Annotated in this window: 223 protein-coding genes, 2 tRNA genes and 4 pseudogenes; 140 read left to right on the top strand and 89 right to left on the bottom strand. The window is 61.3% G+C overall.

All coding sequences use genetic code 11. The features are described 5' to 3' along the window. Positions 1-86 precede the first annotated feature (86 nt). Together NKH97_RS03040 and NKH97_RS03045 are read right to left on the bottom strand one after the other, a co-directional pair. On the bottom strand, positions 87-821 hold the full coding sequence (locus NKH97_RS03040) for a HupE/UreJ family protein (RefSeq protein ID WP_352760103.1): 735 nt from the start codon (positions 819-821) through the stop codon (positions 87-89). Between the two features lie 48 nt (positions 822-869). Next, positions 870-1,259, bottom strand: a complete 390-nt coding sequence (locus tag NKH97_RS03045; RefSeq protein ID WP_352795304.1) for a hypothetical protein — start codon at positions 1,257-1,259, stop codon at positions 870-872. A 103-nt stretch (positions 1,260-1,362) separates the two neighbouring features. Between NKH97_RS03045 and NKH97_RS03050 the strand changes: the two genes are divergently transcribed. The 10 genes from NKH97_RS03050 (at position 1,363) to NKH97_RS03095 (ending at position 11,016) form a co-directional block, all read left to right on the top strand. Continuing rightward, positions 1,363-1,644, top strand: coding sequence for a metal-sensing transcriptional repressor (locus tag NKH97_RS03050; RefSeq protein WP_352760098.1), 282 nt, complete (start codon positions 1,363-1,365; stop codon positions 1,642-1,644). Between the two features lie 8 nt (positions 1,645-1,652). Next, positions 1,653-2,990, top strand: coding sequence for a cation diffusion facilitator family transporter (locus tag NKH97_RS03055; RefSeq protein WP_352795306.1), 1,338 nt, complete (start codon positions 1,653-1,655; stop codon positions 2,988-2,990). 66 nt (positions 2,991-3,056) lie between these two features. Next, entirely contained in the window at positions 3,057-4,379 is a 1,323-nt protein-coding gene (locus tag NKH97_RS03060; protein WP_352760093.1) for an MFS transporter, read from the top strand. Between the two features lie 9 nt (positions 4,380-4,388). Next, a complete protein-coding gene (locus NKH97_RS03065; protein ID WP_352760091.1) occupies positions 4,389-4,829 on the top strand; it encodes a YqaA family protein in 441 nt (146 codons plus the stop codon). Positions 4,830-4,961: 132 nt separating this feature from the next. Beyond that, entirely contained in the window at positions 4,962-6,524 is a 1,563-nt protein-coding gene (locus tag NKH97_RS03070; protein WP_352760088.1) for an ABC transporter substrate-binding protein, read from the top strand. 28 nt (positions 6,525-6,552) lie between these two features. Next, entirely contained in the window at positions 6,553-7,494 is a 942-nt protein-coding gene (locus tag NKH97_RS03075; protein ID WP_352760085.1) for an ABC transporter permease, read from the top strand. 4 nt (positions 7,495-7,498) lie between these two features. Next, complete coding sequence (locus NKH97_RS03080) at positions 7,499-8,410, top strand: ABC transporter permease (RefSeq protein ID WP_352760083.1); 912 nt, start codon at positions 7,499-7,501, stop codon at positions 8,408-8,410. Then, positions 8,407-9,420, top strand: a complete 1,014-nt coding sequence (locus NKH97_RS03085; protein WP_352795310.1) for an ABC transporter ATP-binding protein — start codon at positions 8,407-8,409, stop codon at positions 9,418-9,420. Before NKH97_RS03080 ends, NKH97_RS03085 begins: the two co-directional genes overlap by 4 nt. Then, complete coding sequence (locus NKH97_RS03090) at positions 9,413-10,396, top strand: oligopeptide/dipeptide ABC transporter ATP-binding protein (protein ID WP_352795312.1); 984 nt, start codon at positions 9,413-9,415, stop codon at positions 10,394-10,396. Before NKH97_RS03085 ends, NKH97_RS03090 begins: the two co-directional genes overlap by 8 nt. 92 nt (positions 10,397-10,488) lie before the next feature. Beyond that, positions 10,489-11,016 (top strand): hypothetical protein, encoded by a 528-nt coding sequence (locus tag NKH97_RS03095; protein ID WP_352552239.1) that lies wholly within the window; start codon positions 10,489-10,491, stop codon positions 11,014-11,016. 51 nt (positions 11,017-11,067) lie between these two features. Here the strand turns inward: NKH97_RS03095 and NKH97_RS03100 are convergent, their stop codons facing one another. Then, positions 11,068-11,856: a sulfite exporter TauE/SafE family protein gene (locus tag NKH97_RS03100; RefSeq protein ID WP_352795588.1), complete on the bottom strand. Its 789-nt coding sequence runs from the start codon at positions 11,854-11,856 to the stop codon at positions 11,068-11,070. Positions 11,857-12,213: 357 nt separating this feature from the next. Between NKH97_RS03100 and NKH97_RS03105 the strand changes: the two genes are divergently transcribed. Further along, positions 12,214-12,858, top strand: a complete 645-nt coding sequence (locus NKH97_RS03105) for a DUF1007 family protein (protein ID WP_502895352.1) — start codon at positions 12,214-12,216, stop codon at positions 12,856-12,858. Between the two features lie 111 nt (positions 12,859-12,969). On the opposite strand, the gene NKH97_RS03110 is transcribed toward NKH97_RS03105, so the two are convergent. Beyond that, positions 12,970-13,581, bottom strand: a complete 612-nt coding sequence (locus tag NKH97_RS03110; protein ID WP_352795314.1) for a TetR/AcrR family transcriptional regulator — start codon at positions 13,579-13,581, stop codon at positions 12,970-12,972. A 207-nt stretch (positions 13,582-13,788) separates the two neighbouring features. On the opposite strand from NKH97_RS03110, the gene NKH97_RS03115 reads away from it, so the two are divergent. Next, positions 13,789-14,616 (top strand): class I SAM-dependent methyltransferase, encoded by an 828-nt coding sequence (locus NKH97_RS03115; protein WP_352679076.1) that lies wholly within the window; start codon positions 13,789-13,791, stop codon positions 14,614-14,616. Between the two features lie 136 nt (positions 14,617-14,752). Next, positions 14,753-15,466, top strand: a complete 714-nt coding sequence (locus NKH97_RS03120) for a HoxN/HupN/NixA family nickel/cobalt transporter (protein ID WP_352679135.1) — start codon at positions 14,753-14,755, stop codon at positions 15,464-15,466. Positions 15,467-15,604: 138 nt separating this feature from the next. Here the strand turns inward: NKH97_RS03120 and NKH97_RS03125 are convergent, their stop codons facing one another. From NKH97_RS03125 to NKH97_RS03135, 3 genes are read right to left on the bottom strand one after another with little or no spacing between them, the layout of a single operon-like run. Further along, positions 15,605-16,492: a DUF1259 domain-containing protein gene (locus NKH97_RS03125; RefSeq protein ID WP_352679079.1), complete on the bottom strand. Its 888-nt coding sequence runs from the start codon at positions 16,490-16,492 to the stop codon at positions 15,605-15,607. A 39-nt stretch (positions 16,493-16,531) separates the two neighbouring features. After that, on the bottom strand, positions 16,532-17,002 hold the full coding sequence (locus NKH97_RS03130; RefSeq protein ID WP_352679082.1) for a chromate resistance protein ChrB domain-containing protein: 471 nt from the start codon (positions 17,000-17,002) through the stop codon (positions 16,532-16,534). Continuing rightward, positions 16,999-17,973, bottom strand: coding sequence for a Fe-Mn family superoxide dismutase (locus NKH97_RS03135; RefSeq protein WP_352795317.1), 975 nt, complete (start codon positions 17,971-17,973; stop codon positions 16,999-17,001). Before NKH97_RS03135 ends, NKH97_RS03130 begins: the two co-directional genes overlap by 4 nt. A 109-nt stretch (positions 17,974-18,082) precedes the next feature. Between NKH97_RS03135 and NKH97_RS03140 the strand changes: the two genes are divergently transcribed. From NKH97_RS03140 to NKH97_RS03150, 3 genes are read left to right on the top strand one after another with little or no spacing between them, the layout of a single operon-like run. Continuing rightward, positions 18,083-19,060, top strand: coding sequence for a chromate resistance protein ChrB domain-containing protein (locus NKH97_RS03140; protein WP_352795319.1), 978 nt, complete (start codon positions 18,083-18,085; stop codon positions 19,058-19,060). A gap of 8 nt (positions 19,061-19,068) precedes the next feature. Next, positions 19,069-20,484 carry a chromate efflux transporter gene (gene chrA / locus NKH97_RS03145; RefSeq protein ID WP_352679092.1) on the top strand — a complete coding sequence of 472 codons (1,416 nt, stop codon included), beginning with the start codon at positions 19,069-19,071 and terminating at the stop codon, positions 20,482-20,484. A 42-nt stretch (positions 20,485-20,526) separates the two neighbouring features. Beyond that, positions 20,527-21,807 carry an MFS transporter gene (locus NKH97_RS03150; RefSeq protein WP_352679095.1) on the top strand — a complete coding sequence of 427 codons (1,281 nt, stop codon included), beginning with the start codon at positions 20,527-20,529 and terminating at the stop codon, positions 21,805-21,807. 154 nt (positions 21,808-21,961) lie between these two features. Here the strand turns inward: NKH97_RS03150 and NKH97_RS03155 are convergent, their stop codons facing one another. Then, the gene (locus NKH97_RS03155) at positions 21,962-22,189 is read right to left on the bottom strand and encodes a DUF1127 domain-containing protein (RefSeq protein ID WP_352679098.1); all 228 of its coding nucleotides are present in this window, start codon (positions 22,187-22,189) and stop codon (positions 21,962-21,964) included. Positions 22,190-22,302: 113 nt separating this feature from the next. Between NKH97_RS03155 and NKH97_RS03160 the strand changes: the two genes are divergently transcribed. The 3 genes from NKH97_RS03160 to NKH97_RS03170 all read left to right on the top strand — a co-directional run bounded on the left by NKH97_RS03160 (position 22,303) and on the right by NKH97_RS03170 (position 25,146). Continuing rightward, positions 22,303-23,214 carry a transcriptional regulator GcvA gene (locus NKH97_RS03160; protein WP_352795322.1) on the top strand — a complete coding sequence of 304 codons (912 nt, stop codon included), beginning with the start codon at positions 22,303-22,305 and terminating at the stop codon, positions 23,212-23,214. A 281-nt stretch (positions 23,215-23,495) separates the two neighbouring features. Continuing rightward, the gene (locus NKH97_RS03165; RefSeq protein ID WP_352679104.1) at positions 23,496-23,636 is read left to right on the top strand and encodes a hypothetical protein; all 141 of its coding nucleotides are present in this window, start codon (positions 23,496-23,498) and stop codon (positions 23,634-23,636) included. A gap of 166 nt (positions 23,637-23,802) precedes the next feature. Beyond that, positions 23,803-25,146, top strand: coding sequence for a hemolysin family protein (locus NKH97_RS03170; RefSeq protein ID WP_352795324.1), 1,344 nt, complete (start codon positions 23,803-23,805; stop codon positions 25,144-25,146). A 358-nt stretch (positions 25,147-25,504) separates the two neighbouring features. Here the strand turns inward: NKH97_RS03170 and NKH97_RS03175 are convergent, their stop codons facing one another. Continuing rightward, positions 25,505-26,188: a hypothetical protein gene (locus tag NKH97_RS03175; protein WP_352795326.1), complete on the bottom strand. Its 684-nt coding sequence runs from the start codon at positions 26,186-26,188 to the stop codon at positions 25,505-25,507. Between the two features lie 194 nt (positions 26,189-26,382). Between NKH97_RS03175 and NKH97_RS03180 the strand changes: the two genes are divergently transcribed. From NKH97_RS03180 to NKH97_RS03305, 26 genes and pseudogenes are all read left to right on the top strand, one after another. After that, positions 26,383-26,880: a hypothetical protein gene (locus tag NKH97_RS03180; RefSeq protein ID WP_352538289.1), complete on the top strand. Its 498-nt coding sequence runs from the start codon at positions 26,383-26,385 to the stop codon at positions 26,878-26,880. 404 nt (positions 26,881-27,284) lie between these two features. Continuing rightward, on the top strand, positions 27,285-29,222 hold the full coding sequence (ligD, locus tag NKH97_RS03185) for a DNA ligase D (RefSeq protein ID WP_352795328.1): 1,938 nt from the start codon (positions 27,285-27,287) through the stop codon (positions 29,220-29,222). 189 nt (positions 29,223-29,411) lie between these two features. Further along, complete coding sequence (locus NKH97_RS03190) at positions 29,412-30,374, top strand: ArdC family protein (RefSeq protein ID WP_352795330.1); 963 nt, start codon at positions 29,412-29,414, stop codon at positions 30,372-30,374. A 155-nt stretch (positions 30,375-30,529) separates the two neighbouring features. Beyond that, positions 30,530-32,659: a ParB/RepB/Spo0J family partition protein gene (locus tag NKH97_RS03195; protein WP_352795332.1), complete on the top strand. Its 2,130-nt coding sequence runs from the start codon at positions 30,530-30,532 to the stop codon at positions 32,657-32,659. A 330-nt stretch (positions 32,660-32,989) separates the two neighbouring features. Further along, positions 32,990-37,316: pseudogene (locus tag NKH97_RS03200) on the top strand (strawberry notch-like NTP hydrolase domain-containing protein). After that, positions 37,313-38,350 carry a DUF7146 domain-containing protein gene (locus NKH97_RS03205; protein ID WP_352795334.1) on the top strand — a complete coding sequence of 346 codons (1,038 nt, stop codon included), beginning with the start codon at positions 37,313-37,315 and terminating at the stop codon, positions 38,348-38,350. The pseudogene NKH97_RS03200 and the gene NKH97_RS03205 overlap by 4 nt, the downstream one beginning before the upstream one ends. 343 nt (positions 38,351-38,693) lie before the next feature. Then, a complete protein-coding gene (locus NKH97_RS03210) occupies positions 38,694-39,620 on the top strand; it encodes a DUF2493 domain-containing protein (RefSeq protein WP_352795336.1) in 927 nt (308 codons plus the stop codon). Between the two features lie 169 nt (positions 39,621-39,789). Then, positions 39,790-40,104 (top strand): hypothetical protein, encoded by a 315-nt coding sequence (locus NKH97_RS03215; RefSeq protein WP_352795337.1) that lies wholly within the window; start codon positions 39,790-39,792, stop codon positions 40,102-40,104. 199 nt (positions 40,105-40,303) lie between these two features. Then, positions 40,304-40,471, top strand: a complete 168-nt coding sequence (locus tag NKH97_RS03220) for a hypothetical protein (protein WP_352795338.1) — start codon at positions 40,304-40,306, stop codon at positions 40,469-40,471. A 133-nt stretch (positions 40,472-40,604) separates the two neighbouring features. After that, positions 40,605-41,045, top strand: a complete 441-nt coding sequence (locus tag NKH97_RS03225) for a hypothetical protein (protein ID WP_352795340.1) — start codon at positions 40,605-40,607, stop codon at positions 41,043-41,045. Positions 41,046-41,658: 613 nt separating this feature from the next. Beyond that, on the top strand, positions 41,659-41,985 hold the full coding sequence (locus NKH97_RS03230) for a DUF736 domain-containing protein (protein ID WP_352547069.1): 327 nt from the start codon (positions 41,659-41,661) through the stop codon (positions 41,983-41,985). 175 nt (positions 41,986-42,160) lie between these two features. After that, positions 42,161-42,421: a DNA -binding domain-containing protein gene (locus NKH97_RS03235; protein WP_023715497.1), complete on the top strand. Its 261-nt coding sequence runs from the start codon at positions 42,161-42,163 to the stop codon at positions 42,419-42,421. Positions 42,422-42,555: 134 nt separating this feature from the next. After that, a complete protein-coding gene (locus tag NKH97_RS03240; RefSeq protein WP_008877977.1) occupies positions 42,556-42,804 on the top strand; it encodes a transcriptional regulator domain-containing protein in 249 nt (82 codons plus the stop codon). Then, entirely contained in the window at positions 42,779-43,321 is a 543-nt protein-coding gene (locus NKH97_RS03245) for a DUF2285 domain-containing protein (protein ID WP_352795592.1), read from the top strand. Before NKH97_RS03240 ends, NKH97_RS03245 begins: the two co-directional genes overlap by 26 nt. A gap of 141 nt (positions 43,322-43,462) precedes the next feature. Further along, on the top strand, positions 43,463-43,744 hold the full coding sequence (locus tag NKH97_RS03250) for a helix-turn-helix transcriptional regulator (protein WP_023690466.1): 282 nt from the start codon (positions 43,463-43,465) through the stop codon (positions 43,742-43,744). A 17-nt stretch (positions 43,745-43,761) separates the two neighbouring features. Beyond that, complete coding sequence (locus tag NKH97_RS03255) at positions 43,762-44,922, top strand: replication initiator protein A (RefSeq protein ID WP_352795342.1); 1,161 nt, start codon at positions 43,762-43,764, stop codon at positions 44,920-44,922. Then, positions 44,919-45,161, top strand: a complete 243-nt coding sequence (locus tag NKH97_RS33275) for a hypothetical protein (protein ID WP_502897062.1) — start codon at positions 44,919-44,921, stop codon at positions 45,159-45,161. The genes NKH97_RS03255 and NKH97_RS33275 overlap by 4 nt, the downstream gene beginning before the upstream one ends. Next, positions 45,158-45,679, top strand: a complete 522-nt coding sequence (locus NKH97_RS03265; protein WP_352795345.1) for a DUF2840 domain-containing protein — start codon at positions 45,158-45,160, stop codon at positions 45,677-45,679. Before NKH97_RS33275 ends, NKH97_RS03265 begins: the two co-directional genes overlap by 4 nt. After that, complete coding sequence (locus NKH97_RS03270) at positions 45,676-46,221, top strand: S26 family signal peptidase (RefSeq protein WP_352795347.1); 546 nt, start codon at positions 45,676-45,678, stop codon at positions 46,219-46,221. Before NKH97_RS03265 ends, NKH97_RS03270 begins: the two co-directional genes overlap by 4 nt. A gap of 69 nt (positions 46,222-46,290) precedes the next feature. After that, positions 46,291-46,626: a DUF736 domain-containing protein gene (locus NKH97_RS03275; protein WP_352795349.1), complete on the top strand. Its 336-nt coding sequence runs from the start codon at positions 46,291-46,293 to the stop codon at positions 46,624-46,626. Between the two features lie 3 nt (positions 46,627-46,629). Next, positions 46,630-47,403 carry a lytic transglycosylase domain-containing protein gene (locus tag NKH97_RS03280; protein WP_352795351.1) on the top strand — a complete coding sequence of 258 codons (774 nt, stop codon included), beginning with the start codon at positions 46,630-46,632 and terminating at the stop codon, positions 47,401-47,403. 243 nt (positions 47,404-47,646) lie between these two features. Beyond that, complete coding sequence (locus tag NKH97_RS03285) at positions 47,647-49,386, top strand: relaxase/mobilization nuclease domain-containing protein (RefSeq protein WP_352795353.1); 1,740 nt, start codon at positions 47,647-47,649, stop codon at positions 49,384-49,386. A gap of 26 nt (positions 49,387-49,412) precedes the next feature. Continuing rightward, positions 49,413-51,395 carry a conjugal transfer protein TraG gene (locus NKH97_RS03290; protein ID WP_352795355.1) on the top strand — a complete coding sequence of 661 codons (1,983 nt, stop codon included), beginning with the start codon at positions 49,413-49,415 and terminating at the stop codon, positions 51,393-51,395. Positions 51,396-51,402: 7 nt separating this feature from the next. Then, positions 51,403-51,858: a CopG family transcriptional regulator gene (locus NKH97_RS03295; RefSeq protein WP_352795357.1), complete on the top strand. Its 456-nt coding sequence runs from the start codon at positions 51,403-51,405 to the stop codon at positions 51,856-51,858. Between the two features lie 112 nt (positions 51,859-51,970). Continuing rightward, complete coding sequence (locus NKH97_RS03300; protein ID WP_502897064.1) at positions 51,971-52,318, top strand: type II toxin-antitoxin system RelE/ParE family toxin; 348 nt, start codon at positions 51,971-51,973, stop codon at positions 52,316-52,318. Further along, positions 52,315-52,632 (top strand): helix-turn-helix domain-containing protein, encoded by a 318-nt coding sequence (locus tag NKH97_RS03305; protein ID WP_352795361.1) that lies wholly within the window; start codon positions 52,315-52,317, stop codon positions 52,630-52,632. The genes NKH97_RS03300 and NKH97_RS03305 overlap by 4 nt, the downstream gene beginning before the upstream one ends. A gap of 178 nt (positions 52,633-52,810) precedes the next feature. On the opposite strand, the gene NKH97_RS03310 is transcribed toward NKH97_RS03305, so the two are convergent. Continuing rightward, positions 52,811-52,939 (bottom strand): hypothetical protein, encoded by a 129-nt coding sequence (locus NKH97_RS03310; RefSeq protein ID WP_352795362.1) that lies wholly within the window; start codon positions 52,937-52,939, stop codon positions 52,811-52,813. A gap of 346 nt (positions 52,940-53,285) precedes the next feature. Between NKH97_RS03310 and trbB the strand changes: the two genes are divergently transcribed. From trbB to NKH97_RS03365, 11 genes are read left to right on the top strand one after another with little or no spacing between them, the layout of a single operon-like run. Then, entirely contained in the window at positions 53,286-54,302 is a 1,017-nt protein-coding gene (gene trbB / locus NKH97_RS03315; RefSeq protein WP_352795364.1) for a P-type conjugative transfer ATPase TrbB, read from the top strand. A gap of 35 nt (positions 54,303-54,337) precedes the next feature. Then, entirely contained in the window at positions 54,338-54,631 is a 294-nt protein-coding gene (locus NKH97_RS03320) for a TrbC/VirB2 family type IV secretion system protein (RefSeq protein ID WP_352463697.1), read from the top strand. Beyond that, positions 54,631-54,927 carry a VirB3 family type IV secretion system protein gene (locus tag NKH97_RS03325; protein ID WP_352445459.1) on the top strand — a complete coding sequence of 99 codons (297 nt, stop codon included), beginning with the start codon at positions 54,631-54,633 and terminating at the stop codon, positions 54,925-54,927. The genes NKH97_RS03320 and NKH97_RS03325 overlap by 1 nt, the downstream gene beginning before the upstream one ends. 14 nt (positions 54,928-54,941) lie before the next feature. Further along, positions 54,942-57,395, top strand: a complete 2,454-nt coding sequence (trbE, locus tag NKH97_RS03330; RefSeq protein ID WP_352795367.1) for a conjugal transfer protein TrbE — start codon at positions 54,942-54,944, stop codon at positions 57,393-57,395. Further along, positions 57,392-58,150: a P-type conjugative transfer protein TrbJ gene (trbJ, locus tag NKH97_RS03335; RefSeq protein WP_352795368.1), complete on the top strand. Its 759-nt coding sequence runs from the start codon at positions 57,392-57,394 to the stop codon at positions 58,148-58,150. The genes trbE and trbJ overlap by 4 nt, the downstream gene beginning before the upstream one ends. A gap of 10 nt (positions 58,151-58,160) precedes the next feature. Continuing rightward, on the top strand, positions 58,161-58,556 hold the full coding sequence (gene trbK-alt, locus NKH97_RS03340; protein WP_352795370.1) for a putative entry exclusion protein TrbK-alt: 396 nt from the start codon (positions 58,161-58,163) through the stop codon (positions 58,554-58,556). Position 58,557: 1 nt separating this feature from the next. Then, positions 58,558-59,919 (top strand): P-type conjugative transfer protein TrbL, encoded by a 1,362-nt coding sequence (gene trbL / locus NKH97_RS03345; RefSeq protein WP_352795372.1) that lies wholly within the window; start codon positions 58,558-58,560, stop codon positions 59,917-59,919. A 2-nt stretch (positions 59,920-59,921) separates the two neighbouring features. Further along, entirely contained in the window at positions 59,922-60,605 is a 684-nt protein-coding gene (gene trbF, locus NKH97_RS03350) for a conjugal transfer protein TrbF (protein ID WP_352795374.1), read from the top strand. Beyond that, positions 60,602-61,741 (top strand): P-type conjugative transfer protein TrbG, encoded by a 1,140-nt coding sequence (gene trbG / locus NKH97_RS03355; RefSeq protein ID WP_352795376.1) that lies wholly within the window; start codon positions 60,602-60,604, stop codon positions 61,739-61,741. The genes trbF and trbG overlap by 4 nt, the downstream gene beginning before the upstream one ends. Next, the gene (locus NKH97_RS03360) at positions 61,738-62,979 is read left to right on the top strand and encodes a TraB/TrbI/VirB10 family type IV secretion system protein (RefSeq protein WP_352795378.1); all 1,242 of its coding nucleotides are present in this window, start codon (positions 61,738-61,740) and stop codon (positions 62,977-62,979) included. The genes trbG and NKH97_RS03360 overlap by 4 nt, the downstream gene beginning before the upstream one ends. Positions 62,980-62,981: 2 nt before the next feature. After that, positions 62,982-63,206, top strand: coding sequence for a DUF2274 domain-containing protein (locus tag NKH97_RS03365; protein ID WP_352795380.1), 225 nt, complete (start codon positions 62,982-62,984; stop codon positions 63,204-63,206). Between the two features lie 44 nt (positions 63,207-63,250). On the opposite strand, the gene NKH97_RS03370 is transcribed toward NKH97_RS03365, so the two are convergent. Next, entirely contained in the window at positions 63,251-64,210 is a 960-nt protein-coding gene (locus NKH97_RS03370; protein WP_352795382.1) for a LysR family transcriptional regulator, read from the bottom strand. Between the two features lie 11 nt (positions 64,211-64,221). Then, positions 64,222-65,217, bottom strand: a complete 996-nt coding sequence (locus NKH97_RS03375) for a class I SAM-dependent methyltransferase (protein WP_352795384.1) — start codon at positions 65,215-65,217, stop codon at positions 64,222-64,224. Between the two features lie 278 nt (positions 65,218-65,495). On the opposite strand from NKH97_RS03375, the gene NKH97_RS03380 reads away from it, so the two are divergent. From NKH97_RS03380 to NKH97_RS03395, 4 genes are all read left to right on the top strand, one after another. Beyond that, positions 65,496-66,383: a helix-turn-helix transcriptional regulator gene (locus tag NKH97_RS03380; RefSeq protein ID WP_352795385.1), complete on the top strand. Its 888-nt coding sequence runs from the start codon at positions 65,496-65,498 to the stop codon at positions 66,381-66,383. A gap of 107 nt (positions 66,384-66,490) precedes the next feature. After that, on the top strand, positions 66,491-67,696 hold the full coding sequence (locus tag NKH97_RS03385) for an MFS transporter (protein WP_352795387.1): 1,206 nt from the start codon (positions 66,491-66,493) through the stop codon (positions 67,694-67,696). Continuing rightward, positions 67,686-69,098, top strand: coding sequence for a hypothetical protein (locus NKH97_RS03390; RefSeq protein ID WP_352795389.1), 1,413 nt, complete (start codon positions 67,686-67,688; stop codon positions 69,096-69,098). Before NKH97_RS03385 ends, NKH97_RS03390 begins: the two co-directional genes overlap by 11 nt. An 846-nt stretch (positions 69,099-69,944) precedes the next feature. Next, positions 69,945-71,570, top strand: a complete 1,626-nt coding sequence (locus tag NKH97_RS03395; protein ID WP_352795391.1) for a hypothetical protein — start codon at positions 69,945-69,947, stop codon at positions 71,568-71,570. A gap of 682 nt (positions 71,571-72,252) precedes the next feature. On the opposite strand, the pseudogene NKH97_RS03400 reads toward NKH97_RS03395, so the two are convergent. Both NKH97_RS03400 and NKH97_RS03405 read right to left on the bottom strand, forming a co-directional pair. Beyond that, a pseudogene (locus tag NKH97_RS03400) lies at positions 72,253-73,444 on the bottom strand (IS91 family transposase). 2 nt (positions 73,445-73,446) lie between these two features. After that, positions 73,447-74,354, bottom strand: a pseudogene (locus NKH97_RS03405) (tyrosine-type recombinase/integrase). Between the two features lie 423 nt (positions 74,355-74,777). On the opposite strand from NKH97_RS03405, the gene NKH97_RS03410 reads away from it, so the two are divergent. The 5 genes from NKH97_RS03410 (at position 74,778) to NKH97_RS03425 (ending at position 83,915) form a co-directional block, all read left to right on the top strand. Further along, complete coding sequence (locus NKH97_RS03410; protein WP_352795393.1) at positions 74,778-75,413, top strand: hypothetical protein; 636 nt, start codon at positions 74,778-74,780, stop codon at positions 75,411-75,413. Between the two features lie 794 nt (positions 75,414-76,207). Beyond that, complete coding sequence (locus NKH97_RS33280) at positions 76,208-76,495, top strand: MarR family winged helix-turn-helix transcriptional regulator (protein ID WP_502897065.1); 288 nt, start codon at positions 76,208-76,210, stop codon at positions 76,493-76,495. Between the two features lie 4 nt (positions 76,496-76,499). Then, positions 76,500-77,546 (top strand): protein kinase domain-containing protein, encoded by a 1,047-nt coding sequence (locus tag NKH97_RS03415; RefSeq protein ID WP_352795395.1) that lies wholly within the window; start codon positions 76,500-76,502, stop codon positions 77,544-77,546. A gap of 383 nt (positions 77,547-77,929) precedes the next feature. After that, entirely contained in the window at positions 77,930-79,162 is a 1,233-nt protein-coding gene (locus NKH97_RS03420; RefSeq protein ID WP_352795396.1) for a tetratricopeptide repeat protein, read from the top strand. A 229-nt stretch (positions 79,163-79,391) separates the two neighbouring features. Further along, on the top strand, positions 79,392-83,915 hold the full coding sequence (locus tag NKH97_RS03425; protein ID WP_352795398.1) for an NACHT domain-containing protein: 4,524 nt from the start codon (positions 79,392-79,394) through the stop codon (positions 83,913-83,915). A 763-nt stretch (positions 83,916-84,678) separates the two neighbouring features. On the opposite strand, the gene NKH97_RS03430 is transcribed toward NKH97_RS03425, so the two are convergent. Then, positions 84,679-84,915, bottom strand: coding sequence for a helix-turn-helix domain-containing protein (locus NKH97_RS03430; protein ID WP_224685811.1), 237 nt, complete (start codon positions 84,913-84,915; stop codon positions 84,679-84,681). A gap of 164 nt (positions 84,916-85,079) precedes the next feature. On the opposite strand from NKH97_RS03430, the gene NKH97_RS03435 reads away from it, so the two are divergent. Then, positions 85,080-85,592, top strand: coding sequence for a helix-turn-helix domain-containing protein (locus NKH97_RS03435; protein ID WP_352795401.1), 513 nt, complete (start codon positions 85,080-85,082; stop codon positions 85,590-85,592). Between the two features lie 17 nt (positions 85,593-85,609). On the opposite strand, the gene NKH97_RS03440 is transcribed toward NKH97_RS03435, so the two are convergent. From NKH97_RS03440 to NKH97_RS03455, 4 genes are all read right to left on the bottom strand, one after another. Then, complete coding sequence (locus tag NKH97_RS03440) at positions 85,610-86,863, bottom strand: CapA family protein (RefSeq protein WP_352795403.1); 1,254 nt, start codon at positions 86,861-86,863, stop codon at positions 85,610-85,612. 74 nt (positions 86,864-86,937) lie between these two features. Then, positions 86,938-87,786: a transporter substrate-binding domain-containing protein gene (locus tag NKH97_RS03445; RefSeq protein ID WP_352795405.1), complete on the bottom strand. Its 849-nt coding sequence runs from the start codon at positions 87,784-87,786 to the stop codon at positions 86,938-86,940. A gap of 52 nt (positions 87,787-87,838) precedes the next feature. Next, positions 87,839-88,588, bottom strand: a complete 750-nt coding sequence (locus NKH97_RS03450) for an ABC transporter permease (RefSeq protein WP_352795407.1) — start codon at positions 88,586-88,588, stop codon at positions 87,839-87,841. A gap of 13 nt (positions 88,589-88,601) precedes the next feature. Then, complete coding sequence (locus tag NKH97_RS03455) at positions 88,602-89,261, bottom strand: ABC transporter permease (RefSeq protein WP_352795409.1); 660 nt, start codon at positions 89,259-89,261, stop codon at positions 88,602-88,604. Positions 89,262-89,532: 271 nt separating this feature from the next. On the opposite strand from NKH97_RS03455, the gene NKH97_RS03460 reads away from it, so the two are divergent. Beyond that, positions 89,533-90,492, top strand: a complete 960-nt coding sequence (locus NKH97_RS03460; protein WP_352795410.1) for a LysR family transcriptional regulator — start codon at positions 89,533-89,535, stop codon at positions 90,490-90,492. A gap of 84 nt (positions 90,493-90,576) precedes the next feature. Here the strand turns inward: NKH97_RS03460 and NKH97_RS03465 are convergent, their stop codons facing one another. The 3 genes and pseudogenes from NKH97_RS03465 to NKH97_RS03475 all read right to left on the bottom strand — a co-directional run bounded on the left by NKH97_RS03465 (position 90,577) and on the right by NKH97_RS03475 (position 92,465). Next, entirely contained in the window at positions 90,577-91,053 is a 477-nt protein-coding gene (locus NKH97_RS03465) for a Ros/MucR family transcriptional regulator (protein ID WP_352795411.1), read from the bottom strand. Between the two features lie 221 nt (positions 91,054-91,274). Next, positions 91,275-91,529: pseudogene (locus tag NKH97_RS03470) on the bottom strand (ornithine cyclodeaminase); the annotation flags it as partial. Between the two features lie 51 nt (positions 91,530-91,580). Further along, on the bottom strand, positions 91,581-92,465 hold the full coding sequence (locus NKH97_RS03475; RefSeq protein ID WP_352795413.1) for a LysR substrate-binding domain-containing protein: 885 nt from the start codon (positions 92,463-92,465) through the stop codon (positions 91,581-91,583). A gap of 102 nt (positions 92,466-92,567) precedes the next feature. Between NKH97_RS03475 and NKH97_RS03480 the strand changes: the two genes are divergently transcribed. Genes NKH97_RS03480 through NKH97_RS03510 form a run of 7 tightly spaced genes read left to right on the top strand, consistent with a single transcriptional unit; the run spans position 92,568 to position 100,730 of the window. Beyond that, on the top strand, positions 92,568-93,776 hold the full coding sequence (locus NKH97_RS03480; protein WP_352605111.1) for a trans-sulfuration enzyme family protein: 1,209 nt from the start codon (positions 92,568-92,570) through the stop codon (positions 93,774-93,776). Positions 93,777-93,803: 27 nt separating this feature from the next. Beyond that, positions 93,804-95,399 (top strand): ABC transporter substrate-binding protein, encoded by a 1,596-nt coding sequence (locus NKH97_RS03485; RefSeq protein ID WP_352795415.1) that lies wholly within the window; start codon positions 93,804-93,806, stop codon positions 95,397-95,399. A gap of 8 nt (positions 95,400-95,407) precedes the next feature. Further along, positions 95,408-96,349 carry an ABC transporter permease gene (locus NKH97_RS03490; protein WP_352795417.1) on the top strand — a complete coding sequence of 314 codons (942 nt, stop codon included), beginning with the start codon at positions 95,408-95,410 and terminating at the stop codon, positions 96,347-96,349. Next, the gene (locus NKH97_RS03495) at positions 96,346-97,236 is read left to right on the top strand and encodes an ABC transporter permease (RefSeq protein WP_352795419.1); all 891 of its coding nucleotides are present in this window, start codon (positions 96,346-96,348) and stop codon (positions 97,234-97,236) included. Before NKH97_RS03490 ends, NKH97_RS03495 begins: the two co-directional genes overlap by 4 nt. Further along, entirely contained in the window at positions 97,236-98,237 is a 1,002-nt protein-coding gene (locus NKH97_RS03500; RefSeq protein WP_352795420.1) for an ABC transporter ATP-binding protein, read from the top strand. Before NKH97_RS03495 ends, NKH97_RS03500 begins: the two co-directional genes overlap by 1 nt. Continuing rightward, positions 98,237-99,283: an ABC transporter ATP-binding protein gene (locus NKH97_RS03505; RefSeq protein WP_023708344.1), complete on the top strand. Its 1,047-nt coding sequence runs from the start codon at positions 98,237-98,239 to the stop codon at positions 99,281-99,283. The genes NKH97_RS03500 and NKH97_RS03505 overlap by 1 nt, the downstream gene beginning before the upstream one ends. Positions 99,284-99,314: 31 nt before the next feature. Next, positions 99,315-100,730: an amidase gene (locus NKH97_RS03510; protein ID WP_352795422.1), complete on the top strand. Its 1,416-nt coding sequence runs from the start codon at positions 99,315-99,317 to the stop codon at positions 100,728-100,730. Positions 100,731-100,892: 162 nt separating this feature from the next. On the opposite strand, the gene NKH97_RS03515 is transcribed toward NKH97_RS03510, so the two are convergent. Beyond that, entirely contained in the window at positions 100,893-101,954 is a 1,062-nt protein-coding gene (locus NKH97_RS03515; protein ID WP_352538303.1) for a site-specific integrase, read from the bottom strand. A 115-nt stretch (positions 101,955-102,069) separates the two neighbouring features. Here NKH97_RS03515 and dusA point away from each other — a divergent pair, with 115 nt between their 5' ends. After that, a complete protein-coding gene (dusA, locus tag NKH97_RS03520) occupies positions 102,070-103,068 on the top strand; it encodes a tRNA dihydrouridine(20/20a) synthase DusA (RefSeq protein ID WP_352795423.1) in 999 nt (332 codons plus the stop codon). A 10-nt stretch (positions 103,069-103,078) separates the two neighbouring features. On the opposite strand, the gene NKH97_RS03525 is transcribed toward dusA, so the two are convergent. Together NKH97_RS03525 and NKH97_RS03530 are read right to left on the bottom strand one after the other, a co-directional pair. Continuing rightward, positions 103,079-103,783 (bottom strand): TIGR02281 family clan AA aspartic protease, encoded by a 705-nt coding sequence (locus NKH97_RS03525; RefSeq protein ID WP_023813938.1) that lies wholly within the window; start codon positions 103,781-103,783, stop codon positions 103,079-103,081. A gap of 7 nt (positions 103,784-103,790) precedes the next feature. After that, complete coding sequence (locus NKH97_RS03530) at positions 103,791-104,024, bottom strand: DUF1289 domain-containing protein (protein WP_352442418.1); 234 nt, start codon at positions 104,022-104,024, stop codon at positions 103,791-103,793. 197 nt (positions 104,025-104,221) lie between these two features. Between NKH97_RS03530 and NKH97_RS03535 the strand changes: the two genes are divergently transcribed. Further along, positions 104,222-105,220 carry a nicotinate-nucleotide--dimethylbenzimidazole phosphoribosyltransferase gene (locus tag NKH97_RS03535; RefSeq protein ID WP_352442446.1) on the top strand — a complete coding sequence of 333 codons (999 nt, stop codon included), beginning with the start codon at positions 104,222-104,224 and terminating at the stop codon, positions 105,218-105,220. 12 nt (positions 105,221-105,232) lie between these two features. Here the strand turns inward: NKH97_RS03535 and NKH97_RS03540 are convergent, their stop codons facing one another. Next, positions 105,233-105,763 carry a GNAT family N-acetyltransferase gene (locus NKH97_RS03540; RefSeq protein WP_352442419.1) on the bottom strand — a complete coding sequence of 177 codons (531 nt, stop codon included), beginning with the start codon at positions 105,761-105,763 and terminating at the stop codon, positions 105,233-105,235. Positions 105,764-105,813: 50 nt separating this feature from the next. Next, a complete protein-coding gene (locus tag NKH97_RS03545) occupies positions 105,814-107,334 on the bottom strand; it encodes a sensor histidine kinase (RefSeq protein ID WP_352442420.1) in 1,521 nt (506 codons plus the stop codon). A gap of 75 nt (positions 107,335-107,409) precedes the next feature. Here NKH97_RS03545 and NKH97_RS03550 point away from each other — a divergent pair, with 75 nt between their 5' ends. From NKH97_RS03550 to NKH97_RS03565, 4 genes are all read left to right on the top strand, one after another. Then, positions 107,410-108,030: a thermonuclease family protein gene (locus NKH97_RS03550; RefSeq protein WP_127297290.1), complete on the top strand. Its 621-nt coding sequence runs from the start codon at positions 107,410-107,412 to the stop codon at positions 108,028-108,030. Positions 108,031-108,073: 43 nt separating this feature from the next. Further along, the gene (locus NKH97_RS03555; protein ID WP_352442421.1) at positions 108,074-108,685 is read left to right on the top strand and encodes a glutathione S-transferase; all 612 of its coding nucleotides are present in this window, start codon (positions 108,074-108,076) and stop codon (positions 108,683-108,685) included. Next, positions 108,625-109,305 (top strand): uracil-DNA glycosylase family protein, encoded by a 681-nt coding sequence (locus NKH97_RS03560; RefSeq protein WP_128303649.1) that lies wholly within the window; start codon positions 108,625-108,627, stop codon positions 109,303-109,305. Before NKH97_RS03555 ends, NKH97_RS03560 begins: the two co-directional genes overlap by 61 nt. Before the next feature lie 109 nt (positions 109,306-109,414). Beyond that, positions 109,415-109,906 (top strand): Lrp/AsnC family transcriptional regulator, encoded by a 492-nt coding sequence (locus NKH97_RS03565; protein ID WP_006205209.1) that lies wholly within the window; start codon positions 109,415-109,417, stop codon positions 109,904-109,906. A 20-nt stretch (positions 109,907-109,926) separates the two neighbouring features. On the opposite strand, the gene NKH97_RS03570 is transcribed toward NKH97_RS03565, so the two are convergent. The 12 genes from NKH97_RS03570 to moaA form a co-directional block, all read right to left on the bottom strand. Continuing rightward, on the bottom strand, positions 109,927-110,496 hold the full coding sequence (locus tag NKH97_RS03570) for a DUF3299 domain-containing protein (protein ID WP_023813946.1): 570 nt from the start codon (positions 110,494-110,496) through the stop codon (positions 109,927-109,929). A gap of 152 nt (positions 110,497-110,648) precedes the next feature. Then, the gene (locus tag NKH97_RS03575; protein ID WP_352442422.1) at positions 110,649-111,353 is read right to left on the bottom strand and encodes a DNA alkylation repair protein; all 705 of its coding nucleotides are present in this window, start codon (positions 111,351-111,353) and stop codon (positions 110,649-110,651) included. 9 nt (positions 111,354-111,362) lie between these two features. Further along, entirely contained in the window at positions 111,363-112,232 is an 870-nt protein-coding gene (locus NKH97_RS03580; protein ID WP_352442423.1) for an NAD(P)-dependent oxidoreductase, read from the bottom strand. A gap of 106 nt (positions 112,233-112,338) precedes the next feature. Next, positions 112,339-113,160 carry an ABC transporter permease gene (locus NKH97_RS03585; RefSeq protein ID WP_352442424.1) on the bottom strand — a complete coding sequence of 274 codons (822 nt, stop codon included), beginning with the start codon at positions 113,158-113,160 and terminating at the stop codon, positions 112,339-112,341. Further along, positions 113,157-113,876: an ABC transporter permease gene (locus NKH97_RS03590; RefSeq protein WP_127270845.1), complete on the bottom strand. Its 720-nt coding sequence runs from the start codon at positions 113,874-113,876 to the stop codon at positions 113,157-113,159. The genes NKH97_RS03585 and NKH97_RS03590 overlap by 4 nt, the downstream gene beginning before the upstream one ends. Before the next feature lie 79 nt (positions 113,877-113,955). Next, complete coding sequence (locus NKH97_RS03595) at positions 113,956-114,741, bottom strand: ABC transporter substrate-binding protein (protein ID WP_027036615.1); 786 nt, start codon at positions 114,739-114,741, stop codon at positions 113,956-113,958. A 157-nt stretch (positions 114,742-114,898) separates the two neighbouring features. Next, a complete protein-coding gene (gene mobB, locus NKH97_RS03600; RefSeq protein ID WP_023813952.1) occupies positions 114,899-115,408 on the bottom strand; it encodes a molybdopterin-guanine dinucleotide biosynthesis protein B in 510 nt (169 codons plus the stop codon). Beyond that, positions 115,405-116,031: a molybdenum cofactor guanylyltransferase MobA gene (gene mobA / locus NKH97_RS03605; RefSeq protein WP_023813953.1), complete on the bottom strand. Its 627-nt coding sequence runs from the start codon at positions 116,029-116,031 to the stop codon at positions 115,405-115,407. The genes mobB and mobA overlap by 4 nt, the downstream gene beginning before the upstream one ends. A 55-nt stretch (positions 116,032-116,086) precedes the next feature. Next, on the bottom strand, positions 116,087-117,007 hold the full coding sequence (locus NKH97_RS03610) for a DMT family transporter (protein WP_023813954.1): 921 nt from the start codon (positions 117,005-117,007) through the stop codon (positions 116,087-116,089). 225 nt (positions 117,008-117,232) lie between these two features. Continuing rightward, positions 117,233-117,592, bottom strand: coding sequence for a hypothetical protein (locus NKH97_RS03615; RefSeq protein ID WP_352442425.1), 360 nt, complete (start codon positions 117,590-117,592; stop codon positions 117,233-117,235). A gap of 87 nt (positions 117,593-117,679) precedes the next feature. Then, positions 117,680-118,183 (bottom strand): hypothetical protein, encoded by a 504-nt coding sequence (locus NKH97_RS03620; protein WP_352442426.1) that lies wholly within the window; start codon positions 118,181-118,183, stop codon positions 117,680-117,682. A 56-nt stretch (positions 118,184-118,239) separates the two neighbouring features. After that, positions 118,240-119,235 carry a GTP 3',8-cyclase MoaA gene (moaA, locus tag NKH97_RS03625; protein WP_031213805.1) on the bottom strand — a complete coding sequence of 332 codons (996 nt, stop codon included), beginning with the start codon at positions 119,233-119,235 and terminating at the stop codon, positions 118,240-118,242. 199 nt (positions 119,236-119,434) lie between these two features. Here moaA and NKH97_RS03630 point away from each other — a divergent pair, with 199 nt between their 5' ends. Together NKH97_RS03630 and NKH97_RS03635 are read left to right on the top strand one after the other, a co-directional pair. Then, positions 119,435-119,788, top strand: a complete 354-nt coding sequence (locus NKH97_RS03630) for a gamma-butyrobetaine hydroxylase family protein (RefSeq protein WP_352795431.1) — start codon at positions 119,435-119,437, stop codon at positions 119,786-119,788. A 73-nt stretch (positions 119,789-119,861) separates the two neighbouring features. Then, positions 119,862-120,473: a pyridoxamine 5'-phosphate oxidase family protein gene (locus tag NKH97_RS03635; RefSeq protein ID WP_352795433.1), complete on the top strand. Its 612-nt coding sequence runs from the start codon at positions 119,862-119,864 to the stop codon at positions 120,471-120,473. A gap of 18 nt (positions 120,474-120,491) precedes the next feature. Here NKH97_RS03635 and NKH97_RS03640 read toward each other — a convergent pair whose 3' ends face one another. After that, positions 120,492-120,944, bottom strand: a complete 453-nt coding sequence (locus tag NKH97_RS03640; RefSeq protein WP_352795435.1) for a MarR family winged helix-turn-helix transcriptional regulator — start codon at positions 120,942-120,944, stop codon at positions 120,492-120,494. A 47-nt stretch (positions 120,945-120,991) separates the two neighbouring features. On the opposite strand from NKH97_RS03640, the gene NKH97_RS03645 reads away from it, so the two are divergent. Further along, complete coding sequence (locus NKH97_RS03645; RefSeq protein ID WP_352795437.1) at positions 120,992-121,900, top strand: alpha/beta hydrolase; 909 nt, start codon at positions 120,992-120,994, stop codon at positions 121,898-121,900. A 13-nt stretch (positions 121,901-121,913) separates the two neighbouring features. Here the strand turns inward: NKH97_RS03645 and NKH97_RS03650 are convergent, their stop codons facing one another. After that, the gene (locus tag NKH97_RS03650; protein WP_023813962.1) at positions 121,914-122,309 is read right to left on the bottom strand and encodes a rhodanese-like domain-containing protein; all 396 of its coding nucleotides are present in this window, start codon (positions 122,307-122,309) and stop codon (positions 121,914-121,916) included. A gap of 108 nt (positions 122,310-122,417) precedes the next feature. Further along, entirely contained in the window at positions 122,418-123,032 is a 615-nt protein-coding gene (locus NKH97_RS03655) for a TetR/AcrR family transcriptional regulator (RefSeq protein ID WP_127297305.1), read from the bottom strand. A gap of 98 nt (positions 123,033-123,130) precedes the next feature. Here NKH97_RS03655 and NKH97_RS03660 point away from each other — a divergent pair, with 98 nt between their 5' ends. From NKH97_RS03660 to NKH97_RS03670, 3 genes are all read left to right on the top strand, one after another. Then, positions 123,131-123,877, top strand: a complete 747-nt coding sequence (locus NKH97_RS03660; protein WP_352795439.1) for a 3-oxoacyl-ACP reductase family protein — start codon at positions 123,131-123,133, stop codon at positions 123,875-123,877. Positions 123,878-124,085: 208 nt separating this feature from the next. Then, the gene (locus tag NKH97_RS03665) at positions 124,086-125,984 is read left to right on the top strand and encodes a L,D-transpeptidase family protein (protein ID WP_352795441.1); all 1,899 of its coding nucleotides are present in this window, start codon (positions 124,086-124,088) and stop codon (positions 125,982-125,984) included. A gap of 345 nt (positions 125,985-126,329) precedes the next feature. Next, positions 126,330-127,220 (top strand): arginase family protein, encoded by an 891-nt coding sequence (locus NKH97_RS03670; RefSeq protein WP_352795443.1) that lies wholly within the window; start codon positions 126,330-126,332, stop codon positions 127,218-127,220. 153 nt (positions 127,221-127,373) lie between these two features. Here NKH97_RS03670 and NKH97_RS03675 read toward each other — a convergent pair whose 3' ends face one another. Further along, positions 127,374-127,859, bottom strand: a complete 486-nt coding sequence (locus NKH97_RS03675; protein WP_352795445.1) for a hypothetical protein — start codon at positions 127,857-127,859, stop codon at positions 127,374-127,376. Between the two features lie 219 nt (positions 127,860-128,078). Beyond that, complete coding sequence (locus NKH97_RS03680) at positions 128,079-128,336, bottom strand: PepSY domain-containing protein (protein WP_023813967.1); 258 nt, start codon at positions 128,334-128,336, stop codon at positions 128,079-128,081. Between the two features lie 671 nt (positions 128,337-129,007). Here NKH97_RS03680 and NKH97_RS03690 point away from each other — a divergent pair. Beyond that, positions 129,008-129,361, top strand: coding sequence for a hypothetical protein (locus NKH97_RS03690; protein ID WP_352795448.1), 354 nt, complete (start codon positions 129,008-129,010; stop codon positions 129,359-129,361). A gap of 49 nt (positions 129,362-129,410) precedes the next feature. On the opposite strand, the gene NKH97_RS03695 is transcribed toward NKH97_RS03690, so the two are convergent. Both NKH97_RS03695 and NKH97_RS03700 read right to left on the bottom strand, forming a co-directional pair. Further along, positions 129,411-129,485: transfer RNA gene (locus tag NKH97_RS03695), tRNA-Val, on the bottom strand. Positions 129,486-129,851: 366 nt separating this feature from the next. Continuing rightward, a complete protein-coding gene (locus NKH97_RS03700; protein WP_352795449.1) occupies positions 129,852-130,532 on the bottom strand; it encodes a phosphoglycolate phosphatase in 681 nt (226 codons plus the stop codon). Between the two features lie 319 nt (positions 130,533-130,851). Between NKH97_RS03700 and rpiA the strand changes: the two genes are divergently transcribed. The 3 genes from rpiA to gor all read left to right on the top strand — a co-directional run bounded on the left by rpiA (position 130,852) and on the right by gor (position 133,680). Beyond that, a complete protein-coding gene (rpiA, locus tag NKH97_RS03705) occupies positions 130,852-131,583 on the top strand; it encodes a ribose-5-phosphate isomerase RpiA (protein WP_352677246.1) in 732 nt (243 codons plus the stop codon). Further along, complete coding sequence (locus tag NKH97_RS03710) at positions 131,570-132,172, top strand: DUF2059 domain-containing protein (protein WP_127297192.1); 603 nt, start codon at positions 131,570-131,572, stop codon at positions 132,170-132,172. Before rpiA ends, NKH97_RS03710 begins: the two co-directional genes overlap by 14 nt. A 116-nt stretch (positions 132,173-132,288) precedes the next feature. Next, the gene (gene gor, locus NKH97_RS03715; RefSeq protein WP_352795452.1) at positions 132,289-133,680 is read left to right on the top strand and encodes a glutathione-disulfide reductase; all 1,392 of its coding nucleotides are present in this window, start codon (positions 132,289-132,291) and stop codon (positions 133,678-133,680) included. 66 nt (positions 133,681-133,746) lie between these two features. Here gor and mgtE read toward each other — a convergent pair whose 3' ends face one another. After that, positions 133,747-135,111 carry a magnesium transporter gene (gene mgtE, locus NKH97_RS03720; RefSeq protein WP_352795454.1) on the bottom strand — a complete coding sequence of 455 codons (1,365 nt, stop codon included), beginning with the start codon at positions 135,109-135,111 and terminating at the stop codon, positions 133,747-133,749. A gap of 273 nt (positions 135,112-135,384) precedes the next feature. Further along, positions 135,385-137,283, bottom strand: a complete 1,899-nt coding sequence (locus NKH97_RS03725) for an ABC transporter ATP-binding protein/permease (protein WP_352795455.1) — start codon at positions 137,281-137,283, stop codon at positions 135,385-135,387. Between the two features lie 598 nt (positions 137,284-137,881). Between NKH97_RS03725 and NKH97_RS03730 the strand changes: the two genes are divergently transcribed. Next, complete coding sequence (locus tag NKH97_RS03730; RefSeq protein WP_352612226.1) at positions 137,882-138,319, top strand: hypothetical protein; 438 nt, start codon at positions 137,882-137,884, stop codon at positions 138,317-138,319. Between the two features lie 37 nt (positions 138,320-138,356). On the opposite strand, the gene NKH97_RS03735 is transcribed toward NKH97_RS03730, so the two are convergent. Beyond that, positions 138,357-139,037 (bottom strand): DsbA family oxidoreductase, encoded by a 681-nt coding sequence (locus NKH97_RS03735; RefSeq protein WP_352795457.1) that lies wholly within the window; start codon positions 139,035-139,037, stop codon positions 138,357-138,359. Positions 139,038-139,054: 17 nt separating this feature from the next. Then, entirely contained in the window at positions 139,055-140,875 is a 1,821-nt protein-coding gene (locus NKH97_RS03740; RefSeq protein ID WP_352795459.1) for an extracellular solute-binding protein, read from the bottom strand. A 232-nt stretch (positions 140,876-141,107) separates the two neighbouring features. Between NKH97_RS03740 and NKH97_RS03745 the strand changes: the two genes are divergently transcribed. Beyond that, complete coding sequence (locus NKH97_RS03745) at positions 141,108-141,737, top strand: invasion associated locus B family protein (protein WP_027036590.1); 630 nt, start codon at positions 141,108-141,110, stop codon at positions 141,735-141,737. Between the two features lie 72 nt (positions 141,738-141,809). On the opposite strand, the gene hspQ is transcribed toward NKH97_RS03745, so the two are convergent. Continuing rightward, positions 141,810-142,133 (bottom strand): heat shock protein HspQ, encoded by a 324-nt coding sequence (gene hspQ, locus NKH97_RS03750; RefSeq protein ID WP_023811879.1) that lies wholly within the window; start codon positions 142,131-142,133, stop codon positions 141,810-141,812. 125 nt (positions 142,134-142,258) lie between these two features. On the opposite strand from hspQ, the gene NKH97_RS03755 reads away from it, so the two are divergent. Beyond that, the gene (locus tag NKH97_RS03755; protein WP_352795461.1) at positions 142,259-143,221 is read left to right on the top strand and encodes an AEC family transporter; all 963 of its coding nucleotides are present in this window, start codon (positions 142,259-142,261) and stop codon (positions 143,219-143,221) included. Here the strand turns inward: NKH97_RS03755 and NKH97_RS03760 are convergent. Next, positions 143,198-144,409, bottom strand: a complete 1,212-nt coding sequence (locus NKH97_RS03760; RefSeq protein WP_128305845.1) for a UbiH/UbiF family hydroxylase — start codon at positions 144,407-144,409, stop codon at positions 143,198-143,200. The two genes, NKH97_RS03755 and NKH97_RS03760, sit on opposite strands and share 24 nt — an antisense overlap. 70 nt (positions 144,410-144,479) lie before the next feature. Here NKH97_RS03760 and NKH97_RS03765 point away from each other — a divergent pair, with 70 nt between their 5' ends. From NKH97_RS03765 to NKH97_RS03800, 8 genes are all read left to right on the top strand, one after another. After that, a complete protein-coding gene (locus NKH97_RS03765; RefSeq protein WP_352795463.1) occupies positions 144,480-145,418 on the top strand; it encodes a DUF2182 domain-containing protein in 939 nt (312 codons plus the stop codon). 14 nt (positions 145,419-145,432) lie between these two features. Further along, positions 145,433-146,047: a DUF1326 domain-containing protein gene (locus NKH97_RS03770; RefSeq protein ID WP_352721485.1), complete on the top strand. Its 615-nt coding sequence runs from the start codon at positions 145,433-145,435 to the stop codon at positions 146,045-146,047. Then, positions 146,044-146,862 carry a phosphatidylcholine synthase gene (gene pcsA, locus NKH97_RS03775; protein WP_023811884.1) on the top strand — a complete coding sequence of 273 codons (819 nt, stop codon included), beginning with the start codon at positions 146,044-146,046 and terminating at the stop codon, positions 146,860-146,862. The genes NKH97_RS03770 and pcsA overlap by 4 nt, the downstream gene beginning before the upstream one ends. A 44-nt stretch (positions 146,863-146,906) precedes the next feature. Next, positions 146,907-147,884 carry a quinone oxidoreductase family protein gene (locus NKH97_RS03780; RefSeq protein ID WP_352759856.1) on the top strand — a complete coding sequence of 326 codons (978 nt, stop codon included), beginning with the start codon at positions 146,907-146,909 and terminating at the stop codon, positions 147,882-147,884. A gap of 133 nt (positions 147,885-148,017) precedes the next feature. Further along, positions 148,018-149,595 carry an ABC transporter ATP-binding protein gene (locus NKH97_RS03785; RefSeq protein ID WP_352795466.1) on the top strand — a complete coding sequence of 526 codons (1,578 nt, stop codon included), beginning with the start codon at positions 148,018-148,020 and terminating at the stop codon, positions 149,593-149,595. Beyond that, a complete protein-coding gene (locus NKH97_RS03790) occupies positions 149,592-150,722 on the top strand; it encodes an ABC transporter permease (protein ID WP_352552183.1) in 1,131 nt (376 codons plus the stop codon). The genes NKH97_RS03785 and NKH97_RS03790 overlap by 4 nt, the downstream gene beginning before the upstream one ends. Next, on the top strand, positions 150,722-151,642 hold the full coding sequence (locus tag NKH97_RS03795; RefSeq protein WP_031213469.1) for an ABC transporter permease: 921 nt from the start codon (positions 150,722-150,724) through the stop codon (positions 151,640-151,642). Before NKH97_RS03790 ends, NKH97_RS03795 begins: the two co-directional genes overlap by 1 nt. 50 nt (positions 151,643-151,692) lie before the next feature. Then, entirely contained in the window at positions 151,693-152,760 is a 1,068-nt protein-coding gene (locus NKH97_RS03800) for a BMP family ABC transporter substrate-binding protein (protein ID WP_352795469.1), read from the top strand. A gap of 45 nt (positions 152,761-152,805) precedes the next feature. On the opposite strand, the gene NKH97_RS03805 is transcribed toward NKH97_RS03800, so the two are convergent. The 7 genes from NKH97_RS03805 to NKH97_RS03835 form a co-directional block, all read right to left on the bottom strand. Further along, positions 152,806-153,912, bottom strand: coding sequence for an acyltransferase family protein (locus tag NKH97_RS03805; RefSeq protein ID WP_352795471.1), 1,107 nt, complete (start codon positions 153,910-153,912; stop codon positions 152,806-152,808). A gap of 99 nt (positions 153,913-154,011) precedes the next feature. Then, positions 154,012-155,325: a 30S ribosomal protein S12 methylthiotransferase RimO gene (rimO, locus tag NKH97_RS03810; protein ID WP_128305838.1), complete on the bottom strand. Its 1,314-nt coding sequence runs from the start codon at positions 155,323-155,325 to the stop codon at positions 154,012-154,014. A gap of 132 nt (positions 155,326-155,457) precedes the next feature. After that, on the bottom strand, positions 155,458-156,120 hold the full coding sequence (locus tag NKH97_RS03815; protein WP_023811892.1) for a TerC family protein: 663 nt from the start codon (positions 156,118-156,120) through the stop codon (positions 155,458-155,460). A 179-nt stretch (positions 156,121-156,299) separates the two neighbouring features. Beyond that, positions 156,300-156,707: a DUF930 domain-containing protein gene (locus NKH97_RS03820; protein ID WP_032909322.1), complete on the bottom strand. Its 408-nt coding sequence runs from the start codon at positions 156,705-156,707 to the stop codon at positions 156,300-156,302. Positions 156,708-156,763: 56 nt separating this feature from the next. Continuing rightward, positions 156,764-157,462, bottom strand: coding sequence for a DUF2161 domain-containing phosphodiesterase (locus tag NKH97_RS03825; protein ID WP_352795474.1), 699 nt, complete (start codon positions 157,460-157,462; stop codon positions 156,764-156,766). A 102-nt stretch (positions 157,463-157,564) separates the two neighbouring features. After that, positions 157,565-158,359 carry a sterol desaturase family protein gene (locus NKH97_RS03830; protein ID WP_352443140.1) on the bottom strand — a complete coding sequence of 265 codons (795 nt, stop codon included), beginning with the start codon at positions 158,357-158,359 and terminating at the stop codon, positions 157,565-157,567. A gap of 188 nt (positions 158,360-158,547) precedes the next feature. After that, positions 158,548-159,441 carry a LysR family transcriptional regulator gene (locus NKH97_RS03835; protein ID WP_023811896.1) on the bottom strand — a complete coding sequence of 298 codons (894 nt, stop codon included), beginning with the start codon at positions 159,439-159,441 and terminating at the stop codon, positions 158,548-158,550. 153 nt (positions 159,442-159,594) lie between these two features. Here NKH97_RS03835 and NKH97_RS03840 point away from each other — a divergent pair, with 153 nt between their 5' ends. Continuing rightward, entirely contained in the window at positions 159,595-160,248 is a 654-nt protein-coding gene (locus tag NKH97_RS03840) for a hydrolase (RefSeq protein ID WP_352795477.1), read from the top strand. A 718-nt stretch (positions 160,249-160,966) separates the two neighbouring features. Here the strand turns inward: NKH97_RS03840 and ku are convergent. After that, positions 160,967-161,791, bottom strand: a complete 825-nt coding sequence (gene ku / locus NKH97_RS03845) for a non-homologous end joining protein Ku (RefSeq protein ID WP_352795479.1) — start codon at positions 161,789-161,791, stop codon at positions 160,967-160,969. Positions 161,792-162,577: 786 nt separating this feature from the next. Here ku and NKH97_RS03850 point away from each other — a divergent pair. Further along, positions 162,578-163,009, top strand: a complete 432-nt coding sequence (locus NKH97_RS03850; RefSeq protein ID WP_023811898.1) for a hypothetical protein — start codon at positions 162,578-162,580, stop codon at positions 163,007-163,009. Positions 163,010-163,276: 267 nt separating this feature from the next. Here NKH97_RS03850 and NKH97_RS03855 read toward each other — a convergent pair whose 3' ends face one another. Continuing rightward, positions 163,277-163,777 (bottom strand): metallophosphoesterase family protein, encoded by a 501-nt coding sequence (locus NKH97_RS03855; protein ID WP_352630718.1) that lies wholly within the window; start codon positions 163,775-163,777, stop codon positions 163,277-163,279. Positions 163,778-163,852: 75 nt separating this feature from the next. Between NKH97_RS03855 and NKH97_RS03860 the strand changes: the two genes are divergently transcribed. The 3 genes from NKH97_RS03860 to NKH97_RS03870 all read left to right on the top strand — a co-directional run bounded on the left by NKH97_RS03860 (position 163,853) and on the right by NKH97_RS03870 (position 165,809). Continuing rightward, positions 163,853-164,086, top strand: coding sequence for a hypothetical protein (locus NKH97_RS03860; protein WP_352630717.1), 234 nt, complete (start codon positions 163,853-163,855; stop codon positions 164,084-164,086). A gap of 527 nt (positions 164,087-164,613) precedes the next feature. Beyond that, positions 164,614-164,922, top strand: a complete 309-nt coding sequence (locus NKH97_RS03865) for a hypothetical protein (RefSeq protein ID WP_352630714.1) — start codon at positions 164,614-164,616, stop codon at positions 164,920-164,922. A gap of 41 nt (positions 164,923-164,963) precedes the next feature. Continuing rightward, positions 164,964-165,809 (top strand): SIR2 family NAD-dependent protein deacylase, encoded by an 846-nt coding sequence (locus NKH97_RS03870; protein ID WP_050592710.1) that lies wholly within the window; start codon positions 164,964-164,966, stop codon positions 165,807-165,809. 318 nt (positions 165,810-166,127) lie between these two features. Here NKH97_RS03870 and NKH97_RS03875 read toward each other — a convergent pair whose 3' ends face one another. Beyond that, on the bottom strand, positions 166,128-166,637 hold the full coding sequence (locus NKH97_RS03875; RefSeq protein ID WP_023811902.1) for a ferritin-like domain-containing protein: 510 nt from the start codon (positions 166,635-166,637) through the stop codon (positions 166,128-166,130). A 726-nt stretch (positions 166,638-167,363) separates the two neighbouring features. On the opposite strand from NKH97_RS03875, the gene NKH97_RS03880 reads away from it, so the two are divergent. The 5 genes from NKH97_RS03880 to NKH97_RS03900 all read left to right on the top strand — a co-directional run bounded on the left by NKH97_RS03880 (position 167,364) and on the right by NKH97_RS03900 (position 171,603). Further along, on the top strand, positions 167,364-167,609 hold the full coding sequence (locus NKH97_RS03880) for a hypothetical protein (RefSeq protein WP_352630712.1): 246 nt from the start codon (positions 167,364-167,366) through the stop codon (positions 167,607-167,609). Positions 167,610-167,898: 289 nt separating this feature from the next. Then, complete coding sequence (locus NKH97_RS03885) at positions 167,899-169,296, top strand: cytochrome B6 (protein WP_127296090.1); 1,398 nt, start codon at positions 167,899-167,901, stop codon at positions 169,294-169,296. A gap of 53 nt (positions 169,297-169,349) precedes the next feature. Beyond that, complete coding sequence (locus NKH97_RS03890; RefSeq protein WP_128305829.1) at positions 169,350-169,952, top strand: DUF4142 domain-containing protein; 603 nt, start codon at positions 169,350-169,352, stop codon at positions 169,950-169,952. Between the two features lie 184 nt (positions 169,953-170,136). Beyond that, positions 170,137-170,430, top strand: coding sequence for a DUF768 domain-containing protein (locus NKH97_RS03895; protein WP_128305828.1), 294 nt, complete (start codon positions 170,137-170,139; stop codon positions 170,428-170,430). 954 nt (positions 170,431-171,384) lie between these two features. After that, positions 171,385-171,603 carry a hypothetical protein gene (locus tag NKH97_RS03900; protein WP_352630710.1) on the top strand — a complete coding sequence of 73 codons (219 nt, stop codon included), beginning with the start codon at positions 171,385-171,387 and terminating at the stop codon, positions 171,601-171,603. 71 nt (positions 171,604-171,674) lie between these two features. Here NKH97_RS03900 and NKH97_RS03905 read toward each other — a convergent pair whose 3' ends face one another. Both NKH97_RS03905 and NKH97_RS03910 read right to left on the bottom strand, forming a co-directional pair. Beyond that, on the bottom strand, positions 171,675-173,063 hold the full coding sequence (locus tag NKH97_RS03905) for a phospholipase D-like domain-containing protein (RefSeq protein WP_352630707.1): 1,389 nt from the start codon (positions 173,061-173,063) through the stop codon (positions 171,675-171,677). Further along, the gene (locus NKH97_RS03910) at positions 173,008-173,334 is read right to left on the bottom strand and encodes a low affinity iron permease family protein (RefSeq protein ID WP_352721459.1); all 327 of its coding nucleotides are present in this window, start codon (positions 173,332-173,334) and stop codon (positions 173,008-173,010) included. The genes NKH97_RS03905 and NKH97_RS03910 overlap by 56 nt, the downstream gene beginning before the upstream one ends. Before the next feature lie 513 nt (positions 173,335-173,847). Here NKH97_RS03910 and NKH97_RS03915 point away from each other — a divergent pair. From NKH97_RS03915 to NKH97_RS03925, 3 genes are all read left to right on the top strand, one after another. Then, positions 173,848-174,096: a hypothetical protein gene (locus NKH97_RS03915; RefSeq protein ID WP_352630703.1), complete on the top strand. Its 249-nt coding sequence runs from the start codon at positions 173,848-173,850 to the stop codon at positions 174,094-174,096. Between the two features lie 111 nt (positions 174,097-174,207). Beyond that, positions 174,208-174,492: a DUF6894 family protein gene (locus NKH97_RS03920; RefSeq protein ID WP_352613335.1), complete on the top strand. Its 285-nt coding sequence runs from the start codon at positions 174,208-174,210 to the stop codon at positions 174,490-174,492. Beyond that, a complete protein-coding gene (locus NKH97_RS03925; RefSeq protein ID WP_352795485.1) occupies positions 174,489-175,541 on the top strand; it encodes an NAD(P)/FAD-dependent oxidoreductase in 1,053 nt (350 codons plus the stop codon). Before NKH97_RS03920 ends, NKH97_RS03925 begins: the two co-directional genes overlap by 4 nt. An 836-nt stretch (positions 175,542-176,377) precedes the next feature. Here NKH97_RS03925 and NKH97_RS03930 read toward each other — a convergent pair. The 4 genes from NKH97_RS03930 to NKH97_RS03945 all read right to left on the bottom strand — a co-directional run bounded on the left by NKH97_RS03930 (position 176,378) and on the right by NKH97_RS03945 (position 178,887). After that, positions 176,378-176,695, bottom strand: coding sequence for a hypothetical protein (locus NKH97_RS03930; protein ID WP_352630699.1), 318 nt, complete (start codon positions 176,693-176,695; stop codon positions 176,378-176,380). Position 176,696: 1 nt separating this feature from the next. Further along, positions 176,697-176,933, bottom strand: coding sequence for a DUF6894 family protein (locus NKH97_RS03935; RefSeq protein WP_127296098.1), 237 nt, complete (start codon positions 176,931-176,933; stop codon positions 176,697-176,699). A gap of 19 nt (positions 176,934-176,952) precedes the next feature. Next, positions 176,953-177,687 (bottom strand): Crp/Fnr family transcriptional regulator, encoded by a 735-nt coding sequence (locus NKH97_RS03940; protein ID WP_352677659.1) that lies wholly within the window; start codon positions 177,685-177,687, stop codon positions 176,953-176,955. A gap of 324 nt (positions 177,688-178,011) precedes the next feature. Continuing rightward, positions 178,012-178,887, bottom strand: coding sequence for an MBL fold metallo-hydrolase (locus NKH97_RS03945; RefSeq protein ID WP_128305823.1), 876 nt, complete (start codon positions 178,885-178,887; stop codon positions 178,012-178,014). Positions 178,888-179,092: 205 nt separating this feature from the next. Here NKH97_RS03945 and NKH97_RS03950 point away from each other — a divergent pair, with 205 nt between their 5' ends. Beyond that, positions 179,093-180,259: a beta-glucosidase gene (locus NKH97_RS03950; RefSeq protein ID WP_128305822.1), complete on the top strand. Its 1,167-nt coding sequence runs from the start codon at positions 179,093-179,095 to the stop codon at positions 180,257-180,259. Positions 180,260-180,347: 88 nt separating this feature from the next. Here NKH97_RS03950 and glf read toward each other — a convergent pair whose 3' ends face one another. Then, complete coding sequence (gene glf, locus NKH97_RS03955) at positions 180,348-181,490, bottom strand: UDP-galactopyranose mutase (protein ID WP_352613341.1); 1,143 nt, start codon at positions 181,488-181,490, stop codon at positions 180,348-180,350. A 2-nt stretch (positions 181,491-181,492) separates the two neighbouring features. Further along, positions 181,493-182,665 carry a glycosyltransferase family protein gene (locus NKH97_RS03960; RefSeq protein ID WP_023811918.1) on the bottom strand — a complete coding sequence of 391 codons (1,173 nt, stop codon included), beginning with the start codon at positions 182,663-182,665 and terminating at the stop codon, positions 181,493-181,495. A gap of 360 nt (positions 182,666-183,025) precedes the next feature. Between NKH97_RS03960 and NKH97_RS03965 the strand changes: the two genes are divergently transcribed. From NKH97_RS03965 to NKH97_RS03985, 5 genes are all read left to right on the top strand, one after another. Continuing rightward, positions 183,026-183,943: a glycoside hydrolase family protein gene (locus tag NKH97_RS03965; protein WP_352442897.1), complete on the top strand. Its 918-nt coding sequence runs from the start codon at positions 183,026-183,028 to the stop codon at positions 183,941-183,943. A 172-nt stretch (positions 183,944-184,115) separates the two neighbouring features. Further along, positions 184,116-184,961: a manganese catalase family protein gene (locus NKH97_RS03970; protein WP_023811920.1), complete on the top strand. Its 846-nt coding sequence runs from the start codon at positions 184,116-184,118 to the stop codon at positions 184,959-184,961. Between the two features lie 316 nt (positions 184,962-185,277). After that, positions 185,278-185,883 carry a hypothetical protein gene (locus NKH97_RS03975; RefSeq protein ID WP_352442895.1) on the top strand — a complete coding sequence of 202 codons (606 nt, stop codon included), beginning with the start codon at positions 185,278-185,280 and terminating at the stop codon, positions 185,881-185,883. Next, on the top strand, positions 185,880-186,272 hold the full coding sequence (locus NKH97_RS03980; RefSeq protein WP_352442894.1) for a phage holin family protein: 393 nt from the start codon (positions 185,880-185,882) through the stop codon (positions 186,270-186,272). Before NKH97_RS03975 ends, NKH97_RS03980 begins: the two co-directional genes overlap by 4 nt. Next, positions 186,269-187,108 (top strand): hypothetical protein, encoded by an 840-nt coding sequence (locus NKH97_RS03985; RefSeq protein WP_352442893.1) that lies wholly within the window; start codon positions 186,269-186,271, stop codon positions 187,106-187,108. Before NKH97_RS03980 ends, NKH97_RS03985 begins: the two co-directional genes overlap by 4 nt. Positions 187,109-187,186: 78 nt before the next feature. On the opposite strand, the gene NKH97_RS03990 is transcribed toward NKH97_RS03985, so the two are convergent. From NKH97_RS03990 to NKH97_RS04040, 11 genes are all read right to left on the bottom strand, one after another. After that, positions 187,187-187,603, bottom strand: a complete 417-nt coding sequence (locus tag NKH97_RS03990) for a c-type cytochrome (RefSeq protein ID WP_352442892.1) — start codon at positions 187,601-187,603, stop codon at positions 187,187-187,189. Beyond that, positions 187,584-188,462: a cytochrome c oxidase assembly protein gene (locus NKH97_RS03995; RefSeq protein WP_352442891.1), complete on the bottom strand. Its 879-nt coding sequence runs from the start codon at positions 188,460-188,462 to the stop codon at positions 187,584-187,586. Before NKH97_RS03995 ends, NKH97_RS03990 begins: the two co-directional genes overlap by 20 nt. Further along, the gene (locus tag NKH97_RS04000) at positions 188,459-188,668 is read right to left on the bottom strand and encodes a hypothetical protein (RefSeq protein ID WP_352442890.1); all 210 of its coding nucleotides are present in this window, start codon (positions 188,666-188,668) and stop codon (positions 188,459-188,461) included. Before NKH97_RS04000 ends, NKH97_RS03995 begins: the two co-directional genes overlap by 4 nt. A gap of 133 nt (positions 188,669-188,801) precedes the next feature. After that, a complete protein-coding gene (locus NKH97_RS04005; RefSeq protein ID WP_352775747.1) occupies positions 188,802-189,407 on the bottom strand; it encodes a cytochrome c oxidase subunit 3 in 606 nt (201 codons plus the stop codon). Continuing rightward, complete coding sequence (gene ctaD / locus NKH97_RS04010) at positions 189,404-191,374, bottom strand: cytochrome c oxidase subunit I (protein ID WP_352442888.1); 1,971 nt, start codon at positions 191,372-191,374, stop codon at positions 189,404-189,406. The genes NKH97_RS04005 and ctaD overlap by 4 nt, the downstream gene beginning before the upstream one ends. Next, on the bottom strand, positions 191,371-192,366 hold the full coding sequence (coxB, locus tag NKH97_RS04015; RefSeq protein ID WP_352795595.1) for a cytochrome c oxidase subunit II: 996 nt from the start codon (positions 192,364-192,366) through the stop codon (positions 191,371-191,373). Before coxB ends, ctaD begins: the two co-directional genes overlap by 4 nt. Before the next feature lie 14 nt (positions 192,367-192,380). Next, the gene (locus NKH97_RS04020; RefSeq protein ID WP_352775188.1) at positions 192,381-192,914 is read right to left on the bottom strand and encodes a c-type cytochrome; all 534 of its coding nucleotides are present in this window, start codon (positions 192,912-192,914) and stop codon (positions 192,381-192,383) included. Further along, positions 192,911-193,780: a substrate-binding domain-containing protein gene (locus NKH97_RS04025; RefSeq protein ID WP_352775185.1), complete on the bottom strand. Its 870-nt coding sequence runs from the start codon at positions 193,778-193,780 to the stop codon at positions 192,911-192,913. Before NKH97_RS04025 ends, NKH97_RS04020 begins: the two co-directional genes overlap by 4 nt. Then, positions 193,761-195,641, bottom strand: coding sequence for a methanol/ethanol family PQQ-dependent dehydrogenase (locus NKH97_RS04030; protein WP_352775182.1), 1,881 nt, complete (start codon positions 195,639-195,641; stop codon positions 193,761-193,763). The genes NKH97_RS04025 and NKH97_RS04030 overlap by 20 nt, the downstream gene beginning before the upstream one ends. Further along, positions 195,638-196,753, bottom strand: a complete 1,116-nt coding sequence (locus NKH97_RS33285; RefSeq protein ID WP_502895870.1) for a heme-binding protein — start codon at positions 196,751-196,753, stop codon at positions 195,638-195,640. The genes NKH97_RS04030 and NKH97_RS33285 overlap by 4 nt, the downstream gene beginning before the upstream one ends. Positions 196,754-197,238: 485 nt before the next feature. Continuing rightward, positions 197,239-197,418 carry a hypothetical protein gene (locus NKH97_RS04040; protein ID WP_128304509.1) on the bottom strand — a complete coding sequence of 60 codons (180 nt, stop codon included), beginning with the start codon at positions 197,416-197,418 and terminating at the stop codon, positions 197,239-197,241. 177 nt (positions 197,419-197,595) lie between these two features. Here NKH97_RS04040 and nanR point away from each other — a divergent pair, with 177 nt between their 5' ends. The 9 genes from nanR (at position 197,596) to NKH97_RS04085 (ending at position 207,230) form a co-directional block, all read left to right on the top strand. Then, positions 197,596-198,303, top strand: coding sequence for a transcriptional regulator NanR (gene nanR, locus NKH97_RS04045; RefSeq protein WP_023811936.1), 708 nt, complete (start codon positions 197,596-197,598; stop codon positions 198,301-198,303). Further along, positions 198,303-198,608, top strand: coding sequence for a putative quinol monooxygenase (locus NKH97_RS04050; protein ID WP_023811937.1), 306 nt, complete (start codon positions 198,303-198,305; stop codon positions 198,606-198,608). The genes nanR and NKH97_RS04050 overlap by 1 nt, the downstream gene beginning before the upstream one ends. Before the next feature lie 46 nt (positions 198,609-198,654). After that, positions 198,655-199,431, top strand: a complete 777-nt coding sequence (locus NKH97_RS04055; protein WP_352442884.1) for an HpcH/HpaI aldolase family protein — start codon at positions 198,655-198,657, stop codon at positions 199,429-199,431. A 14-nt stretch (positions 199,432-199,445) separates the two neighbouring features. Then, positions 199,446-200,498, top strand: a complete 1,053-nt coding sequence (locus NKH97_RS04060; RefSeq protein WP_352795495.1) for an NAD(P)-dependent oxidoreductase — start codon at positions 199,446-199,448, stop codon at positions 200,496-200,498. 120 nt (positions 200,499-200,618) lie between these two features. Next, positions 200,619-202,274, top strand: coding sequence for an extracellular solute-binding protein (locus NKH97_RS04065; protein WP_127296120.1), 1,656 nt, complete (start codon positions 200,619-200,621; stop codon positions 202,272-202,274). Between the two features lie 27 nt (positions 202,275-202,301). After that, a complete protein-coding gene (locus tag NKH97_RS04070) occupies positions 202,302-203,303 on the top strand; it encodes a carbohydrate ABC transporter permease (RefSeq protein ID WP_245273236.1) in 1,002 nt (333 codons plus the stop codon). Further along, positions 203,303-204,151: a carbohydrate ABC transporter permease gene (locus NKH97_RS04075; protein WP_031213481.1), complete on the top strand. Its 849-nt coding sequence runs from the start codon at positions 203,303-203,305 to the stop codon at positions 204,149-204,151. Before NKH97_RS04070 ends, NKH97_RS04075 begins: the two co-directional genes overlap by 1 nt. Positions 204,152-204,162: 11 nt before the next feature. After that, entirely contained in the window at positions 204,163-205,257 is a 1,095-nt protein-coding gene (locus tag NKH97_RS04080; protein ID WP_023811943.1) for an ABC transporter ATP-binding protein, read from the top strand. After that, positions 205,254-207,230 (top strand): D-apionate lactonase family protein, encoded by a 1,977-nt coding sequence (locus tag NKH97_RS04085; RefSeq protein WP_352630691.1) that lies wholly within the window; start codon positions 205,254-205,256, stop codon positions 207,228-207,230. Before NKH97_RS04080 ends, NKH97_RS04085 begins: the two co-directional genes overlap by 4 nt. A gap of 453 nt (positions 207,231-207,683) precedes the next feature. Here NKH97_RS04085 and NKH97_RS04090 read toward each other — a convergent pair whose 3' ends face one another. The 4 genes from NKH97_RS04090 to NKH97_RS04105 all read right to left on the bottom strand — a co-directional run bounded on the left by NKH97_RS04090 (position 207,684) and on the right by NKH97_RS04105 (position 211,383). Then, entirely contained in the window at positions 207,684-207,953 is a 270-nt protein-coding gene (locus tag NKH97_RS04090; protein ID WP_352441490.1) for an HGGxSTG domain-containing protein, read from the bottom strand. Between the two features lie 1,209 nt (positions 207,954-209,162). Then, on the bottom strand, positions 209,163-210,530 hold the full coding sequence (locus NKH97_RS04095) for an integrase (protein ID WP_352611758.1): 1,368 nt from the start codon (positions 210,528-210,530) through the stop codon (positions 209,163-209,165). Beyond that, positions 210,490-210,579, bottom strand: a tRNA-Ser gene (locus NKH97_RS04100). Before NKH97_RS04100 ends, NKH97_RS04095 begins: the two co-directional genes overlap by 41 nt. Before the next feature lie 468 nt (positions 210,580-211,047). After that, positions 211,048-211,383, bottom strand: coding sequence for a hypothetical protein (locus NKH97_RS04105; protein WP_128304492.1), 336 nt, complete (start codon positions 211,381-211,383; stop codon positions 211,048-211,050). A 376-nt stretch (positions 211,384-211,759) separates the two neighbouring features. Between NKH97_RS04105 and NKH97_RS04110 the strand changes: the two genes are divergently transcribed. The 7 genes from NKH97_RS04110 to NKH97_RS04140 all read left to right on the top strand — a co-directional run bounded on the left by NKH97_RS04110 (position 211,760) and on the right by NKH97_RS04140 (position 219,380). Next, positions 211,760-212,992 (top strand): septal ring lytic transglycosylase RlpA family protein, encoded by a 1,233-nt coding sequence (locus tag NKH97_RS04110; RefSeq protein ID WP_023811949.1) that lies wholly within the window; start codon positions 211,760-211,762, stop codon positions 212,990-212,992. A 103-nt stretch (positions 212,993-213,095) separates the two neighbouring features. Beyond that, a complete protein-coding gene (locus NKH97_RS04115; protein WP_164892962.1) occupies positions 213,096-214,259 on the top strand; it encodes a D-alanyl-D-alanine carboxypeptidase family protein in 1,164 nt (387 codons plus the stop codon). Positions 214,260-214,396: 137 nt separating this feature from the next. Further along, complete coding sequence (gene tmk / locus NKH97_RS04120; RefSeq protein ID WP_023811951.1) at positions 214,397-215,071, top strand: dTMP kinase; 675 nt, start codon at positions 214,397-214,399, stop codon at positions 215,069-215,071. Next, on the top strand, positions 215,068-216,123 hold the full coding sequence (locus tag NKH97_RS04125) for a DNA polymerase III subunit delta' (protein ID WP_023811952.1): 1,056 nt from the start codon (positions 215,068-215,070) through the stop codon (positions 216,121-216,123). Before tmk ends, NKH97_RS04125 begins: the two co-directional genes overlap by 4 nt. Positions 216,124-216,213: 90 nt before the next feature. Then, a complete protein-coding gene (metG, locus tag NKH97_RS04130) occupies positions 216,214-217,764 on the top strand; it encodes a methionine--tRNA ligase (protein WP_023811953.1) in 1,551 nt (516 codons plus the stop codon). Beyond that, positions 217,764-218,558 (top strand): TatD family hydrolase, encoded by a 795-nt coding sequence (locus tag NKH97_RS04135; RefSeq protein WP_023811954.1) that lies wholly within the window; start codon positions 217,764-217,766, stop codon positions 218,556-218,558. The genes metG and NKH97_RS04135 overlap by 1 nt, the downstream gene beginning before the upstream one ends. A gap of 3 nt (positions 218,559-218,561) precedes the next feature. Next, positions 218,562-219,380 (top strand): MBL fold metallo-hydrolase, encoded by an 819-nt coding sequence (locus NKH97_RS04140; protein WP_023811955.1) that lies wholly within the window; start codon positions 218,562-218,564, stop codon positions 219,378-219,380. 13 nt (positions 219,381-219,393) lie between these two features. On the opposite strand, the gene NKH97_RS04145 is transcribed toward NKH97_RS04140, so the two are convergent. Both NKH97_RS04145 and NKH97_RS04150 read right to left on the bottom strand, forming a co-directional pair. Further along, positions 219,394-220,164 carry a GNAT family N-acetyltransferase gene (locus NKH97_RS04145; RefSeq protein WP_023811956.1) on the bottom strand — a complete coding sequence of 257 codons (771 nt, stop codon included), beginning with the start codon at positions 220,162-220,164 and terminating at the stop codon, positions 219,394-219,396. A 265-nt stretch (positions 220,165-220,429) separates the two neighbouring features. Further along, entirely contained in the window at positions 220,430-220,912 is a 483-nt protein-coding gene (locus tag NKH97_RS04150) for a RidA family protein (RefSeq protein ID WP_023811957.1), read from the bottom strand. 189 nt (positions 220,913-221,101) lie between these two features. Here NKH97_RS04150 and NKH97_RS04155 point away from each other — a divergent pair, with 189 nt between their 5' ends. The 3 genes from NKH97_RS04155 (at position 221,102) to NKH97_RS04165 (ending at position 223,257) form a co-directional block, all read left to right on the top strand. Then, positions 221,102-221,788 (top strand): TetR/AcrR family transcriptional regulator C-terminal domain-containing protein, encoded by a 687-nt coding sequence (locus NKH97_RS04155; RefSeq protein ID WP_023811958.1) that lies wholly within the window; start codon positions 221,102-221,104, stop codon positions 221,786-221,788. Between the two features lie 307 nt (positions 221,789-222,095). Continuing rightward, entirely contained in the window at positions 222,096-223,067 is a 972-nt protein-coding gene (locus tag NKH97_RS04160; protein WP_023811959.1) for an SDR family oxidoreductase, read from the top strand. Positions 223,068-223,107: 40 nt separating this feature from the next. After that, positions 223,108-223,257: a hypothetical protein gene (locus tag NKH97_RS04165; RefSeq protein WP_023811960.1), complete on the top strand. Its 150-nt coding sequence runs from the start codon at positions 223,108-223,110 to the stop codon at positions 223,255-223,257. A 60-nt stretch (positions 223,258-223,317) separates the two neighbouring features. Here the strand turns inward: NKH97_RS04165 and NKH97_RS04170 are convergent, their stop codons facing one another. After that, positions 223,318-223,824 (bottom strand): YciE/YciF ferroxidase family protein, encoded by a 507-nt coding sequence (locus NKH97_RS04170; protein WP_023811961.1) that lies wholly within the window; start codon positions 223,822-223,824, stop codon positions 223,318-223,320. 230 nt (positions 223,825-224,054) lie between these two features. Here NKH97_RS04170 and NKH97_RS04175 point away from each other — a divergent pair, with 230 nt between their 5' ends. After that, entirely contained in the window at positions 224,055-225,764 is a 1,710-nt protein-coding gene (locus tag NKH97_RS04175) for an HAD family hydrolase (RefSeq protein WP_023811962.1), read from the top strand. A 52-nt stretch (positions 225,765-225,816) separates the two neighbouring features. Here the strand turns inward: NKH97_RS04175 and NKH97_RS04180 are convergent, their stop codons facing one another. Then, positions 225,817-226,077 (bottom strand): hypothetical protein, encoded by a 261-nt coding sequence (locus tag NKH97_RS04180; RefSeq protein WP_352721431.1) that lies wholly within the window; start codon positions 226,075-226,077, stop codon positions 225,817-225,819. Positions 226,078-226,119 lie beyond the last annotated feature (42 nt).

The following is a 226,119-nucleotide window of genomic DNA, read 5'->3' on the forward strand; positions in this document are numbered from 1 at the left end:
TGCATGGATGTCGGCAGCTCGGCGCGGGTCGGGATGTCGGTATTGTACATAGGAGAATTCCTTTTTTGGGATCTTTACTTGGAGGGTCAGGAGACGACCCAGCCGGTGAGCTGATAGCCGATCAGCACAAACCCGGCGGTCATCATGATGGTGTTGGCGGTGTATGCGTGGCGCCAGAAACTGTCGGTCCGGCGCCAGTAGCCCATGACAATAAGGATGGCAGCGAGCGCCAAAAGCTGGCCAATCTCAACGCCGACGTTGAAGGCAAGAAGATTTGGCACTAGCCCGTCGGGCGAGATGTTGTATTCGATGATCTTCGTCGACAGGCCGAAGCCGTGGAAAAAGCCGAAGATCAGCGTCGCGATCTTGGTGTTCGGCTGGAAGCCGAGCCACCTCTGGAAGGCACCCATATTGTCGAGCGCCTTGTAGACGACCGACAGGCCGATGATCGCGTCGATGATGTAGCTGTTGATGCCAACGTTGAAATAGACGCCGAGCAGCATGGTCGTGGAATGGCCGAGCGCGAAAAGGCTCACATAGATGCCGATGTGCTTCATCCGGTAAAGGAAGAAGATCACGCCGAACAGGAACAGGATGTGGTCGTATCCCGTCACCATGTGCTTGGCGCCGAGATAGATGAAGGGCAGCAGATTGATGCCCGTGATTTCCTGGATATAGCCCTTGTCGCCTTCGGCCACGGCATGGGCGAGGGCAGCTCCCCCAAACAATGGGAGGGTCAGGAGAGCGAGCAACACAGGTAGGGCGGGTCGCCAGCGCGCGCAAGGCGAGCATGGCAGGCCCTGATAGCAGGATCCTTGCATGAGAATTCCAATCTTCGTCGTTGAGGGTGGCCGCGCAAGTGGCCGCGATCATGCGGTGAGGATCGGTCTCGGAGGGCGATCGAGCCGGGAACTTGCTTCCAGATCGGACAAGGACGGCGGATAAATCACCCAGGTCCGCCCGGCCGCAGGGACGGCCGGCGAAAAGTCCGGAAGCGTGCTCGCCGTTTCGTGCGAGTGGTCGGCGGGATTGTGGCCGTGAGAATGGCCGGATCCCTGCTCCTCGGTTGCACCGTCATCATGGACATGCCCGTGGGCTTCGATTTGTCCCGCCAGTTCGGCGTGACGGTCGGCCTCGGCGGCAGCGAGCGCGATGGGATCGTGCGAGACCGAACCGCCCATAGGCGACAGCAGCATGCCGAGCGCCATCGCGAAAGCGACGATGAGACGAAAGGCTGCGCTATGGATCCAATTCGGCATGCTTAACGATTATTCTCTAAAATCCTAACGAATGGTTGCGTGCACCAGAATCGAGGCCACTTTGAGGCTTGGAATATCCTCTCTGGGGGGATAGCATCAAGGCATGAAGGAGCGTCCCCACGTCCATGAAACCCATCCTGCCATCATCAAGCGGCTGAAGCGCGCCGACGGCCATCTGCGCGGGATCGTCGAGATGATCGAGGCCGGCCGACCGTGCCTCGACATCGCCCAGCAACTTCATGCCGTGGAGAAGGCCATCGCCCAGGCCAAGAAGACGCTGATCCAAGACCACCTCAACCACTGCCTTGAGGACGTCGTCGGACCGCTGGCGCTCGAGCAGCGCCGCTCGATCGACGAGTTCAAAGATATCACCAAGTACCTGTGAGAAGCGCCATGATGGACAAAGTTCGCGATTGGTTCGGATTCGGCCCGATGACGCATGGCATGGGCGGCCACGGACATGATCACGGTGATGGCGGCCATGGCCACACCCATGGCGTCATCGATCCGACGATCGCCACGACGACGCGCGGCATCTGGGCGATCAAATGGTCATTCGTCGTTCTGGCCATCACGGCAGTGCTCCAGCTTGTGATCGTGTTCCTCTCCGGCAGCGTAGCGCTGCTGGCCGACACCATCCACAATGTCGGCGACGCGGTCACCCCCATTCCGCTGTGGATCGCCTTCGTGCTGGCCCGCCGCAAACCGAGCAAGACATTCACCTACGGCCTGGGTCGCGTCGAGGATCTGGCGGGGATCGTCATCGTTCTCATCATCCTCTTCAGCGCCATCGTCGCCGGCTATGAGGCGATCGACCGGTTGATCAATCCGCAGCCGATCGCATTTCTTGGCTGGGTCGCCATCGCCGGCCTGATCGGCTTCATCGGCAATGAAGCGGTCGCCGTATTTCGTATCCGCGTCGGCCGCGAGATCAACAGCGCGGCGCTGATCGCCGACGGTTATCATGCACGCACCGATGGCTTTACCAGCCTGGCGGTTGTCCTGGGCGCCATTGGCGTATGGCTGGGCTTTCCGCTTGCGGACCCGATCGTCGGATTGTTGATCACGCTGGCGATCTTCGCCATCGTCTGGCAGTCGTCGAAAGCCGTGTTGACCCGCATGCTCGACGGCGTCGAGCCCGGCATCATCGATGAAATCCATCATGCCGCCGAGCATGTGTCCGGCATCGAGCGCGTCCAGAGCGTGCAGGCGCGGTGGATCGGCCATCGTCTGCATGCCGACGTCGCCATCAGCGTTCCGGACATGGCGACGGCCAAGGACGTGCTGGGCGTCACCGAAGCCCTCAAGGAGGAATTGTTCGCGCATTTGCCGGCGCTGGCGGAAGCCAATGTCCGCCTGATGAGCCCGGCCGCGCCGGCCGCCGCTGGAAGGGAACCCTCTCATGCTCACCATCATGCGCCGGAGCCCTTCAAGGTCGCCTGCGATCTGGCTGAAGGGACGTTGGAAATCGTCGACACGGCGGCCGGCGAGCGGATGCGGCTGACCATAGAACGGCACGCCGATGATTTGACAGCGACTGTGATCATCGACCGGCCCAACGGGCCAGAGACGCTTCGCCTCGAGCCTGTCGCTGACAACCATCATCGGCTTGAGAGCACCGTCGCCCCTGCTGAGCCGCATGAGTTCCAGGCGAGGTTGATCCTGGCCGCAAAGGGTCGCGAGCAGGTGCTGCCGTTCAAGATGGTCGAGCCGGAAGGCCACCACCACTGAGACAGGGAGCTGTTCGCGCTACATTCCTGGCTCGACGAACCCCAATCCGCTGCAAGAAGGCAAAATATGCTTCAGGTCCTGGCCAATCGCACCTACCGTCATCTCTTCCTGGCCCAGGTCATCGCCCTGATCGGCACCGGCCTTGCCACCGTGGCGCTTGGTCTACTGGCCTATGATCTTGCCGGCGCCGATGCCGGCGCGGTGCTTGGCACGGCGCTCGCCATCAAGATGATCGCCTATGTCGGCGTGGCGCCTGTCGCTGCCGCGTTCGCCGAGCGCCTGCCACGCCGTACCATGCTGGTTTCGCTCGACCTCATCCGGGCCGCGGTCGCCGTGTTCCTGCCCTTCGTCACCGAAGTCTGGCAGATATATCTTCTCATCTTCATCCTGCAGTCGGCGTCAGCAGGCTTCACCCCGACCTTCCAGGCTTCGATCCCTGATGTGCTGCCCGAGGAGAAGGACTACACACGGGCCCTGTCGCTCTCGCGACTGGCCTACGACCTGGAAAGCGTCGTCAGCCCCATCCTCGCGGCGGCGCTGCTTTCAGTCATAAGCTTCCATAGCCTGTTCGCCGGCACGGTTGTCGGGTTCCTGGCGTCCGCGGCGCTGGTCGTCTCCGTGGTGCTGCCCAGCCCGCAACCCTCGGAGCCGCGCGGCATCTATGAACGCACGACGCGCGGAATCCGCATCTATCTGGCAACGCCGCGATTGCGCGGCCTGCTGGCGCTCAATCTGGCCGTCGCGGCGGCCAGCGCCATGGTGATCGTCAACACAGTCGTCCTGGTGCAGGCGCAATTTGGCCTCTCCCAAACCGATACGGCGCTGGCGCTCGCAGCCTTCGGCGGTGGATCGATGATTGCAGCCCTTGCCCTGCCGAGGCTGCTGGAGAACGTCCCGGACCGGGTTGCGATGCTTTCGGGCGCCGCGATCCTGGTCGCGGGCGTGCTGGCCGGGCCGCTCGCCAGCAGCTACTATCTTCTGCTGCCGCTCTGGTTCGTGCTCGGCCTCGGCTATTCGCTGGCGCAGACGCCTTCCGGCAGATTGATCCGGCGTTCCGCCAATGCCGTCGACCGGCCCGCTCTGTTTGCAGCCCAATTCGCACTTTCGCATGCCTGCTGGCTGATCACCTATCCGATTGCCGGCCGCGTCGGCGCGGCGATGGGATTGCCCTTCACGTTCATTCTGCTCGGCGTCATTGGCGCGGCAGCCCTGTCTGCCGCGGTCTGGCTGTGGCCCAAACACGATCCGGACGTGCTCGTGCACACGCATGTCGACCTACCGGAGGACGACCGGCACGTCGGGGACGCAGTATGGTCGGAAGCAGGTTATGAGCATTCGCATGGTTACGTCGTCGATGATCGGCACCCGCAATGGCCAAAAGCAAGCTGAGCGCCCGGAATGCCTGGCGATCTCGCCGTCTATGGCGGTCTTTTTCTGACCGCGTTCGTGGCGGCGACCATCCTGCCGATGCAATCGGAAGCAGCTCTTGCGGGACTGCTTCTGACGGAAAGCTATGCTCCGGCTCTGCTCATCGTCTCCGCAAGCGCAGGCAATGTGCTCGGCTCGATCGTCAATTGGTGGCTTGGCCGGGGCGTCGATCACTTTCGCGACCGCAAATGGTTCCCGGTGAAGCCCTCCGCACTGACGCGCGCGACGCGATGGTACCAGCGCTATGGACGATGGTCGCTGCTGTTGAGCTGGCTGCCTCTCGTCGGCGATCCGCTGACGATCGTGGCAGGGGCGCTGCGGGAGCCACTCTGGAGCTTCCTTGCGATCGTCACGATCGCGAAGGTTGGCCGCTACCTCGCACTCGCGGCGGTGACACTGAATTGGATGTAGCGGCTTGTGGCAACAGATCCGTGACCATCGCTTCCGACCTTGTTTTTGAGCCGACGCAGATCGAATAAGTATAGACATATCGCATATCCGAGTTAGGATGATTCAAAATCAATCAAAAAATGGGGAACTGACATGATCACTCTCGACCGCCGCAATTTCCTTGTTTCCACCGCCGGACTTGCCTTCGCCGCCGCGATGCCACGCAGCGCCTTTTCCGAAACCAACGACACGCTGAAGATTGCCATCGCCGCGGAGACGGGCGATCTCGATTTGCTGCAGAACGTTTCAACGCTGAGCACCTACACCATCGTCTTCGATGCGCTGATCCACTACGGCCAGAACGGCGCGCTTGAGCCGGGACTTGCCACCAAATGGACTGTCGCGGACGATCAGCTCTCGATCGCCTTCGATCTGCGTGAAGGCGTGACCTTCAGCGACGGCACGGCCTTCGACTCGGCCGCGGCCGAATGGAACCTCAAGCGCTGGATGGGGGTGAGCGACTTTTCCTGGATCGGCATCTCCGACGCTTTCGATAGCATCGTCACCGATGGACCGAACAAGTTGACGGTCAAGCTGAAGCGGCCAGTGCCGGCGGCACTGCTTGAACTCACCATCGTGCGGCCAGTCCGTTTCCTGTCGCCCAAGGCGGTCGACAAGGATGGCAAGCAGACGGCGCCGATCGGCACCGGTCCGTGGATCGTCGAAAAATACGATTCAAGCGGCACCAGCCTCGTTCGCAACGACAAATACTGGGGCGAGAAGCCGCTATTCAGCCGGATGGAATTGAAGGTGGTTCCCGATGAGCTCGCTCGCGCCAATGGCCTGCGCTCAGGCGACCTCGATGTCATCGGTGGCGACTGGGTGGCAACGCTGTCGCCGCGCCGCGCTCGCGCGCTCGAAAGCGACGGCATGAAGGTCGTGGCCGAGCCGGGCACCGCGACGATGCTGCTCGGCTATTCGCCGAAGTCGAAGGTCATCGCCGACAAGGCCGTCCGCGACGCCGTCTATGCATCGGTCGACCGGGCGGCGATCGCCAAGGTGCTGTTCGAGGGCTTTGCCGACCCGGCCGCCGATCTGTTCCCGGCAAACGTGCCTTCGTCGGGCAAGCGGCATGACGTGCCGGTGCGCGACGTGGCGGTGGCCAAGAAGATCCTCGCCGACGGCGGCTGGGTCGACAGCGGCGGCGCCTGGACCAAGGCTGGTTCTCCTCTGGCCATCGACTTTCTGGTTTCCGAAGAATCCCTGCCGGGATCGCGGCGCATCGCCGAAATGATCCAGGGCCAGTTGTCCGAGGTCGGTTTCCAGGTCCAGGTGTCCTCGGTGGACAATGCCACCATGCATGAACGGCGTCCGGCCTTCGACTACGACCTGGCTTTCTTCACCACCTATGGAGCGCCCTACGATCCGCACGGCACGCTGGGCAACGCCTTCGTCTCGACCGCCGACAGCGGTCCCGACGGCAAGATCTATGTCTCCGACGCGCTCGACGGCGTCGTCAAGGCTGCGCTCGAGGCGAGCGGCGCCGAGCGCGACCTGAAGATGCAGGCCCTCTACGACTGGCTCCACGACAACACCGCCATCTGTCCGCTCGTCGTCAGCCAGCGACTGTGGGCCCACAATCCGCGCGCGGAGAATTTCTCGCTCCCGGCGACCGACTATGATCTGCCGTTCAAGGCGATCACGCTGAAGGCCTGAAGACTTCGAGCCCAAGCGAGGCCTGACGATGAAACGCACGATCCTGCGACGGATGCTGCTTGCCTGCCTATTGATCCTGGCGGCATCCGCGCTGACATTCGCCCTGGTTGCGGCCGCTCCGGGCAATGTTGCGGCGCTGATTGCCGAGCGTGCGGCGGGCCCCGGCGCGGACGCCGAAATGATCACCAGGATCGGCAACGAGCTTGGCCTTCACGACCCGCTGCCGATCCGCTATGGACGCTGGCTGGCCAGCGCGCTGGCCGGCGATTTCGGCATTTCACTGCGAACGGGAAAGCCGATTTCTCAGGAGTTTGCCGCCCGCATTCCGATGACGACGGCTCTGCTTGCCGGCGGCGGCGTTCTCGCCTTCATCCTGTCGATTATGCTTGGCATCGCTGGCGCCGTCAGCAATGGCGGCGTGATGGACAGGTTCCTGCACGCATTTTCCTTGATCGGCGCGTCGACCCCGAACTTCTTCGTGGCGGCGCTGCTGGTCATCGTGTTTTCGGTGATGCTTGGCTGGGTGCCCACCTTCGGCACCAGCGGCTTCACCTCATGGCTTCTGCCATGGGTGACGATCGCGCTGTTCCCGGCCTGCGTTCTCAGCCGCGTCGCTCGGGTCAACCTCCAGGAAGCGATGTCGCGGCCGTTTGCGACGACGGGCTTCGCCAAGGGCTACACGAGAACCCAGGTGCTGCTGCGCGAGGCGCTGCCCAATATCGCCATTCCGTTCCTGACGACGTTCGGAGCCCAGTTCACGCTGATGATCATCGGATCGATCGTCGTCGAGACGGTGTTTGCATTGCGTGGCGTCGGTGCCTTCTTCATCGAGGCCATACGCTTCCGCGACTACATCGGCATGCAGTCGGTGCTGCTGCTGTTTGTCGTCTTCTTCGTCATGGTCAATTTCATTGTCGACATGATTTGCATCGTTGTGGATCCGCGAATGCGCCGGGCGCGGGGAGCATGAGGCGATGAACATTTCCGCAATCAGGGATATCAAGGACTGGCCGTGGCTGGTGCTGCTCCCCGTCATCGGCTTTGTGCTCGTCGGCATCTTTGCCCCGGTGATCATGCCTTACGATCCAAGCGCGCAGGATTATTCGGCGACATTGGAGGGCATGAGCTGGAGCCACTGGCTCGGCACCGACTATCTCGGCCGTGATGTCCTCAGCCGCATCGTCGGCGGCGCCCGCATTTCCTTGGTGGCGATGGTGATCGTGCTCGTCGCCGCACTGGCGATCGGCGTGACGATCGGCTCCTTTGCCGGCTACGTCGGGGGACGTGTCGAGCTTGTCCTGATCAGCCTCATCGATATTGCGCTGGCGCTTCCGAGCCTGGTGATCGCGCTGGCGCTGATCGGCATTCTGGGCACCGGCTATTGGTCGATGATCACGGCGCTCACCTTGGCGTGGTGGGCGAACTATGCCCGCATGAGCCGCGCAGTCGTCACGGCCGAGTTGCAGCAGCCTTATATCGAGGCGGCCAGGGTCATGGGCGCTGGCCATCTGTGGATTTTTGTCCGCCATATCCTGCCGCATGTACTTGCCCTGGTCGTCGTCTATGCAAGCGCCGATGCCGGCGCTCTTGTACTGGCCATCGCTACGCTCAGCTTTCTTGGACTTGGCGTCGCGCCGCCAACGCCGGAGTGGGGTCAGATGCTCGTCGACGGCATGAGCTACATCGAGGAGGTTCCACGGCTCGTGGTCCTGCCCGGCCTAGCGCTGACGCTGGTCGTGGTCAGCTTCAATCTTCTGGGCGAAGCTTTCGCATTGCAAAAGGTGCCGCGGCCGGTTCGCGGCGCGACGTTGCGTAAACGCCGAAGGGCGCGCGCTCGCGAAGAAGCCGAGCGCAACGCCGTCGAAACCGGGACGACTTCAGCATGAGTGACAATCAGCCGCTCTATGCGATCGAGAATTTGGTCATCGATCTCTACGCCACCACCGTCTCGGTGCGGGCTGTGGATGGGGTGTCGTTCAACGTCCGTCCTGGAGAAACGGTCGCGGTCGTCGGCGAAAGCGGTTCGGGAAAGACCGTCATGACGCTCGGGCCGCTCGGTCTGCTGCCCGAGGGCGTGACGGTGGATATGAAGGGGTCGGCGCAAGCGGACGGAAGCGAATTGCTCAGCATCGGCTCCCGGCAATTATCGGATCTGCGCGGACGCTATTTCGGCGTGATCTTCCAGGACCCGATGAGCGCGCTCAACCCGATGCTGAAAATCGGCCCGCAACTGGCGCGCCAGGCGCGCCGCTTCGCCGGCCTGTCGCGTGACGCTGCGCGCAGGCAAGCGGTTTCGCTTCTGGCACGCTCTGGCATTCCGGACCCTGAGGATCGCTACAACCGCTATCCGCACGAAATGTCGGGCGGCATGCTGCAACGCGCGATGATCGCGCTGGCGCTTGCGGCCCGGCCGCGCGTGCTGATTGCCGACGAGCCGACTACGGCGCTGGACGCCACCGTCCAGGCGCAAATTCTGGAGCTCATTCGCCAGATCCAGCGCGAGGACGGCATCGCGGTCGTTCTGATCACGCACGATATCGGCGTGGTCGCTTCCGTCGCCGACCGCGTCATCGTGCTTTACGCCGGACAGGTGGCGGAGGAGGGGACGGCGATGGATGTGCTGACCCAGCCGGTCCATCCCTATACGCGTGGGCTGCTCGCATCGGTGCCGGATTTTCGTGCTGACGACGATGTGGCTACGCGCGAGATACCGGGCCTGCCGCCAAGCCAGATCAGGCTGGAGCCGGGTTGCCGTTTCGCCGACCGCTGCGAATTGGTCGAAGCCGGTTGCCGAAAACACCGACCGCCGCTTCAGACGATATCCATCTCGGCAAATCCGCATCGCGTGGCCTGCCCGGTCGTGCTTCGGCGGGAAGGGATTGCCGTTCATGTCTGATGTCGCGGCGATCGAAGTCAGGGGATTGAAGGTGCATTTCGCCAATCGCTCGGGCACCGGCGCGGTGAGGGCGGTCGACGGTATAGACCTGTCGGTCGCGCGCGGCGCGTTCCACGGCATTGTCGGCGAGTCCGGCTGCGGCAAGACCACGCTGGCGCGCACCATCGTCGGTTTGCAGAAGGCGAGCGAGGGCACTGTCTTGATTGGAGGAAGGGATCGCGCCGAATGGCTGAAATCGGACAGGAAGTCGTTCAGCCGCGAAGTCCAGTTCGTCTTCCAGGATCCGTTGGGGTCGATGAGCCGTCGGCAGAGCGTCTATCAGACGCTGGAGGAGCCGCTGCAGATCCATCGCCTCGGCTCGTCGGCGGAGCGCCGCCGCCGCATCGCCGAGCTTCTGGATCTGGTTGCGCTGCCCGCGACCGTGCTCGACCGTTTGCCAAGGTCGCTCTCCGGCGGCCAGCGCCAGCGCGTTTCGATTGCGCGCGCACTCGCCCTCAAACCATCCATATTGGTCTGCGACGAACCGCTCAGCGCGCTCGACGTTTCGATCCGAGCGCAGATCGTCAACCTGTTTACGTCGTTGCAGAAGCAGCTTGGTCTGACCATCGTCATTGTCGCGCATGACTTGGCGATCGTGCGCGAAGTCTGCTCGAACGTGACGGTGATGTATCTCGGCAGCATTTCGGAAGCCGGTGTGACCCGGCCGCTGTTTCGCGAGCCGGCCCACCCCTACAGCCAGGCGCTGCTGTCGGCTGTTCCTTCTCCCGATCCTCGCATCGAAGCCGGGCGCCGCCGGATCATTCTAGCCGGCGATCCGCCAAGTCCGAGCGCGCCACCTCCGGGGTGCCGGTTCAACACGCGCTGTCCAGTCGCGATTGATGTCTGCCGGGTCGAGGAACCCCTGTTGCGGATGGTGCCCCACGGCGGCGTTGCCGCCTGTCACCTTGCAGATAGCGCGCGCCGCCCGGTGATCTGAAGGAGGGTCATTGCTGGCTCTCTTGACCAAACTGCCAGAGGGTCCATCTTGATCGTGTGGATTGTTCCGTTCTCCTGACTGAGGCGCGCTGAATGTCGAAGGCATTTTTTGTCCTGGCGTTTGCGGCTGTGTGGCTGACATCGCCGCTGGCGCATGCCGATAATGTCGATCTGGCGTTGGAAGCTTTTCACGCGATTTGTCTTGCCCATGGGCCTGACTTCGAGCGAACCGCCGCTGTAGCCGGGAGACGCGGATGGACACCGCTGTCCGGCGACGCAGCGCTTGCTCCGGTCGATGACGTAGATGCTTTCCAGGGCTGGGAGGCGACTGGCGACGACCTGCCTGCCAGAACCATGATCGCGGTGACAAAAGCCACCTTGAACGGCAAGGCCGTGCAAACCTGCTCAATCAGGCTGTTCGATGTCGACCGTGCGGCTTTCGAGGAGCGTTTCTTCGCCCGGACTGATGCGGAAAAAATCGGCGAGGACAGAAACGGGGCTCACGTCTCCAAACTCTACATATTGATTGCCGGCAATCGCAAGCAGCTTGTCCATTTGACGTCGCCAAGGTCCCGGATCAAGTCGAGCATGATCATTGCAAGCTCGATAGTCGATGATTAATCGGGGTGAACAGGCGGCCGATGGCGACCAAGGGTAGTGATTCCGACGGTGCTACTCGTGGCGCCACACCTTGTAGGCCGAGATGACGAGGATAGCAGCCAACAGAGGCAGCAGCACTTTCTCTGGCACGATGCCCAACAACATGCCGCCGATCCATGTCCCGACAATCGACCCCGCAGCAATCAGGACCACGAACCATTTGTTCCTCGCAATTACGCCAAAGCTTTGGTCCTGCGAATAGCGGGTGAAACCGACCATCATCGTCGGAAGGCTCACCGCAAGCGACATGCTCCCGGCAAGCTTGATGTCGATCCCGAAAAGCAGGACGAGCGTGGGGACAAGCAGTTCCCCACCGGCTACACCAAGCAACGACGCCACGACGCCGATGGCGAAGCCGGCGATGATCCCGGCAATGATCAAGGCCGGCCCGCTGAAAGGCGGCAGGTTTGTTGCGCTCGGATCGTGGCCGAAGACTAGGACGATGGCGATTAGCAGCAGCAGTGCGGAAATCACCTTATAGAGCGTTTCGGATTTGAGCCTTGTTGCCCAACCCGCACCGAACCAGGCACCGGCTAGGCTACCGGCCAGCAGATTGAGAATGACCGGCCAATGAGCTGCGACGGTGGCTAAAGGGACGGTAGCGGCCCGGAAGGGCAGGGCAGACGCAACCACCACCAAACTGGTGGCCTTGTTCAGAATTACCGCTTCAAGAGCGGCAAACCGGAACAGCCCGATGAGGAAGGGAAGGCGGAACTCTGCCCCGCCAAGGCCAATTAGTCCGCCAAGCGAACCGACGACCGCGCCAACCACAAATGCCAGTATTCCGCGCCGTTCGGCCATGTGGACGATATGCAGCAACGGTGTGTGAAATTCCAGTCCGCAATCCTCGATGGCCCGTCACTCGCAAGAGGCGCGGATTTTTTTTCGTTTGCAAGGAACGCGCGGTAGGACCCATCCTCGGCATTGATCCGGACCAGGAAGTTGAGCGATAGGCAAAGGATCATCTGGATGATAGCGCTGGCAATCCTGCCGGCATCGCGTTGATCATGCTCAACCACTGGCTGAAGGGCGACTTTGGGTGGCCGCTCCGGTATAAGTCGCGCTGCATGGATGGCATGCAGAGAGTACGTCCTATTTCGGCCTGCTTGCAATGCCAGGTGTCCTGCCTGATCCGGAAGCGATGAAATGCGAGTGAAAATGCGACTGGCAGGGATGGTATCAGGCGCGGCGCTGTTGCTCGCTTCCGCCGCGGCGGCGAGCGCCCATCCGCATGTCTTCGCCGAGGCGAGGCTGGATTTGATTGTCGGTCCCGACCGGACGGTCAAGTCACTTCGGCATTCCTGGCGTTTCGACGACCTCTTTTCCAGCACTGTGCTGATGGAATTCGACAAGAATTCCGACCTTGTCCTTGATGCAAAGGAACTCGATGAAGTCGCTCTTACCGTCCACGCATCGCTGGCCGAGTATAACTACTTTCAAATGGTGACCTTGAACGGCAAGGACGTGACGATGGCGCCACCGCCGAAATTCAGCGTCAGCTATGAAAACGATCAACTCGTCGTCCAGTTCGAAACGCAGCCGAAGGACCCGTTGGCCCTTGCTGGAAAAGTCAGCATCGGCGTCTATGATCCGACCTTCTACACGGCAATCGACTTTACCGATGACGACAAGATTGCGGTGGCGGGTCTGCCGCAAGGCTGCTCACGTGCGGTCGTGCGTCCCGATCCGGACACGGCCATAGCGCAAAACCAGAAAAGCCTGACAGACGCTTTCTTCAGTGACCCGACGGGGACCGATCTCGGCAAGATTTTCGCGACACGTCTTGAATTGACGTGTGGCTGACACGGAGCCGATCTGATCGCCATGTTCCGAACCCTCGTCGAATTCCAGCGAACGATCTACCTGGCGCTGGCATCTAGCTGATCAGGCTCGCTGCCCCAGGACCATCACCTTTCATGAATCGGAGCGTGGCATACCCCAGGCGCCGATGCCTTTTCCTGCCATCTTCTGGAACAGGTCGTCTGCCTGTGTCGGTGAAAGGTTCAAGTCGGTGGCGACCCACCAGGCGAGCACCGCAAGAAATGCGCCGGCTATGAACTGAATGGCGAATTCGGCAGGCATGCCGCGATCGCCGATCCGTTTCTCGACGAGTTCTTCCCGGACGGCTCGCCGGATACGCTCACGCAGTTCGTCGTGGATCGTATCGCCGCTGCTTGCAAGCAATGCGTGGTGAAGCGGTCGGAATGCATGGGCGTGCTCGAACATGGGCAGGCTGAACTCGAACAGGCGGCTACCTGTTTCTTGACTTGCCGCCTCGCGCCTGCGGCCGATAGACCGCAGATGCGCCTCGATGGTCGTGCTGCGCAGAGCATCCTTGTCGGCATAGTGGGTATAGAAGGTCGACCTGCCGATATTGGCCCTCCGGCAAATGTCGTCGACGGTGATGGCAGCATATCCCTGCTCCGGGATCAGGGCGATGAGCGCGTCCTGCAGCAGGCCGCGCGTCCGCGCGACGCGTCGATCGATCGTGTTCCGCTCGCCCGCACGTTCGATTTTCATGGCCATGGCCCTCTGCAGTGCCCGGTTTCGGACATTCGGCGGTCCGGTGTCTGACAACACCATTTCCAGACATTGTGTCCATTATGATACGCCAAGTCCAGGAGCTCAAATCGGGGTTTGGGCACGCCGCAAGGAAACAGAAGGTCGCCAGACATGCATTCATCTGATCATCACGCCAATAACGGACCGCATTCGCGCAAGAGGGTGATAGCGTTGGTTCTGCTTGCCAAACTGTCGCTGGTTGCCGGCTTCCTCGTCCTCGCCAAATTGGGCATGGGCTATGTTCAGGCTGGCGCTTGGACGGCGGCATTCCACGGACTCGTCCTCGCGGTGATCGCGGGACTGGCGCTGTGGGGCAGCCTGCGTCACAGGGGGCTCGTCGGCAACGGTGTGCAGAGCGCGAGCGACAGGGGCATTGGCATCGTCCTGCACCGGGCGGCCGCCTATGACTTGCTCGCGCGCGTTCTGACCCTCGGGCGCGAGGGCCGCTTTCGCGAGTTCATGCTTCGCCCGGCAAAGCTCCAGCCCGGCGAAGCGATGCTCGATGTCGGCTGTGGAACGGGCACCCTTGCCATTGCCGCGAAGCGGCTGGTCGGTTCGGACGGAAGCGTCACCGGCGTCGATGCGTCGGCCGAAATGATCGAGAGGGCGCGCGCCAAGGCCGAGCTGTCCGGTCTCGATCTGACTTTCGTCAACGGGACGGCGCAGGAGCTTCCCTTCAAAGACGCGCAATTCGACATCGTCGTCGGCACGCTGATGCTGCATCACCTGTCGAAGCCCGTTCGATCGGCCTTCATCCGCGAGGCGGCACGCGTCTTGAAGCCAGCAGGCCGGCTGTTGCTCATCGATTTCGGCAGGCCGGTGCGCAAGTCCAGATTGCCCAGGCTCCACAAGCATGGTCATGTCGATATGCATTCGGTCGCCTCGCTGTTGACCGAGAGCGGATTCCAGGTCAGCGATATCGGCGCCGTCGGTACCAAGAACCTGAACTATATTCGCGCAACGACGAACAAGGACCAACCAGGCCAAGCGTCGCAGTGATCATGCTCAGACGCTAGTTGCATGGCGACCTGTTCTGGCATGTCCCATTTCGGCCTGCTTGCAATGGCAGGTGTCCTGCCTGAACAGGAAACCCGAAGTGAGTCTTCGCCATGTGCCTTGAATTGACCTGCGGATGATGTTCCAAACCCTTGTCGAGTTTCAGCGCACGATCTACCTCGCGCTGGCCGAGCAGATCAAATTGCTGTCGGCGGGCGGCGACTGGCTGGCGTTCATGGCCTTCTTGCCGATGGGAGTGCTGTTTGGTGCGGCGCATGCTCTGACGCCAGGTCATAGCAAAGCCGTGCTGGCGACGTATCTGGCCGGTTCGGATGCCAAGGTTTCGCGCGGCCTTCTCGTGTCGCTGACACTCTCGTTCACGCATGTGACGATAGCCGTGCTGATCGCAGCCCTCTCGTTGCCGCTGGTCTCGATTGCTTTGGGTAGCGTTGGCCGGGCGCCGCTTTTGGAAGATGTCAGTCGCGGCCTGCTCGGCCTGATCGGCGTCTGGATGCTCTGGCGCGCTTTGAGCCATGGCCATCACCACAAGCATGAAGGTGAAGCCGTCGGCGTCATGGCGGGCTTGATCCCGTGTCCACTCACGCTTTTTGTGATGACCTTCGCGATATCCAGAGGCGTTCCGGTCGCCGGCATCCTCTTCGCAATCACCATGATGGTCGGCGTGGCGTTGACGCTGTCTTGCGTAGCCGTGTTGTCGATCCTGTTTCGGGAGCGTCTCGTGCATTTTTTCGACAGCAGGCCACGCCTGTTCGATATCATTTCTCGGACCATCGAAGGCGGGGCAGGCCTTGTGCTCGCCGGTGTAGCCATTTGGCAAATCTCTGCGCGCTGAAAGACGTTCAAGCAGACAGCCGGACGCAAAGCGTGGCCTCGCCGATGGATGGCGGGCTGGACGGCGCAATAGCGCCATACGTCCGAACTCAGCGTGACCGTTTGCCCGAGCCGCGTTGCAAGCTCGCCAGAGGCCGACCTAGCTCTTCTTGACCGCAACTTTGTCGAGGGCTGCGCGCAGACCTTTCGCCAGCTTCTGTGCATCATCGTTCGCCCAGAAATGCATGAAGAAGAGCCGGGGCTGCTCATCGAGCATGTGGCTATGCAGCGCGGTGATCTCGATGCCGTCGTCCTGCATGGCTTTGATAACCGGATCGACCTCCTTTGCCGTCAGCACAAAATCACCCGTGATCGCCGCCTTGCCGCCACCTGTCGATTGGAAATTGATCGCTATGGCCGAGCCCATGGCCGCCGGCACTTCCATTCCATTTTCCTCGACCGGCTCGGCGCGCGGTATAGTGAACTGATAGACCGCGCCATTGGCCTTACCCTTGTAGCCCATGGTTTGGTCGACAGCGGCGGCGTCGAACTCGATCGGTGGGCCGGCTTGCGGTTGGGCGCCGCCTCCCATTGGTGTTTTGCTCAGCGCCAATCCGGCATGAAGTGCTGTTGCGAGCGTGACCGGGTCGCCTTGGCCTAAGACATGCATGTAGAGTGTCATCGGCTCCGCACGCAGCAAGTGGTTGTGCAACCCGGTGATTTCGATGCCGCTTTCTTCAAGCTTCATCATGACCGGGTTCACCTCGTCCTGTGTCAAGACGATGTCACCCATGACCATGGCCTGTTTCCCCATGGGTTCGAACGCGACCCAGCCTCCGAGCGCAAATCCTGGTTTCAGGGCCACGCCATCGAGCGATACCTTCAGGTCGGTTCGTGGCAAGCCCACCCGATAGACACCGCCAGGCATTTCGGCTCCGGATTTGCCAAGCGCCTGTGCGACTGTTTGCCAATCGGGTGCCGCCGATGCCGGTTGGAGCAGCGCCGACATCGCAATCAGCATTGCTCCGGTCACGAGTTTTGCATGCATGGGATTTCTCCTTGTGATCAGCCCCCATTGCCCAATTTGTTATGCGACCGCCGGCTTCGAGGCCGGTGGCCAGCTGTGCGTTTCCGCTCTGCGGCCCGAGGCCCAGGCATAGAGCGCGTCGTAAATGACGAAGCCGTGCTTCAGCACCTCGTGGTCGTCAGGCGTCAGGTCCCGGAGGCCCATGGAAATCGCGAGCAGCCCCGCCGACTGTGGCGTGAGATCATGCCGATCCGTGTCGGCGCCACGCACGATCGCGGCAATTGTCACGATCGCCGGATCGCGCTCAAGGCCGTATTTCGAGACGAAGGTGTCGAAGCTGCAGCCGTCACCGACATGCGTGAATTCGACGCCGGGTACGTCGTAGGGCGTCGCACCTGTCTCCTGGGCAATAGGGATCACTTGATCGGGCGGCACGAACAGGAACTCCGGTTCCTTGTCGATGAAACGTGCAATCAGCCAGGGGCAGGCAATGCGGTCGATGACCGGACGTTCGCGGGTAACCCATTTCATGACGCAATCCTTTCTTCGCTCATTGCTAGAGGAACGGTTGGCGCGCCGATCGCATGCCAGGCGGCGATGCCGCCTGAAAGCGCACTTGCATCGACGCCGCGGCGGCGCAGTTCGGCGACGGCGTCGCCGCTGACCTGGAAGCCGTAGACGCAATAGACGATGACCGGCCTGTCTCTAGGCAGTTCACCAGCCCAATCGGCGATCGTCTCGGGGGCTCGGAGCTTGGCCCCCGGCAGCATATCGCTGCGCTTAGCCAGATCCTCGGCGAGGCAGACGTCGAGCACGACGAGATCGTCTCCTTGATCGAGACGCGCACGCAGTTCCTCTGGCGCGATCGCTGGAACCGTTTCGTCCGATGCGAATCCTGCTGAAGGATCGCGCTGCGTGACGGCTCGGCGGTGGCGGGCAGCGACCCGTTCCCAATGGATGTTCTTCATGAAGGCATCGACATAGGCGCCGGCCTTGGCGCCGAAATCCATGTGATAGGCATGTTCGTACATGTCGAGCGCGAGGATCGGAATGCCGCCGGCAAGGCAGTTGGTGTGATCCGCTGCCCATTGGATCGTCAGCCGATCGCGGCGCTCCGACCAGGTCAGCAGGGTCCATCCCGAGCCGCCGGCTTGAGCCTTCGCACAGGCCATGAACTTGGCGCGCCAGGCCGCCACGCTGCCGAAATCGCGCTCCAGGGCAGCCGCGAGATCGCCTCCGGCATCGCCGGAGCCACCGAGCCCATCGAAATAGATTTCGTGCAGGATCGCCGAGTTGGCCGCGACCAGCTCTTCGCGCTTCAGCCCGTTGATGTCGAAGACGGGTGCTGCGCCCCAGTCGAGCCCGTCGAGCCGTTGTTCGATGGCGTTGAGGCGGCGAACGGCACCGCCGTAATTGTTTTCATAGTGGCTTGCCAACAGCCGCTCGGACAGGCCGACGAGGCGGGGCGGCTTGAACGGCAGCGGCATGATCTGGTGTGGCATCGGGTTCCCCACTCTGCGGCACGGCCCATCCGTGAGGACGCGAACGCTATGCCTGAATGGAAAATGATACAAGTGTTGCATTGATATTTATTCGTGATACGGTTCACCTATGAGTGAGGGGCAATCGGAAGAACAGCGCTGGCTGCTCCTGATCCATCAGCTGCCAAGCAAGCCCGCCTATTTTCGGGTGAAGATCTGGCGACGGTTGCAAGGCATCGGCGCGGTCGCGGTCAAAAGCACCGTCTACGCCCTGCCGGCCAATGCCGAGATGCAGGAGGATTTCGAATGGCTTCTCAAGGAGATCGTCGCTGGCGGCGGCGAAGCTATGTTGTGCGAGGCACGCCTGGTTGACGGTCTGTCGGACGCGCAGGTGAGGGCGCTGTTCGACGAGGCGCGTGACGCCGATTACGCCGAGATCGCCAACGACGCACGCGATCTTGCCGCGGGGATCAGAGCGGACGCGATGTCGGAAAGACATGCGGAGGCGCGTTCGCAACTCGGCCGCTTGCGCAAGGGGCTCGCCGAAGTCGTGACAATTGACTTCTTCGGCGCGAGCGGTCGCCTCGCCGTCGAAGGACTGATCGCCGAGCTCGAGACACAGCTTATAGAGGACAAGGCCATGACCAAGGAACCGAAGAAGGCGGCCGAGCCGAGCGAGCTCAAGGGCCGGATCTGGGTCACACGCCGGGATGTGCATGTCGACCGCATCGCCTGCAGCTGGCTGATCCGTCGCTTCATCGATGCCGATGCGGTCATTCGCTTCGTGGCGGGCAAGGGATATGTGCCGAAAGAGGGGGAATTGCGCTTCGACATGTTCGAGGGCGAAATCACCCATGAGGGAGACCGCTGCAGCTTCGAGGTGCTGCTGGCCCGCGCCGGCATCACCGATACGGCTTTGCAGGCCATCGCCGAGGTCGTCCACGATATCGATCTCAAGGACGGCAAGTTCGGCCGCGAGGAAACCACCGGCATCGCCAGCCTGATCGCTGGTATCGCCATGGCGAACGCGGGAGACGAGCAACGGATCGCCGAGGGCGCTTCGGTGTTCGACAATCTCTATCGATATTTCCGTTCGAAACGTGGGTGATCCTAGCCATGGCCAATGCGGAGAGTATCGTGACAGCGCCAAACCGACCAAACGACACGCCGGGTCATGGCGTTTCGTTCGCTGAGGCCACGCGGGTGTGGGCCCGAGTGGCCGCGCTCAGCTTCGGCGGGCCGGCGGGCCAGATTGCCATGATGCATCGCATCATAGTCGAGGAAAAGCGCTGGATTGGCGAGACCAGGTTCCTGCATGCGCTGAACTATTGCACGCTGCTGCCCGGACCGGAGGCGCAGCAGCTGGCCATCTACATCGGCTGGCTCATGCACAAGACCAGAGGCGGCCTTGTCGCCGGGATTCTGTTCGTGTTGCCAGGCGCGATTGCCATCATGGCGCTCAGCTGGATTTACGCCATCTTCGGCAACGTCGGCGCCGTTCAGGCTCTCTTCTTCGGTTTGAAGGCGGCGGTCCTCGCGATCGTGCTTGAGGCGGTCTTGCGGATCGGCAGGCGGGCGCTCAAGAACAACGCAATGGTCGGGCTCGCGGCGGCAGCCTTCATCGCTCTCTTTTTCTTCGATGCGCCGTTTCCGCTGGTCATCTTGATCGCGGGCGTGATTGGTTACGTGGGGGGAAGAGCTGGGTGGGCTGCATTCCAGTCGGGCAATGGACATGGCAAGGTCGGCGGCAAGCAGGTCGCCGATGCCGATACAGCGCTCGGCGAAGGGGTGCCGGCGCACGCCCGGCCGTCCGTCAGTTGGTCGCTGAAGATCGCGGCAGTTTTTCTGGCGCTGTGGTTCGTGCCGGTCCTGGCACTTCTGGTGTTTCTTGGGCAAGGCAATGTCTTCACCGACATCGCCATCTTCTTCTCCAAGATGGCGATGGTTACCTTCGGTGGTGCCTATGCGGTGCTCGCCTATGTCGCGCAACAGGGCGTGGATCACTATGGCTGGCTGAAGCCTGGAGAAATGCTGGATGGCCTCGGCATGGCCGAGACGACGCCCGGTCCGCTGATCATGGTCACCCAGTTCGTCGGCTTCATGGGAGCCTATCGGGCGCCGGGCGTACTCAACTCCCTTGTCGCCGGAACGCTCGGCGGTCTTCTCACGACGTGGGTGACCTTCGTCCCCTGTTTCCTGTGGATCTTCCTCGGCGCGCCGTTCATGGAAACAATGCGCAGCAACAAGGCCTTGTCAGCAGCATTGTCTGCCATCACGGCGGCGGTGGTCGGCGTGATCTTGAACCTGGCGGTGTGGTTCGCGCTTCACGTGCTGTTTCGCGAGCTGCGTGAGGTCACCTGGCTGGGCATGACGCTGGACGTTCCCGTGTTCAACTCCATCAACCTGCCGTCTCTGGTGCTGACGCTCGGGGCGCTGCTGGCGGTATTCCGTTTCAAGATCGGTATGATCCCAGTGCTCGCCGCATGCTCGATCCTCGGCTTGCTCTACGGGGTGGCCAGCGGATCGATTTAAGCTGAGCGGTCGGTGTAACCATTCTCCCGGCAGGAGGCATCCTTGACAGCCCAAAGGCCGATGAATGCTCCGCACGAACCGGCTGCGAGACGGAGGGTTGCACTCCTGCCTTCCGGTGCCGGGCCGGCAGCTACGCACCTGCTGGCCTCAAGAGGATTGCGGGCGTTCGGCGATGGACTCGTCAGTCTTCTGCTTCCGGCCTATTTGGCCGCGCTCGGCTTCAACGCTTTCGAGATCGGGGTCCTCGCGACGGCGACGCTCGCGGGTTCGGCCGCGCTCACCTTGGCAGTCGGGTTTGTCGCGCACCATTTCTCTCGCCGCTCTCTGCTGATTGCAGCCGCCGTCCTGATGGTCGTCACGGGGATCGCCTTCGCGTTGGTTCACGATTTCTGGCCGCTGCTCCTTATCGCATTCGTCGGAACGCTGAACCCATCCTCGGGCGACGTAAGTGTGTTTCTGCCGTTGGAGCATGCGCAACTTGCCCATAGCGTCACCGATCGCGACCGCACCGCGCTCTTTGCCCGCTATAGCCTTGTCGGTTCACTCATTGGGGCCGTCGGTGCTCTGGCGGCCGGAGCCCCCGATATTCTCCGACATGTTGCCGGGCTGGATATCAAGCAAGCGCTCCAGATCGCCTTCCTGCTTTATGCCTTTCTGGGAGTAGGTGCGCTGCTCCTTTATCGGCAACTGCCGGACGAGCCGCTCGATGCGAATGCGGTACCGGCGGAGCCATTGCGCAAGTCTCGAGCCATCGTCCTCACGCTCGCTGCGCTCTTTAGCCTGGATGCCTTTGCGGGAGGCTTCGTGGTCCAGTCATTGTTGGCTCTTTGGCTTTTCCAACAGTTCGGCCTATCGCTCGCTGCTACAGGTGCGATCTTCTTCTTGACGGGCATCCTGTCAGCCGGGTCGTATCTGCTGGCAGTGCAAATCTCCAAACGGATCGGGCTCGTAAACACCATGGTGTTTACGCACCTGCCTTCCAGTCTTTGCCTTTTGCTCATTCCCTTCATGCCGAGCCTCGGTCCGGTCATCGTCCTACTGCTGATCAGGAGCGCCTTGTCGCAGATGGATGTACCGACCCGCACCTCCTACGTCATGGCGGTGGTGACGCCGGGTGAGCGGGCCGCAGCGGCGAGTGTCACTGCCGTGCCTCGCAGCCTCGCGGCGGCCGCCAGTCCGATGCTTGCCGGCTCGCTGCTCGCAATGTCCGGTTTCGGTTGGCCGCTGGTCATCGCGGGCGTCTTGAAGATTGTCTACGATGTGCTTCTGCTTGCAATGTTCCGCAAGGTTCGCCCGCCGGAGGAACGACGGGACGGGCAGTAGCAGGTGCAAAATGCGGCCGAGCAGATCACCCGCCCCGTCGAGGGCTTGGTTGACGCTGCGTGGATCGCCCTCGCGATCCACGAAATCTTGCTTCGCTGATTTGACGAAGGCACGACTGAATGCGCGTTCCCCCGAGGAAGTCCTCAGCCGAGAATTAGGCCTGCCACGGCCACTTTGAACATTCATTCCGAATCTGCGCAGGGCTCAGACCCAAGTCTGCCAGCTGATGATCTTCGAGTTCGGCCAGCTGTTCCCGTTGGCGATGGATTTCGATCCAGCGCGCCACCGATGCCATCGAGCGCACTAAATTTTCAAGGACGCGATGGGCACTTGCCTGTGGGGACGAACGCCTCGGCGTCTCAATCAGCAGGGGGTTCAACATTTCTCATCCTTCCGCAGTGCGCTTGTTGACGTGGGGTGCGGAAATGCTCCAATCTGCCCGCGGGCGCAAAGCATGGTTTCTCTTGCTTGGCCCAATTTTTCTCATGACATGGTGTGAAATTGGCCCGCCGACTGCCATCACTCAACGCCCTCAAAGCCTTCGAGGCGGCGGCGCGCCACGAGAGCTTCACCAGGGCGGCGGACGAACTTTCCGTCACGCAGGGTGCGGTGAGCCATCAGGTGAAGGCGCTCGAGCTCGAATTGGGCATCAGGCTGTTCGATCGCGAACGTCAAAAGCTGAGCATCACGCGAGCGGGCCTCTCCTATCTGGAGGTGGTGCGCGATGCCTTCGACCGCATAGCTCTCGGCACACAACGCATCCAGCATCTATCTCGGGCCGGAGCGCTGACGGTCAGCACGTCGCCCGACTTTGCCGCCAAATGGTTGGTAAACCGCCTTGGCAGGTTTGCCGAGACGCACCCCGACATCGATCTCAGGATTTCCGCAACCATGCATCACGTCGACTTCGCCAGGGAGGACGTCGATCTTGCCGTGCGGCATGGCGATGGCAATTGGGCGGGGCATGATGTTGTCCGCCTGTGCTCCGAGCAACTGTTCGTGGTCTGCAGTTCCAAACTTCACCAGCGGATGCGCGAGCCGTCCGATGTGCTGAACTTTCCGTTGCTGCATCTTGATGACCGAAAGGACTGGTCGGAATGGCTCGAGGCCGCCGGCGTGGTCGATGCCGAACTCTCCCATGGGCCAGTCTTGAACCGCGCCAGCATGGTCATAGACGCCGCTATCGACGGCCAGGGCGTCGCACTCGCCCGCACCACGCTTGCGGCATGGGACCTCATCAACGGGCGCCTCGTGAGACCGTTCGCCACGACGCTGCGATTGTCCAAGACCTACTGGATCGTCTGCCCCAAGGCGACGTCGATGCTCCCTAAAATTACGACATTCCGTGACTGGCTGTTGGCTGAAACTGCCGATGATGTGCGCCGCCTCAAAACGCTCGGTCCATAGGCCTAAGATCGAATCGTGAAGATCAAGCAGTCGGAAAAGCTGCTTGCAAAGGGCTCAATTGTTCAACGGGCTTCTGCGAGGGGCCAACGTTCGGTTACCGGCTGTGAGAAGTAATTCGGACGAACGGCGGTAAACGCAGATAAGAGTCCGCTAGCGCGCCAGCGCGACCTTCAGCATGATGAGCCACGATGTCCGGGGTGGCTATTCATACCGAGTTCAACCGCGGCGAGACCGGATGCTGGCTCGCACCAGGCCCTAACTGCGCCTCGGGAGATGATGAGATGACCGATCTTCAGAAGATCACTTGGATGATAGTGCTGGCGATCCTCGCCGGGATCGCAGTGATTTTACTGAATCACTGGATTAGAGGCGACCTGTCCGCAGCGCTGCCATTGACTTTGCTCACCGAGAAGCCAGTTTGAGCTCGGCCGTCTGCAGAGAGGATTTGGTCATTCTGCCACTCATTGACCGGCAGTCAGCGACGCTACAGTGATAGCTCCGCAACGATGCTCAAGGCCAAACGGCGGTTGCGCGATAGCGGCAAATACGCTTCAGAGACGACCGTAGCTTTTTCATACAGAGGATATCATGCCGGCGGACGATGGTAGTCTACGCGACATTCTTGGAATTTTGTTGGTTCTCGTACTCGTAGGCGCAAACGGCTTCTTTGTCGCCGCCGAGTTTGCCCTGGTAGCGGTTAGACGCAGCCGCGTCGACGAGCTTGCAGCTGCCGGGCGTTTGAACGCCGGGCGGCTTCAAAAAACCTTGGTCAATCTCGATGCCAATCTGGCCGCGACCCAGCTCGGCATCACCATTTCATCGCTGGCGCTCGGCTGGGTTGGCGAACCCGCACTTGCCCATCTGATCGAGCCACTGCTCTTGGGGGTAATGGGGTCCCTGGCCACGGCAGCTTCGCACACGATCGCCGTCGTAATCGCTTTCATCATCATAACCGCTCTTCACATCGTCCTGGGCGAATTGGCGCCGAAAAGCCTGGCGCTTCAACGCAGCGAAGGCACGGCACTCTGGGTCGTACGCCCGCTCGGCCTGTTTCTGTTTCTGCTGAGACCAGCGATCCTCGCTCTGAACGGTCTCGGCAATCTGGTGCTGCGTCTCTGCGGTCTGCGCCCAGGCACAGGGGAGGAGTCCTTGCATTCGCCTGAAGAGCTGAAGCTACTTGTGGCGGCAAGCCAGGAGGCAGGGCTGCTCCATCAAACTCAGCAGGAACTTGTCGAGCGTGTCTTCAACATCGGAGATCGGCGCATCGCGGATATCATGACACCGCGACGCGATATCGACTGGATCGACGCTGACGACAGCCCAGACGAGATTCTGCGCACCATCCGCGAATGTCGTCATGAGCAGCTTCTGGTCGGCCGTGGCGGGATTGACGAACCGCTCGGTATGATCCTGAAGAAGGATCTCCTTGACCAGGTGCTCGATGGAAAAACGCTCGATCCGATGGCGGTTATCCGCGAACCCGTGATCGTCCACGAAGGAACGCCAATATTCCGCGTGCTCGATCAGTTCAAGCGGGCGCCGGTGCGCCTGGCGATCGTCATCGACGAATATGGCGCTCTGGAGGGGATCGTCACCCAGACCGATCTGCTCGAAGCCATCGCGGGCGACCTTCCGGACCTGGATGGTGAAGACCCCGATGTCGTCGAGCGTGATGACGGTTCCCTGCTGATCGACGGGATGATGCTGGCGCACGATGCCTTCGCTCGCCTGGGCTTTCGATCAGGGGCGGCAGAGGGTGATTTTCATACGATCGCCGGGTTCGCCTTGTCCCGGCTTGGGCATCTTCCTGAAGCTGGTGAGCACTTTGACTATGAGGGCTGGCGCTTCGAGATTCTCGATATGGACGGAAGGCGGATTGACAAGCTGCTCGCTCGCCGTGAGCAGCCTACATCCACGCCTGCAGCCAGTTGAGACTGACCGCGCGAGAGGCCGGGAGCCGGCCGGCCTTTTGCGCGCGAATATTTCCACCACCCGTCGGTTCGCCCCGGACGAGTCTCCGCTGGAGCCACAGTGGCTGGTGAGCGTCTTCGCGTCGCACTATATGATCAATGGAACCGACAGTTGAGGGTTTAAATGGACGCCAAGAGCGCCGTCTGGCTGATTATTGGGGTCCTTGTGGTGCTAGTGGTGGCCTTCCTCACCGCAATGGCATTCGGACTGCTATGAGTCAGTCAGGCTGATCTACACTCGACATAGGCTGGCGCAACCTGGTGTGGCGAGTCGCGGTCGATGACCGATGGCGTTGGTGAGCCCCGACTGCGTTTGACCACTATTCGAAATGCATGGACTGGCCGCGCATCATTGCCAGCGTCAGCGCGATTGCAGGATTTGCCGGAGGCTTCTCCATATGCAAGGAGCCGTCGAAATCACGCCACGCCGCCATGCGCAATTCATCATCGTCATCGCCGGCCGACGGGTCGAAAACGTGGGCATCACATGGAACTCGATCGATCTCGATTGTCCAGTCCTTGAGCGCCTTGCGCGCCATCTCTTCGACCTGAGCAAGGTCGCTGGTGAAGAAGGGGATACGGTCTCCATCCTCCGAAAGCGGCTCAACCCGATCGAGCGTCGGCCGCTCGGGGACCCAGCCGAGAACAAAGGCGATATCGAAATCGATCTGGCGGTCCGGGCCGGTCGAGATTTCTAGCCGTTTGACGACGTCGGGATAGAGCTGCTTACGATCCGGCCAAGTTTCCGGAATCGCCTCGGCTTGCAACTTCGTGCGGGGGACGTTGATCAACTCCATGACCTCATGGTGCGGAACTTTTTCCGCGGGCCAGCCCGCGCAACATGCCGCCGCCGCAGCCTCGTCGGCTTCCAGCCAAACAGTGGCAGCCTGATCCTCGTCCTCGCTAGGCTTGTCATCTTCTGGAAAGCCCTTGATGTCCCAGCCTTCCAACGCGAACAGTCCTTCCGCGCCCTGCAAGGCCGTAATGCCGGCGCGTGCAAACACCGCTTCGGCTGCCGCGATGCCGCGTTCGAGTTCTTGGGGTGTCGCCCCTTCAATGTTCAAGCGAAGTTCCATGGTTCGCCTCCTATGCCTATTTCCGCCAATAGTGAACAAAAAGAGAACACAAAGTCAAGCATGCCCTTGACGAAGGAGGAATATGTTCCTTATTTCAGCGTGATCTGGAACAGCAAAGGACCATGGGCTCGGCGTCAATCGCGCTGGCCGGCGAAGCTATGGCAAAAACAGCGGAAGACAATTTTCGGATCGAGGTCTGGGATCGCGAGGAGCAGGGTTTGTCAGAAACCATTTCGCGTTCTCCCGATTCAACGGTGAGTCAGGCAGCCTGGCAAGCCGCCATCCGGCGCCGCCCGGGGATGTTGCTGATCCACTACAACAGTCGGCATGTGATGGAGAAAATCCTGACACCCGGCGAGGTGACAATCCCGCCACAGACGATTATCGACGGCAGCGTTCACGCCGGCCTCGATGTTGCTCTTGGAGATCTTCGCGAGTGGCATGTGTTGCGGGCCTGGTGCAGATCCTGTTCGCACCATGCAACGGTAAAGCCTGCCGGCCTCATCAAACGCTATGGCAAAGGCGCTCTGTTCAGTTCAGTAGAGCGAGCGCTATTCTGCACAAGTTGTGACAGGGGAGGGCCTGTCAGGTTGGAAATTCACAAGCTGCCACGCAATTGAGGGGTGAAGATGCAAGACCTCATCGATTTCGTCTAGGCATCTCGGCTCGGGTTTGGACATCCGATCTCGGTCAGCTGTCGAGAGCCGGACCTCCGCGCGACCTCCGCCGGTGGCTTCGGCGCAAAATACGCGGACCACCGCGAACGGGGACAGTCGGTCCCGCGTCCCGTCCTGCGGCCGGCGCTATGCTGACGCTCCTACGGCTGTCCTGTTCACCGCCAGCGGCGGGGGCGAATTTCCTCCGTCCTACGCCCGGCAATTGTCCGCTGTTGCGGACGCGCGCAGGACTGCGTTTTATACGCCGTCCTTCCTTTGGGCGCCGACGGTCGCCGGCGCGGGGACGGGTGGGCATGGAACCGAATCCGAGGCAGGGTATTGAATCGGACTAAGTATCCGAGTTCCGCATGTCGGCTGTAGACGGCACCCTCAGTAAAAGGCGCACACGGCCCAGAGACTCAGAATCTGTCCCTACAAATCGGCTCCCGCGGTTTCGTCCCTTCCAGCTATGCACGCTGACAGACCACATACCGGTCGGCGGGGATTGGCTTTTCGAGATGAAGTTCGACGGCTATCGTGCCCAAGTCGCCATCTCCGGCTCGAACGTCGTTGTCTATACCCGCAATGGCCACGACTGGACCCGACAGTTCAAGGTCATCCTACCGCCGCTTCAGAGACTGACCAAAGGCGCGGTGCTGATCGATGGTGAGATCGTCGCCATCGACAGCCAGGGCCGCTCGAACTTCTCCATGCTGAAAACCGGCATCGCCGCGGGTATGCCCCTCAAGTTCTACGCCTTCGATCTGCTTGAATTGGATGGTGAAGATCTGTCGACCCAGCCGCTCCTCGAGCGCAAGGCGCGACTTGAGTCCCTGCTGGGCGCGCGCCGCCCTGACGACAGCCTGCAATTTTCCAGCCACATCGTCGACCAGGGCAGAAGGGTGTTCGACGCCATGTGCGAGGGCGGCCACGAAGGCGTCATCGCCAAGCGCGCCGACAGCTCCTACGTCGGCGACCGCAGCCGGAGTTGGCTCAAGATCAAGTGCACGAAGAGACAGGAATTCGTCGTCGGCGGCTACCGCCCAAGTGACACAGGACGCGGCATGGCATCGTTGATCCTCGGCACTTACGAGAATGGCAAGCTCATCTATCGCGGCCGCGTCGGCACGGGGTTCACTGCGGCGATGCGCAAGGACATCCTCGCGAAGCTCGAGAAACGCCGTGTTGAGAAACCGGCTTTCGTTTCCGTTCCGAGAGACATTGCCCGCCGTGCCCGGTGGGTGAAGCCCGAGCTAGTTGCCGAAGTCACCTATGCCGAAGTGACACCGGACGGCAGCTTGCGACATCCAAGCTTTGAGGGCATGCGCGAAGATAAGCGAGCCGACCAAGTGGTAATGGAGATGCCGAAGACGCCGGCAACTCTTGGCTCCGCCAATCTCGATCCCGGAATCGGCAAGGAGATCGCCGCTGCTGTCGGCGTCAAGCTGACGCATCCAGACAAGGTCATGTATCCCGGGACCAAGGTGACCAAGGCCACGCTCGCCGCCTACTACGCCGTGGTCGCCGAGAAGATGCTGCCGCACATCCAGGATCGGCCGCTGTCGCTGGTGCGCGATACCGATGGCGACCTGCAGCAGACCTTCTTTCAGAAGCACAGACTGCCCGGCATGCCCAAGGCCATCCATGACGGCCAGTTGGAGAAGATGTCCGGGAAGGAAAGCCGCATCTTGTGGGTCGATGACCTGGCTGGGCTGATCGCAGGCGTCCAGATGAACGTGCTCGAATTCCACATCTGGGGAAGCCTGCGCCAGCAGCCGGATCTGCCGCATCGCATGATCTTCGACATCGACCCCGACGAGGGCTTTGGCTTCACTGCCGTCAAGCAGGCAGCCCTCGACATTCGGGGCATTCTGGAGGCGCTTGAACTGCAGTCGTGGCCGTTTCTGTCCGGCGGCAAGGGCGTTCATGTGGTCGTGCCGCTCGTCCCAGAGGCAGACTGGGACGAGGTCAAGGGCTTCTGCCAAGACTTCGCCGAACTACTGGCCCGTACAGATCCGTCGCGCTTCGTCGCCAACATGAGCAAGGCGAAGCGCAAGGGCCGAATGTTTCTCGATTACCTGCGCAACGGCCAGGGCTCAACTGCAATCTGTCCTTGGTCGACTCGGGCACGCGCCGGGGCGTCGTGTGCGGTGCCCGTCAGATGGGAGGAGTTGCCCACCTGCGAAAGCGCCAACGGTTTCGATGTTATCGCCGCTGCCGCGCGGGCTCAGCTGCCCGAGGCCTGGGAGGGCTATTTCGACGTCGAACAAACGCTTACCGACCGCATCCGCCACGCAGTCCGGTAGCAATAACCATACTAGATGGCTAGCGACATTTGCCGATTTGGCGCGGACCGCCGTTGCCCCAAATTCGAGAGCGTCCCCCCTTCTGCGGGAGGCCCGGCAACGCCGTCTAGAGTGAGAGTACGGACCGGTTTGCCGTGACGGGTTGAGAGTTGGAGGAGAGGCCTCCGGCGCCCGTCGCGGAGAACCGCGATGTCCAGACATCACCGCAACGATGGCGCCGGCGCGGACCGGACGAACCTTTATGACGATATCACCAGTAAGATCATCGCCGAACTGGAAGCAGGCCGCTTCCCCTGGGTTCAGCCCTGGGGCACCGCGGCAGCGAAGGCGCCGCTGGCCATGCCGAAAAATGCCGCCACGGGCCGAGCCTACACCGGCATCAACGTGCTCCTACTCTGGGGCGCCGTGGTCGAGCACGGCTTTCCAAGCCAGGGCTGGATCACCTTCCGGCAGGCTCTGTCGCTCGGCGGCAACGTCATGAAGGGCGAGCACGGCACGACCATCGTCTATGCTGATCGTTTTGTCCCCGACGACGAAAAGAAGCGCGCCGTGGAGACCGGCGAGGAAGCGGCGGCCATCCCGTTCCTCAAGCGCTACACCGTCTTCAATGCCGCCCAGTGCGAGGGTTTGCCGAGGGACGTAGCGGTCGCCGCGCCACCGCCGCCGCCCGGCCAGATCGAGCCCCAGGTGGAGGCCCTCATCAAGGCGACCGGCATCGCCTTCCGCATCGGTGGCGACCGGGCGTTTTATGATCCGGCACAGGACTATGTGCGGGTGCCGCCGCCGGCCGCCTATTTCGAGCCTATCAATTGGCACCGCACGGCGCTGCACGAGATGGGGCACGCCACCGGTCATGCCTCGCGGGTCGGCCGGGATCTCGGCGGTTCGTTCGGCACCAAGAAATATGCGTTCGAGGAACTGGTCGCAGAGATGAACGCGGCCTTCTGCTGCGCCTCGCTCGGCATCGTGCCGACGGTGCGCCATGCCGACTATCTCGGCTCTTGGCTCGAGGTGCTCCGCGACGACAACCGCGCCATCGTGCGGGCCGCCAGCCAGGCGAGCAAGGCCGCCGACTGGCTGCTCACCCACCTTCCGGAAACCGACGCCATGGTCGAGGCCGGCCAGCCCGAGATCGACAAGAGGGCCGCATGACCCTCCTCACGAGGGCAAAGTCGTGTCTGCGGCCCAGTCCCCCTCTTGATCTTCGGTGTGCGGCGCAGTCCTCAGAGTGAGAGGGCTGCGCCCGTCTCTTTTGACGGGTTTGGAGGTCGAGAGAGTCTCGGTCGCCCTGTCGCGGAGATAATCCAATGGCTACGCCCAAGCAGAAGATCACCCTCAACGCTTCACGTGACATCCCCTTCAACAAGTTGATGCTGAGCCAGTCCAATGTCCGACGCATCAAGCGCGGGGAAACGATAGAGGACCTCGCAGCATCGATCGCACGGCGCGGCCTGCTCCAGAGCCTTAACGTCCGGCCAGTATTGGATGGCGAGGGTAACGAGACCGGCATGTTTGAGGTGCCGGCTGGCGGGCGCCGCTATCGCGCGCTGGAACTGCTGGTCAAGCAGAAGCGCATGATTAAGACCGAGCTAGTTCCCTGCGTCGTCAGCGACGCCCACAGCGCGGTCCCGATCGAGGAGGACTCGCTGGCCGAGAATTTTCAGCGCGAAGATTTACATCCCCTGGATATGTTCCGGGCCTTCCAGACCTTGCACGATCAGGGCGCCAGTCATGAGGAGATTGCGGCACGCTTCTTCGTGTCCGCTAGCTTTGTCCAGCAGCGCCTGCGGCTCGCAAAAGTTTCGCCCAAGCTGCACGAGGTCTACGAGCAGGAGGGAATGCAACTCGAGCATCTCATGGCCTTTACCGTGACCGACGATCACGCCCGTCAGGAGCAGGTCTGGGAGGCGCTCGAAAACTCCTGGTCGAAGGAGCCGCAGCAGATCCGGCGCCTCCTGACGGAGACCACTGTGCGGGCAAGCGATCGCCGGGCGCTGTTCGTCGGTGTCGACGCGTATGTCGCTGCCGGCGGCGTGGTGCTGCGCGACCTGTTCGAGGCCGACAATGGCGGCTGGCTGCAGGACCCCGCTCTGCTCGACCGCTTGGTCCGCGACAGGATGAAGTCGATTGCCGACGAGATCGCGGCGGAGGGCTGGAAATGGATCGTGGTCGATGCCGATCTACCCTACGGCCACAGTCACGGTCTGCGAGCACTGGCCGGCACCCCCGTCGATCTGACCGACGCGGAGCGAGCGGAACGCGAAGCCCTACGGGCGGAGTACAATCGGCTGGAATCCGAGTATGGCGAATCCGACGAACTCCCCGAGGATGTCGATCAGCGCCTCGGTCAGATCGAGACCGCGCTCGAGGCCTTCGAGAGCCGGCCGATGAACTACGATCGGGCCGAGATCGCCCGCGCGGGTGTGTTCATCAGCATCGATCGTGATGGCAATCTCATCGTCGATCGAGGCCATGTACGCCCCGAGGACGAAGCGATGCATGCGGCCAACGGCGACTCCGCCGAGCCAGGCTGCGCTACCGAGAACGAGGATAGCAGACACGATCCTTCGGTCAGCCGCGCCATTATCACCATCGGCGCGCAGGCATCCGAGCCAGAGGAGGATGACGGCGACACCATCAAGCCGCTGCCCGAGCGCCTGGTCATCGAACTCACCGCCCATCGCACGTTGGCGCTGCGCAATGCCGTGGCCGAGAACCAGCATGTGGCCATCACGGCGCTATTGCATAGGCTCGTCCTCGATACCTTCGGTCAGCGTTCCGCGACCGGCTGCGTCGAGGCCTTCGTCCGGCATGTCCAACTGCCGTGGCAGGACGTCGGTCTCAAGGACAGCCCCGCGGCCAAGGCCGTCGATGGGCGCCATGAGGCCTGGAAGAGCGTCATTCCACTGGATGACGACGAGACCCTATGGGGTTGGCTCGACGGGCTCGATGAAGCCAGCCGGCAGAAGCTGCTGGCGCATTGCGTCAGCTATGGGATCAACGCCCTGTTCGAACGACCCAATCCCTACGGCAGCGGCGTTTCCCAGCATGGGCTCGATCAGCGCCTGCGTGAGGCCGATCGGTTGTCCCGTGCGACCGGGCTTGACATGGTAGATGCCGGCTGGCGGCCGACCGTGGATAACTATCTCGGCCGCGTCACCAAGTCCCGCATTCTCGAAGCCGTGCGCGAAGGCGCCGGCAACCAGGCCGCCCAGCTTATCGACCATCTCAAGAAGGTCGACATGGCCAAGGAGGCCGAGCGCCTCCTGGCCGATAGTGGCTGGCTGCCCGAACCGCTCCGCCTCAGCGGCGACGGCGCGCCGGCCGCGCAGCCGGATGAGGGCGAGGAAGCCGACCTTCCCGAATTCCTCGCCGGTGACGACGAGGACGGTTCGGCCGCCGATGAGACTGCCGCGCACGTGGTAGCCGCCGAATAGCACCGTTGGCGGCGCGGCCGGGTCGCCCGGCCCTTTTTCCTTCACCTCACGGCCCGGTGTATCGCCGGGCCATTTTCGCGCAGCAACTTCCAGACGCTGCTTCGTACCGGCGACGCCAATGGTTCCTACAGAAGTCGGAGCCTGACGGCGAAATATGATCGAGATCGATTGAAACCGGCAAGCGCTCCAACTCACGGCGGGGCGCTTGTTTCATTTTGGCTTCGGCGAGCCCTGAGAGGGAGAGGCGAGTCGGGATGGGTTTGAATCCGCGCGGTCCAGAGAGAGCGCCGCCCGGCTCGATCCTGTCCCCGCTCTCCAGAGGTTCACACCATGTACATGATCTCGCCCGCCGCGGCAGCTCCTGGCGTCGTATCGCTGCCGCTCCCCGAAACCGATGGTGCCGCCGCTATCTTTGCTGCCGCCGGCCTCCTGCTTCCCCATATCGAGCACGGCGAACGCATCGACGCGTCAAAGCTCCGGGCAGCGATGGAAGCCGCATTCGGTGTCTCCGACGCCGCCGGCGCGTGGGACTGGAAGACGGCCTACGATGCCTGCGAGGCCGCGACGGTCCTCTTCCTCCGCAAATATGGAAAGGCGCTGTTCCGCAAAGCCGCGTCTCCGCCTCAACGGCTTTCCGCATTGTCGAAGATCGCTGGGCTCATGCCGACGCATACCCGCCGGTCCGAAGAAGCACAGACCTTCCAGCAGTTCTCGACGCCGATTCCGCTCGGCCTGGTCGCGGCAACAGCCGCCGCCATCACGCCCGCCGACCGAGTGCTGGAGCCTTCGGCCGGCACCGGGCTGCTCGCCATCCTGGCTGAGATAGCCGGCGCCTCGCTCATCCTCAACGAGCTTGCCGAGACACGTTCGGCGCTTGTCTCCTCCCTCTTTCCGGCCGTTCCTGTCACCCGCTTCGACGCCGCCCAGATCGACGATTATCTCGATCCCGGCGCCGTGCCGAGCGTGGTGCTGATGAACCCGCCATTCTCCGTCATGGCCAATGTCGAAGACCGCATGGCCGACGCGGCCTGGCGGCACATCGCCTCGGCGCTGGCGCGCCTGGCGCCCGGCGGGCGGCTGGTGACGATCACAGGGGCGAGTTTCGCCCCCGAAAATACGGCCTGGACCCCGGCCTTCACCCGCCTGCAGGAGCGTGGTCGCGTGGTCTTCTCCGCCGCCATCGATGGCTCGGTCTATGCCAAGCACGGCACGACCTTCCCGACGCGCCTCACCGTCATCGACAGGGTGCCGGCGGACGATCCCTCGCTCTTCCCGGATTCTCCCGGCATCGCTGCGGATGCGGCAAGGCTCCTAACGTGGATTGAGGAGCGCCTTCCCGCGCGGCCGCCGGTCGTGATGGCCGCCGTTTCCAGCCCGGCATCGGCAGTCGCGGCGCCCCGAACCGTGCACGGCTATCTCACACGCTCGGCGAGAACCACGCCACGCATGTCAATCGCCGAACCGGAAGCCATAGACCTCGCCTATGAGGCTGTCGACTGGCAGGCGGCCGAGGGCGGCCAGATCAGCGACGCCATCTATGAGGCCTACGGGCTTCAGGCGATCCGCATCCCCGGCTCTCGGGCTCACCCCACCCAGCTCGTTCAATCGGCGGCCATGGCCTCGGTGGCGCCACCCAAGCCGAGCTACCGGCCGCGCCTGCCGAAGAACGTCCTTGACCTGCTCTCGGACGCGCAGCTCGAGACCGTCATCTATGCGGGCGAGGCTCATGCCGACTATCTCGCCGGCGCTTGGACGCTCGACGACACGTTCGATGTCATGAGCGCCGCTCGCGAGGACGCCAAAGGCGCCGTGCGCTTCCGGCAAGGCTTCATGATCGGCGACGGCACGGGTGTAGGCAAGGGCCGGGAATCCGCTGCCGTCATCCTCGACAATTGGATGCAGGGCCGACGCAAGGCGGTCTGGATCAGCAAGTCCGACAAACTGATCGAGGATGCGCAGCGCGATTGGTCGGCGCTCGGCATGGAGCGTTTGCTGGTCAGCCCGCTTTCCCGCTTCTCGCAGGGCAGGCCGATCGTGCTGCCGCAAGGCATCCTATTCACCACCTACGCCACGCTACGCTCCGACGATCGCGGCGAGAAGGTTTCGCGGGTGAAACAAATCGTCGAATGGTTGGGTCCGGATTTCGATGGAGCGATCATCTTCGACGAAGCCCACGCCATGCAGAATGCCGCCGGCGGCAAGAGCGAACGGGGCGATGCCGCTCCCTCCCAGCAGGGCCGTGCCGGCCTGCGGCTGCAGCACGCGCTGCCGAATGCCCGCATCGTTTATGTCTCGGCCACCGGCGCCACCACCGTCCACAATCTCGCCTATGCCCAGCGGCTCGGCCTCTGGGGCGGCGAGCATTTTCCGTTCTCGACACGGGCCGAATTCGTCGAGGCGATCGAGGCCGGCGGCGTCGCGGCGATGGAAGTGCTGGCGCGCGACCTCAGGGCGCTCGGTCTCTATACGGCGCGGTCTTTGTCATTCTCCGGCGTCGAATACGAACTGCTCGAGCATGAGCTGACGCACGAACAGGTCCGCATCTATGACGCGTACGCTGGGGCCTTCGGCGTCATCCATAACAATCTCGATGCGGCGATGCAGGCGGCCAACATCACCGGCAGCACCGGCACGCTCAATGCCCAGGCCAAGTCGGCTGCGCGCAGCGCCTTTGAAAGCGCCAAGCAACGCTTCTTCGGCCATTTGTTGACCAGCATGAAGACACCGACCCTGATCCGCTCCATCACCCGCGATCTGGAGGAGGGCCATGCGGCCGTTGTCCAGATCGTCTCGACGGGCGAGGCGCTCATGGAACGGCGGCTGGCCGAACTGCCGACCGAGGAATGGAACGACGTTCGCGTCGACATCACGCCCCGCGAATATGTCCTTGACTACCTGGCCCATTCCTTCCCGGTGCAGCTCTACGAGCCGTTCACCGACAGCGAGGGCAATCTGTCGTCGCGCCCGGCCTACCGCGATGGCCAGCCTGTCGAGAGCCGCGAGGCGGTCGCCCGGCGCGACGAGCTGATCGCCAACCTCGCCAGCTTGACGCCTGTCCCCGGCGCGCTCGACCAGATCGTCCACTTTCGGGGTGGACATCGTGGCCGAGGTCACCGGTCGGTCGCGCCGCATTGTCCGCAAGGGCGAGCGCCTTGTCGTTGAAAACCGTGCCGGGTCAGCCAACCTCGCCGAGACGCAGGTTTTCATGGACGACCAGAAGCGCGTTCTGGTTTTTTCGGACGCGGGCGGAACGGGGAGGAGCTACCACGCCGAACTCTCGGCCGGGAACACGCGGCTGCGTGTGCATTATCTGCTCGAAGCCGGCTGGAAGGCCGACACCGCGATCCAGGGCCTGGGCCGCACGCATCGCACCAATCAGGCGCAGCCGCCACTCTTCCGGCCGATCTCGACCAATGTGAAGGCGGAAAGGCGCTTCCTCTCCACGATCGCGCGGAGGCTCGATACGCTGGGCGCGATCACACGTGGCCAGCGCCAGACCGGTGGCCAGGGCCTGTTCCGTCCAGAGGATAATCTGGAAAGCCACAATGCCCGCGATGCGCTACGGCAACTCTATCTGCTGATCGTACGCGGCAAGGTCGAGGGCTGCTCGCTCGAGCGTTTCGAGGCGGCGACGGGTCTCAAGCTGATGGATGCCAATGGCATCAAGGACGAGTTGCCGCCGATCACCACCTTCCTCAATCGCCTGCTAGCACTGACCATTGCGCTGCAGGGCGTGCTGTTCGGTGCCTTCGAGCAACTGCTGGCCGCGCGCATCGAGGGGGCGATCGCGTCAGGCACCTACGATGCCGGGCTGGAGACGCTGCAGGCCGAAAACTTCGTCGTCACCGATCGGCAGGTGATCTACACCCATCTCCGCACCGGCACCGAAAGCCGCCTGCTCACAATCACCGAACGCAAGCGCAATCGGCCCGTCACGCTCAATGCGGCGCTCGATCATCTCCGCGATCCGCGTGCCTTACTGCTCATCAACAAGCAATCGGGCCGCGCCGCGGTACAGATCCCGACCCCCAGCGTCATGCTCGACGATGGCGAGGTCGAGCGCCGTGTCTGCCTGATCCGGCCGATGGAAAGCCAGAACATGCCGCTCAAGGCTATGGGCGAAACACGCTGGGTCGAGGCCGACCGCGAGGCGTTCACAACTGCCTGGACCGCCGAAATCGCCGGGGTGCCGGAGTTTTCGGACTCGGTCTTGCACATGGTCACCGGCCTGCTGCTTCCAATCTGGAAGCGCCTGCCCAACGAGTCGACCCGCGTTTATCGACTTAAGACCGACGAGGGCGAGCGCCTCATCGGCCGCCGCGTCTCGCCGGCATGGGCCGCCAACGCCTCTGCAACGAACGTGGTTGCGCTGTCGCCGGAACAGGCGTTTGCGGCTCTGATGGACGGGCGGACGATCCTCGATCTCGCCGAGGATCTCCAGCTTCGCCGCAGCCGCGTCATGGGCGCATGGCGCATCGAATTGTCCGGCTTCACCGACACGATGCGCGAGCGCCTCACCGCCTACGGTCTCTTCCACGAGATCATTTCGTGGAAGCTCAGGATGTTCGTGCCGATCGACGCCAACGGGCTCGCGGTGCTGGAGCGCGTGCTCGACCGCTTCCCAATCGAGCGGGTCAGTGAGCGGGAGGCTGCATGATTCCGCGTCACGTTGCATCCAACCTCGCACACCGCCTCGGCGAACATGCCGAGGCGGTGTGCCGCCACTACCTCTCCAATGGCCGTCGCCAGGGCAACTATTGGACCGTCGGCGACGTCCGCAATGCGCCGGGCCGCTCGATGTTCGTGCGTCTGCGGCCATCCCCGAAGGGACCGCCAGGCAAATGGACCGACGCCGCTACCGGTGAGCATGGCGACCTGCTCGATGTCATCCGCGAATCCCTCGGACTGGTCAATTTTCGAGACGTCGCCGACGAGGCGCGCGTGTTTCTCGCTATGCCGGATGCCATGCCACCCCGACCGGCCGAGCCGATCACGCAGGTCCCCGTTGGATCTCCAGAAGCGGCTCGCCGACTGGTCGCCATGTCGAAGCCCATTATAGGCACCCTCGTGGAAACGTATTTGCGTGGACGCGGCATTACGACTTTGTACGGCACCGGATCGCTGCGGTTCCATCCGCGCTGCTACTACCGGCACGACGATCAAGGACCGACCGAGACCTTGCCGGCAATGATCGCCGCTGTCACCGACCTCGATGGACATCTGACCGGCGCGCACCGCACCTGGCTCGCACCGGACGGCACCGGCAAGGCACCCGTCGACACGCCGCGTCGGGCAATAGGTGACCTTCTGGGTCACGCCGTCCGCTTCGGCGCACCCGGCAGCGTCATGGCGGCAGGCGAAGGCATCGAGACGACGCTGTCGCTCAGATGCGCCTTGCCCGACATGGCGATGGCTGCGGCACTCTCGGCAGCCCATCTTGCCGCAATCCTGTTCCCTCCGAACCTGCGGCGGCTCTATGTCATTCGCGACAACGATCCGGCCGGTGACGGTGCTCGAGACAGCCTGCTCGAGCGCGCGACGGACGCCGGAATCGAGGCAATCGTGCTGTCGCCGGCGATGCAAGACTTCAACGAAGACCTCCGCCATTTCGGACTTGCCGCCTTCCAGGCCTCGATTGCGGACCAGCTCATGCGCAAAGATCGCACCCGCTATCTGACACAGGCGGCATGAGCCGTGAGGGGAAGCGCCCAGCGCACCGTGCCGGCTGCGCCGCATGGATGCGTGGCCCGCCGGCAGAGAACCGCGACCCGGCCTTCAAGAGGGCGATCGGGCCCACAAACTGGACGGCCAGGCAATGGCGGCCGCCGACTATTTTCCGGCGGCGCGCGACTGCTCGCGAATGGCAGCGATTGGGCGCGACGCCTTTCCATCGCGAGGCAAAATAGTCGGCCGCCGCCATCCTCCGCTGCGCTCCGGCCCTCCGCTTCGCTGCGGGTGTCGGACCGTCCCGCCCGTGGACTCTCGTCGCCATGAAGGCCGCGAGGGTCGCGGTCAAACCGACGGGAGCAGCCCCATGAGCGAGCACGACGACACCGAACCGCACCACGCCGCTTCTCCGACCGATCACATCCTCACCGAACTCCAGCTCTATGGTTGGCGCCCCTACGCGGACGAGCCCGATCCGCGACCGCTGCCCGGTGGCGCCCACGTGGCCGGAGCCGTGGCCGACATCTTTGACGCCCTCATCGCCACCTTGGCCGACACACGCCTCGAACCCGACCTCGATGACCTGCTCTGGTCCGTCACCAATGTCTTCCACCGAGCTGTACAACGGATCGAGCGGCAATTGGACGACAACGAGCTGGCCCAGCGCCGCCTGCAGCGCGAACAGGACGGCAGCGAGATCAAGGCGGTTGAACTCGAGACACTCACCGCCCAGGGCCAGACCATGATCGAACGGCGCGATGCCTTCGAGCTGATGCGTGACCAGGCCGCCGACCACTACGATCAGTACACCGGCTCGGCCTGGCGACCGCGCACGGGATCGATGATCAACCACCACCATCTCACCGCCGCAATGATCGACAGCCGCGACTTCCTCGCGGCCCGGCGGCGCGCGGAAACCGAAGTCATGTTGCCGGCTGGCCCCAAGATCGCCTTCTCCGGCGGCGATACCGCCGATCACGAGTTGATCTGGGCAAAGCTCGACCAAATCCGCGCCAAGCACCCCGACATGGTGCTGATGCACGGCGGATCACCGAAAGGCGCCGAAAAGATCGCCGCCCGCTGGGCCGATCATCGCAAGGTTCCGCAGGTCGCCTTCAAGCCCGACTGGAGCAAACATGCCAAGGCCGCTCCCTTTAAGCGCAACGACCAGATGTTGGCGGTCATGCCGATCGGCGTCATCATCTTTCCAGGCACCGGCATTCAGGAGAACCTCGCGGACAAGGCTCGCAAGGTCGGCATCCCGGTCTATCGGCTCGGAAACGGCGGCGCGTAAGCGCCGTCGGAATCTACCCCCCTATTAATAGCAGGCATTCTTCAAGCCGTGTCGTTCGAATCCTTTCCCGAAAGCTTCACGCCGGACATGGCGCTCGCCGACACCTTCTTGCGCAATGCCGCCGCCCACCTCGATGGCGCCGACCGGGCGGCGGATCGAGGCAGGCACAATGCGGCCCTTCACGCTCCTGAAGTCGCATCTTCTCAGAGTCGTGACCGACGATCCCTGGAACCGCCGCCATATCGGGCACGATCTCGGCAAGGCGGCTCTTTACGCCGAGAGAGCTGGATTGGGCCTGCCACCGCAATTGCACAGCGTCATCGCCAAGCTCCATCCTCATTTTCAGCGTGGCGGCTTCCAACGGGATCCATCGCGATCATGGCCGTCCGATTTCTCCCTCGACGCCCGCAATATCGCGCGGCGGCTTGCTCAGACTCTCATGGAACATGAGCGTCGCCAACGACGCCCGCTGCTCCTGACTTGAAGATGACCACACCCCGCGATCCATTGCGCTGATCCTTGGTTCAGCCGACGGCCTGACGCCACCAACCCGCAAGGGGTCGGACTACGCGAAGCGTGCCGCCGCTTCGGCTTCGCCTTCGCGGTGATTGCGGCCATCGGCCGAACACATCGGGCGCCTGTCAGCGGGGGAGGGTCCTCCGCTTCAAACAGGAGCCGGATCGATGTCCCTCGCCGACGCGCATGCCTTCGCCTTCAGCCTCGCCGCCACCCTCATGGTCGCCATCGTCATCTTTCGTGCCGGCGACGGCACTCTCTCGGTCGTGCCCGCGAACGAGTATGACGGCGACGACACCGCCATCATCGGCGAAATCGACCCGTTCGCCCCATGACGGGCGAACATTGCCGCTGGCAACACAGAGCTTTGGCAGTTTTCGCCCGTGGTTTTCGTTGCTATGCTCTGCGCTGCGCCGAGGTGGTGGTGGAAGGCGCAATCGCCAGAGCTATTCTCGCGGAGACACCACCATGATCATCCTCGGCATGTTTCTTTGTATCGCGGCCATCGGCATCCTGTGCTGGTTGCTCTTCACGCTTGCTATCTTCGCCCTTCCGTTGTTCGTCGGCGTCAGTGCAGGCACGTGGGCATTCAACACCGGTGCCGGCTGGCCTGGCGCGATCCTCGTCGGTAGCCTCGCAGCCGGGTTGACGCTCGGCGTCGGCCAAATCCTCCTTGGCGTCGTTCGCCCCATATGGGCCAAGCTGGCGATCACGCTGGTCTTCATCGCGCCTGCGATCGTTGCCGGCTACCATGCCTCCCATGGCATCGCGAAGCACATGATGCCTTCGGAAATCTGGCAGATCGTCTTTTCCGTCATTGGCGCGGTCGCCGTCGGCGTCACGGCATATCTGCGGGTCGCAGGCATGACGGCCGCCGACCAATCCGGCAGGGACGTGGTTCGAGCCTAGACCCGCGCGGGCGAGGCGGGTGGACCAGACCGACGAAGGCCTAGCCACCTCATTGTCGGTGGTCGGAACTATCGGGTTCCATGCCAGGATCGAGCAACGGCCGGGTGGCGGCGCGGCCTCGTTTGTGGACTTGGACTTTCTTCGGTCGATGCCGCAAGGCAGGCCGACCAGTCGGTGGCAGGACGGCAGCGCGGCCGGTGGCTGCGGCGTTGGAGGTGCGTGCGGTTCCCGGCACCTGGAATGCGGACGACGCCAGTGAACTCGTAGCGATCTGCCGGAGGCGCGTTGCACGCCAACGTCTCCGTTGCCAATCTGTCCCAAGAGCGCTCCAAACGGCCTTTTCAATGGGCTGATCTGGCCGAAGGACGGCTGAAGCCTCGACCGCCTAGGCCGCAACGGCGCGTCTCGACTTTCTTCCCCTGCCGGCTCCCACCCCATGCCGCAAGCGCATGGGGACCCCGAGCGCCGCCATTCCTCGCGAGACAAGAAAGCCGTTCCTGCGCCGTCCTCCGCGCTGCTCCGGTCGCAAGCGATGCGTCGTCGGTCGCCTCCGGCCACGTGATCGCCATCGAGGCCGCATGGTGCGGGCTCGGGAACAAAACGGAGACTTACAATGGCTACCATCGGCACCTTCAAGAAGACCACCGCGAACGAGTTCACCGGCGAAATCGTCACCCTCAGCGTCCAGGCCAAGAACGTGCGCATCGTCCCAGACACACGCGCCACTGGCGAGAACGCTCCCAGCCACCGGGTGCTGGTCGGCCGCGCCGAGATCGGTGCCGCATGGTCGAAGACCTCCAACGAGGGCCGCGACTACCTGGGTCTCAAGCTCGACGATCCGAGCTTCAACGCCCCGATCTACGCCAACCTCTTCGACGACGAGGAAGGTGAGGGTTTCTCGCTCATCTGGTCCCGCCCGAACGCGCGGCGGGGTGACTAAGGACCCGCGCAGGCCCCGGCTGGAAGGCCGGGGCCTTCTTCCGCGGACGTCCGGTTCGGTTCTCGCAAGCCGAGAGCGATGCCGAAACCGCATCGCCCGATGCTGATCAACCATCCTCCGCTGGCAAAATTGCTTCTATAAAATGCAGGCTCACTCTGTGAAGACGAGGCAAGCGATGATCGAGCCGTTTGACGAAACCGCGCCGACCAGTGACGAACTCACCGAATACGATCGGGAACACGTCAAGCTCTATATGCGCCTGCTTGACGCCGCCGACGACGGTGCGGACTGGCGCGAGGTGGTCGAAATCCTCTTCGGCATTGATCTGACGAAGGAGCCACAACGCGCCCGGCGCATCCACGACAGCCATCTGGCGCGAGCGCGCTGGATGGCGCGTGCAGGCTACCGTCATCTCTTGCGTCGACCCGGCAACTAGAACCACAGCGCCTGTGGTTCGCGGGTGATGCCGAAGTGGCATCACCCGATGCCCGGCAAGGGTCTTCCGCCAATCGCTACAACCCGGAATCGTTTGGAGGCGGGGTCTACGCGTTGTTTGCGAGGAGCTCTTGGATGAGGCCGGATACGTCGCATTGGCGAGACAATGCCAGCTATGATTATTTCGATACATTACCCATCGAAGGGCTCGCCTGGGAGTGTCTGCGGCGTCACGAACCCTATCAACGGCACTACCAAGCGCTCCTGACCACAAGAGCCGAAAAAGCACCCTTCCACCCTGAGACACAGCGGCTGTGGGGGTTACGATTTCCCGGCCAGGCCGGATTTGTCCGCCTTGGTGCAAGACGTTCTGTGGTCGCCTGACGTCGATCCAGCTGTGGTTTCTCTCGTGCCGGCGCCGGAATTCCTGTCGTCCTTGCGATCGGCGCCGTTGACCGGCCTGGGTGTGGTCCACGACAGCCCGGAAGGACGCCACACTGTCCATAGTGCAGGTGTCGCGACCCAACTTCTCCTTCTGCCAGGCAGTGACCCGCACAGCCAACTGGCGGCGTTGATTCCGTTGGACGCAGAAACGTTGGGACGGATCGAAACACTCACCCGTTTCTGGCGTGCCTGGCAGGGGCGCCCAACGGCTTCGGACACGCGTATGACGCCACAGCAGCGCCGCCGTTTCCGTCTGATGATGCAGGCCGCTGACGGCCGTGCGAACGGCGCGAGCTACCGCGACATTGCGATTGCGTTCTACGGACACAAGCGCATCGCCGCCGATCCTTGGAAGACCTCGGCGTTGCGCGATGCGGTGATCGGCCTGGTCGAGGGCGCCACCGCCATGATCGGCGGCGGCTATTTGCAGATCCTGCGTCATCGCCGCCGATCGTAGCGGTTGTGACACTGGACAGGGGGGTGGGATTTCAGCCTCCCTCAACTTCCCCATCCCTTGCGAAGCCCATTCTCCGCCACCGTGGTCGCCGTCCACCGCTGAACGCCAGCGGCCGTCCAAAACCCCACGGAGGTCCGACCCATGCGACCCGATATCGCCGTTCTGCCGCCGCGCTTCCTGCGTACCAAGGAAGCTGCGGATTTCCTCAGCCTGTCCGCCCGCACGCTCGAAAAGCACCGTACCTATGGCACTGGTCCTTCCTACCGCAAGCTCGGCGGCCGTGTCGTCTATGCCGTCGACGATCTTCAGGCTTGGGCCGAACGCGGCGCTGTCACCTCTACATCCGATCCGCGTGGGTCGGTCTTGCCGGCCAAGCGTCACACGCCGACGCCGCCGACGCACGGCGGACGATACGCACGCTGACCGCGCGCGGATTTCAAATGGCGGCGCGAAACCAATCCCTTTCGGAGCGCGGGCAGCTCGACCTGTTCAGGGCGCTGCCTGGCGACTTCGCCCCACGAGATGCGCAGGATCTCATGGCCTATCCGTTCTTCTCCCTCTCCAAGACCCATCGCGTCGCGCCAATCGACTTCATGGCCGGCGACGTCACGATCCGGGTCGAAGCCGTACCCGATCATGGTATGGCGACCATCTGGGACGCCGACATCCTGATCTGGGCCGCGAGCCAGATCGTCGAGGCGCGCGACGCCGGCCTTCGCACCTCGCGCCTGATGGCCGCCACGCCCTATGAGATTCTGACCTTCGTCGGCCGGGGCAAGAGCCTGCGCGACTATCAGCGCCTGAAGGCGGGGCTTGACCGGCTGCAGTCGACCACCGTCTCGACGACGATTCGTCAGCCCGCCGAAGGCCGGCGTCACCGCTTCTCATGGATCAATGAGTGGCAGGAGCGCATCGATCGCCATGGCAAACCCGCGGGGATCGAGTTGATCGTCCCCGACTGGTTCTACCAGGCAGTCCTCGATGACGCGCTCGTGCTGACGATCGATCGCGCCTATTTCGACCTGACTGGCGGGCTGGAGCGCTGGCTCTATCGGCTGGTGCGCAAGCATGGCGGCCGCCAGCCCGACGGCTGGCGCTTCGACTTCCGTCACCTTCACCAGAAATCCGGCAGCCTGTCGCCCCACAAGCGCTTTGCCTTCGAGCTGCGCGACATCATCCGCCGCCAGCCGCTGCCCGGCTACACGCTCTTCCTCGAAGTGGAGATGGGCGGCCGGACGCTGCTCGCTTTCGAGCGGATCGCCTCCTGTGGAAAGCCTGTGGACGGCATCGTGCTATCGGGAACCGGAACTATCGTGCCATCGGGAACCGCAGGCTCGTGCTATCAGGAACCCAAATGGGGCCTAACCCTAGGAAACCAAAGCCGAAATCGCGCCCTTAACTTAGACTCTAACCCAGAATCTAACTCTGAAGAGCGCGCGCGCGATGTGCAGAGGCTCGGACGGCGAGCCAGCAACGCACTCAGCGTAACCATCAACAAGACCCCGAAAAAGTCAACGGTTTCTGGTGGCCGCGACACGGCAACCAACGCTTCCGAAGCTCCGACTCCGCCTCTTGATCCGCGCTCGGGAAGCACCCGATGATCGTCGCACTCCTCAATCAAAAGAGCGGTGTCGGCAAGGCAACTTTGACGCTGCTTCTCGCCGGTGAATTGACCTGCAAGGGAAATCAGTTCGCGACCTTCGTCGTGCGCCAGACCACCGACATGACGACTCAGGAGCGCGACCGCATCGCCGCTTTCCAGCACGACGTCATCGTCGCCGACACGCTGCGCGCGAGGCTCGCGCGCGAATTTCCCACCGCATCAGGAGAACCGAAATGACTGGCATCGCGGCTCCCCGCATGCGCGACGCGTTCCCGGCCACGCACCACGCTCGCGACGATCTCGTCCATGTCGAACTGACCTGGGTCGAGAAGAGACAGGAGAACTGGATCCGTTTCGGCACGCACGCCCACGAACAGATCGTTGATCGTCGACGGCGCATCCTGTCCTATCGTCCTGGCGCAGTCTTCGCCTTCGTGCGCTGGGCCGCGAACGATTTTGGAACGATCATCTCGCGCATCGATATCGTGCGTGCGGTATCACGTGGTGAAGCCTATCAGACACTGCCCTTCGTGCGGCCTGGCGGCGACATCCTTCTGAAGGTCGAGAGCTGGCCCAAGGTCGAACGCGTGCTGCAGGCGATCGACGCCATCCAACGCCTCGGCATAGAACCTGAGTCGGTATCGCCCGATCATTGGCGGCACATCCACAACCGGATAACCGCCGGCCACGCGCCGCGCAGCTACACACTCGATCAACATCGCGCGTTCCTGTTGCGCAAGAGGACCGAGCGGTGACGCGCGCCGGGATCATCCTCGCTAGCGTTCTCGCAACCATGGGCGTCGGCTATCCCGCCCTCTCGCCGATGCCGATCAGACTGATCTGGAACGCATCGGCCAGCGTGCCGATTGGCTTCTACGCGATCCACGCGCACGGACCGTTCGAGGTCGCCGATCTTGTGGCTGTCAACGCGCCCGAGCCACTCGCGGCCTTCCTCGCTGATCGCGGCTATCTGCCGAGGGGTGTGCCACTCTTGAAGCGCATCCTTGGCGTTTCCGGGCAGCGTGTCTGTCGCTCGAACCTCACCATCACGGTCGATGGCATTAAGGCTGGCATGGCGTTGAAGCGTGATCGGGCCGGCCGTGACCTGCCGGTCTGGCAGGGCTGCCGCCGCATCTCGCCCGGCGAAGTCTTCCTGATGAACCGGCAGGTCCGCGACAGCCTCGACGGACGTTACTTCGGCCTCCTTTCCACCAGCCAGATCATCGGTCGCGCCGTCCCGCTGTGGACAGACGAGGACGGCAACGGCCGCTTCGAATGGCGCGCGCCAAAGCGGTGAGCGCGCGACCGGCGGCGCGCGTCGTGCCGCCAGCCTTCATCACCGCACAACTGAAAACAGGAGTCAGACATGCAACAGATCGGGGAATTCACGCGCCAGAAGACTGGCTATAACGGGCGCATCCACACGCTCAGTCTCAACCTGGATATCGCCATTGTGGCGGCAGAGGCGAGCGAAACGGAGAATGCGCCTGACTACCGCGTTCACGCCGGAAGCGAGGACGGCCCCGAGATCGGCGCCGGCTGGAAACGCTCCAGCGAAAAGGCCGGAGACTATGTCTCGATCCAGCTCGACGACCCGACCTTCGCGCAGCCCATACGCGCGAACCTCTTTCGCAATGGCGACGACAAAACGTCCTGGTCGCTGCACTGGGCGCGCCCGCGCGACCGTAGCGAGAAGGATTGAACGATGCGCGCTCGCCGTCCGTCGACGAGCCATCGCGGTGCGCCCGGGCCGTTTCGTGCTGCCCGGCGTATGGCTCTGCTCCTCCTTTGCGGCCTGGCCGTCGCGACCGTCATGCCGGCGGCGACCTTGGCGCAGGAAACACCTCTCACACGATCGTCGCAGCGCGATCCTTTCGGCACGCATATCAGCGAAGCCTCGCACCGCTTCGGCGTTCCGACCGCGTTGATACGCGCCATCATGCGCAAGGAGAGTGCGGGCGATGTGCGCGCCGTCTCCAGCGCAGGCGCCCGCGGCTTGATGCAGATCATGCCCGGCACATGGGATGATCTGCGTGCCCGCTGGTCGCTTGGCCGCGATCCATTCGATCCCCGGGACAACATCCTGGCTGGAACGGCGTATCTGCGCGAACTGCACGATCGCTTCGGCTCGCCCGGGTTTCTGGCCGCCTACAACGCGGGACCTGCACGCTACGAAGCCTACCTCACCGGACGTCCGTTACCGGCCGAGACCCGTGCCTATGTCGCAGCACTCGCCCCCCTGATCGGTGAAAGCGAGGGTATGCGCCCTTTCGCCGTTACGTCTGTCGAGGCCATTCCCTGGAAGCGCGGCTCGCTCTTCGTAGGTCAGCCGGATCGCATACAGGCTGTCGCTCTCGTGCCGGCCGAGCGACCACCAAATGACGCGAGCTCCGCACCCACCGTGCGCGATGTCTCCGCCATCGTGCCGCTGTCCGAAGGCCTCTTCGTGGCGCGAGCGGGCGAAGGGATCCAGCCATGAGCGCACATGGGCGTCTTCGCGCAACCGCGAGCCCCAGCGCACCGTGGCGTGGATGGAGGCGGAAGGTGGGCAGAACAACCGGAAGATGGCGAGATAAAAGGCCGCGAGGTGCGGCGTCGATCGGTTGTGTTGTTTCAATAGGTTATGGAGGATTTCCGCGAGGTGCGAGGATTTGGCGCACCTCGCCAAATCGCGGTTTTCGTTGTGAGTTCCGTGCCTTGATACGATGTGCGGATCTTCGCCATGAACGGTGAAGATGGTTTCCGAATCCGGCCCGGCCGCATCCGCTCGCCCAGCGCCCAGCGCGCCAGGCCCTTTATCGCGCAGGCGCTTGCCGCCGCGCAAAAGGCCGGCGCCCGTATCTCTCGCTCCGGCCGGATCAGCCCGGGCAATCGCTCGACCTTCGGGCGTGGCCGCTCGGCAAGCGTGCGCGCTAATCGTCTCCTCACCGGCCGCTCGCGCATCGTGATCATCAAGACACGGCTGGTGCGCCATCACGCGCGCGCCGCGCCGCTTGCCGCCCATCTCACCTATCTGCGCCGCGAGGGCGTCACCCGTGACGGGGAGAAGGCAAGGCTGTTCGGGCCGGAGGCCGGGGAGGTGGATGGCGGTGCTTTTGCCGCGCGGTGCGGCGATGATCGGCACCACTTCCGCTTCATCGTCTCGCCGGAAGATGCCGTCGACATGGCGGATCTCAAATCCTTCGCCCGCGATCTGATGGGCCAAATGGAAAAGGACCTCGGCACGAAGCTCGATTGGGCCGGCGTCGATCACTGGAACACCGACAATCCGCACCTTCATATCATTTTGCGCGGCCAGACTGATGATGGGCAGGATCTGGTGATCTCCCGCGATTACATCAAGGAGGGGATGCGCGCCCGCGCCGCCGACCTCGTTACCCAGGAGCTCGGCCCGCGCACCGATCTCGACATCCGCCGCAATCTGCAGCGTCAGGTCGAAGCCGAATGCTGGACCCAACTTGATCGGCAGCTTGTTCGCGATGGCCGCGACACAGGCCTTGTCAATCTTGCGTCCCCGGCGAACGCTCAGCCCGATGAGTATCACGTGCTGAAGGTCGGGCGGGTGCGCAAGCTCGAAACCCTTGGCCTTGCCGAACAGGTCGGCCCAGGCCAATGGATGATCGGCGAAAAGGCCGAGGAGACGCTGCGCGAGCTTGGTGAGCGCGGTGACATCATCAAGCGTATGCATCGCGCCTTGACAGAACAGGGCATCGAGCGCGGCGCGGCGAACTATGTGCTGGCGGCGGAGCGCCTTGACTCGCCTATCGTCGGTCGGCTGGTCGACCGCGGCCTTGATGATGAGCTGAAGGGCAGCGCCTACGCCGTGGTCGATGGCACCGACGGCCGCACACATCACATCAAGCTGTCCGATCTCGATGCCGCCGGCGACAGCGCTCCGGGTTCGATCGTCGAGCTGCGCAAGTTCAATGACGCGCAGGGACATGGTCGCGTGGCGCTCGCTGTCCGTTCCGATCTCGATATTGAGCGGCAGGTTACCGCCGCCGGCGCCACCTGGCTCGATCGCCAGAACATCGCCCGCGAACCGATTGCGTTGTCGGAAGGCGGCTTCGGCGCCGAGGTGCGGCAGGCGATGCAGCTCCGTGCCGACCACCTCGTCCAACAGGGCCTCGGCGAGCGGCATGGCCAACGCACAACCTTCACCCGCAACCTGATAGACACGCTGCGTCGCCGCGAGTTGGAGGCGCTCGGCGAAAAGCTCTCGGCCGAAACCGGCCAGCCGTTCAACCGCGTTCGCAGTGGTGAGTTTGTGGCCGGTTCCTACCGGCAACGTTTCACGCTCGCCTCCGGCCGCTTCGCCATGATCGATGACGGCCTCGGTTTCCAACTGGTGCCTTGGACGCCGTCCCTGGAAAAACATCTTAGCCGCCACGTCTCTGGCGTCGCTCGCAATGACGACGGCATCGACTGGAGTTTTGGCCGCAAGCGAGGCCTCGGCATCTAGTCTCAATTTGAAGAAAGGACTGCAGCATGTCCGCCACCAAAATTCTCTGGGGCCAGATCCTCGCCGTCTTGATGATCGTACTGTTCACGACCTGGGGCGCGACGGAGTGGGTGGCTTGGCGCCTGGCATTCCAGCCCGAGCTCGGCAGGCCATGGTTCCGTGTCCTGGGCTTTCCGTTTTACCTTCCGCCGTCATTCTTCTGGTGGTGGTATGGCTTCGATGCCTACGCGCCGTCGATCTTCGTAGAGGGAGCCTTTATCGCGGCTTTCGGCGGTTTCGCCTGCGTCGCCGTCGCCATCGGCATGTCGGTCTGGCGGGCTCGAGAGGCCAAGAAGGTCGAGACCTACGGCTCCGCCCGCTGGGCCGACAAGCAGGAGGTCAAGGCAACGGGCCTTCTCGGCCCCGATGGTGTGGTGCTTGGGCGATATGACAGCGCCTATCTGCGCCACGATGGGCCGGAGCATGTGCTGTGCTTCGCGCCCACACGTTCGGGCAAGGGTGTCGGCCTCGTCGTCCCGTCGCTGCTGACCTGGCCGAGCTCCGCCGTCGTTCACGACATCAAGGGCGAAAACTGGCAACTCACCGCGGGTTTTCGCGCCAGGCATGGCCGGGTCCTGCTGTTTGATCCGACCAATCCGAAATCCTCATCCTACAACCCGCTGCTCGAGGTGCGCCGCGGCGAATGGGAAGTCCGCGACGTTCAAAACATCGCTGACATCCTGGTCGATCCCGAAGGCTCGCTCGAGCGGCGAAACCATTGGGAGAAAACCAGCCACGCCCTTCTGGTCGGCGCAATCTTGCACGTCCTCTACGCCGAGAAGGACAAGACGCTTGCCGGCGTTGCCGGTTTCCTCTCCGATCCGAAGCGTCCGATCGAATCGACGCTGTCCGCGATGATGAAAACAGCGCATCTGGGTGAGGGCGGTCCGCACCCGGTCATCGCCAGCGCCGCGCGGGAGCTCTTGAACAAATCAGACAACGAGCGCTCCGGTGTGCTCTCCACCGCCATGTCGTTCCTTGGCCTCTATCGCGATCCCGTCGTGGCGGAGGTCACCCGCCGCTGCGACTGGCGCATCAGCGACCTCGTCGACGACAAGCATCCGACGACGCTCTACCTCGTCGTGCCGCCGTCCGACATCAACCGGACCAAGCCGCTCATTCGCCTGATCCTCAATCAGATCGGTCGCCGCCTGACTGAAGATCTGCAGGTGAGGGCGCAAGGGCACCGGCTGCTCCTGATGCTTGACGAGTTTCCGGCGCTTGGCCGCCTCGACTTCTTCGAGTCGGCGCTTGCCTTCATGGCCGGCTACGGGCTGAAAAGCTTCCTGATCGCTCAATCCCTCAATCAGATCGAGAGGGCGTACGGCGCCAACAACTCAATCCTCGACAACTGTCACGTCCGGGTGAGCTTTGCCACCAATGATGAGCGTACCGCCAAGCGCGTGTCAGACGCGCTGGGAACAGCGACCGAGATGAGGGCCATGAGGAACTATGCCGGCCACCGGCTGTCGCCGTGGCTCGGTCATCTCATGGTGTCCCGCTCCGAGACGGCTCGCCCGCTGCTCACGCCGGGTGAAGTGATGCAGCTGCCGGCCACCGACGAGATTGTCATGGTCTCGGGTGCGCCGCCGATCCGCGCCAAAAAGGCGCGCTATCATGAGGATGCTCGCTTCCGGGAACGGATCTTGCCGCCTCCGGCGCTGGTGGCGGCAGTGGAGGGGAGACATGACGACTGGACCAGCCTGCCTCTGCCTACCCGTCCGCAGATTGCCGAAGCCACGTCGGCGCCGTCGGTCACGGATGACGACACAACTGATTCCGAGCGTCGTCGGCAACCCGAGCTCAGTCGCGTTGAGCAGGTCGTGAAGCCTTCGACCGAGAACGAATTCGAGATCGATCACCAGGACGACGTGGAAGACGAGGTTGCCCGCAATCGTCGACTGACCCGCCTGATGCAAGGCATTGCGCGGCAGGCGTCGCTCGACCCCGGCGACGGCGTGGATATGTGAGGCTCCCATGGTAAAACCACCCCGCAAGCAACGCCTGTCAGTCTATCTCGATCCGAAAGTCATGAACAGGCTGGCCGAGCATGCGGCGCGCCGTGATTTCTCACTGTCACTCGTCGCCGAGGCGGCCATCGAGTCGTTCCTCTCGCCCGATGCCGCCGAGCGCCAGGAGGCGGCGATCACCAAGCGGCTTGACCAGCTCGATCGCCGTATGACACGCCAGGAGCGCGATGTCGCAATTGCCGTGGAGACGCTCGCGGTTTTCGTTCGCTTCTGGCTGGCGACAACACCGGCTTTGCCCGAGCCCGCGGCACAGGCCGCCCATGCCAAGGCGGGCGAGCGCTATGATGCTTTCGTTACCGCACTCGGCCGACGCCTGGCGAAAGGTCCAAAGCTGCGGCAGGAGATCTCCGAGGACATCGATGGCGGCCTGGACACGAACCAGCCCGGCAGGCCCATGGGCTAAATGGACGGGCGCACTGAGATTTTGCAAGCCTCGATCAGGATTCTTCGTTGAAAATTATAGTCTGTATGCTATAAGGCGAGGAACGATGAAAAACCAAAAGCCCACGGTATGGATGGCATCATCGAAGGGCGACCTGCGCGAGTTTCCGCTCGATGTTCGCCGGTTGATGGGTGTCGCAATCAACGACGCCCAGAATGGTGAGGAGCACCCGGCTGTCAAAGCCCTGAAAGGGTTTGGGGGCCGCAGCATCCTCGAGGTGGTGGACGACTTCGACGGAGATACCTACCGCGCGGTCTACACCGTCCGCTTCGCTGGCGTGATCTACGTCCTTCATTGCTTCCAGAAGAAGTCGAAGAAGGGCAGGGAGACACCCAGGCACGAAATCGATCTCGTGACAGTGCGATTGAAGGCGGCCGAAGCGCACTACCGCGAAAACTATGGGAAAGGAACAAAGTCATGACAGAAGACATCGCCGCCGAAGTGAGCAGCGGCAACGTGTTTGCGGACCTCGGCTTTGACAATCCCGAAGAGGAATTGCTCAAGGCCAAGCTGGCCCGCGAGATCCGCGCCATTATTAAGCGCCGGCGCCTGACCCAGGCGAAGTCGGCTGAACTGCTCGGTATGAAACAGCCCGACGTCTCCGCGATCGTCACCGGCCGAACGGGCAAGTTTTCAATAGACAGGCTGGTTCGCTGTCTGGACCGGCTCGACTACAAAGTCGACGTGGTGGTTCGCCACAAGACTCGACGGTCAACTCGTGCTGAAGCCGCTTGATCAAACGGCTTTGCAGACGAGCGGACAATAGATTATCCAGGTTTGGATGGGCGCCACCGCAACCAGGACGGTAGGATTAGCGAAAAGCACGGGAACACGAAGGTGGGACACCCTTCGTCAGACCTCCGGCGACAATCTCGCAACTGGGCTCTCAAAGCCCCGTACCCAAGGCGCGCGCTTAGATCTCAATCCAAGCGTAGGCGGCACCAAAGATCCCGAGCGTCATAGCAATAAACCAAGCCCATCCCTTCAACGAGGCGCGCACGTCTTCAGGCTTTGCGCCTTTTTCGTTGTCGTAGTCGTCCATAATCAGGCTCCATGTTTTCGATCTTGGGTTCGGTACAAAATCAAGAGACGCTGGGCAACCCTCCTAGCTGTCGCAGCGGATTCGCCTTTGTACGGCGTGATATGCGCAGTCTAATACGTGGATTACGGGTACCGGCCTGTCGAGGACCATATAGATAATCGCCGTACCAAAAGCAGAACTAATAGTCGCCGCCTTGCGCCGTTTACGTCGGCACCGCCAATCTCCTGTATTTGCACGCTACGCCACTACGCCTCGACATAGGTGTTGAAACCACTCGAGATACGGCTCTCTTAATCATCCCCGTCCAGGGGCCGCCGATGTTCCCCCGGATCGAAACGGGGACAGGATGGCAGCTTCGCCTCACAATTCAGAAGGTCTGGCTCGCGGCGCACGCATGTTGCGCACAGCGCTCGGACCCGCGATCGCGCGCTATCTCGACGACGCCGGCATCGTCGAGGTGATGCTCAATCCCGATGGACGTTTGTGGATCGATCGCCTGTCCGAGGGATTGTCCGACACAGGAGAGCGCCTGTCGGCAGCTGACGGCGAGCGGATCGTTCGGCTCGTCGCTCATCATGTCGGTGCCGAAGTCCATGCCGGCGCGCCACGCGTCTCGGCCGAGCTGCCCGAGACGGGGGAGCGGTTCGAGGGGCTTCTTCCTCCCGTCGTCGCGGCGCCCACCTTCGCGATCCGTAAGCCCGCCGTCGCCATCTTCACCCTCGAAGATTATGTCGCGACCGGAATCATGTCGGCGCAGCAGGCGCACGCGCTGCGCCAGGGCGTTGCCAACCGCGCGAACATTCTCGTTGCAGGCGGCACATCCACTGGCAAGACCACGTTGATCAACGCGCTGCTCGCTGAAGTGGCCAAGACCGCCGATCGCGTCGTCATCATCGAGGATACGCGCGAACTGCAATGCGCAGCACCCAATCTCGTGGCGATGCGCACGAAAGACGGCGTCGCGTCGCTCTCCGATCTTGTTCGTTCGTCGCTGCGCCTGCGCCCCGACCGCATTCCGGTCGGCGAGGTGCGCGGGGCCGAGGCGCTCGAACTGTTGAAGGCATGGGGCACCGGCCACCCCGGCGGCCTCGGCACGATCCACGCCGGCACCGCCATTGGCGCGCTCCGGCGGATGGAGCAACTCATCCAGGAAGCCGTCGTCACGGTTCCACGCGCGCTGATCGCCGAAACGATCGACCTGGTTGCCGTCCTTTCCGGCCGCGGCTCCGCGCGCCGGCTGTCCGAACTCGCCCGTGTCGATGGCCTGTGCCCCGACGGCGACTACCGGGTCGCGCCTGCTGGCATCGAGAGCGACGACATTCCGACCTTGCTGATCCAAAGCCCTGAAGGAGAAAATCCGTGATCCAACGCCTGCGCCTCGCGCGCCATCGTCTCGCCATGACAGTTTTCGTTCCCACGCTCATCCTGGGGATGGCCGCGCCCGCTTTTGCCTCCGGCTCGTCGATGCCGTGGGAACAACCGCTGCAACAGATCCTCCAGTCGATCGAGGGCCCGGTCGCCAAGATCATGGCGGTGATCATCATCATCGTCACGGGCCTGACACTCGCCTTCGGCGACACGTCGGGCGGCTTCCGCCGGCTCATCCAGATCGTGTTCGGCCTGTCCATCGCTTTCGCGGCGTCGAGCTTCTTCCTGTCGTTCTTCTCGTTCGGCGGCGGAGCGCTGGTCTGATGGCGGGTTCGGTCGAACAGAGCGGGTCAATGCCGGACTACGCAGTGCCGGGTTATGCGGTCCTCGTGCACCGCGCGCTGACCGAGCCGATCCTGCTCGGCGGCGCCCCGCGCGCCATTGCCATCATGAACGGGACGCTTGCGGGCGCGGTGGGGCTGGGGCTGCGTCTGTGGCTCGTCGGCATCGCCATCTGGGCGATCGGCCATGTTGCCGCCGTCTGGGCCGCCAAGCGCGATCCGCTCTTCGTCGACGTCGTTCGCCGGCATCTGCGCATCCCCGCGCATCTCACGGTCTGAGGGAGGTCGCGCCGATGATGAACCTTGCCGAATATCGTAACCGTAGCAGCCGGCTCGCCGACTTCCTGCCCTGGGTGGCATTGGTCGGCGCCGGCGTCGTCCTCAACAAGGACGGCAGCTTCCAGCGCACCGCGCGCTTTCGCGGTCCCGATCTCGACAGCGCCGTTCCGGCCGAACTGGTCGCCGTCGCAGGCCGGCTCAACAATGCCTTCCGCCGCCTCGGCTCCGGCTGGGCGATCTTCGTCGAGGCGCAGCGCCATCCCTCGACCCGCTATCCCGACAGCAGCTTTCCGGATGCGGCCTCCACTCTGGTCGATGCGGAACGAAAGGCGGGATTCGAGGAGGCCGGCGCGCATTTCGAGTCCAGCTACTTTCTGACGCTCGCCTATCTTGCGCCCGCCGAAGACACTGCGCGCGCGGAAAGCTGGCTCTATGAAGGGCGCGCGAAGAAGGGCCTGGACCCCAATGAGGTGCTCACCGGGTTCACTGACCGCAGCGACCGCGTGCTGCGCCTTGTCGAAGCCTTCATGCCGGAGTGCCGCTGGCTCGATGACGCCGAGACGCTGACCTATCTGCATGGCTGCGTCTCGACCAATCGCCACCGTGTCCGCGTTCCCGAAACGCCGATATATCTTGACGCCATGCTGGCCGACCAGCCGCTGACCGGCGGGCTTGAGCCGCGGCTTGGCGCGTCGCATCTGCGCATTCTCACGGTCACGGGGTTCCCGACCGCGACCACGCCGGGTCTGCTCGACGAACTGAACCGGCTGGCCTTCCCGTATCGCTGGTCGACACGCGCGATCCTGCTCGACAAGACCGATGCCACCAGGCTGCTGACAAAGATCCGGCGTCAATGGTTCGCGAAGCGCAAATCGGTCGCCGCGATCGTCAAGGAGGTGATGACCAACGAGGCGTCCGTCCTCGTGGACACCGACGCCGCAAACAAGGCCGCCGATGCCGACATGGCGCTGCAGGAACTCGGCGCCGACTATGCTGGCATGGCCTATGTCACCGCGACGGTGACGGTTTGGGACGATGATCCCGGCATCGCCGACGAAAAACTGCGCCTGGTCGAAAAGGTCATCCAGGGCCGCGATTTCACAGCAATCATCGAAACCATCAACGCCGTCGACGCCTGGCTCGGCAGCCTGCCGGGTCACGTCTACGCGAACGTCCGCCAACCTCCCATCTCCACGCTTAATCTCGCCCACATCATCCCGCTTTCCGCGGTGTGGGCGGGGCCGGAACGGGACGAGCATTTTGCAGCGCCCCCTCTGCTCTTCGGCAAGACCGAAGGCTCGACCCCGTTCCGGCTTTCGCTTCACGTCGGTGACGTCGGCCATACGCTGATCGTCGGCCCGACAGGCGCGGGCAAGTCGGTGCTTTTGGCACTGATGGCGCTTCAGTTCCGCCGCTATGCGGGGTCACAGGTTTTCGCCTTCGATTTCGGCGGCTCGATCCGCGCGGCGGCACTCGCCATGGGCGGCGACTGGCATGATCTCGGCGGCGATCTCAGCGATGGGGCGGTCGACAGCGTCAGCCTTCAGCCGTTCGCCCGCATCCATGATGTCCCCGAGCGCGCCTGGGCCGCCGACTGGATCGTGGCGATCCTGACGCGCGAGAATGTGACGATCACGCCTGAGGTCAAGGAGCATATCTGGACGGCGTTGAGTTCTCTGGCGTCCGCGCCGGTCGAGGAGCGCACCATCACCGGTCTGGTCGTGCTGCTGCAATCAAATGATCTCAAGCAGGCACTGCGCTCGTATTGCGTCGGGGGTCCCTACGGCCGGTTGCTCGATGCCGAGCGCGAGCATCTCGGATCGGCGTCGGTCCAAGCATTCGAAACCGAAGGGCTGATCGGAACGGGCGCTGCGCCCGCGGTCCTGTCCTATCTCTTCCACCGCATCGAGGACCGGCTCGATGGCTCGCCAACCCTCCTCATCATCGACGAAGGCTGGCTTGCGCTGGACGATGACGGTTTTGCCGGCCAGGTCCGCGAATGGCTGAAGACGCTGCGCAAGAAGAACGCCAGCGTCATCTTCGCCACGCAGTCGCTCAGCGACATCGATGGCTCGGCAATCGCGCCCGCGATTATCGAGAGCTGCCAGACCCGGCTTCTCTTGCCGAACGAGCGCGCCATCGAGCCGCAGATCACGGCGGTCTACCGCCGCTTCGGCCTCAACGATCGGCAGATCGAGATCATCGCGCGGGCGATGCCGAAGCGTGACTACTACTGCCAGTCCCGTAGCGGCAACCGGCTGTTCGAGCTCGGTCTGTCGGATGTGGCACTCGCGCTTTGCGCTGTATCCGCGAAGACCGACCAGACCGCGATCTCCCGCATCGTCGCTGAGCACGGCCGCGCCAATTTCCTCGCTGCCTGGCTCAACCACCGTGGCGTCGGCTGGGCCGCTGAACTCGTTCCCGCCCTAACCAGCCCCGCCCTCACCAACAAGGAGAAGTCCCCATGAAACTGCGCCGTTCCCTTGGCATGCGGCTCGCTGCCGCCCTGCTTGTCGCTCCCGCCGCCGTCGCGCCGATGCTGGCGACGCCGGCACACGCCTTGATCGTGTTCGATCCCTCCAACTATTCGCAAAACGTCCTGACGGCGGCGCGCTCGCTCGAGCAGATCACCAACCAGATCACCTCGCTTCAGAACCAAGCGCAGATGCTCATCAACCAGGCCCGCAATCTCGCAAGCCTGCCGTTCTCCTCGCTGCAACAGCTCCAGCAGTCCGTGCAGCGTACGCAGCAACTGCTCGGTCAGGCGCAGAACGTTGCCTATGACGTCCAGCAGATCGATCAGGCCTTCCAGCAGAAATACGGCAACGTCTCGCTGTCGGCTTCGGATCAGCAACTCGTCGCCGACGCGCGCTCGCGCTGGGGCAACACTGTCGGTGGCCTTCAGGACGCCATGCGTGTGCAGGCGGGCGTCGTTGGCAACATCGAAACCAATCGAACGCAGATGTCGGCGCTGGTCGGCCAGAGCCAGGGTGCGACCGGAGCGCTTCAGGCAACACAGGCCGGCAACCAGCTCCTCGCGCTTCAGGCGCAACAGCTCGCCGATCTCACCGCGGTCGTCGCCGCGAACGGTCGGGCGCAGGCGTTGCAATCGGCCGAACAGGCCACCGCCGCCGACCAGGGCCGGGAGCAGCGCCGCCGCTTCCTGACGCAGGGCTCGGGCTACCAGCCCGGCAGTGCGCAGATGTTCTATGGCAAGAACTGAGGCCGGCGCGATGGATGGCAAGATCCTCGCTCGCATCGGCGCAGTCGTCTTCATCGCGGTCGCTTTGACAGTGACCGCGATCGAAATGAGCAGCAAGGACGAGCAGTCTGACGCTATTGCGACGCGGGGCCGTCCCTTGGCGTTACAAGACCCGCTCGCGGCCGAATTGCGCCGCTGTACCGGGATCGGCGAGGCCGGCCCTCGCGATCCCGGCTGCCTGAAAGCGTGGGCAGAGAGCCGGCGCCGGTTTCTCGGTCAACATGACTCGGCAACCGCGCCTGCTGCCGTTGCCCCGAAAACGTTATTCCCTGATGTGCCGGCGTCAGCCGACCGGAAAGAAGGGGAGGGGACGGATGTGACCGCTCCCGCGATGCAGGTCGAGCCGCCCCGGCCGGAGGCGCGCTGACATGGGCGGCATGGGGGTCATCGACCATTTCCTCGAAGTCTTCACGCGCTACATCGACAGCGGCTTCGGCCTGCTCGGCGGCGAGGTCGGCTTCATCGCCACAACCCTGATCGTCATCGACGTGACGTTGGCGGCGCTCTTCTGGTCCTGGGGGGCCGACGACGACATCATGGCGCGCCTCGTCAAGAAGACGCTGTTCGTCGGCGTTTTTGCCTATCTCATCTCCAACTGGAACAATCTCGCCCGCATCGTCTTCGAAAGCTTCGCCGGGCTTGGCCTGAAGGCTTCGGGTACGGGTTTTACTGTCAACGATCTCATGCGCCCGGGCAAGGTGGCGCAGACCGGGCTCGACGCCGGCCGGCCGTTGCTGGACTCGATCTCGAACCTGATGGGCTATTGGTCCTTCTTCGAGAACTTCATCCAGATCGCCTGCATGTTCTTCGCCTGGGCGCTGGTGCTGCTCGCCTTCTTCATCCTGGCGATCCAGCTCTTCGTCACGCTGATCGAGTTCAAGCTGACGACGCTCGCCGGTTTCGTGCTGATACCCTTCGGTCTGTTCGGCAAATCCGCGTTCATGGCCGAGCGGGTGCTTGGCAACGTCATCTCGTCCGGCATCAAGGTGCTCGTGCTCGCCGTCATCATCGGCATCGGCTCGACCCTCTTTTCCGAGTTCACCTCGGGGTTCAGCGGCAACACGCCGTCGATCGACGATGCCATGGCGATCGTGCTGGCCGCGCTGTCGCTGCTCGGCCTTGGGATCTTTGGACCGGGCATTGCCAACGGTCTCGTCTCCGGCGGCCCGCAGCTCGGCGCGGGCGCGGTGGTCGGCACCGGGCTCGCCGCTGGCGGCATGGCAGCAGTGGGCGCCGCGGCCGCCGGCGCAGTCGTGTCCGGCGGCACGGCTGGCAGCGGCGGTGCTGCAGCCGCGGCTCGTGGTGGCGCCGCAACCGCGGGCAGGGCATCCACAGCCTACGGCCTCGGCGCGGCCGGACAGTCAGGCTTTTCCAGCGTTGCATCCGGGCTCGGCGGTGTCATCGGCGCCGGCGCCCAGGGTGCCATCTCACCGCTCAAGCGCGCGGCCAATAATGCGGCAGGCAGCATGAAGCACAGCTACCAGTCGGGCGCTCGCGCTGCCTTCGAGACGACGGGCGGATCATCCACCGCCGGCACAATCGGTGCGAGCGCCCCCGAATCCGGCTCCGCTCCCGTCGCGTCCTCCGCAACCGAAAGTCAGCCCGCCTGGGCGAAACGCATGAAGCGCTCGCAACAGATGACCCACGGCGTCCAGGCCGCCGCCCACGCTGTTCGCAGTGGCGACAGCCATGGCGGCGGCTCCTCGATCAACCTCTCTGAAAGAGACTGAGCATGTTCAAACGACCGTCCACGCACTACGGCAAGTCCCCACAACCCGAGACGCCCTACCAACGCGCTGCCCAGGTCTGGGACGAGCGCATCGGTTCAGCCCGCGTGCAGGCGCGCAATTGGCGCACCATGGCCTTCGGTTGCCTGGCGCTCGCCGCGGGGTTCTCCACAGCACTCGTCTGGCAATCCGCCAGTGGCTCGATCGTGCCATGGGTGGTGCAGGTCGATCGTCTCGGCCAGGCGCAGGCTGTCGCCCCTGCGGTCGGCGACTATCAGCCGAACGATCCGCAGATCGCCTTCTACCTGGCGCACTTCATCGAACAGGTGAGGTCGATCCCCGCCGATCCGATCATCGTGCGGCAGAACTGGCTGCGCGCCTACGACTTCACGGCGCAGGGCGGGGCGCTGGCGCTCAACGACTATGCGCGCGCCAATGACCCGTTCACCAAGGTCGGCAAACAGCAGGTCGCCGTCGACGTTTCGTCGGTCATCCGCGCATCGCCGGCGAGCTTCCGAATCGCTTGGGTCGAACGCCGCTATCAGGACGGCTCACTCGCTTCCACGGAGCGCTGGTCCGCCATTCTCACCATTGTCGTGCAGCCCCCGCGCGACGCCGACGCGCTGAGGAAGAACCCACTTGGCATCTACATCAACGCCATCAACTGGTCGAAGGAGCTTGGACAATGACACCCGCACTCTTCAAAGCCGCCCGATGGGGGTGTCCGGCTTTCCTCATCCACGCAATGCCGGCTTTCCGCAAAATAGCCTTTCCAGCACTTCTGCTTTGCACTTCGGCGCTTGCAGGCTGTGCCACCAGGCAGAAGCCGCCGGAGATTTCCTATGACGATCCGGTCCCGGCCGTGCAGGCCGTCGATCCGCCCCCGCCTGTCAAGGTGGTGGAGCTGTCAAGGCCGCTGCCGCTTCCCGGCCAGTTGAAGCCGGTCGGCAAGGCCGCAAAGCCGGAGCCGGAACCGACCGATCCGACCGCGCGCGTGAACCTGGCCAATGCGGCCGCGCGCGTCCAGCCTGTGCGCAACGGGTTCATCAACTCGATGCAGGTCTATCCGTTCGTCGATGGCGCGCTCTATCAGGTCTATGCCTCGCCGGGGCAGATCACCGACATCGCGCTCCAGCCCGGCGAGCAGCTCGTCGGCTCCGGTCCCGTCGCCGCCGGCGACACCGTGCGCTGGATCATCGGCGATACCGAGAGCGGTACGGGCGGAGCCAAGCAAGTCCACATCCTCGTCAAGCCGACGCGCGCCGACCTTCTCACCAATCTCGTCATCAATACCGATCGGCGCACCTATCACATGGAACTGCGCTCGACGCCGTCGACCTATATGGCGTCGGTCTCCTGGCAATACCCGCAGGACCAACTCATCGCCTTGCGCAGGCAGAACCAGCAGGCTGAGGCTGCACAGCCGGTCTCGACAGGCATCGATCTCGCTCGTGTCAATTTCCGCTATGAGGTGACTGGCGATCGCGCACCGTGGCGGCCGCTGCGCGCCTTCGACGATGGCAAGCAGGTGTTCATCGAGTTCCCGCGGGGCATCGGCCAGGGCGAGATGCCGCCACTCTTCGTGGTTGGGCCGGAAGGCGACACGTCCGAACTAGTCAACTATCGCGTGCGCGGCAACTACATGATCGTCGACCGGCTGTTTGCCGCCGCCGAGTTGCGCTTCGGCGCCGGCAAGAACCAGAGGCGGGTCCGCGTCTCCCGCACCGATGGGGTAAGGAGCAGTCGATTTTCATGGATGCGTGGCCCTAGTGAGACCCCGACAGCGACATACCTGCGAACAGACAGGGGAGGGTCGTCATCATGAGCGACAAAATGGATCCCGGGAAGGAAGAAGGCCGGAGGCCGATGGATGACGCCCGGCCGGAGGCACCGGTCGAGGATGACGCCCGGCCGTTGACAGGCGAGGCGGCCGCAGCCATGCGGCTGCGCGCCGAGCCGCCGCGCGTGACGCGTCTGTCCCGCAAGGCGCTGGCCGGATTGGGGCTCGCCGCAAGCCTGACTGTCGGCGGCGCGCTGATTTATGCGCTGCAGAACCGTCAGCAAGGCCAGGGTCAGGAGCTCTATTCAACCGATAATCGTTCGACGCCCGATGGGCTTGCCGGCCTGCCAAAGGACTATGTGGGTGTTCCGAAGCTTGGCCCACCGCTTCCCGGCGATCTTGGCCGACCGATCCTCGCCGCGCAGAATGGCGTCCCCGCGCCATCGACAGGTCCCGTTGGACCGGACCCGGAAGAGCAGCGCCGGGAGCAGGAACTGGAAGCGGCAAGAACCGCGCGTCTGTTCGCGTCCACGCAAACACGGCCTGGGGATGAGGCGACCGCCGCTCAGTCTACAACAAACACCCTGCCACAGCCCGACCTTTCCAGCCTGGGCCTCGCGCCGCCAGCGGCGCCCTCGGCACAGGACCGCCAGCGAGCTTTCCTCGATCAGGCACCGGACAAACGCACCGTCTCGGCCGATCGCGTCGCGGCGCCGGCGTCGAAAAACGTCCTGCAGGCGGGCGCCGTCATCGCAGCCGCCCTCATCACCGGCGTTCGCTCCGACCTACCGGGTCAGATTACCGCGCAGGTAACGGAGAATGTCTATGACAGCCCCACCGGCCACATCCTTCTCATTCCGCAGGGGACGCGTCTCATCGGCCAGTATGACAATGGCGTCGGCTTCGGCCAGCGTCGCGTGTTGCTGGTCTGGACCAGGCTGATTTTTCCGAACGGCCGCTCCATCGTTCTGGAACGTGAGCCTGGAGCGGACGCCGAGGGCTATGCTGGCCTCGAGGACGGCGTCGATTATCACTGGGGCGAGCTGTTCAAGGCAGCAGCGCTTTCCACGGTTCTGAGCATCGGCGCGCAAGCAGGCTCATCGGGCGAGGAGAGCAACATCATGCGCGCTCTGCGCCAGGGCGCCTCGGACAGCATCAGCCAGACCGGCCAGCAGATCGTCCAGCGGCAGCTCAACATAGCGCCGACGCTCACCATCCGACCGGGATTCCCGGTGCGCGTGATCGTCACACGCGATCTCGTGCTCGAACCTTACGGAGCCTGAAAATGGCCAAGCTGAAACTGGGGCCAATCGCCGACGACAAGCCTGTCAAGGTCATGGTGGAGCTACCCGCTGCATTGCACCGTGACCTGACCGCTTATGCCGAGATCCTCGGCCGCGAAGCGGGGCAACGGCCAGCCGATGCGCCGCGCCTCATCGTTGCAATGTTGGAGAGATTCATTGCGACGGATCGGGGCTTTGCCAAGGCAAAGCGTTCGGAAGGTGGCTAGTGGCCGGGCGACTGAAGTGGAACCGCGTTAGTCGCGCCTCGGAGTCATGGCGTGACTTCAGAAATAGCGCCGCGGCGTCCCGAACTTCCTCCATTGACAGGGGTAGGCCCGGGTCGCGTTGCGGCCACCAGGTTTCTTGCGGTCCCAACCAGCCGCAGAAGCGCACGCTTTGGGTTCGATTCCAGCCACACTGCCTTGATCGAACTGATGCTGTTCTGACCGTCGATGGGTTTCCACACTGTAGCGTCGATGGCGACAGTCCTGGCAAAACCTTCGCCCGCCAGGGTAACGCCTTGACCGAGTTGCACCTTGAGGATGACAGTCGCTTCGCTCGCGCGACAGGTTTGAATGGCGGGGCCACCATCTGCGGCAATCTTTTCCAGCAAAACAGGATCCTGCGGCGATCCGACCGAAACCAGCAGACAAGTATCTGCAAGATCCCTCCATCTGATTGCCGGCCTTTCAGCGAGCGGATGGTCGCCCGGCAAGAGAACGAACAAGCGCTCGTGCCCAAATTGCTCGCTGCGGCATATGGCGCCGTTCCCGATCCCGTGCGTGAAGACGATGTCAAGGCGCCGGCGGCGTATTGCCGCCAGACACTGTTCATGGGGAACGTCCTCGATGGCGATGCTCACGTCCGGATGTAAGCTGCGAAATCGATCGACAAGGCGCGCCAGGAACGCCCGGCCTATCTGGCCGCACAACCCTACCTTGACTGTTTTGGCATCATGGTTGTCGCGACCACCTCCGGCCATGGCATCTTGCAAGCCCTCATAATGAGCCCGGACGAGGTCAGTCCAGGCCCGGCCTGCTTCGGTTAGCCGAACACCATGGACGTCGCGATCAAACAACTGCATGTCGAGCAATTGTTCGAGAGCAACGATGTTGCGGCTGACACAGGATTCCCTCACTCTGAGAACTCTTGCGGCCTGCCTGAGGCTACCATGGTCGACAGCTGCGAAGACATGGTCCAAACGGCGCAACGTGTTGTTGACCTGTCTCAAGGCACAGGAGCCTATTCCTGCGCGGCGGCGACGCTAACCGGCAGGGTCGGATACAAGCTGGTTTCGTAGACGTACTCGTGCGGAATGGCTGGAGCGGCCATCTGGGAAAGGTATCGGTTCAGGTTTTCCTCGCTATTGCTCGCCGCGAGGCTACAGAAATTTCCGCTGTTCCAGGTCAGGGCGCAGTACCTGAAATGCGCGCGTGTGGCGCCGGCCATCTCCGCCAAAGTCACCTCATTGCCGAACATCGTGTCCAGAACGAGGGTTTGCTTTTTCTCGATTTCGTCTGGGGGAAAATAGCGCGCCTTGAAGCCCAAATCCTTCTGGTATTCGCGACGCCTGTAGTCGGGCTCCTCTGTAGCCCGGAACTTCTCGACGAAGACAAAGATTCCGTCCGGCTTGAGGTGCTGGGTCACGAACTCGATCTGTCCCGCTCTGTTGGGCGAGTACATCTGAAAGGTCGTATCTTCCAGAATGATATCGAAACCGTCAGCGAAATTTGCCAGTCGCGGATCAGAACGCAGGACGTCCTTCGTCAAATGATGAAAGGGGCCGACGAAAAAGTCCGCGTGCGGCGGTTCGCCATAGGCCATGAAGCAATTGTAGTTCTCCGCGTTCGGGCTGCACGACAGTGAGCGTACCTTTCCATCGGACAGTTCCGACAGTGTTCTCGCCATCGTGCCTTCCGCTGTTCCAAGGCTGTAGAGCGCAAGCGGAGCGCCACGCTGCCGTGCGTATTTCAGCACTGCGTAGGCCGTCCGGCACTCTTCCTCCAATCTGTAGGGAATGCTGCCGTGATAGTGCTGGTCAAAAAAGCCTTGGCGAGTCGCGTGCAGGGCAACCAGATCGCGTAGAAGGTCATCGCTCGGCAGAAGGCGGGCGTCGGCGACGGGCTTGCGGATTGGCATCCCGCTCTTGCCAGCGGCGGTCGCGGCGAAAAAGCCGGCTAGTCCGTTGATCCGTGGGCCATGGTCGCACTCAGCCAGGAAGTCGTCGAGTCCACGCATCGCAGTATGCCTCCAGCACCGTTCCGTTGGTGAGATGCCGATACGTCGATGGGGGAAATTCCACTAAGATAAGTGGGGTCTAATATTTCGCCTTGCTCAAGTATTGGCTGAGCCAACTGGTAGGCCTGCCGGATGCAGGCGGCTTTCACTCGTTTGCCATTTTTTCGCTAAAGTCACATCTTCTACCAATCCAGAGTTATTTGCGTGTTGTTCAGCAACCCATGGTTCGCCACATCATGCGACGACTGGCCACTCGCCAGTAAGGAGGCTGTCGATACGTGAATACTCTTGCGCTCGACCCGACCGAGAATCGCCGTTCACAGCACCAATCGCTTGCCCACAAGTATGAGAATTGGGGGAGCGTGCGGGCGGACGTGGTCAAAAGAACCGGGCTCGAGCGCCAGGAGACAAGGCTCCTCCAGCCAAACCATGTGTTCTTGATGAACCTGAAGGGCACGGCGTCCCGCGGAGAAGACATTGTGGATGGGCGCCGGATTGCCTTTTTGCCGCGCCGGGCCGGTTCGATCATCTTCATGCCCGCGGGCAGTGATTGGAATGGGTGGGACGAGGGGGACGCGACCGCTTCCTACCTCCTGGTCTCAATTGAAAAAGGGTTCGCCGACGAGGTGTTTGCGGGAATGGCTCGCCATCGCCCGGCAGTGCTGTCGCCTTCGATCGGATTTCGGGACGGCACTGTAGAGTTGGCGTTGCAGAGGATTGCCTTGGAGCTCAAGCAGCCTGACCAAATCAGCGCAACGATGGTGGAGAGCCATGCCACGCAATTGCTCGGGCAAATGTTCAGGTTGAACGGCGTCCATCAGGAACCGGTAAAAGGCGGTTTGTCATCGTTCGATCTCAAGCGCGCGGTGGCAATGATCGAGGCGTTGTCGGACGGCAGGCCTACGCTCGCCGATCTGGCAAAAGAGGTTGGGGTTAGCCGGTTCCATTTCTGGAGGGCCTTCAAGCAGTCGACAGGCATGACGCCGCACGCATTCATTGCGCAGCGACGGTTGGAGCAGTCCGCGGACATGCTGCGATCGACCAATTTGTCGGCGACGGAAATCGCGATGGAATGTGGTTTCGGCAGCTCGAGCCATTTCACGACCGCCTTTAAGCGGGCGTTCGGCGCGGCGCCCACGGAATTTCGTCGTAACTGCAGAATCTAGGCCGCCGCTTGTCGGTTCTCAGCAAGTATCGGAAATCCCCAACATCACAGTAAAGCAGGCTTGGCGGAAGAAGGTATCCATCGGCGGTCAGCCCGGATACGCCGCTCATGTCAAACCTGCTTCGAAATCATCATGCCAAAGGACGGGCCGGCCTGTCCGATCCCTGCCTCGGATTCCTGGCCAGCACGCTATCGGCGGCTGTTGCCCGAAACAGCTACTACATCGCCTCCGCCTGGATTCTCCTCGAGCGTGGATACGGAACTGCCGGCGTGGCGACGTTCCTTGCGATCGTCAGCGTTGTCGAATTCATCGCGAGCCCTGTGGCCGGCGTAGCGGCGGATCGATTTGACAGGCGATGCTTGAACGTTGCGGCAGACCTCAGCCGCTTCCTCGTTGTGCTGGCTACCGCTTGCGCGCTCCTCTACATGGACGTGTTTCTGATCATCTGCCTGTCAGCGGCCCTCTTTTCGTTTTGCGACCGTGTCGCGCTAACGAGCTCTCAATCAATGATCCCCGTGATAGCTGACGGCCGCGATCTTGTAGCCACGAATTCCGCCGTCTTCTTCGTCATGCAGTTCGGCAACCTCGGCGCTGCTCTGCTTGCAGGGCCTTTGCTGCATGAGCGCTCCCCAGCCCTGCCATTCACCGTTCTTGCTGCCTTCTTCCTGTTTTCAGCGGGCTGCCTAGCCATGATGCGGCTGGAACCGGTTTCGCGCGATGTCCGCATCGCCAAAATCTCGGCAGCCCAAATCGATCTGAGCCTGCGGCGTCTCATTGTCGTCTACGCACTTCTCTATACAAGCGCGGTGCTTGTCAGCGTCATGGGATCTAGCTTCGTCTTCCAGGAGCAGAAGGGTACTGCCGTGGATTTCGGCTACCTCGAGGCTGCATGGTCGGCGGGCTCACTGATCGGCGCGGTCTCTCTATTCCGAATTGAAAGAGCGATGAGTAGCCACGCGCGGCATCTCATGCTTTTGAGCTTAACGGCGCTGGGCCTCATGGCGCTGACATCTCTGCCCACGCCTTGGACAGTGATCCTTTTTGCCGCCCTCGGATTTCTATACAATCTTGGACGCGTCAGCGTTGAAGTCACATTGCAGTCGTGTGTATCGGTTTATCTGTTGGGCCGGGCAAAAGGCATTATGCATAGTGTGGCCGTAGTGCTCGGATTACTCGTCTTCGGCATCGCCGCCGCAGTAGGAGATCGAGCGCTTCCTTCGACGATTTTCTTCAGCTTTGGCGTGGCGCTCCTCTTCAGTATTTTGTGGTTGAGCGTCGGTGTAATTCAGACACAAGAAAAAGGTGAAACGTGAGGTGGAAGAGCTAACAGCGGGCGTAGATGCGAAACAGGCAGTCCTGGGGTCGCTGACGGCACTCTACCCCTGGATGAGCCCATACCATTCCCGGCCGATCCGCGATTATGCGTCTCGCCTGTTTACGGCGCCGGCTTCGGTTCCCATGCCAGAAATCCGGCTCCGAGCCTTCACCAAACTGCTTGACATCATCAGGAAGGCAGCGACACGAAACGGGTTGTCTGCCGATACCGCCTTGGAAATCTGCAGGGATTTCGAAAGGCGCCGTGTGTTGCAGACAGGCCCCCATTTGCTTCTCCTCATGGAACCGGAAGCCTATTACACGCATATCTTCAGCCTCCTTGGTCTCTCGGCACATGGCTGTTCGACCTACGTTTCCTACGCCGTTTCGACGGTGAATCTCGTTGAAAAGCCACGCAAGGGGCCAGGCTGGCTCACTGTCGACGGGAAGCCGATCAACGTCTTTGGCCTGAGCCGAAGCCGGATGATCGGATACAGCCTGCTAGCCGGGCCGGGACCCTATAGGTTCGAGTTGTTGCCGACGGAGCCAAACACTGCGGGAGACGCGCTCACGCTGCTTCGTAGCCTTCTGCCGAAGACGCAATTCGAGCGGCCCGCGCACGCCATCAAGGCAGCCAATCTCATCCTTTGGCCAAAAATGTTCGGAGGCCGCTTTGCATTCCTGCAGATCGACGACGAGGATATTGCCGACCTGGTGGCGGACCATCTGTCCGACGCAGATTCCTGGCTACGCATGAGACTTCTAGAAGACCCGAAGTTCGCTTCCAATATCCTTGCCGGCCTCGACCGGCTCGCGTCCGGCCCCTGGAGTGGCTGGCTCGCGCGCGGTACCGATTTCTTCTGGCTCTATGAAAATGGCAAACGCCTTCCGCTGCGTCTGGTCGCCGGAGAACTCATCGATCCGGCGACCGGTATAAAGGTGGCGTGCTTCACAGCCCCCGACATTCTCGAGCGGCTGGCAAACCGCAGCCTTGTCCCGAATCTCCTGCTGATGTTTCTGGTTTCGTCGATCCTACCCGGCGTGCGCGCGCTTGGAGGCAGCTATCAGCCGATCTACTACCCCCTGATGCGCTATGTCGTCTGCCGGGCGCTCGAGGCCGCAGGCGTGGATGTCGACCTGCGGCAGGCTCTCGCAGCCGACGACGTACCGGGCGCTTGGGGACATCGGGTAATCGAGTGTGATGGTGATCCGCTTGAGCTGTTCCTAAATGGCAGGAACGGCGCGATGAGTGATCTTATCGACCGCTTGGGCGACATTTCCTTCGCCGAGGCATGTGGAAGCATGAAAGGCTTCGTGACTGACCCGTCGTGGCATGAACTTCACAGCCGGCTGCGGCAGGGGTTGGTCACGCCAGCCGATGAGGAATGGGCTTTTTCCTGAAATGTTTTATGCGATCTAGCAGTTGGGGGTACGCCGGTTGCGAATGGCTACTTCGCGCCTCAAGTCGGCCATTGAGGTGACTGTTGCCACTGCCTGAAAGCAGACATTGTTGGCGACCACGCTGGAGGTCGCGGTTGCGCCACAAGCAATCGTTTCCGCGCCGATCGCAGCCATTCGCTATCGCAACGCCACCGCCCTAGCCTAACACATGACCCCTGTTGGCGTGTCCGATCGAAGGCGTCGGTACGGCTGTACAAGGCGCGAGCCGTCAATGAGGCGTCTACCGCCCGGACCGGTTTGTTGCCAGAATGATCCATGCTCCGGGCGCAGGAGCTAGAGCAGACAGCCTGTCACGTTCGCATAACGCCTCCAACCGCAGATCTAGCGAAATGGACCTCTAGGCGCACTAGCAGGAGATCTATAATAAACCGGGCGAGCGTCTGCGCCTTCCCCAATTTTACCCATCTCTCTATTCGACTGGGGTGCATCTCGGGACCACGCGGAATTTACAGAGATCCCGATTCAAGCGCAGGTGATAAAATTGTGCCTCTATTGCACTTGGATATCTTTCAGGACATTATAGAATTTCCAAGCCGTTAACACCGTATGCTCAAGCGCAAATGGTAAATAGGGAGATCGCTTATGTGGTCTGCTTGCCGCTCTTGGATCGTGTTCGTCACTCTCCTGCCGGTGTTATTCGCAACGCCAGCGGCTGCTAGTTGTCCGGACTGTAACGACGAACATTGCGTCTTTGGCGCCTGCGGATGCGTGCCGCGAATCGGCTGCGTTATCCCGGTCCCCATTCCTGGCACCACGAAGCCTGGCTCGCTGGTTCCGGATTCGCCAGTGCCGTTGCCTCCGTCGATCCAAGAGAAAGTCGACGAGCTCGGCGAGGACGCAACGCGCACAGTCCAGCAGCTCGGAGGCGACACGCTGACGACCATCCAAAAAGCTGCCGGCGACACGGTCCGGACATTGCAGCAAGCCAATGGGGACGTCTTTGCGACGGTTCAACAGGCCGGCAAGGATGCTATCACCACGACCTACAAAGCAGCAGGCGACGCGGCCGCGACTTATGTCAAGGCGTGGCGCGACGTCGGTGAGCAGGGAAAGCGCAGTTTTGATGATGCTGTTGATGCCGGCAAGGCGGTGGGCCACTTTGTAGAACATCAAGCCAAGGCTGATGTCGATGCCGCAAACAGTGCCGTTAAGCGAGTGCAAGACGGAAAAGTTGTCGACGCCATGTGGGGACTCGGTACGGAGCCACTCAAGTCCGGCGAAGAGAACTTCGCTAAAGCAACGCAGGAGAGCAAGGTGATCAATGCCGCTGCAGCGGCGGCGGCAACCGCTTATGGCGGGCCCGCCGGTGCCGCCGCATATGCCGCCTGGTCGACCTATCGCCAAACGGGCAACGCTGACATGGCACTACGCGCCGGACTGTTGGCTGCAGTAACCTCGCAGACTGGCTCATCAATCGGGCAGATGCCGACCGGTACCACCGGCGAGATCATTAAGAAGGCTGCCATGGCCGGCGCCGCGGGCGGTGTCGCAGTTGCCGCTGCAGGCGGTGACGAGCAAGCGATTAAAGACGGATTCCTGAAGTCAGCGGGCGCCGTACTCGTCCAAGGGGGAACTGACAAGCTGAAGGCGTTTTCTCCGGAAGCCAAGGACGCATATGACACTGTCCAATGTATTTCGGCTCGCGACGTCGACTGCTTGTCGAACACAACATGGGCACGGGATGCTCAAGGTAAGATCCTAAATGATGAAAAAACGGGCAAGCCAAGGATCGATACCAGCCAGATTGACCCCGACAACTACATAGGAAAGTGGAGTCAGTTTGACCCGCAGTCGGTGGAGGGCCAGGTGAATGCCATCATCGCGCAAACCTCAAAACTCCCTAAAACGGAGGCAATACCCATTTTGGACAACAAGTGGGTTCTGACCTGGACGCTAGGCAAGGAACAACACATCAAGAAGGAAAAGCCTACTGTAGTGCTCACCTATGTCGGAGACGACCCTCCGTTTGTTTCTACGGTTACCTACGGCGACGCGGCTACCGAAGCCGCGGGTTCCCAGCCGCCGGGAGAGGATGCAAGGCCGGACACTGGTGATAAGCTAGTCGCCTACTACGAAAAGCCTGCCGATAGAAAGAGAGTAATAGACGCCTTTGAGAAGAATTCGATCGAGTACACTAAACTTGACTATGTCGGTCCAGAACATGCGAAAACTTTGTCAAATGCCTTGATCTGCGGACCAAATACGCGCATTGCAGATCTAAAAAAGGTAGCACTTTCACTGATGAGTGCGGGCGTAGATATAAAGTACATTGGAACGAAATCGGCGAATAAACCTGGCCAAATATCCGTATTAAATCTTCAGAGAAAAAAATTGACTATAAACACACCGAACATTACACGAAAGCAGGTAAATGAACTTACTACATGTCCTGCGTCATTGAAGAATTACTAAATGCGAAGCTTCCTCTCCCCGAACGTCGCGAGTTCTTGTGTCCGCTGTGGGTAGATAGTGTTGAAAAAGTCCGCGTCGCGGTCGCCCGTGGCACTTTCGTAGTATGGCGTTCCGCGGAGACCCAAAAATTGAATCCTGATTCCATGCAATGCGCCCGGGTGGACCTGGATTCTAATATCGGTGGCGACTTTGCGGTGCGCCGGACTTTTTCAACACTATCGGTAGAAACCAGACTCCAGGTGTCGCTTGCCCGAAATATCCGTAATGAGGCGCGGCCGTTTGCGCCGTGGACGAGCGTCGGTTCGGGCCAGACCCAGACATCACACCGGCCGACCTAAACGTCTGCTTTCGCAGGGCGGTTCTTGAAAACTGCCCGTTCGCTTCCGTGAAGAGTTTCGGGCGCCGGCAGGCGTACGAAAGTCCCCGAGGAAGGAACCCGTGGGCCACAGTCGATAGCTATGGGGATTTTTGATTTCGGCTGATGTCAGGGATGGCGTGACCGCCGCCGGCAAGCGCCGGGATGGATGCGGATAGGCCTCGTCGTTGCGCCTCCGCGCGGTATTGCCGGCCGGCACGCGGCTGGTTGCGGCCCTGTCGACATCGATGAGCACAAATGACATGCGTGGGTCCGTTGCCGGAGGCTGGGTGCCTGCGGCTGAACGCTGGATGATGCCATGCCGGGTCATGGACACTTCTCCCGGTTTGTCGTCGGGGCATCCGGCGGTCCACGCGGTTGCTTCCACCGTTCGAACATCTCGATGACAATCATGCGTCCGCCACAGCAGGGGCATGGCGGGTGAAAGTCGTCCGGTTCGTCGGGGTCGCCGGGGTCGGGCGACGCGGCGACGCCCAGCAGTTCGCGCGCCAGCGCGAGGCTGGCCTTTCGAGCGGAACCGGCGAGCAAGCCGTAGTGCCGGATGCGATGGAAGCCGCGTGGCAACATGAAGCAGGAAGCGGCGAATGAACTCGTCGGTCGCGAGGGTCATGACCTGCTGGCGATCGGCGCCGTCGCGGCGGTAGTCCTTGTAGCGGAAGGTGACGCCGCTCTCGTCGAAGTCGATCAGGCGACTGTTCGAGATCGCGACCCGGTGGGTGTAGCGCGACAGATAGGCGAGCACCGCTGCCGGGCCGGCGAAGGGCGCCTTGGCGTAGACCACCCAGCGCTTCTTCCGGGCTGGTGACAGGTGGCGCAGGAATGCCTGGCGCTCGACGAGATGCGCCATCGATCCGAAGAAGCTGAGCCGGTCCGCCTCGTGCAGCGCGATCAGCCTGTTGAGGAACAACCGACGAAACAGCTTGCCGAGCACGCGTGCCGGGAGCAGGAAGGCCGGACGCGACGAGACCCAGCGGCTTCCGTCCGGCGCGATGCCGCCGCCCGGCACGATCATGTGGACGTGCGGATGGTGGGTCAGCGCCGAGCCCCATGTGTGGAGCACAGCGGTGATTCTGATGCGCGCGCCGAGGTGCCTGGGATCTGCCGCGATCGTCAGCATCGTCTCCGACGCAACCTTGAACAGCAGGTCGTAGACCAGCGCCTTGTTGTGGAACGCGATACCGGCGACCTCGGCGGGCAGCGTGAACACGACGTGGAAGTAGCCGACAGGCAGCAGGTCGGCTTCGCGCTCGGCGAGCCATGTCCGCGCGGCCGCGCCCTGGCACTTGGGACAATGCCGGTTGCGGCAGGAATTGTAGGCGATGCGCCATTGGCCACAGTCCTCGCAGGCTTCGACATGCCCGCCGAGGGCGGCGGTGCGACATTGCTCGATCGCAGACATGACCTTGAGCTGGGCGAGGCTCAGATGACCTGCATGGGCGGCGCGGTAGGGTGGCCCGGCAGCACGGAAGATGTCGGCAACCTCGATCGAGGCGCGCACGCTCAGCCGTCGGGCGAGATCTCTCCCGGCTTGAACAGGCCGAGCTTGTCGAGCGGGCTCGTGACGGTGCGCACCGTGCGGGTTGCAACCTTGGTGTCGAAGGCGGTGCTATTTAGCTTGGCGTGCCCGAGCAGGACCTGGATGATCCGGATGTCGGTGCCGTCCTCCAGCAGGTGGGTGGCGAAGCTGTGGCGCAGCGTGTGCGGCCCGACCCGCTTGGCGATGTCGGCGGCCTGCGCTGCCTCAACGACCACGCGATAGAGCTGCCGCGTGCTGATCGGCTTCATCGCGTGCTGTCCGGGAAACAGCCAGCCGTCGCGATGCATTACGCCCTGCTGCCGCCCCACCCTCCACCATTGCCGCAAGAGAGTGAGCAGGTCCTCCGAGAGCATGGCGTTGCGATACCGACCGCCCTTGCCACGTTCCACGCGCAGCAGCATGCGCTCGCTGTCGACGTCGCCGACCTTCAGCGTCGACACCTCCGCAACGCGCAGGCCCGCGCCATAGGCAACCGACAGTGCGGCCTGGTGCTTAAGGCAGGTGGTGGCGTTGAGCAGCCGGGCGACCTCGTCGCGACTGAGCACCACGGGCAGGTTGCGCGGATGCGCCAGCCGGACGAGCCGGCGCGCCAGATCGGGACGATCGACCGTATGCGTGAAGAAGAAGCGTAGCGCCGACACGATGCTGTTCATCGTCGGCACGGAACGCCGTCTTCCTGCTGGTCGATCTGGAACCGACGTAGGTCGTCGGCGGCCGCTGTGTCTGGTGAACGCCCGAGGAATGTCGCCAGGCGTCCGATATCGCGGAGATAGTTGCGTTGCGTCTCGCGTGAGAAACGCCGCATGTTCATGTCGTCGATCAGCCGCTGGCGCAACGGGCTGATCGAAGCTTCGAGAACTGGATGAGGCATGGTCAGGCTCCTTGTTGAAGAAGCCTGTGATGCTCTGCCGCTGCCGAACCCCGCTCAACGCAGGCGCGACGACCGGTTCTTGATCTACCTCAACCGCAGGCGCCCCTCCCGCGCAGCGGGTTCGTTCATCGGCCCATTGCGACCATTCTGGAGAAGTCCGCGACGACGAGCGCGCTGCTGCTGATCTTCGCAGGTCCCGACATCATGCTGGCCTTGCCGGCAGGGCCAGATCCCGCGGAGGAGCACAGGCGCGAAGTCTTGCGGAAGGGCCGGGCGAACACGAAGCCGCGAAGGTTGAAGGCGGCCGGCGCGGGCTCGGCGGCTCGGTTGCCAGATGGTTCGCGTTGTTCACAGGTCACCCTGTGCCATGTTAAGCGTTGGCTCATGGGGCAGGAGAGCAAAGACGTGGGGTGGCGACCGCCGATGGCTTTTGCAGCGATAGCGGTGGCAACATTCGTCGCTCACCGGCTGTGGCCCTCATTTTGTCCGGCTGCGCCGAATGAGACGATGATAGCATGCGCGCGAGAATGGATAGGTGCACTGAGCGGCTGGTTTGCATTTGCTGCGGCCGCGGCCAGCATCCCTTATTTGATCCGCCAATGGCAGGAAGCGCGAAAGCAAACACGCTTCATCATAGGGGACGATGATCCCACTCTCGACGTGGTCGAGCATCTTCAAGAAGAAAACCGATTGGTGGTCCGCATTGTGAACTGGAATCGCAGAGCCGTTTTTGTGACCGGAATCTCTGCTTCCACGAAGACGCGACCAGAGCACATGGATGGCGACATAGGAATCTGGCAAGTCGAGACCATTGACGGCGTATCAGAAGGGGGGGAATTCCCGATCCAAATCAACGGATGGGAGCACCGTGGCGGCCGACCTCGATTTGCACGCATTGATCTACTCCTGCTGCGCAGGATTTCGGCAAAAGAACCAGGCTCGTATAGAGACGAGCAAGTTCCTTTCCCGCGCGACGCGAAGATCGCGGCAAAGATGCGTATGCTGGGGAACGTGCATCGCATTTTCGAGCTTGACGCCGATGCTTTTCCACAAGAGTAGGAATGGGAAAGTGCAGGGCATCGTAGGATAAAACGGAACGAAGTAGAGGTCAGATCCTGGTTCGTGCTCGGCGGCCCGTAGGTCGATGAACGTTCGATATTCGCGTTCGTATTCCCAAGCCTTGAATTTCACATGAAGAAGTCTCTTTAGCGATCCTTCGTCAAGCTGGTCGAAGGACGTTATGCCAAATTCCTTCAGTGCGGGTCTTTCGTCTACATACTCAACTGGTTCGAAGTCGGCTGGCTGCAGGATGTCGAAACCTAGACAAGCCCCTGGTGCTTTTCGGCGTAATGTCCCCACAGCAAGGGATGAGACCAATCGGTACCGAGGCAGATCAAACCGAAGTCTCGGTCGACTTCTGCCTTATATTTGGCCATGCGACGCCGTTCTGCGGGATCGTCAAAACAATCAGAGGTCGGACTAGCTTTGGGGCAACCCCCGAGCCTATGCCTCTGATAGTTGACGTTCGTCCCTGATTGAGGACGAAATGTCTTCCAAGACCTTCTCCATCGAGGAGATCCGGGGCAGCCATAGGTGCCCAACTCCAAATCAGTTCAGGACTCCTGCCGGGATATAGTGCTTGAATGCTCGAGCACGATATGCGGTCCTGGACCAGGCGGCAGGGGGTATATTGCCGATCAGATTGATATGAATGGGCTTGATCTTCTTTCCGCAAGCGCGTATATACCCATTATTGAGTTTATACGCTAAAGGAAGTTATGCCGGATATCTCGGAAAAGCAGCGCCAGACTATCAAGGCACTTCGCTCTGCCCTACTGCAGGTCGGAGAGGATATGACCCTGCCGACGCTTTCGGCCCTGCTGACAGTTGCGATCGAGCCAGGCATTTCGGTGAATGAGCTGGCCGATCGGATCGGCGTCCCTCAGCAGTCGGCTAGCCGATATTCGTCGATCCTTCTCGCTCGATACCAAAGCGCCATCGGGGGGGAGCCAAAGTCCCCTCTGATTCTACAAGAGGTCAATCCAGACGAACCGCGAAAGCGAGCGCTTTACTTAACTCCAAAGGGCCAGGCGATGGTTTCGAGAATCAGTGAGGTACTAGACGATGACGGAAAGGAATGATGTTGTGAGCGCTGCCGACAAACTTCAGAGCCTGGACCTTCCGAATGGATGGAAGGTGGTACGTCATCTTGCTCGAAATCCTAACGGTACGGGAGGCACTTTCTCACAGAGCTATGTCGTTGAGAAAGACGGAAAAGAGGGCTTCCTCAAAGCCTTCGATTTTTGGCAGGCCTTCGAGGCGGGAGTCGACACGTCGGAGGCCATCCAAATACTGACATCCGCTTACAACTACGAGCGGGAGGTCTTGGCGCATTGCGGAGATCGAGGATTGTCTAACGTTGTGCTGGCAATTGATCACGGCAGCGTTCAGGTGCCGGATATGGGCGCGATGGAGGGTCGTGTCTTTTATCTCATTTTCGAGATGGCTGCTGGAGATGTCCGCGTTCAGATGGACGTAAAAAAGGCGTTCGACGCGGTTTGGTGCGTGGCGGCGTTGCGGGACATAAGTCTCGGCCTATGGCAGGTTCATCGTGAAATGATTGCGCACCAAGATGCTAAGCCGTCGAATGTTCTCACCTATGCAGGACCCGTGTTCAAGGTCGCGGATTTCGGGCGTTCTTCTCGTCGCGGGCGTCCGGCGCCACATGATCATCTAGCGGTGGCTGGTGATGGCGGGTATGCGCCCCCAGAACTGCTCTATGGCTTCGTACACCCCGAATTCATCCCACGCAGAGTTGGATGCGATCTTTATATGCTGGGAAATCTAGCCGCGTTCCTTTTCTCGGGAGTCAACATGACGGCTCGTTTGCTTGCACATCTTGATCCACAGCAGCATCCCGATAACTGGAATGGAACTTATGAAGGTGCACTGCCATATCTCAGCAACGCCTTCACAAGCGTTCTCAAAGAATTGCAGCCACTCATCGACGAACGGATCAGGTCAGAAGTTATGGATCTTATTCGCCAACTCTGCGATCCAAACTTGAGCCAGCGCGGGCACCCGCGTGGTCTCGGAAGACATAGTCAGTACTCGCTTGAAAGGTATGTCTCTCAACTGGACCTCTTGGCAAAGAAACTGGCAATAAGGATCCGGATCGAGAAGGCAGCATGAACCCCACAGGGTGGCAATCTCGTCGCTTGGTTCCGCGCTGGAGAAGCTTGATCGACACTCTCCAAAGTGGCGAACTTGGATCGCCAAAGCGAGAAGACAAAAGTCCCATGTCGACAAGTGCCGACATGCTGACTCGGCTTGAGCGATGGAGGCTGACTCCGAATCTCGTCAGGGCGGCAGAGGTCGTGGAGGGAGCGATCGTAGGGGGCCGGGAGCGTGAGGGTCTAGAAGCCGCTCGGCACCTTTTATCCGAAAACTCAACCGCTACTCCCCTCATCAAGGCACAAGCTGCATCGCTATTGGTCCGCGCAGGCCGAGACGATGAGGTCCCAGAACAGTACCGTCTGCCAACAGCGATACTGGGTGCATCCGACTGGCGCCGAATGTCCAGGCTCAACCCCAACGACCCAATAGCTTGGGTCGAGCTTGCATTCGCGCAAACTGTCAAAGGGCATACCGGGGCGGCAAAACGATCCATGACGGTTGCATTGCATCTTGCGCCAGATAATCGACACGTGTTGCGGTCAGCATCAAGACTCTTCCTGCACACTGGAGAAAAAGACCGAGCTCACGATTTGCTTCTGAGAAGCCCCTCCACTCGCACTGACCCTTGGCTACTTGCCGCCGAGATTGCCCTCGCGGAAGTTGCAGAGAGAGATCCTCGCTTCTTCAAACATGCTCTCCGGGTGTTGGATGATGGCGGCTTACCACCACATCAGATTACCGAATTGGCGGGCGCTACCGCGACAAGAGAGCTTCTCGACGGGAGCCGCAAGAAGGCAAAGCGCATGTTTATGCAGAGCATGGTTGCTCCTACCGGCAGTTCACTTGCTCAAGCCGAGTGGGCCACCCCTAGGCTTGGTGCGGAAATCGTCTTGGCTTCCCGATTCCGCTCAACTATCGAACCGTACGAGGCAGAATCTTTCCACCTTTATCGGGAAGCTAGATTCAGCGAAGTGCCAAGTGCTTGCCAGAAATGGGCCGAGGTGGATCCATTTTCGATTCGGCCTTTTGAGTTTGGATCAGCAGCAGCCGGTCATGCCGGCAACATTGAAAAGGCTGAGGAGCTTGCCCGGTTAGGCTTGGCGCGTCGACCAAATTCGCCACTTCTAGTTAACTGTCTTGCATACGCCTTGGCGTCATTGGGGCGATTGGACGAAGCTGAACTAGTAATCAAAAAGCTAAAGTTGTCTGACGAGGACAAACCTCTCGCCTTGCTGACGGCGGCTAATAAAGGTCTGATCGAGTTTAGAAGGGGAAATTTCGATCAGGGAAGAGCCCTTTATCACGAGGCTAGCGAGGGCTTCATTCGGATTGGTCAACGCGTTAGCAGTGCGCATGCGCGGGTTTACCTTGCCCGAGAGGCTGTGATTGCCGGCTTACCAGATGCCAAGAAACTCGTGTCTGAAGCTCAAGACGCTATGAAGTCGTTCCCAAATTCCGAAGCGGCTGGTGTCTTACGATCTGTAGAGATCGCTGCCAACTTGAAACCAAGCCAAGTTCCTACTTACGTAACCCCGCCAGACATCGAGGTGGCGACAAGGCCCGCGCCTCTTCAACGTCCACAGATCAAATGGGTAACTCCCGGATGGCCGCCCACTAGACTCCAGAACTGACGCCAATGACGCACCGGTTCTAGTCGCTTGTGATATGAGACATCTTGGTCTGAACGCGATGATGTTGCCATATTCCTTAGGGTTGAGCGAGGGTGGCGATCTTGAGCTAAAAGGGCCGTTCCATCCATTGCCGGCACGGCGCTATCCGAATGTCATGCCCCAACGGGGTCGATCGCGAAGGGAATCAATTGAGCATGGCGAAAAGCCCCTCTGGCAAATATGGTGAGTCATGCTCAGGGGCGGAGTAGCAGATAAGCTTGGCAACGATTACGAGGCCCACTGGACGCTCATTGAAGCGCTTCGTGTGCTGCAAGGCTATGCCGACGAAATTCGGCTTGAGGCGTTCAACGAAGATGCCGCCGGCTTTGAGTTTCGCGTTACGACTTCCAACCAGAATGTCTGGCATCAGTGCAAGCGTCGACGTGCCAACGGAACGTGGACAATACAGGCGCTCGCGAGTGAGGGCGTGCTCGCTGCATTTGCACGGAAGCTAGCGAATGCGCAGAATGAGTGTGTGTTCGTTTCCTCCGACCCGGCAGCGGCGTTCAAAGTCCTTATAGAAAAAGCCAGGCTTGTAGGAACTGCGGCGGACTATGTCGCCTCCCTGAGTTCTGCAGATATCGAGGGGTCAAAGCAGCTTGGCTCGGTCTGGCATGAAAACGCCGAGATTACATATGACTGGCTGCGCCGGTGCCGCGTCGAAACCGTTTCCGACTACTCCTTGCATCGCGAGGCGCGCGCAGTCTGCGGCTTGAACTTCAGGGCCGACCCGAATATCGCAATCGAACGCTTGGCGAGCTTCCTTGATACAAAGCTCACCCAAACGCTGAGAACCGCGGAGTTTCGCGCTGCCATCGACAGCCTCGATCTGGGCTGGAAGGCCCGCCTCGACGAGACACTCGACGGCAAATTTTTCAGGGCCACTGACGAGTATCTTCAATCCCTTCCGCCGCCCATTGCGGGCGCGGTTATCCAAACGGCCGACATCGACGAAGCGGTGAAGATGGCCGTCAGCGGCAGCACGAGACTTCTGGTCGTTGCGGGCGCTGCTGGGAGCGGCAAGAGTGTAGCGATGTCTCGGATTGTTGCGGCGGGTAGCGCCCTCGGTTGGCCGACGCTTGCCCTTCGCATCGATCGTTTCCTGTCGGCGCAAACGATCGAAGAAGTGGGCAAGGCCTTACTCGGGCGAGAAGAGAGCCCGGTTGGTGTGCTAGGCAACCGGCATGGCCACCGAGAGACCTTGCTTGTAATCGACCAAGTCGATGCTATCAGCGAGGCGTCGGGTCGTTCGGGACGTATTCGCGACCAGCTTTTCCAGATGATTGGCGATAGTCATTTCTTCCCTCATATGCGGGTCGTGGTTGCCTGCCGCTCGTATGATCTTGAGCATGATAGCCGCCTCAAGCAACTCGCCGGGTCACCCTACACACAGTCGGTAACCCTTAAGCCCCTCGACTGGGATGTGGCTGTCCAGCCGATCCTCGCTCGACTAGGGCTAGGCGCGCGCCAGTTCTCGGAACGGGAACGGCGGATGTTGGCTATGCCAATCAACCTACAAATGTTCGCAAACTTGAGCGAATTGGGTGAGACGGTTGAAGGCGAGTTGTCGGGCAGCCGGTTGTTCGATCAGTTGCTTGGGTTTCGCGCGCGGGAGTTCCGGCAGGCTGGTATCGCCTGGACCCCTCACGCGGCTTTAGGTGCAATGGCTCAAAGCATGAGCAAAAATCAGGAGCTGATCGTTCCGGCGAGCGTCCTCGCATCATACCCCGGTGGTGTAGATGCGTTGGGATCGGCTGGACTCATTACGGCCGTCGGAGGGAAACTACAGTTTGCCCACGAGTCGTTCTTCGACCACATCTTCTCCCTTCATTTTGTAGGCACTGGCACTAGTGTCCACGACCTACTGTTGAGCGACGAACAGAGACTCTTTCGTCGAACACAGGTGCGGCAAATCTTCTCGCGGCTTCGTGATCAGGGTATCGACAGGCGTTACCTCACAAATCTGTCGGAAGTTATGAATGCCACAGATGTTCGGTTCCTTGTCAAAGACGCTGTCGCCTATTGGCTTCGCAGCGTCGATGAACCGGCCAACGCTGAACGTGCAATCGTCGAGAAGTGGTACGAGTCCGGTCATCCGAACGAGATGCTGGCCCGCACCGTGTTCTCGGGGTCCGGTTGGTTGCCGATCCTTCTCAAGAGCGGCTTAATTAATCGATGGATAGAGCGGGGAAGCGACGCAAAACGGTTTGGACTTTGGCTGTTGCAAGAAAATGCGGCTGAATATGCTGACCTGGTGGAGTCGTTCCTCCGCGCTTGGTGGGGTGGCTCAGAGGAACGGTTTCTGGAGTTAGTTGACTGGTTTGCCCGGCTTTACCCGAAAGGCCCGATTGGTCCTCTAGAAGACCTTTATCGGGATATTATCGCCGAATACCCAGCGGAAAAGCTGGACCCCGAGCATTTCGATGGGAGTTTCGATCTCGGCTCTTGGGTGCACAACGACAAGAAGCTTGGCGCGCGTGTACTCGGGCTTTGGCTAGCCCGCTGGATGATTGTCTTTCCCGAAAGCCATCCGTTTGGAGCGCACGCTTCCCGCGATAGCGAACATTGGATAAAGGAGCTTGCCGAAAAGGATCCGGCAGCCCTTCTCGACGCGATGCTGCCGTGGTTCGGCGAAAGTTTGAGGCGTGAGGAGACCTTGCTCCAAAGCGCACGGATCCGCTACCCAACTATCCGCGTTCCTCTCTCGGAGCACAATACGGGCGCAGTCTGGTCGCTGACGCAGGCTTTCGAGACATTGGCTAGGACGGACCCTGTCAAGGTTGCTACCTTTCTAGATATGCTGCCGCAGGTTGGCGAACCGGCACTGTTAATGCATTTGCGAGCCATCGCGGCCAATGGCCAAGCGCTGGCAACGCGTCTGCCCGCCGTCACCGCACGCCACGGCGTCTTTGATATCGGCGATAGCGGCGATCAATGGCTGGCCTTTGCCAGTGCGGCCAAGGCGGCTTTTCCATTTCTCTCGGAAAACGAGCGTCAAGTCATCGAAGCGGCAGTCTCCTCCCACCACCCCGAACTGGATTGGGCGAAGAAGCATCTTGGACGGGTTAAGGATGGTCCTGCGAGTTCAGATCTTGCTGATCCCGATGGCTACATTCGTCTCCTGCTGACGCTGTCCGGCCAGAATGAACGTGCCATCTTGAAAACTATCGGCGACGAGCAACTCAGCCCGTGGGCGCGTGCCCGGCTTGCCGAACTTGATCGCAAGTTCGTGGGGAAGCCGTTGCCGGAGGCCCATGGTGTCCGGGTTGGATGGGTTCGGTCGCCCATCGATCAGAAAGCGGCAGCGAGGATGGCCGACCGCCATTGGCTTTCCGCGATGGCTCGCTATTCTCAAGACACTAGGCACAACTTCCGTGATTTCGTTGGCGGTGCGAGCCAACTCGCATCTGTGCTCCAGTCTCGAGCCAAGGAAGACCCACCCCGTTTCGTAGCACTGCTGGAAAAGATCCCGCAGACGTACAATGCCGCCTATGCCGAATCCATCTTGGGTGGTGTCCGTGATGGTGCGTCGGACGGACCATTAAGTGCACGCGCCATAAAGGCGACGACGCGATGGCCAGACGCCGACTTCAGACGCGCGATCAACTGGACGGTGCAGAAGTATCCTAGTGCTGCAAAGGACCCCGAAGTGCTCGCAATGGTGCTCACTAGCGCGGAATTCGGCACTGCGTCGGATACGGCGGTCAAAACCACCAATGCCAATCAGGGGCCTCGCAAGTCGGTTAGTGAGCTGTTGGAGAGCGACGGCGATTTCGCATCAAGCGGCATGAATGGTGAGCGCGGCTCTGCATTCGAGGGCTTGGCCGCGGTCTTGTGGGACGACGCGAACACACTGTCAGCCGTCGCCGCACTTGTCGAACGCCAGGTGGAAGCCGAAGCGCTCACCTCGGTCCGAATGATGATGCTGCACACGATCAATTCCATCGCCAAGCATGACACGGCGCTTGGTTTAGGACTGCTGGAACGATTAGCGAAGAAGGATCCTATTGCCCTACAGTGCCATACCGGGCACCACATCTTGAACTGGGCAACTTACAACGAACTTTTTGACGCCGCTGGGATCAGCCGGCTGCTGGTCGCGTCGCCCGAGCCAGCTCAGCGCACCCTAGGCCTTCTTATGCAGTCCGGGTTAGCCCTCTGCGACGATACTAGCGCGGCAGAGTTCAGCGCGTGCTTTGCCGACGACCCGCTGTGCCGCCAGGTCGCCGGTTACCGGGCGAACGGCAACGTGACGTCAGACCGGGTTGGCGAGCGGGCGGCGGCATGGCTGACGATTCTTCTAGACGATGAAGACAAGGAGGTGCGGCACGAAGCGTCACAGGCGCATTGGAGCGAAATTTTGGACGGCAGCACCGACCGCGCGTCGCTAGTGATGGCACACATTGCCTCGCGGTCATTCGAAGAACACTCTGACAGCCTCATGCGTGCGTTGGAAGATCGGGTTGACCGATTTCCAGACATTACTTTCGCGGCGATCAGCCGCCTCGTGGAGCTCGTTGACGGGTGGCAAAAAAATGATCGGCACGGCCATTATACAACGCTTCATCATCTACCCCGAATGCTAGTCGAATTGTACCGAGCGGTAGACGGCGAGAGCGCGCGTGAGCGCGAGTTGTTGGGTCTTTTTGATAAATATTTGGCACACGAGATAGGCAATATGCGGACCGAAATCGGCACATACGAAAGACATTGATTTGACGCCAGACAGACTGGAAGCGGCCCCGAAGCTGCGGGGAGCCAATGTGGTTTGCAGACGCCCAGCGTGACCTGCGGTCGGGATAGCGCCGCCCAACCAGTGTGGCTGTAAATCGTCAAGCGAATGCCACATCGGCAATCACGCTAGGGGTGATTGGATGGCTCGATGCTGCACCCATGTCATGAACGTGTTCGGTCCGGGAGCCAGAGATTTCTCAGACCTGCTTGTCACTGGTTTGGGTGCGCAATTTCGAATCCAATAAAGTCGACCGTCCCGTCGATCGCGTAAGCATCCTTGAGACGCTCCAATTCGTAAGCGAGATGTTTTTACCAAGGCGTAAGCTATTTTGAAGCTAGACCAGCCTCCACCAATCGGCGGAACGCTTCCGATCTAGTGGGCAGATCTGGCTGAGTGCGACGCCATTCGTCAACGCGAGCAAGCAAGTCAGTCGAGAGTCGCAACTCGAAGCGTTCGGTTTTGGTGTCGACAGGATCAGGAGTGTTTGACAATGATGGTGTCCGTAATGTACGGTATGTACGTAATTTGTGGTTCGCGTATCGCAGCCGAACGACGTGCTCCAACACATCGTTCGACCTAACCACAACCCAACGCTATCTGGAGCTCGGATCATGACTGATTCCGACAATAACACGACTTTACCGTTCGTCACGCGCAGGACGGTATCTAGGCGAACGTCAATTGCAATGGCGAGATCACAGCCCAATGCGGCCCGGATCCCGTCTTTCCGCTAACTGAACATTCAAACCAGAGGATCTAAGAGCCGTACACCTTCACCCTTTTGGCCAGCTGACAAGAATTCGACACCCGCTTTTATCAGAGCCGCCTCAATGGCCTGCAGAGTGCTGATCCGGGAATCCACCTTGCCGTTTTCCAACCGGGCCAGCGCATTCAGCGATACAATTGCCTTGTCAGCAAGCTCCTGCTGCGACCAACCAAGCAAAGCCCGTGCGGCTCGAATCTGTCGTGGACTGACCATGAGTCCACAATCGACAGGCGGATTTTCTTTGCCACCTATAGGGTCATTTTGCACCCTATAAGGTATATTAAATGGCGATTCTACTGCAGGTAACCTCGACGCGAAGAGTCTGGCGCGTGGCGACAGACTCTCTATCCGGCTGATTAGTGGAGGATCGAAAGGCCTTGTTGAAACCGCAACGCTCCATCCTCCTTCGGACGGGGCCGAAGCCAAAGATCGAAAGTGACCCTCATCCCGCCGATCAGCATGTCGGCAGGCAGATTGCAACGGTTCGCGTCCAATCGGACGTCTCGCAGGCCCAGCTTGCCCGGTCCATAGGCATCAGCTTCCAGCAGCTTCAGAAATACGAGAACGCGCGGAATCGCGTGAGCGCGTCGATGCTCTACGAGATCGCTACGTCGCTGGACGTTCCCGTCAGTCGCTTCTTCGACGGCCTGCCGGGAAACGATGAGACCTGCGTCGAGGCGCGGCCCCTGCCGGTCGATGAGCGCCTGGATTTCATTGCCAGCGCGGAGGGTCGGCGCCTGATTGAGGGGCTAGTGAATCTTCCGCCGCGTGTGCGCGGTCGCGTCTCGTCCCTGATCACAGCGCTAGGAGAAGAACTGGCCCTGCTAGACACAAAGGCGGACAGCGAGACGGCCGGCGAATCCCCGCCGGCCGAATGCAAGACCGTCTGACGGCCGATCGGGGCCGTTCAGCCAAATTTTCGGGCAGCGGGCAGGGCGATGCGGCCGCAAGCCGAGGACACTTCGATTTCGACGCCGAACGCCCGCGAGCGGGTCGCGAATCCCTCAAGGATGTCTCGCGCCGCGCTTCCAGTGACGGCCACTGGTACCAATCTGCCCGTTGCCGATCCGAGAGACTGAGCTTCCGCGCCGATCGCGATGGGCAGGAGGTCTATCCCCGCGAGGTTTCCGCCGGCGTCATAGCGGCACGCGGCGACGATGCTTTGCCAGACCTCCGGTGGGTCCCATTCGGTTTCGTCGAGGTGGACGTGGAAGAGGAAATTTCCGAGGCCGTAGAAGATCGGCGAGCCGTTGTAGATCTCCACGGCCTGCAGCACCGGAGCGCCGTGGCTGACGAACAGGTTCGCGCCGGCGTCGATGCACATCCGGGCAAAGGTCTGCACCCAGAGCGGCACGTCGTGCCAACCTGGTTCCCAATGATGGTGGTGCAGATAGGCGATGACGAAATCGCCTTGTGCCGCCGCGTGCCGGATGGCGGCCAGATGGACACTAGCGCTGGTTTGATCGACCTCGATCAAGCGGCCGAAATCGGCGGCTTGCGTGAACACGGTGCCGTAGAAATTGATCTCCTTGTCGGCCGACACCTCTACCGGGTCCTCCGGTTGCGCATAGTTGGCCAGCTCAAAGGGCGAGCTTTGCAAATGAGTGCCCAGCCTTGCCAGTCTGCGGAGATGTCCGTCAGGCACCCCCATCTTGCGAACCGTGTTCAGACGATTGACGCCGGGCCGAGCCGGCCGGAAGGCCGTGCGGTCTTCGGCATACATGTTGGTCGGGCCGGGGCCTGCATCCATCGCAAGAAGGGCGACCTCGCGCGCGCCCAGCCGGTGGCGGCCCGGTTTCATGGCTGCTGTCTCGTCGGCCCCGATGCCGGCATGCAGGAAACCGCGCGCTTCCACCTCCTCCAGCGTCGAGAGGATACCGCCGGCGCCGAGATCGAAGGCGTGGTTGTTTGCTAGCGCCAGCGCGTTGAAACCGATGGCCTGCAATGCGTCGAGCACTTCAGCCCTGGAATATCCGAAGTATTTGCCCTTGGTCGGCCACCCGCCGTGCTTGCCGAGGATCGTCGACTCGAAGTTGGTGAAGACGACGTCGCCTTGGCGCAGGAAGTCCGTAACCGCGATGAAGCGTTCGTCTTTGACGTCGCGGATGTCGTGCTTGATCAGGGATTGGCCGGTAACGACCGCGCAGAACTGGTCTTTCATGGAGCTCGCCTTGAAGGAGGGGACGGCACTGGCGTTCCGGCCGGCACCTCGTCAATGTCGAAGTCGGTTACCGCCTATTGGGAGACGGCCGGTGAGATATCGCTTTTGAACCATTTCAGGCTCAGCGCCTTGATCGTTCCATCCTTGGTGGCCGCGTCGATGGCCGCGTTGAACTTGGCGAGCAACTCGGCATCGTCCTTGCGCATGCCGGCGCCGACGCCCGGCCCCCAGAGCCCACCCTTCAATTCCGGCCCGAAAAACACCGCATCCGAACCGGAAGGCGTCTCCAGGAAGTCCCGCCAGGTGAAATAGTCGGCGAGACCGCCGTCGATGCGACCCGCGGCAAGATCGAGCTTCATGTTGTCCAGGCTGTCATAACTGCGGATGGTCACGACATCGCCCAGGATTTCCTTCACGACCGCTTCAGAATTCGACGAGCGCAGGGCCCCGATCGCCTTGCCGGCGAGTGTCGATCGGAGGCGCTCGATGGTCGCCTTTTCCTTGTCGCCGATGGTCGAAAGATTGACCTTCTGCTTGATGTCGCCGGCGTCGAGACCCAGGTCCTTGCGCACCACGAACTGGTTGAAGCCGGTGGCGTAGGGGATCGAGAACGCGATTGACTGCTTGCGTTTTTCCGTGATCGCCATCCCGGACATGATGACGTCGAACTTGCCGACAAGCAGTGCCGGGATGATCCCGTCCCAATCCTGCGGGACGAAGGTGCATTTGATCTGGATGCGACGGCACAGCTCCTGTCCGACATCGATATCGTAACCGTAGAGTTGACCGTTCGCGTCGGTGCCGTCCCAGGGCGGCGAGGCGCCTTCAGTGGCGATCGAAATGACGCGCTCGCTTTGCGCGCTCGCCGGGAATGCCGACATGAGCGAAGCGATAGAAACAGCAATAGCCAGGGGTATGCGCATGATGCACCTCTTCGTTGGTTTGGATGGAAAGGGGAGCCCAGAACCTGCGGCGTCAGGGCAGGGGCGTCGTGATCTCTGGGTCAGGTAGGGCGGGCCGCAATCGCGCCTTTCGTCGACGCACCGGATGGCCGTCGGTCGACAGCCATCGCTCCAGCAACTGGATCGCTTTCACCGCGATCGAGGTGAGCGATAGGTAGATCGCTCCGGCGACGATGAAGATCTCGTACGGCGCGAACGTGGTCGACACCATCTGTCTCGCGATGCCGGTGATCTCGAGCAGCGTCACGGTGCTCGCGAGCGACGAGCCCTTGATCATTCCGACGATCTCATTGCCGTAGGCCGGGAGCGATATCCTGAAAGCGATCGGGAAGGTGACCAGGCGAGCGATCTGGAAGCGTTTCAAGCCGAGGGACGTGGCCGCCTCGGTGACACCCTTAGGCACGGACTGGAGACCACGGCACAGGATCTCGGTGGTGTGTGCCGCGCTGTTCAGCGAAAATGTCAGAAGGGCGCACCAGAAAGGATCCCGCAGGATCACCCAGAAGATGCTGGCTCGCACCGCCTCGATCTGAGCGAGGCCGTAGTAGAGCAGGAAGAGCTGAACGAGCATCGGCGTTCCGCGGATCACATAGGTGTATGCCAGCACCGCGAGCGAGAGGCCGGGACGTCCAAACGCGCGGATGAAGGCCAGCGGCACGGACAGAAGAAATCCGGCCGTCAGCGACAAGACCGTCAGGGTCAATGTGAGTCCAACGCCCGAAGGCAGGACAATCATTGCGTCAAACATCAAGCCGAGGTTCATGGGTCGCTCCCTCCTACCGGCCAAGCGCCGGATAGCGCCGCTCAGCCAGCCGGATCGACAGCAGCGTGACGGTGGTCAGCGAGAGATAGAGAGCGGAGGCCGCAAGGTAGAAGGTCAATGGTGCGCGCAAGGATCCGGCCCCCACATACGCAACGCGCATGATGTCGGTCAGGCCGACGATCGAAACCAGCGCTGTATCCTTGAAAAGCGAAATCCAGAGATTGCCATAGGCCGGCAGCGCCAGCCGCAGCATCTGCGGTCCGATGACGAACATCCAGCGCTGCCAGGCGTTCAGCCCAAGCGACTTTGCCGCTTCGGTTTGGCCCGCTGGCACTGCCGCAATCGCGCCGCGAAACACTTCGGTCGCATAACCGCTGAAAACGACCGAGAGCGCGATAACGCCTGCGGTGAATGCGTTCACCTCGACATACCGGCCGGCGATCTTGCTGGCGAGCGTGGTTCCGCCGAAGTAGATGAGCAGGATAATGAGAAGTTCTGGTACACCACGGACAACCGTGGTGTAGGCGGTCACGACACGGTTGAGGCGCGTTTGTGCCGTGCCCTTCGAAATCGCCAAAAACAAGCCAAATGCCGTACCCAGGCAGCCGCTGACAAGGGCCAGGCTTATGGTCACGGTGAGTGCGACAACAAACTGACTAGTAAAACCACCCATGGGGCGCGTTCCTCGACTCGCAATTACCGCAGGATACGCCGGTCTTTCTCGCCAAGACCAAGCCGTATAACCCAAGGTTGCGAATTGTTATATTTAATAATTTGGAGTTAATTTGAGATATTGGCTAATTCTAGCGCCTGAAATTACACACTCAATCTATAATTTTTATTATTTTATCTATAACGCGCCGTTATATACTGAGGTGGTTCGGTGCTCCTCAGGATGGCGTTTTCTGCTTCCCGGGTGGTTATCAGGGAAAGGCGCGCAGGGAATGGAGTTGTTGCAGAGCGACCTCAAGCTTCGCCAACTGAAGGTCTTCCGAGAAGTCTTGCGGGCCGGATCGACAAGGCGAGCGGCGGCAGCGCTCGGGATAAGCCAGCCGGCCGTCAGTCAACACGTGAAGCAACTCGAGACCACGCTCGGCATCACACTCTTCAAGAGATCGGCCAATCGCATCGTCCCCTTGCAGGAAGCCTGGGAACTCCTGCGAAACGTAGAACTTGCCCTGACGTCCCTGGATCGGCTGGAAGCGTCGATCTTCGCTATGAAGAATGAGGAAAAGCAGCGGATTGCTATTGCCGCGCCATCTGTTTTCGGTTTCGTGACCTTGCCCAAGGTCGTGGCGATTATCCGCTCACAGACCGCTTCGAATGTGCGGTCGATTTCGGGTAGCTACGACCAGATCGGTGAGCACATCCTGGCTGGGCGGGCGGATCTCGGAATCTCGAGGTTGCCCCTGGATCCACACCTGTTCGAATGGGCGCCGCTTGGGTCGGCACGAAACGTATGCATCTTTCATCCCGACCACCGCTTTTCAAAACAGACCTGTATCGAGGCGCAAGACCTGGCAGGCGAAACGATCGTCGATATCGATCCCCAGTTCGCCGCTCACCAGATGAACTTCAATGCCTTGCGCTTCGCCGGCGTTGAGCCAGACATACTGGTGGAATTCGATTGCAACGGTCACGAAGCCGGATACGTCTCGGCTGGCCTGGGCATTTCGATAACCAATGAGATCATTGCGCGTGAATACGCGGCGTTTAACCTCGAAGCGAAACCGGTGGAACCGTCCGCGCTCTATCACTACGTTGCGATTTGGCAGAAGGGCAGGACCTTTTCCAGCGCATTGAATGTATCGCTTGAGGCGATCATCGCCGCGTTTTCCAGATGCCGTCCGCTAGAGGGGGATCACCCCTTGAGGGCTGATATCCTCGGCAGCCGCTGCCCTTGAACAAGAGGCAGGGTTCTTTCTGACGGAGCAATCGGCCCGCGCCCTTGAACAGAATGCGGGCTTTTGTGCAAAATAGCCCCGATGTCAGGTTGTCTTGATGCCGATCTTGCGGCGCTTGGCCGGCGCCGGCGACGTTACGGGTTCAGGCGCTACGGCCTTCCGTCCAAGGCCGATCGCCTTTGCCATCGCGGATCGCACCGCAGCATAGTTCGGCGCAACCATTGGGTAATCGGAGGGCAGGCCCCATTTCGCCCGGTACGCATCCGGCGAAAGATCGTAGTGAGTGGCAAGGTGCCGTCTGAGCGATTTGAACTTCTTGCCGTCTTCCAGGCAGATGATGAAATCGGGCGTCACCGATTTCTTGATCGGGACTGCGGGAGTAGGCTTCTCTTCCGCTTTGGGTGGGAGTGGTCCCTGCAGCTTGCTGATCGCTCCATAGGTATCGGCAATTACCCGGGCGAGTTCTGCGACTGGAACCGGGTTGTTGCTGACATAGGCGGAAACGATGTCAGCTGTCATCTCCAGCAATTCCGCGTCGGAGTTGATAAGATCTTCAGGCATTTGGGCCAACCCTTCATTTGCTCTTCAGTTGCCGTAGCCCCGATCTACATCAGCAACCTCGCTACAGCAAAGCGCACCGGGTGCACAAGACAAGAAGTTACAAAGAGGAACGTGTCGGGGCATGGGCCACGAAGCTCTGCATGAAGCAGGTCAGGCGAGGCACCGCCCAGCAATGAAGGCAATTGGGCGGGAGGGTGGAAGCTGGTCTCGAGCGAGCCTTGTTATCCTGCCGGCTGCATGGCTGCCCTCACCAGCATGCCGAACAAATCTCGCGGCTCGTCGGTGCTTGTAGCTGGTCGCGCACGTATCGCAGCGCCGAAAAATCCTCGATGCCGAGGCCGACGGAATCGAAGAGCGTAATCTGCTGACGTCCCGGCGGCCTCGCGCCTTGGCGGCGCGAATTCGACGAAGATGTCGGAGCGCAGCAGGATGTCGCGGTGCAGTTCAGTCTTGCCAGGGCAGTCGCCACCGAGGGCGAGCGGCTAAGGTAGAATCGACCGAAACCTTTCGCTCTTGATCGCGCTCATCTATACCCCGGAGGACCCCTTCAACAGCTCTTCTATAAAATCAGCCACAATTGTCGAAGGCTCCCTTTGAGGCGGAAGCAACAGAAGCGTCCGAAAGTGAATTGCCGGCTCGAATGGCACGATCATCATTCCACGTCCGAGGAAGGGGTCCGCCGTAATCGGATTGACCATGCCGCAGCCAAGACCAGCCTCGACCATCGCCGCGATCGTCGTCGAATAGGGGGTCTCCAAGACAATTTTTGGCTTCACCCCATGCTCCGCGAAGATCGCCTCCGCCTCTCGCCTTGTCGTGTCCTCCGGCGCGAGCGCGACGAAGTTTTCATCGTGGAGGTCTCTTGGATAGATGACTGCTCTGCCCTGCAAACGGTGGCCCGGAGGCAGGGCAATGGCAACCTGATAGCTGGCAAAGGGCCGAGCGATAACGCCCGCGAGATCGATCTCGTCCGCCGCCACACCGACGTCGAACTGGCCGGAAGCAACCAACTCCTTGACCGAGGACGACATCCGCGCTTGGAACGTTATAGCCACCTGCGGGTGGCGCTTCTGGAACGAGCGCATGACTTTCGGCATGACGTTTGTGCTTAACGCCGACAGGCTTGCCACTCTTATTTCGCCCGACCCGAAGTCTCTTATACGCGCAGCCGCACTCTTGAGATGGATCAGGCCGGAAAACGAGGTTTCAACCTCTCGGAAGAAGAGCCGCCCTTCCGCAGTTGGGCTCATGCGCCCCTTAGCGCGATTGAACAGCGCAAAACCAACGGTGCGCTCCAGCTCCTGCACCGCCTTGCTCACGGCCGGCTGTGAGATGCGCAGGACCTCGGCCGCACGTGTCGTCGTGCCGTTTGTCATCAGGGCGTGGAAGACTTCGATCTGCCTCAGGTTCATCGACCCTATAACCTCCGCGAATAGTAAACCGTAATCTTGATATTAGACCGCATAGTGAGGAGTGTGCTTAAACAATCGCCATGTCCAGGGGGTGGCGAGAGAATGAACGACTTTACTGAAGTGGTGCTGACCCCGAAGGTTAGGAATGAGGGCTTCGATCCGCTTGGAACTGCGGTCCACAGAGCCTCGACGATCGTGTTCGAGAATGCGGAGGCCTACGCCAACCGCGCGCAGCGCGGGCCTGAAGGATATTCCTACGGCTTGTACGGCACGCCGACGACGCGCACGCTCGAACAAAAGCTTACCAAGCTCGAAGGCGGCGTCCGGACGTTCCTCGCCCCTTCTGGCCAAGCGGCCAACTCGGTAGCGATGCTTTCTTTCCTGAAGGCTGGCGACAACATCCTCGTTGTAGACACGTCCTATCCGCCCGTCAGGGACTTCGCCAACCAGGACCTAGCACGCTTCCAGATAGAGACGAGGTACTTCGATCCATCCACGATCGATGATCTCGAAAGCAAGATCGACGAGCGCACCGCGATTATCTGGTGCGAGTCTCCTGGTTCGACGAGCATGGACGTCCAGGACATACCAGCCATTGTGGCGGTGGCCCGGCGCCGCGGCATTCTCGTTGGATGCGACAACACTTGGGCGACGCCGCTGAACTTCAAGCCGATCCTGCACGGCGTCGATATCGTCACAGAGGCGTTGACCAAATACATCTCCGGGCACTCCGACATACTGATGGGATCGGTTACGATCGCCCGTCCCGAACACGAGGCTGTGGTCAAGGGTTTCATGGGACGCTTCGGGATAGGCGTCTCGCCGGACGACGCGGCCCTCGTCCTGCGCGGCATGGAGACACTCGGCATCCGGATGCAGCGCTCGTTCGAAAGCGCGCGGACCTTGGTTGAACAGATCGAGCGGCATTCGTTGGTAGACCGCGTGCTGTGGCCGCCACTCGCCCATTCGCCTGGTCATGAGTTCTGGAAACGCGACTTCGTTGGAGCGAGCGGGGTATTCGGCGTGCTATTCAAGGACGCCTGCACCGCACATGTCTCACCAGCGCTCGACGTCTTGACGACATTCGCCATCGGCGCCTCCTGGGGAGGTACCCGCAGTCTCGTCGCGCCGATGCCCGTCCGGCAGAACAGAACGGCGACAGAATGGCTCGCGTCCGACCTCGTGCTGCGCATCAGTGTCGGGATCGAAGCGCTTGAGGACTTGCAGGCGGACGTCGCCCGCCTGCTCGAAGACATATCTGTACGGACCGCACAAGATCGGTCCGGCACGGGAGCTCGCTCCTACGGGTAATCAAATCAAAAACAAGGGGAATGGAACATGGACAGCAGCAAATTCATAACAATTCACAGACGGTCGTTTCTGACAGGATTGTCCGGCATGATTGGCATCGCCGCCGGCGGCTCCCTTTTTCCGAGCATGGTCGCGGCCGCGGCCGATAATGATACGCTTAGGATCGCCATCTCTGTGGCCCCCGGCGACCTGGACCCTCACAAATTCAAGGGGCTCTACGCGGTCCAGGACATGGTGTTCGAACCACTCGTCACGTACTCCTATGACGGAAAAATTGAACCTGGACTGGCGACCGCTTGGTCGATCGAGAATGAGGGCAAGCTCCTGCGCCTGACGCTCAGAGAGCAAGTTGTCTTCCATGACGGGACACCATTCGACGCCACCGCCGCCGAGTGGAACCTGGGGCGCTGGATGGGGCAGGCTGACAACAACTGGATGAACTGCTCCAGGCTCTTCGTGGATGCCACTGTCGTCGATGACAATCATATCGATATCCGCTTCAAGGAGCCTGTTCTTGGGCTGCTGCAGGAATTGGCCTATGTCCGCCCCGGTCGTTTCCTCAGCCCGAAATCGGTCGCAGCTGACGGGAGCTACAAGGCTCCGGTCGGGACCGGCCCATGGCGTGAAATCAGCGCGGATAACTCGGGCAGCGTCTTCGAGCGGTTCGACCGCTATTGGGGCGAGAAGCCCAAGTTCTCGAAAGTCCAGTTGAAGGTGCTCCCCGACTCTCGTGGCCGTATGGCTGCCCTCCGAGCCGGCGATATCGACCTAATGGGCGGGGCCTTCGTATCGCCGATCACCGCGATCGAGGCCCAGACCTTGAAGCAGGCGGGGCTGGACGTCGTTGTGGAACCCGGTTCGACGACAATGATCATGGCATTCAATCCCGACCGGGCTCCAGCTCTCAAGGAAGTCGCAGTCCGGAAGGCCATCGATATCGGCATCGACCGGGCAGCAATTTCAAAGGTACTTTATCGCGGGATGGCAGCGACGTCGGCCAATCTCTTCGCCGAATCCGTGCCACTGGCCGGAAAGCGCTATGAGGTTCCCCAGATCGACGTCGAAGGTGCTAAGGCGCTTTTGGAAAAGGCAGGATGGGTCGGCAGTCCTGTGAGAGAGAAGGATGGCTCTCCGCTCGCTCTCGAAATCGTCGTCAGTGAAGAACAAATTCCCGGATCGAGATCCGTCGCCGAGGTGCTTCAGGCGGAACTGCAGGAGATCGGCATTCAGCTTACGATCCGCTCGGTGGACCATGCCTCGCGACACAGCGATATTCCCGAACGCAAGTTCGATCTTGCTTTCTTCCAGACATACGGCGTTCCGTACGAGCCTTTCGCCACAATCGTCGGTCTTTTCCTGTCTACCTACGACAACGGCGTCGACGGTAAGCTGTTCGTCGACGCTGAGCGGCTCGATCCGCTCGTGACCGCGACGATGTCGGCGTTGGATCCAAACATGGAAGCCAACGTCCAGAAGGTTTACGATTGGCTGCACGATAACGTCGCCATCGCTCCACTGCTTTACGTGCCAGGTATCTGGGCGCACTCCAGCCGCGTCAAAGATTTCAAGGCCCCGGCAACGGAGTACGATATGCCTTACGAAAACATCAGCCTGAGCGAATAGGAGACGCCGTGTTCTTCTTCATCGCAAAGAGAGCCCGGAACGCGCTCGTTCTGCTTTTTCTGGCTTCGGTGTTGTGCTTTTCCCTGGTGGTGTCAGCCCCAGGCAACGTCGCCATCTTGATTGCGGAGCTTCGCACTCCAACGGCGACCAGGGCGGACATTGCCAAGGTCGCGGAGGAAATCGGCCTGAACAAGCCATTGTTCATTCGATACACGGACTGGCTTGGCAATGCCGCTCACGGCAACTTCGGCATCTCCTACAAGACTGGGGAGGACGTTGGAAACGCTCTTCGGAGCCGGTTATCGGTTACTGCGACGCTGGTCGCCGGCGGAGCCGTGGTCGCCCTCGTCTTGAGTTTGCTCATAGGATTTCTAGGGGCCCTGTGGGCACACAGAATGCCCGACCACATTGCACGCGGACTGGCGTTGTTCGGTGCATCCACGCCCTCGTTCTTCGTCGGTGCGCTTCTGGTCTATGCTTTCTCGGTGTCGTTCAAGATATTTCCGACATTCGGCTACGACGGTTTTCGCAGCTTCATATTGCCATGGCTCACAATAGCGATGCTGCCTGCCGCTGTCCTCAGCCGCGTCGTCCGAGTCGGCCTTGAGGAGGCCATGGCGCGTCCGTTCGTCCTCACCGCGATGAGCAAGGGCTTCAAACGTGAGCGGATACTCATGCGCGACGCTTTGCCCAACATTGCGCCGACCTACCTGAATGCGCTCGGAACTCAGATAGGTCTCATGGTCGTCGGCGCCGTCGTGGTGGAGCCGCTGTTCGCCTGGCAGGGGGTCGCAGAGCTGTTCCTGACCGGGGTCCGGTTCCGCGACTTCATGGTGGTGCAGGCCTGTCTGCTGATCTTCATAACCTTCTTCATTATCCTGAATGTGATCGTGGACGTCCTAATGATGCTCACCGATCCGCGCATGCGCCGGCAAAGGAGCGGATCATGAACATAGTAGGCAAATTGGCAGACCCGATAGGAAAACTGCCGCGCGCATCCGTCATCACCATTGGCGCTTTCGTATTCATCGGCGTGTTCGCACCGCTGCTCACACCTCACGCACCGAACACTCAGAATCTGCTGCTCGCAGGCGAAGGGCCAACCATGACACACTGGCTGGGCGCCGACCACCTTGGCAGGGACACGCTCAGCAGACTGATAACCGCTGCCCGGACCTCACTTGTCGGCGTCTGTCTCGTGCTCGTCATCGCCCACACGATAGGAACCACCATCGGAACGGTCGCCGGATATCGACGCGGCTGGACGGACGAGATCCTCATGCGCATGGTCGACGTCGGTCTCGCTATCCCAAGCCTTATCATTTCGCTCGCGGTCATCGGCGTATTCGGGGCCAGCTACTGGAACATGATCCTGGCCTTGGCGCTGGCTTGGTGGCCGGGTAGCGCTCGCGTCAGCCGCGCGGTGGCCGTGAGCGTCATGAACAAGCCTGAGATGGAGGCGCTGCGCGTCCTTGGTGCTAGCCCTATGCGGATCTACTTCGTCCATCTTCTTCCAACGACGCTCGGCGCCGTCCTTGTCTATGCCACGGCAGACGCGGGCGCAGTAGCTCTGGCGATTGCCACTCTGAGCTTTCTCGGCCTCGGTATCCAACCGCCGACCCCGGAATGGGGGCAGATGCTGGTCGATGCGCTTCCCTATCTGGAAACCGATCCACGGCAGGTCGTTCTCCCGGGTCTTGCCCTTACGTTGGCCGTGATTGGATTCAATATCCTAGGGGAAGCAGTCGCGCTGAACCGCGTGCCGACCCCGCTCACGAACAAGATGCTTGTCGCCCGTCGCCGCGCCACGGCGCTCTGGGCAAAGGAGTCGATCTGATGCCCGCTGAAACCGTACTGGACGTGAGAAACCTGACGGTCGATCTCCTAACTCGCCATGGGGCGGTCCGTCCGGTCGATGGCGTCAGTTATTCGATACGACGCGGGGAGACGTTGGCTGTCGTAGGCGAGAGCGGCAGCGGCAAGACCGTGATGAACTTCGCTCCTCTCGGTCTGATGCCGCTTGGTGTAAAAGCGGACGTTTCGGGCTCAGTGGTCTTCGACGGCACCGAGCTGGTTGGAGCCTCCGAGGATAAAATCAGACACTTCCGTGGAAAGTCGATAGGCTTCATTTTTCAGGACCCGATGAGTGCACTGAACCCCGCAAGAAGGGTGGGGCGGCAAATCGCGGAGATGGCTGAATTCCACTTGGGCATGTCGGCAACTGCCGCCGAAGCAAGGGCGCTAGACCTTCTTAAATTGGTCGACATGTCCGACCCGGCGGCGCGACTAAGGCAGTATCCTCACGAACTGTCCGGTGGCCTCAGGCAGCGCGTGATGATTGCAATTGCCATCGCGGCCGAACCCAAGCTCCTGATTGCGGACGAGCCGACCACCGCGCTCGACGTCACCATTCAGGCCCAGATCCTGCGCCTGCTCAAGAACATTCAGTCAAAGCTTAAAATGGCGATGGTTCTCATTACTCACGACATGGGCGTCGTCGCAGGATCGGCAGACCGAGTGGTCGTCATGTACGCAGGCCGGAACGCGGAAACCGGTCCCGTCGAAAAGGTTCTGGTTTCACCGCATCATCCCTACACAATGGGGCTGATCGACGCCATCCCGCGACGTGACGAGGCGGTCGGGGCACCCTTCCGGGGACTCCCCGGCGTGCCGCCTATACTCGCGGCGCCTATTGTCGGGTGTGCTTTTGAGCCGCGCTGCGTTCATTCGGTCCAAAGCTGCAAATCGCATCGGCCCAGGCTCATCGAGACGCTCGATCCTTCGGTCTTCGCCGCATGTCCTGTGATCAACAACCACCTGTTGGAGAGAGTAAGCTGATGGCTGTTCTCGAAGTCGAAAACCTTGTGACGAGCTATCCCAGCGCGATGAGGGGCAAGACCATCAAGGCCGTAAATGACGTGTCAATCACGTTGAACGCGGGCGAAATCGTCGGCCTCGTCGGCGAGTCTGGCTGCGGCAAGTCGACACTTGGCCGATCCATCGTGGGGCTGGAGAAACCTCAGTCGGGTAGAGTGATCTTCGACGGCGTCGATCTCGGATCCCTCTCGGGCGGACGCCTTAGGGAAGTGCGCCGTGCCGTCCAATACGTGTTCCAGGACCCCTACGCCTCGTTGAACGATCGACAGACCGTTGGCGAAGCAATCGCAGAGGCTCTGATCATCAAAGGGATGCGCTCGAAGGAACAACGTGCGGCGCGTACGACGGAGCTGTTGGACCAGGTCGGACTGGCGACACAGGTCAGGGACCGGTTCACCCGAGAGCTGTCCGGTGGACAGCGTCAACGTGTGGCAATCGCGAGGTCACTTGCCGTGGAACCGCGGGTGCTGATCTGCGACGAGCCCGTTAGCGCGCTCGATCTTTCGATCAGGGCGCAAGTGATGAATTTGTTCATGGGACTGCGCAGGGACCTTGGCGTCGCCTGTCTGTTCATCGCTCACGACCTCGGCCTCGTTCGACAGGCTTCGTCGCGTGTTTACGTCATGTACCTTGGTCGGATCGTCGAGATGGGAACGTCTGAGGACGTCTACAACCATCCGAGCCACCCCTACACCCAGTTGCTGCTGGCATCGGTTCCAGCAGCCGATCCCATTGAGGAGAGAAATCGGAAAGTCCCGCTGCTCGTGGGAGAAATACCGAGCCCGACCAATCCTCCGTCGGGATGCGCGTTTCGGACGCGTTGTCCACTAGCTGTCGCCGACTGTGCGACAGCACTCCCGCCTCAGATCGAGGTCAGTGCCGGTCACCGGGCGGCGTGCGTGCTCGCGGAAAAGGTCTTCCGTGGAGAACGCAGTGCTCTCGATGTCCCGCCTGAATCCGGAAGAATGCCCGGGCAAGTGCGTCTGATGACTGCCGCCGCCCTCTGAAATTAATCATTCAAGATCGAGTCGCACCTGCATGAGTCTGTCATCGGACATCGCCCAGCTGTCGCTTGCGGAACTGTCCCGCAGACTTCGCGCGAAGGAAATATCTCCCCTTGAACTCACGAAGACGTACCTCGACAGAATCGCTGGGCTGGACCAGAGACTTCACAGCTTCAACTCGCTGCGAGCTGAAAGCGCGTTGCAGGAGGCATCTGCGGCGGAGCAGGCGCTCGTGCGCGGGGAGTGGCTAGGCCCTCTGCACGGCGTGCCCATTGGCATCAAGGACCTGATCGATGTCGCGGGACTGCCGACCACGGCGCAGGCTGTTCATCGGCGCAACGCGATCGCCAGCGAGGATGCAGGCGTCGTCGCATCCTTGAAGCGGGCCGGCGCGATTATCCTCGGAAAGCAAGCAACCACCGAATACGCAGTCTCCGGAACGCAGTTCGATCTTGGCTGGCCGCCCGCCCGCAACCCGTGGAACCTCGATCTCGACCCATCGTCGTCATCGAGCGGCTCGGCGATTGCGGTTGCGGCGGGTTTGTGCGCCGGGTCGGTGGGGACGGAGACCGCAGGCTCGATACGAGATCCTGCCGCGTGGTGTGGGGTCGCAGGTCTCAAGCCGACCGACGCGCTGGTAAGCCGAAAGGGCGTACTTCCGCTGTCACGATCAATGGATTGCGTCGGTCCGCTAGCCTGGACGGTCGAGGACTGCGCCCTGATGATAGCGTCGATGGTGTCGACGGATACTGACGATATTTTGCTTAGAGGTTTCAAGAGCCCCGATATCTCAAGGATAGGAGAAGGCATCCGAGGTCTGCGTGTCGGCGTCATAAGGCAATTCTACGAGGGCGATCCCGACGTCGATCAGGACGTGCTCGACGCGATGGAGAATACGCTCGCCGTCGTGCAGGAGCTTGGCGGCCGTGTTTCCTCCGTGAGATTGGCGGATTTCGGCCTATACGGTTCCGTCGCAAGAAACATTACCTGGCCGGAGGAATACGCCGAACATCGGGCGGAGCTCGATGCCTATCCAGAACGGTTTCATCCTGTCAGCCGCTCCCGCCTGCAGGACGGGAAGACCGTTTCGGCGGCCGACTATATCGATGCCCGCCTTCGGCAGGCGGCGCTGACTGAAGAACTCGCCGGCGTAATGGAGGACGTCGACGTCCTTGTCCTGCCGACGATGAAGACGCCCGCTCAGATCCTCGGTTATGAGATGACGGAGATGGGCGAGATCGAACTTTCGCTCAGCCGTCCTTTCAACCTTACTGGTAGCCCGGCGCTAGCGATCTGTAACGGCTTTACCGCGACGGGACTTCCGATCTCGATGCAGATCGTGGGCCGCAAGTTTGAGGACGACACAGTGCTGAGGGCGGGACACTCCGTGGAGCAGGCGCTGGGACTTCGATCCAGGAGGCCGGCGCTGGCGACTGAAAATCTCGGGTGAGACCCGCCAAAGCGCAGCCAGCCGAAACGCGTCAATCTCATGACGCCTTCGGGGTGCAGAGCAATCTCCCAAAGGCGGTGCACTCGGTCAATGCCACGCTCGTTTTCGAAGACCTTGCAAGGCAAAAGCCTGGCGGAGATGCCAGTCAACCTGAGCCGCCAACTACGCTGCCCTCGCCGCTTGGATAGTGTGCAGCATTTCCGGCTTGAGATGCGTATACCGCCGCAACATCTTCCAATCCTTGTGACCCGTGACCAGAGCTACCTGTTCGATCGTGAATCCAGCTTCGAAGAGGCGGCTTGTTCCTTCATGCCGCAAGTCGTGAAAATGAAGGTCGTGGATGTCCAGGTCAGCGCACCCTAGACGGAAGGCGGTGCCGACTGACCTATGATTGAATGGGAAAATTCGATCATCGTCATTGCTTCGCTTGGCCAGTCGGTCCTCGACAATGGCCCATGCGTCGTACCCAGTTGCCGCGAACAAGGGTATGCGTTGATTGTTCCCGTTTTTGTTTCGCGGGTCTTTCCGGTCACGGATGAGAAGCATCCGCGTGCGGGCGTCCATGTCGGACCACCGCGCCTTGCAGATTTCCTCCTGGCGCATCGCCGTTGCGACGGCGAAACGTATTATCTGACCAACCGGCGCTATTTGACGAGGATTTGCATCGAAGTGGGCGATGAGCCTGTCGAGTTCATCCTGGGTCGGCCTCCTGTCGCGCTGATTGCCCTTACCAACGAGGCCAAGCCTCTTTAGGGCAATACGCGCGAGATCAACCGGTTCGACCTTGACGGGCAGGCCGTGCACCGCAGCGGCATGAGCCAGTATGAGTTTTACAAAGCCGATGTCGATGCCGAGGGTCATCGGTCCGGCACCTTGGGCGGCCCGGTCGCGCCCAAAACGAATGAGCCGTTCGCGATCGAGAGCCGCGATGTTGCACTTCCCCAGATGTCTTTGGAGCATATCGAGAGCCGCGGCCTTGGAGCGGCGAGGGGACTTGCCTACATCACACATGTCGTCGATATGAAGGTCGATGAGTTCACCGAAAGTTTTCAGGCGGGCTATACGGGACTTGGTCGGCGTCTCACCACGATCGACTTGGCGCTCGGCTTCGGTTGCCCAGCGCCGTGCGTCGTCTCGGCGCAGGAAGGTCTCGCTGACGTAGCGACCCTTGCGACGGACTTGGACGCGCCAGGAACCGGACGAGAGTTTTGTGTAGGTGGCCATTTTTTCGTGTGCGCTCTGTGTGCACTGAGAGATAGAAACGTGGCGAAAAGGGTCGTATTCTGGCGTAAATTCGTGTGCACTCGGCAGGTTCTAACGATTTGATGTTAAAGAGAAAATGCTGAAAAATCAAGAGCATAGACTGGCTATTGCACCCATGATGGACTGGACGGACCGGCATTGCCGGTTCTTCCACCGCCAGTTGACGAGCCATGCACTGCTTTACACCGAGATGGTGGTGGCCGACGCGGTCATTCACGGCCCGCGCGAGCGGCTGCTCGGCTTCGATGCGACGGAACATCCGGTCGCGCTGCAGCTCGGCGGCTCTGATCGTGAAAAGCTCGCCGAGGCTGCCCGCATCGGCGAGGCTTTTGGCTATGACGAGATCAACCTCAATGTCGGCTGTCCGTCGGACCGCGTTCAGTCGGGCACGTTCGGCGCCTGCCTGATGAAGGTGCCGGACCTCGTCGCCGGCTGCGTCGCAGCGATGAAGGCGGCGGTGACAATTCCCGTCACCGTCAAATGCCGCATCGGCGTCGACGAGCAGGACCCGGAACCAGCCCTCGATGCGCTGGCGGATGGGGTTTTCGATGCCGGCGCCGACGCGTTGTGGGTGCATGCACGCAAGGCGTGGCTGGAAGGGCTGAGTCCCAAGGAAAACCGAGACATCCCGCCGCTCGATTACAGCAGAGTCTATCGACTGAAGGCAAAAAAGAACAACAAATTCATAGGCATAAATGGTGGAATTCAGTCGATTGAAGAGGCCCAGGCGCATCTCGGTCACGTCGACGGCGCCATGCTTGGCCGCGCCGCCTACCACACGCCCGGCATTCTGGCCGGCGTCGATGCCGCTTTCTACGGCGTCCAGTCCGAGCCGTTCGATTTTGCCGCGCTGATCGATACCATGGCGGACTATGCGGCACGCCATATCGAGCAGGGTGGCCGGCTTGGCCATGTCACCCGCCATATGGTCGGACTGTTCCATGGCCTGCCCGGTGCGCGCCGCTACCGGCAGATCCTGTCCACCGACGCGACAAAACCCGGCGCCGGCCCGGACGTGCTGAAGACGGCTTTCGCGGCCGTCGAGTTCGGTGGAGCAGCAGCCGAAGCGGCTTGAGTTTTGGGGATCAATCCCTGAGGATCATGCGGTCGCCGCGCACGTCAAAACCCGACAATGAACCGATGAAGTTCATGCCGAGCAGGCTCTGGCTGAGCATGCCGGGTGCGGCGATCATCACCGACATATCCCTGCGCATGATGCCGCCGATCGCAATCTGATCGGTTTTCACGGCCGCGGCGCGTGCCATGCCGTTAGCGGTCGAAACCGGTATGGTGTAGTTGAGCGCGGCCGGATTGAATCCGGCGGCCTGCGCATCCTGTGACGTCAGCACGGTGCTGGTTGCACCCGTATCCACCACGGCCCGGACCGGGTTGCCGTTGACCAGGATGCGCGCTTCGAAATGGCCGTTGTCGGCCTTGTCGAGCGTCACCGTGGCGTGACCGTCTTCGACGCCGAGCGCAAGCGGGCTGCCGGGAACAAGGCCCGCGGTCACCCGGCTGGCGACATCCTGCAACTCATAGCGATATTGGTAGCCAGCGATCAGCGCGAGTGCGATCGCCGCCCAGGCGCCGAGGTTGCGGGCCATGGCGCCCAGGGGCCGGCCCGAGCGAAGCAGGCCGGCGCCGACAAGGGCGCCAAAGGCGCCGAGCCAGATCAGTCGGCTGAAATCGTTGTTCTCGACGCCGAGCGTGCTGCCGGCGGAATCGTTGAGCATGAGCAGGACTGCTCCCACCCCGATCGCGGCCATCAAGATCCAGAACAACCGGCTCATCCGCACCTCACGATAGCGCGTCGCGTTCGCGCGTCATGCGGGTGCGGCGCGTTTCCCGGCGCGGCCGGCGCTCGACCGTTTCCAGCCGGGCCGGCAATTGCGCCATGACGCTGCGGCGCGTTTCCGTCGTCATCCCGATCCAGGCGCCGATTTCCTCGCGCGTGCGGCCGCAACCGAAACAGAAGCCGGTTTTCATGTCGATCGAACAGACCAGGATGCACGGGGATTCGATGACCGTCATGACTTTCTCTTGGGCTTCCATCCGGAATCCCTTGTTCCACCTCCACATGGTGCAACGGCAAAGCCAATGCAAGCCCTCGCGATTGCGCCCTTCGGGGCCGGCTTTGCGTCAAATGCAGGCCCATCATCCCGGAGGTTGTGCCAACCTCGCAAGGCGGCTATGCCGCTCACCAACTCCAGGGAATGATCGACAACAAGATGACCAGCGCACTGCCTTTCGACGATTTTCGCAACCTGTTGGCCAATCTGCCGACGGCCGACACGGCAGCCGAGACCCGCGTGCGCATGCTGTTTGCCAAGGCCGACAAACCAGGCAATTCGCTTGGCCGTATCGAGGACATCGCCGCCTGGCTGGCAGCCTGGAGCGGGCGGGCCCCGCCCGCGGTGACAAGACCGCTGATGGCGGTCTTTGCCGGCAATCACGGCGTCACGCGCCACGGCATTTCGCCACGGCCGGTGGCGGCGACCGCCAATGCGGTCGAGCTTTGCGCCGCCGGAGGTGCCGCGATCAACCAGATCTGCATCGCCAACGATCTCGGACTGAAGGTCTTCGATCTCGCCCTGCACATCCCGACCGCCGACATCACCGAGGATGCTGCGCTCGACGAGCGTGGCTGTGCCGCCACCATGGCCTTCGGCATGGAAGCGATCGCCGGCGGCACCGACCTTTTGTGTCTCGGCGATCTCGGCGTCGGCAACTCCACCGTCGCCGCCACCCTGTTTGCGGCGCTGTTCGGGGGCAGGGGCGCCGACTGGGTCGGCGCGGGGTCGGGGGCCGATGCGGCCATGCAGGCACGCAAGGCCGACGTGGTCGATGCTGCGCTGGCTTTTCATGACGGCCATCTCGGCGACCCGCTCGAGGCGCTGCGCCGGGTCGGCGGCCGTGAATTCGCAGCAATCGCCGGCGCCATCCTTGCCGCGCGGATGCAGAAAATCCCGCTGCTGCTCGACGGATTGGCCGCCACGGCAGCCGCAGCGGTACTGCATGGCGTCAATCCCACCGCGCTCGATCATTGCCTGCTGGCCAGCCTGTCGCCAGAGCCTGCGCATGCACGCGCCGCCCAACGGCTCGGCCTGCGCCCGTTGCTCGATTTGGGCATCAGCCATGGCGAAGGGGCAGGGGCCGCCCTTGCCGCGGGGCTGGTCAAGGCCGCCGCGCTGACCAGTTCGGGCATGGCTGCGGCAGTACGCGGCTAGAGTCTTGAGGTATTAGCGCCGGAGATTGGGAATGCGATAGACGACAGTGTTGTATTTTGGGTTGGAGCGGCCGCCGACTATTACGCCTCCAAGGCGTTCCGCTATTCTTCTGCTGGCCACGTTCCTTTCGGCAACCGGATATTCGAAGCAGTCCGGTTCAAGTGCCTCGGAAGCCCACTCCGCGACAGCAGCAATTGCCTCTTGGCCAATGCCGTTTCCTTGAGCGTCTTCCCTGATCCAGATCCCGAGTTCGGGACACACGGTCTTCGCTGCATGAAGGCCGACAAGTCCCAGACAGCGATCGTCCGCCAATGCACGCACAACAAAGTGCAAATCCGATCCGTCCTGGATTGGCGTCAGCCAGGATCGCCATACTTTGGCAAAGGCCGCCAGTGATCGAGGTGGTTCCCACTGCATGAAACGGGTGATGGCGGGAGTGATGGCGAAAAAGAGGTCTTCAGCGTCGTCGGCTGTAAACAGCCTCAAGCGAAGGCGGTCCGAGTGGATCTCTATGCCAACGACGTGCCAATCACCTTCTGCCATCGTGGGGCGCCGTCCTTCTTGCTGGCCATCGACACAGTTCGCCGCGACGCTTACCGTCGTCGAGCCGCCACCGCCGCTGTCGGCAGTGCTGGCAGTTCCTCCATCACCCGGCTCAGCGGAAAGATGGCGATCGCCTCGGTCCCTTCGCGCAGCTTGGAATGAAGCTCGAACTCGCCGCCATGCATGGCGAGCAGCCCTTGCACGATCGGCAAGCCAAGCCCGGTGCCTTGCTCGGCGCTCTTGATCGCGATCGAGCCCTGGCCGAAGGCGGAAAGCACGATCGGGATCTCGTCTTCCGGTATGCCCGGACCGTTGTCCTTGATCGAAATGTATTGTCCGCCGCCCGCCGTCCAACCAACGCGGACACGGATTTCACCGCCGGTAGCGGTGAATTTTATCGCATTCGACAGAAGGTTGAGCGTGATCTGTCGCACCGCACGCTCATCAGCGAAAAGGCGCGGCAGTTCGTGCTCGAAATCCTGGACGACCCGGATATCCTTGTTGCGCGCCCTCAACTCCATCATGTGACAGCAGTCCTCGACGATACCAAGCAGCATCACCGGCTCTTCGTTGAGCTGGTAGCGGCCGGCCTCGATGCGCGAGAGGTCGAGGATCTCGTTGATCAGGTCGAGCAGATGCTGGCCGGATTCGTGCACGTCATGGGCGTAGTCGCGATAGGTGGGATTGCTCATCGGCCCCAGCACCTCGTTCGACATCACCTCGGAAAAACCGAGAATGGCGTTGAGCGGTGTGCGCAATTCGTGGCTCATCGAAGCGAGGAACCGCGATTTCGCCAGATTGGCGTCTTCGGCCCGCCGCCGCGCCTCGTCCGACATCGATTTCGCCGTCTCCAGTTCGGCGATCAGCGCATCCTTTTCGGAGCGGAACGACAACATCATCAGGGACGAGTGGTTGAGATGCCGGGCCACATAGGCGAAGAACGGCAGCGACATGACCAGCAGCGCGGCCATGATCGCCTCGACCGGCATCCATAGCTTGGCGCCGGCATAAGCGTAGAGCGCCACGGGAACGGCAAAGGTGGCCAACAGCGCCCCGCGCAGAGACGAGGTCATCACCGCGGTCGCCGCCATGGCGAACAACAGCACCACGGCCTTGACGATGTGGAACGGATCGACCTCGCAGACGCTGCAGCCAAGCCACACAAACCATGCCCAGCCGAGACCGCAAAGGAAATGGCCGATCAGGAATTCCCGTCGTGCTTGCGAAGGGTTGAGGTCGGAAGCTTCCGTGCGCTCGATGCGCCGCGCCATGAAGGCAACGATGGTGTAGCAGGTCAGGGCGAACAGCGCCCAGAGCCCGATCTCGTTGCCGATTCCGGCCAGCCGGCCGGCCGCCGCGATCGACAGGACAAGAAGCGGGATGGCGATGGCGCCGCTGGTCATCGCGCGGGCATGCAGCTTCAACAGTTCGCGATCGAAATCGGGATTGCCGGCCTGCTGCGAAAGACGGTCACGCGTCTTGCGCACCGCGCGCGCCACATCGCTGTTGCGATGAGGTTTCCTGCGGTCCACAATGAACTTGTCCGCTGTGTTCGAGCGTTGCAAGGGCATCAAAACTTCAATTTATGCGAGCAGCGGTTTCCAAGTGTTAAGCTACGTTCGAATGATTAACCAACCGTTTGCCATATGAGCCGCTCATGGTCGCCAAGACCGCGCCGGCGATACGTTGCGCGCCCCAGAAGCCTGTGGCGCCGGCTGGTGGATTACGGGCTTGCCGTCATCATCCTCGGACTGCTGATCCTGCTGGCGGCCCGCCTCGACCGGGTGGAGACACGCAAGACGCAAGGCGTGGCAATCATCAACGACGGCGATTCGATCACGCTTGGCACCGAGCGTATCCGCATGCGCGGCATCGATGCTCCAGAATATACGCAGACCTGCCGCAAGAACGGCGCGGACTATTCCTGCGGCACGCTTGCGCGTCAGTCGCTCGTTCGCCTGATCGCCGGCAAGCCCGTCTCTTGTACCGGCTGGCAGCGTGATCGTTATGGCCGGCTGCTCGGCGACTGCACCGCCGGCGGCAAGAATCTCAACCGCGCGCAGGTCGAGGCCGGCTGGGCGGTTGCCTATGGCGACTTCGAGAGCGAGGAGGCCGTCGCCCGGGCGGGAAAGGCCGGCATCTGGGCGGGAACGTTCGATCAGCCGCAGAACTGGCGAGACAGCCATCACGGGGAAGTCGTCGAGAAGAAGCACGGCACACTGGCCTCGATCGGCGATGCCGTGCGCGAGATTTTTCGCTTCTGGTGATACGCGTCCTGGAACTGGAACCGAGAACGAACAGGAGGATGGAATGAAACTCTTCGACGGGGGCCGGGCGCCCAATCCACGGCGGGTCCGCGTTTTCCTGGCCGAGAAAGGCATCGAGGTTCCGCAGGTGCCCATCGACATGGGGGCGCTCGAACACAGGCAACAGGCGGTCAGCTCGCGCAATCCCTTGCAACGCCTGCCGGTGCTGGAACTCGACGACGGCACCGTCATCACGGAATCCGTCGCCATCTGCCGTTATTTCGAGGAACTGCATCCCGAACCGGCCCTGTTCGGGCGCGGCGCACTCGGCAAGGCGCAGGTCGAGATGTGGCAGCGACGGATGGAATTCAATTTGCTCAGTTGCGTCACGCAGGCTTTCCGGCACATCCATCCGGCCATGAAGGAATGGGAAATCCCGCAGGTCCCCGAATGGGGTGAGGCCAATAAGCCGAAGGCCGTGGCGTTCCTCAGGCTTCTGGACGGCGAACTGGGCAGCCGGGAGTTCATCGCCGGTGACAGCTATTCGATCGCCGACATCACCGGCCTGATCGCCGTCGACTTCATGAAGCCGGCACGCATCAAGGTGCCGGATGACTGCGCGAATGTGTTGCGCTGGCATCAGGCCGTCTCCAGCCGGCCGAGCGCATCAGCCTGAGAATGACTGTTGAACTCGAAAACCTCGTCGCCAGGGTCCGCGCCTGCCGTATCTGCGTGGAAAATCCGGCCGGCAAGCCGTTGCCGCATGAGCCACGACCAGTACTGCGCCCTTCGTCCAGCGCCCGTATCCTGATCGCCAGCCAGGCGCCCGGCACCAAGGTACATCTGTCTGGCATGCCGTTCACCGACGCCTCCGGCGACCGCCTGCGCAGTTGGCTTGGCGTGACGAGCGACGAATTCTACGACATCGAAAAATTCGCCATCGTCCCGATGGGCTTCTGCTTTCCCGGCCAGGATGCCAAGGGGGGAGATCTGCCGCCGAGGCGCGAATGCGCGGCGGCCTGGCGCGCGCCTTTGATGGCCTCGATGCCACGGATCGATCTGGTGCTGACGATCGGCATCTATGCGCAGTCCTGGCACATGGGTGCGGCGCGCCGGCCCTCCCTGACCGAAACGGTCATGGATTGGCGCTCCATCTGGGAGAATTCCGTCGGTCCGAAAGTGCTGCCGCTGCCGCATCCCTCGTGGCGCAACACCGGCTGGCTGAAGAAGAATCCATGGTTTGAAATGGATTTGCTGCCTTTTCTGCGTTCGGAAATCCGATATCGCCTCGGCTGACCTTACAGCAAGAAATCACTCGCTTTTCCGTCAATTGGCAGAATTTCTTTCTTGTGAAAGGTCGGAATAAGGGGGAGTATAGCCAATCTATTCCCCTGGGGAGCAAAATATGGACCGCCTCGATAGAAAAATTCTCCGTCTTTTGCAGGAGGACGCGACACTCGCGGTCGCCGACGTCGCCAAGAAAGTCGGGCTGTCGACAACACCTTGCTGGCGGCGCATCCAGAAGCTCGAGGAGGAAGGCGTCATCAAGCGGCGCGTTGCCATTCTCGACCATGAAAAGGTCAATGTGCGCGTCACCGTCTTCGTGTCGATCCGCACCAATTCGCACAGCCATGAATGGCTGCGGCGTTTCTCGGAAGTCATCCAGGAGTTTCCCGAGGTGGTCGAGTTCTACCGCATGAGCGGTGACGTCGATTATCTGCTGCGGGTCGTGGTTCCAGACATCGCCGCCTATGACGCCTTCTACAAGCGGCTGATCGCCAAGATCGAAATCCGTGACGTGTCGTCGTCCTTCGCCATGGAGCAGATCAAGTACACGACCGAAATCCCGCTCGACTACATGGTGCTGGACAAGGAATCGGGTGCCAACGCCGCCTGAGCTGCAGCAGGTTGTCCTGCTTAGTTCTTCTTTTTGTTGAGGAAACTCCAGGGCGAATTGACCGGCAGGGTGACGGTGTCCGGTACGCTGCCGACGGCGACCACGTCTGCCTTGCGGACGCTGTAGCCAGACTGGATGACGCTGACGCCGTCGAGGATGAACAGCTGGCTCTTCTCCATGTCCGGCTTCAGCGCGCCGGTGACCGCGACCGGCTGATAGGCCTCGGAGATTTTGTAGGGACGTGCCGGCGTGACCAGCACGATCTGGTTGGGGGGCGGCGTTGGCATGTGGCTGCACGCACCCGTCCACGGCACCAGCAGGAACTGATAGACAAGATCGCCGTCGCGATCGACCGGCAATGCGTAGCCGGCTAGCTGAATGCTTTTGTCCTGCAGGTTGAGGGACAGCGTCTCGCCATGGTCGGGCAATTTTGCCGCGATCATCGGCAGCCCGACGTTTTCGGCGGCGGATTGCGTAGCCGGACGCAGATCCTTCCAGAATATGTGCGCGGTCTCGGCCGAGGCATCGGTGGCCGCGGACACAAACAATGCCGCTGCGAAGGCCAGGATTGATTTGGGAGGATTGCTCATTGGCCGCGTCCCTTTGAAGCTCAAGTAAAGACGCCGCTGTCAACGACGTCAACGCTCCCGCCGCATCACATGTCGGCAGCCGCATCACATGTCGGCAGCCACTTCACATGTCGGCGAGATCCAGACATGCCGGAAAGCGGATTTCCGCGCCGTCAGCCTTTCCTGGCGACGATCCGCGCGAGCGTCTTGGCATTGGACAGCTCCCTTACGGCGTCCTTGCCGATCCAGCGCGCCGTCTTGTCTGCCGACTGCGCCAATCGTTCGGCGACAGCCAGGGCAGCGCCGTGCATGTCCATTGATCGTTTGCCGATCGACCGAAGCGCCCAGTTCACGGCTTTCTTCACGAAATTGCGGCTGTCGTTGGCATGCGTTTCGATGATCGGCAGGAAGGCGAGGAAGGTCGTCTCCGGCTCCTTCTTCCGGTGGACGACAGACCAGGCCATCATGGCAAAGGCCGTGCGCCGAACGAATTCCCGCTCGTCCGCCGCGAACTCGGCGATCAGTTCTTTCCAGGCGTCCGTGTCGACAAAGAGGTCGGAGACGCCGTCGACGATGTCCCAGGAGTCGAAGCTGGCCGCCCATCGTCTTGCATCTTCAGCAGAAAACCGTTTCGGGTCAGCGGTGACGGAGGCGATGAACTGCGCCTCCATGATGCCGGTGTCCCATAGCTCGAAGGCGCGCTCGTGGTTGCGTCTGATCTTCCTGGCGATCTGCCGCTGCATGCCGTGCGAGATACCAAGCGCACGGTCGATCTTGATGCCGTAGCGCAACATGCCGAGGCGGTTCTCCTCCGACCCGATAGCGCGAAGATGGGCGACGATTTCCGCGGCTGTGGATTGAGGTGAGAGCTCTGCCACGGCGGAAACCTACTTCTCCAGGCGCGCCAGCAGCGAGGACGTGTCCCAGCGCTTGCCGCCCATCGCCTGCACATCCTTGTAGAACTGGTCGACAAGTGCTGTCACCGGCAGTCTGGCGCCATTGCGATCGGCCTCGGCCAGACAGATGCCGAGATCCTTGCGCATCCAGTCGACGGCGAAGCCGAAATCATATTTGCCGGCGTTCATCGTCTTGTGGCGGTTCTCCATCTGCCAGGAGCCCGCGGCGCCCTTGGAAATCACCTCGATCACCTTCTCGATGTCGAGTCCGGCCTTCTTGCCGAAATGGATGCCTTCGGCCAGGCCTTGGACGAGGCCGGCTATGGTGATCTGGTTGATCATCTTGGTGAGCTGGCCGGCACCGGCCGACCCCATCAAGCCGACCGTGCGGGCAAAAGCGTCGATAACAGGCTTCGCTCTGTCGAAAGCGTCCTGCTCGCCGCCGACCATGACGGTCAGCACGCCGTTCTCGGCGCCGGCCTGGCCGCCCGAGACAGGCGCATCGAGAAACGAAAACCCGCCGGCTTCCGCCGCCGCCGCCAGCTCGCGAGCGACCTCGGCCGAGGCCGTGGTGTTGTCGATGAAGACCGAACCCTTCTTCATCGATTTGAAGGCGCCTTCCGGACCGGTCGTCACCGAACGCAGATCGTCGTCATTGCCGACACAGGAGAAGACAAAATCCTTGCCCTCGGCGGCCTGTGCTGGCGTCGCCGCAAGGCTATCGCCATGCTGGCCAACCCATTGCTCGGCCTTGGCCTTGGTGCGGTTGTAGACGGTGACATCATGGCCACCCTTGTTCTTCAAGTGCCCGGCCATCGGATAGCCCATCACGCCAAGACCGAGAAATGCAACAGATGCCATGAGCTTGCCCTTCAGAAACGGAATTTGCTGCGAAAGCTCTAGGCTCTGCGCTCAATTCGTCAAGACGCGTAGGGCAGGATCGGCTGGTGCAGCTGAATTGAAATAGTCAGCGTTTCAGGTGAACGGTGATCCGGCGCTCGATCCATTCGACGCCATGGCGCAATATCTCGACCATCACCAGATAGACGAGCGCGACCCAGATATAGGCCTGGATGTCGAACGAGTTGGCGAAGGCGAGCTTTGCATTGCCCATCAGATCATAGACCGTGATGATGGCGACGATGGCGGACGCCTTGACCATCAGGATCAGTTCGTTGCCATAGGGCCGCAAGGCGACGATCAAGGCTTGCGGCAGGATGATCTTGCGCAAGGTCTGCAATTTGTGCAGACCAAGCGATGCCGCCCCTTCCCATTGCCCTCTTGGCACGCTCTCGATGGCGCCGCGCAGAATCTCGGCCTGATAGGCGGCGGTGTTGAGCGCAAAGGCAAAGACGCCGCAATTGAACGCGTCCTTGAAAAAGTCCCAGAGGCCGATCGACTGGAGCTCGACCCTGAACGAGCCCAATCCGTAATAGACGAGATAAGTCTGGACCAGCAGCGGCGTGCCGCGGAAGAAATAGACGTAGCAATAGGCGAGGCCGGACAGGATCCGGTTCTTGGACATGCGCCCGTAAGCGACGGGCACCGACAGGATCGCGCCGAGCACCATCGATATGGAAACCAGCGAGAGCGTTACCCCAAGCCCTCGCAAATAGGCTGGCGCATATTTGGCGAAGAACTCAGGGTTCCAGGCAAGGAAGAGATAGCTGACGATGCCAATGCCGAACAAAATCCACAGGCAGACCAGCGCATAACCGGCAATACGCCTGCGCGGCCAGCCGCGCGCCCGGGGCGGGGGCCGTTCGACCATTGTGGCCGTGGCGCTCATCGCTGCGCCTCCTGCCGGCCAAGCGAACGCAGGATAGCGCTGGTGGCGAAGGACGACAGGACGGCCAGACCAAGAAAGACCAGCGAGGCGACACCGAAGAACAGGAAAGCATGCTTGGTGACGCGGGCGGCAATGCTGGCATTGCGCAGCGTCTCGGCCAGGCCGACGACCGACACCAGCGACGTGTCCTTGAGCAGGCTGAGCCAGCAATTCTCCAGGCCGGGGAACGCGATGCGCAGCAGCTGCGGCACGATCACCTTGCGCATGGTCAGCCAGTTCGAAAGACCGATGGCATAGCCGCCCTCATACTGGCCTTTCGGAATGGCCCGGAAGGCCGACAGGAAAACCTCGCTGGCATAGGACGAGAAGATCAGCGCAAGCACGATCATGCCGGCGACGAAGCTGTTGACGTCGATGGTGGTGTCCGGCCGGAAATACCTGACGAGATGCTGCAGCAGGATCGGCATGCCGAAGAAGAACAGGAAAAGCGTCACCAATTCCGGCAGACCGCGAAAGACGGTGGTGTAGATGTTGGCGGCAAGGCGCAACGAGGGTTCTTCGGACTGCTTGGCGAGTGCAATGAAAAAGCCGATCGTCAATCCGATGGGCAGCGTGGCAAGCGCAAGCGCAATGGTGATCAGTGCGCCATAGGCAATATCGTCAAGCCAGCCTTCGGGTCCCCAACTGAGAAGTGTCCATATGCTCTGGGCTGGCATCGATCGGTCTTATCCCCACGGCATTCCCAAGATGAACAGAAGACGGCGGGGGAATTCCCCGCCGTCTTGACCGTATTTATCAGGACTCGGCGCCGTAGACGTCGAACTTGAAGTACTTGTCGTTGATTTCCTTGTATTTTCCATTGGCGCGAATGGCGTCGATGGCCGAGTTGAGCTTGTTGACCAGGTCGGTTTCGCCCTTGCGCACGGCAATACCGGCGCCAGGCCCGAAGATCTCGACCGGCTGCGGCGAAGGTTGGCCGAGGATCTTGCAGCAGGCGCCGTCAGGCGAATCCAGAAACTGCTGCAGCACGACAATATCGTCCTCGATGGCGTCGAGACGGCCATTGGCAAGATCTGCCTGCTCCTCGGGGCTGCTCGGATAGCCCTTCACGGTGCTGTCGGTGTAGGTCTTCGAGGCATAGTTGAAATGCGTCGTGGTGGTGGCGACGCCGATGGTCTTGCCGGCGAGATCTTCCTTGGTCACGCCTTTCAGCGTGCTGTCCTTCGGCACGGCGAGAGCCGACGGCGTGTTGTAGTATTTGTGCGAGAAGTCGACCTTTTCCATCCGCTCCGGCGTGATCGACATCGAGGCGACGATGGCGTCGAACTTGCCGGCCTGAAGGGCGGGAATGATGCCGTCCCAATCCTGGGCGACGAAGGTGCACTTGACCTTCATCTCGTCACAAAGCGCCTTGGCGATGTCGATGTCGAAGCCCACGAGCTGGCCATCGGCCGTGAGATTGTTGAATGGTGGGTAGGCGCCTTCGGTGCCGATCCTCAGGGTCTTTTCCTGGGCCTGGGCGACGCCGAGCGTCAGCAGCGCGGCCGATGCGGCAAGCGCGATACGCAGTGAAATACGCATGATGGTCCTCTCTTTATGGTCCCGGCCGTCGTTCCGAACGGCTCTGTGGGGCGGTGCTTTTGACCGCCCGCTGGCGCGATACTCCCACTCTTTCCAAGAAAAAAGCAACTGCAAAACCGTAAAAATGGGCAAGGCTATTCTGCCGTTGCGTCAGCGCTCAAGCAACGAGCCCAGTGGTGCGCTCGATGAAGTCGGCTATCGATTTTGCATCGTCGAGATCGAATACCGGCAGCAGCTCGCCTTCAATCGCAAAATCGGCGGCGACAGCGACGATGTTGGGATCCTCCGCCGAAAGCGGCGTACGGTCCTTCGCATCCAGCCGGCGGGTTTCGATCTTGTCATGGGCTTCGCGCTTGTAGCCCTCGACCAGCACAAGGTCGCAAGGGGCAAGCCGCGACAGGACAGTCTCCAATGTCGGCTCGTCCTCGCCGCGCAGCTCGTGCATCAGTGCCCAGCGAACGCCGGAGACGATCGCGACTTCGGTGGCGCCAGCCTGCCGGTGGCGAAAACTGTCGGCGCCCGGTTTGTCGATGTCGAAATCATGATGGGCGTGTTTCACCGTCGAGACTTTCCAGCCGCGCCGGACAAGTTCGGTGACCAGCCTTTCGGTCAAAGTCGTCTTGCCGGAATTCTTCCAGCCGGTGATGCCGAAGACGCGTCTGTTCATGGCTTGATGCTCTGCAACAGACGCTCGGCAGACACAAGATCGTCCGGATCGTTGATGTTGAAGAAAGGGTCGACCCCCGCCGATTGCAGAACAGGGAATTCCACCTCGACAAAACCGTGCCGGTCGATGAAAGCCGAAACCCGCCTGATATCCTCGTCGACCAGAAAGTGCCGCAAGGCATCGCGGCAGCCGAGCGGCCAGAGCGCGAAGGTCGGGTGCCGCTTGCCGGCCGAGCAGGCAACGGCAATCGAACCGGGACTTTGATCGGCGGCCGCTGCCAGACGCTCGACAAGGTTCAACGGCAGGAAAGGCGTGTCGCCGGCAGCACTGACGATCGCTTTGCAAGACGTATTGGCCGCGGCCCATTCGAGGCCGGTCAGGATTCCGGCGAGCGGCCCGGCAAAGCCGGGCACGCTGTCGGCAAGCACCGGCAGTCCAAAGCGCAGGAATCGTGCAGGATCGCCATTGGCGCTGAGCGCCAGCGATTCTATTTGCGGGGTGAAGCGCGACACGACCTGGTCAAGCAGGCAGCCATCGCCAAGCGGCAACAGGCTCTTGTCGCCGCCGCCCATCCGTCTCGACTGGCCACCGGCCAGGATGATCCCCGCAATGTCTCGCTTCATGCCACGAAGCCTGTACGCCAGCCGTCGGAAATCACAAGAACCTTCAATGATCTGGCTAGATTCCGTCCGGAACCATGCTCGGCCCCGTGCTTTCGGCGACGATCTTGCGCCGGCCGGCGACCCGCTCGCGGTAGAGCGCATAGAGGCCCGAGCCGATGATGATGGTGGCGCCGACGATCATCGGCGGATCGGGGATATCGGCGAAGATGAACAGGCCAAGCAGGATCGACCAGATCAGGGCCGTATAGCGGAACGGCGCGATGAAGGAGATGTCGCCCGCCCGCATCGCCATGATGATGAACTGGTAGCCGATCAGCACCAGCACCGCCGCCAGGGCCAGCAGGGCTGTGCTGTCCCCCGTCATCGGCGTCCAGCCGCCCATTGCCGGCAACAGCGCCGCACCGACGATGGTCATGGCAAGCGCGGTTGCCGTCGACACCAGCAATGTCGGAATGGCCTTGGGAATTTGCTTGGTGGCGAGATCGCGCACCGCACAACAGGCAACGCTGGCCAGCGCCGCCAGCGAGTAGATGCTGAACCCTTCGAAGCCAGGCCGCACGATGATCAGCACGCCGGCAAATCCGATGGCGATGGCCAGCCAGCGCCGCCAGCCGACAGCCTCGCCAAAGACGAGCGCGGCCCCCATCGTCACCGCCAGTGGCAGCGCCTGCAGCACCGCCGAAACATTGGCGATCGGCAAATGGGCGAGGGCGACGAGAAAACTCACCGTGGCACCGGCCTCGCTGATCACGCGCAGGGCCACCAGAGGCTGCAGCATCGAGCCCGGGCGGGCGAGCGCGCCGCGCTGCCAGGCGAGCAAGCCAACGAAAAGCGAAGCGAAAGCCCCACGGATCAACATGACCTGCGCCATGTTCATCGATTGTGACGAGTATTTGGTGATGGCGTCGTTGAGGCAGAAGCCGGCCATCGCCACCATCATGAACAACGCGCCGCGAATATTTGGTGACAGGGGCAAGACGGCTACCGGTTCTGCTAATGCATGTCGCCCAAAAGTGACCTCGATTTTTGGGAAACGGCATGCATAAGAAACAAAGACCTAAAGCGCGTCACCTGAATCCGTTCAAACGCGACGCGCTTTAGGCAGCAAGCCTGTAACAGCCGGGCATGAAACAGCAACAGCAAAGGGCTGGGCCACAGCCTTGTTTGTGGCCCAGAAGATCACCTGCAATGGCGGCAGAACTTACTTCTTCGGCGTCAGCACCTCGGTGCCATTGCCTTCCTTGCCGGCGATGGTCCACAGACCATGCAGCGAGCCGTCGTCCGTCATCTTGTAGACGACGAGGCCGATATCCTTGCCCATGACATAGCCGGCCGAGAAGGCGTCATCGTTGCGCATGCAGATGCCGTCGGAAGATGAGCCACCGGTTTCCCAATGGATCGCGCAGGTCGTCCCGCTGGTCAGCGTGATGGTGGCTTCGCCGCCGTAGGCCGAGCCGTCGAAGTTGGTGCCGGCGACGGTATAGGTGCCGCCGATCGACTGCGCCGTTGCGGGCGCGGCCGCGAGACCAAGCAAGGCCAGAGAAAGAACGAGTTTGCGCATGATGTATTCCCCTGTGAGCGAAGAGCCGCTTCCAGGGAAAGGCTAGGCTGGAACAGACTGGCCGTAAATCCGGCTGCGGTTCGCGAACTAGACTTTTTCTGGGGTGTGGTTCGAAACGTTCATGGCCCCTTGAGACTGCCGGCAATGGCGCCGACCAGCGGGTCGTATTTCGACTTCAGGGCCGGAGGGTAATCGACCCATACCGTGCGGATGACGCCATCTCCACCAAATAGGCGCCGCTCGTAAAAGATCTTTCCTTCCTTCAAGCCCGACAGCACTGCAGTCCTTTCCGGCCCTGCTGTAGGTCACCTTGTAGCCCGGCTCGTTGCTCGCCTTCTGCGCCGCGACAAAGCCTTTCGGCGTATCGTCGTCGATGTTGAGGATGCCCGAGCAGATCAGGCTGGCACCATCGGCACTCAGCCATTGCTGCCCGTCGCCATTGTCGGGCTCGGGCTGGTGCTCGGTGAAGATTTCCTCGGGAAAGGTGCAGACGGTGCCGAAGCGCTCGTTCACATAGGTGAACGGCGCGGCAATTGCCGTGCTCGCCGCGATCGCAGCGAAAAACGTCCCGAATGAAAAGAACCGCCGCATGTCTTGCCCCGAAGTCGATGACCGCACGGCAATTCTTGCACAGATCGGCGGGAAGATCAGCCGCCGGTGACGCTCATATGGCGCGATACCGATGGGCGGCTGGTGCGGCGGTCGATGATGAAGTCATGGCCTTTCGGCTTGCGGCCGATCGCTTCGTCTATCGCTTCGGCGACCAGCTCGTTGCCTTCGGAGGCGCGCAAGGGCGCGCGCAGGTCAGCGGCATCTTCCTGGCCCAGGCACATATAGAGGGTGCCGGTGCAGGTCAGCCGGACGCGGTTGCAGCTTTCGCAGAAATTATGCGTCATCGGCGTGATGAAGCCGAGCCGTCCGCCGGTCTCGGCGACCTGGACGTAGCGGGCCGGGCCGCCGGTCTTGAAGGGAATGTCGGTCAGCGTGAACTGGCGTTCCAGCGACGCGCGCAGCAGCGACAGCGGCAAATACTGGTCGGTGCGGTCGGCATCGATCTCGCCCATCGGCATGGTTTCGATGACCGTCAGGTCCATGCCGCGGCCATGCGCCCAGCGCATCATCTCGGGCAGCTCGGCGTCGTTGAAATCCTTCAGCGCCACCGCGTTGAGCTTGACCTTCAGCCCCGCCGCCTGCGCGGCATCGATGCCTTGCATGACCTTGTCGAGATGGCCCCAGCGGGTGATCTTGTGGAACTTGTCGGCATCGAGCGTATCGAGCGACACGTTGATGCGCTTCACGCCGCAATCGGCGAGTTCGGCGGCAAAGCGCGACAGCTGCGAGCCGTTGGTGGTCAGCGTCAGTTCTTCCAGCGCGCCGCTGGCGAGATGCCGCGACAGCTGGCGCACCAGATGCATGATGTTCTTGCGCACCAGCGGCTCGCCGCCAGTCAGGCGCAACCGCCTGACGCCCTTTTCGATGAAAACCGTGCACAGCCGATCGAGCTCTTCCAGCGACAGCAGGTCCTTCTTCGGCAGGAAGGCCATGTCCTCGGCCATGCAATAGGTGCAGCGGAAATCGCAGCGGTCGGTGACCGACACGCGGAGATAGCTGATCGTGCGGCCGAAAGGATCAATCATGTCCATGCTTCAAGCGCTTCCCGTGGCCGTGAACGGCTTCGTTATATACCGCTATGTGATACGATCCGGCCATTCATTCAAGATACCGCCTCTCGATCTTTGGTAACATCCCTCAGCCGACATCGCATGTCGGTCGGTCTCATCAGCTCTTTTCCCGTTTGGCGAAGCGGCGTAGGGAAGGGTGGATGACACAGGATCGAACAGCATGACCGCACCGAAGGAGCTCAGGGTCTCCAAGGACCGCAAACTTCTGTCCGTCACCTTTCCCGACCATCGGCCGTTCGAACTGCCGGCGGAACTGCTGCGCGTCGCCTCGCCATCGGCCGAGGTGCAGGGCCATTCGCCCGAACAGCGGGTGACGATTCCCGGCAAGCGCAATGTCGCCATTCTCAAGATCGAGCCAGTCGGCAACTACGCCGTGCGCATCACCTTCGACGATTTCCACGACACCGGCATCTTCACTTGGAATTACCTGCACACACTCGGCCACGAGAAGGATGCGCGCTGGGAGGCCTATCTCGCCGAGCTTGCGGAAAAGGGCCTGAGCCGGGACCGCTAAAATTGATTCCCCTCGCTGTCGTCAAAACGTCATCGAGATGGCGTAGCGCCGGCAAAGGTTTGGAGGCGAAAACATGTCCGTCATCACCACGGTCGAGCAACTCGAGGCGCTTTATGGCGTTCCAGGCGAGGCCTCGCTGGTCAAGGAACTCGACCAAATCATTCCCGAATATGCCGCCTTCATCGAAGCCTCGCCCTTCGTCGCGCTGGCGACCGGCGGACCGGAGGGGCTGGACTGTTCGCCGCGCGGCGATCTCGCCGGCTTCGTGCGCATCCATGATCCGAAAACCCTGATGATGCCGGACCGACGCGGCAACAACCGCGCCGATTCGCTGAAAAACATCATTTGCGACCCACGCGTCGGCCTGCTGTTCCTGGTGCCGGGCTCCGGCACGACGCTGCGCGTCAACGGCCGCGCTCATATCACCACGGATACGGCGCTGTGCGCATCATTCACGGTGGACGGCAAGGCGGCGCGATCGGTGACCGTCGTCGACATCGATTCGGTCTATTTCCAATGCGCCCGGGCCATCGTCCGCTCCGAGCTCTGGAACGCGGCAAGGCACGTCGACCCGAAGTCGCTGCCGACGGCCGGACAGATCCTGGAAATCACCAGCCGCAGGAACATCGACGGCGAAACCTACGACAAGGAATGGCCGGAACGGGCGAAGAAGACGATGTGGTAGGTCCAGGCTGAAAGGCCGTCACGCTTCCTTCAGCACATCATAGATCTTGCGCATCTGATCGCCGATCATGTCGCATTGTTCCGGTGTCGACTGGCTCATCGCCTTCTCGATCAGCGCCATATGCACTTTCAGCGCCTGCATCAGCAGCGCCTCGCCGGCCTTGGTGAGCGCGAGCCGCAGGATGCGCTTGTCCTTCTCGTCGCCTTCGCGGCGTAGCAGGCCACGCGCTTCCAGCTGCGGCAAAAGCATGGTGATGTTGGAGCGGCCGACGAGCAGCTTGCGGGCAAGATCGTGCTGCGACATGCCGGGGTGGCGATAGAGGTTCATCAGCACGTCGAGCTGCGCCGGTTTCAAATCGAGCGGTGCAAGCTTCACCGCGAGCGTGCGCTCCAGCACATGGCATGCGCGCGCCACCGCGACCCAGTTGCGGAAACGGGGGTTGTCCCAAGGCAGCTCTTGTTTATTGTTCATCTTTGAACTATTATGTTCATGCTTGAACGTATGGATGGATTTTCACTATGGCATCATTCGGGCTGAAGGTCATCCGGGGCGTGTTCGGTGCGGCAGAGCGTGTCGCGCCGCGGCTTAGCGGACGCGCGGCGTTCGAATTGTTCTGCCGCACCCCGAATGTCAAGGCGCTCAGCGATGGCGAGCGCCGCGCTGTCGAGCGTGCGGCCGGGTTCATGACCGAGGCGCGTCATCACCGGCTGAAGACCGCGACCGGCTGCGTCATGGTGCACGAGTTCCGGCCCGAGCCGGGCAGGGCGGCCGCCGGCACGGTGCTCGTCGTCCATGGCTGGCGCTCGCGCACCGAATATATGCGCGCCTTGATCGAAGGCTATCGCGCCGCCGGCTACAGGGTCGTTTCGCTTGACCTGCCCGGCCACGGCCAGTCGCAGGGCCGGCGCCTGAACATGGTCAATGCCGTGGATGCGGTGCGAATTGCCGGCGAGTGGTTCGGCCCCTTCGTGGCAGCCGTCGGCCATTCCTTCGGCGGCGCCGTTGCCGCCAACGCCATCGCCGGTTCGGTCAAGAACATCCCGCCGCTGGCGGCCGGACGCCTGGTGCTGATCGCGGCGCCAAGTTCACTGCCGGCGATCTTTGCCGACTTCAGTCATATGTTGAATGTCGGCCCGCGCTCGCAAGCCGCCATGGCGGACCGGGTCGAGCATCTTTCCGGCCGGCCGCTGCACGAATTCACCGGTGACCGCCAGCTTGCCCAGGCCCCGGTGCCGACCCTGGTCATCCACGCGCAGGACGACCGCGAAGTCTCGGCCGATCATGCAAGGCGCTATGCCGGCGCCGGCGGCCATGTGCGGCTCTACTGGGCCGATGGGCTCGGCCACCGCCGCATTCTCGCCGACAAGGGTGTGGTCGAACGCGCGGTCGGATTCGTGACGCATCGCGAGCCATCGCTGCTGCATTGAGCGGCGGTCGAAATTATTTCTTCTTCTCGCCGGGTTCGACCGGCAGTCCAGCCGCCTTCCAGGCGGTGTAGCCGCCAAGGATGTGCTTGACCGGCGAAAGCCCCATGTCCTGCGCCGTCTTTGTGGCCAGCGCCGAGCGCCAGCCGCCGGCGCAGAAGAACACGAAGCTCTTTCCCGAGGCGAAGAACGGCTTGTGGTAAGGGCTTTCGGGGTCGATCCAGAACTCCAGCATGCCGCGCGTGACATGCTTGGCGCCGGGAATCTTGCCGTCGCGTTCCACTTCGCGTGGATCGCGCAGATCGACGAAGATCGTGTCTTCATCGTCGAGCAGCCCGGCCGCTTCCTCCGGCGAAACCACCTCGATCACGGCGTTCGCCTCGTCCAGCAGCTCGCGATAACCCTTTTTCACACTCTCATCCCTCCCGGCCTTGCCGGCCCTAGCATTGCTGGCCTCCCGGCCTTGCCGGCCCTAGCATTGCTGGCAAGTCAGAATTTCGAGCACACCAGCCGGCGTTTGTCACGCCGCGTTGCCGCCGGCCAGCGTCCTCCAGGCCGCCATGGCCCCGGCAACCGTCGCCAGCAGGGCATCGTGCGAGGCGCCGTCGCGTGCCTGGATCGACATGCCGTGCTGGACCGTGGCGAAGAAAGTCGCGGCGGCGCTCGCATCGAAATTCGCCGGCAATTCGCCTTCGGCAACGCCGCGCTCGAGACGCTTCCGCAGGGCGGTGTGGTTTTCGGCACGACGACGGCGCAGATCGTCGCAGATGGCGCCTCGGCTCGAATCCTGATGCAGCGCGCCGAGCGTGATCAGGCAGCCCTGCGGACGATCGCTCTGCGCATAGGCCTTCGCCGTCAGGCTCAGGAATTGTTCGATCGCCTGCCGCGCGGTCGGAGCCTCGTCCAATGCCAGCCAGATGTCGGCACCCTCGGTGTGCGAGTAAAAATCCGTCGCCTCCAGGAACAGCGCCTCCTTGCTGCCGAAGGCGGCGTAGAGGCTGGGCGAGTTGATGCCCATGGCGGCGGTCAGCTCGCTCATCGATGCGCCTTCGTAGCCACGCGCCCAGAACACCTGCATCGCACGTCGCAGGGCTGCGGTTCGATCGAAGGTGCGGGGACGGCCTCGTTCCGACATGATGCTCTTTTCTGTGTTGATCGATACATAATTAAGTTGACGCCGACGGGCAAGGCTGACAGATATTTATGTATCGATCGTTACAAAAGGAGAATTTGATGTCTTCCAGCAAATTGAACGGCAAGGCCGCGCTCGTCACCGGCGGCAGTCGCGGCATCGGTGCGGCGATTGCGCGACGGCTCGCGGCCAACGGCGCCAGTGTCGCTCTGACTTATGTGCATGGCGAGGAGCAGGCTCGCTCGGTTGTGGCCGAAATCAAGGCCAAGGGCGGCCGCGCCATCGCGATCAGGGCCGACAACCGCGATGCGGTGGCTATAGAAAAGGCCGTCTACGACGCAGTGACCGCTTTTGGCCGGCTCGACATCCTGGTCAACAGCGCCGGCATCTGGCGGGCCGCCCCCATCGACACGCTGTCGCTCGCAGATTTCGACGAGACCATGGAGGTCAATCTCCGGGCTCCATTCATCGCCTCGAAGGCGGCGGCCGTGCATATGGGTGAGGGCGGCAGGATCATCTCGATTGGCAGCAACCTTGCCGAGAGGGCGACCGACGGCAGCCTCACGGCCTATTCAGCCAGCAAGGCGGCGCTGGTCGGCCTGACCAAGGCGCTGGCGCGCGACCTCGGCGCGCGCGGCATCACCGCCAACGTCGTCCACCCCGGTTCGACCGACACCGACATGAACCCGGCCGACGGCCCGCACGCCGAGCATCAGCGCCGGAAGATGGCAACACCGCGTTTCGGCAAGGCCGATGACATTGCCGGTATGGTCGCCTGGCTTGCAGGCCCTGAAGGCCGCTTCGTCACCGGCGCTGCCCTGACCATCGATGGCGGCGCCAACGCCTGATCCGAGAGATTTCCGGCTGGGGCGGAACAACCCTCCGCTCCAGCCGTCACGATCTTGTGAAACCGTTCTGCAACAGGCTTTCCAAAATTTATGAAAGCTTAACGAAATCGGTATGAATCAGTATAGTCGCGCCTTACATCCGCCATGCGGTGAGCGGGACGATCTAGCGTGCGGAACGGGAACCGGTTGCGGCCGGAGCGGGTGATTCATGAAATTCCTCGGAAACAAAGCAACCGTGATGCCGCTGATGGCAATCACGGCAACGCTGGCTTTCGGTGTACCCCAGGCAGGCGCGCAGGGGCTCTTCGACATGCTTTTCGGCGGCGGCGTCAAGCATGCGCCGAAAGGCGAGTTTCCGCCCCCGCCACCGAAGCACAAGCCAAAGCCGAAGGCTCCGGCCAGCGGTGGCGGTGGCGGTGGCGGTGCGAGAATCAGCAGCCCATCCTACTACACCTACAAGGCCGACCGGCTGGTTCGCGTCGACTTCTCGGCGCTGGCCCCGACGCCAGAGCCGGCAACGCCACAGGATGCGGCTTTCGTGCCGTCGGCAACGGGCGCTGCGTTTCGTGATGCGGTTGCCAGCTTGGGCGACTACGAACTCTTAGCCGAGCCCGACATCGCCAAGGCGCTGATCGCCTATTACTCGGCCAATCCGGATTTCATCTGGATAAGCGGAACCAGCCTCAACAGCCGCGCGCAGGATGCGGTGCGGGTGCTTGGCGAGGCTTCAAGCTATGGCCTCGCGCCCGCCGACTATACGGTCGAAGTGCCCGCTGCCGGCGCATCGTCGGCCGATGCCAATGCGCAACTGAAAGAGCTCGTCCGTTTCGAGATGGCGCTTTCCGCGCGTGTGCTGCGCTATGCCCACGACGCCCAGAACGGCCGCGTCGATCCCAACCGCATGACCGGCTACTATGATTTTCCGGCCAAGCCGCTCGACTTGCAAGGCGTGCTGAGGACGCTGGCGCATACGCAGCAAGTGCGCACCTATCTCGAATCGCGGCATCCGCAGAATGCGGAATACCAGGCGCTGCGCGTCGAGCTGGAATCGCTGCAGGCCAGCGCTGAAAACGAAATCGTCGTCGACCCCAAGCTGTTGCTGAAGCCGGGCGAAACCAGCCCTGAACTGCCGAAGCTGCTGACCCTGATCGCGCGCAATCTCGATGACGAGATGGGCGGCGCCTATGGCGAGATCCTGTCCAGGCTGGCCACCAGCGACGTCTACGTTCCGGAACTGGTCCCGGTCATCAAGGCCGTGCAGCAGAAGGCAGGCATGAAGGGCGACGGCGTCATCGGCCCGCGCACCGTCGCGACGCTGGCCGGAACATCCAAGGCCGACAAGCTGCTGAAGGTGGAAGTGGCGCTGGAGGAACTGCGCTGGCTGCCCTCCGATCTTGGCAGCCCGCGCGTCTTCATCAACCAGCCGGCCTTTACCGCAAGCTACATCGACAATGGCGAGGAAAAGCTGAAGACGCGTGTCGTCGTTGGCCGGACCACCAACCAGACCTCCTTCTTCTACGACCAGATCAAGCAGGTCGATTTCCATCCCTATTGGGGCGTGCCGCAGTCGATCATCGTCAACGAGATGCTGCCGAGATTGCGCAACGATCCGGGCTATCTCGACCGGGCCGGCTACGAGGTGACGGATTCGCGCGGCAAGCGCATTCCTTCGTCGGCGGTCAATTGGGGCGCCTATGGCTCCAACATCCCCTACAGCGTTCGCCAGCAGCCGAGCGAGGCCAACGCGCTGGGCGAGTTGAAGATCCTGTTCCCCAACAAGCACGCGATCTACATGCACGACACCCCGCAGAAATCATTCTTCCAGCGGGATATGCGCGCGCTCAGCCATGGCTGCGTGCGGCTGCAGGACCCGCGCGGCATGGCAGCGGCGGTGCTTGGCACCTCCGTGGACTATATCGCCGAGAAGCTGAAGCACGGCCATGCGACCGAGAATGTGACGCGCACGATCCCGGTCTATGTCGCCTATTTCACCGCATGGCCCGATCTGTCCGGCAAGGTCGAGTATTTCGGCGACGTCTACGACCGCGATTCGCGCCTGAAGCAGGCTCTGGACGCTACGGAGGCGGTTCGCTCGCCTTCGAGTTGATCCAGGACTTCCGGTAGGCCGTTAACTCATAAATACGGCATGACCGAAAGCGGAAAGGCGGCTGAGAGGGAACGAGGAGCGGCGGCTACCGTTATCGAACAAGCTCAAAACGCAACTGTGATCCTGTTTCGGTAGGGACGAACGATGTTGAGCGATCGAAGCGATTCTGCGACGGTGTTTTGCCATCGTCGGCATTCTGCCGATGGCTGACGAAGGTCGACCAAGCTACGGAAGTGGGCACGTTTCGCTTCAGCGTTCAGATGGAAGGGCCTTCATTCGCGATCACACGGCCACAAAACAGAGGCCCTGACCTACTCCGCAAAATAGTCACTAATGGAGGCGCCTATGCCGAGCCATTATGCGATTCTCGAAGCCCCTTCCACGCTGGGCCTGGCGACCGACGGTGTGGAGCGCTTGCCTGACCGGCTCCTGGACCTTGGCCTTGCGGAGCGCATCCAGGCGCGCCGCGCCGGGCGGCTGGCTGTGCCTGCGAAGGACCCGACGCCCGATCCCGAGACCGGCACCCTGAACGCCAGGGCAATTGCGCAGTGGTCGCCCCAGCTCGCCGACGCCGTGGAAGCGGTGCTTGACGCAGGCGGGTTTCCAGTGGTGCTGGGCGGCGATTGCACGATCGTGCTGGGCTCGGCGCTCGCGTTTCGACGACGCGGCCGCTACGGCTTGCTCTTCATTGACGGCAACGCCGATTTCTTCCAGCCAGAGGCGGAACCCAATGGTGAGGGCGCCTCGATGGACCTCGCCTTCGTCACCGGCTACGGTCCATCGCTCCTGACCGACATCGAAGGTCGCGGTCCTCTGGTCCGCCCTGAAGACGCTGTCGCCTTCGCGTATCGCGATCACAAGGATCAGGAGGAGTACGGAAGCCAGCCGCTCCCCGAAGAGCTCAAGGTGCTTGACCTTCCCGCTGTGCGCGCCACGGGCATCGAGGCCGCCGCATGCGAAGCGATCGATCACCTGACGAGAGCTGAATTGGACGGCTTCTTCATCCATCTCGACGCCGACTGTCTCGACGACGTCATCATGCCAGCTGTCGATTTTCGCGTGCTAGGCGGGTTGTCGTGGGACGAGCTGACGGCTGCGCTCCGGCTTGCCTTGGCGAGCGGCAAGGCAGTCGGCCTCGAGATCACCATCTACAATCCGCGCCTTGATGAGGACGGCAGCGCCGGACGCGGCCTCGCCGACGTACTGGCCGCTGCGCTCGGAACAGCAGCGCCATGACGACGAGCTATGGCTGCTCTCAGGCAGCAAGGCGCACTGAGCGACCGATTTGAGATCGTTTTCCGACTGGCGGCTTTCATAATGCGGCGGAATCTGTTTCTTTCAGGCTCGGCATGAGCCGATATGCCGGGCTCGCGATTGTGAGCCTGCAAGCTAGTAGCGCTGGAACAATGGCCGCCGGAAGCCGGCGTCGCGCCCGGCGATCAGCCAATAGAGCAACCCGGCGACAAGTCCGGCAGCGGCAATGATGCCGATGTCGACCCAACGCTCCGGGTCCATATCCTCCGGTGCACTCGGCCAGATCAGGGCGAAACCGCCGACCGCGGCGCCGGCGCCGAAAACCATGTGCAGCAGGACATTGCGCAACGAGAAGAACTCGGCGATCAGCGCGAAGATCAGCGTCTGCAGCGCGGTCACCACGATGGTCAGGAAATAGACGAACATGCCGAGCGGCGGCACCAGCAGCACCGCGATCGGCGAGACGCCCATGGCGTCGAAATAGTTGGGCGCGTTGGGCAAGGAGCTGAGCACGCCATAGATCACCGCGATGGCGATCAGGCCGACCAGCACCGACACGAAGTAGCCGGCCAACATCATCAATATGCGCTTCATCACGTGCTTTGCCGTCGCCATCCCCATCCCCCAATGCGGCGCCCAGAGCAATTCCAGGAAAAGTGTGAAACGGTTTCCGTCCGGAATTGCGCCAAAACAAAGAGTTAGAGCGGTTCACCGTTTCCATGAAGCGGTGAACTGCTCTGGCGCACAGTCAGCCATCAAAGCGACGCTGACGCAAGGGGAGGCGCCCGCGCCGGGAATGGCCGCTGACACGGCCGGGAACGAAATGTCTGCCGGCGAACCCTATTTCGGCTCCGCCGTCACAGGATCGTAGGTGATTTCGACCTTCGCCTTGTCCGCCGTGTAATAGGTGACGGTGTAGGCGCCGCTGTCCCAGTCGACCTCGTCCACATAGCGAAAGCCGTCGCGCTGCTCGACCTTGGCGATGATCTCGGACAGCTTCTTGGCATTGGGCGGCGGCAGCGGCTTGTCGTCCGCGGCCAAGGCCGGCGCGCCGGCGAGAAGAACGGCGACGCTGGTCGCCGGCAGAAATCTGGACATGGCTTTCCCTCAAGTTTTCGTCGGAGAGAAACTCGCTGGCGTGCCGGTTTGTTCCGCGGCTGGAATGCGTGCCGATTCAGTCCGCCGGTTTGCAGCTGCCCGAATGGGGCCGCCGCCCGCTTAACTTACGCAGCGCGTCGTTGAGCGGGGTGGAGACCTGAACGGGTTCGACGAGGGTCGACGGCGGTCACGATGCCGTGGTGGTGATCGCAATAGACGCGATCCGCCGAAGTTGGCCCGGCACAAAAACGATAGCCGCCGGGTACCGACCGGTCTTCGCTCACCGGGAAGCGGCACTGATAGAGGCCTAGCTGAATGAGGGGGACGTCTTTCGAAATCGGTCTGATGTTTTCAGGCATGGTTTTTCAAGTTCCTGGTTCATAGCCATTGCCGGCTGACGACCGCTGTGCGACCGCGTCAAAGCGAGCTTCTCTCGTTTTGGAGGGCTGTGGATCACCATATGGTGTTGATCGCAGCGTCAATGAAGCCCGAAACCCTGCTTTTCGGAAGTCAATCATTGCGACTTAAGGCCACACCGGCTGCTGGGCGGGCGGGCTACGGAAGCGAATACATCTGTCAGCAGACAGTGCGGTCGCGTCCCTGAGCATCTCTTCGAACCGTTGCGCCGGTGCTATGGTGTGCCTGCATGATCAGAGAGCAGGATATGAGGCATGCCCGAAATCACCCGCCGTACACTTCTTGCGTTCACCGCCGTGGCCTCGGCCATTGAACCGACGTTTGCCGAAGAGGAAGGTGCCTCACCCGAATTGCGGGCGCTGATCGGAGCCCATGAAGCCAGCTATGTCGGGCTTCACAGGGTTGTTCATCAAGCGGGCAGCACCAGCAACGAACGCAAGACGGCAGACCGGATTGAACAGGAAGCATCGCTGGCCATCTGCTCCTATCCGGCGATCAGCCGAGGCGACCGCCGGGCCAAGGCCGATTACCTGTTGACCGCTGAGGCTCGCGGTGAACTCGACCTGGAAGAGCACATGCAGGCCATCCTGCACTCGATGAAGCGCTGATCGCGTCTGGTGCATCTCCACCAGACATCGCCGACTGCCGTAAGGACTTTGGTGGGCGATGCAGGGATTGAACCTGCGACCCCACCCGTGTGAAGGGTGTGCTCTCCCGCTGAGCTAATCGCCCGCTCGTTGCCCGAAGGCCAAGCGAGCCGCGATATAAGGGAGGCGGGTGCGGGAAGTCAAGGCGCTGTCTGGCGTTCCGCTAAGGATCGGATTTGCTGTCCTTTCCGCGTTGTCGCCGAGGCGGGGCAGGCCGCTTCCCAAGGCTATCGAATATAGATTCTTGCGAAGAGGACCTCCACCCTAACCCTCTCCACAAGGGAGAGGGAAGCTGCCGCGCTCTCGCCTTTTGCGTCGAGAACGTTGGAAATTTGCTGATATCAGCGCCGACGGAATCTCCCTCCCCCTTTGTGGGGAGGGGTTAGGGGTGGAGGTATTCGTAGGACGCAAGCCTTTGCCCATATGCGATTGCCTGCGCCACTCCCCGTCACTACCCGGCGGCGGCAATCAGCTTCTGCGCCAGACCGAGCGTCAGGGCGTCGAAATGCGAGATCACCGCCGAGGGCTCGAATTCGCGGACATGGCGGTCGGTGTAGCCGAAATCGACCGCCACCACCGGGATGCCAGCGGCTTTCGCCGTGTCGATGTCGGTTTGCGAATCGCCGACCATCAGCGCGCAGTGCGGGTCGCCACCGGCCAGCTTGATGGTCTCGATCAGATGGCGCGGGTCGGGCTTGCGGAAGGCGAACGTGTCCTGTCCGGCGATGGCCGCGAAATGCCTGGACAGGCCGAGCGCCTCGATCAGCGCCAGCGAGTTGGCTTCGTATTTGTTGGTGCAGATGGCCAGGAGATAGCCGGCCTTTTCGAAGCGCGCGATCGCCTCGACGACACCGGGGTAGGGGCGCGATTTGCCGGGGATGTTGATTGTGTAGTGGTCGAGGAACAGTTTCAGCAGCCGGTCGTGCTCCGCGACATCGAGCGATCGCTGATGGGCGGCGTGCGCCCGCTCGATCATCACCCGGCCGCCGTGACCGACAAAACGCCTGAAGCCGGCTTCGTCGACCGCCGCGATCTCGCTGGCGGCCAGGCTGTGGTTCAGGCTGTCGAGCAGGTCCGGCGCTGTGTCGATCAGCGTACCGTCGAGGTCGAACACGATGATCGGTCGGGTCATGGTCTGTCCTGGGCAGGTGTGCAATGGGCAGGCGATAGCGGCTGCGGCGCGTCAAGGCAAGCGCGGGGCCAGTTCGTTCAGGCGGGGCCTGCCCATCAGGCCGGACATTCGCGGCGGGCCATCCTATATGAAAAAACCCGCCTCGACGGCGGGTTGTGGCGCAAATCAGCACCATGGACAAAAATGTAGCATAGCTGCCCTCACCGGTCAAGGAAATAATTCCTATACAGGCTGACCTGGAGAAGCGCCGTCCAGGGCTTTGATCGAACCGGCAAAAATGCTACGAGCCCGGCAGCGAATTTCCGGGGCAACAACCGACATGAATGCAAGGCAGTTGAAGGTCGAAGCCGCGCGGGCGGCACTCGCCCATGTGAGCGACGGCATGCGGCTCGGCATCGGCACCGGCACCACGGCCGAAGAGTTCGTGCGGCTGCTTGCCGAAAAGGTTGCCACCGGCATGACCGTCATCGGCGTGCCGACCTCGGAGCGCACCGCTTCGCTGTGCCGCGAGCTTGGCGTGCCGCTGTCGACGCTGGAGGAAACGCCAGAGCTCGATCTCACCGTCGACGGCGCCGACGAAGTCGACCCGGAACTGACCTTGGTCAAGGGCGGCGGCGGCGCGCTGCTGCGCGAGAAGATCGTCGCCGCGGCGTCCCAGCGCATGATCGTCATCGCCGACCGCTCCAAGATGGTCGAGACGCTCGGCCGTTTTCCGCTGCCGATCGAGGTCAATCCGTTCGGCCTGCGCGCCACTGAAATCGCGGTTGCCGCAGCGGCTGAAAAGCTCGGTCTTTCCGGGCCGGTCACATTGAGGATGACGGGGGGGCAGGCTTTTGTTACAGACGGCGGCCATTTTATCCTCGATGCATCTTTTGGCCGCATTCCGGATACAAGAGCGCTTTCGAATGCTCTCCACGCCATTCCGGGCGTGGTCGAGCATGGTCTTTTCATCGGGCTGGCTTCAGCGGCCATCATCGCCGGCGGCGACGGTATCCAAACCGTCCATGCCGCCCGAAAACCAGGGAGTTCTACCGATCATGACGTTGCATAACCGGGTTCGCAGCCTTTCCGTCCTTCTGGCGGCCTCGGCCGTTTTCGCCTTCTCTTCGCCGGCGTTTTCGCAGGATGTCACGGAATCGCACCTGAAGGCCGCCCGCGCGGCGGTCGCTGCGATCCACGCGACCGACCCGTTCGACAACATCCTGCCGCAGGCAGCCGCGGCGCTCGAATCGCAGCTGATCCAGAAGAACCCGGACATGCAGGAACTGATCGGCAAGACGATCAGCGAGAAGGCGCTGGCGCTGGCCTCGCGCCGCGCCGACCTCGAGAAGGAAGCAGCACTCGCCTACGCGAAAGTGTTCTCCGAAAAGGAACTGGCCGACATCGCCGCCTTCTACAATTCCGATTCGGGCAAGAAGCTGCTCGATAGCGGCCCGACGGTGACCCGCGAACTGGTCAAGGCAGCCGACATCTGGCAGAACGGCCTCGGCCGCGATCTCGCCCAGCAGGTTGGCGAAACGCTGGCCGCCGCCGCCAAGGCAAAGGCGCAGGCAGCACCTGCCGCGCCCGCCGACGGAGCCGCCGCTCCGGCCGATGGCGCAGCGCCCGCCGATGGCGCGGCCCCCGCGGACAACAACTGATCCCGCATTTCAAATGGCCTTGCGGCCTCCCGCGAAAGCCCGGCCTGTCCGGGCTTTTCTTTTGACGGTTTGCGGCCTACCTGTCTGACACATTTCTGAAGCTTGGGAGCCGCGTCATGGCCGGTTACGACTACGATCTTTTCGTCATCGGCGGCGGTTCGGGCGGGGTCAGGGCGGCGCGTGTCGCCGCGGCTCTCGGCAAGCGTGTCGGCATCGCCGAGGAATACCGCTATGGGGGCACCTGCGTCATCCGCGGCTGCGTGCCGAAAAAGCTCTATGTCTATGCCTCGCAATTTCCCGAGCACTTTGCCGACGCCGCCGGCTATGGCTGGACGGTGCCGGAAGCCAGTTTCGACTGGCAGACGCTGGTCGCCAACAAGGATCGCGAGATCAGCCGGCTGGAGGCGATCTACGTCAGGAACGTCGAGGGCGCCGGCGGCGAGACCTTCCACTCGCGCGCCATGATCGTCGATCCGCATGTCGTGCATCTCCTGGGTGAGGATCGCACCGTCACAGCAGACCAGATCCTGATTGCCACGGGCGGCCGCCCGGCGCCGCATCCGGCGCTGCCCGGCCATGAACATTGCATCTTTTCCAACGAGGCTTTCGACCTCAAGGAATTGCCCAAGGCGATCATGATCGAGGGCGGCGGCTACATCGCTGTCGAGTTCGCCAACATTTTTCACGGTCTCGGCGTCGACACCACGCTGGTCTATCGCGGCAAGGAGATCCTCAGCCGGTTCGACATGGACCTGCGGCGCATGCTGCACGAAACGATGGAAAAGAAGGGGATAAGAATCCTCTGCCATTCCGTGTCCGAATGGATCCGCAAGCGGCCGGACGGCCGGCTCGACGCGCTCGTCAGCGGCGGCGAGGTGCTGACCGTCGACCAGGTGATGCTGGCCATCGGCCGCATTCCCAACACCGAGAATATGGGCCTGGAAGGAATCGGACTGGAGATGACCAAGACCGGCGCCATCGCCGTCGACCAATATTCCCGCACCAACATCGACAGCATCTGGGCGATCGGCGACGTCACCAACCGCGTGCAACTGACGCCGGTGGCGATCCACGAGGCGATGTGTTTTATTGAAACCGCCTTCAAGGGAAATCCAACCGCGCCCGATCACGAGACGATCGCGACCGCCGTCTTTTCACAGCCGGAGATCGGCACTGTCGGCGTGTCGGAGGACGACGCCGTCAAACGCTTCCCCGACATCGAGATCTACCGCGCGACATTCCGGCCGATGCGGCACACCCTGTCCGGGCGGGATGAGAAGATGCTGATAAAGCTGGTGGTCAACGGCGCGTCGAAGAAAGTGCTTGGCGCCCACATATTGGGGCCGGACGCCGGCGAGATGGCGCAGCTGCTCGGCATCCCGCTGAAGGCCGGCCTGACCAAGGACGATTTCGACCGCACAATGGCCGTGCATCCGACAGCGGCGGAAGAACTGGTCACCATGTACAAGCCGACCTATCGCGTGAAGGACGGCGCGCGGGTGGATTGACGGCAAAGCCGGACCGCGGGACTCCGCCGCAGCAAGGTATTTGCCACGGCGGAGATAAGGAAGCGGCTACAGCAGCGTGCCGCGCAGGATCACCAGCGCCACCGAGAAGTAGATCACCAGCCCGGTGACATCGACCAGCGTGGCGACGAACGGCGCCGATGCGCTGGCAGGGTCGAAGCCGATACGTTTCAAGGCGAACGGCAGCATCGACCCCGACAGCGAACCGAAGGTGACGATGCCGACGAGGGCCGCGCCCACCGTCGTGGCGATCAGCGGCCAGTGCGGGCCATAGTCGTAGAAGCCCATATATTGCCACAGCGCAATGCGGCAGACGCCGACCACGCCGAGCATGGCGCCCAGCACGAGACCGGTGGGCAGCTCGCGCAGCGCCACCCGCCACCAGTCGCCAAGACCGATCTCGCGCAGCGCCAGCGCACGGATGACCAGCGAGGTCGCCTGCGAGCCGGAATTGCCGCCCGAGCTCATGATCAGCGGGATGAACAGCGTCAGCACGATCGCCTTCTCCAGCTCGCCCTCATAGCTCTGCATCGCGTTGGCCGTCAGCATCTCCGAGATGAACAGCGCGCACAGCCAGCCGCCACGTTTCTTGATCATGGCGAGGAAGCTCATCTTCATGTACGGCTCGTCCAGCGCCTCCATGCCGCCGAAACGGTGCACATCCTCGGTCGTCTCCGCGATCATCGTGTCGATGATGTCGTCGATGGTGACGATGCCGAGGATCTTGCCGTGGTCGACGACCGGAACGGCGAGCAGATCGTATTTGGAGATCGTCTGCGCCAGGGTTTCGCGATCGGTCAGCGGTCCGACCGTCACCGGAAGATGATCCGGCGCCACCGTCATGATCGAATCGCCGGGCTCACCGGTGATCAGCCGGCGCAGGCCCGTCGAGCGCAAAAGCAGGTGCGTTTGCGGATCGACGATATAGATCGCATACACGGTCTCGCGCGTCCGCTCCACCTTGCGGATGTAGTCTAGCGTTTGCCCGACGGTCCAGTCCGAGGGCACGCTGACGAACTCCGTCGTCATGATCGATGCGGCGCTGCCTTCGGGATAGCCGAGGATGGAGAGCAGCGTTGCGCGCAGCGGCGGTGCAAGCCCGCCAAGCAGCTCGGAACGGGCCGGCTCTTCCAGCTCGCGCAGGATGTCGGCGGCACGGTCGACCGACATCGCGGTGAGCAGCTTGCCCGCCTTGGCGCGCGGCAGCGCCTCCATGAGTTCGGACGCGCCGTCGAGTTCCGGCTGATCGAAGATCTCGACCAGACGTTCGAACGTCACTTCACAGAGCAGTTCCGTCGCGGTCTCTCGAGGCTCCCTGTTCAGGGCCTCGACAATGTCGGCGACGTGATCGTTGGCTAGGATACGGGCAATCGCGACGGCCTCGTCGCTGGCTACGGCGGTAAATTCGTTCATGGCTCACTCCTTGCCGTCCGGCAGGACATGAACCATGTGAGGTCACGTCAGGGCGGACGGCTGTTGCGTTCGACTGTGACTGTCGCCAGGCATGGCGCGGTGACCTTTCCGCTTGCGGGTTCGCGTTTTTACTATCTGCAAGCGGGCGCAACATAGGAGCGCGCCTTGCCGTGTCAATCGCGGTGAGGAGGGAAAACGCCGACGAGCGGCCGAGATCGCGAGACTGTGATCGCCGGCCGCCGTGCGACTACGCAGACCGGGGTGGAATAACCGTTATTTCTGCTTCAGCCGGCGCGAGAAGCGCAGCCACTTGTCCTCGACCGGCCTTGGGGCCGGCCTTGGCTGCACGAGAATGGTGGTGAGCTCGACGGGCAAGGTCGGAACCAGCGGCTTCTTGGTGGCGACGCCGTCGGCGATCGCGACGATGCTGTGATAGAATTCGCTGCCCGTCATCGATCTTGGCGCAACCGCCTCGTGCATGACGCTGATCACCGTGACATCGGGGCAGTTGTCCTTGATGGCCTGGTGGAAGGCTACCTTGCCGTCGGGGTCGAGCGCCCCGGTCGCCTCGTCGAGGAACAGCAGCCCCGGCTGCTGCAGCACGATGCGGGCCACCACCAGCTTCTGTTTCTGGCCGCCCGACAGCACCTGGTCCCAGCTTTTGCCTTCGCGGCTTTCGTCAGCCATGTGCTCGATAAAGTCGCCGAGCCCCGCCTTGTGCAGCGCCGACGCGACCTGCGCGTCGCCATGGTCGCGCTCGGAGCCCGGAAGGCAGACCAGTTGCTTCAGCCTAACCTGCTGCAGCTTGACCTCCTGGGCGGCATAGAAACTCTTGACGCCCTCGGGGAAGACAATGGTGCCGCGGCCATAGGGCCACAGGCCGTTGATCGCCTTGATCAGCGAAGTCTTGCCGCAGCCGGACTCGCCCTTCAGGAAAGTCCATTCGCCGCGCCGGAAGCGCAGATTGGCGGCGCTGAGGAAGGGCGTCGCATCCTCGCCTTGATGCGCCAGTTCGAGCTTCTGGATGGTCAGGCCAAAAACCGGGTTCTGGCTGGTGTAGTGGAAATCGGAGCGGCCGGTCTGGCTGTAGAATTCCTGCGGATGCTGGACATTCTCGATCGCCTGCGCCAATTCGATGACGCGCTGGCTGTTGGCGCGCAACGTTGCGATGTTCGGCATGACGTGGATGAACCAGGAGCATTGACTGATCAGCGAATTGACCAGCTCGGAGCCGGTTATGTAGCCCTTGAGATCGAAACCGTTGTGGATGAACGGCACCAGGCCAGGTCCATAGGCGACAATGCGGGCGCCAATGAAATTATAGATCAGCTCGAACGAATTGTAGCCTGTGTTGACGATATTCAGCCGCGCCCAAGTGCGGTCGATGTCGACATAAAGTCGATTGTGCATCGTCTTCTGCACATCCTCGCCTTGCGAGGCCGCGACATGGAAGCTGCGACGCAGGAAAGTGGTCAACTCGCCGCGATAGCTGCCTTCGGATTGCTGCATCCTGACGTTGAGCCGTTCCAGCAGACGACCCAGTTTGACCGCGATCCAAGTGTTCAGCGGCACGTAGGTGGCGACCGCCAGGAAAGCCAAAACCGCGCTGCCGTAGCTGCCGAGAAATTCCAGCCCTTTCACTTCCGCTGAGTTTTCAAGCAATTTCTGGCCGACGAAATAAAGCGATGTGGCAACACCCAGGACGCCCATGGCGAGGCCGATGGCTCCGCCGGTCATGTCCTTGATCGATTCCTGGACGCGCTGATCGATGTTGTCGGGAGCGGCATTGCCGGACGAACCATGCTGGGCGTGGAAATGCGTATGATTGGTGTCGAGCAGCGCTTCGTTGAAGCGGCTGTCCAGCCAGCCGCGCCATTTGCGGTGCAATGTCGCTGACACGAGGCTGCGGATGCCGGTGAAGCCGGCGTCCTTGAGCACGACCAGCAACACCAGGACGCCGGCGTTGACCAGCAGCGAGCGAAGCGGCGTGGTGTTGGCGGCGTCATGGAAGAAGGCGATCGAGTTGACCAGTTCGCCGGAGGCTTCGGCGAACCAAACACCGGCCTTGCTGGACAGCGCCGTGAGCAGTGCGATCACCAGCGTCAGCGTCCAGGCTTCCTTCCAGCGGTCGGAAACCCAGTAGGCCCGCATCAGGCCCCAGAAGCTGCGCATCGACGACACCGGCGTCAGAAGCGATCGCCCTGCGGCATCGCGAGGTGTTTTTTCCGGTACTGACTCCTGCGATGGTCTACCGACCCGAATCACGATCCCGCCCAAACCTTTTTTCTTTTGTTACGGATGGTAACACCAATTGATCATTTTCCATTAATTTAAAACCGGGCCGACCGGATTGCGCCGGCAGCCGTGGCCGTGAGGCAACAGATTACATGCTGAAATATAGCGATAACGATAGGCAAAAATCCGAATATTGCTTTTGATTTCAAATGCCTGATACATAGGGGTGTGACGTTAGCGCGGCTTCCCTTAGGGAAGGTTTTCACACGGTTTTTTGAACTCAAAATCGTCCGGACCGAGCGCTTTTCTCGAAGCAGGTTGACCCGAACACCCGAAAATTCGCCGTTCGCGACCTCGCCGGGCGTGCCGTTGTCGTCCTTGCCGCAGGCAGGAGGTGACCGGAGAATCGGCCGAGCGGCGCTTCCTTGTCGGATCGGCTGAGGGACTGCGTTTGACAATTCATCCGCTTGGGATTGAACCTTGCCTGGCATCGTCGACACTCATGCATGTCGGTTCTCCAACAAGGAAGCTCCCAATGCTTGCACGCGCGGCCGCAATCCTGTCCCTCTTCGCCTGGCTGCCCCTCGTACCTTTGGCGCATGCCGGCGAGCAGAGCATCCCGGCCAGCGCCGAAGGCCAGATCGAGTTCAACACGCCGTCCGGCAACATCGGCTGCATCTACACGCCCAAAGGCGGCACCGGCACCTATGAACCAAGGGATGGTGGCCCGGAGCTGAGCTGCTCGCGCGTCGAGCCAAGCTACGTCACGATTATCCTGGGTCCGAAGGGGCCAGCCACGCTGATCAAGAACCCAGGCGAGCAGGGCTGCTGCAGCGATGTCGACAAGCTTGGTTACGGCAACAGCTGGAGCGCCGGGCCGTTCTCGTGCCAGTCGTCAAGCAAGGGACTGACCTGCACGGCCACGAACGGCCATGGATTTTTCATCAGCAAGGCCAAGGCGACGGTGAAGTAACGCTTGCTGCTGTCGCGGAGAGGAGAGGGCGTCGGCCTCAGCCGGCCTTTTCCAGTTCGCCACGCGCCTTGGCGGCCGCCACCTGGCGAATGGCATCGGCCAGCGTATCGGCATCCTGTGCGCCCATGACCGCGTATTTTTCCTCGAGCAGGAAGCACGGTACGCCAGAAATGCCCATGCGCGACGCGGTGGCGATCTCGGTGCGCACCGCCTCGACATCGGCCTGGGTTGGCAAAAGCGTGGCGACAACGGACGCATCCATGCCGGCCTCGCGCGCCGCCTCGACCAGCACGGCATGATCGCCAATGTTGGCGCCTTCCTCGAAGTTCAGTTGGAACAGCCGGCGTACAAGCCTGTTCTGAATGGCTTCGCCGGCGGCACCTGCCCAGCGGATCAGCCGGTGCGCATCCAGCGTGTTCGGCGCCACCTTGATGGCGTCGAAGGCGAACGAGATGCCTTCGATTTCGCCCAGCGGCTCGATGCGGGCGTGAATCTCGCGGATGCGCTCGTCGCTGCCGAATTTTGCCAGCATGTATTCGCGGCGGTCCTTGCCTTCGGGCGGAATGGTCGGATCGAGCTGGAACGGCCGCCAGCGGACATGCACGTCGAGATCGCTGACGGCGGCGATTGCCCTGTCGAGCCGCTTCTGGCCGATGAAGCACCAGGGGCAGACGACATCGGATACCACATCGACGGTGATGGCGTTCAATTCGCTCATCTCGACCTCCTGATCCCTCAGTTGGGCTTGCGCCACCAGGTTGGCAGTTGATACCCAAATATGGGCGTCTTTTGCGGATGTTCCAGGTAGTTCCAGTAGGCGATCCATTGCTGCGTGTTGTACTGCATCGGCACCATGTAGTTGCCGGAGATCAGCAGCCGGTCGAGAACGCGAACTGCGGCAACATAATCCTCCTTGGAGCGGGCGCGCAGCATCGCCTCGATCGCCGCGTCCACAGCCGGATCGGCGACGCCGGCGAGATTGAACGAGCCTTCCGTTCTGGCCGCGGCCGAACTCCAGCGCCCGCTCTGCTCGATGCCGGGCGACAACGAATTGTTGAAGCCGCTCGATCCGATCAGGACCTCGAAGTCGAAGCGCTGCTTGCGCGACTGGATCTGGTCGCCGTCGAGGCTGCGAATGGTGAGTTCGATGCCGATCTTCTCCAGCGTGCGCTGGTAGATGCCGGCAAGGCGCTCCTCGTCCTGTGACGCGGTCAGGATTTCGAAGCTGAAGGGTTTGCCTTCGGGATCGAGCATCGTTCCATTCTGCACGTGGTAGCCGACACTTTTCAGCAGATCGAAAGCTGCCTTCAAGACGCGGCGGTCCTGACCGGATCCGTCGGTCACCGGCGGCCGCCATGTACCGTCCATGACATCGGCCGGCACGCGGCCGGGGTAGGGCGCCAGAAGCGCTTTCTCCTTGTCGTCCGCTGGATGGCCGAGCGCGGAAAGCTCCGAGTTTTGCCAATAGCTCATTGTCCGCGCGTACTTGTCGCCGAACAGGTTCTTGTTGGCCCATTCGAAGTCGTAAAGCATGCCGAGCGCGCGCCGCACGACCGGGTTGGCGAATTTCGGCAACCGCGTGTTGAACAGGAAACCAGTCACCACGGGCGGAATGCCGGTGTCGAAGGTCTGCGCGACCACATCGCCCTTGTGGAAGGCCGGAAAATCGAGATCGCGCTCGCGCTTCACCGGATCACTGTCGTCGTCGATGGCGCAAAGGCCTTTCTTGAACGCTTCGAGCTTGGCGTTGGCGTTGAGGAAATACTCGATGGTGATCTGGTCATAATTGTCGAAACCGCGCTTGGCCGGGACGTCCTTGCCCCAGTAATCCGGGTTGCGCTTGAACACGATGCGCTGGCCGGGCTGCACCTGCGCGATCGTATAAGGGCCGCTGCCGATCACCGGCTTGAGCGTCGTCCTGTCGAAAGTCTCCTTGTCGAAGGCATGCTTCGGGATGATCGGGGTCAGCGCGATGATCAGCGGGAATTCGCGATCGGCCTTGTCGTTGAAGGTGAAGCGCACGCTGTGATCGCCGGTCTTTTCGAGCTTGGCGACCCTGGCCATGCGGTCGCTGTAGGGCGGTCGCCCTTTCTCGGTGTAGACATCGTAGCTGAACAGCACGTCCTCCGGCGTCACCGGCTGACCGTCCGACCATTTGGCCTTCGGATTGAGATGGAATTCGATGCTCTTGCGCTCCGGGTCCATGTCGGCGCTGTCGGCCAACAAACCGTAGAGCGTGAAAGCCTCGTCGGCATTGCGCTGCATCAACGGCTCGAAGACCAGATTGCCGAAGATCGTATCCATCATGCCGCGCGCCGTCGTGCGCAGGCTCTTGAGGATGAAAGGGTTGAGGTTGTCGAAGCTGCAGACGACGCAATAGGTGATCGAGACACGCTTCGGCGGATCGGGATTGACGTTGTCGAAAGGAGTATAGCAGGGCGGCAGCGCGGGTTCGCCCTGCATGGCGATCGCGTGCTTCGGCTCCGATGCGGCCGGCTGATGCGAAAGTGCGAGAAACGACATCGCGGTGATCAGCCAAACAACAACGCGGCCCATGACCGTCTCCTTAACAGGTCGGCTTGATGATTCGGTGCGCACCCTAGCATGAGGCGGCTGCGCGCCGGCCAACCGCGCGCTCAACAATTGCTGACGCCGGGCTGGATTCGGCCTCGCTTGCAGTGTAACACGCCCTCCGAAGTCATTCTGTTGCCTCATTTCGGCAACAGGTAGCTGGACCACACGGCACGAAGAAGCCGGTCCCGGGATCATTTGAGAGGAAGTGCACGACATGACGAGCCTGAACAGCAACGCGTACCGCCTGTCGGTCATGGCCGCTGGCGTGATCGGCTTTCTGGGCGCAGGACTCCCCGCCGCTTCCGCACAGCAGCAACAGCAGATTCCGCAAGGCTGGTTCAAGGCCTGCACCAAGCAGGAAGACGTCGACATCTGCAACGTCCAGAACATCACCACCGCCGGCAACGGCCAGCTGGTCACCGGCGTCAGCCTGATCGAGCTCAAGGGCAAGGTGAACCGCAAGGTGTTCCAGGTGACGGTGCCGACCGGCCGTCTGGTGCCTCCCGGCATCGGCCTGCAGATCGACACCGGCAAAGCGCAGAAGCTCGATTATGTGATCTGCTTCCCGGATCGTTGCGTGGCCGAAGTGCCGCTGACCGACCAGCTCGTCGCGGCATTCAAGAAGGGTCAGGCGATCACGCTGACTTCCGTCAATTTCCAGAACCAGCCCAATCCGATCAAGATCGCCCTGCAGGGCTTCAGCGGCGCCTATGACGGCCCGGCGTTGCAGCAGTCGGACATCGAGGACCGGCAGAAGAAGCTTCAGGACTTCGTCGCCAAGAACAACCAGGATTTCGCCAAGAAGCTCAAGGAAGAGCAGGACAAGGCGAAGACCGCCAACTGATCGGCCGATATCGTCCGGCCAACAAAAAAGCGGGGTCATGCCCCGCTTTTTTTGTGCCCGTCTCTCCGCGGGTTAGTGCCTTGACTGCCGTTTCGGCTGGTAGCCGCCGTCCGGCCTCTTGTCGAACATCTCCTTGATCTGCGGATGCCGGACCGGCTCACCCGACTGATCCTCAAGCAGATTCTGCTCGGAGACGTAGGCGATGTATTCGGTCTCCGAATTCTCGGCGAGCAGATGATAGAAAGGCTGATCCTTGCGCGGTCGAACGTCGGCGGGGATGGCTTCGTACCATTCGTCGGTGTTGGCGAATTGCGGGTCGACGTCGAAAATAATGCCCCTGAATGGAAACAGCCGGTGGCGAACCACCTGTCCGATTGCGAATTTGGCTGTTTTCATCGTACTCACCACTGAATTCCTTGGGCTTATTTGGCGCAGACCGCGCATCAATTCAATCCCGAGGCGCTTGACGCCCTATCAAGCAACGGGCTAGCCCGGCGCCAGGGTTTCGGACCAGCATAAAAATGCCTGACGTCATCGGTCTTGTTCTTCCGTTCTTCGGCTTGATTTTTGTCGGGTTTCTGGTGGCGCGCATCACCAGGCAGCCGCTGGAGGCGCTCGGCTGGATGAACACGTTCATCGTCTATGTCGCGCTGCCGGCCCTTTTCTTCCAACTGCTTGCCAGGACGCCGTTCGAAGACCTGACGGAATGGCGCTTCATCTTCGGTTCGGTCGTCTCCACCTTCATGATATTTTCCTTGATGTTCATGGGGTCGGTGCTGACCTCGCGCGGCGAGATAGCGCAATCGACCATCAAGGCGCTCGCGGCCGCCTATGGCAATATCGGCTATATGGGGCCGGGCCTGGCATTGCTGGCCTTCGGCGAGGAGGCTGCCGTGCCGGTCGCCCTGATCTTCTGTTTCGAGAACATCATGCATTTCGCCGTCGCACCCATGATGATGGCGCTGTCGGGCGACGAGAAGACCACTCCTCTCCGGCTTGCGCTGGGTGTCGTGCGCAAGATCGTGCTGCACCCGTTCATCATCGCAACCGCCCTGGGTGTCGGCGCCGCCTATATCGGCTTTCGACCGCCCGTGCCGGTGGAGCGACTTCTGGAATATCTTTCCCGGGCGGCCGCACCTTGCGCGCTGTTTGCCATGGGCGTCACCCTGGCGCTCAGGCCGCTCAATCGCGTCCCGCATGAGATGGTTCCGATTGCGGCGCTGAAACTGATCCTGCACCCGTTGCTCTGCTATGTCGTGCTGAGCTGGATCGGCAATTTTTCTGAGACATGGGTCTTCTCGGCGGTGCTTCTGGCGGCATTGCCGACCGCCACCAACGTCTTCGTCATCGCCCAGCAGTATGGCGTCTGGGTACAGCGCGCGTCGGCCAGTGTGCTGATCACAACCTGCCTGTCGGTCGTGACCGTCACCGGGCTGCTCTACCTGATCCGGCACAATATCCTAGCGCCGGACCTGTTTCCCTAACCCGCCAGCAAGCGCGGCAAAACCGCTGCCGGGACGAAGTCCCTCGCGCATGAAAAAAGCCCGAAGCGGCGCGAAGCCTCCGAGCACACCGAGCCCGGCAACGCGGGCCATCTGCGCCGGCAGCATGTCGGAAAGCAGCGACATGTTGAGCAGGTTGACCACGCTGCTGCGCGCCAGAATATCGGGGCGGCGCTTGAAATCGTAGGCTGCAAGCGCCTTGGCTGCACCTGGATCGGCTCTATTTTCACGAGCGATTCCAATTAGATCGTCGACGTCCCTGATGCCGAGATTGAGGCCTTGCGCACCAATCGGGGGAAACACATGGGCGGCTTCGCCGACCAGCGCCACCCGATCTCGGGCGAAACGCAGTGGCGTCACCGCCGAAAGCGGATAGATCTGCCTGCCTGGCTCGACCGTTACCCGGCCCAGCATCGACTGCATCTGCTGTTCGACCCGCTGAGAAAGCGTCGCATCGTCCAGTGCGGCGAGGTCGGTCGCGGTCTGGGGCTTGACCACCCAGACCAGGCTGGAGCGATTGCCGGGCAGCGGGACCTGCGTGAACGGACCGGTCTCGGTGTGGAATTCGGTCGAGGTGAAGGCATGGTCGCCGCCATGGCCGAAATTGAGGACGAGAGCTGCCTGCGGGTAGGACCGGGCCGAGGTCGAGATGCCGGCCGCCTGGCGCGCCGGTGACAACCGCCCATCGGCGGCGACCGCCAGCGCTGCGTCGACCGTGCTGCCGTCGGACAGGACGGCACGGGCGCGCTCGGCATCGAGATGCCAGTTCGCCACCATCGGCATCAGCCGGTCGATGCCGGCATGCGCGGCAACGGCGCTGGCGAGTGCCGGGTTGAGCACGCTGTTGGGAAGGTTCAGCCCGAACTGGTCCTCGTCGATCTCGCTGGCACGGAAGGTGACGACCGGGCTGCGGATCAGCCGGCTGGTGGCGTCGACGATGCGCATCACTTTCAGGGCCGCCGCCTTGGATTTGACGGCTTCGAGCACGCCAAGCCGGTCGAGCACTTTCAAGGCAGGGTTCATCAGGGCCGTCGTGCGGCCATCGGGGGCGGTGGCCTCCGGCCCGACCAGTGTCACCGGGAAACCCTCGGCGGCAAAACCGAGCGCCGCGATCAGTCCTGCCGGCCCCGTGCCGGCAACCAGTATCCGCGCAGTTTGCTGATGCTCCAAGATCGGCTTCCGGCTTGCAATGCGAGGCGGTCCACCCGACCTGCCGTTCGATGAGCATATAGGTCAGATCATGCCGCTTGATCAACGCGGCGATTCGGCCCATTCGGATGTCATGACCGGCCAGCAGGACGACTTCAGGCATCTCGACCGCGCCGGCCGCGCCATGGCCGGCATCGCGCGCAGTCCTCGCGTCACGGTAAACGTCGTTGTCGGCGCTTGCATCCTGCTTGCCTGGCTGACCCTTGCCGCGATGGCAATCCGCGGCGCCGAAGGCGGGATTGCAGGCGTCAGCGCCCCCGGCGACACGATGCTGCGCAGCCTGCCGCAACTGCCGCTGCCCGATTTCCTGGAACGGTTCTTTGTGCTGTGCCTCTCACCGGTGCCTTTGGACACAAGTCTCGGCTTGCAGGCCGGCGCGCTCGTTTTCATGTGGTTCCTGATGGCGATCGCGACGATGCTGCCTTCGGCGGCGCCGATGATCCGCACCTATTGCGAAATCACTGACACGGCTCGCATCAAGGGCGAACCGGTCGTTCACCCGCTGGTGCTGGTCGCCGGTTACCTCAGCGTCTGGCTCGCCGCTTCAATGATGTTCGCGGCGCTGACCTTGGCCGCCCATGCATTCGCCTCGTCAGCCGGGATGCTCGATCCGGTCGTCGGCCTTGCCGCTGCGCTCGCTCTGCTGATTGCCGGTGTCTACCAGTTCAGCGGCCTGAAGGAAGCTTGCCTGAAGAAATGCAAGAACCCGTTCTCGATCCTTTTCGCGAACTGGAGCGCCAGGCCGGCCAGCGTCTTTCGGCTCGGTGTCGCTCAAGGTCTGTGGTGTCTCGGCTGCTGCTGGGCCTTGATGCTGGTGATGTTCGCCGTTGGCGTCATGAACATTTTCTGGATGGCGTTGATCGGGCTGTTCACCCTGATCGAAAAACAAACCGCCAGCAGGGTTCCAACCCGGCTGGCCGGTGCGATACTGCTTGTCTGGGCAGCCGCGCTGCTAGTAGTCTCGCTGTGAGTGGGGGAAAATCGATGGCAGACCAGAGCTGGGCGATGAAGGGAGAGCTCGTACTCTCCTGCAATTGCACGGTTTTTTGCCCCTGCGTGCTGTCGCTTGGCAATCATCCGCCGACCGAAGGCTACTGCCAGACCTGGGCGGGATTTCGCATCGATGCCGGCCATTTCGGTGAAGTAGATCTGTCCGGCCTCAATCTCGGGCTGGTCATGGAAATTCCCGGCTACATGAGCCGCGGCAACTGGACCGCGGGCCTGTTCATCGACAGCCGCGCCTCTGTCTACGCGGTCAAGGCGCTGACCAAGATCTTCACCGGCAAGGCAGGCGGAACCACATCGCTGCTCTCCATCCTCGTCGGCAAATTCCTCGGCGTCGAGCAGGTGCCGATCACCTATGAGACGCGTGACAAGACGCGTATATTCCAGATACCGAAGATTATCGACGGAGCGGTGACACCCATCCCCGGCAAGGACCGCGACAAGGACACGGTGATCAGCAATTCGGAATACTGGATCGCGCCTGAGATCATCGTGGCCCGGTCCGACAAGAGCAAGATGCGGGCTTTCGGCCGCAACTGGAATTTCGCCGGCCGTTCGGCCGAAATCTGCAAGCTGGATTGGCGGGGCCCGTGAGCAAGAACACAACGGCCCGAAAAGCCGCCAAAAAGATCACGGACCGGATTCCGCGCCCGAAGAAGAAGGTCACCTGGCCACAGGCGAGAGCGTTCTCCGTCCACCTCTTGACCGCCTCGGGGTCGTTCCTGGCCTTCCTGTCGCTGGTAGCGGCAAGCGAAGAGCGCTGGACGGCGATGTTCTGGTGGCTCGGGCTGGCATTGTTCGTCGACGGCATCGATGGGCCGATCGCGCGGAAGCTCGAGGTCAAGGAAATCCTGCCGACTTGGTCGGGCGAACTGCTCGACAACATCATCGACTACGTGACCTACGTGCTGATCCCGGCCTTCGCGCTCTATCAGCGCGGCTTCATGGGCGAGGGCCTGTCATTCCTGTCTGCGGCGATCATCGTCGTCTCCAGCGCCATCTACTATGCCGACACCGGCATGAAGACGAAGGAGAATTTCTTCAAGGGGTTCCCCGTGGTCTGGAACATGGTGGTGTTCACCCTGTTCGTCATCGAGCCCGGACAATGGGTTTCGTTTGCGGTGGTGGTGGTGGCCGGCGTCCTGACTTTCGTACCGATCAACTTCATCCACCCGGTGCGGGTGGTGCGGCTGCGGCGCATCAACCTTGGGATGACTCTCTTGTGGTGCGCTTTCGGCGCGCTTGCCCTGGCCCAGGCGGCACTCGCTGCCTTCTACGATCAGATCGGCGTGCTGGGCGAGCAGGTCAGCACCTTCACCAAGATCGGCATCACCATCACCGGGCTTTACCTTGCCTGCATCGGTGGCATCATGCAGTTCTTTCCCAATCTCGGTGCCAAAAAGGCCTGATCAGCCACTCCCACAGAGAGCCTAGCCCCACAGGAAGCCTAGCAATGTCCAAAGCGATCCGCATTCACGCCAACGGCGGCCCGGAAGTCCTGACCTACGAGGACGCCGACCTCGGTCAGCCGGGATCCGGGCAGATCCTGGTCCGGCACACCGCGATCGGCCTCAATTTCATCGATGTCTATCATCGCTCTGGCCTCTATCCGCCGCCCGGCGGCTTCCCGCTCGTGCCAGGCAGCGAAGCCGCCGGCGTGGTGCTGGAGGTCGGCCAGGGCGTCGACTGGCTGAATCCGGGCGATCGCATCGCCTATGCGGTGACGACGGGGGCTTATGCGCAAGAGCGCGTCATCGATGCCAGCCGGGTCGTCAAGGTTCCGGATGGCATCAGCGACGAACAGGCCGCCGCGATGATGCTGAAGGGCATGACGGCGGAATATCTGCTGCGCCGGACGTTCAAGGTGAAGGCAGGCGACACGATCCTGTTCCACGCCGCGGCCGGCGGCGTCGGGCTGATCCTCGGCCAATGGGCAAAACACCTCGGCGCGACCGTCATCGGCACCGCCAGCTCGTCCGACAAGATCGAGCTCGCGAGGGCGCATGGTTTCGACCATGTCATCAACTACAAGGAACAGGATTTCGTCGCCGGGGTTGCTGCCATCACCGGCGGCAGGAAGTGCGATGTCGTCTACGATTCGGTTGGCAACGACACGTTTCCGGCTTCGCTCGACTGCCTGAGGCCGCTCGGCATGTTCGTCAGCTTCGGCCAGTCCTCCGGACCTATACCGCCGTTCAGCATGTCATTGCTGGCTCAGAAGGGCTCGTTGTTCGCTACAAGGCCGACGCTGTTCGTCTACAACGCAAAGCGCGAAGACCTCGAGGCCTCCGCCGCTGCCCTGTTCGAAGTCGTGCTCAGTGGCGCCGTCAAGATCAAGATCAACCAGCGCTATGCGCTCAAAGACGCCGGCAAGGCGCATTCCGATCTCGAGGGCCGCAGGACCACAGGGACGACCATTCTCATCCCTTAGTTCGTTCTGCCTTGCTATCCCTTGAATTTCCGCTGAAATTCTTGAAGCTCTTTCAAGACGCGTGCCGCTTTCCGATGAGAGCCGGCCGCGCCTACCATGCCTGCGGGAACACAGAACATGTCTGGCTAACCAGATGGGAGGCACTGTGAGTGCAAATCAGGACGGCACGAACCTGCTCGAGGTGCGTAGCCTCACCAAGATATTCGGCACGCTGACGGCGTGCGATCACATCGATCTCGACATCGCCAGAGGTGAAATCCACGCTTTGCTCGGCGAAAACGGCGCCGGTAAGTCGACACTGGTCAAGATGCTGTTCGGCTCGCTGGAGCCCAATTCCGGAGAGATCTTCTGGAACGGCCAGGCGGTCAGGATTTCCAACCCCGGCGCCGCGAAAAAACTCGGCATCGGCATGGTGTTCCAGCATTTTTCGCCGTTCGAGGCGCTGACCGCGGCCGAAAACATCGCGCTATCGCTGGACGACGGCTCGCCGATCAGCAGCATCGCGGCCAAGGCGAGGGCGCTTTCCTTCAGCTATGGCCTGCCGCTCGATCCTGAATCGCTTGTCGGCGACCTGTCGGTGGGTGAGCGCCAGCGCATCGAGATCATCCGCTGCCTGCTACAGACGCCGCAGCTCATCATCCTCGACGAGCCGACCTCGGTGCTGACGCCGCAGGAAGCCGACAAGCTGTTCGAGACGCTGGAGCGTTTGCGCTCGGAAGGCAAATCCATCCTCTACATCTCGCACCGGCTCGAAGAGGTCAAACGCATCTGCGACCGCGCCACGGTGCTGCGTCACGGCAAGGTGGTCGGCCACTGCAATCCGCGTGAGGAAACAGCCTCTTCGCTGGCTCGCATGATGGTCGGCAACGAGGTGCAGGCCGTGGTGCGCGCGCCGGTCGAGGGCATCGACAAGGCGCCACCGCTGCTCGAAATCCGCAATCTCAATCGCAAACCGGCAACACCGTTCTCGATACCGCTCAAGGGCATCAACCTGAACGTCCGCGCTGGCGAGGTGATCGGCATCGCCGGCGTCGCCGGCAACGGCCAGGGCGAGTTCTTCGAATCCGTTTCAGGCGAAGTGCTGCAGCAGAATGCCGCCTCGGTGCGCATTCGTGGCAAGGATGCGGGAGGCCTTAGCATCACCGGACGCCGACTGCTGGGCGCCGCCTTCGTGCCGGAGGAGCGCCTCGGCCACGGTGCGGCACCGCGCATGAAGCTTTCTGAAAACCTGCTGCTGTCGCGCCATGCCACCGACGGCAAGGCGTTCGTCGGTTCCGGCGGGATGGTGAAGAGCGGTGCCATCCAAGCCGCCTCCCAGCGCATCATCGAGGCGATGGATGTGCGCAAGAGTGCGCCGGATCCGGAGGCTGCGGCCCTTTCGGGTGGCAATCTGCAGAAATTCATCGTCGGCCGTGAACTCGACCGCCGGCCAAGCGTCATGGTGGTGAACCAGCCGACCTGGGGCGTCGACGCGGGCGCTGCCGCCCACATCCGCCAGGCCTTGATCGAGCTGTCGCGCAGCGGATCGGCGGTGCTGGTGATCAGCCAGGATCTCGACGAGCTGTTCGAGATATCGGATGCGATCGCGGTCATGCACAATGGCGAGCTGTCGAAGCCGATGCCGATCGCCGAGGCAACCTTCGAAAAGGTAGGTTTGCTGATGGGCGGCGCCGAACCAGGCCACGCCGAACACTCGCTGGAGACGGCATGATGCGCCTCGAACTCGTCAAACGCCCGCAGCGTTCCATGCTGTTTTCGGCCCTGTCGCCGTTCATCGCCTTCGCGCTGACCATCATTGCCGGCGCCGTCATGTTCGCGCTGCTCGGCGTCAATCCGCTGACCGCGTTCAATATCTATTTCATCGAGCCGATCAGCCAGGTCTGGCAGTTGCATGAGCTGGCGATCAAGGCAGCGCCGCTCATCCTGATCGCTGTCGGCCTGTCGGTCTGCTACAAGGCCAACATTTGGAACATCGGCGCCGAAGGCCAGTTCATCCTCGGCGGCATTGCCGGTTCGATGATTCCGGTGCTGTTTCCGCAGTTCGAAGGTCCGCTGGTGCTACCGCTGATGCTTTTGCTCGGCATGGTCGGCGGCGCGGCCTATGCGGCGATCCCTGCTCTGCTCAAGACTCGCTTCGGCACCAACGAGATACTGACCAGCCTGATGCTGGTCTATGTCGCGCAGCTCTTCCTCGACTGGCTGGTGCGCGGACCCTGGCGCGATCCGCAGGGTCATGGTTTCCCGCAGACCATCCAGTTCAACGATTCGGCCGTGTTGCCGGAGCTGATGCCGGATGCCGGGCGGGCAAACTGGGGTTTTGTCTTCGCGCTGATCGCCGCGGTGCTGGTCTGGATCCTGATGAGCCGCATGCTGAAAGGTTTTGAGGTGCGCGTGCTGGGCTCAAGCCCGCGGGCAGGGCGCTTCGCCGGCTTCGGCCTCAACCGCATGGTCTTTTTTGCTTTCCTGCTGTCAGGCGCGCTGGCGGGACTCGCCGGCATCTCCGAGGTCTCGGGCGCCATCGGCCAGTTGCAGCCCGTCATCTCGCCCGGCTACGGCTTCACCGCCATCATCGTGGCGTTCCTCGGCCGTCTCAACCCGCTCGGCATCGTTGCCGCCGGACTGGTGCTGGCGCTGACCTATCTCGGCGGCGAAGCGGTGCAAAGCGCGCTCGGCATCTCCGACAAGGTGGCGCGGGTGTTCCAGGGCATGCTGCTGTTCTTCGTGCTCGGCTGCGACACGCTCATCCACTACCGCATCCGCCTGATCGGCCTGGCGCTGACCAAACCGGAAGGCGTGGCCAAACTCGAAGCCGCACCGAAGCTGAAGGAAGCCCGTTGATGGACATCACCGTAAACATCCTTCTGACCATCGCCACCGCGGCAACGCCGCTGTTGATCGCGGCAATCGGCGAGCTGGTGGTCGAGCGCTCCGGCGTGCTCAATCTCGGCGTCGAGGGCATGATGATCATGGGCGCCGTCGGCGGATTCGGCGCGACCTATCTCACCGGTTCGCCCTGGATCGGCCTTTTGGCGGCAATCGCCATGGGCGCGGTATTCTCGCTGCTGTTTGCCGTCATGACGCTGTCGCTGGCCACCAACCAGGTGGCGACCGGCCTGTCGCTGACGCTGCTCGGCCTTGGCCTGTCCGGCATGATGGGCACCAGCTTCGTCGGCCAGCCCGGCGAAAGGCTGCCCAACCTCTACATTCCCGGCCTGACGGAAATCCCTGTGGTCGGCAGGCTGCTGTTCGGGCAGGATCCGATCTTCTACATCTCGATCGCGCTGACCGCGGCCGTCATGTGGTTCCTGTTCAAGACCCGGACCGGACTGACGCTGCGTTCGATCGGCGACAGCCACACCTCGGCGCATGCGCTTGGCATCAAGGTGATCCGTTATCGCTACCTCGCGGTCATCTTCGGCGGTGCCTGTGCCGGCCTTGCCGGCGGCCATCTCTCGCTGGTCTACACGCCGCAATGGGTGGAGAACATGAGTGCCGGCCGCGGCTGGATCGCGCTGGCGCTGGTGGTGTTCGCCTCCTGGCGGCCATGGCGGGTGCTGGCCGGCGCCTACATCTTCGGCGCGGTGTGGATCGGCCAGCTTCATGCACAGGCTTTTGGCATTCCGGTGCCCTCGCAGTTCCTTTCTTCGCTGCCCTATCTGGCAACCGTCGTGGTTCTCGTTCTAATCTCGCGCAACAAGCGTCTGACGATGATGAACACGCCGGCTTCCTTGGGGCAGCCATTCGTTCCGGATCGTTGACAATAAAAACAAACGGGAAGCTCCAAGGCTTAACTCAGAGAGGTAACACGATGAAAAAACTGCTTATTGCCCTGATGACCACGACCGCCGCCATGTCGCTGGCAGCGACGGCCGAGGCCGCGGACAAGCTGAAGGCCTGCTGGGTCTACACCGGCCCGATCGGCGACTTCGGCTACTCCTACCAGCACGACCAGGGCCGTCTCGAGGTGGAGAAGGCGCTCGGTGACAAGGTCGAGACCGCCTATCTCGAAAACGTCTCGGAAGGCCCCGATGCCGACCGTGCTTTCGAGCGCCTGGCACGCGAAGGCTGCAAGATCATCTTCGGCACCTCCTTCGGCTTCATGGACCCGGAAGTGAAGGTCGCCAAGAAATTCCCGAAAGTGATGTTCGAGCACGCCACCGGTTACAAGACCGCTGACAATCTCGGCATCTACAATGCGCGCTTCTACGAAGGCCGCTACATTCTTGGCCAGATCGCCGCCAAGGAATCGAAGGCAGGGGTCGCCGGCTATATCGTTTCCTTCCCGATCCCCGAAGTGGTGATGGGCATCAACTCCTTCGTGCTCGGCGCGCAGTCGATCAACCCGAATTTCAAGGCCAAGATCGTCTGGGTGAACTCCTGGTTCGATCCGGGCAAGGAAGCCGACGCTGCCAAGGCGCTGTTCGACCAGGGCGCCGACATCATCGTCCAGCACACCGATTCCACCGCTGCCCTGCAGGTGGCCGAGGAGCGCAAGCTGAAAGGCTTCGGCCAGTCCTCCGACATGATCAAGTTCGCGCCGAACGCGCAGTTGACCTCGCTCACCGACGAATGGGGTCCCTATTACATCAGCCGCGTCCAGGCCGCGCTCGACGGCACCTGGAAGCCGGACAATGTCTGGCTCGGCATCAAGGACGGCGCCGTCAAGATGTCGGCCTACACCAACATGCCCGACGACGTGAAGGCGATGGCCGAAGCCACCGAAAAGAAGATCGCCGGCGGCTGGAATCCCTTCACCGGACCGGTTGCCAAGCAGGACGGCACGCCGTGGCTGAAGGATGGTGAAGTCGCCGACGACGGCACGCTGCTCGGCATGAATTTTTATGTGAAAGGCGTCGACGACAAGCTGCCGAAATAAGCAGCGCGAGACATGAGACGGAGGGGCGCCGCGAGGCGCCCTTCTTCATTCGGCGGGCTGTGCGCCGGCAGAGGGGCGACGAAACCGCGTTCGTCCGGCATCGACCGCGCGGCCGAGCCAAAACCTGAGCAACCGCTGTACCGGTTGTTCGCAGGTGCGACAGATCGCCCACGAAATGAAAAGCATGAGCACGACGCAACCAAGAGCGGCAATCCATTTGCCGACAAGGGGCGTTGCCGCATTGATGGCGAGATAGCCGATGTCCTGGTGCAGCAAATAGAGCGGATAGGTCAGCCCGCCCAGCGCCAGAGTGAGCCCCGATGCCCTGACACGGTCGCGCAGCAGCACCGCGCCGATCAAGGCCGCGTGCATGACGCCGTTGGCGACGACGAGATTGGCCGAGGCAACGGCAATGCCGTAGTGGCCAAGCATCCAGTGCTGCGTCACCGATAGCGTTCCGCAGGAGATCAGGAACGCGGCGGCAAGCAGCAGCAGGGCCGGCACAGAACGGCCATGCGAATGGATTTGGTGGACCAGCACGCCGGCGGCGAAGAACGGGCCGAACTCGGTGAGGAACAGCAGCCTGGCTCCGCCGCTGCCGATGAAGAACTCGTTCAAGGCCGAGATCGCCAGCCAGATGAAGATCAGCTCCAGCTTGCGTTTCTGGAAGAGCCCGGTGAACAGGGCCAGCGTGATCCATCCGTAGAACACCAGTTCAAGCACGATCGACCAGTAGACGCCGTCCATGAAGGGCTGGCCGAAGGCCGGCGCGAACATCGACAGATTGGCGGCATACTGAACGAAAGAGGCCGAAAGCAGCGGCGACCCGACAAGGAAGACAATCGCGAAGGTGATCGTCATGCAGAACAGAAAACCCGGATAGAGGCGAACGAACCGCGCGATCGCAAACTGATCCCAGCTCCGGTTTTCCGCCGACCAGGCAATAACGAAACCGCTGATCAGGAAGAACAGGTTGACGCCGAGATAGCCGTAGAGGGCGAATGGTGCGGCAAGCGGATAGCCTTGCGCAAGGTAGCCTTCGGCGGCAGCGCCGCGAAAGAAATAGTGGAAGAACACGACGGCAAGTGCTGCCGCCAGCCTGAGCAGGTCCAGCGTCGCGATGTAATTTTGTTCCGCAGGTCTGGTGTTCATCCGCATTTCCCGCATCTACGGTCCGCAAACCATAGAGCGGATCGCGGCTGTGCGGGTTAAGACGGCTGAATTATCGCCAGATGTAGTAAATACGGACCGTCAGACCGCCGAACCATAGAGGTCATAGGCATCGGCACGGTCGATCTTGACGGTGACGATGTCGCCTTGGCGCAGCGGGCGGCGCGACTGGATGTGCACCGAGCCGTCGATCTCGGGCGCGTCGTATTTGGTGCGGCCCTTTGCCGACGTGCCGTGCGCCTCGTCGATCAGCACCGGCAGGCGCTTGCCGACCTTCCTGGCCAGCTGTGTCGCCGAAATCTTCTGCTGGCGCTGCATGAAGCGGTGCCAGCGCGCCTCCTTGATCTCTTGGGGAACCTGTTCGAGACCGAGATCGTTGGAGCGGGCGCCCCGGACCGGCTCGTATTTGAAGCAGCCGGCGCGATCGATCTTGGCCTCGTCGAGCCAGTCGAGCAGCATCTCGAAATCGTCGTCCGTCTCGCCGGGGAAGCCGACGATGAAGGTCGAGCGGATGGCCAGATCCGGGCAGACCTCACGCCAGCCGCGAATGCGATCGAGCGTCTTTTCGCCGTGTGCCGGCCGGCGCATGTTCTTCAACACCTGCGGCGAAGCGTGCTGGAAGGGGATATCCAGGTAAGGGAGGATCTTGCCCTCTGCCATCAGCGGGATGACGTCGGCGACATGCGGGTAGGGGTAGACATAGTGCATGCGCACCCAGATGCCGAGCTTGCCCAGTTCCTCGGACAGATCGAGGAATTTTGCGCGCACCTCACGGTCGCCGAACATCGACGTCTGGTACTTGATGTCGATGCCGTAGGCGCTGGTGTCCTGCGAGATGACCAGAAGTTCCTTGACCCCGGCCTTGGCCAGTTTCTCGGCCTCGCGCAGCACATCGGCCGCCGGCCGCGAGACGAGGTCGCCACGCAGTGCCGGAATGATGCAGAAGGTACAGCGGTTGTTGCAGCCTTCGGAAATTTTCAGATAGGCGTAGTGGCGCGGCGTCAGCTTGACACCCTGCGGCGGCAAAAGATCGACATAAGGGTCGTGCGAAGGCGGCGCAGCCTCATGCACGGCAGCCATCACGCTCTCATAGGCCTGCGGCCCGGTGATCGCCAGCACATTGGGGTGCTTTTCGCGAATGACGTCCGGCTCGGCACCCAGGCAACCGGTGACGATCACCCGGCCGTTTTCCGAAAGCGCGGAGCCGATGGCGTTGAGCGACTCGTCGCGAGCGGAATCGAGAAAGCCGCAAGTGTTGACGACGACAAGGTCGGCGCCGTCATGCTTGCGCGCGATTTCGTAACCTTCGGCGCGCAGGCGCGTGATGATGCGCTCCGAATCCACAAGGGCCTTCGGGCATCCAAGACTGACAAAACTCACGCGTGGAGCGGACATAGAGCGTTTCCGGGCTTTTCAGGATTGCCGGCGCAGTACCACACTTATTGCGGCATTGGTATGGGCAGACCCCCGATGCGGCAAAACGCACGGCGGTCTTCCACGGAGTGAAGATGCCGATGTCCGCCAGTCTCAGCCGACCGCACCGTTTACATGCGGCCAGACCTCCACCGCGCCACGATAGACCATGTCCACAGCCACATAGAAAATGATCAGAAGGCCGACATAGGCAATCCAGCGGTGGCGATGCAGCAGCTTGGCAATGAAAGTCGCGGCCAGCCCCATCAGGGCGATCGACAACACAAGGCCGATGACCAGCACCGGAAAATGATCGCGCGCCGCTCCAGCCACCGCCAGCACATTGTCGAGCGACATCGACACGTCGGCGACGACAATCTGCAAGGCAGCCTGGCCAAGGGTCTTGCGCTTGGTCTTGCCAGCGACCGCCTGGTCGCTGTTGAGGTCCGAATTCGACAGTGCCTCGGTCGCTTCCAATTCATCGGCATGCGACGTACGCAACTCGCGGTACATCTTCCAGCAGACCCACAGCAGCAGGATGCCGCCGGCGAGCAGCAGGCCGACGATCGCCAGCAGCTTGACGGTAATTGCGGCAAACCCGATGCGCAGCACCGTTGCCGCCACCACGCCGAGAAGAATCGCCTTCTTGCGTTGTTCGGCGGGCAAGCCGGCCGCGGCGAGGCCGATGACGATCGCATTGTCTCCGGCCAGCACGAGGTCGATGGCGATGACCTGCAGCAGGGCGGTCAGACTGGCAGCGCTGAAAAAAATGTCCATCGACAGGAAGCCCTTGCTGATTTTGCCGAGTGTTCGTCGATTATCCAGAGGCCCTAACTTGGTGGTCCCCTGGCGTCAAGGGATCACGCGTGGCTGCATCACCGAAGCAGCGTTGCGTCAAGCCGGATCACGGCTTCGCGGCACTCGCGACAGCCAGGCAAACCATGGCAGATCACAAATCAATCGTAGAGATTGTACTTTGCCCAGTCGGCTTCTGGAATTTCGTCCCCGATCCGGTAGCGGAGCTGCAAAACTTCCATATGGTCCGGCGCGGTCTGGCACTTGAATTTCAGCCGGTACCACTGCCCCTTGCTGCGAAACGCAGCACCCGGGCTCTTGATTGCATCGGCACCCATCTCGGGCGTGGCGAAGGCGTAGGCGACGACGCGATCGGCTTTGAACTTGCGATCGTCATGGGTGATGCGGTCGAGCACTTCGGCGTCGCAACGCTGTTCAAGACGGGTTTGGGGATCGAGTTTCATCAGACCGGCGCGCAATGCATTGTCCATTGCGCTGGCTGGAAAACTCAGTGTCACTGACGCCAAGGCGGTCATGCAGAGCTTCTTCATGGGCGGGACAAGCAACACATTTTGTCGGAGAAATCAACCGAGCGGACCGCCGCGAGCGCCGCCGGCATCTTCAATCATATGGCCGGTGCGTTCAAAATTGCGTGTCGGGAGTCGTCGTGCGATGCCTGCGGCCAACGGACCAAAGAGGCACGGCCTGCATCCGTAAGATCGTAGAGGCCGCGGTCGACGCGCGCGAACCAGCCATAGACATTGTGCTGCAGTATCTTGGGCGCGATCGGCGTCACCGCCTTGAGATCACGCGGTCGCCTGGGTCCGTCCACCATGGCGGCAGCGCAGGCGAGGGCGCTTTGACGATAGGCCGTCATGATCGGATTGCGCGATCCTCCTCCGGCAACGGGATCGCCGCGACGGCGCTGGTGCTCGTCAACCAGACGAGAGCGCCGGCGGGCATTCTTGCGCGGCGCCAGCGCGATCGGGCTGAGAAGCACCTCGACCCGGTCCGTCGCGGTCACACCGAGCAGGCCGAAGCCAAGCCGGCGGCAGAGATTGCGAAATCTGGCGTCGCTTTCGCGGCCCTTGCCGCGGGCCGACATGCGCGCGGCCAGCCACACCTCGTCGCAGGCCGCCGCGCGATCGACACCTTGCAGCACCAGTTCGAGATTGAACTGCAGCTTCAACTCGCAGATGACGACAACCGGCGGCTCCCCCTCGCGCAATGCAACAACATCGCAGCCGCCGATCTCGCCTTTGACGACGAAGTCGAGGCTTTCGAGGAACCGCTTCACCGGCGCATAGAGAGACGTCTCGTTCATGCCTCAGGGTTTAGCCGATTCGACGCGAAAAGCCTTCCCGTGGTTCGGCGTTCTACGGCCCGAAAGCGGATCGGGGTGGATACCGCACCGTCGGGCCAGCTGTCAGGCTTCGGTGTTCGGCACTGCTCGGTTCAGCTTCCTGCGGCGCAGGAGCGGATAGCCGATCTGACCGAAATAGGTGGAAGGGATCGGATCGTCGACGCCGTACTTGTCCGGCACCTTGTCGCCGGTGGGATTGTAGGTGCCGAACAGCATGTCGAGGAAAGGCAACTGCCCGGCGAAGTTCTTGTCATAGGCTTCGCGCTGGTTGGCATGGTGCCAGCGATGGAACTGCGGGCTGGCGATCAGCCACTTCAAGGGGCCGAACGGAATCCGCACGTTTGAATGCACAAGCAGCGTGTGTCCAAGGTAGATGGTCGAAAAGACGGCGATCGAGGCTTCCGAGAAGCCGAGGAAAAAGATCGGCGTCAGCGATATTGCCTTTGTGACGATGGCGTCGACGGGGTGATTGTGGAAGGCCCCGAGCCAGTCGAGTTCCTCAATGCCGTGGTGAACGGCATGGAACTTCCAAAGCGCGGGGATTTTGTGGAAGGCCCGATGTGTCCAGTAGACGCCGATATCGGTGATCACGATGATTTCGGCAACCTGCAGCCAGACGGGCTGGCCGCTGACGGCCTTCGTTATCGCCGGCGGGACCAGGAGCGCAGCGGCACCGAGCGCGCCTGCCGCCATCATGACGATGGCCAGCTTTATGATGAAGCCGTTGAACAGCAGATAGATCAGATCGACAGCGAAGCCCTTGCGGAAGATCTTCTGCGGCCGCTCGGCAAACAGATGTTCGAACGGAATGAAGATCAGCGCGCAGATCAACAGTGCCTTGATGCCGAAGATATCCATCGATTCGCCTCTGCTGCCGGCGCGCCGCCTGCTCCCTCGAGAAGAAACACATCTCCCTTTCCAAAGGCTAAAGACTCTGTAAGGGCGCTGACGCACGGAACGTGCAAGCAATGTCGCCGAACGCAACGGCTCGGAGCAATGGGACCGTCGAACGCGGTTCTTTGACACGGCTTCGAACCGTTCGTGTCCTAGCCGTCAAGACCCCAAAGATCCGGGTTGCGTTTGAAATACTCAATCAGCATCTCGGTGAGCACGCGCACTTTCCGCGTAGGATGCTGCCCCGGCGGGCGTACGACATACGCAGCTCCCGGAGGTACCGGATAGCGTGTCATGATCGGGACCAGCGCGCCGGAGGCTACATATTCATGTGTAATGCAATCGGGGAGCCAGGCGATGCCGAGACCTGCCGCCGCCGTCGCGGCAAGCGCCGTGGCGCTGTCGGCCTTGAACCTGCCCTGCGGCTGGACCGTAACAATCTTGTCGCCATCCATGAACTGCCAGGCTTCCGTTCCCTGCATGAGGGCCTGATGGGTGACGAGTTCGTCCGGAGTCTCGGGTGACGCGTGCGCTTTGATGTAATCCGGGCTCGCGACAAGCTTTCCATGGATAGGCCCGACGCGCTTCGCGATCAGGTTGGAGTCCTGAAGGTAGGCGCCCCGGATCGCGCAATCGAAACCCTCTGCGATGAGATCGACGAAGCGATCGCTATAAGAAGTATGGATGTGAAGCTTCGGGTGCAGACGCGCCATTTCCGCGAGCACGGGAGCAAAATGGGTCGCGCCGAAAGTAAGCGGCATGGCAACCCTCAGGCGGCCGCGCAACTCACCGGTGGGGAGGATCGCTTCCCTGGCCGTATCAATCTCGGCGCTGGCTCGGGCCGCATGGTCTCTGAACGTGATGCCCGCTTCTGTAAGCGAGGCGCCGCGGGTCGTTCGTGCAAGAAGCTGGACGCCAAGCTCCGCCTCAACCCGAAAGAGCCTGCGACTGACGATTGATTTGGAGACGCCGAGCCGGCGCGCGGCGGCCGATACGCCCCCGGCATCGGCCACTACGACGAATGTCTGTAGATCCTCGATATCCAATTCGGCGTTCCTCGTTTCGCGACACAGCTTGCCTGATTATGGCACTATCGCATCACCAAAAGGAACAGCAAATTGCGTTCAGGCAACGTCGCCCGCTGGCGCATGTCTCCCGGAAAACCCACGCCGTCCAGGCGGCAGAGAGAGGAAGTTCTTATGACCTTTCGTAACGGCCTTGATTCACTTCTTCGCCCCGAGGATTCGGTCCTCGTTCTGATCGACCACCAGCCCTACCAGCTCTCGAACCTGAACAGCCACGATCCGCATGCAGTGGTCAACAACTCGACGGCCTTGGCAAAGGTCGCAAAGGCCTTCGGCGTTCCCACCATCCTGACCAGCGTCGTTGCCGATCGGGGCGGCCTGATCTTCCCCCACATCACCGACGTATTTCCCGGCCAGGAGGTCATCGACCGGACGTTCATCAACACCTGGGAAGACAGGAAGGTCGTGAACGCGGTCAAGGCGACCGGCCGCAGGCAGCTCATCATCGCCGGCCTGTGGACCGAGATCTGCGTCGCCATGCCGGTTATCCAGGCGTTGGGCGAAGGCTGGGACGCCACGGTCATCGCCGACGCCTCGGGCGGCACGTCGGTCGAAGCGCACGAGGTCGCCATCCAACGCATGATCGCGGCCGGCGCAAACATGATGACCTGGCTGGCGCTGGCATCGGAGTGGCAACGCGACTGGGCGCGTACCGAGCACGTCGGCGAGCTGACGGAAGTGCTCAAGCAGCACGCCGCTGGCAGCGGCATCGCGTACCTCTGGGAGCAGCAACTTCTCAACACGCCTGTGCCGAGCACCGCCGGCTGAACTGGGCGGGGTGACGAAAGCGTTGAGCGATCCAGCGCCAACATGCTGAGCCGGGTCACCCCCGCCCACAAGACGAGCCGCCTGAATGCAGGGCGGCCGGCCGTCATCAACGATCACTTCCTCCATCCATTGGCCGCGACTACAGTCGGCGCAGCCTGGCTATCTATCGCCTCATTGAAAGGACCATGGAGATGTTCGGCGGAGCGCTTCCGAGAGGAAATGGACGTCATCTATCCGAACTTCAAAGTCAGCCTGACGCAACAGGGCGCTCGTGATCGATGACCTCGCAGTTCGGATATATCGACTTGGAACAGAGGACCTTGCAACCAATTGACAACCCGCTGGGCACGAGGTTGTCATCATGTCTTAGGTACAAACCGCTACCCATGTCTCCGGGCTGGACAATTCGACGTCTGGCGGAGGAAGTGGGATTCGATTCTTGCCTCCGATCCAAGCAAATCAAGAAATCTAAGAATCGATTGTTACACAGCATGTTACGCGCCAGTCAGACGGTGCGGACACGAGCGCGGCCCTTCCCGAAAATGCTAGTGGTGAATCTGTCTAGCGAGGCAACGGAGCAGTGCACGGTGCCGTTTGCGAAGGCCCTGAGGGAATGATCGTGGAGAAAGGCCGCCTTCAGGATCAGCTAGACGCGCTCAAGGCTCCGCTTCTCGGCAAGCGATATGGATGAGCAACGAACGAGTGCCGGTTCCAGCACCTAAGCTGATTTGCGGCTATTGGCCTTTGGCCGATCTTGGCCGATCCCTTCCTTGGCGAGGCTCTTTCGAAGAACTGAGGCCAAGTCGACCACGTTCTCCTTGGGTTTCGGTACCGGTTTCGGGGGTTTTTTGCCCTTGCGCTTGGCGTCAATCATGGCAATCAACGCGTCCTCGTAGGTGTCCTCGAATTTCGAAGGATCGAACTTTGTCACCTTCTTGTCGATGAGAAGCCCCGCGATTTCGAGCAAATCCGAATCATATTTTGCGCTCTTCACATCGTCGAAGACGGTGTCTTCCGATGTCATCTCATTGTGGGTCCGTAGCTCGGTCAGCAACATCCCTTTTCCAAGGGGCTGTATCAACACTTCGCGCCCGCGCTGATAGAGTACGACGCAGGAGCGTGCCGCAACGCGTTTCTTGGCCATCGCATCGCGCAGGACGGCAAAGGCCTCCAGGGAGGCGCCGTCTGCCGGGATCAAGTAGTATGGTTTCTCGAGATAACGTGTGTCGATCTCGGCAACCGGAACGAAGGAATCGACGTCAAGTGTATGCTGTGACGTCAGCTTCAGTTTCTTTAACTCGTCCGGCTCGACTTGGATGAAATCATCCTTGTCCGCCTCATACCCTTTGATCTGATCCTCGGCTTCGACAACGTCGCCAGTCTCTTCATCGACATAGGCGCTTTTGACGGGTAAACCGTCCTTGCGGTTCAAAATCTTGAAGTGGATCTTGGATGCCTCGCTTGTGGCACCCACTATCTTCACCCCGCATGACACGGAACCGACCCTCAGAAAGCCCTTCCAGACCGCGCGTGGCGCCACCATGCCGTTTCTCCTAGACGTCGATCCGGCACAACGTCAGGCACACGGTTCTGTTCCTCAACGTTGGCAGTACCCTCGCCAATGTTAGTTATTCTTCACGGTAGTCCAGCAGCTTTGCATGGCGCAGTTTTTCTTCGCCCTTCAGAAAAACTTGACCCGGCCGACCAAGCCTGGCTTGATCCTCTCGGCCTTGTCTTTCTTTAAGCCCTTCGGCACGGGACGCCGATCTTGCCCTGCACGCGCTCCGAAAGGCTGTTGAATATGCCCAGCAGCAGGTTGATAGGCCGGCTCGATGTAGGTCCAGTTTTGGGCTTATTCGAATGTCCGCAAAGCGCCCTCATTCCTGTCGTTTGGGTTGTGTGTTTGCCGGCCTGGAAGCGGACATCGATTTTGTCAGAAATGGCGGACGCGCCGAACCGCGAAGCAGGTCTTTCTTTTGGTTGGCTCAAGCTACGTGGAAGGGGCGCCTTGTCGGCCTTGTGCCTGTCTCAAGATCCAATTCACTGGATTACAGTGGCCTCCATGCCGATGAAATGAAACGCCAACCCCAAAGTTCCATAAGGCGTTACTAATTTAAATTGTTGTTGTGGGCGGGTGGCGAGCTGTTCGTTCTGAACGGCTTCGGTCTGATTTGGGATGAGATATCGTTTCGCGCGCCGGCGGAGCAATGCGCTGTTTTTGTCATTTCGCAATCCATGTCGGGCAAGTGGCCGCCTTACCGGCTCTTGTCAGTGCGTAGGCGCGCGATAGTTTTTGTGGGGAAGGGACTTCGATCAAAAGGAGCCGACGATGGAACACCAAACTCTAAGTCAATTGCAGACAATTGCAGAAGTAGAACCCCTCTCGACATACCCGATCATGACCCGGCAACAGCGTATTGAGCGCTGGGCAGAGTTGCTGGCACAACATCCCGAGCGACGCCTGAGAGCCCTTACCGGCACTGAGTATCTGAAGCGGGAAGCCCGCGACGCAGCACGCGGTGAGGGCTCGCCAATTACAGTGGCCTTCGAGGACCCGCTACTGCGTGCGTTAGGCCTGAAGGATGACACCTATGGGGAAGCAAAGCGCTTCTTCGAACTGTCTGACGGTGAGTTGCATGACATCGTCTGCAGTTGCCATGTCGGAACCACGTTCAGAGGGCAGTGGGCTGCCGCTAGAGTCCGCCGGTCGATTGGAGGGAACAGGTTTCTTAAGTGGCTTAGAGAGAGAATGTGGCACTGAGATCGCCAAGGACGGCGATTGAAGCTCGTTTCAAGCGAGGTGGATGAACGATTGGGCGCCAGTGGCGCGCCGCCGGGGTGACGACGGGGGTCGGCGCCTGTCCCAAAGGTTGTGACGGCTGTGCAGACGGGTGGGGCGCTCCTCGGTCCGGTTTACTCGCGGTGCGTTCCAGGCAAGGCTGCAATACCCCAGGGGCAGGATTTCTGGATTCCTGTTTGCGGCTAGCATCACCACGTAAAGACGTCGATCGTTCGACCATCTGCTGCGCTAACCTCGGCGGCGCCGCCTGGCCTGTATGGCAGCAAAAGTGACGGGGCGAAAATCCCAGGCGTCCACGCCGACGTCGTGTTGCCGCGTCATTGGCTTCAGCCGGCCATGAGAATGGCCGTGCAGGTTTATCGATTTCTTGCCGATCTGGTTCCAGGTGCGGAACGGGTAGTGGCAAAGAACCAAGAAACGGCCCTCGACCGTCAGCTCCTTGTAGTGTTGCACGCTAGCCCAAGCCGAAGCGCGGAGCGTTACCACGCCGTCGTTGTTGCCGATGATCAGGTGCTTGGTGCCATGGAGGCAGGACAGCAGCGAAGACACTGTCTCCGCCGATCCCTTGGCAAAGTCGCCGAGGTGCCAAACCTCGTCGCTTGGAGCAACAGTCTCGTTCCAAAGTTCAGTCAGTGCCTGGTCATGCGCCGCCAATGAACTGAAGGGGCGGGGGTCGAGCCGCAGAATGCGGGGATTGTTGAAATGCGTGTCGGAGGTGAAGAAGATCATGCGCCGCCGCTGGCTGAGACGAGCGCTCGACGAACGCTTCTAAGTTCGCTTGCCGGAGCGCCTTTTGGGTCCATCATGGATCCTGATTTGGGCTTCCCTGAACATCTTGAGTGCCTCTTCCTTGGTGAGGCCGCACTTGCGCGCAAAGTAGAGCGCTTCGATCGCCTTTTCACGATCCGCCGTGGCTTCTGTGTGCTGTTTGGGCTTTTTACCCATCGTTCTCTATCACCTTTGATGCCACCGAACCATCACCGTGCCGGGTTGTTCCCATCCATCGGATCTGCTGATCTGCCGAGCGCGGCAGCCTGATGTCGTCGATAAAACGAGATCCCGAGACCTTAGCAGGCATCAGCTTGGTCGTTTCTATATGGCCCATCCCGGAGGCACAGTCGGAGCTTTAAAGTTGCCGAACGCCTTGCAACGGTTGCTTTTGGCTACGAGCGGCACGCGGCCGGCATCTTTTGCCGAAGGCGGCTCGGCCTGCGCGTGGCTACGGTGAACGGTACTTCAACAGCCCTGAGTTCGGATGTGGTATTCCGGTTCCATCCGCGAGTTTTCCCGCGCATGGCTCGCCGGCAGACACGCTGGGTGGCTCCCGCTGAAGCCTTGCCTCTACCTTGCAAGCTTGCCATGGCGATCCGGAACCTCGAGGCATGTGGAGAGTTGTCCAGCAGCCCAGCGGAGATCCAAGCCATGGCGCCACCAGATGCCGATCCCGGCGCCGCCGCGCAGCCGAAGCGCTCTGGCAAGCGGCAACCCCATCACCGGCACGGCACAACGCCTCCGGAGCAGGATTATCTATCGACGGGCTTCCAATGATATGAAGGACATGGCCCATGAACGTCGCCAACCTGCAATTGGAAGGTTTGCTCATGGCGGTCGCGGCCGTTAATAACGCCTTGGTCCGCAAAGGCCTTCTCTCTGTCGATGATATCGACACGGCGTTGAAAAACGCGGAAGCCTCGTTCACGGTTGATGAGCGCCTCTTCGAGGATATGTCGCCGGCTAACCGCGACGCAGTGTGTTTCCCTTTGCGTCTTTTGCGGCTGGCTAACACCAAGCAGTTCGAAGCGAGTGTGCCACCGTTTTCCGAACTGGCCAGGCAGGTGGGGATCACCAAGCAGCCTAACAACGACCAGATGTGAGGGAGGAGGGTCGACCTGCGCGGGTGGCCTCAAAAGACTTGATGAACGATGACCCTGTAGATTCGCTCGCCAACGCAATTCGCCATCGCAGCGCAATTCTGTTTGTTGGGGCAGGGGTGTCGATCAGTGTTGGACTACCCTCCTGGGAGAAGCTGATAGAGCGAATGGCAAAGGAGCTCGGCGTCGACGACGAATTTTCCACGCGACGCGATCGCTTTCAAACCCTGGCCGAGTACTATCGGATCAAGCATGGCAGCATCGGGCCACTTCGCAGTTGGATGGACAGAAACTGGTCCGTCCCCAAGGACCGGATCGAGAAATCCGAGTTGCATCGTCTCATCGTGAGGCTCGACTTCCCTGTCATCTACACAACTAATTATGACCGGAACCTAGAACTGGCTTATGAGATATACGGCCGGGACTACGTGAAAGTGGCCAATGCACGCGATGTAGCGCAGGCCCGCCAAGGCGTTACCCACATCGTCAAGTTCCATGGTGATTTCGACGAGGATTCGTCCCTCGTCCTCACCGAAACGGACTACCTCGATCGCCTGTCCTTCAATTCTCCGCTGGACGTGCGTTTTCGCTCGGATGCACTCGGCAGCACGATCCTCTTCATTGGCTATAGCCTTTCCGACCCAAATATTCGGTTGCTGTTGCACCGTCTCTGGCAGACGTGGCATCGGTCCGGCTATGAGAAAGATCGCCCGCCCTCGTTCATCCTCATGACCAGCCGAAACCCTGTGGAGGAGGCCGTTCTTGGGCGTTGGGGCATTTCGGTCGTCGTCGGCGAAATCGACGAGCCGCAAGCTGCTTTGATGGACTTCCTCAGCCGGCTGGCGGAGATGGTTGGGGATGGGGAAGTGTCGCAAAACAGCGAGCAATAGGAACTATCGGGGTAAACGGCAGTTCGGCGAGCTCTCAAGAAACGGCCGCATAGCAGAGAGCTCCGTCCGGAATTTCAATGTTCAATTCCGGCCCTCAACATCTTGCCGCACATGACGTGCTTCGCCTGGCTCTTGAGTAAGATGGAGATGTCCTTGGCTCGACCTGCATGTCGGGATGCTAAATCGCGGCACGGAGAAACTGACGAAAACTGCCTTTCCTTCGAAGTGCCTTTCACACCGGTAACGCCTCAACCTCAATGCGCGTTGCGCCGAGCTCGGCGCAACGCGCGATCTCTTATTCGGCAAATGACCGACCGATCAACGCTTGGCGTTCTCACTCTCCGAGTCGGTCCGCGCGAGGAACTGTTCGGTTGTCGCTGGAATATGGCTTTTCAGCCAGTCCGCCATCGCGACTTCCTCACGCAGGTTCTCTTCGCAGACCTGGGCGACCTCTGCTTCACCTAGCGATTTGGCAGCGGCGATAAGGATTGTGTAGGAGGCGATTTCCATGTGCTCGAACGTGTAGCTTGCAAGCGATCCTTTCATCACTTCGTCACCGGCGAAGACCCCACTGAGCGACTGCGCCATTGCCGTCAGCTTGCCGCCGGCATCCTTCAATGTGGAAGATCCTTGTCCGATGCGGTCGAGACAAGTTTCCAGCCGAGCAGCCTGCTGTCTGGTCTCCTGAACGTGCTGGCGAATCCGGTCGCTGAGCTCAGGATAGTTCTCAATTCGGTTCAGCTGCCCATTCAACATGGTCTCGGCCTGCTCCTCCATAGCGTGAGCATCCCTAAGCCATTGGACAAGCCATTCGCGCGATTCTGACATTTTTCATTCTCCTTCACGGGTCGGCCAGAACTTTCAAAGGGAGATATTGTTCCTCATCGGTTGAGCTGCGGCCTCGGCCTGTATCGCGAGCCTTTTGCTGGTCGGCGCTGGATTCAGGCTCCTGGACCTCGGGCGATGGGCATTGCCGCGGCGCTGAAACGCATTCTGCAGAATGACCGAAGCTGTTGCCGTCACCGCGTTCGGCGATGGGTATCTCTAGAGTTTCGTGTCGGCTCGTATTCTGCTGCCACGCTGCCATGTGTCAGGCCAAGCTGTGTCTTGCCCGAACTGTCTGCATTTACCGTTTATCTTGCGAAAAACAGCTCGTTGCTGATGCGCCTCAGCGTGGCCCCAGGTTCACCAGCGGAGATCTTGTTTTCACGATGGAACGTCACGGGAGATCTATTCACGATGGAACGTCACGGCGTTTCGCAGGTTGGTAATGGAATTTCGCAGCCAAGGAAACGGGCCATGACTTCTTCAGACAATTCTTCAGTTGGCATATCACCCCGCCCCGAAAAATCGGGCGGCAGGACCCCGCCAAAGCAGGCGACACCTTCACCGGCCGCAGAGAAAACCTCTGGAGCAGGTCCTGCGATCGCCGAGCGTTCGAAAGACGCCAAGGCGCCCAGAGGCGGTCGTCAGCCTGGGGCTTATGTCAAGGATTAGACGGCCGTGCGTTTAGTTTCGGCTGGCCGCTACAGTCGAAGCGAGGAGGAGGTTCTTATGCAGATGATGGAAATTGTCGTCAGCCGAGACCAGGCACCGGTCGTGGAATTCCGCGGGGAGGGAGGCGAGTGTATTACAGTCACCCTGCAGGCCGGGCATAGTCTTCCCGACGACGAACTCATCGCAAAGGCCAAGGCTATGATGGTTCAGGTCGCTCAGTTCGGGATGGACCAGGTCAAAAGCGCAGTCACGTCTGATGGGTCGCCAACCGATGAGGTTATTCAATCCGAACTGTCGGGATAGAATAGCTTCGCAGGGTTACAGGGCACCAGTCGATCGGCGGGCGTGCAGTCATCAGCCAGAAAATGGCGAGATCGCGGGCAATAGTTCGAGCAGCACAATCGTGGTCCGCGTTCAGGCACGCAGATCGACGCATCTCCAAAACAGCGACACCGGTGATCACCGAGAAGCCGAGCGTGGGACGATCATGCGTTGCGTTGTCCAGTCGGCGGCTGATCGGCTTTTTCCAAAGCTCGGGAACAAAGCTGGCGCGCACTGGTTGGGGTCAAATTCAACGCTGTGGGGAGGAGATATGTCGCGTATCTTCAATCTTGGTTTGCCAGTCCTGCTTGGGGCTGCGACATTCGCGCTCAATGTTGCTTCGGACCCGCTGCCGCCGGATTTGACATATCGTCCATTGCCAAGCTTGCCTTTTTCCGCGGTCAAGGAGACTGACGAAGCGCAAAAACCGGCAGTGACACAACGGCAACGCGGCCTGCTTGAGAGACGTTACGATCTGGCTGACCGGCCGATGCGGGGCGTCATGATGTCGGGCGGGCGCAAAGCTGTGCAAGAAGGCTCGCGAGTGAAACTGCCGGCAGGCGAAACCTGGAGCAGCTTGGCAGCGAAAACTCCTCAGGAAATTCGTGATCGTGGTCTGTTGCCGCAAGGTTTCCTGCCGTTGCCGCACGTCAAGCAGGCCACTGGAGGTCAGGTCTTTCCTGAAAGTCAGATAAGAGAGATCGGCGCTGATGAAGGACGGGATCTGCGTCGCTTCGATGTCGATTTCGACCTGCCGGATTATCTTACGCCGGAATTTCCACCTCCAATATTTCTCACCACGCACCCGGAGCTTGGCGATGTGTCGCGAGGTGATCTGCTGACGATACGCAACTTCTATGAATACATGAACGGCATCATCACGCCCGTGCAGATGGAAGGGCTTCGTCTGCTGTTGACGCCATTTCCGCAGGAGGAATTCAATCAGACCGAGGACAGGAAGGTAGCGATGCAAAGCACGGGTGTGGCGTGCCTCGATTGCCATTCCAATTTCCACACCAACGCGGCGTTTCACCTTACCCCGGACGTGCGGCCGCAAGCCGAGCGCTTCCGGCTCGACACGACCAGTCTGCGCGGCTTGTTCAACCAGCAGATCCACGGGTCCAAACGCTCGCTGCGTTCCGTGGAGGACTTTACGGAGTTCGAACAGCGCACTGCCTATTTCAACGGCGATCACGTGAGCGCCACCCGCAAGGGCGTGAATCTGCCGGATCGGCCCAACCAGGTTGCGATGATGGCGCAGATGCAGAACATCGTCGATTTTCCGCCGGCACCGAAGCTCGATCCGTTCGGACGACTTGACCCGGCTGCCGCCAATGCGCTGGAGATCAAGGGCGAGCAGGTGTTCATGGGAAAGGGCCGCTGCGGCGAATGTCATGTTCCAAGTCTGTCCTTCATGGACAACAACATGCACGATCTGAAGCTTGAGCGATTCTACAAAGTTGGCCAGACGTTCAACGATCAGGTTGCCATACCGGATGGACCGATCAAGACCTTCACGTTGCGCGGGATCAAGGATTCTCCGCCCTATCTTCATGACGGCCGCCTAATGACGCTGGGCGATACCGTAGAGTTCTTCAACCTGGTGCTCGGAACGAAGCTCGACCAATCGGAAAAGGATGCATTGGTGGCCTATCTGCTCACGCTCTAGAGCACCGGGGAAACCGCGGCCGAAGGTTAATTCGGTACTGAATGGAGGACATCATGCGTGCTGCCGTAATGACAGTAGCCCTGGCATTGTCGCCCTGCTGTGCGCTGGCGCAAATCGGCAATCCAGCCGGCCTTGCTCCCGATACGAGTATGGAGAAGCCTGGAGTTCCAGCACCGCATCAGACGAATTATCAGGATCGGCTTTTCGCCCAGCTGATTATGGTAGGCGGCAGGTCCGAGATAGAGCTAGGTCGGCTCGCGGCTGGAAAGACAAGTCACGATGGGGTTCGGGAATTTGCAAATCGGATGGTCGATGATCACGACAAGGCCAATGAGCAGCTGAAATCCGTGGCAGATAAAAGCAAAATTCCACTTCCCGAAGGGCTCGACCCAGATCACAAAAAAATCCGTTCCGATCTCGAAAAACTCGACGGCACCGCGTTTGAGCTGGCTTACCTGGGAGCGCAGATCGTCGATCACCAAAAGACGGCGCAACTCCTGGCTTGGGAGATAGGCTCGGGCGAGGATGCAGCGCTTCAGCGCTTCGCCTCCGAAAAGCTGCCGACGGTGCTGGAACATCTTGACCTGGCCCGCGCATTGCACGCGAAGCTGGCGGGGCAGGCCCTGTTTGCGCCGGATGCGCAAAAGACCAAATGAAGCGGCCGGTCCATGTGAACCCCTGAAAGTTCAGGCTGTCTTCCATGAATGTCAGCGCACGAGCGTCTTTTCGTAAGATGATCAGCCAAGCCTATCCTGAGCATAGCCCTTGCTGATTGGGAAAGTGACGGCATGGCGGAACTTCGGATCGCCGCCGCGCTTAACCCGGCGGAGGAGTTATCAGATGAACGCGACCAAAGAATTTTTTGAAAACTGGCTGCAGGAGAATGTCGGCACTCTGGCTGGCGAAGAGGAAGTCAGCTTCGCCGTGCTGGCCCAGCAATTCGAGCAGGATGCCGAAGCGGCCGGTTATGGTCGCGAGGTGCGTGAGGACGAGCTTGGAAACATTGAAGATGCGATCGAGCAAGCACTAAAGAATGCCGGAACTGGGGTGCATGGTGGCGTCGACGGAGAAGCCAGCGATGTGGCAGCCGTCATGGATGCGCTGGAGGTCGAAGATGCCAAAAGCGGGCCATAGGTTTTATCAGGTTAGCTCTATTCGTTTGTCGAAGTTGTCGGGGTAGCCCTATGGAGCAGTTTCGCAAGGACATGGCCGCCTTGGCAGAGCCGGCTTTCTGGGTGTCGATAGGTTTGCTTCTTGTCCCGTATGCGCTTGGAACCGTGCTCCTCGTCTGGACTTGCGGCTGCCTGTAAGGTTGACTGCAGACACACCCGGTAGTGGTTCAACGACCCTAGCGCCGAATTCCCTGCAATGCCGAGCTTATGCGTTTCCGCGGGATCCCTTGCTGCAGCAAAGTCTGAACCATCGCGTCGCGAGGAAAGTTCATCGTAGACACCTGCGGCATCACGCCGTTTGGACAACCTAAAGACCGACAACGTGTTCCAAGCGTGAAATCAGCTATGAACCTGCCTCGAGCAGTCCCGCTGCTCATTCGCGCACCTGCAAGGTGGGTCGTTATCAATCGCTGGACGCGAGTTGGCAAACGACGCCAGGCTCGGATCGCATGCCTTGGGATCCGCCGCTGCATCCGAAAATAGCCCAGCAACTTGCGAGTTGGCTGGGAACACTTCCGCCATTTCGAAGTTGGGCCCGCATAGGAGAACCGAGATGGCCATCCCACGAGCGGACAACGACAACCACCTGCGCAAGAAGCCGGCTCATGCAGGCAAAAGCTCCGCCAAGAGGACGATAGACCAGGTTAGAGCACGACCCGGGTACAAAATGGCACCGCGGGCGATAAGAATTAAGGCGAGGCGCTGAGATGCCGCGGACCAATGATGACGGTCGCAACGAGAAGACCACATCAGCTGCAGCACTCATTGTCGACAAGGAACGTGCTGAGCGCGCCGCCAAGACGGCGCGGTTGAAGGAGGCTCGCCTCGCACAAGCCATCACGCCCGGTCCCAGCCAACGCAAGCCGCGTGTCACCAAAAGGTTCGCAGGATTTTTGTTGCTGGCTAGGAGGTGTCCGTGACTCGCAATCACGACAAGGAAAGATACGACCGCGCCAAACGTATCAGCCAACAGATGCTGGACGCTGAACGAGCCGAACGCGCCGAGAAGACGGCGCGGCTGAGACAAGCAAGGCTTGCACAGCATCTGGTGGAGTCGTCGCCGGCGCAACCGCAAATTCATCGAAATCCATTCAGGCTCTCAAAAAGAGAAGCCGTAAAGCGGCGCGGCGTTTAACTTCGACCAAGAGCGTCTATCAATACCAATCGCGAGCAATCGCGGGGACTTTGCATCTCCGCACCTCGCCATTAAAGCTGGGAGCGAAACCTGCTCGCAAAGTAGTCGGTGACCTTTTCGCTTAGCGGACGAGCTTGCCATTCTTCCACACTGACCTGCCTTGATCGTTTCAGGTCCTCGTTGAAAACGTCTATTTGCGTCCGCGCGAATTCCATGCCGTAGACATTCAGAGTGGCCTCATCGTTGAGGCGCAAGGAACGCTCATCCAAATTAGCCGAGCCAAAGCTCACCCAGACATCGTCGACGATCAAAAGCTTCGGATGGTACATTGTGGGTTGAAACTCAAAGATGCGCACACCGGCCTTGAGCAATTCGCCCCAGAAGTAACGTGAACCCTTTCGCACTATAGGCACATCCGTCAGCCAATTGGGAACGATGATATCGACCGAGACGCCTCGCCTCCTTGCATCAAGAATCTGCTGCAGGGCTATGTCGTCCGGCACGAAGTAGGCCATGCCGATGCGCAGATGGTCCTTGGCCGCGGCTATTGCCGCCAACATCATCAACTCCATGTTCTCCGAGCCGTTTGGCTGCGAAGAAAGTATTAGTTGGGCATCGAGCCCACCAGCGGGCGCAACTGCAGGGTAGAACTTCGCGCCCTGCAATGTCTCGCCGGTCGTCTCCAGCCAGTTTTCGGCGAACGCCGCCTGGAATGCGGCCACGGCGGGTCCTTCGATCCGGTAGTGCGTGTCGCGCCATTCATTTGAGTTGCGTGCGTTCCCGCGCCAATTATCGGCAATGCCGACCCCGCCAGTGAAAGCGACCCGGCCATCGACGATCAGCAGCTTGCGATGAGTTCGGTTGTTTACACGGTCCAACGTATACCAGCGTAGCGGCCGATAGCGTTCGAACCTCACACCGGCCGTGGTCATGATGTGGATCAAGTCCTCGTCGAAGGGAAGGCTGCCAACCCCGTCGACGTTCACGCGGACTTCGACGCCTTCGCTGGCCTTGGCCGCCAATGCGATTGCGAACTCGTAGCCGATGGCTCCCGACCAATAAATATATGTCTCGATGTCGACGCTGGATCGAGCCGCCCCGATTGCTTGCAGCATTGACGGAAATATTTCGTCCCCGTTGATGAGAGTTTGGACCGCATTGGAGCCGAACATCTGCCCTTGCGAATAGCTGCTCATCGTCTTGGAAAATTGGGGATCCGTAGCGTCGAACCGATGGGGAACGATTGATCGTAGAACGCGCGACTCTGGAGTGAGATTTATGATCAACACCGTGAGCAGGCTGGCGATGGTGGCAATGGCCAGATAGATGAGCACCTTTCGCCAAAGCTCAATACCGGAGGTCTTCTTGCGGGCGCCTGACGCAACGGAACCGAAAGGCTGCACGTCAATCGCCCCGCTGCCGGCGATGGCGATGTTTTTCGATCTCCTCGGGCTCTTCATCGTCGATCCGCGTGATGTTTGAAGCCGCGTGATCTGACCGCAGAATCTCGTCAAGCTTGGCGTGGATCGCTTGAGTGTCGCGGTGCTCCGCGCGCTGGATGAACAGCGTCATCGCCCAAGTAAACAATGTAGCGGCTCCATGCCAATCCAAGCTCTGTCGCTCGAAAATCATCCAAAGGATTGCATAGGCCAGCAACACCAGGAACGCTGCGGGACGGGAAGTCAATGTGCCGATTGAGGTAAGGGCGCTCGTGACCGGATGATTTGCCATTCCAAAGAACTCGCGGCAGTGCCCCTGGTTCCGCGGGGCATTATATCCCCCCGCCATGAATCAACAAAAGGTACAGTTGAGCAGCGCACGCTTTCCAGGTGTCCTGCGTCGGCCCTCCCACATGCCATCCGGCATCGAGAACGGTCTCGATTTGGATAGTCTCGCCAAGCGTTCGGTTCAGCAAACGCTCATATCGGCGACGAGGCGATTTGGATTCAGCCGCTTCGGCACCTGCGGTTGCGCTTGGTAAATTCTGCTGCACGTTGTGCCCCATCAATCGCGCCGCGAAGAGTTATAGTCGCTGGAGTATAGGGCTTCGCCGTCTACACCCTTGCGCGAAGGTTAAGCGATGAATGGGCCGTGGGGCGATCTTCACGCATGAACAACGGCCGAGTGCATCATAGTTTAATGACAGCTGGTGGGCTGTGCCGCATAAAGCCGTGGTCAGCGGCTGTGTAACGGGTTTCGCTGCTTGGAGCGACTATCGCACTCTCGCCCGTTTGGAGGAGCCTGATGCTTAACCGACCCATCCGCATGAACACAGAAGCTCTCTACCCCAGTGACCTGAATATCCTTCGCGCGGCATTTGACGCGCTGTGCCAGGAATTTGCCATTTTGCCTGACACGGCGGCGGCCTATGCCGTCGCAAGAGAGTTGATCAGGCTGTTCCAAACAGGAATGACGGAAGCGGCCAAGCTGATGATTGCCGTGCGCGCACGTTGGCGGGACGATTGGGAGATGGGACGCAGCAACGCTGCCTGACGTTGGATGGTCATGCGAACACCATCCGCTGCATCCTTTTCGACACCGCCGCGTTGACCGTCAAACCTGCCAGAAATGGCCGATCCGCTGGCACACCGACTGGAGCAACCGATGCCGAAATTTCGCTTCGAGTTTATCGAAGGCATGTCGCAGCCTGCAATCTTCGCCGATATGGCTGATCGAGATGAGGCTGTCAGGGAGGCGAAGCGCGTTGCCAAAGAGGCCATGCTCGACGGAATTGTCGACGGCGTGGACCCGACCAGTTGGGTGACGAAGGTTTACGATGAGGCAGGCTATCTCGTCGCCACTCTCGGATTCCAGGATCTGGTCGCCGCGCCCAAGGATACGGAAGAGTTCAAGGAAACAGAGGAGCCTGGCGTCTTACGGTCGGGTTGAAGTCTGGTGTCTACGCTGTTGCCATCGAGCCAGATGTCCCGAAGACCGCCCTTGGAACATCGCACGAACCAAATCGTTCGCCGGTGATGCGCCCAACCATGCACGATAGCCACGTCAGTCGACCGGCCGCCGAGACCCAAGATGTCCTGATCGTCGGAGGCGGGCCGGCAGGACTGACCGCCGCTCAATATCTTGCCCGTTTTCGCCATCGCGTGCTGGTGATCGATGCCGGCGATCCTCGTGCCGCCTTGATCCCAACGAGCCATAACTGTCCTGGCTTTCCCGAAGGGATAAGTGGAGCCGATATCCTGGATCGCCTTCGACGTCACGCCACCTTGTATGGAGCCACTCTGGTTGGAGGGCAGGTCTATTCCCTCGCCCCTGCCTATGGAGGGTTCGTCACTGAGACCTCGATTGGCGCAATCCGGACACGCAAGGTGTTTTTGGCGACAGGGATCACCGACACGACACCCGTCATTCCGCGTCTACGCGAGGCAATTGCCGCAGGTGTCATTCGACTCTGCCCAGTATGCGATGGGTATGAGGCGATCGACCAGAAGATTGCGGTCGTCGGGCACGACGTGAGAGCCTTGAAAGAGGCCATTTTTCTCAGTCGGTTTACACCGCTCATAACGATGCTTGGAAGCGACGCATCCGACTTTTCGCTCAGCACTCGTAGTGCGGCGAGGGCAAGAGGCATAGTCATCGGTGACGCTCTCGACACGCTCTGTCCGGCAGCAGACGGCTGCGAGGCGATTTTGAAAGATGGGACTTCATACCGCTTCGATTCCATTTATCTGGCACTCGGATGCAAGGTTCGTTCTCAACTCGCCGAGGCCGTTGGCGCAAGATGTTGTGAAGACGGCTATGTCACAGTCGACGAGCATCAGCAGACTTCCATCCACGGCATGTACGCCATCGGTGACGTTGTCAAAGCGTTGAACCAGATAGCCGTCGCTTTTGGACAGGCTGCCATTGCCGCGTCGCATGCCCATAGAGAGCTGGAGAGCGCCGAGCGGACTGGATTTGCAGATCAGCCTTCTCAATGAACATGAGACCACGCGGCTGATCGGGATGTCGGCCGCTTGACGGCGCGTCGGAACGTCTCGACCCCGGCCGACAAGAAGTTGCCGCGCCCTGCAATCGCAGCAGATGATCCCGCCAACAGTTACAGCCGCGGAACATTCACTGCGGCACGAGGTTTGGCTGCAGGCCTACAATCCTCCCTCATTGTCTGGGCCTTGAGGCTGCCGAAGCAGCTTCGGCCCGTCTCGGCTTTGTCCGGGGCGGGCTTTCCATCTCGGAAGAGGCTTTCCGGATGTAGTTGAGGCAGATCACGCCGTAGACCGATAAAAGGCCGTTGCTGGTTCGAGCGGACGCCATTTTGTTTGCCTCCCGAGAACACGTGGAACATTCTTTCTCGTCCAGCGTTAGCGCGCGCCGGACGACCTGTTCTGCGATCTCTTGCTGGCCGGCATCAGAGGTTGCAACCACAGCTTCAGCCCGCCTCGGCCCCTCTCGAGACGGGCGGCGCGCGGAGTTGAGATGCGATGCATAGAGACGCCTTCACGCCATCAGAACTTGCCCTACTCAGTCGCGTCTTCGCACGCAGCAAAATCAAAAACGAAACCGCAACCGAGAGGGAACGCCGGGCATCACGTATTCTGGCCTACTACCAGGCGGGGATCACGGACGAGGATGAGTTAGAACAGCTTTCTCGCCAACCGCTGGGAAGGTGACGATTAGTCTTCCTTCTTCAGAGCTTCCGCCTCGTCTTTGAGCTTCGGCCAATCGGCGCCGTGCTTGCGAAGCAGCGTTCGGGCCTGCTTGGGGTCAATGTCCGTGAGCTCGACCAGATGTTCGACCTCAAGTTCCTGGCCTTTCGCTACCCGGCTTGCTTCGTTCGCTTTTCGTTGCACTTCGACACCCACTGCTGAGACAACATGAACGAGCGCCGAAAGTGCGCGTTCCAGAACTTCATCAAAAAATACGCGACACCGATTAAAATCAGTCGGGTTGGGCCAAGTATCGGACGGGCCATGGCCTTCTGCTGTGCCTTGCCGATTTCTTCCCTGCGGGGAACCGAAGCTTGCCTGTAGGTCGCAAATGCGGCGACATCTTCGTGCGACTGTCCGATCACGCGGCGTTCGGGTTTATGTGCCGTCGCTCGGCAGCTTTCTGACGCGGCAAGTCCGGTGCGCACGTCACCTCATCAACTTGATCTGCAGCGAGATGCTCAGCCTCAGAATCCTGTCGCCGTTTTCGTTCCGCACTTCAACAAACACTTGCTGCCCGTCCACCTCAGTGAGTGCATCTCTCGTAAGGTCGATAAGGCCCTCGAAGCCCACGCGGCGCACCTCCTCCAAACCGGCACATTCGATGCCGATTTGGTCCTCGAAGACCAGATCGTGATCGCCACTATCAAAGAAAAATCGTGCCATGCGAGAGCTTCCGTCACCACTAAACTGCAGGGTTCCTTTGGTGCAGGTAGGTCGTGTCGAAATCACCTGCATGAGTGAGGCCAAGCCAATCCAGAACATGCACTCTTGATCCTGTGGTGGCGATGAGGCCTCTACGTCGAAGTTCCTGAAGCATTCGGTTGACGTGGACTGTGGACAAGCCCAATGCATCGCCAAGGGCTGCCTGGGTAATGGGAAGATCCGCGACGTGATCCTGGATGCGTCCAACCGAGCGCAAGCGAAAAATCAATTCGCACAATATGTGCGCCATGCGCGTGTATGCCTCGCGTCTTCCCACATTAGTGACCCATTCCCTGTAAATAGCTGCATCGATCAGGGTCGACCGCCAAAAAGCCGTCGCGATTCGAGGATGCTGTTCGCAAACGGCGCGAAGAGCGTCATGTCGTATGAAGCCCAGTCTAGCTGCTGTGAGGGTCGTAAAATTGCAATCCATGACCGACAGATGCAGTCCGTGCAGATCCGGAATATCCCCAGCCACAAAGAAGGATGTAATCTGGCGTTTGCCGTCGCCGGTAAGTTTGGTGGAACCGAGCAGGCCATCCAAAACGACAAACGAACTGACAGGACGGTCCCCCTCACGCACCAGGTCGTAGTTGGGCAAAAAATCCTTCTCCTGGATCGGGATGCTCTTCAAAACGTCGATGTCGGTCTGTCGAACATCCGAGATGCTCAGGAGTTTGCGGATAAGTACATCCGAGGATGAGGTGGGAGACAAATTTGCTACCTAGCTTATGTTATTTATCGAACTTGCATTCGCGCTGAAAGTTCCGTGACATTACAGAGCGGCGGCGGAGAACGGTGATTGGACCGCCGCACAATCGAACCCGCAGTTATGCCGCCCATAGGGGAGCCTGCGGAGCCACGCATTAACCTATGACATGGGCTGTGTTCGAAATTGTCGCTGAGAAAACCATTGGCGCCAATTCGGCAAGGCTTTGACGTCCGCAACGGAACATATGCCCCAACTGGCGCTACGAGGTTGTTCCGCCGAGACAATCTGCAAGCAACTTGGAGCGGCAATACAGCTCCTGGCGCTCCGCTAAGCTCCGCTATTTGAAACAGTGGCTGGCTCACGCACGAACTTCATCCGCGGCGGCACGGCGAATGCCGTGAACCGCTCAGCCAGTCTGTCGAGGGCTTGGCGCATGCCAACTCCCGCAGCTGGCGCTCCGTGTCCGCTGATCACCATCTGCGGCTTCAGCGCAGCCAGTTGTTTCACGGATTTTTCCGCCGCATCCCAATCCGGTGTGAAGTAGCGCGGTGGACCATGCATCTCCAAGTCCTGAACGGCGACTTCATAGACCGACTCCTGACCCGTGGTGATGAAGGCGTCCCCAGCGATCAGCGAGCGGTCTTCTTCGCGCCAGAGAGAGACATGCCCCGGCGCATGCCCGGGCGTGTGCAGCCAGCGCCATCCGGGCATGCCGGGGACCGATCCGTCGGCCGGCAAGAGTTGCAGGCGATCTCCGAGATCGATTGGGCCACGAGGAAAGAGTGGCGAAAGCAGCGCTATCAGGCCGCCCCCCACCCAAGGATCAGGCGGTGGATAGGACCCGGTTCCGTCCAAATAGGGACGCTCGAGCGGGTGCGCGAAAACGGGCGCATCCCATGTGCCGGCCAGATCCACAACCGCTCCCACATGGTCGAAATGGCCATGGGTCAAGATGATCGCGGCGGGCCGCGCGCCGGCTCCAAAGCGCTTTTCCGCGACCGCCAGGATGCTGCTTCGCGACGTCGGCAAACCCGTATCGATCAGGACCCAGTTTCGATCTCCGCTGCCGGGAGCGCCGAAGAACACGACATTCACAATTGTCAGCCGCAAATAGGCCAAATCCGGCGCGATGCTCCAGACGCCGTCGCCACGATCCTCGCGCCTGGCATGGTCGATGTCGGAAAGTCGAATCTGAACGGTCATGCTGTTCCCTGCCTCCGTTGTAACCGCTGGACAATCGATGACGGCTCGGTCCCGAACTTGCCTCGGCGCACCTTGTTCCCTGGCTCCTGTCTGCTCCACCGGCTCGGTGGGCTCGATCGGGGAACAAAGGCTCGACCATCCGGGTTTGGCCCTGAGTAATACACTGGACGATGGTGCAGCATGGCAAATGAGAAGGGGTTGCCGCATGAGCGAAGCAGCACAAAGCGATAGCGATGGCTTGACTTCGATTGCGGGCACGTCGGCGTTCGCCAGTTTTTTCATGGCTGGCTTTGAGTGCTCGTCGCACCGGCGCAAGGACGGCGTTCGCCTCGATCTTATCCGCGCGACGTCGCATTATTTGCATGCCCTGGGCGACTACCGCGGTTGCGCCGAACTCGGTCTTCGTACCATCCGCGACGGTTTGCGCTGGCACCTCATCGAAACCGCTCCTGGGACCTATGACTGGTCAAGCTGGACGCCGATGGTCGAAGCAGCGCAATCGGCAGGTGTCCAGGTCATCTGGGACATTTTCCACTACGGATCTCCAGACCACGTTGAACAGGGGTCGATGCATTTCATCGATGCCTATGCCTCGTTCGCTGCGGAAGCTGTGAGGGTCCATCGTTCAATCGCCGGTACAGCGCCTCTGTTGTGCCCAATCAACGAAATTTCGTTTTTCGCCTGGGCTGTTGAGGTCGGGTATTTCCCGCGCGTCGGCCCGAAGAAGCGGGGATGGTTCAAGCGGCACCTCGTGAAAGCTGCAATAGCTGGCGTTCGGGCAATGCGGGAGGTCGATCCCGCTTGCAGATTTGTCTGGGCCGAGCCGCTTATCCACATTGCTCCTCGCGACCGAACGCGGACCGAATGGCGCCGGGCCGAAAATGCCCGTCTCGGACAGTTCGAAGCTTACGACATGCTGCTGGGCCGGGCAGAACCAGAGTTGGGGGGCAGCGAAGATGTTGTCGATGTCGTTGGCCTGAATTTCTACCCACACAATCAGTGGTACCTAAACGGGCCGACGATTCCGATGGGGCATCACGAGTACCGTGCCCTATCGGAGATGCTGATTGAGGTCGCGCGTCGATACGGCAAGCCGATGTTCATCGCCGAGACCGGCTCCGAAGGATCGGGCGGGGCGGCTTGGCTCCATTATGTCTGCGACGAGGTGCGTGCCGCAATCGGTCTCGAAGCGCCGATCGAAGGTATTTGCCTATACCCGATAACCGCCTATCCGGGCTGGGACAATTCGCGGCATGCGGAAGTGGGATTGTTTTCGGTCATCCAGGCGAACGGCAGCCGACATGTCCGCACGCCCATCGCGGATGAATTGGCCCGCCAGCAAACTTTGTTCGCGGCGAACCCGACGCGTTAAATACATGAGCGGCACAAGGGACTGTTGCGAGCGCTGTTGGCGCCGCGTTGCCAAGCCCGATGCTCCCAAGTACGTCTAGGTGGGGGAGCTACAGCGCCCCTTCGGCCAACGACGCCTTCCTCGCGCTCGCCCATTCCGGGACGCTCTTTTGGATGCGGGCGAAAGTAGCCAGAGCCTGCCCGACCACTTGATCCATATTGTAGTAGCGGTAGGTTGCCAGGCGGCCGACAAACCACACGTCGGGACAGGTTGCGCCGAGCGCTTCGTAACGCTTGTAGAGCTCTTCGTTTTCGGCCCGCGGCACCGGATAGTACGGGTCCCCGATATCGGTGGGATATTCGTAGGTCAGGCTGGTCCGCGCGTTCTGCTGGCCGGTCAGATGTTTGTACTCGGTGATGCGGGTGTAATTTTCCGTCTGGGGGTAGTTGACGACGGCAACCGGCTGAAACTGCTCTTGGTCGAGGGTGACGTGCTCGAAACGGAGCGAGCGATAAGGAAGACGCCCGAGCTGCCAGCCGAAGTATTCGTCGATCGGGCCGGTATAGATCAGGTGGTTGAATGGTATCTCGTCACGAATTTCGCGGAAGTCGGTCTGCAACATGACCTTGATGTTCGGATGGTCGAGCATGCGTTCGAACATTCTCGTGTACCCGCCGGCCGGCATCTTCTGGAAGCTGTCGCTAAAATAGCGGTCATCGCGGTTGGTTCTGGTCGGCACTCGTGCCGTCACTGATTTGCTCAGTTGGCTAGGATCGACGCCCCATTGCTTCCTGGTGTAGCCACGGAAGAATTTCTCATAGAGTTCGCGTCCCACCGTGCTGACGACGACGTCCTCGGCCGTTCGTACGTCCTCTACGGTTTCGCGCCGCGACGCGAAGAACTCCTCCAACTGTGTGGAATTCAGGTCGAGGCCGTAAAGGCGATTTACCGTGTCGAGATTGATCGGGATGGGAAGCAGTTTCTCATCCACGGCCGCCAGCACCCTATGCTCGTATGTGCGCCATTCCGTGAACTGCGAGAGGTAGTCCACGATCGACTGGCTGTTGGTGTGAAAAATATGTGGCCCATAACGATGGATGAGGATGCCGGCCTCATTATAGCAATCATAGGCGTTGCCGCCGACATGGCTGCGGCGGTCGACCAGGAGAACACTTTCGTGGCGCTGGGAGGCTATCCTTTCAGCAAGCACGCTGCCGGCAAATCCCGCGCCGACGATCAGCCAATCGAACATGGCTATGCACTCCTGCGGAGAGGGATGACCTTCTTACCTCGATAGGCACGCTCGATGTGAGCGGTCATGCCACTCCATGTCTTTTGCCAAGACATGTCCGCAAGATAGGCGTCGACTTGCGGCAGGAACGTCTCACGAGGTCGCAATAGAATGGAGCGCAGCTTGATTTCCAGATCGTCACTGTCGGCGATTTCCACCAGTCCAGCAGCGCCGTAGCTGCGCACAACGTCAACGATTGCCGTCGAGATCACCGGGAGACCGGCCGCTAGGAACTCTGGCGTCTTGGTCGGACTGATGAAGCGGGTCGCTTCGTTGAGTGCAAACGGCATCCAACCGGCATCCCAATGGCGCATATAGTGGGGCAGGTCGCAGTAGGCCTTCGCGCCCAACCAATGCAGGTTTTCGGCTCTGGGCAGGGTTGCGGGGTCGATCTTGACGACCGGGCCAAGCATCACGAAATGCACGTCCGACATAGTCTCCGCCGCCTGCGCTACGAGCTCGACGTCCAGCCGCTCGTCGATAACTCCGAAATATCCGACCCTCGGATGAGGAATGCCGGCCTGGTCGGTTGGCTCCTTTCCTGGGCGTCTCGCAGTGTGAAAGTGCTTCACATCGATGCTGCTAGGAAAAGGGAAGATCGCGTGATGCAGGTGACGCTTGGTCTCGAACAGGCTTAGGCCTCCGGTGAAAACGAGATCGGCGCGGCGCAGCAGGGCCTTTTCCATCTGCCCCAGCTCGGGCGGCGCATTCTTGAATGCGGAGAGTTCGTCCATGCAGTCATAGATGCATATGTCTGGGTCGAGGTGCTCGGTGAAGCGCAGAGCCATCGGCGTGTAGTACCAAGCGATCAACCGGCTGTGCGGCATTGAAGCTATGATCTGCTGGACAAATCTCCGCTGGACGGCATCTGCTTTCGCGGCCGACATGCCGAGCGGAAGCACTGGCGTCACAATTAGAATGCTTGGCGCTGCCTCGCTCGTCCGCATCAGCGGCTGTGGCAGGTCTTCGAAAACAGGCTCTTCGAAGTAGACCACTCTCTGCTGCATGGAGGCGAGACTGAGGATATGTTGCGGGCGTTGATGAACGAAATTCCACCGCAAATGGGAGAAGCAAACCAGTAGATTTTCCCTGCCAGCGCGGTTACTGGCGACTGCCCCACCCAAGGCTGCTTCCATTGAAGATTTCCTTCCTTTAGTCTGTCGTTTATGTTCCGACTAACATTTGTTAGTCGCGGACGGGAGAGAACTAAACTTCGTTCCCGTCTCCTAACTTTCAACGAGGTGAGTTGTTCCAAGGTGAAATGGAGCGCCTTCAGTCGCCGCTCGATAGACGAAAACGAGATCCGCTCGCTGAGTCGAGAACGGCTATCGTGTGTCGGCGGGCTTTGAGGCGCGGGGCGACTGGGGAATGCTGGTGGAGAACGGCATTGCCGTATTTGCGTTGAACTTGTCGGCTATAAAATGTGCAGAACATCACGTTGATTCGCCTGCACGACTGGCGATTCGGTTTTGGCAGGGCAAGATTCCGGGGCTGATATGAAGATCGACTTTGCGACCAATGTTTTTCCGCTGTTTCATCCGCAAAGCGTCGATGATCTCAAAGACCCGTGCCCTGTCTTCGATGGCAGTCTGTGGCACGTCTTCGGCTCAAGTGGCACGGTGACCACCGAGACGTGGAGGATCCTTCATGCCACGGCGCCCGATCTCTATGGACCGTGGACCGAGCATCCGCCGATCGAACTTCCTATCAACGGGAGTGGTGTTGCGGCTCCCGGCGTCATCCACGAAAGCGGCGTCTTTCATATGTTCATCCAGACCGAGTTCATGAAGTCTGGCGGCCGGTGCGAGCACGCGGTTTCCAATGACGGATTCCAGTGGGTGGTTCTCAGCCCGGCGATCCTTGCCATCCCGGACACCGAGGAGGACGGCATTTACGATCCGCATCCCGCAGTTATTGGCGGCAAGCGCTACCTCGTCTATTCCGCGATGCCAAAATTCACCAGGGTGCCGCAACCCGACATCTACCTCGCACGGAGCCAATCCGACTCGTGGTTCGGTCCCTGGAAGCGGATCGGCAAGATCCTCGACCATAATGATGTCCCTCACCATAATACGAGAGAGGATCCCGACTATGAATGGGGCATAGAAGGCGCACAGCTGGTCGAGTTGCCGGACGGTCGGGTGCTTCTCAATGCCACTTGTTTTCTGCCGAATGGACTTCGGGGGAACCGGCAACGCGTGTTCTTCGCTATCGCTGATGACGTTGCTGGACCTTACGTATCGATCGGCCCGGTGCTGGAGCCAGGCCAGCCGGGAGAGAACGGCCACTCGACGGTGATGATCGAAGGCAGCCAACTATCGTTGTTTTACCAAAGCCGGGTCGCCACGACCGATCATCGGTGGCGCTACGGCCTGGCCAGATGCGACGTCGCCCTGTTTTCCAAGGTCGCATGATCCCCGGTGCCAATGGGCACCCACGGCGTAGACCGACTGGACGGCTCGCATTGCGCAATGAGCTTCCGTAGCTCGAGACGTTCCGTCGGGAAGCCTGCCGGAATTAAACGTTCCTCCTACGGAACAATGCGTCCGAGCTGAGGTTCGGCTGACTTCAAACCAGGAGTCAGCCATGTATTACACCGACAAGAAATTGCAGTACCCGGTTCGTGTGGAAACGCCGAATCCAGTCTTTGCCCGCGCGTTGCAGCAGGCCATAGGTGGAGTAGAAGGCGAGATCCGCGTCGCCTTGCAGTATTTCTTCCAGGCATGGGGATGCCGCGGACCGGCCAAATACCGCGACCTGTTGTTGAACACGGCGACCGAGGAACTCGGCCATATCGAAATGCTGGCGACTGCGGTCGCCCTCAATCTAGAGGGTGCACCACTTTCGCTGCAGGAGGACATCTCGTCGGACACGGTCGGCGGCTCGGTCCTCAACGGGATGAACTTCCGCCATATCTTGTCGACCGGCCTGGCCGCACTGCCTGAAAACGCCAACGGCGTTCCCTTCAATGCTTCGCATGTCTATGCCAGCGGCAATCTTGCCGCGGATATGGTCGCAAACGTCACCGCGGAAGGAAGCGGCCGCGTACTGGCTACCCGCCTGTACAACATGACCAACGATCCCGGCATGAAGGACATGCTGTCCTTCCTTATTGCGCGCGACACCATGCATCAACAGCAGTGGCTCGCGGCGATCGAAGACATGGGCGGATTGAACGCGTCTCTGCCGGTCCCCAACTCCTTTCCGCAGGAGAAGGAGCATCAGGAGGTATCCTATGCCTTCATCAATTGCTTCGTCGAAGGTGTCGAACCAGCGCGGGGACGTTGGAGCGAAGGACCGTCGATAGACGGAAGGGGCGAGTTCTCCCTTGTTGCCGCTGCGCCAATGGGCGAGGAGCCCATGCTTTCGCCGCCAAGGCCAAGTTCAGGCGCCCAGAGCGAGCAGTTGATCGACAGGCAGGCAGCCGAATAGGCTGTCTTAGCAATACCGAAGGCTGCCGGCACTGGCTGTCTCCCCCTTGGCGCTTCTCGCTGACTCGGCCGCACCCGGTTATATCGGCCAATTGGCGCTGTGTACGAGAGACAGCGCAGCTCATTCGTGTTGGTGTGTGCCTGACGAGCTCTCCATTTTCAGCTTAGCTATAAATGCTTCACCTAATGGAACATCGGAGGTTCCACGAAGTTGGGAGCCACGGAGGACGTGCACATGAACAGTGTTATCTATCTTATCGGCCTTATCGTTGTCGTGCTCGCGGTCCTCTCCTTCCTCGGTCTTCACTAGGTGGCCCATGCAGCGTGAGAACGATCAGGGCGGACAGCCCACCGATTTTGACAAGGCGAAAAGCGACGTTTCCGACAGGCTTCGCCTGGAACAAGAACGTGCCAGCGAGTTGCTCCACGACGCGCGTGACACGGTGACCCGTAAGGCTGGCGACTATGCATCTGAAGCCAGGGATGTCATTTCCGACAAGGCGGAGGAAGCTCAGCGCGACATCGGATCGAGTTTGGCGGCGCTGGGCGGCGCACTGCGCGCGGCCAGTGACCATCTGGCCAACAACGATGAAAGGAACGCATCGAAGTTCGCATTGGATGCCGCCGGTGGCTTGGAGCGGCTTTCATCGTCATTGAAACAGAAGCCGTTCGGCCAGGTCCTGGAGGACGTGCAGTCCTTTGGCCGGCAAAATCCCGGTGTCTTGCTTGCCGGATCGGTATTGGCCGGATTGGCTCTCGGGCGGTTCATCAAGGCTTCTCCGCCGGCGGGTCCTGAAGCAGCTCAGGGAGCGTCGGGAGACATCACGTCCAGCCAGGCCGCCGATTGGTCCGCCGACAGTTCCCAGAATTTCGACCTTCTCGGCGAGGATCCGGCCACTCAGAATGCGGAGCAAGACAGATGAGCACACAGGACAATACCAGCCTTGCCGGGCTGGTGACGGACCTGGCCCAGAACGTCACCACGCTTGTGCAAACCGAAGCCAGGCTGTTTCGGGCAGAGCTCTCTGAAAAGCTTACCAAAGCCGGAGCAGGTGCCGCGGAAGTACTGGGCGGCGCGATCTGCCTGCTCGCCGCGCTATTGGTGTTGCTGCAGGCACTCGTTATCGCACTGACGCGGGCAGGGCTTGGCGCGGGGTGGTCTTCCCTGCTGGTCGGTGTGGTCGTGGCGGTCCTCGGCGTCATCCTGCTGCGGACCGGGATGGCCAGCATGGCGCCTTCGGAACTTACCCCCGACCGGACCCAGGAACAGCTCAAGCGCGATGCGAGCGTGATCAAGGAACAGGTGAGATGAAAGAGAAATCCGCAGCCGAACTTGAACGCGAGGCAGAGGCAGCCCGCGCCCGGGTGATGGAGACCGCCGAATCTATTCGAGGCAAGATGACGCCCGGACAATTGCTGGATGAGTTCACCGGGCTGTTCTCGGGAGGGGAGAGCTCGGCCATACTCAGCAATCTCAGGACGCAGGTCCGAGACAATCCTTTGCCGGTCACCATGGTGGGCGCGGGTCTGGCTTGGCTAATGTTCGGCAGCGGTACCTCAAACATGGCCCACGGTTCGGCTGGCTACCCATTGCCTCCAGCGCCGGGACGACATGATGAAGGGGAGCGCGGCGGCTTCGGCGGCACGCTCTCCGATGCCGCGGATTCGCTCTCATCGAGCGCTACCAGCGTCGGCGATACCATATCGGGCACCGCAAGGGCCGCTGCGGCGGGTCTGACGGGAAGCGCTGCCAATGCAAGCTCGATGACTGGTGACATGGCGGCGAAAGCCAGCCGCTCCGCGCAAGATCTGTTGGAAGACCAACCCTTGGCCGTAGCGGCCGTCGGTCTCGCCATCGGCGCCGCTATCGGTGCAATGCTGCCGCATACCACAACGGAGGATGAGCAACTAGGCGCCTTTGGTGACAAGCTTCGCGATACTGCCGGAACCATGCTGGACAGGGGTCTCGATGAGGCCAAGCAGGCCGCCGCCGACGCCTATGAAACCATCAAGCAGGAAGCTGGCCGGCAACATATGGAAGCAGACACGATGGCCGATCAGCTCGGCGAGATCGTGAAGTCCACAGCAGACAAAACCGAGCACGCCGTGCGTGAACGGATTTCCGATCCGTCTCAGGGTCAAACCTAGCTTGAATGATCCTGGATCAACGATAGTCGGTCTCTTCAGAAGGGCCGGCGTTGTTGTTCAGACGATGAACCGCTAAGATCATTTTAGAGCGTAGAGGTAGGCCGCGATATCGCGCGCCTGCTGCTCCGTGATCCGTGTCGATGGCATGGCCGTGTGCGGATCGATTTCCCTGGCCGATCGTATCCAGCGGATCAGGTTCTCTGGATTGTTGGCCAGCCCGCCGCCGATAAAGACGCGGCCAGCAAGACTGGCATCCAGGCGAGGACCCACCTGCCCTTGCGCGCCCGGCACGCCCGTTATCGTATGGCAGCCGGAACAGCCATTCGCAGTCATGATCGGCAAGGCCCTCGCAGTGTCACCGCCCGTGGCCGCCTCCGCCTCGTGGCGGACGCGCGCGGCCCGATCGGACCACCAAGTCATTCCGGCCACGGCCGCGACGAGCAGCACTAGCGCGGCGATGACCGCGCCAAGCAGTTTAGACAAGCTCGTACGCATGCGCCGCCTCCCTCCTTCCGCTCGCCTTGATCCACAACGCGGCCAGCAGCAGAGCTGCGCCGCCATATATCAATCCAGCCGGAACCCACATCACCAGCCCGGCAAGTTGCTGGTCCTCCAGGGGGCTCAAATTCCACAGTGCCGCTCCTACGGCGTTATCCGGGTACCAGAGGCGTGGCGAGAGCAACAGGAGGACGCCGAGCAGCCCGGTATGCAGCGAGGTGACAAAGAGGTGCATCACTGCGCTCCCATAGGCATGCTGGCGGCCGGGACGCGGCAAGAGGACCCACCAGAACAGCAGCCCTGTTCCGAAGAAGCTCGCGTGCTGTGCATAGTGCAGCACGCCGCGTTCGAGCGCGGCTTCGAATAACACCGGAATGTGCCAGATCCATATGGCTATGCCGTGGATAATGGTCGCCATGAACGGCCGCGTTGCGAAAGCCCAGACCGCCTTCAGCCAATTGGCGTGCCCGGCAATTCCCAGAATGCGCCGGAACCGGGTGGGTAGGCCCCACATCAAGGCAGCAGCCGGGCAGGCAGAGACCAACAGCGGCGCCGCCACGGCCATCAGCAGTTCATGCTCGATCATATGCGCCGCAAAGACCTGCTCGCCGAGCATATGAATCGGGCTGACCAATGCGGCTGTCAACACGCCCCATCCGGCCGTGAACAGCAGAGCCTGGCGCAGCCGCAACGTCCTGCCGCGGCTGCTGCGCCGCCAAAGCCGGCTCGCGCCAACGACATATATCAAGGCAAGCACGGCGAGTGGCAGGGTGATGGGCAGCGCGAGCGTCCACCCGGCCCCGGGCGCGCCGGCGCCGTAGCAGATGGAAGTAGGGAACAGCGCGTCCAGGTTCATCGCAGGCACTCATCCAGGATCAGCGCCGCGCTGCCTTGCATGAGGATCACAAGCGCAAACAGCAACGCCGACAACATCCCGAGATTGGCGACGAAGCGCTCTGTGCCGCGCGTACGCTCCGGTTTGAATCCGGCACCGCCTCGCCGCTTCGCCCGCCACGACAGCGCCCCGCCGAGCAGCGACAACAAGACGAGCAGCAGCGCCACGGGAAGCACGACCGGCACCTGGCGGTTGCATTGCCAAGGCACCAGCGCATAATTCAGCTGTGTCGAGACCGCCCAGGCCAGCGGACCTGACAGAAGACCACCCCAAGACGTTCCCAACCGCAACGCTCGCATCTCAGCCTAGCCTCGGCGCCCAATAGATGAGCACGTAGATCGGGATCCAGGTCAGGACCACGAAATCCCAGTAGAAGACATTGTCGCCGACATCGCCGAAGCGCCGGCCGCTATAGCCGTGGCGCGTGAACATCAGCACTGTCAGCACGATGGTGTCGCCGACATCTGTTATGAGGTGCGTGGTGTGCAGGCCAAGCAGCACCCAGAGCATCGATCCATAGGCGTTAGTGTCCCAATAGATGTTGAGGGCGGCGAATTCGAACCAGCGCACAACGAGCGGAGCGATGCCGAGCAGCGACATGACCAACAGGCCGATCCGCACCGGAACAATGGAGCATTGCTTGGCATAGCGGTGCAGGATGTGGTTGGGCACAAGGCTGACGACAAACAAAATCGTGACGATCGTCCCGGGCCAATGGTTCGGCTGCGGTGCGCTGAGCGGCCATGCTGGCCATGACAGCGCAAGGTAGAGATACGCGCCCGCCGCCAGCGCGAAACCGGTGCCTTCGAGCGCCATGAAGCCCAGCGTGCCCCACCAGGTCGGGCTATGCGGACCATGCCCGAAGGTCGGCAGTCCTGAAAGATCGGCGGCAACTCGATGCTTCATTCCTGGTCCTCCGGATCGCCCTTCGGCCAGAACCAACCGATCAACGTGATGGCGATCGGCGCGGCGCCCCAGACGATGGCCCAAGGCGTAAAAATCGAATAGAGAAACGTACCACCGACGGCGAGCGCCGCGAAAAGAGGCCAGATCGACGGTGTGGCCGATTTCTCACGAATGTCGGGATGAGCTTCCGCCACGGTGGAGATGAGGAGCTCGCGCGCATCGACGCGGAGCCCGGTCGCTACAGGGAGCGTCTCGCGCTCGGCCCAGAGCGGCTCGATATGGGTGACGATGGGAATGCGTGCGAAATTATAGCTCGGCGGCGGCGAGGATGTTGCCCACTCCAAGGTTCCTGCGTCCCACGGATTGTTGCCGGCCGAGGTGCCTTTCAACGCGCCATGCACAAGATTGAAAGTGAACAGGACAAAGCTCAGGAAGAAGAGCAGCGCCCCTGCCGAGATGAAAAGGTTGATGTTGCCCCAGCCAAGCTCGGCCGGATAGGTGTAGACCCGTCGTGGCATGCCCCATAGGCCGACGAGATGCATCGGGAAAAAGGCCGCATTGAACCCGATGAAGGCCAGCCAGAAATGGCACCGCCCAAGGCGTTCGCTCATCATGCGGCCGGTGATCTTCGGGAACCAGAAATAAGCCGCGCCAAGCAGCGGGAACACCGAGCCGCCGATCAGCACGTAATGGAAGTGCGCGACGACGAAATAGGTGTCGTGCACCTGAAGATCCAGTGGCACCGAGGCGAGCATGACGCCGGTTAGCCCGCCGATGACGAAGATGAAGAAGAAGCCGAAGACAAACAGCAGCGGGGTCCGGATCACCGGTCTGCCATCCCATAATGTTGCCAGCCAGCAGAAGATCTGCACGCCGTTCGGAATGGCGATCATCATGCTGGACGCGGTGAAGAAGCTTGCGCCGAGCTTCGGCAATCCGGTGGCGAACATGTGATGGACCCAGAGCCCGAACGACAGGAGGCCGACAGCGAAGAGTGACAGGACAAGCCCGAGATGGCCGAATGTCGGTCGCCTGGCGAAAGCGGGGATGATCGAAGAGACCATGCCCGTCGCCGGCAAGAAGATGATGTAAACTTCCGGATGGCCGAAGAACCAGAAGAGATGTTGGAACAGCAGAGCATCCCCACCTTCCGCCGGGTTGAAGATGTGCGTGCCGACCAGGCGGTCAAGGATCAGGAAAGTCGAGGTGATCATCACCGCCGGCATCGCGAAGACGACGACGAAGGAAGTGACCAGCATCGCCCAGACATAGAGTGGGATCTTGTCCAGCGACATGCCGGGGGCTCGCTGCTTGAACACGGTGACGATGGTCGCAACCGCGACGGCCAATGACGACACTTCGGTATAGGTGATCATCTGCGCCCAGACATCGGCGCGCTTGCCCGGTGCGAATTCGGGGCCGGACAGCGGCACGTAAGCGAACCAGCCCACATCAGGAGCCATGTTGAGGGCAAAGGACACCCAGGCGAAAGCGCCGCCCGAGACGTAGATCCAATAGCTGAACGCGTTCAGGCGCGGAAACGCGATGTTGCGGGTGCCCACCATCAGCGGCACCAGGTAGATCCCGGTCGCCTGCACGATGGGCACGGCGAACAGAAACATCATCGTAACGCCATGCATGGTGAACAGCTGGTTGTAGAGGTCGGGCCCGATCAGGCCGCGTTGCGGTCCCGAAAGCTGGATACGCATGGCGACAGCGTTGAGACCGCCAAGACCAAGGAAGACGAAAGCGGTGATCAAATAGCGTCGTGCGATTACCTTGTGATCGACGCTCGAGAGCGCTCCGACGATGCCGGACGGCGTCCGCCAGGTGCGCTCGAGCCAGCGATGCAGGCTGGCATCATCCATGCCCGTATCGCGGGGGCCGTCACGTTCGGGAGCAAGGTCGCCCTTGGCGGGGTCTGGTTCCGGGATGTGGCGGTCGCCTGTGACATCGGCGCTGCTCATTTCAGCCCCTCGAGATAAGCGACGATTGCGTTGAGCTCGTCGCCGTTGAGATCTGCCACTGGCATGTGGGAACCCGGCTTGATGCCTTGCGGGTCGGCTATCCAGGCGGCGAGATTGCCGCGGCTCATCGTCAGCGTTCCGGCCGCCAATGTTTTCCGGCTGGCGATGTGGGTGAGGTCGGGAGCCACCGTTCCGCCGGCCGGCGTTCCCCCGATCCTGTGGCACATCACGCAGGGGCGTTTGAGGAACAGGTCCGCGCCGGCCTTGGCTTCGCCGCTCGCCGGCGCGCCGGCCGGCTGCAACTGGTCGTTCAGCCAGGCATCGAATTTCGGGCGCGGCTCGGCGATGATGAAGGTGCCCATATTGGCGTGCTGCGCACCGCAGAATTCAGCGCATTGACCGCGGTAGACGCCCGGCTTGTCCGCCTTGATATCCAGCACGTTCATGTGGCCGGGGATAAGATCGAGCTTGCCGGCCAAGCTTGGGATCCAGAAGGAATGGATCACATCGGTCGAGGTCAATAGCAGCCGCACCGGCTCGCCGGCAGGGATATGGATCTCTTTTGCCGTCGTGAGGATGCGGCTCGGCGTAGCATCCTCGTAGCGCAACTCCCACCACCACTGGTGCCCGGTCACCCTGATTGTCAGCACAGCCTCCGAGCCGATCGCAGCCAGCGTCCTGTTGGCGAAAAAGCTTAGCAGCGTCAGTCCGATCAGGATGATGGCGGTCAGTCCGACGGCGGACGCGACCACGCGCATCTTGCGGCGTTCGGCCGCTTCGTCGAGTAAGAGGGGTTCATCGCCGGGACGCGATCGCATAACCAGCGGTGCTGCGAGCGCGATCATCACCAGCACCCACACAACCGCGCAAAGCGCGGTGAAGAACCAGATCAGCCAAGCCAACTCGCCGGCTGCGGGGCCTTTCGGATCCAGCGCCGACTGCCAGCCTGCGCATCCCTGCAGAAGAAGCAGGACACAGAGGGCGAAGGTCATCGAAGCCGGGCGTTTCACGGTGATTTGCCCAGTGTCGCGGCATCCGGCAGGCGGTTTTCCGAGGGATGCACCATCATGCCGTCATTGCGTTGCGGCGCGGCGGAGGAGGGCGCGTTGCCGCCCAGTGCACGCACATATGCCGCCAGCTCCCATATCTGGTCGTCGGGTATCTTCTGGCCGAAGCTCGGCATCCCGTTCGGCCTGCCGTCGCGGATCGTGGCGTGGATGCTTTCGATCGAGCTGCCGTAGAGCCACTTCTCGTCCATCAGCGCCGGGCCCATGCCGCCACCGCCATTGGCATGGCAGCCCGAGCAGTTGAACCAGTTGAACAGGCGTTTGCCCTCGCTCATGTGGAAGGCGTTGGCCTCGAAGCTCGCCGCCTTGTTGTCGGTGGGGGAGGGGCGCTGTCCGCCCGGCTCCAACGTGGTCACAGGCGTCGGCTGCTCACCTGAGCCGAGCGCCGATTGCGGTTGCGTGTCGCGCTCCTCGCGCTGGCAGGCGACCAGGGTCAGCGTCAAGGGCAGTAACAACGCCAGAGCGTGCCTCATCGCGCCGGACTCCCGGCCATGTCCAGACGCGGTACGCCGTATTGTGCCAGAACCGCGTCGATCTCGGCCTTGTGTCTGGCAAGCGCGCTATTCACATCGCCACGCAGCGCATCGTCCTCGCGCCGAACACCCATTGAGATGTCGTACATTAGCGGCAGTTGCGGTCCGTCGATGCGAGGCGTGACCGGCGTGATCCGGAGCGACACCTTTTGCCTCTGGGCGAAATAGCCGGCGAGCGGACCCCAGACCACGGCAAGATCGATCTCGCCGTTCGCGACAGCTTCGACGATGCGCGCCGGAGGGTTGGGAGCGGAGTAGTCGCCATAGACGGGGTAGCCGATGAGGTGCCCGACGATGCCGCGGCGGCCAAGCGCCTGGACAGGCGGCGAGTTGGCGCCATCGTCGCCGATGAGCTGAACACCGATACGCAATTCTTGCAACCGCAGGTCGTTGAAGGAGGTCACGTCCGGGCCGTCCTGGCGGGTCACGAAGACATAGGACGAACGGTAGTAAGGCGTGGTCGTGCGCAGCATTTCGAGATTGGCAGGCGTGCCGGGCACGAGATCGCAAAGGCCTGCCTTCAGCGTGTTACGGATGAAGCCACGGCGCTGCGCCCACCAAGTATACGTCAGCTTGGCGCCGAGATCAGTGGCGATAATTTCCGTGATCCTGTTCTCGAAGCCTTGACCGGCCGCGTTGGAAAACGGCATGTTGTTCGGGTCGGCGCACACTCTCAACTCACGTGGATTGGCAATAGCCGGCAAGAGCAACAAGGCGAGCCCGGCCATGCCGATGGCCACCCGTTGGAACGCCTTTCGCGCCGGACGTACGGTCAAGTCCAATCCATCAAGGCAGCCGGAACACATAAAGCGTGCCTCCCGCCGTGGTAGCGTTCTTTAGATCCTTCATCGCGTTGACGAAGCCAAGTGCCGCGGTGGCATCGCGTGGGTCGAGGTCGCCGGAAACGATGGCACCGGCCCAGCCACCGACGCCTGACAGAGTTGCGACATATTGGTGCCCATCGGGGCCGCGATAGGTTATCGGCTGGCCGATGATGCCGGACGATGTCTTGAATTGCCAAAGGAGGTCGCCAGTCCTGGCGCTGACCGCCTTGAACCAGCCTTCCATGGTGCCGTAAAAGACGACATCGCCGGCAGTGACGACGGTGCCGCTCCACACCGGAAAGTTCTCCTTCAGGACCCAGGCCGGCTTGGCGGCGGCAACATCCCAGGCGGTGAAGGCACCACGATTGCCGCCCGGCCCGGGGATCATGCGTACGTTCATGCCGACATAGGGCGTGCCTGCGATGTAGTTTACCTCGACGCCTTCTTCATCCATGCAGAGATTGTTGTGGGGGATGTAGAGCAGGCCGGTCTTCGGCGAAAAGGCCGATGGCTGCCAGTCCTTGAGGCCGGACGCTGTCGGGCAAATGTCTCGCACCACCTTGCCGGTGCCGGTTCTCTTGTCGGGGTTTGCAATCAGCCGGCCGGTCTTCAGGTCGACGCCCTTGCTGGAATTGACCGGGCCATAGGCTGTGGCCGACAGCACCTCGCCAGTGGTTCGATCGAGGATATAGAGGTAGCCGTTGCGTTCCGGTCGGACTAGGACCTTGCGCGGCTTGCCTTGCCAGGTCATGTCCAGAAGGATCTGCTCGTTGATGCCGTCATAGTCATGGAGGTCATGCGGGCTCCACTGATAGAACCACTTCGCCGCTCCGGTATCGGGATCACGCGCGAAAATACCGGACGTCCATTTGTTGTCGCCTGGCCGCAAATCCGGATTCCACGGTCCTGGATTGCCTGTGCCGTGGAAGATCAAGTTCAAGTCCGGATCGTAGGAGATCCAGCCCCACATATTGCCGCCGCCGATCTTCCAGGCTTCGGGCGGCCATGTCGTCACGCCAAGGTCTGTGCCCTTGTCCATGTCATAGTGGGGCTTGAAGTCCGGGCCGATCAGCACATCCTTGTCGGGTCCAGTGCCATAAGCCGTCCAGACAACATGCCCGTTTCCGGCATCCAGCGCCTTCACCCAGCCGCGGACGCCCATTTCGCCGCCGGAATTGCCGACCAGAACTTTTCCCTTCACCACCAGCGGCGCCATGGTGATTGTCTCGCCGATGTTGATGTTGCCGATATGAGCGTTCCAGATCGGCTTGCCCGTATCGGCATCGAGCGCGATCGTGTGGCCGTCCAGCGTGTTGAAGAAGATGCGCCCGTCGGCGAAGGCCGCGCCGCGGTTGACGACATCGCAGCAGGCCACCCCTTGTGCCGCCGGCTCGGGGTTGGGCTCGTACTTCCATTTCATCGGCGCGCCTGGCCTGGAGAGGTCAAGTGCGTAGACGATGTTGGGAAAGGGCGTGACGATGTACATGCTGCTGCCGACAACCAGCGGCGCTGCTTCCTGGCCCTTGTTCACGCCGGTCGAGAAGGTGAAGGCGACCTGCAGGTTCTTGACGTTGCCTTCGTTGATCTCGGTCAGGTCGCTGAAGCGGGTCGACGCGTAGTTCTTGGCCGGCATTGTCCATTGCCCGTCATCGGGTGGCGCGGCCGCGGCGGGCGGCGCAATAGCCGCCGCCGATGGGGGCTCCGAGGCACCGCTCAGGAATGGGCCGCATGCCAGCAGCATCACCGGGAGTATGCAGGTGCGAAAAGAATTCCAGGTCGCCAATGCGCGGGCGCCTTGTCCTGCGTCAACGCGCGCCGGTGCCGGGTGCAGCATGCCTTTCATTTGTGGATCGAGCCTCCCACGCCGGCGCCGAGCTCCGCCGCGATGTCAGCCTCGGTGCCGGCACAAAGCGGATGACCCCAGCCCGAGGCGCTTTTGCCGCCGGGATCGAGATCGTAGACGATGGCGTCCTTGCGATTGGGATTGACCCCGGCGGGAACCTTGTCGAGGCCGAGCGCCGCGCGAACACGCCAGGCGACATTGTGATCGGCGCATGAGGAATCTCCGGAAACCCCGATCCCTCCGACGATGCTCTTGCCGTCATAGAGGGCAAGTCCGCCGCCAAACACAACGACGCCTCCAATCGGCTTGCCGACGAGGGGATCGCTGGCGCTTCCGAACGTTTTGGGATCGCCCGCATAGGCCGCGGCCTGGTTGACCGGATTGGTCTCCTGCAAGCCGAAAAGCGGCCCGCCCGGCTGCGCCCCCGCGTAGAGATTGGCCGTCGATAGGGCCATCTGCGCCAGGCTGAGTCCATTGGCCGTGTTGGCCTTCTCTGCCGCGACGAGGCGACTGCCTGGCCATTGCGAATCGGCGGTGGGACCGCTGAAAGCGATCGCGCATACGGCGCCGTCGCGGGCGACGATAGCGGCCCATTCGTTGGTCTCAAAGCCACCGTTGGCAGGTCCGCCGCTTGCTTTCACATTGGCCTTGAGGACAGCGAGCAGCTTATCGTGGTCGGCCGGGCAGGGCGCCTGTGCCATGGCTTGGCCCTGTGGGAACAGGCCACCCGTCAACAACACCAGACCAAAGGCTGATAGCAAAAGCTGACAGCGATACATTGTCCTGCCCATTCGTTCGAGCATCAAAGAATCCCGGAGCACTCTGGCAGACTGGAAATGCGAGAATGAAGCCGTGATCCAATGCCGTCGGTATTTAACTTGGGCGATGCAGCTATGTTCCTGCTTCTGCAAAAAATTGCGCAGCCCCCTCGTACGCCGATGCAAGTTGCCATCTGTCCGTGTCGCCGGCGGAATATCCGCGGCGAGATTGTGCTGCCTGCTGTGATACATATTGTGATACAAACAACACCCCGCAGGAAGGAAAAACGTGACAAAAACAGTTGGTTGATGGGCGAACTGATCCCAGCCAACGGTACCACCGGCTTTCCTCATAAAGCATTGGATTTAGTGGAAATGATCGCCCTCCGTTGCAGGAAGCGGTCGGGATCATGCTGCCCAGAGAGGTCAGGGATCACGGAAGGCGTGTGGTTCTCCGTATACCAGCCGTGACGGAGGAGAACGAACGGCAGACCCGAGGTCCGCAACGCAGCTCGACCTTTTGCAACGCTGCGCTGAAGCGCTTGAGGGGTTTGAGCTATGGCGTTCCGGATGGGTGTCGCATCGGCCCGAACTGCGAGGTCGATCCTGGCTGCGTAAATTAAACTCGTTGACGATGTCCGCTTCTGGCTGTTGGGACGCTTGGTCTTATCGTCCAACTGGGGATCGTATGGAGAACGGCAGCTATCTCAAATGCCTGCCGAGACCTGACAGTCGGTTACAGCCCGTTGCCGCCGGACTGCTTGCGCCCGCTTTTGGTCAGGCGAAATGCGTCAAAAGATGTTCGATGACGCGCTGTGTAGCATCGATGTCTGCCATGCTCAGCCCTCGGCGATGATCGCTAGTGCCTTTGCAAAGCTAGCATCAAGGGAGGTCAGCGCCTCAATCGCTCCGTCATATACGCTGTCGAGTGTCGCTCCCCAGCCGTCTGCTGCGCCACGAGTATCGATGCCAAAGCGGGCGAGCGCCTCCTCGATGCCGGCGTCGATGCGCCCAGCCAATTTTACGCCAGATTCGTTCCAACTTTGTGCGGCGTCTCAGTTGGGCGAACGCCGATAGATACTCGTTTGACAGGAAGAACAATGACCGTTCTCACTTGGTCACGAGCGTCTGTTGGTAGAAGGATCGTTGACAGAGGCGCTCTGGGGCCATAGCGTATTGGTATAACAGGTATGCCAATGATCGGAGTTCTGATCAAGCCGCGGAAGCTTTCGGACGAGGTTGCAGCGCACCTTGAGCGGATGATCCGCGAGGGAGAGCTGGCCGAAGCCGACCGGCTCCCATCCGAACGGGAACTCATGAGGCAGTTTGGGGTCGGGCGCCCTTCAATCCGCGAAGCCCTGCTGCATCTGAGCAAGATGGGCCTTGTCGAGGTGAAATCCGGCGAGCGCGCCCGCGTCACTCGGCCAACGCCCCAATTCGTGATCGACGCCCTCTCGGGGCCGGCGCGTCACATGATTTCGGCCCCCGGCGGGGTTCATGACTTCCAGAGCGCGCGTTTGTTTTTCGAAGTCGGTCTTGCCCGCAACGCCGCCATCAATGCCACCCCAGAAGATATTGAAAGTCTCAAAGAGGCGCTTGAAATCAACCGACAGTCGATCGGGGACCTGACGCGCTTCGAGCGCACCGACGTGGACTTCCACTACGTGCTGGCGGTGATCACCCGCAATCGAATCTTCACAGCTATCCACGCGGCGTTGGCCGAATGGCTGCTCGAACAGCGGCGCACGACTTTGGCCAAAGGTGAAGACCGCAAGGCCTATGAGGCTCATCGCGAAATCTTTGATGCCGTCGCCGCGCGCGATCCAGACGCCTCCGAAGCGGCTATGCGCAGGCATCTGGAATATGTGTCCAGGCGCTATCTGGAAATTGCAGGTGCCAAGTGATGAGGGGCTTCGTGGTCTGGGTCGATTTCCGCCTCAAGCCGGGTGCCCGGGGCAGATTCCGCGAACTTGTGGACGCCAATGCAACCGCGTCGATGCGCAGCGAGGCCGGCTGCCGCCGCTTTGACGTGACGGAGGCGCGCGGCGAACCGGACCGGGTCCTGCTCTATGAGATTTACGATAGCGAGGCCGCATTCGAGGAGCACTGCCGCACCGCTCACTTCGACGAATTCAATACGCAGAGCGCGCCGCTCGTCGTGACCAAGTTGGTGATGACCTGCGACCTCGTTCTTGAGGCCACGCATTGACGAGAACTAGGCGGATTGGCCCTTTTGGGCGAACGGGAGGAAGTGCATGTCAGAGCCAAGTCTCAGGGCGTTAACTTCTCACAGGCGGGTCAAACTTGGTACGCTCGTCGCCGAGTTCGCGACGCCGGGTATAGGTCACATCCTGAAGTCCGCTGGCTGTGACTTCGTCTTTTTCGATATGGAGCATTCGGGCTTCAGCCTGGAGACGGTGAAGAGTGCGATCCGCTATTTCGAGGCGGCCGACCTGCCGGTTATGGTGCGTGTGCCATCGCAGGACTACCATTTCCTTGCCCGCGCCATGGATATGGGGGCCGAAGGCCTGATCGCGCCGATGGTGAGTACCGTCGAGCAGGCGCAGCACATCATCAATTCCATGAAATATCACCCTGCCGGCGTCCGCGGCGTGGCGCTGCAGATCGCTCATGACCGCTACCGTCCGGGCTCGGTCACTGATAAATTCTCAGCCGCCAACAAGCGCTCGACGTTCATCTGCCTGATAGAGACCGCCGACGGCGTCAGGAACATTGACGGCATCGCGGGACTGGACGGGGTCGATTGTCTGTGGGTCGGACATTTCGACCTGTCCGTCTCGCTCGGCATTCCTGGCGACTTCGCCCACCCCACTTTCACTGCTGCAATGGCCAAAATCGTTGCCGCCGCCAAGAAGCACAACAAATCGCTTGGACGCTTGGTGCCCAACGTCGCGCAGGGACACGACTTCTACGCACAAGGTTTTGATTTTATTTGTTATTCAGGCGACGTTTGGGTTCTGCACGACGCGATCGCCGACGCGGTTTCCAAGATCCGGGCCGGGTGCGAATAGGAGCGGAGGAGACGATGGACAGCGTAAAATTCAGGGTGGCGCTTTCCGGTGATTTCCGCAAGCCGGACGGCTCGCCGACCTACCCAGATTTCGATCTGGTGCCACTGCGCAATGCGACAGGCGTCGAGATGGTGTTCCTAGAGTCAAACAGTCCGCTTCGCGCCGACCAACTTGAGGATTTCGATGCGCTGATCCTCCTCGCCCATCGCTTCGATGCCACGAGCATCCCAAGGAGCGGGCGCCTGGCCGTCGTTGCCCGCTTCGGGGTCGGCTACGACACTGTCGACGTTGAGGCCTGCACCGCAGCCGGCATTGCCTTGGTCATCACGCCCGATGGCGTGCGACGCCCCGTCGCCGTATCCGTCATCACCTTCATGCTGGCACTGACCGGCAAACTGCTGACAAAGGACGCGCTCACCCGCAAAGGGTCTGTTGGTTTCGAGAAGCGCTCCGATCACATGGGGGTCGGCCTCGTCGGGCGTTCGCTTGGGTCACTGGGCATCGGCAACATCGGTGCCGAGGTCTTCCGCTTGGCGAAGCCCTTTGACATGCAATTCATTGCCCATGACCCGTTTGCCGACAAGAGGGTCGCTGCCGACCTGGGCGTCGAGCTGGTCGGGCTGGAGGATCTGTTTCGCCGCGCCGACGTGCTGTCGGTCAGTTGCCCCCTGTCGCCTCAGACCCACCACATCGTCAACGCTGAGCGGATCGCCCTGATGAAGCCGACAGCTTACCTGATCAACACCGCGCGCGGCCCGATCGTCGACCAGAAAGCGCTGTCGCAAGCGCTGCAGGAGCGCCGCATCGCCGGCGCCGGTCTCGACGTGCTGGAACAAGAGCCTCCCGACGCAGACGATGCGATCCTCAAACTCGACAATGTCATCCTGGCGCCGCACGCACTTTGCTGGACCGACCAGTGCTTTGCCGGCAACGGTGCCGCCGACGTCAAAGCGGTAATGGAGGTGCAGTGCGGTCGGGAGCCGCGCGGCGTGGTCAATCGCGAGGTTCTTTCGAGCGAGCTGTGGAAGACCAGGCTGTCGGGGCTCGCCGCCCGCTTCGGAACCTAGGAGGACACTGATTTTTGGGCGCGCCGCCGCGGCCCCTTTGCGGCGACCTTACGGGAGGAAATGCTTGACCGCAGCGCCGGCGGACGAGTGAAGCAAATGGAAATGGGAGGACCAAGCACTATGAACGATCGTGAAAAACGTGACTTTCAGGCAGGTCTCGAAGCAGAGGTCGACGCCTTCATGAGCGGCGAAACCACCCGCCGAACTTTCATCACCCGCTTCGGTCAGATGACCGGCATGTTGGCCGTGTCCGGCCCGATGCTGGGGATGATGACGGATTGGGCGATGGCGCAGCAAACATTGGAATTGGCGGACGCCACGTCGCCGCTCGGCCAGGCGCAGGCCGCAGCCCTAAAAGCATCGAAGGAAGGGCCGGCGGACGGTTCCGCCTTTCGCGCGGCGGAGGCGGCCAAGGCGCATTCGGGCGTCACCCTCAACATGACCTACGAGGCTGGCCTGCAGGCACTCGATCCGCGCAATTTCAGTGGGCCGATGTGGGAGCAGCTTACCGGGATGAAGTCGAATGTCGTCGAACTGTCGAACCCTGACCAGTACTCCAAGGCAGTCGCCGAGCACATCGCCGGCTCGGGTGCCTATGACGTTCTCGACATCTCGCCGGCCTGGACACCGTCGCTTGCCGATGGCGGCGTCATTGCCCCTCTAGACGACTACATCGCCAAATACATGAACCCGGCAGACCTCGAGGACTATCATCCCCTGTACAAGGCGCTGCCGACCTACAAGGGAAAGATCTGGGGGTTCTTCGACGACGGCGACATGTTCGCTCTCTACTACCGCAAGGACATCTTCGAGGATCCGAAAATGGTGGAGGCTTACCAGGCGAAGTTCAACGCCAAGCTTGGACCGCCGAAGACCTGGGAAGAATATGCCCAGATCGCCCAGTTCATTACCGACCAGATGGCGCCAAAGGTTTATGGCGCGGGACATTTCCGCAAGGCGGGCAGCCCTGGCAATCAGTTCGACTTTCTGCAGCAGTACCGCGCCAACGGCGGAAAACTGTTCGGAGACGACATGAAGGCCGGCTTGGTGTCGGATGCCGGCGTCAAGACGCTGACAAACATGCTCGCCGCAAACAAGGCCTCGATCCCCGGCAACAACGAGCTCGACGCCGTTTCCTTGTGGGCGGCTTTCCTGACCGGCAAAGTCGCGATGATCTATTCCTGGCCTCCTAGCGGCCGTATGGCGGCGAACTATTCGCAGTCCGCCACGGCAATCAACTTCATTCCGCAGTCGCAGATCGCTGGCAAGGTCGGCTATGCCGTCGTTCCGGGAAATCCGGAACATGCGACCGGCTACAACAAGGCACTGTCCGCGGATTCGCCCAACCCAGAGGCGGCATATCTGTTCATGCAATGGGTATGCTCGCCACCCGTCTCGCTGGCACGTTGCATGCTGCCCTATGCGCTACGCGACCCATACCGCATCTCGCACTTCAAGTCCGAGCTCTACGGCGCGCTCTTCCCCAGTGCCAAGGAGTACCTTGCCAACCTCAACAACTCGGCAAATGTCGGTCTGCTCGATCCGATCATGCCAGGCGCGCAGGACTACTTCTTGAGCATCGACCGCATGTGCACCGCGGTGTGGGCTGGGGCGGATGCGAAGGCGTCGCTTGAAACGGCCGCCGCCGAGTGGAACGAGACGACCGACCGACTGGGTGTGGATTCGCAGAAAGGCTTCTACACCGAGTTCTTGAAACTGCCTGGCGCCACTGCCGACAACACGGTGGAAAAACTTGGCATGGCGGTCACCCTCTGAGGGGAGGCATGCTGTCTGGAGCAATTGGTGTTGCGGGCGCTTGGCTCGCAACACCTCCCCGCTAAGCGGCGATTTTTGGATACGCCTATGCAGCCCACCGCCACGATCCGTCGCTTGAAGGCCGCCGGCGCACCGCCCCGGCTGTCTGCCTTTGCCCAATGGGCAGACCGTCACTTCAAGTGGCTGCTGGTGGCGCCCGCGGTGCTGCTGATATTGGCGCTCTCGATCTATCCGCTTCTGTTCTCGCTGGTGGTATCTTTCATCAACTACGACTTCCAGGTGCCGGGCCACGCCTTTGTCGGATTGAAGAACTTTGAGCGGGTCGTGTTCGATCCAGTAGCACGTTGGTCGCTGTTGCTGACAGCATGGCTGTCGGGCATCAGCGTCGCTATCGAATTCGTGCTCGGTCTCCTGGTGGCGCTGACAATGGTGCGCAGCTTTCCGGGCCGCGGTGTGATCATGTCGATCCTGATCGTGCCGCTGTTCATCAGCCCGGTCATCGTCGGCCAGGCCTGGACGCTGCTTTTACAGCGGCCTTTCGGACCGACCAACTATATCCTGACGCAACTATTGGGGCAGGAGGTTACGATAGGATGGATGACGGAGCGCCCGTGGCTCTATATCTCGCTGATCATCGCCGATGTCTGGCAGTGGACGCCGTTCATGTTCGTCATCCTGCTCGCTGGGCTGACCGCAATCCCACCCAATCTCTATGAGGCGGCAGAACTTGACGGCGTCAACGCCTGGCAGGCTTTTTGGGCGATCACGCTCCCGCATCTCGGGCCGATGATGCTGCTGGCCCTGACCTTCCGTCTGCTCGACGCAATCCGTATGTTCGATACCATTTTCATCATGACAGGCGGTGGCCCGGGAACACAAACTTACACGGCCTCCTATTATCTCTATACCGTCGGCTTCACGCAGTTTCATCTATCGCAAGCAACAGCAGGAAGTTGGCTGTTCCTGATCTTTACGGCGCTCATCGTGACGTTGCTGGTGCGTCGGCTCTTGAAGGTAGAACCGGTCTAATGGCCGCCGTCGCGCCCGCCCGCCGCAGGAAACGCCGGTCGTTGCCGATCGGCCGAATTCTGCTGCTGGGGTTCTTCCTGGTGTTTGTGCTGTGGCCGCTCTACTGGATGTTCAACACCTCCATCAAGCCCAGCGACGACTACCTCACCGTACCGCCTGTCTGGTTCCCTGCCGCACCGACGCTTGTCCACTACGAAGCTGCGCTGTTCACCTATCGCGGTCTCGACGGGCTTATCAACAGCCTGATTATTTCGCTTTCGGCGACGGTGCTTTCGGCACTGATCGGCACGCTGATGGCTTATAGTCTGGCGCGCTACAACACGGGCGGCCGGCATCTGTCCTTCTGGGTCCTGTCGCAGCGCTTCCTGCCACCGATAGGCATCGTCCTGCCGGTATTCCTTATCTATCGTGGCGTCGGGCTGTACGACACCCATATCGGGCTGATCCTAGCTTACACGGTCTTCACGCTACCGGTGTCGGTTTGGATGATGTTTGCCTATTTCCGCGGCATGCCGAAGTCGATGGAGGAGGCGGCCCTCGTCGATGGCTGCACGAGATGGGAGGCGTTCTGGCGCGTTGCCGTGCCGCTCGCAGCACCAGGCATCGTCGCGGCGGCTGTCTTCGCCTTCATTGCCTGCTGGACGGAGTTCTTCTTCGCTCTGATTTTGACCAGCCGAACTGCCTTTACGCTGCCAACGGTCTTCCGAGCCTTCATCGGCTTCCAGGGCGCACAATATGGTGAAGCCGCAGCCCTTGCCATTGTCTCCCTTGTGCCATCGATCGCCCTTGGAGTGCTTGCTCAACGACATCTCGTGCGCGGGCTGACGCTCGGCGCCGTTCGCGGATAGGAAGGGAAGGCATGGCCGAAGTCAGAATCACCGGCTTGCACAAGCGCTACGGCGCCTTCCATGCGGTGCGCGGCATTGACCTCCACATCCCCGACGGCGAGTTCACTGTCCTGGTTGGACCCTCCGGATGCGGCAAGAGCACTCTGCTGAGGACCATCGCAGGACTGGAGGAGAGCTCACAAGGCACGATCGAGATTGGCGGCGAAGTGGTCAATGATTTCCGGCCGCGCGATCGCGACGTGGCAATGGTGTTTCAAGATTATGCGCTCTATCCGCATATGAGCGTGGCCAAGAACATTGGCTTCGGCCTCAAGGCTCGCAAGATGCCGAAGCCAGAGGTCGAGGTGCGCGTGGCCGAGGCGGCACGCATGCTTGGCATCACTCCCTTGCTGGGGCGTTTTCCGCGTCAGCTGTCCGGTGGCCAGCGTCAGCGCGTCGCCATCGGCCGCGCCATAGTCCGCAACCCCCTCATCTTTTTGTTCGACGAGCCACTGTCCAATCTCGACGCACAGCTTCGCGACGAAATGCGCGGCGAAATCAAACGCCTTCACCAGGACATTGCCACAACGATGATCTACGTCACCCATGACCAGATCGAAGCGATGACGTTGGCTGACCGCATCGTGCTGATGCGCGACGGGTTGATAGAGCAGCAGGGCGCGCCACTCGAGTTGTTCGAGCACCCGGCCTCAACCTTCGTCGCTGGGTTTCTGGGTTCGCCGCGGATGAGCTTCCTGCCAGGCAACCTTGCCTTGGACGGAAGCGCCGCCGCCATCCGGCTCGCGGACGCGCTGCTGCCCTTAGCGCCGGGCAGGGGGCTGAAGGGCGTCGCAGACGGACAGCAGGTGCTGCTCGGGTTGAGGCCAGAACATCTCACTCGGGCGCACACTGCCACACCGGAGCAGGGCACGTTTCGCTATGAGGCAACGATCGACCTGCTGCAGCCGACCGGCTCGCGCAGCTACGCGACATTCCGACTGGCTGGCGCGCCGGTGATGGCTGAGCTGCAGGCGCACGACGTCAGCCGTCCGGGCGAGAAGCTTGCGATCGACATCAACATGAACCGGGCCTCGATCTTCGACGCCACGACGGAGCGGGCAATTTGACCTCGACAGCTTCCCTGGCAGTCCGCTTATGTGGCACCGAACAGCACGAGGCACCGCTGCGCACACTGCGCGCCGGATCCTTGTCGGTCGCGTTCGACAATGGGGCGTTGCGCTACATCCGCATCGGGACGATCGAGATCTTGCGCGGAATCTCGTTTCTTGTACGGGACGAAAACTGGGGAACATGTACCCCCGTTCTCGATGATCTGCGGATCGACGAGAGGCCGGATGCGTTCGCCATTGAATACCGTGCAACATGTGCCGCAACATCCGGCCGCCTGGTTTACCGGGCACGCGTCTCGGGCAGTAGCGATGGTGCGCTGTCGTTTGTGACAGAAGCAGAGCCTGAGACCGACCTTTTGACCAACCGGACCGGCTTCGTCGTGCTGCATCCCATAGCAGATTTGGCCGGCAAGCCGGTGCGGGTCCTGCATCAAGATGGTCTCGAAAGGCTTTCGCATTTTCCGGACTTTATTGATCCGGAATGTCCGTTCACCGACGTGCGCGCGTTGTCACATGAGATCGCGCCTGGGATCTGGGCCACCTGCACCATGGATGGTGATGCCTTTGAGATGGAGGATCAACGCAATTGGTCTGACGCATCCTATAAAACCTATGTTCGTCCCTTGCGTCGCCCGTGGCCCTACAGACTGCCCAAGGGCCAGAAATTCACCCAGGCCGTCCGGCTGCATATGTCGGGGACGCTTCTTGCGCCGATGTCTGAAAATCCTGACCCGCCGATCAAAGTGACGATTGGCGGACCGGCCGGCCGAGTGCCTCGCATTGGCGTCGGCGTCGCCGCCGACGAGGCCAGGCACGCCCTTGGAAACTCCGATCTAATTCGGCAATTGGCTCCGCAGTGGATAGCCTGCCAGGTCGATCTCCGTCTCGGGCACGGCCACGATGAACTTGAACGGTACGCAGCGCTGACCCGGTTGATTGGTGCAAGCGTCGTGCTGGAGATCATAACCAGGGGAACGCTGGATCCCTTCGGCGAGTTGAAGCCGGTCGCGGATGCTGTCCGTCGCCTCGGCCTCAATCTAGAAGCTATCTGCGTCTTTCCGGCGCAGGACATGAAATCGGTACAGCCGGGAGCAGCATGGCCGGCCATGCCGAGCTTCCAGGAAAGCTACTCGGCAGCGCGCCGGGCTTTCCCGGGTGTACCGGTCGGCGGCGGCATGGCCGCGTACTTCACCGAGCTCAATCGCAAGCGCCCGCCAAGCGAGGCGCTCGACTACGCGACCTTTACCACCTGTCCAAGCGTGCACGCTGCCGACGATGTGTCAGTGATGGAGACGCTTGAGGCCATTCCCCACCTGATCCGCTCTGCCCGTTCCTTCATGGGCGGGTTGCCGCTGCGTGTGGGTCCCAGTCAGCTCGGCTGCCGCGAGAACCCTTACGGTGCCTCCACGGCGCAGAACGAAGCGAATGGTCGCGTCTGCCTATCGCGCATCGATCCTCGTCAGCGCGGGCTGTTCAATGCGGCCTGGATCGTCGGCTATTTCGCCGCATGCGCTCGCGAGGGCATCGAGGCCGTCGTCTTCGGTGACTTCACCGGTCCATTTGGCCAAATCCATAGGAAGGCTGACTTCGTGCAGCCATGGTTTGACCAGCAGGATTCCCGAACGGTCTATCCCGCTTTCCATGTCTTGGCTGGTCTCTCAAAGCTCGGCGGAGCCACCTTGCTGTCCGTAGGAACTTTCGGCGCTGACGGCGTTGTGACGATCGCAGCTGAAAACGATCGGGGCGTGACCCTGTGGGTCGCTAACCTCACCGCCAAGACGCAATCTGTGCGGCTTTCGGATGCGCCGAGCAGCGCCCGTATTGCTCTTCTCGGCGCCGAGCAGTTCGAGCAGGCGGCAACCGATCCCAACTTCATGGAAATTTCCGCAAGACCGCTGGATGACCAATTCATCTCGCTTGACGCCTACGCCGTCGCGCGAGTCGACCTCGATCGGCCGTCTTCGGCCTAGCCCGATCTTCGCTTAGTTGGCCAAAACCCCAACAAAGATGAGGGTGATAGTTCTATGAGGCCCTAAGGCCGCGCTTGGGATCAATCTCGCTTTGACCCCCAACCCCATCGTTGGTCAATTCAAAGGCATAGCGCGCGAAAGCAGCAGATGATTGAGACCTGGTCTGCCGTGCAAAACGTCCGTGAGCCTGGTTTGCCCTGGCTGCGCCGGGCAAGCCTCACGCGCCTCAATGCCCCCTGGCCACTACGTGCGCTTCAGCATGTGCCTGGAAACCCGTTCACCGAAACGATTTTCAGGTCAACAAAAGTCAACATAATCGTAACACCCCATGGAGTGGCACCGTTTGCATCTTGATTCATTCAAGCGGATTGTTGACCCATTCAAACCCGTCCGAATATGTCCGTTGAGGAGTCAAGTCATTCGTTGAGCGCCGACGATTGCCAAGCCAATTTGCTAGGAATCAGCCGCAGCTCTCCACCTCTCCCAACGATACCGCTGCGCTTCGGCTATCCTATCCTTTCCTCCTTGGGATGTGGGGCCTGTACTCAGCCCACCATGAAACCGACATCTGAGCTTTCCAGGCACAGCTGCGTTTCTGCATTCCGTCCCCCTCCTAGTTTTAGCTTCGCATGTCTCGGTGTAGTCTTGGGCCAACTGGTTCTGTCCTCCATGTTCGATCCTTCGCTCCAACGCGGAACAGGGTAGCTTCGCCGCTCGCGGCAAACATTTTTCAAAATGGTTTAGGTAAGATTTTTTGTTTCGTTGGATTTCCGTCTTGTATGGTCTCTATCTCTGTCTCTGTGTCGATAGGGTATCGATAGGGTATCGATGGGGTATGGATAAGGTATCGATAGGGTAGGGCAGCGACAGGGTCTCGATAGGATGGCTCACTGAGAGCGTTTCAAAGACCCAGCATTTCGGACGATTGCGGTATTATGAATACCCGATTTGAATGGGAGTACCTCTGATTCATCTTTTAGCTTTACTGGGCAAAGCCGCTCAAGCTCGGATAGCGCCGCTCCACGAACTCGCTTGCTTACAATCTTGTCGATTTGCATTATCACGCCAAGCCGATGTTTTTCACGGCGGGTTATCTTTGAACCAGTCGATAATGAAATATTCTTCAGTCTTTGGATCGTAGATGACAAAACGATCTTCGATAAGGACAGTTCGAGCCAATGACAGCTGTTTTTCATTTAGGCGGCTCTCTGCAATGGCATGAGCATCGGGGAGCTGACAGCAGCCCCCACTGGTCTGGTACGGAGACGTAAGCAGGTAAACGTAAAAATGGTGGCTCTCCAGAGCTGGCAAAAGCACGGGCCGCTTCGATCCCGTCCAGCGTCGTAGAAATCTTAGCCGAGGCTCGGCATCGGTGAGAAACAGCGCCTGCAGGCGGTGGAACGCCTCGTGGTAGGCCGCATTGGGCCGGCCGCTGTCCAGCGCGGTACGATTGCGTCTCTAGGCGTGTAGTAGCCGCCGGCGGTGTCCGTCCGGTCGCTCCAAACTCAGGCGCGTCTGCTCGGTGTCACCGTCGACGGCACCCCAGCCGCATAGGCCGATTTCGCTGCCTTGGGGCGTAGACCCTCGAAGGCTTTTCGCGCGAAGTCGCCCGTCTCTTTCGACTGTTGCCGAAGCAAGTCGAGCTCAGAGGGCGTCAGCATCACGGAAGTCGAGGATGTACTCAGCTTCGGAGCGGATGAGGGCCGAAGGCTGGAGATTGAGTTCTTCCCTAACGACATCGCCATACATCCTTCGGCCTCTCGGATTTGTTCTCGGCTCACGGCAATTAATCGGAGAGCACCGCATATACAAGCGTGACTGTACCCCTGAGAGCGCATACGTGCCGTTGTTCGAGCATCTGGAGCGCGCCGTCGAGCTCAAGCGCGCCACGATGATAACGCGGCGGTCCTCACCGCAATGATGCGCGGGAGGTCAAAGATGCGCCGGCGGTTTGAACGCGATCTTCTTCAGCCAGAACTGCTTTTGCTCGAGCGTCGGGCCAGAACCGTATTTTGGCCGATGCCATTTGTGGCCCATCAGCATGGCCACGACCTTTTCGGGCGCCTCCACGGCCGTCAGCCGATCCTCGTATGTGTGCCGCAGGCTGTAGAGAGAGTGGTCATCAGTCGGCAGGAGATTCGCATTGTCAAGAAACTTGTTGACCAAGGCAGAGAGCGAGTCGGCCTTGTCGAGATAGCGCGGAAACCCTTTGGGGTGGAGCTTCATTACGGCGAGCGCGCAACCCACGAGCGGAATGTCGCGCAGGGAGTGGTCTGTCTTCAACACGCGTCCATCGGGCCTCACCTGCACATGTGGCACCGCGTGATCTAGCAAGATGCGGTGCGGCAGAAGGTTCGCCGCCTCCGACAAACGCATGCCGGTGTCCGCTATCAGCAGCACAAGGTGACGGGCCTCCTCGTTGAGTTCCGCCAGCGCGCGGTCGGCAAGGATCTTGTCTTGGACGAAAGCCGCTTCGAAAGCCGCTCGTTGGACCGCGACCTGTCCCGATAGCCGCAATTTCTTGAACACCGGCGGCAAATTCAGCTGATGTGCCATGTCGACAGTGGTCAGCATCTTCGACACGTGGCCAATGTCCTTGTTTGCGGTGCCGATGTCGAGACTTTCCACGCGTATGCGTTTCTGCCACCACTCGCGAAATTGTATGGCGTGGCTCCGGGTGAGGGCGGCTATGTTCATGTCGCCCACAACCTCGATAAGGTTGCCAACGGCGCGCTTTTTCGGATTGCGCCACTTTCGGAGCTGGTTCGGGGACATGGCATTGAGGCTTTGGGCCTCGATCTTCTCGAATTCTGCAACCAGCCCCGTGAGGCGGATCGCCGGCCGCTCCTCACCACCCAGGGCGGCCGCCACCTCCCGCTCGTCCTCAATGACGTTCCTGTCGAGGAGCAGTCTAATGCGGTCGACAATATCATCGCGCGCGCCTTCAGCGAGCTCGGCATTCGTCTGATAGACCAGCCTCAGGGCTTTCGCCCGCTGCTGGGCCGCCTCGAAACGCAAGCGAGCTTCGCCAGATTGACCGTCGCGAAGCCCTCCCCAATACGCATCGAGCTCGACGTGGAGGCGCTGCACTACTTCCTTGGCACGAATGCCACGGGGATCGTTTACGATCGGAATGTCGGTGCTGATGCGGACCAGGACGCGGCGATCGAGCTCGGCGAATTCCTTCGGAACACGGCGAACGAGGTACCAGGTGCCGTCGCGCTTATGCGCCTTTGGCGGATCTTGCAGGGGCGCCAGTTGGCGGAGGAAGTGGGATTCGAACCCACGGTGAGCTTGCACCCACGCCGGTTTTCAAGACCGGTGCCTTAAACCGCTCGGCCATTCCTCCATCGTGATTTTTCAACCACTTGGGTAGCGCGGGGGCCAACCCGTTTGGCCTGTTGGCACCGGATTGGCACCGAAGGCGCTCCCGGCTGGTTCACGCCTCATTCCTGTAAAGCGGCATTGAGGGCTGCGTCAACCACCGCTGCGTCGCTTCCTGCTGTCCTGGGCAGACTCTGAGCTTGTCGGGATCGAGCACCGGGACCATCGCGGTCCAATGGTGCATGAAGAAGAAGCCCGCCGCGGGCGTTGCCCGAGATTGTGAGGCGCTGCAGTGCTTCCATGCAGCGCCCCAGGCAAGGGCGCAGTCCAGCTATCGCCAGAACCATCCTTGCAACCGGGCGGGGCGGGTTAATCCCTATAGGTCAACCTCTTGGGAGAGCTGCGGCATTTCCCCAAAAAATTCAGTTCGCCAAGGGAACAGCTGCTCGTGAGGAAGGCCGAAGCTGCAAATCGGCTCCGGCCTGCGTGTTCCTCAGTCTTTGCAGCTTTCGTCCGCCTTTGCCGCCGCGGCCTTATCACCATGCTGCTGCGCCTCAATGTCCTGCTGCGAGGTTGCAAGATTCTTGTCGCCGCCGCCTTCGGCGCCCGCCAACGGCATCGTGGCGCCATCCTTGGCGGCTGGCTTGCCCGTGCTGTCCGACGCTTTTGGGGTCTCTAAAGGCGCATGAGTTCCATCTTTCGAAATACCGGCGGTCTGTTCGGAATCCGTCCCTGCGTTGGAAGCCGACTTGTCCGGGCATGCGGCGATCGCAGACCCGGCAGAAAGTGACATTGCGATCGCGATTGTCAATGAAGCCATTTTCATCATGCTCGTCCTTCTGTTCGAGTGCCCTGCGGAAGAAACTAGCGGCGCATTTCTTTGTTCCGACGGTCGGTCCGCTGCCCGTCAAAGCTTGGTCAACGGCAGGCATGGGCGGCAGGAGCGAAGCCAGGCTCTTTGTGGCAGAGGGCATCACATCTCTCGCGTGGAAGCACGAAAACCGTTACTTTTCAGAAGGCTTTCACGGTGGAGACGCCACAATCTTGCCCGGTTGCAGCCACAATCGGTTAATACCGTGATAAGCAATTCCTGCGCACAAAGGATCGGGGTTCAAAGGCGTCGTTGTATTGGTCGGGTGAGTGTTTCGGCTTCTTCGACGGTTGGACACGACGTCTAGGTCAAGACTGAAGGGGACATCAGGAAAATGCAGGCTGTGACGCAACCGCGTCTTCGTCGCGCTGCTGCAGTCGCGTTGTTCGCCATGTCGGCCGCCTTGCTGGCGGCTTGTGCGTCGCAGCCCGAGCCGAAAGCGATGGTCTACAAGAAGACCCGCTCCAAAGAATATTTCGCCGAATCCGAATATGGCGTGAAGGCAAGCCCGCGTGTGATCTCCCAGAATGGGCGCATCCAACGTGGCGGCGGCAGGGATCAGCTCGGCAAACCCTATCAGGTCCGCGGCAAGTGGTATTACCCCCGGGAAGACAAGCGCTACGCCAAGGTCGGCCTGGCCTCCTGGTATGGCGACGCCTTCCATGGCCGGCTTACCGCCAATGGCGAAGTCTACGACATGACCCATCTAACGGCGGCGCACCCGACCATGCCGCTGCCGAGCTATGCCCGCGTCACCAATCTCAAGACCGGCAGTTCGGTCATCGTTCGCGTCAACGATCGCGGCCCATATCACGAAGGCCGCATCATCGATGTCTCGGAGCGCGCTGCCCAGATGCTTGACTATGCCAACACCGGCACCGCTCAGGTGAAGGTCGAATATGTCGGCCGCGCGCCGCTCGACGGCGATGACGACCAGTATCTGATGGCTTCCTACCATCCCGGCAACAGGGCGCCAGACCCGTCGGATGGACTGCCGACCGGCGTCATGGTCGCCATGAACGGGCCGTCGCCAAGCCTGCCTGCGGGCGCCGCCGCCGTGCCGTTTCCGGGCCAGTTGACCGATTCCGGCGCTGTCCAGCCGGTCATGTCGACGCAGTCCTCGGCCTATGGCGATCTGGCGCTTCCGGATTTCGGCCCGATCGTGCCGGAGCGCCCGCAGATCAATCTGCCGCCGCAATCACCGTTTGCCGTGGCCTCGCTGTCCTATGCCGACGAGCGGGTCGAACGCGCCTCAAATGCCTTCGCCGCAATGGGTAGCGACGGCATGTCGCCGGCCGACGTGCTCCAATCGTGGAAGCGGCAGCCGCCACCGGCCGGTCCGTCCACCGACTACGTTGCTGCCGGTTCGTTCGAGGATGCCGGAGAAGCCAAGCGTATTGCCGCTCAGCTTGCCGCCTTCGGCAAGATCGAGATCCAGCGTTCGGAACTCGACGGCGAGGATTGGTATTCGGTCAATCTCTATCCCGATGGCCATCACAACCTGGATGATTTGCTGCAGGCTGCCTGGTCGCATGGCGCTCCCGATGCGCTGGCTGTGCGCAACTGAGCACAAGCCAGGCTGGATTTCCGCTACGCGGTTGATCCGCCGTGCAAAAAGCCCGATACTTTTTGCGGGCTTGCCGGCGGTGCCGGCCAACGGGTCGAACATCATGCAATTGCGCTTGCTCCCGCTCGCCGGGCTTCTGGTTTTTGGCCTGCTGCTGTTTTTCCAGGCTCCGGCCGGTGCGCAGCTGTTCGAGACCAAGGCCGCACAGGCCTTCATGATCGACGCCGAGACCGGGACGGTGCTGTTTTCCAAGGATGCCGACAAGCCGATACCGCCGGCCTCGATGGCCAAGCTGATGACCATGGAAGTGGTTTTCAACGCCATCAAGTCCGGTCGCCTGAAGCTCGACGATACGTTCGTTGTCAGCGAAAACGCCTGGCGCAAGGGTGGCGCGCCTTCGGGAACATCGACAATGTTCGCCAAGCTCAAGTCGTCGATCCGGCTCGAAGACCTGATTCAGGGCGTGACCGTGCAGGCGGCCAATGACGGCTGCATCGTCATCGCCGAAGGCATGTCGGGATCCGAGGACAATTTTGCCGCGCAGATGACCGAACGGGCCCGCCAGATCGGCCTCAAGACGTCGACTTTCGTCAATTCGACCGGCCTGCCGGCGGATGGCCAACAGACGACCATGCGCGAGCTGGCGCAGCTCGCCCTGCACCTGTGGCGCGATTATCCGGATCTCTATCGCTATTACAGCCAGAAGGATTTCACCTGGAACAAGATCTCACAGAGGAACCGCAATCCGCTGCTGGCGATGGACATCGGCGCCGACGGCCTGGCGGTCGGTGCGAGCGAGGCAGCCGGTTTCGGCATCGTCGGTTCGCTCAGCCACAATGGTACCCGCGTGATCGCGGCGATGAGCGGGCTGGCCTCGGACAAGGAGCGCGCCGAGGAAGCGCGAAAGCTGCTCGACTGGGGTGTCCGCTCGTTCGAGAAGACTGAAATTTTCGCCAAGGACGAGGTGGTTGGAGAAGCCCAGGTTTTCGGCGGAGCGAAATCCGGGGTGACGCTGAAGGCCAAGGGTCCGATCGACATTTTCCTGCCGATCACCAACCGCGACAAGCTGACGGCCAGGATCGTCTACAACGGCCCGGTTGCTGCACCGGTGGAGGAGGGGCAGCCGGTGGGTGCGCTGCGCGTCTGGATCGGCGATACGCTCAGCCAGGAGACACCGCTTTTCGCCGCCGAATCGATCGGCGTCGGCACGCTGCCGCAGCGCGCACTCGATGCCGTCAAGGAACTGGCGGTCGGCTGGCTGCGATAACGCATATCACTCAAAACCAGCCATGGTTTTGGGGGCGACTGCACAAGGGCAAAAATTGACGGCATGGACGTTTGGCCGAACGCGGACTATCTAGAGCGCTACAATCCCATTCAGCCATGGACAAGAAGGCCTCTCGGTTGGCACGCGGTTTTTTCATCACCTTCGAAGGCGGCGAGGGGGCAGGCAAGTCGACGCAGATCGAGCGGCTGGCCAGGAAGATGCGCGCCAAGAAATACGATGTGCTGCTTACCCGCGAACCCGGCGGCTCGCCGGGCGCCGAAGCCGTCAGGCATGTGCTGCTTTCGGGCGCGGCCGAACCGTTCGGACCGAAGATGGAAGCGCTGCTTTTCGCCGCCGCGCGATCCGATCATGTCGAGCAGCTCATCCGGCCGGCGGTCGAGCGTGGTTCCATCGTGCTTTGCGACCGCTTCCTCGATTCCTCGCGCGTCTACCAGGGCGTCACCGGCGGCATCGATTCGGCGTTCATGGATGCGCTGGAGCAGGTCGCCATCAACGGCATGATGCCGGACATGACGCTGATCTTCGACATCGATCCGGCGGAAGGCCTGAGGCGCGCAACGCTGCGGCGCGGCACCGAGGCAGTCGCCGACCGCTTCGAAAAGGAGACGCTGGCGATCCATCAGGCCCGCCGCGAGGCGTTTCTGGCGATCGCCAAGGCCGAGCCGGAGCGCTGCATCGTCGTCGACGCAGCCGCCGAGCCCGACGCGGTCGAGAACGTCGTCACCGCGGCGGTGTTCGCGGCACTGGCGGCGAGAACGCCGGCACGCGACAGGCAGGCAACGCCGGCATGATCTTCGAACGCATCGCACCCGAGCAGCACGACACGCTCGACGGCGTGCCGGAGCCCTCCGAAACGCCCGTTCTGGTCGGGCATAGCCAAGCTGCAGGCGTGCTCACCGCCGCTTATCGTGCGGGCAAGCTGCCGCATGCGCTGATCTTCTCCGGGCCAGTCGGCATCGGCAAGGCGACGCTCGCCTTCCACCTTGCGCATCATCTGCTGAAGCACCCGGATTTTGCGCAGGCGCCGGAAAGCCTTGCCACTGCCGATCCGGCTTCGTCGCTGTTTCGCCAGATCGCCACCGGGGCGCATCCTTCCGTGCTGCATCTGACCCGGCCGCTGAACGACAAGACCAAGAGTTTCAAGACAGTCGTCACCGTCGATGAGATACGCAAGGTCAGCCGCTTCCTGTCGCTGACCTCGCACGACGGCAGCTATCGGGTCGTCATCGTCGACCCCGCCGATGACATGAACACCAATGCGGCCAATGCGTTGCTGAAAAATCTTGAAGAGCCGCCGGCACGGACTCTGTTCATCCTGATTGTCCACGCGCCGGGCAGCCTGCTGCCGACGATCCGGTCGCGCTGTCAGGTGGTGCGATTGAACCCGCTCGACGCCAACGACCTGATGACGGTGCTGGAAACGACCGAGCCCGCGCCGCCTGACGATCCGGCGGCTCGCGCGGCACTGGTCGGGCGGGCAGGGGGCAGCGCCCGGAACGCGATCCTGTTGACGCAGTATGGCGGGCTGGAGATCGCCTCCACGCTCGACGCTCTGGTCACCGGCAGAAAGAGCGATGTCGGCGGCGCGTTTCGCCTCGCCGAAGCCGTGGCTGGCCGCGATCAGGCGATCCAGTTCGATATCTTCAACCGCCGGGCGCTGGACCTGTTGTCGGACGCGGCAAGTCAGGCAGCACTGGCGGGCGATCTCGCACGGGCCAAAACGTTGTCCGACACTTGGCATGAGGCGCTGGACGCTATATCTGAGACCGATACCTACAATCTCGACAAGAAGCAGCACGCCCTGATCATGATCGACCGCCTGAATTCTGCAATGCGAATGTGACTGGGTTTCCTGGATCGGGATGGCAAATGCTGCCTCGATACGATATCCACCGCCACGCCTTTCCATTCAGACATTCATGACGGTTCCTTCATGTCACGCGACAAGTTCTACATCACCACCCCGATCTTTTATCCGAACGGCAAGCCGCATATCGGCCACGCCTATACGGTCATTGCAACCGACGCCCTGGCACGCTTCCAGCGCCTGGACGGCAAGGACGTCTTCTTCCTGACCGGTACCGACGAACACGGCCTGAAGATGCAGCAAACGGCCGAGAAGGAAGGCATAACGCCGCTGGCGCTGGCCGACCGCAATTCGGCGATTTTCCGCGCGATGACCGAGGCGATGGGTGGCTCGAACGACGACTACATCCGCACGACGGAACCGCGCCACTACGAATCCTGTCAGGCGATCTGGAAGGCGATGGCCGCCAATGGCGACATCTATCTCGACCGTTATAGCGGTTGGTATTCGGTGCGCCAGGAAGCCTATTTCGACGAGAGCGAGACGACGCTCGGCGAGGATGGCGTGCGTCGCGAACCGCTCGGCTCGCCCGTCGAATGGAACGAGGAAGAAAGCTATTTCTTTCGGCTTTCCGCCTATCAGGAAAAATTGCTGGCCCTTTATGAGAGCCAGCCAGACTTTATCGGTCCCACCGAGCGCCGCAACGAGGTGCTCAGCTTCGTCAAGTCCGGGCTGAAGGATCTGTCGATCTCGCGCACCACCTTCAAATGGGGCGTGCCGGTGCCCGGCGACGACAAACATGTGATGTATGTCTGGGTCGACGCGTTGACCAACTACATCACCGCCGCCGGCTATCCCGACACAAAGGCCGAGCAATGGCGCTATTGGCCGGCCACGCACATCATCGGCAAGGACATTGTCCGCTTCCATGCGGTCTATTGGCCGGCATTTCTGATGTCGGCGGGCATTGAGTTGCCGAGCCGCGTTTTCGCGCATGGCTTCCTGTTCAACCGCGGCGAGAAGATGTCGAAATCGGTTGGCAACGTCGTGGATCCATTCGCGATGGTCGAGCACTACGGCCTCGACCAGGTGCGCTACTTCTTCCTGCGCGAGGTGCCCTTCGGCAACGACGGCAGCTACAGCCATGACGCGATCGTCAACCGCACCAATGCCGATCTTGCCAACGGCCTCGGCAACCTTGCGCAACGCTCGCTGTCGATGATCGCCAAGAACTGCGGCGGCGTGGTGCCGCAGCGCGGCGACCTGACGGATGCAGACAGAGCAATCCTGGATCAGGCCGTCGCCGCTCTCGACATCGCGCGCAAGGCGATGGCCGAGCAGGGCATCCATCTGGCGCTGGCGGCGATCTTCGGCGTGGTGGCGGAAGCCGATCGCTACTTTGCCGGCGAGGCACCATGGGCGTTGAAAAAGACCAACCCTGCGCGCATGGAAACGGTGCTGTGGACGACCGCCGAAGTCGTGCGCCGCGTGGCGGTGCTGTGTCAGCCCTTCACTCCGGGATCGGCCGCGAAACTGCTCGACCTGTTGGCGGTGCCGGCGGAGAGCCGCGCTTTCGCGCATGTCCATGCTGACCATGCGCTGGTGCCCGGCACTGCGTTGCCCGTACCGGAAGGGGTGTTTCCACGTTATGTCGAACAGCCGGACGCGAACGTCTGATGCTCGTCGACAGTCACTGCCATCTCGACTTTCCCGACTTCGCCGAGGAGCGGGCGGCCATCGTCGCCCGCGCGTTAGCCGCCGGAATCGACCGTATGGTGACGATCTCGACACGCGTGAGGCGGTTTCCGCAAGTACTTGAGATCGCTGAAACTTTCGACGAAGTCTATTGCTCTGTCGGCACTCATCCGCACAATGCGGCCGAAGAGCTGGATATCACGGTCGAGGAGCTTGTGCGGCTATCCGCGCACCCGAAAGTGGTGGCCATCGGCGAGGCCGGGCTGGACTACTTCTACGACAAAGCGCCCCGCGATGCGCAGGCGCAAGGCTTTCGCACCCACCTATCAGCCGCGCGCGAGACCGGCCTACCGCTGGTCATCCATTCGCGCGACGCCGACGACGACATGGCAGCGATCCTCAAGGCCGAAACGGGGAAGGGCGCCTTCCCCTTCATCCTGCATTGCTTTTCTTCCGGACATCGGCTCGCCGAAATTGGCGTCGCTCTCGGCGGCTACGTGTCGTTCTCGGGTATCCTCACCTTCAAGAATTCAGCTGAGTTGCGCGCCATTGCCGCCGATGTGCCGCATGACCGGCTGCTGGTCGAAACCGACGCGCCCTATCTGGCGCCCGTGCCGTTTCGCGGCAAACGCAACGAGCCCGCCTATGTCGCGCACACGGCCAAGGTGCTGGCCGAAACCATCGGCGTCAGCGAAGCTGAAATCGCTGATCTGACGACGGATAATTTCTTCCGGCTGTTCGGCAAGATGCCGCGGCCTGTAGAGCAAAGTGCCTGAACGATGACCGACCGGCTGCGCCTCACCATTCTCGGCTGCGGCTCGTCCCCAGGTACGCCGCGCATCACCGGCGACTGGGGCAATTGCGACCCCGACAACCCCAAGAACCGGCGCACGCGTGCCGCCGCACTCGTCGAGCGGATCGCGGCGAACGGCAGCCGCACGACTGTCGTCATCGACACGGGGCCGGATTTTCGGCAGCAGATGCTGCTGGCCGGCGTTAAACGTGTCGATGCGGTCGTCTATACCCACCCGCATGCCGACCACATCCATGGCATCGACGATCTGCGCGGTTTCGTTCTCGATCAGCGCCAACTGATCGACGTCCATGCCGACAGGGCGACGATGCTTCGGTTGCGGGAAGCGTTCGGATACTGTTTCGAGACGCCGCAAGGCAGTTCCTATCCGCCGATCGTCAGGCCGCATCTCATCGACCACACCAGGCCGGTGGTCATCGAAGGAGAGGGGGGTACCCTCACCCTTGAGCCGCTGCCGCAGATCCACGGCGACATCGTATCGCTCGGTTTCCGCATTGGCGGTCTCGCCTATTGTCCCGACATCAGCGACTTTCCGGAACCCACCGCCGAACGGCTGCGCGACCTCGACGTGCTGATCATCGACGCGCTGCAGTACCGGACGCATCCCAGTCACCTGTCCCTTGGCGAAGCGCTTGAATGGATCGAGCGGCTGGCGCCGATACATGCGGTGTTGACACATATGCACGTGCCGCTCGACTACGCCACGGTGATGGCCGAGACACCCGCCAACGTCGAGCCGGCCTATGATGGGATGGCGATTGAAATCCCTTACGAATCAGCGTGATGCGAATAGACTTTCATACAGGCTTTCGGTTCATTGGTGCGAATATCAGCAGCGTTCCGATCCGTTCGTAGCCCATCCGGGGATAAAGCAGAGCCCCGGCGTGGGTTGCAGCCAGCACCGAGCACCTCGACCCACGCGCCCGATCGTCGTGCAACATTTTCGACATCAAAGCCTGGCCAATGCCGCGACGCCGGTGCGAAGGCTCGACATACATGCTCGAACACCACGTGGCTTCCACGGCATCCAAGCTGCGCACGCGCCCAACGATATCGGCGCCATCGACTGCCACATACTGGCGCAACGGCGCGCTGTCGCCGAGCAAATGATCCGGGATCGGCTGTCTGCGGATGATCTTTCCCAACTGCGCCGCCGCCCGTTCGGCTGTCTGCACGCGTTCGACCGAAGCGCCCGCAACCGCTGGCGGGCTCGGAATCCGGCGCAACCGGTGGACGAAAAAACCTTCGGTCCGAAGCAGCCGGTAGCCGAGAGCTTTGTAGGCGGTTCGTGTCGGCCCGTCCGGATCCTCGTTCGCGATCACAACGGAAATGGCAAAGCCCGGCCGTGCATGCTGCCGCACGACGGCATCGGCTTCTTGAGCGGCGACGTCATGGACGACCCATTCTTCGCCGCGGTAGTCACGAAGATTCTTGCGCTCGGCATCGCGCATCAGCCACAAGCGTCCAACGCGGCTGGCCTCGTAAGGAAAGGTGCGGCTTCTGTCGGCGCTGAAGCCATGCACGAACACTTCGATCGCCGCTTCGATCTCGCTGTTTGCCATCTTCATTTCGACAGCCTAGCGTTGGCCATCCGCTCAAGGCAATACGGCACAATCGGCTCAAGCCTATGAGAATCAGCGGCAATTTCCAGTTCTTGACCGATGCGTTAGTTCCATAATCTATCTTATGCGACTTTTGGATGCGGCGGCAATAGCAATAGAGTGTATGCGTCGTGACGGCTTTGCTTCGTGGGAGCCAAAATGAATTGGTGGTTCCAACGCGCGGCTGTCGGCGGCGTGCTCGACCCCATGTCAGTTGGGGCGATCAGGCTCCCTATTCCAGAATAACGGTGGCTTCCACCTCGAAAAGCATGGGGTCGATTGCAAGCTTGGGAACGGGAACCAGTGTCTGCGCCGGCAACGCCTCGCCGAACATGTCCTTGACGTTCCTGGTTAACACATCGAGCTTGGACATGTCGTGGTCGACCACGAAGACCGTGAGCTTCGCCACCTGATCCGGCTTGGCGCCGATGCCCCCGAGCGCCGCATGCAAATTTGCGTAGGCCTGCTTAACCTGGACGGCGAAATCGGGTGACAAGGCTCCTGTGCTGTCTTGGCCGCCCTGCCCGGAAATGTAGGCAATCCGAGCTCCGCGCGGTGCGATCACGGCGGTGCTGTAGCCATTCGGCGACGGGTCGTAGAGCGTCTGTGGATTGATGATGGTCAGCTTGAACTCGTTCGCCGGCGACGCAGTGGGAACTGCAATGGTCATGATGATTAGCCCTCCGATAAGCAGATGCTTGATTGCGCGTGACATGATTTCTCCTGGCTCTGCTGACTGCGAATAACGCACTCGCCGCCGGCATGAACTTTAAACCAGATCGCTCATACGATGAATCGTGCGATGTACGAGTCATCGTATGGTACATCGTACTAGTCAAGCGATCAGCGTCGACATTCCTGACGGTGCCTGCCAAAATCGACGTTCGGCCAGCAAGGAAGACAGATGGCAGCCAAACCCCGCAGTGCCAGCAAACGATCGCAACGGACAAAGCTTCAACCCATCCAGGAGGCGAGCAGCGAGCCGCCGCTGTCTCGAGAGCGTATCGTGGCGATCGCCGTGGAACTGCTGGACGCCCAGGGCATAGACGGATTGACAATGCGTCGGCTGGCCGATCGCCTCGGCTCGGGTGTGATGAGCCTGTATTGGCACGTTGACAACAAGGAGGATGTCTTTGATCTAGCACTCGATTCGGTGCTCGAACATCGCGGATCGCCTGAAACAGGTGAGTCTCCGGACTGGCGTGGAGACGTCGTTCATATGCTCGAAGACTGGCGCGCCAGAATGTTGCGCCATCCTTGGTCGGCATCGCTGTTGCCGCGCCGGGCGCTCGGCCCGAACATTCTCAGCCGCCTGGAAATGTTGAGCAAGACCTTGTCCAGAGCCGGTGTTGCCGACGCGAATCTGAACGCCGCGATATGGTCGCTCTGGAATTATGTGATGGGCGCCACCCTCACCCGGGCAAGCTTCGACCTCTCGGAAGAAGACAGGGCAGCCGCACAGCAGCGTCTTACACACCTCAGCGAACACTACCCGACAATCGAACGCTCTCGTCTGCTGTTGGACAACGATTGGGATGGCGCCTTCCGAAAAGGCCTCGACTTCCTGCTCGATGGGCTGTCGCCAAGATAGAATTCCGGCGGCTACGCCCGGAGTAGACCGGATGGCGCTGCTTTGCCAGTTTGACGCAATAGCTTCCCAATCCACATCATTACGTTTGGCTCGCCGCCAAGGCGGCGCAGGCAGCGGGCAAGCCCCGGTGCTCGATCCCATCGCGGCGGTGGCTGGCGCGGCTGCATTGCAGCTGAATTGGTGCAGCTGGCGATGTCGTCGTTACGCGTTGCCAAACGCTGGCCGGAATCCTCTCGGCAAGTCGATCTTTTGCGCAAACCTTTTTGCCTGACATGCGTTGTTTCCTCTCCAAGCCAAGGAGACGATCATGCAGATGAAGTCGGAAATAGCCGGTGAAGCGGCCAAGCAGCGCCATATCCAACGTGGCGTCGATGCCAAGGACAAATCGAAAGGCGGTGGGAAGCAGCAAGGCGCCATGCAGGCTGGCGCCCGTGAATATCCCGAGCCCCCCTTCCCCGAGCAACATCAGCCCAAACCGGGGCACGAATGGGCGCTAGAGCCGGAGCCGCTGTACGATGCGCCGTACTATCTCGGATCGAAAAAACTCGACCAAAAGGTAGCACTCATCACGGGCGGCGATTCCGGCATCGGCCGCTCGGTGGCGGTGTTGTTCGCCCGCGAGGGCGCCGACGTCGCGATCGTCTATCTGGCCGAGGACAAGGATGCTGAAGAGACCAAATCAGCGGTGGAAAAGGAGGGACGACGCTGCATCCTGGTCAAGGCCGATGTCAGCGAACGCAGCCACTGCCACAAGGCGGTCATGGAGACCGTTGAAAAATTCGGTCGCATCGACGTGCTGGTCAACAACGCTGCGTTCCAGATCCATTCCAGCGATTTCGGCGAGCTGACCGAAGAACATTTCGACACGACGCTGAAGACCAATCTTTACGGCTATTTTCATATGGCGCAGGAAGCGGTGCCGCACATGAAGCCAGGTTCGGCGATCATCAACACCGGTTCGGTAACCGGTATCGACGGTTCAAAACAACTGGTCGACTATTCGATGACCAAGGGCGGCATCCATGCCTTCACGCGGGCCCTGTCGGGCAATCTCATCGGCAAGGGCATAAGGGTGAATGCGGTCGCACCGGGTCCGGTGTGGACGCCGCTCAATCCGTCGGACAAGGAAGCCGACGACGTCTCGAAATTCGGCGCGGACACGCCAATGAAACGACCCGCGCAACCGGAAGAACTCGCGCCGGCCTATGTGTTCCTCGCTTCGCCGCATTGCTCGAGCTACATCACCGGCGAAATCTTGCCGGTCGTCGGAGGGTACTGAGGATGGCCGGAATGAAATCCATGAGCAAGGAGTAGGATGGATGGGCCGTCTGCTTTTCATGGTGGCGCTCACTTGTGTAGCGTACCGCATCTACACGGAAATCGCAGGATCTGCTCGGCATGCGCCGCAGGATGACGATGAGGCGCTGCGCAAGCAATCAACGGCCTTGGGCGTCGACCCGTCTCGCTGACGGAGTGGAAACCTGCCAGCAATCCGGCCGGCCGAGTTACCAGCCGGCCGGATTGCAGCCCTATTCGGCTGCCTGCAGGTTGATCTTGCTTTCCGCCATTTCGGTGAGCTTGCGATCTGTCGCCTGTTCTTCCCTCAGGTTCTTGGCCAGCACATTGGCGCAGTCGGTGCGGCCGAGTTGCTTGGCCCAGGCGATGAGCGTCCCGTAGCGGGTCATCTCATAGTGTTCGACGGCCTGCGCCGAAGCAATCAGCGCCGCGTCGAGAACCTCCTTGTCATCGACGTCACCGCTCACATCGTCGGCCTCCTCGAGAATACCGTCGATTGCCGGACAGTTGACCTCCTTGGCCTTGACGCCATGCAACTCAAACACCTGTTCGACGCGCTCGATATGGCCTCTCGTCTGGTCGAGGTGTTTTTCAAATCCGGCTTTCAATTGCGGGTCGGTTGCCTTGTCGATCATCTTCGGCAGCGCCTTCTCGATCTGCTTTTCGGCGTAATAGATGTCGCGCAGCGTGTGCACGAAGAGATCGTCGAGTGTCTTGATGTCCTTCGAAAAGAAGCCCATGGCCTTACCTTTCATTGCGCTTGGTGTGGATTTCGGCGACGGGGTTTGCACGCCGCCAGCAAAGACCGGGACGGTTCCCGGCTTGTCTGGTCAACGTACCGGCACCGAAGGAGTTCCTGATTTCCGAGGGCGAACCGCCCCTCCTCCACCTACGATTCGGTCGGTGGGGAGCCTTTGTCTCGATCACACGTTCTAGCCACAGGGCAACCGGAACGAGAAGGGTCGGCGGAATGTATTTCATTGCATTGGCGGCAGACTATGACGGCACGCTGGCTCATGATGGGATCGTCGCCAAGAAGACGCTCGCCGCGCTTGAGCGGTTCAAGAAAAGCGGCCGCAAGCTGGTTCTCGTCACCGGGCGTGAACTGCCCGATCTCAAGCGCGTCTTTCCCGAGCTTAGCCTCTTCGACAAGGTCGTCGCTGAGAATGGCGCGATGATCTACACGCCGGCCAGCGAGGAAGAGCGGGTGATCGCCCCATCGCCCGAGCCCAAATTCGTCGCCAGATTGAAGCGGCAGGGCGTCAAGCCGCTTTCGGTCGGGCGATCGATCGTCGCGACCTGGGAACCCCATCAGGCGACCGTGCTCGATATCATCAAGAAGATGGGTCTCGAACTGGAAATCATCTTCAACAAGGGCGCGGTGATGATCCTGCCGAGCGGCATCAACAAAGCCACCGGGCTCGCTGCGGCCCTTCAGGACCTTCGACTTTCGCCGCACAACGTCGTCGGCGTCGGCGACGCCGAGAACGACCACGCGTTCCTGCAAGCCTGTGGCTGCAGCGCCGCCGTCGACAATGCAATTCCGGCGGTCAAGGATACAGCCAACCTGGTCATGCGTGGCGCCCGCGGCAAGGGCGTGGAGCAATTGATCGCAAAGCTGATAAAGCGTGATCACGCGATAGTGCCGAAGCGCCATGACGGCATCGTTCTTGGGTCGTCTGGCGGCGATGATGTCTACCTGTCGCCGAGCGACACGATCCTCATTGCCGGGAGTTCCGGCATTGGTAAATCCACCTTGGCCACCGCGCTGACGGAACGCTTCGTCGAAAGTGGTTTTCAGTTCTGCGTCTTTGATCCCGAAGGCGACTATGACGGCCTCGAAGGCGCCGTTCGCCTGGGAGACGGCTCAAGCGCGCCGACAAAGGCGCAGGTGCTGGATCTGATCGCCAAGGCCGACAGCAACATTGTCGTCAACGGATTGGCCCTGCGCGTCGACGAGAGGCCGGATTTCTTTGCCGACCTGCTGCCTGGCCTGAGCAGTTTCCGCCGGCGCACCGCGAGACCGCACTGGCTCGTCATCGATGAAGCGCACCATCTTCTGCCCAAGCGGCGCGACGATACGCGGGCGGTCCTTTCATTGGAATTGCCGGGCACAATCTTGATCACCGTTCACCCCGAGGCGATCTCGACAGACGCCTTGCGCCTTGTGACAGCCATCATTGCGCTTGGCCCCAAGGCGAAGGACGTGGTGAAGGTCTTCTGCAAGGAGACTGGCATTGAGCCGCCAAAGGACATCCCCAGCCCCAAGGGCGCGCGCGTGCTGTTCTGGCGGCCGCAGGCGGGCAAGAAAGTCAAGACGGTCAAGGTGGTGGAACCACGTCAGTCACTCAAGCGGCACAGCCGGAAATATGCCGAAGGCCAGCTCGACGAAGCCGGCAGCTTCTATTTCCATGGCCCTGACAATGCGATGAACCTCAGGGCTCACAATCTGATGATCTTCGCTCAGATCGCCGAGGGCATAGACGACAAGACTTGGGAGTTTCACTTGCGCACCGGCGACTATTCCAAATGGTTTCGACATCAGATCAGGGACAAGGACCTGGCGCGCGAAACCGCCGAGGCGGAAGAGGACAAGACCCTGTCGGCGCAGGAGAGCCGCAAGCGGGTGCTTGACGCTGTGCGCCGACGTTACACGGCTCCGGCCACAGCCCCGGAGTGACACTCGAGAGCCAAGGCAACTAAGCTATCGCTGCACGCGAAAACTTTTTCAGTCAGGCAACGCCGCCACCGCGACAATCGATGTCGGCTTGCGCAAGCGCTGCAATCCCGATCACCTCGGAGGGCGGCGGGTTGTTATAGCTGCAGTGCTTCGCGCAATGCTCGGCAAAGAACTCGTCCCGTACGTCGAGACGAAAATTGGGTGAACTTAGAACGCCGCCATCGGGAAATGGCCCCTTGATGAAGAAGGTCAGCCGGATGAGATAGTCGAGCGCGCTGCCGAGTTCTTCCAGATCTGATTTGATGTTCGCCAAAATTGCGCGCCACTGTGCCGCCGCATCGCCAGGGAAGCCCCT

This window comes from Mesorhizobium sp. M0870 (assembly GCF_040319775.1).
GTDB lineage: Bacteria > Pseudomonadota > Alphaproteobacteria > Rhizobiales > Rhizobiaceae > Mesorhizobium.

Excerpts from the sequence above, each read along its gene's own strand:
- NKH97_RS03040 (WP_352760103.1), bottom strand. The coding sequence starts at position 821 with ATGCAAGGATCCTGCTATCAGGGCCTGCCATGCTCGCCTTGCGCGCGC.
- NKH97_RS03045 (WP_352795304.1), bottom strand. The coding sequence starts at position 1,259 with ATGCCGAATTGGATCCATAGCGCAGCCTTTCGTCTCATCGTCGCTTTC.
- NKH97_RS03050 (WP_352760098.1), top strand. The coding sequence starts at position 1,363 with ATGAAGGAGCGTCCCCACGTCCATGAAACCCATCCTGCCATCATCAAG.
- NKH97_RS03055 (WP_352795306.1), top strand. The coding sequence starts at position 1,653 with ATGATGGACAAAGTTCGCGATTGGTTCGGATTCGGCCCGATGACGCAT.
- NKH97_RS03060 (WP_352760093.1), top strand. The coding sequence starts at position 3,057 with ATGCTTCAGGTCCTGGCCAATCGCACCTACCGTCATCTCTTCCTGGCC.
- NKH97_RS03065 (WP_352760091.1), top strand. The coding sequence starts at position 4,389 with ATGCCTGGCGATCTCGCCGTCTATGGCGGTCTTTTTCTGACCGCGTTC.
- NKH97_RS03070 (WP_352760088.1), top strand. The coding sequence starts at position 4,962 with ATGATCACTCTCGACCGCCGCAATTTCCTTGTTTCCACCGCCGGACTT.
- NKH97_RS03075 (WP_352760085.1), top strand. The coding sequence starts at position 6,553 with ATGAAACGCACGATCCTGCGACGGATGCTGCTTGCCTGCCTATTGATC.
- NKH97_RS03080 (WP_352760083.1), top strand. The coding sequence starts at position 7,499 with ATGAACATTTCCGCAATCAGGGATATCAAGGACTGGCCGTGGCTGGTG.
- NKH97_RS03085 (WP_352795310.1), top strand. The coding sequence starts at position 8,407 with ATGAGTGACAATCAGCCGCTCTATGCGATCGAGAATTTGGTCATCGAT.
- NKH97_RS03090 (WP_352795312.1), top strand. The coding sequence starts at position 9,413 with ATGTCTGATGTCGCGGCGATCGAAGTCAGGGGATTGAAGGTGCATTTC.
- NKH97_RS03095 (WP_352552239.1), top strand. The coding sequence starts at position 10,489 with ATGTCGAAGGCATTTTTTGTCCTGGCGTTTGCGGCTGTGTGGCTGACA.
- NKH97_RS03100 (WP_352795588.1), bottom strand. The coding sequence starts at position 11,856 with ATGGCCGAACGGCGCGGAATACTGGCATTTGTGGTTGGCGCGGTCGTC.
- NKH97_RS03105 (WP_502895352.1), top strand. The coding sequence starts at position 12,214 with ATGCGACTGGCAGGGATGGTATCAGGCGCGGCGCTGTTGCTCGCTTCC.
- NKH97_RS03110 (WP_352795314.1), bottom strand. The coding sequence starts at position 13,581 with ATGGCCATGAAAATCGAACGTGCGGGCGAGCGGAACACGATCGATCGA.
- NKH97_RS03120 (WP_352679135.1), top strand. The coding sequence starts at position 14,753 with ATGTTCCAAACCCTTGTCGAGTTTCAGCGCACGATCTACCTCGCGCTG.
- NKH97_RS03125 (WP_352679079.1), bottom strand. The coding sequence starts at position 16,492 with ATGCATGCAAAACTCGTGACCGGAGCAATGCTGATTGCGATGTCGGCG.
- NKH97_RS03130 (WP_352679082.1), bottom strand. The coding sequence starts at position 17,002 with ATGAAATGGGTTACCCGCGAACGTCCGGTCATCGACCGCATTGCCTGC.
- NKH97_RS03135 (WP_352795317.1), bottom strand. The coding sequence starts at position 17,973 with ATGCCACACCAGATCATGCCGCTGCCGTTCAAGCCGCCCCGCCTCGTC.
- NKH97_RS03140 (WP_352795319.1), top strand. The coding sequence starts at position 18,083 with ATGAGTGAGGGGCAATCGGAAGAACAGCGCTGGCTGCTCCTGATCCAT.
- chrA (WP_352679092.1), top strand. The coding sequence starts at position 19,069 with ATGGCCAATGCGGAGAGTATCGTGACAGCGCCAAACCGACCAAACGAC.
- NKH97_RS03155 (WP_352679098.1), bottom strand. The coding sequence starts at position 22,189 with ATGTTGAACCCCCTGCTGATTGAGACGCCGAGGCGTTCGTCCCCACAG.
- NKH97_RS03165 (WP_352679104.1), top strand. The coding sequence starts at position 23,496 with ATGACCGATCTTCAGAAGATCACTTGGATGATAGTGCTGGCGATCCTC.
- NKH97_RS03170 (WP_352795324.1), top strand. The coding sequence starts at position 23,803 with ATGCCGGCGGACGATGGTAGTCTACGCGACATTCTTGGAATTTTGTTG.
- NKH97_RS03180 (WP_352538289.1), top strand. The coding sequence starts at position 26,383 with ATGGGCTCGGCGTCAATCGCGCTGGCCGGCGAAGCTATGGCAAAAACA.
- ligD (WP_352795328.1), top strand. The coding sequence starts at position 27,285 with ATGTCGGCTGTAGACGGCACCCTCAGTAAAAGGCGCACACGGCCCAGA.
- NKH97_RS03190 (WP_352795330.1), top strand. The coding sequence starts at position 29,412 with ATGTCCAGACATCACCGCAACGATGGCGCCGGCGCGGACCGGACGAAC.
- NKH97_RS03195 (WP_352795332.1), top strand. The coding sequence starts at position 30,530 with ATGGCTACGCCCAAGCAGAAGATCACCCTCAACGCTTCACGTGACATC.
- NKH97_RS03205 (WP_352795334.1), top strand. The coding sequence starts at position 37,313 with ATGATTCCGCGTCACGTTGCATCCAACCTCGCACACCGCCTCGGCGAA.
- NKH97_RS03210 (WP_352795336.1), top strand. The coding sequence starts at position 38,694 with ATGAGCGAGCACGACGACACCGAACCGCACCACGCCGCTTCTCCGACC.
- NKH97_RS03215 (WP_352795337.1), top strand. The coding sequence starts at position 39,790 with ATGCGGCCCTTCACGCTCCTGAAGTCGCATCTTCTCAGAGTCGTGACC.
- NKH97_RS03220 (WP_352795338.1), top strand. The coding sequence starts at position 40,304 with ATGTCCCTCGCCGACGCGCATGCCTTCGCCTTCAGCCTCGCCGCCACC.
- NKH97_RS03225 (WP_352795340.1), top strand. The coding sequence starts at position 40,605 with ATGATCATCCTCGGCATGTTTCTTTGTATCGCGGCCATCGGCATCCTG.
- NKH97_RS03230 (WP_352547069.1), top strand. The coding sequence starts at position 41,659 with ATGGCTACCATCGGCACCTTCAAGAAGACCACCGCGAACGAGTTCACC.
- NKH97_RS03235 (WP_023715497.1), top strand. The coding sequence starts at position 42,161 with ATGATCGAGCCGTTTGACGAAACCGCGCCGACCAGTGACGAACTCACC.
- NKH97_RS03240 (WP_008877977.1), top strand. The coding sequence starts at position 42,556 with ATGAGGCCGGATACGTCGCATTGGCGAGACAATGCCAGCTATGATTAT.
- NKH97_RS03250 (WP_023690466.1), top strand. The coding sequence starts at position 43,463 with ATGCGACCCGATATCGCCGTTCTGCCGCCGCGCTTCCTGCGTACCAAG.
- NKH97_RS03255 (WP_352795342.1), top strand. The coding sequence starts at position 43,762 with ATGGCGGCGCGAAACCAATCCCTTTCGGAGCGCGGGCAGCTCGACCTG.
- NKH97_RS33275 (WP_502897062.1), top strand. The coding sequence starts at position 44,919 with ATGATCGTCGCACTCCTCAATCAAAAGAGCGGTGTCGGCAAGGCAACT.
- NKH97_RS03265 (WP_352795345.1), top strand. The coding sequence starts at position 45,158 with ATGACTGGCATCGCGGCTCCCCGCATGCGCGACGCGTTCCCGGCCACG.
- NKH97_RS03275 (WP_352795349.1), top strand. The coding sequence starts at position 46,291 with ATGCAACAGATCGGGGAATTCACGCGCCAGAAGACTGGCTATAACGGG.
- NKH97_RS03280 (WP_352795351.1), top strand. The coding sequence starts at position 46,630 with ATGCGCGCTCGCCGTCCGTCGACGAGCCATCGCGGTGCGCCCGGGCCG.
- NKH97_RS03285 (WP_352795353.1), top strand. The coding sequence starts at position 47,647 with ATGAACGGTGAAGATGGTTTCCGAATCCGGCCCGGCCGCATCCGCTCG.
- NKH97_RS03290 (WP_352795355.1), top strand. The coding sequence starts at position 49,413 with ATGTCCGCCACCAAAATTCTCTGGGGCCAGATCCTCGCCGTCTTGATG.
- NKH97_RS03295 (WP_352795357.1), top strand. The coding sequence starts at position 51,403 with ATGGTAAAACCACCCCGCAAGCAACGCCTGTCAGTCTATCTCGATCCG.
- NKH97_RS03300 (WP_502897064.1), top strand. The coding sequence starts at position 51,971 with ATGGCATCATCGAAGGGCGACCTGCGCGAGTTTCCGCTCGATGTTCGC.
- NKH97_RS03305 (WP_352795361.1), top strand. The coding sequence starts at position 52,315 with ATGACAGAAGACATCGCCGCCGAAGTGAGCAGCGGCAACGTGTTTGCG.
- NKH97_RS03310 (WP_352795362.1), bottom strand. The coding sequence starts at position 52,939 with ATGGACGACTACGACAACGAAAAAGGCGCAAAGCCTGAAGACGTGCGC.
- trbB (WP_352795364.1), top strand. The coding sequence starts at position 53,286 with ATGGCAGCTTCGCCTCACAATTCAGAAGGTCTGGCTCGCGGCGCACGC.
- NKH97_RS03320 (WP_352463697.1), top strand. The coding sequence starts at position 54,338 with ATGACAGTTTTCGTTCCCACGCTCATCCTGGGGATGGCCGCGCCCGCT.
- NKH97_RS03325 (WP_352445459.1), top strand. The coding sequence starts at position 54,631 with ATGGCGGGTTCGGTCGAACAGAGCGGGTCAATGCCGGACTACGCAGTG.
- trbE (WP_352795367.1), top strand. The coding sequence starts at position 54,942 with ATGATGAACCTTGCCGAATATCGTAACCGTAGCAGCCGGCTCGCCGAC.
- trbJ (WP_352795368.1), top strand. The coding sequence starts at position 57,392 with ATGAAACTGCGCCGTTCCCTTGGCATGCGGCTCGCTGCCGCCCTGCTT.
- trbK-alt (WP_352795370.1), top strand. The coding sequence starts at position 58,161 with ATGGATGGCAAGATCCTCGCTCGCATCGGCGCAGTCGTCTTCATCGCG.
- trbL (WP_352795372.1), top strand. The coding sequence starts at position 58,558 with ATGGGCGGCATGGGGGTCATCGACCATTTCCTCGAAGTCTTCACGCGC.
- trbF (WP_352795374.1), top strand. The coding sequence starts at position 59,922 with ATGTTCAAACGACCGTCCACGCACTACGGCAAGTCCCCACAACCCGAG.
- trbG (WP_352795376.1), top strand. The coding sequence starts at position 60,602 with ATGACACCCGCACTCTTCAAAGCCGCCCGATGGGGGTGTCCGGCTTTC.
- NKH97_RS03360 (WP_352795378.1), top strand. The coding sequence starts at position 61,738 with ATGAGCGACAAAATGGATCCCGGGAAGGAAGAAGGCCGGAGGCCGATG.
- NKH97_RS03365 (WP_352795380.1), top strand. The coding sequence starts at position 62,982 with ATGGCCAAGCTGAAACTGGGGCCAATCGCCGACGACAAGCCTGTCAAG.
- NKH97_RS03375 (WP_352795384.1), bottom strand. The coding sequence starts at position 65,217 with ATGCGTGGACTCGACGACTTCCTGGCTGAGTGCGACCATGGCCCACGG.
- NKH97_RS03385 (WP_352795387.1), top strand. The coding sequence starts at position 66,491 with ATGTCAAACCTGCTTCGAAATCATCATGCCAAAGGACGGGCCGGCCTG.
- NKH97_RS03410 (WP_352795393.1), top strand. The coding sequence starts at position 74,778 with ATGGCTTTTGCAGCGATAGCGGTGGCAACATTCGTCGCTCACCGGCTG.
- NKH97_RS33280 (WP_502897065.1), top strand. The coding sequence starts at position 76,208 with ATGACCCTGCCGACGCTTTCGGCCCTGCTGACAGTTGCGATCGAGCCA.
- NKH97_RS03420 (WP_352795396.1), top strand. The coding sequence starts at position 77,930 with ATGTCCAGGCTCAACCCCAACGACCCAATAGCTTGGGTCGAGCTTGCA.
- NKH97_RS03425 (WP_352795398.1), top strand. The coding sequence starts at position 79,392 with ATGCTCAGGGGCGGAGTAGCAGATAAGCTTGGCAACGATTACGAGGCC.
- NKH97_RS03430 (WP_224685811.1), bottom strand. The coding sequence starts at position 84,915 with ATGGTCAGTCCACGACAGATTCGAGCCGCACGGGCTTTGCTTGGTTGG.
- NKH97_RS03440 (WP_352795403.1), bottom strand. The coding sequence starts at position 86,863 with ATGAAAGACCAGTTCTGCGCGGTCGTTACCGGCCAATCCCTGATCAAG.
- NKH97_RS03445 (WP_352795405.1), bottom strand. The coding sequence starts at position 87,786 with ATGCGCATACCCCTGGCTATTGCTGTTTCTATCGCTTCGCTCATGTCG.
- NKH97_RS03450 (WP_352795407.1), bottom strand. The coding sequence starts at position 88,588 with ATGAACCTCGGCTTGATGTTTGACGCAATGATTGTCCTGCCTTCGGGC.
- NKH97_RS03455 (WP_352795409.1), bottom strand. The coding sequence starts at position 89,261 with ATGGGTGGTTTTACTAGTCAGTTTGTTGTCGCACTCACCGTGACCATA.
- NKH97_RS03460 (WP_352795410.1), top strand. The coding sequence starts at position 89,533 with ATGGAGTTGTTGCAGAGCGACCTCAAGCTTCGCCAACTGAAGGTCTTC.
- NKH97_RS03465 (WP_352795411.1), bottom strand. The coding sequence starts at position 91,053 with ATGCCTGAAGATCTTATCAACTCCGACGCGGAATTGCTGGAGATGACA.
- NKH97_RS03475 (WP_352795413.1), bottom strand. The coding sequence starts at position 92,465 with ATGAACCTGAGGCAGATCGAAGTCTTCCACGCCCTGATGACAAACGGC.
- NKH97_RS03480 (WP_352605111.1), top strand. The coding sequence starts at position 92,568 with ATGAACGACTTTACTGAAGTGGTGCTGACCCCGAAGGTTAGGAATGAG.
- NKH97_RS03485 (WP_352795415.1), top strand. The coding sequence starts at position 93,804 with ATGGACAGCAGCAAATTCATAACAATTCACAGACGGTCGTTTCTGACA.
- NKH97_RS03495 (WP_352795419.1), top strand. The coding sequence starts at position 96,346 with ATGAACATAGTAGGCAAATTGGCAGACCCGATAGGAAAACTGCCGCGC.
- NKH97_RS03500 (WP_352795420.1), top strand. The coding sequence starts at position 97,236 with ATGCCCGCTGAAACCGTACTGGACGTGAGAAACCTGACGGTCGATCTC.
- NKH97_RS03505 (WP_023708344.1), top strand. The coding sequence starts at position 98,237 with ATGGCTGTTCTCGAAGTCGAAAACCTTGTGACGAGCTATCCCAGCGCG.
- NKH97_RS03510 (WP_352795422.1), top strand. The coding sequence starts at position 99,315 with ATGAGTCTGTCATCGGACATCGCCCAGCTGTCGCTTGCGGAACTGTCC.
- NKH97_RS03515 (WP_352538303.1), bottom strand. The coding sequence starts at position 101,954 with ATGGCCACCTACACAAAACTCTCGTCCGGTTCCTGGCGCGTCCAAGTC.
- dusA (WP_352795423.1), top strand. The coding sequence starts at position 102,070 with ATGCTGAAAAATCAAGAGCATAGACTGGCTATTGCACCCATGATGGAC.
- NKH97_RS03525 (WP_023813938.1), bottom strand. The coding sequence starts at position 103,783 with ATGAGCCGGTTGTTCTGGATCTTGATGGCCGCGATCGGGGTGGGAGCA.
- NKH97_RS03530 (WP_352442418.1), bottom strand. The coding sequence starts at position 104,024 with ATGACGGTCATCGAATCCCCGTGCATCCTGGTCTGTTCGATCGACATG.
- NKH97_RS03535 (WP_352442446.1), top strand. The coding sequence starts at position 104,222 with ATGACCAGCGCACTGCCTTTCGACGATTTTCGCAACCTGTTGGCCAAT.
- NKH97_RS03540 (WP_352442419.1), bottom strand. The coding sequence starts at position 105,763 with ATGGCAGAAGGTGATTGGCACGTCGTTGGCATAGAGATCCACTCGGAC.
- NKH97_RS03545 (WP_352442420.1), bottom strand. The coding sequence starts at position 107,334 with ATGCCCTTGCAACGCTCGAACACAGCGGACAAGTTCATTGTGGACCGC.
- NKH97_RS03550 (WP_127297290.1), top strand. The coding sequence starts at position 107,410 with ATGAGCCGCTCATGGTCGCCAAGACCGCGCCGGCGATACGTTGCGCGC.
- NKH97_RS03555 (WP_352442421.1), top strand. The coding sequence starts at position 108,074 with ATGAAACTCTTCGACGGGGGCCGGGCGCCCAATCCACGGCGGGTCCGC.
- NKH97_RS03565 (WP_006205209.1), top strand. The coding sequence starts at position 109,415 with ATGGACCGCCTCGATAGAAAAATTCTCCGTCTTTTGCAGGAGGACGCG.
- NKH97_RS03570 (WP_023813946.1), bottom strand. The coding sequence starts at position 110,496 with ATGAGCAATCCTCCCAAATCAATCCTGGCCTTCGCAGCGGCATTGTTT.
- NKH97_RS03580 (WP_352442423.1), bottom strand. The coding sequence starts at position 112,232 with ATGGCATCTGTTGCATTTCTCGGTCTTGGCGTGATGGGCTATCCGATG.
- NKH97_RS03585 (WP_352442424.1), bottom strand. The coding sequence starts at position 113,160 with ATGAGCGCCACGGCCACAATGGTCGAACGGCCCCCGCCCCGGGCGCGC.
- NKH97_RS03590 (WP_127270845.1), bottom strand. The coding sequence starts at position 113,876 with ATGCCAGCCCAGAGCATATGGACACTTCTCAGTTGGGGACCCGAAGGC.
- NKH97_RS03595 (WP_027036615.1), bottom strand. The coding sequence starts at position 114,741 with ATGCGTATTTCACTGCGTATCGCGCTTGCCGCATCGGCCGCGCTGCTG.
- mobB (WP_023813952.1), bottom strand. The coding sequence starts at position 115,408 with ATGAACAGACGCGTCTTCGGCATCACCGGCTGGAAGAATTCCGGCAAG.
- mobA (WP_023813953.1), bottom strand. The coding sequence starts at position 116,031 with ATGAAGCGAGACATTGCGGGGATCATCCTGGCCGGTGGCCAGTCGAGA.
- NKH97_RS03615 (WP_352442425.1), bottom strand. The coding sequence starts at position 117,592 with ATGCGCAAACTCGTTCTTTCTCTGGCCTTGCTTGGTCTCGCGGCCGCG.
- NKH97_RS03620 (WP_352442426.1), bottom strand. The coding sequence starts at position 118,183 with ATGCGGCGGTTCTTTTCATTCGGGACGTTTTTCGCTGCGATCGCGGCG.
- moaA (WP_031213805.1), bottom strand. The coding sequence starts at position 119,235 with ATGGACATGATTGATCCTTTCGGCCGCACGATCAGCTATCTCCGCGTG.
- NKH97_RS03630 (WP_352795431.1), top strand. The coding sequence starts at position 119,435 with ATGACCGCACCGAAGGAGCTCAGGGTCTCCAAGGACCGCAAACTTCTG.
- NKH97_RS03635 (WP_352795433.1), top strand. The coding sequence starts at position 119,862 with ATGTCCGTCATCACCACGGTCGAGCAACTCGAGGCGCTTTATGGCGTT.
- NKH97_RS03640 (WP_352795435.1), bottom strand. The coding sequence starts at position 120,944 with ATGAACAATAAACAAGAGCTGCCTTGGGACAACCCCCGTTTCCGCAAC.
- NKH97_RS03645 (WP_352795437.1), top strand. The coding sequence starts at position 120,992 with ATGGCATCATTCGGGCTGAAGGTCATCCGGGGCGTGTTCGGTGCGGCA.
- NKH97_RS03655 (WP_127297305.1), bottom strand. The coding sequence starts at position 123,032 with ATGTCGGAACGAGGCCGTCCCCGCACCTTCGATCGAACCGCAGCCCTG.
- NKH97_RS03660 (WP_352795439.1), top strand. The coding sequence starts at position 123,131 with ATGTCTTCCAGCAAATTGAACGGCAAGGCCGCGCTCGTCACCGGCGGC.
- NKH97_RS03665 (WP_352795441.1), top strand. The coding sequence starts at position 124,086 with ATGAAATTCCTCGGAAACAAAGCAACCGTGATGCCGCTGATGGCAATC.
- NKH97_RS03670 (WP_352795443.1), top strand. The coding sequence starts at position 126,330 with ATGCCGAGCCATTATGCGATTCTCGAAGCCCCTTCCACGCTGGGCCTG.
- NKH97_RS03675 (WP_352795445.1), bottom strand. The coding sequence starts at position 127,859 with ATGGGGATGGCGACGGCAAAGCACGTGATGAAGCGCATATTGATGATG.
- NKH97_RS03680 (WP_023813967.1), bottom strand. The coding sequence starts at position 128,336 with ATGTCCAGATTTCTGCCGGCGACCAGCGTCGCCGTTCTTCTCGCCGGC.
- NKH97_RS03690 (WP_352795448.1), top strand. The coding sequence starts at position 129,008 with ATGCCCGAAATCACCCGCCGTACACTTCTTGCGTTCACCGCCGTGGCC.
- NKH97_RS03700 (WP_352795449.1), bottom strand. The coding sequence starts at position 130,532 with ATGACCCGACCGATCATCGTGTTCGACCTCGACGGTACGCTGATCGAC.
- rpiA (WP_352677246.1), top strand. The coding sequence starts at position 130,852 with ATGAATGCAAGGCAGTTGAAGGTCGAAGCCGCGCGGGCGGCACTCGCC.
- NKH97_RS03710 (WP_127297192.1), top strand. The coding sequence starts at position 131,570 with ATGACGTTGCATAACCGGGTTCGCAGCCTTTCCGTCCTTCTGGCGGCC.
- gor (WP_352795452.1), top strand. The coding sequence starts at position 132,289 with ATGGCCGGTTACGACTACGATCTTTTCGTCATCGGCGGCGGTTCGGGC.
- mgtE (WP_352795454.1), bottom strand. The coding sequence starts at position 135,111 with ATGAACGAATTTACCGCCGTAGCCAGCGACGAGGCCGTCGCGATTGCC.
- NKH97_RS03725 (WP_352795455.1), bottom strand. The coding sequence starts at position 137,283 with ATGCGCAGCTTCTGGGGCCTGATGCGGGCCTACTGGGTTTCCGACCGC.
- NKH97_RS03730 (WP_352612226.1), top strand. The coding sequence starts at position 137,882 with ATGCTTGCACGCGCGGCCGCAATCCTGTCCCTCTTCGCCTGGCTGCCC.
- NKH97_RS03735 (WP_352795457.1), bottom strand. The coding sequence starts at position 139,037 with ATGAGCGAATTGAACGCCATCACCGTCGATGTGGTATCCGATGTCGTC.
- NKH97_RS03740 (WP_352795459.1), bottom strand. The coding sequence starts at position 140,875 with ATGGGCCGCGTTGTTGTTTGGCTGATCACCGCGATGTCGTTTCTCGCA.
- NKH97_RS03745 (WP_027036590.1), top strand. The coding sequence starts at position 141,108 with ATGACGAGCCTGAACAGCAACGCGTACCGCCTGTCGGTCATGGCCGCT.
- hspQ (WP_023811879.1), bottom strand. The coding sequence starts at position 142,133 with ATGAAAACAGCCAAATTCGCAATCGGACAGGTGGTTCGCCACCGGCTG.
- NKH97_RS03755 (WP_352795461.1), top strand. The coding sequence starts at position 142,259 with ATGCCTGACGTCATCGGTCTTGTTCTTCCGTTCTTCGGCTTGATTTTT.
- NKH97_RS03765 (WP_352795463.1), top strand. The coding sequence starts at position 144,480 with ATGCCGCTTGATCAACGCGGCGATTCGGCCCATTCGGATGTCATGACC.
- NKH97_RS03770 (WP_352721485.1), top strand. The coding sequence starts at position 145,433 with ATGGCAGACCAGAGCTGGGCGATGAAGGGAGAGCTCGTACTCTCCTGC.
- NKH97_RS03780 (WP_352759856.1), top strand. The coding sequence starts at position 146,907 with ATGTCCAAAGCGATCCGCATTCACGCCAACGGCGGCCCGGAAGTCCTG.
- NKH97_RS03785 (WP_352795466.1), top strand. The coding sequence starts at position 148,018 with ATGGGAGGCACTGTGAGTGCAAATCAGGACGGCACGAACCTGCTCGAG.
- NKH97_RS03790 (WP_352552183.1), top strand. The coding sequence starts at position 149,592 with ATGATGCGCCTCGAACTCGTCAAACGCCCGCAGCGTTCCATGCTGTTT.
- NKH97_RS03795 (WP_031213469.1), top strand. The coding sequence starts at position 150,722 with ATGGACATCACCGTAAACATCCTTCTGACCATCGCCACCGCGGCAACG.
- NKH97_RS03800 (WP_352795469.1), top strand. The coding sequence starts at position 151,693 with ATGAAAAAACTGCTTATTGCCCTGATGACCACGACCGCCGCCATGTCG.
- NKH97_RS03805 (WP_352795471.1), bottom strand. The coding sequence starts at position 153,912 with ATGAACACCAGACCTGCGGAACAAAATTACATCGCGACGCTGGACCTG.
- rimO (WP_128305838.1), bottom strand. The coding sequence starts at position 155,325 with ATGTCCGCTCCACGCGTGAGTTTTGTCAGTCTTGGATGCCCGAAGGCC.
- NKH97_RS03815 (WP_023811892.1), bottom strand. The coding sequence starts at position 156,120 with ATGGACATTTTTTTCAGCGCTGCCAGTCTGACCGCCCTGCTGCAGGTC.
- NKH97_RS03825 (WP_352795474.1), bottom strand. The coding sequence starts at position 157,462 with ATGAACGAGACGTCTCTCTATGCGCCGGTGAAGCGGTTCCTCGAAAGC.
- NKH97_RS03830 (WP_352443140.1), bottom strand. The coding sequence starts at position 158,359 with ATGGATATCTTCGGCATCAAGGCACTGTTGATCTGCGCGCTGATCTTC.
- NKH97_RS03840 (WP_352795477.1), top strand. The coding sequence starts at position 159,595 with ATGACCTTTCGTAACGGCCTTGATTCACTTCTTCGCCCCGAGGATTCG.
- ku (WP_352795479.1), bottom strand. The coding sequence starts at position 161,791 with ATGGTGGCGCCACGCGCGGTCTGGAAGGGCTTTCTGAGGGTCGGTTCC.
- NKH97_RS03850 (WP_023811898.1), top strand. The coding sequence starts at position 162,578 with ATGGAACACCAAACTCTAAGTCAATTGCAGACAATTGCAGAAGTAGAA.
- NKH97_RS03855 (WP_352630718.1), bottom strand. The coding sequence starts at position 163,777 with ATGATCTTCTTCACCTCCGACACGCATTTCAACAATCCCCGCATTCTG.
- NKH97_RS03860 (WP_352630717.1), top strand. The coding sequence starts at position 163,853 with ATGGATCCTGATTTGGGCTTCCCTGAACATCTTGAGTGCCTCTTCCTT.
- NKH97_RS03865 (WP_352630714.1), top strand. The coding sequence starts at position 164,614 with ATGAACGTCGCCAACCTGCAATTGGAAGGTTTGCTCATGGCGGTCGCG.
- NKH97_RS03870 (WP_050592710.1), top strand. The coding sequence starts at position 164,964 with ATGAACGATGACCCTGTAGATTCGCTCGCCAACGCAATTCGCCATCGC.
- NKH97_RS03875 (WP_023811902.1), bottom strand. The coding sequence starts at position 166,637 with ATGTCAGAATCGCGCGAATGGCTTGTCCAATGGCTTAGGGATGCTCAC.
- NKH97_RS03880 (WP_352630712.1), top strand. The coding sequence starts at position 167,364 with ATGCAGATGATGGAAATTGTCGTCAGCCGAGACCAGGCACCGGTCGTG.
- NKH97_RS03885 (WP_127296090.1), top strand. The coding sequence starts at position 167,899 with ATGTCGCGTATCTTCAATCTTGGTTTGCCAGTCCTGCTTGGGGCTGCG.
- NKH97_RS03890 (WP_128305829.1), top strand. The coding sequence starts at position 169,350 with ATGCGTGCTGCCGTAATGACAGTAGCCCTGGCATTGTCGCCCTGCTGT.
- NKH97_RS03895 (WP_128305828.1), top strand. The coding sequence starts at position 170,137 with ATGAACGCGACCAAAGAATTTTTTGAAAACTGGCTGCAGGAGAATGTC.
- NKH97_RS03905 (WP_352630707.1), bottom strand. The coding sequence starts at position 173,063 with ATGAAGAGCCCGAGGAGATCGAAAAACATCGCCATCGCCGGCAGCGGG.
- NKH97_RS03910 (WP_352721459.1), bottom strand. The coding sequence starts at position 173,334 with ATGGCAAATCATCCGGTCACGAGCGCCCTTACCTCAATCGGCACATTG.
- NKH97_RS03915 (WP_352630703.1), top strand. The coding sequence starts at position 173,848 with ATGCTTAACCGACCCATCCGCATGAACACAGAAGCTCTCTACCCCAGT.
- NKH97_RS03920 (WP_352613335.1), top strand. The coding sequence starts at position 174,208 with ATGCCGAAATTTCGCTTCGAGTTTATCGAAGGCATGTCGCAGCCTGCA.
- NKH97_RS03935 (WP_127296098.1), bottom strand. The coding sequence starts at position 176,933 with ATGGCACGATTTTTCTTTGATAGTGGCGATCACGATCTGGTCTTCGAG.
- NKH97_RS03945 (WP_128305823.1), bottom strand. The coding sequence starts at position 178,887 with ATGACCGTTCAGATTCGACTTTCCGACATCGACCATGCCAGGCGCGAG.
- NKH97_RS03950 (WP_128305822.1), top strand. The coding sequence starts at position 179,093 with ATGAGCGAAGCAGCACAAAGCGATAGCGATGGCTTGACTTCGATTGCG.
- glf (WP_352613341.1), bottom strand. The coding sequence starts at position 181,490 with ATGTTCGATTGGCTGATCGTCGGCGCGGGATTTGCCGGCAGCGTGCTT.
- NKH97_RS03960 (WP_023811918.1), bottom strand. The coding sequence starts at position 182,665 with ATGGAAGCAGCCTTGGGTGGGGCAGTCGCCAGTAACCGCGCTGGCAGG.
- NKH97_RS03965 (WP_352442897.1), top strand. The coding sequence starts at position 183,026 with ATGAAGATCGACTTTGCGACCAATGTTTTTCCGCTGTTTCATCCGCAA.
- NKH97_RS03970 (WP_023811920.1), top strand. The coding sequence starts at position 184,116 with ATGTATTACACCGACAAGAAATTGCAGTACCCGGTTCGTGTGGAAACG.
- NKH97_RS03975 (WP_352442895.1), top strand. The coding sequence starts at position 185,278 with ATGCAGCGTGAGAACGATCAGGGCGGACAGCCCACCGATTTTGACAAG.
- NKH97_RS03980 (WP_352442894.1), top strand. The coding sequence starts at position 185,880 with ATGAGCACACAGGACAATACCAGCCTTGCCGGGCTGGTGACGGACCTG.
- NKH97_RS03985 (WP_352442893.1), top strand. The coding sequence starts at position 186,269 with ATGAAAGAGAAATCCGCAGCCGAACTTGAACGCGAGGCAGAGGCAGCC.
- NKH97_RS03990 (WP_352442892.1), bottom strand. The coding sequence starts at position 187,603 with ATGCGTACGAGCTTGTCTAAACTGCTTGGCGCGGTCATCGCCGCGCTA.
- NKH97_RS03995 (WP_352442891.1), bottom strand. The coding sequence starts at position 188,462 with ATGAACCTGGACGCGCTGTTCCCTACTTCCATCTGCTACGGCGCCGGC.
- NKH97_RS04005 (WP_352775747.1), bottom strand. The coding sequence starts at position 189,407 with ATGAAGCATCGAGTTGCCGCCGATCTTTCAGGACTGCCGACCTTCGGG.
- ctaD (WP_352442888.1), bottom strand. The coding sequence starts at position 191,374 with ATGAGCAGCGCCGATGTCACAGGCGACCGCCACATCCCGGAACCAGAC.
- coxB (WP_352795595.1), bottom strand. The coding sequence starts at position 192,366 with ATGACCTTCGCCCTCTGTGTCCTGCTTCTTCTGCAGGGATGCGCAGGC.
- NKH97_RS04020 (WP_352775188.1), bottom strand. The coding sequence starts at position 192,914 with ATGAGGCACGCTCTGGCGTTGTTACTGCCCTTGACGCTGACCCTGGTC.
- NKH97_RS04025 (WP_352775185.1), bottom strand. The coding sequence starts at position 193,780 with ATGTGTTCCGGCTGCCTTGATGGATTGGACTTGACCGTACGTCCGGCG.
- NKH97_RS04030 (WP_352775182.1), bottom strand. The coding sequence starts at position 195,641 with ATGAAAGGCATGCTGCACCCGGCACCGGCGCGCGTTGACGCAGGACAA.
- NKH97_RS33285 (WP_502895870.1), bottom strand. The coding sequence starts at position 196,753 with ATGAGGAAAGCCGGTGGTACCGTTGGCTGGGATCAGTTCGCCCATCAA.
- nanR (WP_023811936.1), top strand. The coding sequence starts at position 197,596 with ATGATCGGAGTTCTGATCAAGCCGCGGAAGCTTTCGGACGAGGTTGCA.
- NKH97_RS04050 (WP_023811937.1), top strand. The coding sequence starts at position 198,303 with ATGAGGGGCTTCGTGGTCTGGGTCGATTTCCGCCTCAAGCCGGGTGCC.
- NKH97_RS04055 (WP_352442884.1), top strand. The coding sequence starts at position 198,655 with ATGTCAGAGCCAAGTCTCAGGGCGTTAACTTCTCACAGGCGGGTCAAA.
- NKH97_RS04060 (WP_352795495.1), top strand. The coding sequence starts at position 199,446 with ATGGACAGCGTAAAATTCAGGGTGGCGCTTTCCGGTGATTTCCGCAAG.
- NKH97_RS04065 (WP_127296120.1), top strand. The coding sequence starts at position 200,619 with ATGAACGATCGTGAAAAACGTGACTTTCAGGCAGGTCTCGAAGCAGAG.
- NKH97_RS04075 (WP_031213481.1), top strand. The coding sequence starts at position 203,303 with ATGGCCGCCGTCGCGCCCGCCCGCCGCAGGAAACGCCGGTCGTTGCCG.
- NKH97_RS04080 (WP_023811943.1), top strand. The coding sequence starts at position 204,163 with ATGGCCGAAGTCAGAATCACCGGCTTGCACAAGCGCTACGGCGCCTTC.
- NKH97_RS04105 (WP_128304492.1), bottom strand. The coding sequence starts at position 211,383 with ATGATGAAAATGGCTTCATTGACAATCGCGATCGCAATGTCACTTTCT.
- NKH97_RS04110 (WP_023811949.1), top strand. The coding sequence starts at position 211,760 with ATGCAGGCTGTGACGCAACCGCGTCTTCGTCGCGCTGCTGCAGTCGCG.
- NKH97_RS04115 (WP_164892962.1), top strand. The coding sequence starts at position 213,096 with ATGCAATTGCGCTTGCTCCCGCTCGCCGGGCTTCTGGTTTTTGGCCTG.
- NKH97_RS04125 (WP_023811952.1), top strand. The coding sequence starts at position 215,068 with ATGATCTTCGAACGCATCGCACCCGAGCAGCACGACACGCTCGACGGC.
- metG (WP_023811953.1), top strand. The coding sequence starts at position 216,214 with ATGTCACGCGACAAGTTCTACATCACCACCCCGATCTTTTATCCGAAC.
- NKH97_RS04135 (WP_023811954.1), top strand. The coding sequence starts at position 217,764 with ATGCTCGTCGACAGTCACTGCCATCTCGACTTTCCCGACTTCGCCGAG.
- NKH97_RS04140 (WP_023811955.1), top strand. The coding sequence starts at position 218,562 with ATGACCGACCGGCTGCGCCTCACCATTCTCGGCTGCGGCTCGTCCCCA.
- NKH97_RS04145 (WP_023811956.1), bottom strand. The coding sequence starts at position 220,164 with ATGAAGATGGCAAACAGCGAGATCGAAGCGGCGATCGAAGTGTTCGTG.
- NKH97_RS04150 (WP_023811957.1), bottom strand. The coding sequence starts at position 220,912 with ATGTCACGCGCAATCAAGCATCTGCTTATCGGAGGGCTAATCATCATG.
- NKH97_RS04155 (WP_023811958.1), top strand. The coding sequence starts at position 221,102 with ATGGCAGCCAAACCCCGCAGTGCCAGCAAACGATCGCAACGGACAAAG.
- NKH97_RS04160 (WP_023811959.1), top strand. The coding sequence starts at position 222,096 with ATGCAGATGAAGTCGGAAATAGCCGGTGAAGCGGCCAAGCAGCGCCAT.
- NKH97_RS04165 (WP_023811960.1), top strand. The coding sequence starts at position 223,108 with ATGGGCCGTCTGCTTTTCATGGTGGCGCTCACTTGTGTAGCGTACCGC.
- NKH97_RS04170 (WP_023811961.1), bottom strand. The coding sequence starts at position 223,824 with ATGGGCTTCTTTTCGAAGGACATCAAGACACTCGACGATCTCTTCGTG.
- NKH97_RS04175 (WP_023811962.1), top strand. The coding sequence starts at position 224,055 with ATGTATTTCATTGCATTGGCGGCAGACTATGACGGCACGCTGGCTCAT.